Raw genomic sequence first — 227,874 nt, 5'->3', positions numbered from 1 at the left:
CATCTTTTCGACGAGATAACCGGCATTCGGTGGCATTGCCGCCGCTGCATTCGCAACCGCCTCACTATTCCTAAGGTTGAGCGCGACAGCCCCGGCTTCGGTCTTGTGGGCAACGCCGAGAGCCTTCAGCACGACGGGAAAACCAAGCCGCTCGGCCTGTTCGGCGGCTTCGCGGGGAGAAAAAGCCTGCAGCCCCCAGGGAACAGGGAGGCCGCAGGCAGCAAGCTCCGTCTTCGCATCAGCTTCCGTCAGCGTCTCGATCTCGCCGTCCATGCAAGGCACGTCGAGCAGCGGCAGAGGAGGCGGGAGATCCCAGGCCCGGCCGATGCCGGCTGCGACCTCCACCGCGATGATGGTTTCGTCGATGCCCGAGAAAGCAACTATGCCGTTGGCCATCAGCCGATCGGCGACCGGCTCCGGCATGTTTTCCGGAAGTGTCGCCAGAATCCCGGCCCGCGCACCGGTGGCAGAGGCCGCCGCCACCACCGCGTCTGCCGTAATCGACCATTCGGCCGCATCGCAGCGGTCTCCGCGCGGAAAGTCGAGGACGACGAGATTGAGGGCGTAGCCGCCTTCGAACATGGCGCTGAAGGCTTCGCTCTGGCGGGCGACATCGCCCCAGACGAAAGTGTGGTAATCGAGCGGATTGGAAAGCGTCACCATCTCGCCAAGCACCCGCCGCAGTCGCGGCAATTGCTGCGGCTGCAGGGCTGCGAATTCGACATTGCGGCCGACGGCGGCATCCGCCATCAGCGAAGCCTCGCCTCCGGAACAACTCATCGACGAGATCGAATGGCTTACGAGCGGGCCGGCGACATGCAGCAGCTTCAGGGTTTCCAGCAGCGCCGGCAGGCTCTGGACACGGCCGAGGCCGAGACGTGTGAGCACGGCATCCGCGACGGCATCGCTGCCGGCAAGCGAGGCAGTATGCGACACCGCCGCATGCCTTGCCTGCTCAGACTTGCCGACCTTCAGCACGACCACAGGTTTCCTCGACTTCCGGGCGATGGCGGCAAGCCGTTCGAGCGAAGCGAGATCGCCAAAGCCTTCAACGTGGAGGCCGACGGCCGTCACACGCGGATCCTCCATCAGCGCGCAGGCGATATCGGCGAGCGATGTCTGCGCCTGGTTGCCTGCCGTGACCATGTAGGCGATCGGCAGGCCGCGGGTCTGCATGGTCAGGTTGATGGCGATATTGGAGGACTGGGTGAGGATCGCGACACCCCGTTCGGTCCGCTGCATGCCGTGCTGGTCGGGCCATAACAGAGCGCCATCGAGGCCGTTGATCAGCCCGTAGCAGTTCGGCCCGAGGATCGGCATATCGCCGGCCGCTTCCACAAGCGCCTGCTGCAGCTCGGCGCCGTCGGCAAGTTCCGCCGTTGCCTCGCTGAAGCCCGATGCATAGCAGACCGTCCCGCCGGCGCCGGCGCGCGAAAGGCCGCGCACGATCTCGACGGTCAGCGTTCGGTTGACGCCGACGAAGGCGGCATCCGGTGCGGCGGGCAGATCCGAGAGAGAGCGATAGCAGGGCCGTCCGAGCACCTCGTCCAATTTGGGATGAACGGGCCATATCTCGCCGGCAAAGCCCATTCGATCGCACTGCTCGATTACCCTGCGCGCCTCGCGGCCGCCGAAGACGGCGATCGTTTGCGGTCTGAGCAGGCGGTCGAGCGGGCTAGATGTCATCGGCTCATGCTCCCAACGGCCGGAGCAGGTCGCGGCTGATGATATGCCGCTGAATTTCAGAGGTGCCGTCCCAGATGCGCTCGACGCGCGCATCGCGCCAGAAGCGGGCGAGCGGCAGATCGTCCATCAGGCCCATGCCGCCGTAGATCTGGATCGCCTCATCCGTCACGCGGGCCAGCATTTCGGAGGCATAGAGCTTGGCCGAGGCAATCTGCCGGTCGGCGGAAAGGCCGGCATCGAGCCGCCAGGCGGCTGCAAGCGTCAGCCACTCGGCCGCGTCGATCTCGGTGATCATATCGGCGAGCTTGAACGACACGCCCTGATTGGCGCCGATCGGCCTGCCGAACTGCTTGCGTTCGGCGGCATAGGGCAGGGCCATCTCGAAAACGCGCCGCGCCCGGCCGACACAGGTGGCGGCGACCGTCAGCCGCGTGCCGTAGAGCCACTGATTGGCGATATCGAAGCCGCGATGCACCTCGCCCAACACTTGGGCTTCGGGAAGCCGGCAATCGGTAAAGCTGAGGGTAGAGTTATGGTAGCCACGATGCGAAACGGAATCGTAGCCTTTCAGGATATCGAATCCAGGCGTGCCGCGATCGACGAGAAAGGCAGTGATCTTCTTCTTGATGCCCTTCGGCGTTTCCTCCTCGCCGGTGGCGGCAAAGACGATCACGAAATCGGCGACATCGGCATGCGAGATGAAGTGTTTCGTGCCGTTCAGGACGAAGTCGCCGCCGTCACGGCGGGCGGCGCATTTCATGCCGCGCATATCGGAGCCGGCATCCGGTTCGGTGATGGCAAGCGCGTCGATCTTGTCGCCGCGTACCGCCGGCAGCAAATAGCGCTCCCGCTGCTCGCCCTCGCAGGCCATCAGGATGCCGGAAGGCCGGCCGAAGAAAACCGTCAGCCCGAGCGAACCGCGCCCAAGCTCCCGTTCGACCAGCGTTAAAGTGACATGGTCGAGGCCGGCACCGCCGACCTCCTCGGGGAAATTGCAGGCATAGAAGCCGAGATCGATGCATTTGCGCTGGATCTCACGCCCGAGTTCCGGCGGGACGATGCCGCTGCGCTCGACCTCGTTCTCATGCGGATAGATCTCGGTTTCGACGAAGGCGCGAACCGTCTCGACGATCATTTCCTGTTCCTGGCTGAGACCGAAATCCATACCGTCCTCCTACCGCCTCTGGCCGACGTGACGGCCGGCGCCCTCGGGCAGCGCCAGTTCCGCATGGGACGCGGCAATCGCCTTCACCCTGTCGAGCACCCCGGCCGGCGCCGCCATCGCCTTGCCCGCCTTGCTGTCGACATGCAGCAGCATCTGCTCGGCGGTTGCGATGAGCTCGCCCGTCGCCGTGTCGCGCAATGTGTGGAAGACATGCAGCCGCTTCTCGTCGACATCAAGGATCTGGCAGGCCGAATGGATCGCTTGGCCGAGCTTCGCCTCGCCGAGATGGCGGATATGGCTTTCCACCGTGTAATAGCTGTGCCCCGCCTCGACATAGGCAAGGTCGACGCCGACAAGGCGCAGCAGCGCATCGGACGTATCGCCGAACACCTGCAGATAGCGGTGCTCGGTCATATGGCCGTTATAGTCGACCCAGGCCGGGCTCACCTTGGTTTCGACAAGCCGCAACGGCTTCGAAGGATCGGCCGGCATGGTCTCGCCTCCGCCTTGCGCCCAAAGCGATTGCTCGAAATCCTTCAGCAGCTTGCCGGCGCCCCAGCCCTTGCCACCGTCGCCGCCCTTCAGCGCCTGCAGGATGCCGACGAGATTTTCGTCGCGTATGCGCTCAAGCTGGCGGATCGAAAGGCCCGCCGCCTGTTCGTCGGATTGCCGGCCGATCTTTTCGATCAGCGCCTCGTCGAGATCGACGACATCGGTGAGCTTGGTCCATGGCCAGGCGAGGCAGGGACCGAACTGGGCAAGGAAATGGCGCATGCCGGCCTCGCCGCCGGCGATGCGGTAGGTCTGAAACAGGCCCATCTGCGCCCAGCGCAGGCCGAAGGAATAGCGGATGACGTCGTCGAGCGTCTCGACGGTGCAGATATCGTCGTGGATGAGCCAGAGCGCCTCGCGCCAGAGCGCTTCGAGCAGCCGGTCGCCGACGAAGGCCTCGATCTCCTTGGCAATATGGACGCCCTTCATGCCGATTGGCGGCAATCTTTCCATCGCCGCCCGGATGGTTGCCGCCGACGTTTTCTCGCCACCGACGATTTCGACGAGCGGCAGCAGATAGACGGGATTATAGGGATGGGCGACGAAGAGGCGTTCGGGATGCTTCATGTCGCGCTGCAGATCGGTCGGCAACAGGCCCGAGGTGGAGGAACCGATCAGCGCATCCAGCCGCGCAGCCGCATCGATCTCGGTCAGCACGCCACGCTTGAGCTCGAGCCTTTCCGGCACGCTTTCCTGGATCCAGTCGGCGTCAGTGACGGCTTCCACCAGCGTCTGGCAGAAACGGAGCCTGCCGCGCGGCGGCAGCGGCGCGCCGGTCAGCATGGCATAGGCTTTTTCGGCATTGGCGATCACCTCGCCGACGATGCGGCCTGCTTCCGGATGCGGGTCGAACACATCGACGTCGATGCCGGCCAGCAGGAAACGAGCGATCCATCCGCCGCCGATGACGCCGCCGCCGATACAGGCCGCCTTGCTGATCTTGGTCATGATATCCTCAGCGCTTCGTCAGCTTCAGCTTCTTGCGCACATCTTCCGGTCCGATGATCCGCGCCCCCATGCCTTCCACCACCTGCACCGCCTTTTCGACAAGCTGCGCATTGGTGGCGAGCTGGCCCTTGCCGACGAAGAGGTTGTCTTCCAAGCCGACGCGCACATTGCCGCCGGCGAGAACCGCCGCTGCCGGATAGGCCATGGCGTTGCGGCCGATCGAAAAGGCCGAGAAAGTCCAGCTCTGCGGCACGTTGTTGACCATCGCCATGAAGGTGTTGAGGTCGTCGGGCGCGCCCCATGGAATGCCCATGCAGAGCTGGATCAGCACCGGATCTTCGATCAGGCCTTCCTCGGCAAGCTGTTTGGCGAACCAGAGATGGCCGGTGTCGAAGGCTTCGATCTCCGGCCGCACGCCGAGATCCGTCATCTTCCTCGCCATGGCCCGCAGCATGGCCGGCGTGTTGGTCATGACATAGTCGCCGAGGTTGAAGTTCATCGTGCCGCAGTCGAGCGTGCAGATTTCGGGTAGGCATTCGGCGACATGGCTGACGCGTTCGCTGGCGCCCGCCATATCAGTGCCTTTTGGATTGAGGGGGAGGGGGCTTTCGACATCCCCGAAGATCAGGTCCCCGCCCATGCCGGCCGTGAGATTGAGGACGACGTCGATATCGGCCGAGCGGATGCGATCGGTGACCTCCCGGTAGAGCTCGTTGCGGCGGCTCGCGGCCCCCGTTTCCGGATCGCGAACATGGCAGTGAACAACGGCCGCCCCAGCCTTGGCGGCGTCGATCGCGGAATCCGCGATCTGCTTGGGAGTGATGGGAACATGGCTGGATTTGGAAACCGTATCGCCGGCGCCGGTGACGGCACAGGTGATGAAGACATCGCGGTTCATCGCTAGAGGCATGATTTTGTTCTCCCCGTCTTGTCGGGCATTACGCGACAGGTTGGCCCATGATGCTTTGCATGCTCGGAAGTTGCTGATACATTATCGGAACAATTGGGAGGCGACCTTGCTGCAGCGATCGACGGAACGGCTCGATATCGATCTTCTCGTCCTGCCGGAGACGAACCTGATCCTGATTGCGTCGGTCATCGAGCCGCTGCGTGGCGCCAACCGCATCGCCGGCAGCGAACTCTATCGCTGGCGGCTCTTGACGCCGGATGGAGCGCCGGTCCCGACCACCAGCCATATCGCCGTCCCGGCTGAGGGAAGTTTCCGGGCGACGACCGAGGAGACACCGCTGTTCGTGCTGGCCAGTTACAACTGGCGCCGCAGCGCCACGCCGGCGCTGAAGATGCAGCTCTCGCAGGCAGCCCGCTACCGCACCATCATTGCCGGCATTGAGTCCGGCACGTGGCTACTCGCCGAAGCAAGCCTGCTCGACGGACTGCCGGCGACCGTCCACTGGGAGGACTACGAGGATTTCGCCCTGGCCTATCCCGAGGTCAGGGCCGTCAAGGATCGTTTCGTCATCGACGGCAAGCGGCTGACGACATCAGGCTCGCTGCCGACCGTCGACCTGATGCTCGAGGTGATCCGACAGCGACAGGGTTATTCCCTGGCGCTCGAAGTCAGCCGGCTGTTCCGTTACGAGCAGCCTTCCTTCCACGCCGACGAAATGCTTTCCGCCGCGTCGGCAGGACTGCGCCTGCATGACCCCCGCGTGACGCAAGCGGTGCATTTGATGGAGGAGCATATCGAGCAGCCGCTGATTTTGGCGCGGCTCGCCCGCAGGGTGGGCATCAGCGCCCGGCATCTGCAGGACCTCTTCCAGCAGAGCATCGGCGCGCCGCCGCATGTGCATTATCTGGCGCTGCGGCTGAACACGGCGCGCCGCAAGGTGATCGAGACGACGGCCTCCTTTGCCGACATCGCGGCGGCGACAGGCTTCAATTCGGCCTCGGCCTTTGCGAGAAGCTACCGGGCGAGTTTTTCCGAAAGCCCGTCGGAGACGCGGCGCCGCTTGCACCGCCGCGTCATATCATCGGCACCGACATAGGCTGGAATGCGTCCCGCAGCATTTCGGCCAATTCCCGCACGGCCTCGCTGGAGCGGAAACTATTGCGGCGCAGTACGACCTTCGAGGAATCGACCGGCGGAAAACCGTCTTCGGCGGTCAGTTCGCGGCAGCCGGACGGAATGCTGCTGCGGGAAAGCGTCGTGACGGCAAGGCCGGCGGTCACGGCATTCTTCAGCCCCGAACCGGTATCGGCGATGAAAGCGATCCGGTAGCTGCGGCCGATCTGCTCCAGCGAGCGCAGCGCAAAGTCACGTGACCAGGTGGAATTGCGATAGGTCGCAACCGGCAAGGGATCGATGTCGTGCAGCCGATGCATCATCGACGTGACCCAGACGGTCGGATCGACGCAGAGAACCTCGCCCTTGTTCTGATCGCTCCAGTCGAAGACGACGGCGAGATCGAGTTCGTCCCGTTCCAGGGCGGCAAGGTTGCGGACCGTGTAATCGCAGGAGACGGTGACTTCGACTGCCGGATGGCGAACCGCGAAAGCCGCAAGCGCTGCCGGCAGCACCGTCTGGCTGTATTCCTCGGGGATTCCGATGCGCACCGGCCCGTCGAGCGGCTTGCTGCGGATCGTCGCGGCCGCCTCGTTCAGGAGATCGATGACCCTGCGGGCATAGGGCACGAGCTGGATGCCCTGGCGCGTCAGCAGCACGCCGCGGGCGCCGCGCTCAAAAAGGTTTTCGCCGATTGCCGCCTCGAGCCTCTTGATCTGCGTGCTGACCGCAGATTGCGTCCGCCCGATGCGCAGGGCGGCCGCCGAAAAGTTCGACGTCTCGGCCACAACAAGGAAGGTTCTGAGAAGGTCACTTTCGATCGGCTCTTGCATTGGCAGCCATAGATAAAATCGATGATAGCTATCACTACTATTCATTTGTCTAATGTCAATTCCTGGCGCAGAAATGGGCGGCGTTCGACTTCCTTCTTTGAGAATCTCTGCGTGACCATTGAAAATCCGGCTAGACACCTCGCAGGCAGCGAGCACGAGAAGGGTGTGCTTCTCATCGTTGCCGCGACACTTGCCTGGAGCGCGAGCGGCGTTTACTCGCGACTCCTCACCACCGACGTATGGACGGCGATCGCGTGGCGGTCGCTGTTCGGAGGCCTGTTCCTGCTGATCCCCTGCCTTTTCCTCGAAGGGGGCATCTCGCGGCGGCAATGGCGTTCCGTCTTCCATCCGTCCGGTCTTGCGATGATCGCATGCCAGACGTTCAGTCAGGGATGTTTCATCGGGGCGCTCTACATGACCACCGTCGCCAATGTGACGATGATCTATGCGACCACGCCCTTCATCGCGGCTCTGTTCGGCTGGCTCATCCTCAAGGAGAGGGTTGCCAGGCGGACGATGATTGCCGGCGCCGTGTCCCTCTTCGGCGTCGGCGTCATCGTCGCCTCGTCGATCGGCGGCGGCACCGGCTGGGGCGACCTCTTGGCGCTCGGCATGACCGCGTCCTTCGCGCTCGTTATCATCATTCCGCGCATCGATCCCAGCGTGCCGAGCCTGCCGCCGACCGTTGTCAGCGCCTTCCTGACCCTGGTCATCTTCGCGCCGTTCGGTTCAGTCGCCTCGCTCGACCTGCACAACTGGATCGTCCTTGCCGCCTTCGGCGCCACCAATTTCTCGCTGGCGCTGGTGCTCTTCCTCGCCGGGGCAAAGCGGATGCCGCCGGCGGAAGCCGCGCTGATCGGCACGATGGAAATCGTGCTGACGCCCTTCTGGGTCTGGCTGCTGTTTTCAGAACAGCCGCCCGTCGCCACCTATTTCGGCGGCGCGATCATCCTCGGCGCTGTGTTCTGGCATACCGCGGTCGACTTCAACCGAGGCCGGCGGTCTTACGACGGCTAATGCATGTCGCCCGGAAGTGTGCAGCGGTTCCGGGACAACGACTTGCATCAAAGACAAAGGGCTAAAGCGCGTCGCATGAATCAAATTTGATGCGACGCGCTTTAGGGCAATTCCAGCAAAGCGCGTAGCGGTTTTGCCGGGAAAAGCGCGAAGCCCATCCTCCGGTCCACCGGAACAACCGTTTTGCGCTGGTCCTGTTCGCGTTTGCCGAGGCGGGTGACCTGCCAACTGCCGTGGCAGGCCGCTTCGTCGCGGCGAATGCCAGCCTTACAGCGTCATGGCCTTTTAGCCAAAGAACGCACGAAGCTGAGCGAAAAACCCGTTTGGTCTGGGATCTGCGAGCCTTCGCACGCGGCGAGCGACTGCTGCCGCGCTGACGCTTTCACCAAAATGACAGAAGCAGACAAGCTCGTGCAACTGTTCGTCGCTGAGTTCGAAGAACCGTTTGGCTTCTCCATAGCTGTCATTCTCCATTCCGGCCGCCCGCAGAATGGGATCAGCGAACGCAACGGAGATCGGGGTGTCGTCACCCCGCAGGGCAAGCCGATCTGCGATCGGCTGATACTCTGTCTCGTGAAGCGTTTTCAAAAACGGTCTGGGGCTGCGGTCGAGACATTCGGCCCAGCGTTCAATGCGTTCGCGCCGCGTCAGTTCAAGGGGCTTTATGCTCGTGCTGATCTTCGCAACTGTTTTCAGCTGCTCCAGTGCATACTGTTCCATTCCGGCCTCCTATCTTCGGAAAAATAGACGGTCCGCTCCCAAAAACAGCGTGGCTCAGGACGCAGCCGATGTCCAATCACGATTGGAAACGGCATCTGCCGCTGGCCGAACAGATCTGATTACCGCAGGAGATGACGACTTTGCCGATTGTCGTCTTGAGGGGCACCCGTGTCGTTTTTTCGGGCTCTGTTTTTCGTCAGGCATGGTTTTCTTGTCACGTTCACGGCGCTGCCGCGCAAGCGAGCGACATGAAGTATGGCAGGCAGGCCGCCGGCACGCCGCCACGGTGGTAAAGGACTGAAATCCTCAGGAACGACCGGATAGTTATCCGGAAAGATATCCAGAAGGATCGAAAGGAGGTTCTGTAGCCCTAAATCAGCTCTTTTCGCAGCAGATCTACGGATTGCGGCGGGCGATGACGAGAGCAGCACGACAGGCCAGCCCTATCGTACTCACTCTCTCCTCGATCCAGTCTGTCCCCGCCTATCTGCGAAATTCGAACATCGCCCGATGCGGCGTGTGAATACCGGACTGCAGAGGAGGCAGGCCGGAGGAAAGCATTGCCATCGGCTGCATCGGCTGCAGATCGAGGCACTCAACAAATGGGAGGAATCCATGAGCAAGAATAGAGGCGTCGTCTATCTGAGGCCGGGCAAGGTCGAAGTTCGCGACATCGACGACCCGAAGCTGGAAGCGCCCGACGGCCGCCGCATCGAACACGGCGTCATTCTGAAAGTGATCTCGACCAACATCTGCGGCTCCGACCAGCACATGGTCCGCGGCCGCACGACGGCGATGCCGGGCCTGGTCCTCGGTCACGAAATTACCGGCGAGATCATCGAGAAAGGGATCGACGTCGAGATGCTCGACATCGGTGATATCGTCTCGGTACCGTTCAATGTCGCTTGCGGCCGTTGCCGCTGCTGCAAATCCCAGGACACCGGCGTCTGCCTGACCGTGAACCCGGCCCGCGCCGGTGGCGCTTACGGTTATGTCGACATGGGCGGCTGGATCGGCGGCCAGGCACGCTACGTCACGATCCCCTATGCCGATTTCAACTTGCTGAAAATCCCGGATCGCGACAAGGCAATGGCGAAGATCCGCGATCTCACCATGCTCTCCGATATTCTGCCGACCGGCTTTCATGGCGCAGTGCGCGCCGGCGTCGGCGTCGGCTCGACCGTCTACATCGCCGGCGCCGGCCCCGTCGGTCTTGCGGCTGCGGCTTCGGCTCGCATCCTCGGCGCCGCCGTCGTCATGATCGGTGATTTCAACAAGGACCGCCTGGCGCATGCGGCCAAGGTCGGTTTCGAACCGATCGACCTCTCCAAGAGCGATCGTCTCGGCGACATGATCGCTGAGGTCGTCGGCAGCAACGAGGTGGACAGCGCCATCGACGCGGTCGGCTTCGAGGCACGCGGCCATTCGGGCGGCGAACAGCCGGCGATCGTGCTCAACCAGATGATGGAGATCACCCGCGCCGCAGGCTCGATCGGCATTCCCGGCCTCTACGTCACCGAGGATCCCGGCGCCGTCGACAATGCCGCCAAACACGGGAATCTTTCGCTTCGCTTCGGCCTCGGCTGGGCCAAGGCGCAATCCTTCCACACCGGCCAGACGCCGGTGCTCAAATATAATCGCCAGCTCATGCAGGCGATCCTTCACGACCGCTTGCCGATCGCCGACATCGTCAACGCCAAGGTCATCCCGCTCGACGAAGCCGTCCAGGGATATGAGAGCTTCGACCACGGCGCGGCGACGAAATTTGTTCTCGACCCGCATGGAGAGGTCGCGAAAGCCGCCTGACGACAAAGCATCTCGCGCTAAAGTGCGCAGCCGCGCGCTTTAGCTCAAAATGGAGATGGCCGGCAGAACCGGCCATCTCGCTGCAGTCACACGAAAATTCTGTTGCCGGCTACTGGATGCTGAACGGGAAATACTTGGCATTGATCATGTCATAAGTCCCGTCTTCCTTGATCGTCTTCAACGCCTCGTTCAGGCGTGCAAGGCGCTCCTTGTCGTCCAGACGCACCGCAATCCCGGCACCTTCGCCAAAAAAAGTGACGTCGACCAGGTCCGGCCCCTTGAACGCGCAGCAGGTTCCCGCCTTCGTATTGGCGATCCAGTCGTAAATGGCGAGCTTATCCTCCAGGATAATGTCGACGCGCCCATCCGACAGGCCTTTGTACAATTCCGGCGACGACCGGAATACCGTCTTTTTCATGTCGGGATAGAAATGGTTGGCATAGGATTCCTGCGCCGTCGACGACGTCACTCCGAGTTTTTTGTCATTGAGGGCGGCGGGACTGACGTCAGTGATCGGCGAATCCTTCCGCGCGATGAACACTGACGGGCTGTTGTAGTATTTCTCGGTGAAAGCGACCTTCTGGCGCCGCTCCAGGCTCATCGACATCGATGAAATGATCGCGTCGTATTTTTCAGCAACGAGATCGGGGATCATGTCGTCCCACTTCTCGATGATGAATTGGCATTCGAACTTGCCGGTCTCGCAAAGGGCATTGGCGATATCGATGTCGAAACCCTGAAGTTTGTTATTCGCATCGAGATAGTTGAAGGGCGGAAACGCACCTTCGACGGCAACTCTCATCGGCATTCGCTCTTGTGCGGCCACCGGCAGCGGCGAGACCGCCGCCAAAGCGACACCCACCCCGCCCACCATCAGCACGCTGCGCAATAAAATCTGAATGGATATTCGCAACATCGCCGGAACCCCCTGGGCGTGATCGATCTCGTCCTATAGTGCGCCGCAGCCTTTAATTCTACGTGAACGCTTATTTGTTAGCGTTGACGAATGCGCCCGTATCGTGGTGTCCAGGGGTCCAGGCTTGCATATCGTTGTTCCATCCAGCTCCAATACGTTCCAGAAGTCCTGGATCGCCTCGGGAAGAATTCTCTTTCTGATCGCCATCAGCGGGCTCGGAGCGATTGGACTCGTCGTGCTATCGGCGCTCTGGGCCGGAGCCGAAAGCGACGCTGCGGCCCTTGATCGCCAGCGTCAGCTGGTGAATGCGCGTCTGCGCGAACAGGTCGATCAGGTCGCCCATGTCATCGGTCAGTTCGGCAACGGCTATCTCGCCCGCGTTTATCCCGCGTCCCGGTCGGCAGGTGTCTCCTCCAGCCTCGATACGGTTCTGACCGGTGCGGCCGGCAGCGCAATCAGCGAAACCGCAATGTCCGCCTTCGGATATGATCAGGCCTTTGTCGTCGACGAAAAGGCTCAGCTGAGCATGCTGACCGACGCCAAAACGGAAAAACGCTATCGCTGGATGAAGCCTCTGTTTTTGCCGCTCCTCAGGGATAGCCGTCTTACGGCGCGCCACAGTCCGACTTTCAGCGACCGAACGCCATCCTCGCTGGAAAGCCGTCGGGCGAGCGCGGTTCGCCCCAACCATGCGCTGGCCAATCTGATGCGGCTGGAAGGCCGGCCGACGATCGTCGGCATCGTCGCTATCAACGAAGCTCCCGATGGACAGCCGCAGCCGATGCGGCAATTCCTGATCGTCGTGCGGTTTCTCGATGGTGCGGCCCTCGACGAGTTGAGCCGGCAGCAGGGCCTCAACGGCGCGCGTTTTGCCCGCACGGCCGATGCCGACGAAAATGAGGTCGCGTTCCAAATCGACGCGACGGCAAATGGTGAACCGATCGGCTTCATCGTATGGCGACCCGATCTTCCAGGTTCACGGGTGATCGGCCGATTGATGCCGGCGCTTTCGATTGCCGCCCTGGTGATCGCCGTGCTGTTTTCGGTGCTGCTTGTGCGGCTGCGGAGCAGTCTCGGCGAATTGAAGAGAAGCGAGCTGCATGCAAGGCAGCTTGCCTTGCATGACGTGCTGACCGACCTTCCCAACCGCGCCCTGTTCGCCATGCGGTTCGAGGAGTGCCTGACCGATACGCGGCATTCGACCGAGCGCTCGGCCGTCGCACTTCTCGACCTCGACCGCTTCAAAGCGGTGAACGACACGTTCGGCCATGCCGCCGGTGATGAACTCATCAGGATGGCCGCCGAGCGGATCCGTTCCGTCCTTCGTCCTGATGATACGCTCGCCCGGCTCGGAGGCGACGAATTTGCCGTGCTTCTCCGGGACATCAAGGATGACGATCAAATCCTGCTGTCCATATGCGACGCGATCGTTGCCGAACTTGGCAGGCCCTTCCCGCTTCTGAGGGGCGAAGCGGTCGCCCGGGTCGGCGGCTCGATCGGCGTCACCATCGTGCCGGATGCCGGGCGAAATGCCGATGACGTCATGCGTTATGCCGACGTCGCACTTTACGAGGCAAAAATGGGCGGGAGAGGCCAGTGGCGCGTCTATTCCCCGTCCATGGACGGCGGCAGAAATGCGCGCGACATTCTCAAGAACGAATTGCGCGAAGTTCTGGCCAAAGGCACGGCCCCCTCCGCTGGCAATCCCCAACCCGGCCCGGGCGGCAGCAAGCCGGATTTCGGATCGCTCGAGGTCTATTACCAGACGGTGCATCGCGCCGAGGGCGGATATTCGGCTTCCGGCGCGGAGGCTCTCGTGCGCTGGCGTCACAGTCAGCGCGGACTGCTCACCCCTGCGAGCTTCATCCCCGCAGCCGAAGAGGGCGGCCTCATCGACGCCCTCGGTTTCTGGGTCTTGCGCGAAGCCTGCCGGGCCGCCTGCACATGGCCTGAAGACACCTTCGTGGCGGTCAACGTGTCGCCGGCCCAGCTGAGAAGACCACATTTCGCCGAGGAAGTCTTCGCCGTGCTTGAAGAGACCGGCCTGCCGCCATCCCGCCTCGAGCTCGAGCTCACCGAGTCCTCGCTCATCGAGGATAATTCGGATGTCTATACGGTACTGAAATCACTGCGCAGCCGGGGCATTCAGATTTCCCTCGATGATTTCGGGACCGGCTTCTCATGCCTCAGCCATCTGGTGCGTTTCGACATCGACCGCATCAAGATCGATCGTTCCTTCGTCTCGCAGCTCGGCGCAAAAGCCAACGGAGCGGCCATCATCGGCGCGATCGTCACCCTCAGCCGCAATCTCGGCATCTCGACGACGGCAGAAGGGGTTGAAACCGAATATCAACGCGACTTTCTGACCGCCCTCGGCTGCACCGATCTCCAAGGCTATTTCTTCTCCAAACCGGTTCCTCTCCGCGAACTCGTCGGCTTCGCCAAATCGGAGAGCGGCGGCGGATCACGGACGATCACTTCGGGAGCCATTGCCTAAAAGCGCGTCGCGAGCTTTCAGATTCGCTTCCTTAAATTTTGTTTTACGCAAAACCGCTGCCCGGTTTTGCGCGACATCCTTGAGAGTCTTTGATCTTCCATCAGTCGGGAACTTTCGTTGCGGGCAGCGGTTGAGGCCCGAAGATGAAGGGAGGATCTGATGGGCGGGATCGGCGAGTGGCGGCACCTTTGCGTCGACATGCAGCGCATGTTTGCCGAAGACACCCCATGGCACGTGCCCTGGATGGTTCGGATCTCTGCACAGATCGAGGAGCTTGCCGGCCGGCATCCGTCCCGGACGATTTTTACCCGCTTCGTCCCGCCTCAGCATCCGGATGCGATGCCGGGAAAATGGCGCGACTATTACCAGAAATGGTGGATGATGACGGGCGAGCACCTGCCGCCCGAGCTCGTCGATCTGCCGTCTACGCTGGCCTCGCTTGTTCCGCCGGCGCGATACTTCGACAAACGCACCTATTCGCCCTGGATCGACGGCCGCCTCCATGCGAATCTTCAGTCGGAGCGGGTCGATACCCTTGTGATCACCGGCGGGGAAACGGATGTCTGCGTGCTCGCCACGACGCTTGGCGCCATCGATCTTGCCTATCGCGTTATCGTGCTGAAGGACGCCGTCTGCAGCAGCGCCGACGACACTTATGACGCGTCGCTGGAACTGCTGCACGATCGATTTTCCGTCCAGCTGGAACTCATGGAGACGGAAGAGTTCTTGAGCGGCCTCGGCTGAGGAGGTTTCGAGCAGAGGTAAAGAGTAAAGCGCGTCGCATGAATCAAATTTGATGCGACGCGCTTTAGGTCAGCAGCAAGCCGGCAACGCCGGCGAGCGTTGCAATACCACTCACGACGCCCAGCCGAACCACATAGCCCAAGCTTCCCGCGATCCCCGCGAGAACGGTTTTCGCAAGAAGATTGGCGAAGGCGGCGACCGCGATCGCATGCGCGGCCGCATCCGCCGGCACATTTGACGACGGGAGCTTCGCAATCGACAGGGTTATCGCGTCAAGATCGCCCAGGTCCGTGATGAAGGCAACGGCGAGCAGCGACTGCGTTCCGAAGTATGCCAACGTCGCGCGCGTCACGATGGTCACGACGGCGAGCAGAAGAGCAAAGCGCAATACGACCATCACCTCCAACGGATTTTTCGGTGAAAAGTCGGGACCGTCGTCGGAGCGCGGCGAGAAGCCGGCGAGGCCGCCGCCGATGGCGAGCACCGCGGCAGCTGGTCCGAGGAATGCCGCAAGCTCCATCAGCACCGCTGGTGGTGCGATGACGCTGCAGATCAATAGCACCCGGCTCAAGGATACGGCCCCCGCCAGCATCGCTCCGGCCGAAAGCAGCGGCGAGAGCGCCGACATCTGCTTCGATTGACGCGCGAAGGAAAGCGTCAGGGCCGTCGAGGAGACGATACCGCCGCAGGCACCCGTCAGCAGCAGTCCGGCCCTGGCGTCGCTGAGCTTGATCATCACATAGCCCGCAAATGAAACCGCTGCCACGAATATGGTCAGCATCCACAGCTCGAAGGGATTGATCATCTGCCAGGGATCGACGGCCTCATTGGGAAGAATTGGAAGAATGACGACCGTCATCGTCAGCAAGATCAAGGCGGCTCTCAGCTCGAGCCAGGTCAGCTTCCGCAGAAATCCGTGCAGCGGCTCCCGCGCCGCCAAAAGTGCCGTCATGGCGACCGCACTCGCCGCGGTCGTCGTCATGTCCGCGACGACGGCGCCGAAGCCGAGCGCAAAAACCGTTATCGCGGCGATGGCGCCGGTCGCGCTGTAGTCCCGCTCGCGCAGGTGCCTGCACGCCGCTGAAGCCAAGGATCGTGATACAGAAAAATGCGAAGATGGCCGTCGGCAGGATCGGCCCCGTGAATGGGCTGCAGGAAACCGCAAAAGCCGCCGAGGAAGCTTGAGAGGCCATAGGTGCGGATACCGGCCACCCTCTTGCCCGGTGCGGCCTCGCGCCCGCGCCATCCGCGCTCGATACCGACGAGAATGCCGATCGCCAGCGCGAGGCTGAGACGTTGGAATGCATCGGCCATCATGATCGATGTCATCATGCGCGGATCCAGGTACCGCCAGTCGTCTGGCCTCTGAGGAGACTTCTATTCGATATGTCGTGACAACCGTCTATTTCAATCCATCTTCCTGGAACCCACCCACAGGCGGCCCTCTTCATTGTAGGGCGAAGATGAGATGGAGCGGTTGTTTCTAGCGGGTCTTCTGCGGATTTTGGCTACCGGTTCGAACCTCGGCTTCTGCCGCTTCCAGAGCGGCGCTGAACAGCTGGAGCGCGAACTCTTTTGCTGCCCTTTCGTCGTCTGCACAGAGCTTCAACGGCGCGCACTTCTCCTTCAAATTGCGAATGAGCTTTCGGCGAAGCCTGAAAAGCAGATGCGGATCCGTTTTTGCGAGAAGCTCCTGCAGGCAGGTGACGGCAACCACTTCGAACATCAAAAGCCTGCCTTCGACTTCGCCTTGCGAAGGAATGGGAAAACGCTCACCGCCCCGCTTTAAATCTCGCTCTGTCGAAAGCATCTAAGCCTCCAAACCGATGATAGGCCTCCGCTCGCTGAAATTCCATATCGCAAGTCCACGGCCACTCTTATGTGAAGAAGCAGCTTACAAGGTGTAAATCGGTCTCGCTTTGACGAAGGTCAAGCAAGGCCGGGCTGCATTGTCGAGACTGCGGAGACCATGGGCTATTTTACCGCTAGGCCCGCAGATCGACGAGACGCCAAAATTCAATCCCGCCGGAGCGTCTTGCCGGATTCCGCGTCAAACAGATGAAGCTTGCCCGGCCGAGCCGCTATCGTCACGACTTGCCCCGGCTCGAAATCGTGACGTTCGGACAGCACCGCGACAAGCTCGCCGGAGCCGTAGCGCAGAAACACCATCGTCTCGTGGCCGGTGGGTTCGGTGACGTTGACGGTCGTTTCCAGGCCGCCCGGGCTGAGGGACAGATGTTCGGGCCGCACGCCGAGAAGCACGGCCTGTCCATCGGACGCCTCCGGCGTGAAACCGAGCGCAATCTCGTCGCCGGTCTCGGTGACGAACACCGCACCATCGGCCTTGTAGCGGCCTTTCAGCAGATTCATCGACGGCGAGCCGATGAAGGTCGCCACGAACGTGTTGCGCGGACGATCGTAGAGTTCCAGGGGCGTTCCGGTCTGCTCGATCTTGCCGCCCTGCATGACCACGATCTTGTCGGCCATGGTCATCGCTTCGACCTGGTCGTGGGTGACATAGATCGTCGTGGTTTTCAGCCGTTGGTGGAGCTCCTTGATCTCCTTGCGCATCTGCACGCGCAGCTTGGCGTCGAGGTTCGACAGAGGCTCGTCGAACAGGAAGACCTGCGGCGACCTGACAATGGCGCGGCCCATCGCCACGCGTTGCCGCTGGCCGCCGGAAAGCTGGCGTGGATAGCGGTCAAGATAGGGCACGAGGTCGAGGGTTTCGGCCGCCGCCTGCAGCCGTTGTTTGATGACATCGGCCGGCTGCTTCTGCAGGCGTAGCGCAAAGACCATGTTTTCGGCAACGGTCTTGTGCGGATAGAGCGCGTAGCTCTGGAAGACCATCGCAATGTCGCGGTCCTTCGGCGGCAGATTGTTGACGACCTTTCCGCCGATCGAGATGGTGCCGCCGGTGATGCTTTCGAGGCCGGCGACCATGCGCAGCAAAGTCGACTTACCGCAGCCGGACGGGCCGACCAGCACCACGAACTCACCGTCGCGAATTTCGATATCGACGCCGTGCAGGATATTTAAGGCGCCGTAGGCCTTGCGCGCCTCCGAAATATTGACCTCAGCCATATGCCTCCCAATCGCTTTTCGGCCCACCCCAGGGGCAATCCCAAGGGATATGCGTCGCTTGACAATATCCACGGCATCGGGCTCGAGGCAACCGCGTCGCGCCGCGGCCCGAGAGACCGTGAGACCTCCTCCATGAAACGTTTCATTTCTTGTTGACTTTTGCCGCTTGCCGTCTAATGCTCGATGGCGAGACCGAGAGGAGCGGTTTCAAGCAAGAATTATGAAACGTTTCATTTTCTTGCTTACCAGATAGTTCTGCACGAGACCAGTCCAAAAATCGGACCGGAACCAGTTCGGAAAGACCGGCTGGCAGCAGCCTAACGAAGCGTGGAGGAGGAAGACATGAAAGTCGAAATATACGATGCACTGATGCGCCGTCAGGCAAGCCGCCGCGACGTTCTGCGCGGAACGGCGAGTGCAGCAGCACTGCTCGGCCTGTCCGGCGCGGTCGGCGGAATTCCCGGCATGGCGTTCGCTGCCGATGATCTGCGCGCCCAGATCCTGCAGATACCGGGGGTCGGCAAGGGCTCGCCAACGGATGCAGACTGGCAGAAGGTCGGCGAACTCTGCCTCGGCCCGACCAAGGCCAATGTCAAGCAGGGCGAATTCACAGGTGTCGAGCTGACCTTCATGGGGCTCAACAACCAGAATCTGCACAACTTCCTGTTCCGCGGCTTCCTGAAGCCGTGGGAAGCCTATACCGGCGCCAAGATCAACTGGATCGACCTTGCGCAAGCCGACTACAATGCCCGCCTTCAGCAGTCGATCGCGACCGGCACGGTTGATTTCGACATTCTGGAAATGGGCGCACCCTTCGAAGGCGACACAGCCGGACGCGGGCTTCTGGACGAGATGCCCGACTGGGCGGCAAAGCAGATCGAAGCCGACGACCTGGTGAGCTACCTGAAGCCCCCGGTCGGCACCTGGGACGGCAAGACCTATCGCGTGACGATCGACGGCGACTGCCACACCTTCGCCTACCGCAAGGATTACTTCGGCGAAGGCTCGATCAGCGGCATGGCCGAACCGCCGAAGACCTGGCAGGAGGTCAACGCAGCATCCAAGGCGCTGATCGGCAAAACCGATCCGCTGACCGGCCAGCCGGCCTACGGCTATCTCGATCCGCTCAAGGGCTGGGGTGGTTTCGGCTTCTATTTCATCGAGAACCGCGCGACCGCCTATGCCAAATATCCGGGCGACCCGGCCTGGCTGTTCGATCCTGACAACATGAAGCCGCTGGTCAATAATCCCGCATGGGTCCAGGCGATCCAGGACGTGCTGGATCTGATCGCGGCCAAGGCCTATCCGGCCGATCAGATCAATGCCGACCCCGGCACCACCGCCTTCTCGCAGTTCCTGGCCGGCACCGGCGCAATGCTGATGTGGTGGGGCGACGTCGGCTCCGGCGCGCGCACCTCGGACACTTCGGTCGTCGGCGATGTGGTCGGCTTCGGCATCAACCGCGGCTCCAACCGGGTCTACAACCGCAAGACCGGGCAATGGGAAGACAAGTATAACGAAGCGCCCAACATGGCCTATCTCGGCTGGGGCATCTACGTCACCAAGCGGGTCTCCAGCGACGAGAAGAAACGCAAGGCGGCCTGGTCCGCCGCCGCCCATCTCGGCGGCAAGGATCTGTCGCTGTGGACGTCGGCCTATCCGTCCGGCTTCCAGCCCTACCGTCAGTCGAACTTCAACTACGACGAATGGGAAAAGGCAGGTTACGACCGCGCCTATATCGAGGACTATCTGGGTTCGAATGCCGACAGCTACAACCATCCGAACGCCGCGATCGAACCGCGCATCCCCGGTATCTTCCAATATTACTCCGTCGCCGAGGACGAATTGGCGAAGGGATTTGCCGGACAGTACAAGTCGGCGCAGGAGACCGCCGATGCGATTGCGGCGGCCTGGGAAAAGATCACCGACCAGATCGGCCGCGACAGCCAGCTGAAACTCTATCGGGCGAGCCTCGGGCTCTAAGCCTCTGACCAAACGCGCCGGTGGATCGGAAGCGATTCCGCCGGCGCCTTTTCTATCCGGGCGAGGAATATCATGTCGACAGTCGAAGGCGACCTGCTGCACACGGTCGAAGCCGGCTCCATTTCCGCGAGCCGCCGTTTCTGGGGCCGCGCGGCTCTGTGGCTCAGCGCCGCATGGTTCATGGCGTCCTTTGTCTTGCAGGGGGTCCATGAACTGGGCTGGACCGAATGGGGTTTTGCGAACTGGCGGCCCGTCCTCTATGCTTATTTCCTCTGGGCCGCGGTTCTTTGCGTCACGCGCGTCGTCATTTACGGCGAGGCCGGCAAGAAGGCGCTCTTTGTTCTGCCGGCCGCGCTTTTCGTCGTGTCGATGGTGGTCTTCCCACTGCTCTTTGCGCTCTGGATCGGCTTTTCCGATTGGAACCTCGCCTCTTCTGCCGGGCGGCGCTTCAACGGGCTCGACAACGTGCGACGGATGATCGCCGACCCGTTCTATGCCAACGCCTTGCTCAACATGATCCTTTATTCCCTGGCGATCGTCGTGGAATATGCGATCGCATTCGGCCTGGCGCTGCTCCTCAACCAGGAAATCCTTGCCCGGAAATTCTGGCGGGTGACCTTCCTCGTCCCCTTGATGCTGTCGCCGGTCGCGGTGAGCTGGATGGTCGGCAAGTCGATGCTGGAGACCCGTTTCGGCCCGATCGCGCGCCTGGCCCGCTGGCTCGGCTGGGAAAACCCTTCCTTTTTCGGCGATCCGCTGACGGCGCGGCTTTCGATCATGATCATGGATGCCTGGACCTTCATTCCCTTCATGATGATCATGCTGCTTGCCGGATTGCAGGCCTTGTCCCGGGAGGTGCTGGAGGCGGCCGAAGTCGATGGCGCCACCCGCTGGCAGCGCTTCTGGCAGGTCATTTTCCCGCTGATGCTGCCGGTGTCGGTCACGGCGGTGATGATCCGCATTATCTTCAAGCTCAAGCTCGCCGACATCATCATTACCGTGACATCGGGAGGCCCGGGCGGCGCGACCGATTCCGTCACCAGTTTCATCTATCGCGAATACCGCGACCGTTCGAATGTCGGCTACGGGACGCTGCTCGCGCTCGTCTATCTGGTGATCATCGTCGTTGGGATGACGGGGTTGATGAAGATTTCCGACCGTATCGTGAAGCGGATGACAGGAAGGCTCTGATGGTTCGCATCGATTTCGAGAAATACGGGCGGGGCCAGCGCATTCGTTGGTGGGCCATGCGTTTTGCCGTCTACGGCCTGCTCGTCGTCTGGGCATGTGTCTGCATCTTCCCGCTGTTCTGGACGGTTTCGACCTCGTTCAAGACGGCGGCGGATGTCATGCGCGGCAATCTGATCCCCTGGTTCAATTTTACGCCCAGCTGGCTCGGCTGGCGCTCGCTCGGGCTCTCTCCCGATACCATCTCGCAGATATCGACGGTGCGGGACGAATTCATGCGCCGGCTCTGGAACAGCGTCATCATCTCGGTCACGGCATCCGCTCTTGCGGTCGTGCTCGGATCGCTGGCGGCCTACGGCCTCAGCCGCTTTTCCTACAAGTTCGGCCATATGCGCAATTCCGACATCTCCTTTTTCTTCCTGTCGCAGCTCATCATGCCGCCGGTCGTCCTCGCCCTGCCGTTCCTGGTTCTCTACAAGGAACTGGCGCTGCTCGACACTTATGCCGGCATGATCGCCGTTTATACGCTGATGGTCCTGCCGATCGTCGTCTGGATCATGCGCGACCAGTTCGCCACCATACCCGTAGAGCTCGAAGAGGCAGCCCTGGTCGATGGCCTGTCGGTCTGGGGCGCGTTTGCCCGCATCATCGTGCCGCTGGTTCTGCCGGGCATGGTGGCCGCCTTCCTGCTGGCGCTGATCCTGTGCTGGAACGAATATTTCTTCGCCGCGCTGCTGACCTCCACCAATACCAACACGCTGCCGGTGATGATTGCCAGCCAGACAGGCAGCCAGGGCATCAACTGGTGGTCGATGGCCGCCCTTTCCACCGCCGGAATCCTGCCGCTGGTCGTCGTCGGCGTCGTGCTGGAAAAGCATATCATCGCCGGGATGACCGCGGGCGCCGTAAAATAGCTGCGGGATGTTAGAAATGGCGAAGATGCCGACAGTCAAGGACGTTGCCGAACATGCGGGCGTATCCGTGGGCACCGTTTCGCGCGTGTTGTCGGGCGAAGCCGCGGTCAAGCCGGTGCTGCGCGAAAAGGTCAACAACGCCATTTCGGCGCTTGGCTACCGGCCGAACGTCACCGCAAGAGCCCTGCGCACCAGCAGAACCGACGTCATCGGCCTCGTCGTTCCCGACATCACCAATCCCTTTTTTGCGCAGCTTGCGGCAAGCATTGAGCGTGCGGCGCTCGAATGCGGGCACAGCCTGATGCTGGCAAGCTCGCATAACGACAGCGAGGCGGAGCAGAGCCACGTTTCGGCCTTTCTCGACCGGGCGGTGCGCGGCATCATCGTCGTGGCTTCGAGCGATGGGTCCGGCCTTGATCTGCCCGCTTCGGTCCCGGTCATATCGCTCGACCGGCGCTTCGGCACTTTTCCCCTCGTATCGACCAACCATGCGCAGGCGGCCACGCTGATTGCCGATCATCTCTATGGGTTGGGGCACCGGCGCATTGCCTATATTGCCGGCCCGACCGACACCGAAGCAGGGCGCATGCGCAAGGAGGCCTTCGTCAGCCGCATGGACGGATTCGCCAAGACCGGCGAAGCCGTTGACCTGGAAATCGCTTACGGCAGATTCGACTACGAGTCCGGCGAAAGAATTGCCCGTAACCTGCTTTCGCGCCCGGCGCAGGACCGGCCGACGGCGATCGCGGCCGCCAGCGACCAGCAGGCTATCGGCGCATTACGCGCGGCCCGCGACCTCAAGATCGACGTGCCGCGAAAATTATCCGTCACCGGTTTCGATGACATTTCGCTCGCCAATCTGGTGGTGCCGCGGCTGACGACCATACGCCAGCCGGCCGACATGCTGGCACGGCGCGCGGTCAGCCTTCTGCTGGCGGAGCCGCCGGGCACGGCAGACGAAACGGTCGACGGATCGCTGATCGTGCGCGGTTCCAGCGGCCCATGCCCGCAACCCAAGGCGGATATAACAGGACATACCAATTGAGGCACGGCCGGTGCTCCGGCGACGAGAAAAGGATGGAAGATCAATGCTCAAAGGAATTCGGGCCGAGCTCAACGGCGACATTCTGCAAGCACTTTGCAACATGGGACACGGCGACTATCTCGTCATCTCCGACATGAATTTTCCATCGGATTCGATAGCCCGCCAGACGCGTCTCGGTAAATTGCTGACCATGGAAAACATTCCCGCGCCGCAGGCAATCGACGCGGTCCTGTCGGTCTTGCCGCTGGACACCCCAATTCAGCCGTCGGTCGGCCGCATGGAAGTGATCGGCAATCCCGATGAAATTCCGCCGATTCAGCAGGAGGTCCAGGCGATTGTCGATCGCGCCGAGGGCAAGCCATCGCCGATGTATCCCGTCGAACGCATGGCCTTCTACGACATCGCCAAGCAGGCCTATTGCGTGATCGCAACGGGGGAACTGCGGTTCTATGGATGTTTCCTTCTGACCAAGGGCGTCATTCCGGCCGAGGAGGCGGTCCGATGAGCGAGAAAAGCAGGATCGTCATCCTAGGCATTTTTGCTGCCGACACTGCCTATAAGGCAAAGCGCCTGCCCCATATTGCCGAGACGCTGATGGGCTCCGGTTTCACGCTCGGGCCGGGAGGCAAGGGGTCCAATCAGGCAATTGCGGCGGCAAAGGCGGGCGGCAAGGTGACCTTCATCTCACGGGTCGGCAACGACCCGTTCGGCGCGATGGCGCTTTCAGCCTATGCGGAGGCGGGCGTCAAAGCCAATGTGATGAAGATGGACGGCGTTTCCAGCGGCGCCGCCTTCATCTTCGTCGACGAGGTGAGCGGCGACAATGCCATCATCGTCGCACCGGGCGCGGCGGGCCTCATCGGCATCGAGGATGTCGATGCGAACCGGGCGGAGATCGAAAGCGCCGCCATCTTCATGACCCAGCTCGAACAGCCGCTCGAGGCCGCCATGCATGGGTTGTCGATGGCCAAAAGGGCAGGGGCCACGACCATTTTTAACCCGGCGCCCGCCCACGCCATACCGGACAGTATCTATAGCCTGTGCGATTTCATTGTCCCCAACGAGGTCGAGGCAGCCGAATTGGTGGGACATGCAATCGAAACGGATGAGCAGGCGCGTGCGGCGGCCAGCACACTGCTGGATCGCGGAGCGAGAGCGGTGATCATCACGCTCGGCGCACGAGGCGCGCTGTACCACACCGCCGGGCAGAGCCAGCTTGTGTCTGCTTTTTCGGCGGGCAACGTCATTGACACGACAGGGGCCGGCGACGCTTTCCTCGGCGGCTTCGCCACGGCGATCTCTGAAGGACAAGCGCCGATCGAGGCCGTCCGTTTTGGCTGCGCGACCGCGGCAATCGCCGTGACCCGGCCAGGCACTGCCCCCGCCATGCCTTCGCGCGCCGAGATCGACACCTTGCTGCGCTCCTCATGATTAAGAGCGCGGGTCGGAGCCGGCGAGGATGATTTCACCATTCTAAATCGGCGCGGCAAGCTCACGGCCTCTGAGCGCCGGCCGTGGCGACATATACCGAATAAACCGACCGTGTCGCGGCGATGAACAGCCGGTTGCGTCTGGGGCCGCCGAAGGTGAGGTTCGCGACGGTCTGAGGCACGCGGATCTTGCCGATCAGCTTGCCGGTCGGCTCGAAGCAATGCACGCCATCACCCGCACTCGACCAGAGGTTCCCGTTCATGTCAGTGCGAATACCGTCAGGAATGCCATTATCGATCTGGCAGAAGACGCGGCCGTTGGTGAGCCCGCTGCCGTCGACGACGTCGAAGGCGCGGATGTGGCGCGGCAGGTTTTCGTCGTGGCTGGCCGCCGAGTCCGCAATGTAGAGGATCGTTTCGTCAGGCGAGAAGGCGAGGCCGTTCGGCTGGATGAAATCATTGACGACAGCCGTAAGCCCGCCGGTCGCCGGATCGAAGCGGTAGACGTTGCGGGTCGCCTGCTCCGGCTCGGCCTGGTAGCCCTCATAGTCGGACATGATGCCGTAGGTCGGATCGGTAAACCAGATCGTACCGTCCGACTTCACCACCACATCGTTCGGCGAATTGAGCCTGGCGCCCTCAAAACGGTCGGCAAGCACGGTGATCGAGCCGTCGATCTCGGTGCGCGTTACGCGGCGCCCGCCATGTTCGCAGGAGATCAACCGCCCCTGCCGGTCGCGCGTGTGGCCGTTGGTGAAGTTGGAGGGTTGCCGGTAGACGGAGACGCCGCCCTCGGGCGTCCACCGCAGCATGCGCTGGTTGGGAATGTCGCTCCACAGTAGCTGGTTGGCATCGTTGAACCAGACGGGACCCTCCGCCCAGCGGCAGCCAGAATAGAGTTCGTCGAGGCCGGCGCTCGTCACGATCATCTGCCGGAAGCGGGGGTCGTGAATTTCGTAAATGCTGGCCTCTGCCATGATGGTCTTTCCGTTTATCGCATGCCAGCCCGCCGGCCGCCGGCAAGCATGATGACGCTGATGATGATGAGGCCGGTCATGATGAGGCGGATGCCGGCGCCGAGCCCGTAGGTGTTGAGCATGGAAACAACAAGGAACATGAAGAGCGATGCGCCCCAGATGCCGGGTACGTTGGAATCGCCGCCGGCGACCGCCGTGCCGCCAATCACGACGACGGCGATCGAGGTCAGCAGATATTCCGAGCCCATGTTGAGCGCCGCGCCGCCGGAGAAGCAGGCAAGCAGATAACCCGCGACGGATGCGAGCACGGCACAGAAGAGGTATGTGACGAAGCGCGTGCCGTCGACTGGTATTCCGGCCATGCGGGCGGCCGGCATGCTCTGGCCGATCGCCGAGATCCAGCGACCATATATCGTCTTCTCGAGGAGGAACCAGGCGATCAGCGAGATGAAGAATGCGACGATCGCCACGTTCGGCACGCCAAGCGTGGTCGAGGTGGTGAATTCCGCGAGCATGCTTGGGGGCTTGATGCGCAAGCCGCGGTTCGTCCAGATCGCCGCGGATTGCACGATGAAGCTCACCGAAAGCGTGGCGATGATCGGCGGAATCCTGAGCGCCTTGATGAGCACATAATTGCCGATACCGACGGCAAGGCCGATGGCGATGGCAATCAGGAGCCCCGGCAGGACCATACCGTTTTCGACATTCATCAGTTTCAGCGCCACGGTACCGGCAAGCGTCATGGTGGCGGGAACCGAGAGATCGATGTTGCCGGGACCGAGCGTGATGACGAACATCTGGCCGATGCCGACGATGACCGAGAAGGCGGCGAAGGTGAGGGCGGCCTGCGATAGGCCGAGCGTGCTGGCGCCGAAGGTCACCATGATCGTCAGGAACCAGACGACGAAGGCGGCAAGCCACGACCAGATCCAGGGTCTGCCGATAAGATTGAGGCGAGACGTCATCAGCGTTTCTCCCGCTTCTCGAGGCGGTTCAGCATCAGGCGCAGCGCCAGCACGATGATCAGGATCGCGCCCTGAGCGCCGATCTGCCAGTCGGGCGAGATGCGCAGGAAGGACAGGAAAGAGCCGGCGAGCGTCAGTGTCAGCGCCCCGATGACGGCGCCGATCGGAGAGACGCGGCCGCCGATAAACTCGCCGCCGCCGAGGATGACGCCGGCGATCGACAGCAGCGTGTAGCGCAGCGCGATGTTGGCGTCGGCCGAGGTCGTGAGACCAACAAGGGCGATACCGGCAAGAACAGCGAAGGCACCGGCGAGCCCATAGGCTGCGGCGCGAGCCGCGACGATCGACCAACCGGCGCGCTCCACCGAACGCTGATTGCCGCCGATGCCGCGGATCAGCACGCCGAGTGAGGAGCGCATGACGAGAAGATGCGCGACGGCGGCAATGACGATGCTGGCGACGATCGCCATCGGCGCCAGCGGCGGCTTGACGGTCATGAGCCAGCGCACCCAGTCCGGCGCCTGCCCGCCCGGCGCCGGCAGCAGCAGCACGGCAAGGCCGCCCCAGACGAAGCTCATACCGAGGGTCACCACGATCGATGGCAGGTTGCGCAAATGGATCACTACGCCGAGCGCCGCATAGGCTGCGATCGCGCCGGCAAGGATCAGGATTCCGATAACGGGCGCATCGCGCAGAAAAGTGGCGCTGACGCAGGCGACGAAGCTGACGAAGGTGCCCATGGAGAGATCGAGATCGTTGACCGCCATGACGAGCATCTGGGCGATCGTCGCAAGCGCGATCGGCACGGCCAGGTTGAACAGCAGGTTGAGCCCGACATAGCTCATGGCGCGCGGCTGCAGCCAGAAGACGGAAGCGAGTAGCAGGGTCAGCGATAGGGCGGGGATGGCAAGACGCATCGCGTCCGCGGAGAATCGGAACGTCATGCGGCGACCCCCTCGAAGGAGGCGGCGATGATGTTCGTCTCGTTGACGGCATCGCCGGCCAGTTCGGCGGTGATGCGGCCCTCGCGGAAGACATAGACGCGGTCGCAGAGGCGGACTTCATCGGTCTCGGTCGAATACCAGATGAAGGTGCGCCCGCGCGATGCTTCCTCGCGGATGATAGCATAGACTTCCTGCTTGGTTCCGACGTCGACGCCGCGCATAGGATCGTCCATCAGAACGACGGGCGCGTGTGTCGCAAGCGCGCGCGCAAACAGCACCTTCTGCTGGTTGCCGCCGGAAAGCGACAGGATAGGGTTCGCCATATCGGGTGTGCGGATTTCGATCCGCCGCTTCCAGTCGGCGCCTTTCGTCTGTTCTTCGTCCGGGAGGATGACACCCCGTCGCGACAAATCGCGGAGCGAGGCAATCGAGAAATTGCGCAGGATGCTCCACAGTTCGAAGACGCCATTAAGGCGGCGGTCACCGGCAACGAAGGTGACGAGTGGATCGCGTTCGGGCAGCCAGTTGCCCGATTGGGCTGCATACTGCGCGAGCAGGAGTTCGGTCTGCCCGTGGCCGGCAAGGCCTGCCAGTCCGATGATTTCGCCCTTGCGGGCCATGAAAGGCCGGCCAGCCGTTTGATGCGACAGAACGAGGGCAGCGTCGGACTGCGCGCGTGCCGGGCGGACGCCGGTTTCTTCCTTTGCAACCGTTCCCATGGCCTTCACAAGTCCATGATGGTCAAATTCCTGCGCGGGACGTTCAGCAACAACGCGTCCATCCTTCATGACGATGATGCGGTCGGCAGTGTCGAGAATCTCGTGCAGGATATGCGAAATGAAGATGACGGAGCCGCCGGCCGCGACGAAGCGCCGGACATGGTCGCGCATCTGGCGGGCGAGGCTTGCGTCGAGCGACGAGGTCGGTTCGTCGAGGATCACCAGCCGCGGCGATATGCCGGCATCGGAAAAAGCCATTGCTATCTCGACCATCTGCCGTTCGGCGATCGAAAGATCCCCGACGGCACGGCCGCTATCGATGCCATGACCGGGAAAGACGGCATCGAGGCTTCTCTCGATGATTTTTGCGGCACGCCTGCGCCAGCCGAAGCCACCGAGATGGCGGTGCATGATACGCGTATTTTCTTCGATGGAGAGATTCGGGCAGAGGGACAGTTCCTGGAAGACGCAGCGCACGCCGCGGGCTCGCGCGGTGTTGATGCCATAGCGCTCCAGCCGCTCGCCATCACTCGCCACGCTTCCCTCATGCGGCGTCAGGCCGCCATTGATCACGCTGACGATCGTCGATTTTCCTGCGCCGTTGTGCCCGACCAGGCCGACGCATTCGCCCGGCATGACGCGGAGCGTGACGCCATCGAGCGCCCTGACGGCGCCGAAGCTCACCTTGGCGTCTTCGACGGCGATCATCGCCTTCAAAACGTCATCCATGCTAGCCCGCCAGACCTGATCGCAAGGAATGCCGCGCGGCCATTTGCGGCCGCGCGGCATTCGCCGGGAGATTACTTTGCCGACTCGATGACCTTGATCGCATCCGCCTGCGTGTACTCAACGTTGGCGACACCACCGGCCTGGGTATTGGCGAGGTTGGTTTCGAGATTGTCCTGGTCGATCCGCAGGAAGGGCACGACGAGGTCCTTCTTGACCTGCTTGCCGTCAAGGATCTGCTGGGCCACCCAGAAAGCAAGCGTCGAGACGCCGGGCGCGATCGAAACGGACATTGTCTCGTAGCCTTTGGCGTCCTTCTGCTCCTTCCACCACTTCAATTCATCTTCGCGGTTCCCCATGATGATGATCGGCATCTTCCGGTCGGTCGCGGCAATCGCCTGCGCAGCGCCATAGCCATCACCACCCTGCGTCACCACACCGACGATTTCGGGCAGGCTCGGCAGGATGCCTGCAACAGCCTTCTGCGCCACGTCCTGCGCCCAATCGCCATGCACGGAGCCGACAATCTTGAACTGCGGGAACTGCTTGACGCCCTCGTGGATGCCGGCCGAGATCTCGTCATCGACGAAGACGCCCGCAAGGCCGCGGATCTCGAGCAGATTGCCCCCTTGCGGGAGTTTCTTCGACAGGTATTCCACCTCGCTACGGCCCATTTCTTTGAAATTGACCGCGATGCGCCAGGCGCAGGGTTCGGTGACGATGCCATCGAAGGAAACGACGGTGATGCCGGCGTCGCAGGCTTCTTTGACCGCACCGTTCAGTGCCGTAGGCGAGGCGGCGTTCAGGACGATGGCATCATAGCCCTGCAGGATCATGTTCTGGATTTGCGCCGCCTGTTCCGTCGCCTGGTTTTCGGCGGTGGTGAAGGGATCGGCTGCGGCAACGACGCCTGATTTGACGGCTTCGCCCGTCACTTTGCTCCAGCTCGTCAGCATGGCCTGACGCCACGAGTTGCCGGCATAGTTGTTGGAAAGGGCGATCTTCTTGCCCGAAGTGTCGGCAAGGGCAGAAACGGGCATCGCGGCGCAAGCAATAGCGGCCGATGCCAGAAGCATCTTACGAATTGTCATGTCTTCCTCCCTCATGATCGCGCCGGTCGGCCGATCGCTTCACTCCGGTTGGACCCAAGGGTCCGAGTGAAAATTGTTCTTGCACTGAGCTTCCTCCTCTCAGTAAGGGCAGGATGCGGGAGATCGGCAGGCCTGTACAGGGGCAAGGCGGCAAGTCGTTTGCGGGTTTTGCGCAACAAGCTGCGGGTTTATGCAAGACGGCGGCGTTTCCGCGGCGCTTACTGGGAAAGGATCATGGCAGGTTGAGGAGCCTGTCGTGACGGGGAGGAACTGACAATGCTGCAACTTGCACCCGCAGCCCTGTTCGACCATTATCTCGGCATTTCCCGGCTGCTCGCCGGCCAGCTCGATTTCCGCTCGGCGATCCGCTCCGTGGCGGCCGAGGTCGCGCATATCATCCCGCACGACCATCTTGACGTCTGCGTGCTGCTAGAAGGCGGCAATTACCACACGGCCTATGAGACCGGGATCGAGACCGCCTGGGGCGAGATTGCCGGTGCGCCGGTGGTCAACAGTCCCATTCGCTCGCTGCTGTGGGGCGAGGTCGACTTTCTGCTTGCCGACGATGCCATGACGGACCCGCGCTTCCATTTCGAGGGCGCGTTCAAGCGGCCGATCGTCGAACAATCGCTGAGAAGCCGCCTCCATGTCCCGATGAAGGTGCAGGGCACGATCATTGCAGCGCTTTCCTGCTCGTCTCACAAAGCCGGTGCCTATACGATGGAGGATATCGAGCGCGCCCGCATTATCGCCGATCTGCTGACGCCCTATTTCTTCGCGCTGCAGGCGGCCGAGCAAGCGCAACGCTCGGCGATCGTGGAGGCGGAGGCCCGCGCCCGTGAGGAGGGCTTGCGGCAGGGCGCCCTGAAGCTGACCGAAGCACTGGAGCAGGAGCGTCAGCGGATCGGCATGGACCTTCACGACCAGACGCTTGCCGACCTGACGCGGCTTGCGCGCCGGATCGATCGGCTGTCCCGCAATGGCGAGGTCACGGCCGAGGCGCTGGAACCCGTTTCGCGATCCCTGCAGCATTGCATGCAGGATCTCCGGCAGATCATCGAGCAGGCAAAACCCTCCGTGCTGCAGCTCTTCGGCCTTGCCCAGGCAATCGAGCATCATCTCGACCGCTCGACGCGCGACGCCGGATCGACGATCGAATGGGGCCTGGTCGATGAAACGAACGGCGCGCTGGAGCAACTGGAACCGACCGTCAGCGTCGCCTTGTTCCGGATCGCCCAGGAGGCGATCAACAATGCCGTGCGCCATGCCGCGCCCCTGGCAATCAGGGTGCGGCTCGAGGCCGACAGGGAACAGCTGTCGATCGAAATTTCCGACGACGGAACCGGGCTCTCCAAGGTCCGGGGACGGATCGGCGGCGGCATCGACAACATGAAGACCCGCGCCCGGCTGATCTCAGCGCGCTTCACGACGGGACCCGGCCATAACAACCGCGGAACCGCGGTCCGCGTCGTGCTGCCGCTTGCGCCGAATGGGCTGGGGGACGAACCAAATTGAGGAGCGAGGCGAAATGAAGGTTCTGATCGTCGAGGACGACCCGTTGCACCGGTCCTATCTGCACGAGGCGGTCAATGCCGCCCTGCCGGAATGCGACACGGTCATCGAGGCGGAGAACGGAACCGCCGGCGAGAAGCTTGCTCGCGACCATAAGTCGGCGCACATCGTCATGGACCTGCAGATGGCGAATAGAAACGGCATAGAGGCGGCGCGTACGATCTGGAAGGAGCGGCCGGAGACACGCATCCTGTTCTGGTCGAATTATTCGGACGAGGCCTATGTGCGCGGCGTCTCGCGCATCGTGCCGGACGGCGCCGCCTATGGCTATGTGCTGAAATCAGCTTCAGACGAGCGGCTGAAGCTTGCCCTGCGTTCGATCTTCATCGAGAGCCAGTGCGTCATCGACCGCGAGGTGCGAGGCCTGCAGCAGAAGAGCCTCGGCCAGACGAACGGCTTCACCGATTCCGAATACGAGATCCTCGTCGATATCGCGCTCGGCCTGACCGACCGGGCGATCGCCAAACGCCGTGGCCTGTCGCTGCGCAGCGTGCAGAACCGCCTGCAGCAGCTCTATGACAAGCTCGACGTTTATCAGGCCGCCGGCGACGACCACGAAGACGGCCGCTTCAACCTGCGCGCCCGCGCCGTGACCGTCGCGTTGTTACGCAAGCTACTGAATTACAGCGCATTGGAACGGGCCGAGGCGGAGCTGCAGGAGTGGCTTGACGGAAAATAGCAGGGGCAGGCCAGATTCGGACGCCGCCCCTCAGCAACCTCAGCGGCCGTTTTCCTTTCGCCAGGCCTGGTATTTCTGCTGATGTTCTTCCTTGGTGCAGGGGTAGAGGCCGATGATCGTTTCCCCAGCCTTGACCTGCTCGAGGACGAAGTCCTCGTAGCTTTCCATATTCGTGCATTCATCCGCGAGTTCATCGGCCAGATGGGCCGGGATGACCATGACGCCGTCGCGGTCGCCGACCAGGACGTCACCGGGAAACACGGCGACATCGCCGCAGGAAATCGGCACATTGATATCGAGCGCCTCGTGCAAGGTGAGATTGGTCGGCGCCGACGGCTTGGCGTAATAGGCCGGCATGTCAAGCGCCCCGATTCCCTCGGCATCACGAAAACCGCCGTCGGAGACGACGCCCGCCGCGCCGCGGAGCGCCAGCCGGGTGATCAGGATGGAACCCGCCGTCGCAGCCCTTGCGTCCTTGCGCGCATCCATCACTAGCACCTGCCCTGGAGGGCATGTCTCCATCGCGACTCGCTGCGGGTGATTTGGGTTCTGAAAAACCGTGATCGGATTGCGGTCCTCGCGAGCGGGAATATAGCGCAGCGTGAATGCCTGTCCCACCATCACTTCCGCCTTAGGCGCCACCGGCACGACCCCCTGGATGAACTGGCTTCGAAGACCGCGTTTGAAGAGGGCGGTGGCGATCGATGCGGTGGAGATCTTCTTGAACTTCGCGCGGGTCGCCTCGCTCAGCACGTAATCGGTCATTCTCATACCTCCTCAATAAATATCCGGTTCGCCGGCGCTTTTGCCGAAACCCGTTTCAAGAAAATCGAAGTCACAGCCCTGGTCGGCCTGGGTGACATGGCGGGAGAACATCCAGCCGTAACCCCGCTGGAAATGCGGCTCCGGCGCCTTCCATGCATCTTGTCGCCGGACGAGTTCGGCCTCATCCACCAGCATGTCGAGCCGGCGGTTGGGCAGATCGAGGCGGACGATGTCGCCGGTCCTCAGCAATGCCAGCGGGCCGCCGATATAGCTCTCCGGAGATACATGCAGAATGCAGGCGCCGTAGGAGGTGCCGGACATGCGGGCGTCGGAAATGCGCAGCATGTCGCGATGACCTTGCTTGATCAAAGCCTTCGGGATCGGCAGCATGCCCCATTCCGGAAAGCCCGGACCACCGAGCGGCCCGGCATTGCGCAGCACGAGGACATGGTCAGGCATGACGTCGAGGTTTTCGTCATCGATCGCCTTCTTCATCTCGGGATAGCTGTCGAAGACCAGCGCCGGCCCCTGATGCACATGATATCTCGGATCGCAGGCCGCCGGCTTCATCACCGCCCCGTTAGGGCAGAGGTTGCCGCGCAGGACGGCGAGCGATCCCTCGTGATAGACAGGGTTCGAAAGCGGCCTAATGACATCGTCGTTATAGACTTCTGCGCCGATCAGGTTTTCGCCCATGGTCTTTCCGGTGACGGTCATGGCCGTCAGGTCCAGCCGGTCCTCGAGCTGTTTCATCAGCGCCCGCAGCCCGCCTGCATAGAAGAAATCCTCCATCAGATAGTCCTTTCCCGAGGGGCGGACATTGGCGATGAGCGGCGTCACCCGCCCCAGCAGGTCGAGATCGTCGAGCGTCAGGTTGATGCCGGCGCGCCGGGCCATCGCGATCAGATGGACGACGGCATTGGTGGAACAGCCGGTGGCCATGGCGACGATCGCGGCGTTGCGGCATGCCGCTTCCGTGACGATCCGCTCGGGCGTCAGATCCTCCCAGACCATCTCGACGGCGCGGCGGCCGCAGGCGGCCGACATCCGCTGGTGATTGGCATCGACGGCAGGAATGGACGAGGCGCCTGGCAGCGTCAGGCCCATCGCATCGGCAATCGCCGTCATGGTGCTGGCGGTGCCCATCGTCATGCATGTGCCGGCCGAGCGGGCGATGCCGGCTTGAACGCCGAGCCACTCGGCATCGGTGATGTTGCCGGCGCGGCGCTCGTCCCAATATTTCCAGGCATCCGAACCGGAGCCGAGGATTTTGCCGGCGTAATTGCCGCGCAGCATCGGCCCGGCCGGCAGGTAGATCATCGGCACGCCGGCCGACAGCGCCCCCATGACGAGGCCCGGCGTGGTCTTGTCGCAGCCGCCCATCAGCACGACGCCGTCGAGCGGGTGCGAACGGATCGTCTCCTCCGTCTCCATCGCCAGCATGTTGCGGTAGAGCATGGAGGTGGGCTTCGTGAAGCTTTCGTCGACCGATAGCGACGGCATTTCAACGGGGAAGCCGCCGGCCTGCGAGACGCCGCGCTTCACATCCTGCACACGCTCCTTGAAGTGGGAGTGACAGGTATTGAGCTCCGACCAGGTATTGAGGATGCCGATGATCGGCTTGTCGCGAAAATCCTCCTCGGCATAGCCGAGCTGCATCATGCGCGAGCGGTGGCCGAAGCTGCGCAGGTCATCCGGCGCGAACCATCGCGCGCTTCGCAGCGTATCCGGCGTTTTTCTGTGTGTCATGAGGATACCTTCTCGGGATGGGGAAAACCGTTTTCGCGGCTATTCCTTCATTCCCCATTTCTGGATGGTGTGGCGCTCGATCGTCTGGAAGACCAGGTTTTCGACGATCAGGCCGATGATGATCACGGTCAAGAGGCCGGCGAAGACTGCCGGAATATCGAGAAGGTTGCGGTTCTCGAAGATGAACCAGCCAAGGCCTCCCTGGCCCGAGGAGACGCCGAAGACGAGCTCGGCGGCAATCAGCGTGCGCCAAGCGAAGGCCCAGCCGATCTTCAGGCCGGTGAGGATGGAAGGGAAGGCGGCAGGCACGAGGATCCGCACCACATAGGAAATACCCGTCAGTCCATAGTTTGCACCGACCATGCGCAAGGTGCGCGAGACCCCGAGGAAACCGGAATGGGTATTCAGCGCCACCGCCCAGAGAACCGAGTGGACGAGCACGAAGACGAGACTGGAGGCGCCGAGGCCGAACCAGATCAGCGCCAGCGGCAGAAGCGATATCGCCGGCAGCGGATTGAACATCGCCGTCATCGTTTCGAGAAAATCGGTGCCGATGCGCGTGTTGATGGCGAGCACGGTCAGGAGTGCGGCGAGCACCGTGCCGAGCGCGTATCCGGTGAATAGGATCTGCAGCGTCGTCCAGATGCGGGCCGGCAGCGTGCCGTCGGCGAAACGGTCGATCAGCGTGATGATCGTGTCGCTGAGCGTCGGGAATAGAAGAGGATTGTCGAGATAGGAAGCGTAGAGCTGCCAGACGATCGCCAGGGTGACGATCAGCAATGTCTTGCGCAGTGCGCCGATGCCCCAGAGCGTTTCGAATGCACTGAGCCTCTGTTCGACCGGTTTGACGTTGTCGTAGGGCTTGGCGGCCTCGACATCGGGCGCAAGAATGATGTTTGCGGACAACATGGCTTTATTCCTTGTGGCCGGGTTCCGAGGAGAACAGCAGGTTATGGATGTCACGCTCGAGCGCTGCGGCGCTGCCGTCTTGGTGGCTGACCTTGTCGACATCCACCACCTCCGCCTTGACCCTGCCCGGATGCGGCGACAGGAGCAGGATCCGGTTCGAGATCTTGATCGCTTCGGCAATCGAATGGGTGACGAAGATGACGGTGAACTTGGTATCTTCCCAAAGCTGGAGCAGCTCGTCCTGCATCTGCCGGCGGGTGAGCGCGTCGAGCGCTGCGAAAGGCTCGTCCATCAGGAGAATATCCGGCTGCATCGCCATGCCGCGTGCGATGGCGACGCGCTGCTTCATGCCGCCGGACAGCGTGTGGGGATAGCTGTCGACGGCGCGGGTCAGCTTCACCTTGTCGATATATTCGCGCGCCAATGCTTCGGCTTCGCCCTTCGGCAGCTTGCGGGCGACCAGCAGCGGGAACATGACATTCCCGAGCACCGTTTTCCAGGGCATCAGCTGGTCGAACTCCTGGAAAACCATCATGCGGTCGGGGCCTGGACATTTCACCTGGCGCCCGTTGATATGGATGGAACCTACCGACGGCGTCATGTAGCCGCCGACGGCTTTCAGAAGCGTTGACTTGCCGCAGCCGGACGGTCCGAGCAGCACGAACCTGTCGGATTGGCTGACGGAAAAGCTGACGCCCTCGGTGGCGGTGACCAGCAGGTTGGGGGTCTTGTAGCGCAGCGTCACATTGTCGACCTTGAGGAGGGGCTCTCTCTCGGCCGCCGGTGCGGTCTCGTTGCCCGTGCGGGCAATGGCCTGAAGCATTGGAATTACTCCTTGAAGAGGGGGCGGCGGGTCTAAAGCGCCGCCGCCCTGGTGCCGTCAATTGCCGTTGAGATAGGCGGAGTCGGGCAGGTAATAGTCGGTCCAGGCCTTCGGCATGGTCTTGAGCGTACCGATCTTGTGCAGGTGCTCTGCAAATTTCATCGTGCCCTGCGGGTCGGTGCGCCATTCGTCCATGCCCGGCTCTTTCAGCATGGCGAGCAGATCATCGAGGCTGGTCTTGTCGCCCGACACCGTCTTGTAGGCTTCAAGGGCGGCCTTGGGATCCTTCTTGATGAAGGCGACTGCTTCCTCCGTCGCTTCGCGCAGCGCCTTGACGATCTTCGGGTTGGCGTCGGCGAATGTCGTGGTGGTGAAGAAGGTCGCTTGCGTCAGCGCACCGCCCAGGATCTCCTTGGAATCGGTCACCCTGTGCACGCCCTGCTGCTTCAGCTCGATATATTGGAAAGGCGGCGCTGCGAAATGGTTCTTCACCTCGTGGTTCGGGTTGGCGATTGCCGCAACCGCGTCCGGATGTCCGAGCTGAACGGTGTTGGAATCGAATGTCTTGACCTTGTCCTCACCGAACATCTTCGCCGCCGCCATCTGCAGCAGGATCGCCTGGGTCGACACACCGACCGTCGGCACGGCGATCTTGTCGGATGGCGTAATGTCCTTCAGCGACTTGATGCGCGGATCATTGCTGACCATGATCACCGGCTGCGCGGAGCTGGTGATGATCCCCTTCACCTTTCCCCTGGTGCGGTCCCAGAGCAGAAGCAGGTTGCCGGTGCCGGTATTGACGATGTCGACGTTGCCGGCAAGCAAGGCATCGGTCTGAGCGCCGCCGCCGCTGAAGGTCCGCCATTCGACAGTCACATCGGCCACGCCATCGGCAGCCGCGTGCTTTTCGATCAGTTTCTGCGTCTCCATCACATGGCTGGCGAGATAGAGGATGCCCGGCTGCCGGGTAATCGAAATAGCGGTCTTCTCCTGTGCCTGGCTCGCCGAGGCAAGGCCGAGCGTGACGGCCGCGGCCACAAGACAATGTTTTAGAATTTGCATCTGGTCCTCCCAAAGGATGCGGGCATCAGCCCCTCTGCCGCCTTTCCCGAGGCGGATTACGCCATTGAAGCACTAATGCATCAGTGCATCAACCCAAAAAATGTGGTTTAGTCGATTTGCACGACGCGAAAACAGGACAGGGACATGAGCGGAATGGTTCGGGAAAGCCAGTTGGATCGGTCACGACAGGTGGCGCTGCAGATCCACGAGATATTGCGAGCAAGGATACTGACGGTGGAGCTTGCGCCGGGGACGGTCCTGTCGCGCGCCTCGCTGCAGCTGGAATTCGGGGTGAGTCAGACGCCAGTGCGCGATGCCTTGATGCGGCTTCAGGAAGAAGGACTAGTCGAAGTCTATCCGCAATATGCGACGGTGGTCGCCAAGATTGACACCGACCATGCGCGGCAGGCGCAGTTTCTGCGACTATCGATCGAGCTTGAGGCGGTGCGGCGGCTGACCGAGGAGACGCCGGGCGAGACGGCGGCGGAGCTGCGCGAGATCCTGGCGCGGCAGAAGGCGGTCGGGTCCCCGGAGACCTATGACACCTTCGACGACATCGACCGCGATTTTCACCGGAAGCTCTACGAGAGAGCGGGCATATTGCAGCTTTGGGCCAATGTCAGGCGCCAAAGCGTGCATCTCGACCGGTTGCGGCGCCTCAACCTGCCGATGCCGGGCAAGATGCAGACGGTCCTTGCCGACCATGAAGCAATCGTCGACGCCATCGCGTCGGGCAAGCCTGAAGCAGCAACGGCCGCGCTCAGAAAACATCTGTCGGGCACGCTGTCGATCATCGATGTGATCCGAGCCCAGTATCCAAATTATATTCGCGGCTGAAGGTCGAGCGCGTCAGCTTGGCCATCGCAAGCTTTCGAGAGGAAATGCTCCCGCACCTATCCGAAACCTTATCATAACCAGCCGAAGACGGACCCGCCGGCATGAGGAACGAAGCCCGTCCTCCGGCACAGCGTCGCAGTGGAACCGTCGCGCTTCAATGACAAGCCGAACGGACTTTCCCACCAAGGGCAGGTCAGCCAAGCGTCGTTGATATCAACTGTGGATTCGCTCCGACCTTGTTCCCGGGCAAGGGCTTGCTCTACTCGCCGGCCGAACTGCGATCAACATTACCTCGTCATCAACGGCTGTATTGTCGACTACAAAGCCGCGAGGAACGAGCGTCGACGGTCGCAGCGAATAACCCATGGTGCTGATTCCTTATGTGAAACCAACATCAGCCAGCACTTGATTTCATCAAAAGTGAGTCAGAGCCAAATTTGCATGCCGAAACACACCAATGGGACCCGAGTGTCACTCGGCGGCAACCTTATTTGTCTGCCAGCGCTGACCTACATCAGGTCGCGCGCGATGCGCTTCTCTTCGAACATCTTCCTGAAAATTTCCGTCTCGCCTTCATAGGCAATGACCGAGGCGCTGATGATCCAGTCCTTTGCCGTACAGAATATGGATGACGTCGCGACCGTGCGGACGAACCAGCCAGAGCGCTGCATGTCACATGTCCATGTCGAGATGCCGGACATTGACATCGGGTCATCCCGCGCGATCGACCAGGTTTCCTCGCGAAGCTGTCGCGTCGACAGGCCAGTGCCAGGATGTTCGAAAAGGCCGGTATCCTCGTGGATTTCATAGCGGGTAAGGCCGGCCGACAGATCGCGCAAGACATGCCGCTTCGTCGAGCCCGGCACGTGTTCGATATATTTCGGCAGCGGATCGGGATCGTCAGGCTGTTTTACATCGATGAGCTCATGTGTCCCAAGCAAAGGCAGGCCAAGGCCGACGGAGGCGATGTCAATCGTCAGACCCGGATCTTCCGGCGGCGGCAGGACCATCGGCCAATAGGCCGTCGACAGCGACAAGCGGATGCGGTGCCCCTTGCGGAAGCGGTAGCCGCAGGCATCCAGGGTAAGGCTCGCAGTCGTGCGTTCACCCTTGCTCATCGGTGCGGGCGCTGCATTGCCGTTGCGATGAGCGAGATTGAGCACGCCAAAGGAGACGCGGGTCGCCGTGCCATCCGGATGGATGTCGACGAGCCTTGCGCATAGATTGGCGGTTTCGGCATCGCATCTGAGCGCCAGCGTCACGACCGGGCGGCCGAGATAATCATGATCTTCAGCCAGCAGCGCGGTCTGGAAGGTCAGCGAGCCGGCATCGTCGAGGCGCTGATCGATCGCCAGCTCCGCATCCGGCTTCAGCGTGAACCATTCGCCCGAGGCGGTGCCCGTGTCGAGCGGCGAGCGCAGGTAGACGGGGTGCTCCGGCGCATGCGGGATCGGCATGCCCTCCGTCAGCCTGCCGAATTGCTCGACATAGAAGCATTGCATCTTCGGCGGCGACCAGCTGTCCTTCGCCACCCAGAAACCCGGATCGCTGTCGCGGCGGAGAGCCGGGCGGATAGCATCGAGAATATAGGCGCGGGCCTGCGGCAGCCTGTCGATGCCATTGTCCTCGCCGCGCAGCCATTTGTTCCACCAGGCGATCGCTTCGGCAGGGAAATCCGCGCGCGGTTTCGGCCAGGCGAAGTGCGGATATTTGTGCACCCAGGGGCCGATCAGCGCTTTTGCCTTGTCGCCCAGGCCCTCGACCGCCATCAGCGGCGTATTGCGATAGCCGTCGGCCCAGCCGGCGATGACAAGCGTCGGGATCTCGACGCTGGAAAAATCCTCCGAGATCGAGCCGTGACGCCAGAAATCATCGCGCCGCTGATGGCTCAGCCACTCCTCCATGAGGAAGGGTTCGCCTGCCAGGCGCTCGATCCACATCTCCTTCCAGCGTTCGCCGACAAGGGCCGGATCGGGCGGGCGCGACTGGTAGCCGAGCATCGTCGCCGCCCATGAGAGCTGGGCGGAGAGATGGCACCCGTTCTTGTAATGGATGTCGTCATTATAGCGGTCGACGGTCGAGGCGATCGAGATGACGGCTTTGAGCGCCGGTGGGCGCAGGGCTGCGACCTGCAGGCTGTTGAAGCCGCCCCAGGAGATGCCCATCATGCCGACCGCGCCGTTCGACCACGGCTGCGCCGCGATCCAGGCGATCAGCTCGCAGGCATCGGCAAGCTCGCGTTCGGTATATTCGCCGTCGATGACGCCGTCGGATTCCCCCGATCCGCGGATATCGACTCGTACGCCGGCAATGCCGGCGCCGGCGAACACCGGATAGGTCGACTCGTCCCGGGGGCTAGTGCCGTCGCGTTTGCGGTAGGGCAGGAATTCGAAGACGGCTGGAACGGGGTCCTGCTCGGCGCCGTCGGGCATCCAGATGCGCGCCGCAAACCGCGTCCCGTCCTTCAGCGTGATCCATTCATTCTCGATGGTGGTGAAGCCGCGCTCAGCCATGATCATATATCGCGGAGTTAGGCATTAAACCATACGCGGCTGCCGATGTAGCCGTTCGACATATCGTTTCCAATGTCGTCGACATATCCCTTCAGCGTTTTCGAAGAAGCCATGATGTAGTCGTTGAAGACGGGCAGGATCAGACCACCATCGTCTCGCACCATCAGCGCCAATTGCCGATAAAGTACCCTTCGCTTGGTCTCATCAAGCTCGGACCTTGCCTGCAGCACCGCCTTGTCGAAGTCAGGGCGCTTGAAACGCGTGTCGTTCCATTCCGCGGTCGAAAGGTAGGAGGTGGAATAGCGCGAATCCTGTGTCGGGCGGCCGCCCCAGAAGGAGGCGCAGAAGGGCTGCTTGTTCCAGACGTTGGTCCAATAGCCGTCTTCCGGCTCGCGCTTGACGTCGATCGTGATGCCTGCCTTGCGCGCGCTTTGCTGGAATAGGATCGCCGCTTCCACGGCGCCTGGAAAAGCTGCATCGGAGGTGAGCAACTGAACCGGACGGTCGAGCCCCGATTTCTTGAAGTGGAAGGCGGCTTTGTCCGGATCATACGGCCGCTGCTCGATATCGGTCGGGGCAAGGGCGTAATTAGAATTGACTGGATAGTCGTTGCCGATCGTTCCGTAGCCGCCCAGCACCTTGTCCAGGATCGACTGGCGGTCGATGGCATATTTCAGCGCAAGTCGAAGGTCGTTGTTGTCGAAGGGTGTCGCGTCGCAATGCACCAGGAAGCAGTAAAAGCCCTTGCCGGCGTTCCGCACGATATCGACAGTCGGTGCCCGCTGCAGCATCGGGACGGTCTTCGGGTCGACATTGTTGACGAAATGGACCTGGCCGGAGGCGAGCGCCGCAATGCGAGCGGTGTTGTCGTTGATGACGAGGATTTCAACGCTGTCGACAAAGCCTCGGTCGGAGCGCCAATCCCCAGGGTTCTTCTCAAAGGAAGCACGAACGCCGGGTTCAAAGTTCTTTAGAATGTAAGGACCGGTGCCGATGGCGGCTGCAGGCTTGCCGACGCCACCCTTGGGTTGGATGATCAGATGATAGTCGGTGAGAAGGAGAGGCAGATCCGCATTGCCTTCCGAAAGCGTCAGGACAAGCTCGCCCGCCTTTTCTTCGATACCGGTGATCGAGGCCATCAGGCCGAGTGCACCGGACTGCGACTTCTTGTCCGCATGGCGCTTCAGTGTCGCGACGATGTCGGCGACGGTCATCTTGCTACCGTCGTGAAACTGCACGTCGTTCCTGATCTTGAAAGTCCAGACGGATGCGTCCGCGGATGGCGTCCAGGAAGTCGCCAGTGACGGCAGGGGCGCACCCGTCTTGGGGTCGGATTCGACCAGCGTATCGCCCCAAAGGCGGCCAATGACGAACAAGACAGAAGCGCTGTATGTGGCGGGGTCGAGCGCATCGCTGGTGGCGCCGCCCTTGAGGCCGAGTTTCAGATGACCACCGCGCTTCGCTTCCTGCGCGCGGGCATCGCGCGGCATCAGAAGACCGGAAGTGAGGGCCGGCAAAGCGCCCAGCGCGACCGCACCGCCGAGGAAGTTGCGGCGGTCGATTTTCAGCTGCAAAGAATGATCCTTTTGATGCGTCATGACAGTTCCCTCTTTTCAGTTTTGTAAGAAGGAACCTAGAGGTCGGGCAGGCTCACGCAATTTCGCGGCTTGACGCACTTTTAAGCGAGTTTACGCTAGCCGGTATCAAGACGGAGCTGCCGATGCCTCACCTGGCCGACAACCTCAAGGCTGCCTGTGCCACGCAGCGTTCTATTTCGCATCTGTGCCGTGCGATCGATATTAACCGGCAACAATTCAATCGATACATCAACGGCCAGACGAGACCCTCTGCTCATAATCTGGCGCGCATCGCCAAGTATTTCGATCTCGACGCAGCCGACTTTAGTCTCGCTCCCAGGCTCTTTCGCGAGCGGCTTCGCAAACCAACCCTAGGGCTTAATCAAAATTCCGAACTCTTAAAAGCGTTCCCCGGAGATCTGACCGCGCTCCGGCGCCATATCGGCTATTTCCAGACCTATCATCGCTCGCCGTCCTGGCCTGGAATGGTTGTCTGTTCGTGCAGCCGCCTTATGGAGCAGGGCGGGCTGGTGCATGTCAAATCAATGGAGCGTCTGCGGGACCCTGGAAACGGCATCCACCAGTTTTCGAAGTATGTGGGTTTGGCGGCGTTCTATCGAAACCGCATATTCATTACGGAGCGCGTCGTCGGCCCGAATTCCATGTTGTCACAAACGATCCTCCTGCCATTCGACGAGTACCAGCGTGTCTATTTGCGCGGAACGACAATGGGAATTTCGTGGCGAAGGGAAAACCTGCCCTATGCCTCACGGATGATCTGGCGACATGTCGGCGCCGAGCCGGACCTGCGTGAACTTCTCTTGCGATGTGGACCTCTGCCGCTATCGTCGCGCCACCTGCCGCCGACGGTGCGCTCATTCCTTGCGGATCCGTCTGCAGAAGTATATGCGGTGCCGGCAGAGTATTGAGGACCTGATTCCATGGTTATGCTGCCTCGGCATGGCGGAAGTGCCGATCCTACCATTAACCTGATCCCCGTGATGCTTTTCAATGCTACGCTACCTGCACCGCAAGTGCCACCTTCCGACATTATCGTCGATGGCAGAAATGATTTCTTCCCAATAGCCGTGATGAAGTTCGTGGCCACCGCCTTCTATCTTCAGCAAACTTGCATCCGTGACAGCGCGCGCGAGTGCCTCGCCGTGCGCCAGCGGGAAGAGCGGATCGGCTCTGCCATGAATGACGAGTAGAGGCACTTCCATCTCGTTCAGTCGGCCCTGCCAAGTCTCGCCGATTTCAAAGAGGATGCTGTGGTTGGTGGCGCTTAGATAGCCTCCGGACCGGTCGAAATCCCGTTCAAGGAAAGCTCGGGTTCGGGCTTCGTCGAATGGATGCGCCGTTCCCGCAGTCAAGCGCGCGTCGTCCACCAGGTAGGCCACCGCGTCTGCCCGATCCGCCCAGTTTGCCTCGACAGACATATGTTCCACCCCAGGCCTCGTCGCTGGACGGAAGGCCGGAGGTGTCCATCCCGAGTGGCGAGGTGCTTATCGCCGTCAGCGAAAGCACTCGTTCCGGATGCTTCAGCGCAGCGCCCTGACCGACCATGCCGCCAAGGGAAAAACCCACGACATGGGCGTTCAAGATCCCGTACCCATCGAGCACGCGGAACACGTCATCGACGGCGTCGTCGAAGGTGTAGCCCGGCTGACCGGGGGGATATTTCGTCGAAAGACCTGTGTCGCGCTGATCATAACGGATCACGAAAAGGCCCCGATCGGCGAGCCGCTGGCAGAATTCCTGCGGCCACCATAGCATTGAAGCCATGCCACCCATGATTAGGAGCAGCGGCGGCTGGGTTGGATTGCCGAAGCTCTGCGTTGTGAGTTCGACCCCGTCGGTGCGGATAGCAAGCTCGCTCATGCCAGGCCCTCGCGACGCAACGCTGTTTGTACCGCAGGCCTCTTTTCGATCCGGGCGAGGTAGTCGTCAAACGGCTCGGGGAGGGGGAAGCCGAGGTGAGTCGCCCCCCACGCCAATTGAAAGAGATAGGCATCCGCGACCGTAAAGGTTTCTCCGAAAAGGTAGCCGCGATCCAATCGGCCCGCGAGGAAGCTGAACCAATGCAACAGCTGCTGGCGCGTGGGCTCCCTGACGTTCTCCGGAAGCGCGAGATAGGTGGGGAACCGCTTGTGAATCTCGGTGGCGATAAAGCTCAGCATCTCGATCAGGCGGTAGCGGCCAAGATGGCCCTGCGGCGCAAGTTCGGCCGCGCGGTCGGCGATCCACGTCAGGATCGCGACATTTTCCGTCATCACTTCACCGTCGTCGAACATGAGAGCGGGAACATAGCCGGTGGGATTGATGTCCGGGTAGTGGCCCCCGCCTTCAACCCGTTTCGTCTCGAGATCGACCTTGACCAAGTCGAATTGAATTCCAGCCTCCAGCATCGCGATATGATCTGCCAAGCTGGCGAAGCCGGGTGCAGAGTAGAGTTTCATTCAACCAATCCTTCCTTCGTTTCATGGTCTTAGAAGACGTAGGCTGGGTTGGGCGGCTGCCCGGTCGCCTGTGGGTAGACGTCTTCTTCGTGTCCGCATACTGTGGCTAAGGTGGGGGGTGCCGCATCAGGCATATTGAGTAGGACCGGTGCGAAATGCGCGTCGAGGAGCAGATTAATCATCGGACGATTGAGCACATCTAATCTGGGAGCCCTGCATGATATCGGTGCCAGCCTGCCAACTAGCCGTCAGACCCCACACCCAGCTCCCAATTTGTGCGCGTTGGGACGGTTAAAACCTCAACTCGTTAATCTCGGAACTCCAGCTCTCGGAGCATTTTTTGTCGACTTTCCGCAAAAGGACGCGGTTCTCGGGCCGAATCGCAGAACTCAATTCGATGGATTCTGCTTTCCGAGACGTCTCGGGCGGTCGGCAGCATTGCATTCTTCTCGCGGCCGAAGCTGGTGGCGGAAAGAGCCGGTTGGTGGAAGAATTCACGAAGCGGCTCTCAGGCCGCGCATTGATCCTTAAGGGTGGGTGCTGAAGCTCGTGCTGGCGGCGTGGCCGGAGGTCGAAAATGCAAGGCAATTGATCGGAGCGGACCATTGTAAGGTTTTGGAACTCGCCGCTGACGCCGCTTGTTGGGCGGCGGAGGCGGAGCAGGGGCTCGCCTTTGTCGACCGCGCACTCGCTGAACTTGACGCGGACCGGGATGGTGAGCAGTTGGCCGCACTTCTCCTGCAGCGTGCGGTCATGCGTCAGCATTCGCTCGTCGCAGGCGAGATCGCAGATCTCGAGCGTGCGCTTGACAATGCAGCCGGCCCAACAAGGCTTCGTGCTGACGCATTGGGGCAGTTTTCCCGCGCATTGGTTTTGCGGGGGGAGTTCGATCGCGCCAAGCGATTGGGAGAGGAATTGAGGGATCTGGCAGAGAGGCTCGACGATGAGGAATACCGCATCGAAGGCATGATCATTGGGGCGATGCTGAACATGCCCCCGAACGCCTCCTATATCGATGCTCATCGGATCGTCGTAGGGCGAGCGGAGCAGGCGTCCACCGGCCGAGTCGAGGTTCTTGCAGGCGCAGCGCTGCTGCAGGCCTTACTCGACGCAGGAGAGTATAGTCAGATTATTGACATTGGACCGGCAATCTTTGCGCGGACGGTCGAGCTCGGGCAGGCAAGGTATATCGGAGCTCTGGTTGGCGCGCCCCTTTGCCGCGCCTATTTAGGCTTGGGCCGTGTCTCTGAGGCCACTGAAACATGCGAACGGATGGCGGCGTTGGATCCGCTGCCACTGGGACTTGTTCACGTCTTCGAATGCCAAGCTGAAATCGCCATCGTGTTAGGAGACGTGGACCGTATGGCGGCCGCGGTGAGTTCGCTGCGCGATCTTCCGCCCGGCCCCCAAGTTGCCAATCGAATGGCGGCCAATCTTCGTAGATATGAGATCGAAAGCCGAGCTCTCGCGGGCGATCGGGATGCGTCTGCAAGTTCAGCTAAATCCGCCCTAACGTTTCTAAAGGCCCAAGGAGGCGTGTCATGGCCGCTCATGGTCTCCGCCATGCGTGTTGCGGTCGATACGCGCGAAGGACGTTGTTCTCGAACTCGCAGAGCTCGCCGGCCGCGCTCCGCGACGCAACAAGGTGGAGGACGCCGAAAGTCTGGAAATCTCGGCTGAGATGTCACGCGCCACGGCCCCTGACATAAATATATGGGAGGCAGTTGCCCGAAGCTGGGCCGATCTGAACCAGCCTTTCCGGCAGGCATACGCCCTTATGCAGGCAGGTGCCGCCGCATTGAACGCCGCCAAGCGAGTTCATGCGGCACGCAGTTTCCGACAGGCATTTCGTCTTGCCCATTCGATTGGCGCGCACCTTTTGTCCGACCAGATTGAGGCCTTCGCTGCGAAGGCCCGGATTGATTTACGGGATGGGGAGGACGATTGTGTTGGAAAAGCGCCATTTGGCCTAACTGATCGGGAACTTGAGGTACTTCGGCTCATCGCGGACGGACAGAGCAACCGCGACATCGCCAGGAATTTGTTTATTTCCTCGAAAACGGCGAGCGTGCACGTCTCCAACATCTTAAGCAAACTATCGGTGCCGAGTCGCGGCGCCGCTGCCGCGATAGCGCACCGGCTGCGGATCGTTGAGCTGTCATAGCCGCCAAGTGATGACCAGCCGTCGCAGCTTTGCGCGCAACCGCCTTCCGCCTCGGAGTGACGCGGTGCCATAAAGCTTCGTCCGGGACATACGATTTCGATCGCTCCAAATCTCTCCAGGGTTCATCAGCAATGGTCAGCTCCGGTCTATCGAGTTCCATAACATGCATTACGCAAGATTCGCCTGTAGCCGCAAAGTTGAAGTGTCCTGTTTCTGCAAAGTAAGAACGTCACTCTCCCCGAGTCAGACCGGCGCCGGGAAACTGCCGATGGCACTGGACGGCCACGGCCGAAAAATGCCTCACTGTTTCCCCCATCGACAAGGGGCAAGCCTGTGTCGGCGGGCTGGCGGCTGAGGCTGTTCCGCCATTCGCCCATTTTGCGACCATCCCTTGTCTATATTTTTCGATGCGCTAATTTATGCAAGAATGAGTTGCATCCCTTTGTGCCGGCTCGACAGGGACGGATGGCTGCATAGCGATACCTTTCGGATGTCAACATGATCTGGAATCATCGCATTACGCGCATCGTTGTCGGCCTCCTGCTGCTGACACTCGTGGCTGTCGTCTCGTTGCCGACGATTACCGGTTTTACGAGCCTTGACGGCACGGTCAATGCACGGTTTGCTGTTGTTAATGCCCCGATCGACGGCACGATTGCAGAAGAACCCCTCAAGGTCGGAAGCCCGGTCAAAGCGGGACAATCGCTCGCAGAAATCAAAAATACGCGCGTCAATCGCGCAATCCTCGCGTCGCTCGAGGCAGATCGCAACACTGCACTCGACCGTGTCGCGGCACTGAAAAGGGAACGGGAGGAGCTCTCCGCGCTTCGCGAGGAATTGTCTGCCAGATTGGAGGTCTACAGGCAGACCACCATTGCCAATCTCGAACGCGAAGTCGAAATCCTCAGGAAAAAGGTCGAGGTGTCGCAAGCCCAGGATCTGGTCGCGCAGGTCGACCTGGACCGTCGGATGGCACTCAACTCAAAAGGCATTCTGACCCAGAAGCTGGTTGAGGCCGCGCGTGCCGCCGGCGCTGCGACCGGCGGCGAAGTCGAAATCAGCAATCTGACGGTCGATCAATTGGAACAAAGGCTCAATGCGGTCCGCCAGGGTATCTTTGTCTTCGGCGACGGACAGAATGACGTGCCTTATTCGCGGCAGCGTGAAGACGAGGTTGTCGTTCGCATCAACGACTTGAACTCACGCATAGCGGAAAATGAGACACGAGCCGGCGAAGTCCAAAAGCAGTTGGTCGAAGAGAGAAATCGCGTCGGCAGCCTTGAATCCGCAACCGCAATCGCGCCGTTCGACGGCGTTGTTTGGAGCAGGAGTATCGTCAACGGTTCCAACGTCGTGCTGAACAACGAGCTGATGCGTCTGCTCGACTGCCGGGAGCTGTTTGTGGATATCCTTGTTCCTGAAGTCAATTACGACGAGATCTATCCGGGACTTATCGCGCAGGTGCGCCTGTTTGGCCGCAGCGATATTTTCCAAGGTACGGTCGTCGCTGTCAGAGGCAGTTCGGCTTCGGTCGAGACCGATTCCTTTGCCGCCAGTTTGCCGCCGTCAACACAGCGCAATGCCCGCATTGGGGTTCGCCTCGATCCATCCTTCATGAACGACGATTTTGCGAACTTCTGCCAGGTGGGGCGCACGGTGCAGGTACGGTTTTCCAAGCGCGGCATCACCGTATCCAACTGGGTTAAAAGCCTGTGGTTCAGTATCTTGTAGCGCTGGTTCCGACCTTTCTCGTTTTGGCCTTCTTTTTCCTGGGCCCGTTCAATTGGTCGCGCAATCACACCTGGACACGGGCGGTGACCTGCGCGTTTGTCGCAGCATTCGCATTGCGATACATGTTCTGGCGCTTGACGGAGACAGTGCTTCCCTATCCCAGCGACGGTCCGAGCTTCTACTGGGTCTGGACCCTGTTCGTCGTCGAGGTTCTGGCCTGCTTCGAAGTCATCCTTTTTCTTGTATTGATGAGCCGCCATGTCGACCGGAGCACAGAAGCGGACAGGCTGGCTCGTGTTTTCTTCGCGCGCGACAAGCGTGAACTGCCAACTGTCGATGTTTTCATTCCCACCTATAACGAGCCGCTCGACGTGCTCGAGCGAACCATCATCGGCGCCCGCTCCCTGGATTATCCTGCCGACAAATTGAACGTGTATGTGCTTGACGACCAACGCCGCGACTGGCTGAAGGCCTATTGCGAAGAAAAGAACGTCATCCACGTCACGCGCGGCGACAACAGCCATGCCAAGGCAGGCAATATGAACAATGGGCTGAAGGTCAGCTCGGGCGAGTTCATTGCGATCTTCGACGCCGATTTTGTGCCCTATCGCCATTTCCTTCGCCGGACGCTGCCCTTCTTTAGCGATGACAGCATCGGCATCGTCCAGACGCCTCAACATTTCTTCAATGTCGATCCGGTACAATCAAACCTGGGCCTGGAGAATATCTGGCCGGACGAGCAGCGCCTGTTCTTCGACGAGATCGCGCCCAGCCGAGACGCCTGGGACGTCAGTTTCTGCTGCGGATCATGCTCGATTGCCCGCCGCGAGGCTGTCGATGCAATAGGCGGGTTTCCGACGGAGTCGATCACGGAAGACCTGCTGACAACGCTTTCGATGCTCAACAAAGGTTACAAGACGCGCTACCTGAACGAGCGGCTGTCGATGGGACTAGCAGCCGAAAACCTGACCGGTTATTTTGTACAGCGCGAACGGTGGTGTCAGGGGGGTATTCAAACCCTCTACCTGTATAATGGCCCGCTGCGCGGCCCGGGATTGACGCTCTTTCAACGGATCATGTTCCTGCCGGCATCATGGCTGGTGCAGTATCTGGTCCGCTTCACGATCTTGCTCGTCCCCATCGTCTATCTCTGGTTCGGCCTGCTCCCGCTCTATTTCACCGATATAGCCGATTATGTCTCGCATCAGGTGCCGCTGCTGGCGGCGTATTTTCTGCTCATGCTGTGGATCACGCCGACGCGCTATCTGCCAGTGGTTTCCAGCGCCGTCGGGACCTTCGCGACATTCCGCATGCTGCCGACCGTGGTCTCCAGCCTGGTGAGACCATTCGGCAAGCCGTTCAGGGTGACGCCAAAGGGCAGTGGCAACGAGGCGAACCAGTTCGACCGCTACAGCTTCGCATGGATCGCAAGCATAATGACGATCACCGTCTTTGGTCTGCTGCTCAACATCGTACCGGAAACGTCGCATGTACAAGGCCAGTTTTCGCCGGTCGCGGCCTGCTGGTCAGGGATCAATATCCTCGTCCTGCTCATCGCGTCGCTCATCTGCTTTGAGAAACCCCGGCGGCTGTTTCATGCGTTCAAGCTCGATGAACCTGCTGTCGTCGACGATGTACCCGGCCAAATCGTCAGTCTGGCACTGGACAAGGCGGTCGTTGCAGTCCCCACCATGGCCCGATTTCAATCCAAATCAGTGACGCTGAAATTCGCCGGCTTCGCCCCGATCAAGGCAGAGCTCCGACAGGTCACCCAACGACGAAGCAGCATCAGTCGCAGCGGCGACAAGCAAGCCTATTACCTGCACCTCTATTTCGAACTCAGCGGCTCTGCTCGCGACAGCATGATTGTAAAACTCTACACCGGTCGTTATTCGCGCGACATTCGCGACATCGACAAGGTTGCCGTCTCTATCAATCTGTTGTTGCGATCATTCGGGCGAACGCGCACGTTGTAGTGCGGCGCATGACATTTGTGGCGCTCTGGCCACGGTCCCACAAACGCTGGGAGCCGATCGTAAACTGGCCAATGGATCGAGATGACGGCGCGTTCAAGGTATGACGGGTCCGGGCTCAGGCTCGCCTCACTGCCTTTCGGCGCGGCGTCGTGGCAGATTCCAGTTTCAAATGCACTCCGCCCGCAACCTGACTGGCCGGTCCTGATCTGTGGCAAAAGAGCCAAAGACCTTTCGGCTGCTCATGCCCTTTCACAAATGCACCGAACCTTTATGCTATCGTCATGAGACAGATGAGAGACGCTGCGATGACACGACAGGGCGAATTGCGCGAAAGGATCACGATCCTCGGCGACGTCAATGCCGCGTCGTTCGTCCCCTGGATTCACCGTCATGCCGAAAAGCTCGGCCTTTCGCAGCATTTCTTTTACGCCGGCGCTGACCGCATCGAACTTGAGGTCGCAGGGCCTGTGGAGCTAATCGACATGCTGGAAATGGGATGCTCGCTCGGGCCGATCGATGTCTGGGTCGACGAGATTCAGCGCAGGATTGTAGACCCCCCCGACACACTTCAAATCCCGCCGCATAGCTCCATGCACTTTATTTAATCATTATTGCCAATGCGATTTTTTTATGCAAGCCTCTCTAGGAAACTGAGATTGCAACCTCGGCAGCAGTTTATAGCCAGCGGCGCTAATGCATTGGTAAAATTGAGGAAGTAAAGGTCATGCTATCTGATACGACCGGCACGTGGACACCGGTCGCCCTTTCTGCAGATCTGCCGCCGGCAACCGTCATACCGGCATGGACGCCGGCGGGACCAATCGCACTTTGGCGCGGTCAGTCCCGGCGCCTATCGGCATCGTCCGATCGCTGCCCGCATCGTGGAATGCGGTTGTCTCATGGCTTCGTACGAGGCGATGCTCTCTCGTGCATCTATCATGGCTGGAGCTATTCTCCGACGGGACGATGCATCCGTATCCCGGCTCATCCCGATCTTGTCCCGCCGGAAACGATCCGTGTGGCGGTTCAGCAGGTCGAAGAACAAGGCGGCATCATCTGGGTGGCGGTCGGAGAACCGGTTGTCGGGCCGCCACCCCTCGACCATCTCGTTCCACTCCGTTCGCTGACGCTGGATGCCGATATTGCCGCAATCGAAGAGGCGGCCGGCGGACAGGTTGGTGCGGACGGGCTAATCCGCATTGTCGATTATCCTTGGATCCTGCTGCTGCCTGCGGCGCAGACTGGCCGCACGCTCGTTCACGTCCTCGTCGAGCAGGGTCGCAATGTTGCGGATCGGCTCGTGGCGTCGCGCATCGCCGAGGCGGTTCGCCGCGGGGCGGAAAAAGGCCGGAAGGATGCCGCATGACAGGGGCAGGCGCGATGATCGATCAATGGTACCCGGTCGGCCTCTTCAGCCAGCTCACCAAGGCGGGAAGCAAAACCGCTTTGATGGGCGAGCCGATAGAGGTGACGCGCACGCCGGACGGCGCGGCGCGCGTTACAGCGAGCGATGGACGCGCCCTGCCCGTTCGCGTTCGCTACGGCCATGTCTGGTCCTCCCTCGGCAACCCCGCCAAGGAGCTGTTTGCCATTCCCGAGGCGGATCAGCCCGGCCGCCGCTTCGTCGATGTCGGCGTCGTGCGGGTACGCTGTTCTCCTCTGAGAGCGGTCGAGAACTTCCTCGACATCGCGCATTTTCCCTTCGTCCATACGGATATTCTCGGCGCCGAGCCGCACACCGAAGTCGAAAGTTACAAGGTCGAGATCCGCGAGGATGAAGTCTGGGCGACGCAGGTGAAATTCTACCAGCCGCAGGCCGCAAAATCGGCGACCGGCGGGATAACCACCGAATATATGTACCGCGTGCCGGCTCCGACCTGCTCGGTGCTCTACAAGACCTGCCCTCCCCGCCCGAAGGAATGGGATGTCATTACCCTGTTCGTCCAGCCGCTTGCGGAAGATATTTGCGACGTGTGGCCGTGGATGGCCCTCTTCGACGACGTCACGCCAATGACAGACCTCATCCATTTTCAGCAAATGATTTTCCTGCAGGATCGGTCGATCCTCGAAAACCAGATCCCGGCGCTTCTGCCGCTCGATCCCGGCATGGAAATTCCGACCCGGGCCGACATGACATCGATCGCTTACCGGCGCTGGCTAAAGCGCCATAACTATCTCTATGGCGCGCAGCTGGTCGCACAATGAAGCTCTACGACTACATCCTCTCGCCGAGTTGCTACAAGATCCGCCTGATGGCTGCGATCCTCGGCGTCAAGCTGGACATCCGGCCGGTCGACTTCCATCCCGGCGCCGAGCATCGCGGCCCTGAACTTCTGGCCCTCAATCCGGCAGGCTCCATCCCGATCCTTGAGGATGGCGACCTTGTCCTGACGGAATCTTCAGCCATCCTTGCTTATCTCGCCGCTTTGAGCGGGCCGGAATGGTTGGGTGCGAGCGCGCCGCAGGAGACGGCGCGCCTGCAGCAATGGCTTTCTTTTTCGCACCGGCTGACGGCCAATCTTGGCGGCGCACGGCTGCATCAGATGCTTCTGCGCCCCGGCAATATCGAGGCCCTACAGGCACAAGGGGTCGCTGCGCTGCGCGAGCTGGAGGCGGGCCTTTTCGAGCAGCGGCTGCGCGGCATGCGGTTCCTGGTATCGGACCGCGCGACCATCGCCGACATTGCCTGCTTCCCCTATGTGGCGCTGGCGCCTGATGGCGGCATATCGCTCGATCCCTATCCGAACATCCGGCTCTGGCTGCGGGCCATCCGCAGCCTTGAGGGTTTCATCGAAATGCCCGGCATCCACCGCCTGCACGAGTTGAAGCCCGATCCTCATCCGGCCGGTTTGGAGAAGTGAGATGGCCGGCTACCTCCTGAAAAACTGCGCAGCCATTATTGTCGACGAAGGCAATGGGCCAACCGTGCGCCGCAATGCGGATCTGCTGACCAATGGACCGGCAATCCAGGCGATCGGTGCGAACCTGCCGCAAGAGGCGGTGCCGGCCGATACGATCATCCAGGATGCATCCGGCTGGTTTGTCTATCCGGGCCTCGTCAACACCCATCACCACTTCTTTCAATGCTTCGTGCGTAACCGGGCCGATCTCGACTGGACGAAGCTCTCCGTCATCGAATGGCTCGACCGGATCTATCCGATCTTCTCGCGGCTGAACGAGGATTGCTTCTACCATTCCTCGGTCACGGCGATGGCCGAGATGATCAAGCATGGCTGCACCACGGCCTTCGACCATCAATATTGCTTCCCCCGGCACGCCGGAAAGCGCCTGATCGATCGCCAGTTTGAGGCGGCCGAACTTCTCGGCATGCGTTTCCACGCAGGACGCGGCGGCAACACGCTGCCGAAGTCCGAGGGCTCGACGATCCCGGACGCCATGCTGGAAACGACGGATGAATTCATCGCCGATTGCGCCCGGCTGATCGACAGCTATCACGATGCCGACGCCTTCAGCATGCGGCAGGTGGTCGTCGCCCCCTGCCAGCCGGTCAATTGCTATCGCGAGACCTTCGTCGAGTCGGTCGCGCTCGCCCGTGATCGCGGCGTCCAACTGCACACGCATGTCGGTGAAGGCGAAAGCCCCGTCATCGAGGCGCGGTACGGGATGCGTACGGTCGACTACTGCGCCGAAATCGGCTTTGCCGGCGCTGACACCTATTATGCTCACTGCTGGGAGCTGACACACGACGAATTGCGCAAGATGGCGGCAAGCGGCACGGGTGTCTCGCATTGCCCGGAGCCGGTTTATCTGGTCGGCGCCGAAGTGACGGACATTCCTGCGATGTCGAATTTCGGCCTGCGCATCGGGCTCGGTTGCGACGGTGCGGCTTCGAACGACAACTCCAACCTCATGCACTGCATCCACTCTGCCTATATGCTGCAATGCCTGACGGCATCGACGCGGGCCCATCCGGTTCCCGCGCCCTTGGATTTCCTGACCTATGCGACCGCGGGCGGCGCAAGTCTGCTAGGCCGCAGCGATATCGGCCGGCTTGCTCCCGGCATGGCCGCCGACCTCTTCGCGATCGATACGAGGCGGATGGATTATGTCGGAACTCGCCATGATCCGTTGAGCTTGATTGCCAAGGTCGGGATCGGCATGCCGACCGATCTGACCATGATCAACGGGCGCATCGTCTGGCAGGCCGGCGAATTTATCGGGCTCGATGAGGCCAAGCTTTTCGCCGCCGCGGAAGCGGCGCTCGAGACAGTGAAATTCTGAAAACCAAAAGGGGAACTGACATGTCCAACGATCTCACCCGCAGAACACTCATGAAGAGCGCGGCGGCTGCCGGTCTCGCGACGGCTTTTGCCGGCCGCTCCGTGGCCGCCGCAGACGAACCGCTCGGCATTGCCCTCGTCGTTCCCTCGCCTGTCGGCGACGTAGGCTGGGGCCATGCGCTTGCCGCCGGCATCGACCCGATCAAGGCCGCTTACGGCGACAAGGTGAAGGTCACGATCATCGAGAACATCGCCGAAGGCCCGGATGCCGACCGCATCATGAACAAGACGGTCGCCGACGGAAACCATTTTCTGATCGCCGGCTCCTTCGGGTATCAGAACGGCGCGCTGCAGATTGCCCGTCGTAATCCCAAGGTGACCGTCCTGCATGCTTCAGGCTTCCAGGTCGCGCCGAATTTCTCGCCCTTCGCCGCCAAATATTTCCAGGGAACTTATCTGCTCGGCATGGCGGCGGCGGCCGTTTCGAAGACCGGCAAGCTCGGCTCGGTTTCGGCCTTCGCCATTCCCGAGCTGATCACCTCCGTCAATGCCTTCACGCTCGGCGCACAGGCCGTCAAGCCGGATATCGAAGTGTCTGTCGTCTGGGTCAATTCCTGGTTCGATCCGGCCAAGGAGCAGGAAGCCGCCAAGGCGCTGATCTCGCAAGGCTGCGACGTGATCTTCTCGAATGCGCAGGATACGCCTTCGGTGATCTCGGCCTGCGAGGACGCCGGCATCTATGCCTTCAATCTCAATTCCTCGATGAAGAAATATGCCGAGAAGACCTATCTCGGCTGCGTTGCCACTGACTGGTCGCCGTTTTTCAAGGCGTCGGTCGATGCGCACCTCGCCGGCACCTTCAAGGGCGCCAATACCTTCCTCGGCGTTGCCGACAAGGTGGTCGAGGTCGTCGACTGGAACCCGGCGATTCCGGCTGATACGATGGCCAAGATCAAGGAGCTCGAGGCAAAGATCGCCGATGGCAGCTTCTCGCCATTCACCGGCCCGATTACCAAGGCTGACGGCAGTGAAGGCGTCGCTTCCGGTGCCACGCTGGCGGACGCTGAGATCGTCGCCATGAATTGGCACGTCAAGGGTGTGACGACGCCGTTGCCGAAGTAAGCCATGGTAAACCCGCTTCTGTCGCTGCGCGGCATTTCCAAGAGCTACGGTCAGGTCCATGCCAATCGGCAGATCGACCTCGACGTCGCGGCTGGCTCGATCCATGCCATCCTCGGAGAAAATGGGGCTGGCAAATCGACGCTGATGAAGCTGATCTATGGCGTCGAGCAGCCGGACAGCGGCACGGTCGCATGGAATGAACAGCCCCTCAGCCTTGCCTCTCCCGCAGAGGCAAGGCACGCCGGCATCGGCATGGTCTTCCAGCATTTCTCGCTGTTCGAGAGCCTGACGGTCGTCGAGAATATCCGCCTGATCGTGTCCGGCAAGAAGAGCGAGCTTGCCGAGCGGGTTCGTAAGCTCGGGCGTGAGTTCAGTCTCGAGGTCGATCCTTTCGCCCATGTGCATTCGCTTTCCGTCGGCGAAAGGCAGCGCGTGGAAATCATTCGCTGCCTGATGACCGATCCGAAACTGCTGATCCTCGACGAGCCGACGTCGGTGCTGCCGCCGCAGGCGGTGGAAAAACTCTTCGAAACATTGCGCCGGCTGCGCGACGGCGGCGTATCCATCCTTTTCATCTCCCACAAGCTCGAAGAGATCCAATCGCTCTGCGATCGCGCGACGATCCTGCGCGGCGGCCGTGTGACCGGTCATGTCGATCCGCGCCAGCATGACGCCCACGAGCTTGCGCGCATGATGATCGGCCGCGACATGCCCGAACCCATGCCTCCCCTGCCTTTGGCCGAGGGCGAAAAGCGCCTGGAGCTTATCGGCCTCGACTACCGGTCGGATCCTTTCGCCGTGCCGCTCTCCAACGTCAGCCTGACGGTGCGCGCCGGCGAGATCCTCGGCATTGCCGGGATTTCGGGAAATGGCCAAAGCGAGCTCGCAGCGCTGATTTCGGGCGAGACCGTCCTGCCGCGCGATCAGCGCGACCAGATCTTCATGATGGGCCGAGATGTCGGCACGCTCGACTCCGCCTCCCGCCGGCGGCTCGGCTTCGCCTTCGTCCCGGAGGACCGGCTCGGCCGCGGTGCGGTTCCCGAAATGTCGCTTGCCCTCAACAGCCTGCTGACCGCCCATCCGCTCGACCTTGTGAGGCATGGCCTGCTCGACAAAGTACGGGCGAAGAGCTTCACCAATGAATGCATCCGCGACTATGACGTGCGCACGCCCGGCCCCGATGCGGAGGCCGGGTCGCTTTCCGGCGGCAACCTGCAGAAATTCATCGTCGGACGAGAAATCATGCTGGCGCCGAAGCTTCTTTTCCTGGCCCAGCCGACCTGGGGCGTCGATATCGGTGCAGCCGCGGCAATCCGCAAGCGGCTCATCAGCCTTCGCAACGAAGGCGTGGCGATCCTCATCATTTCCGAGGAGCTCGAGGAATTGTTCGAACTCTGCGACTTCATCCAGGTCCTGCACCACGGCACACTGAGCCCGCCGCTGGTCACGCGCGACACCGAGCCCGAAGCGATCGGCCGTTATATGATCGGAGCCCAGCCGCATCGCGAGAAAGCCCCCGCATGAGCCGAACCTTCCTCTCCCTGCCCACGCTGGTCCGTCGGGAGCGGGCATCGCTGGTCGCCAACCTTCTCGCACCGCCCATAGCTCTCATCGTCACCGTCATTCTCAATCTCGGACTTTACGTCGTCATGGGCCGCGATCCGGCTGCGGTCGTCTATGCGATGCTGATCGAGCCCTTCTTCTCCTGGGCGTCGTTCTCCGAGGTGCTCCTGAAGACCGGGCCATTGCTCCTCATCGCGCAGGGGCTTGCGATCGGCTTTCGCGCCAAGGTGTTCAATATCGGGGCCGAAGGACAATTTGTGCTCGGTGCGATATTCGCCTCCGCCATTCCCATCTGGTGGCCTGACGCAACAGGACAATGGATCTGGCCGGCAATGCTGCTGCTCGGCACGATAGGCGGTGCATTCTGGGCGTCACTTACCGCCTTCTGGCGCGTCAGGCTCAATGCCAATGAGATCCTCGTTTCGCTGATGCTGAGCTTCGTTGCCGTGCAACTCCTCAATTATCTGCTGCTCGGCCCGTGGAAAGATCCGAACGGCTTCAATTTTCCGCAATCCGTCATGTTCCAGTATGATGCGATGGTGCCGATCCTGCTCGAGGGAACGCGCGTCAATGTCTCGCTCATTCTCGCCCTCCTCCTGTCGATTGCCGCCTGGGTCTTCATGCAGAAGAGCTTCATCGGCTACAAATTGCAGGTCGGCGGATTGGCGCCGCGGGCGGCGAGCTATGCCGGATTCAGGCAAAGCCAGGCAATCTGGCTTTCCCTGCTGATCGGCGGAGCGGCAGCCGGTCTTGCCGGTGCGGCCGAGGTCGCCGGCCCCCTCGGTCAATTGCAGCGCTCCATTTCCACCGGCTACGGCTATGCGGCAATCATCGTCGCCTATCTCGGCGGCCTTCATCCGATTGGCATCATCATCTCAGCCATTGTCATGGCGGCGCTCTACATCGGCGGCGACAACGCCATGGTCTCGGCCAATCTCCCGGTTGCCGCCGTCCGGGTTTTCCAGGGCAGCCTGCTTCTCGCCTATCTGGTCGCCATCGCCTTCACGCGCTACCGCCTTGCCTGGCGACCGGCGGCAACCAGGAGCGCCACATGAACGCCATCGAGTTCATCCTCGCCGGAATGCTGGCGGCTGCGACGCCCTTTCTCCTGGCAGCGCTCGGGGAACTGGTCGCCGAACGCGCCGGGGTTCTCAATCTTGGCGTCGAGGGGCTGATGGCATTCGGCGCCGTCATCGCCTTCATCATCGTCTACCACGGCGGCGGCCATTTTCTGGCTTTCCTCGCCGGCGGCCTCGGCGCCGCCCTCCTGTCGCTGATCTTTGCGGTCATCGTGCTCGGCTTCAACGCAAACCAGGTCGCGACAGGGCTTGCCATCGGGATTCTCGGGCAAGGCCTGTCGGCGCTGTTCGGCAAGACCTATGAGAGCCTGACTGTCAGGGCTCTGCCGAAGATCGCCATTCCCGGCCTTTCCGATCTTCCCGTCATCGGCGGCCTGTTTGTCCAGGATATCGTCGTCTGGCTTTCGCTGGCCGCAACCATCGCGATCTGGGCGATGTTTGCCTATAGCAAGGCCGGTCTGATCATCCGCGCCGTAGGCGAAAACCCGAAAGCGGCGCATGCCATCGGCTATCCGGTCATCGCCATCCGCTTCGCCGCGGTCGCATTCGGCGGCATGATGGCAGGCTTCGCGGGCGCCTATGCGGCGACGATCTACACGCCGCTCTGGGCAGATGGGATGATTGCCGGCCGCGGCTGGATTGCGATCGCGCTCGTCGTCTTCGGAACCTGGCTGACCGGCCGCATCTTTCTCGGGGCATGCCTGTTCGGAGCCGTATCGCTGATGGGGCTCGCCGCCCAGGCGACCGGGCTCGACGTCCCCTCGCAGTTGCTCGCATGCCTGCCCTATCTGGTGACGATCATCGTGCTCGGCATCATTTCGGCGGATCGCCGCCTGCTCAAGCTCAACGGCATCGCCTCGCTCGGCGAGCCGTTCGAGCGATAGCGATGATGCTGCGGCGCGCAATGTAATAACCGGGATTCGAATCTTCGTCCGCCATTACAATGGCGGTTCGGCTTTCGAGCATCCGGCGCATGGCTGACTCAGCTTGCGCCAGCTTTGGTTGCAGGCTGCTAGCGCCTCATTGACTGGTGCCCATGGCATCCAGGATCGTCCTGGCAATGTCGGCGAAGCCAAGTCCGGCAGGCCGGGCGGAGATCCATTTCGGCACATGCTGCAGATGCGGAAGAACAGGAACGATATTGCTGACGCCGAAAGAATTTGGAATGAACCCGAACATCGGCGCATCGTTTCGAGAATCGCCAACGAATGCGGTGGCGGAAGGCAATTCGGCAGGATCGACCCCGAACATGCCGGTCAGCAGGCGCTCGCTCATGGCGCGTTTGTCATAATCGCCGATCCAGCTGTTGATGTGGATCGAACTGATGGCGACGGTCCCGCCCATTGCCCTGATATCGCAGGCCAGCTCCTCGACAGCGCGCGCATCGTGCGCCTGAATGTCGATCGCCACGTCAGCCAGGCGGAACACCTGATCATGGGCAATCCTGAACGCGCCGCCTTTTTTCGAAATCAGATTTTCGATCGCCTGGAGATGCCGGCGTTGACGCTCGCCTTGCAACGCGCCGTCCTCCCAGTAATCGAAGACAACCTCGCCGCTGCGGCGCATAACGGCATAGGCACCGCTTTCGCCGATGACCGCGGCGACAGGCCAGGCACGGACGATGTGTTCGCACCACCCGGCTGAACCGCCCGTGACCGGAACGACGGCAATGCCGGCGCGGCTGAGGTCCCAAAGGGCATGATAGGTCTGCGGCAGAAGTTTCCCCTCGGTCGTCAGCGTATCATCGATATCGGTGAAGAGATAACGCACGTGCTGCAAGTCGGCCGCGGATGGCGCGAGATTTATGAACGTCATATCGTCTCCTCGCCGCAGGTCACCACCTCCATGCTGCTCTCGGCGAGCACGCCGGCGACGGACGCATCAGCCGGCAGCCGGTCGGTGTAAAAGCGGGTAATCTTGTTGAAGGGCGCAACGCGCACGCTCGCATGGCGCGTCCACTTGCTGACATCGGCCGCCAAAAGGCGCGTCTGCGCATTCTCCAGCAGTGCATTGGTGATCTGCGCTTCGGCATAGCTGAAGTCCATCAGGCCGGTCAGCGGGTTCAGTGCGCCGGCGCCGACAACCGCATAGGTCGCATAGAATTTCTCGATGAACTTGATCACATCCGTGCCCACGACGTCACGGTCGTCATGACGCAGCAGCCCGCCGGTGAGATGGACTTCGACACTGGGAGATTCGCAAAGCGTTAAGGCGACGTGGATATTGTTGGTGACGACCCTCAGCCCCTGATGGTCGCGCAAAGCCTCGGCAACGAACTGGACCGTGCTGCCGATCCCAAGAAACATCGTCGCATCCGGGCCGATATCAGCGGCGACCCGTCTGGCGATCTGTCGCTTGGCGCGCCGATTGAGCTGGGCGCGGGCGTTGAGCGAGATGTTGCTGCCCTCGACCGGCACATCGACGCCACCGTGAAAGCGGCGGGCATGACCGAGATCGCAAAGGGCATTGATATCCCGCCGGATCGTCTGGGTCGTCAGATCGTATCGACGGGCCAGCTCGTCGATATACTGGACGCCCTCGGTTTCGATCAGCGCCAGTATTTCGCGTTGTCGGCTCGATATGACCCGGCTCCCCATCGCTCTTCCTTACGAGAGATAAACACTCGGATCGTCTGTTATCACACCGGTCAAGCCGGCATGCCAAAAAGATGCGAGTTCCCTAGGATCGTTGGAGGTCCAGGCCCGAACCTTGATGCCGTGGCGTACCGCCTCTTCGAGGAACCCGATGCTGATGGATTTGTAACCAAGATGGACCGTCGTCGCCGGAATCGATTGGAGCAAATCTCTCCAGTCATCCGGCACTTTGCTCCACAGCATGGCGAGCTCGTAGCCTGGGTTGATTTCGTGCATACGCTTGAGTGCTGCCGCGTCGAAGCTCGAGATCATGATCTTGGTCTGCGGCGCGCGTGCCTGAAGATGCTCATCAACCGTTTTCACCAGCTGATCGAGCGATTTGTGATGCGGGTGCTGCTTGATCTCGACATTGGCATTGAGCCCCAGTTCTCCCAACGCGGATACGGCCGCGGCAAGGGTTGGCAGGGGTTCACCCTTGAAGCGGGGATCAAACCATGCACCCGCGTCGATCTTATCGAGATCGGCCGCGCTGAGGTCGCCGAGATTGCCCGTCGACGAAGAGCAACGATCGACCGAAACGTCGTGGATGACGACGGCCGTTCCGTCACCAAGAAGCGCGACATCCAGCTCGACCCATTCAGCCCCCTGCTCGGCCGCCGCCCGAAAAGCGGCGATCGTGTTTTCAGGCGCGATTGCCGATGCGCCTCGATGCGCCTGCACCTCGCTGGGGCCAGGCCCGGATCGCTGTTCTGATTTTGTCATTGTCTCGTCTCTTTCGTGACTTCTTGGGGCTCGGAGCAAGACGGAGGACGCCTGCGCGTCTCAATCCGTCCGCCTTCCCGTCCTGCTGTTGAAGGGGTGCATCTGATCGATGCGGGCAAAGACATCGATCTGCGCGGCCTCGGGAAAGTCCGGCCGGCCCTGAACGGTCAGGACGATCGTCTGCTGGCCCTCGCCCAATCTGACATGCAGGTGGCTTTCCCCGCCGATCGGCTCGAGCAATTCGACGATCGCACTGAGGCGGATGGAGGGCTCGGCGGGCTGTTCGACGAGCAGCGCATCCGGCCGAAGCCCGACTATATCGGTCCCTTCGGGCAATGTGAGGCTTCGCTCGGCCTCGACCGTCTTGAATACGTCGATCGGCACCAGGTTCATCGGCGGGGAGCCGATGAAGCCGGCAACGAACAAGCTCGCCGGGCGGTCGTAGACCTCCACCGGCGTTCCGACTTGTTCGACCAGCCCGCCATTCATGACGACGAGCCTGTCGGCAAGCGTCATGGCTTCGAGCTGGTCATGGGTGACGTAGATGCTGGTGGTCTTTAACCGGCGCTGCAGCCGGCGTATTTCGACACGCATCTGCACCCGCAGCTTGGCATCGAGATTGGACAGGGGCTCATCGAAAAGAAACGCAGCCGGTTCGCGGACGATGGCACGTCCCATCGCGACACGCTGGCGTTGCCCTCCCGACAATTCGCGTGGCTTGCGGTCGAGCAGCGGTCCGATTTCGAGAATGTCGGCCGCTTCCTTGACGCGGCGATCGATTTCCGCACGCGCCGTGCCACGGTTTTTCAAGCCGTATTCCAGGTTTCCGCGAACCGTCATGTGCGGATAAAGCGCATAGTTCTGGAAGACCATGGCGATGTCGCGCTCTGCCGGCTCTGCCTTGTTTACGTTGCGGCCGGCAATCTCGACTTGCCCGTCGCTGATCGATTCCAATCCGGCAATCATGCGAAGCAAGGTTGATTTGCCGCAGCCGGAAGGGCCGACGAGCACGATGAATTCGCCGTCTGCAACCGCCAGATTGATGCCGTTGACGGCGGGAACGGAACCATAGTTTTTCTTGACGTCGACAATATTGATCGTGGCCATTTCATTTCTCCGTTTCGACCAGGCCTTTGACGAAAAGGCGTTGCATGGCGACGATGACGAGGACGGGCGGCAAAGCGGCCAGGATGACCGCCGCCATGACGAGATTCCATCTCGGCTCGGCATCCGCGACTGCCGCCATCCGCTGGATGCCCATCACGACGGTGTAGAGGCTCTGGTCGGTGGTGACGATCAGCGGCCACAGATACTGGTTCCAGCCGAGCACGAACAGGATGATGAACAGCGCCGCGATATTGGTCACCGACAGCGGCAGCAGGATATCGCGGAAGAATTTCAGTGGTCCTGCGCCATCGACGCGAGCCGCCTCCATCAGTTCCTCGGGAACGGTGAGGAAAAACTGGCGGAACAGGAAGGTCGCCGTTGCCGATGCGATCAGCGGAATGATGAGCCCGCCATAATTGTTCAACATCCCCAGATCGGCGACGACCTTGTAGGTCGGCACGATACGCACCTCGACCGGCAACATCAGCGTGATGAAGATCATCCAGAAGGCGAGCGTGCGAAAGGGAAACCGGAAATAGACGATGGCGAAGGCGGAGAGAATGGAAATGGCAATCTTTCCGACCGCGACACCGACCGCCATGATCAACGAGTTGATCATCATCGGCCCGATCGGCGGCGCACCGGAACTTGTCATTCCTGACGACAGCATGGTCGAATAGTTCTCGATGAGGTGCGGTCCTGGCACCAGCGGTACGACGCCGGACAGGAAGTCGTTCGGACCGTGGCTCGATGCGATGAAGGCGATATAGACCGGGAAGACCACGATGGTGACGCCGAGGATCAGGACGATGTGCGCCAGGACATTCAGGAAGGGACGATTTTCAACCACCTTTGACGCTCCTCAATATTGCACGCGGCGTTCGACGAAGCGGAACTGGATCGCGGTCAGTGCAATCACGATCACCATCAGTATGACCGACTGCGCCGCCGAGGAGCCCAGGTTGAGACCGATGAAGCCGTCGAAATAGACCTTGTAGACCAGAATTTCCGTGGCGCGCGCCGGTCCGCCCTGCGTCGTCGCATGAACGATGCCGAAAGTATCGAACATCGCGTAAACGATGTTGATGACGACCAGATAGAAAGTGGTCGGCGAGATCAAAGGAAAGACGATCGTCCAGAAACGCTTTACCGGCCCGGCGCCGTCGATGGCGCCTGCTTCCTGAAGCGAGCGCGGCACAGATTGCAGCGCGGCCAGGAAGAACAGAAAGTTATAGGAAATCTGTTTCCAGGTGGCGGCGATGACGATCAGGATCATCGCATCGTTCGGGTTGATCAGATGGTTCCAGCTGACCCCCATGCTGCGCAGCATATAGGCGACGATGCCGATCGAGGGATTGAACATGAACCACCAGAGTATGCCCGCGATCGCGGGCGCGACGGCGTAAGGCCAGATCAGCAGGGTCGAATAAAGGCGGGACGTGCGCAGCACTCGCATGGCGGCGGCTGCCAGAATAAGGGCAATCGCCGTCGACAAGACCGTCACCAGAACGGCAAAGACCAGGGTGTGGCCGAAGGCGTCCATATAGAGCGGATCGGCAAAGAGCCGGCGATAATTTTGGAACCAGACGAAGCTCGTTTTGAAACCGAAGGCATCCTGGCGAAGGAACGACTGCCAGAAGGCGGTTGCGGCGGGCCACAGGAAGAAGACCACGGTTATCAGAATCTGGGGAGCAATAAGCAGATAAGGCAAGACCTTATTGGGAAAGACGGTCCGTTTGGTTTGCATGGGCCCTCACTGACTGACGGAGAGGCAGGGGGCCGGCTTAGCCGCCCCCCTGCCCGGAGCCCTTAGTTGGCGGATTGGAAATCGCGAAGCTGCTCGTTGCCGCGCGCGACAACGGAATCAAGCGCTTCCTTCGCGGTCTTCTTGCCGCCCATCAGTGCTGCGAATTCATCATCGATGATGCCGCGAACCTGGACGTAATTGCCGAAGCGGATACCCTTGGAATTTTCGGTCGGCGTGACCCGCGTCAACTGCTTGATGCCGACATCTGCGCCAGGATTCTTTTCATAAAATCCCTGCTCCTGGCTCAGCTTGTAGGCAGCCTCGGTGATCGGCAGATAGCCTGAGAACTGATGCCAGTCGGCCTGAACTTCCGGCTTCTGCAGATAGGTGTAGAACTTTGCCACACCCTTATATTCTTCCTCCGGACGACCCTTCAGCGTCCAAAGCGTGGCGCCGCCGATGATCGAATTGAGCGGCTGCGCGATGACGTCGTCATAATAGGGAAGCGGGGCGAAACCGACCTTGAAATTTTTGGCATTGTTGATGACGCCGGCACGGCCGGCCGACGAGTTCATATACATCGCGCATTCCTGCGAATAGAACATCGGAGGGGCATTATCGCCGCCCACAGGTCCGCCGAATTTGAAGAGGCCTTCATCCTGCCACTTCTTCAGGTTCCCCCAGTGGCGGATCGTCAGATCGTTGTTGAAGGTAAATTCCGCGTCCAGGCCGCCGAAGCCGTTTGCCTTGGTGGAGTAAGGCTTGTCGTGCAGGGCGTTGAGATTTTCGGTTTGCACCCACGAGATCCAGCCGCTTGTAAACCCGCATTTGGCAGCGCCCGACTTCATGATCGTGCGCGAGAAGGCTTCCACGTCAGCCCAGGTTTTCGGCGGCGTCTCCGGATCAAGCCCAGCTTTCTTGAACACATCCTTGTTGTAATACAGGATCGGCGTGGAGGAGTTGAAAGGCAGAGACAAAACATTGCCGCTGGTGTCCGAGTAGTAGCCCACAACAGGCGCAATGAACTTGTTTTGATCCCAAGGTTCGCCTTCATCCTTCATCAACTGGTACACGGGATAAATGGCGCCCTGGGCCGCCATCATGGTGCCGGTGCCGACTTCATACACCTGGACGATGGCGGGCTGCTGGTTGGCCCGGAAGGCAGCGATGGCGCCCGTCAGCGTCTCATCGTAATTGCCCTTGAAAACCGGAACGATTTCATAATCGGCCTGAGACGCGTTGAACCCCTTGGCGATTTGCTCCAGCTTCGCGCCGTTCTCGCCGCCCATTGCATGCCACCACTGGATCTTCGTGGCGGCCATTGCTGGCGCAGACAACGACAGGCTGGTCAGTCCTGCGGTCAGGAAAAAAGCGATCTTATTCATGGTCACTCCCACTTTCTCTCGGTCCGCAGCCTCCCGCTCCAGACGCGCGGCAATGGTAGCAGCGGAGTTTCACATTGCAATAACGGAATGTTCAAATGAACATATCGAGGTGCTCGCACAATGAGCGCGGAACGGCTTCTCAGAGTCATAGCTTGATCGACACGGCCAGCATTCGCCGCCAGCCGCTCGAATGCACAGATACAATGTTCAAATGAACGTCTTGTGTCAGTCGGCGCAAATATATCATTTCTGTCGGGGACGCAGAAATTTCCCGCAGCAACGAGCGCTGGCCCGCGTCAAGACAAGACGGACGATCAAATATACGAGTCAAATATGCGGCACGGCTCCCAAGCCTTCATCGCCGCATCCATGACCGCTTCGCGGCGGATCGGATGTGCGCGGCTGATGCCAACGACCTTTAGAAAACATAAGCCGCGCCTCAGACGGCTTGAACACGGGCCTTGCGCCACGCCTCGAACCGCTCGAGCGTTTCTTTGTTGGGCGGATAGACGCCGAGTGTTGGCTTGCCGGATTCGATCTCCAGCTTCAGAAACTCCTCCTGCTCCTCCATCGCGACGGCCTCATCGGCGATTTCACCTACATATTCCCGAGGAATGATGATGACGGCTTCGCTGTCTCCAAAAACGATGTCGTCCGGGTAGACCGCAACGCCGCCGCAGGCAATCGGCTGGTTCATATCCGATGCGTGATGGGCAACCAGATTGGCGGGCGCCGCAGGACCCAGGCAATAGGTGGGAAGCCCGAGCTGAGCGATATCGGCGGTGTCGCGAACGCCTCCGTCGAGCACGAGACCGGCGCAGCCGCGATAGACAAGGCGACGAGCCAGTACCGCGCCAATGCCTGCGATCTCGGCGATCGAGCGGCAGTCGAACACAAGGACGTGGCCCTCCGCTATCGTGTCGATCGCCTTGCGCTGCTGGTTGGACGGATCGGAACTATAGGTCGAACCGTCGATATCCTCGCGGGCCGGAATATAACGGACGGTGACGGCCGGACCGATCATCGGTTTTTCGGCGGCCGCGAGCGGCCGCACCCCGCGAACAGCGGTGTTCCTCAGCCCCCGCTTCAGCAGCAAACTGCTGAGGCTCGCCGAATTCGTCTGCAAAAGTTTGGCGTAAACCGATGGGTCCAAAGCGGTCATGAGATCCCTCCCCCTTGTTCGGTGAAAGATCTACCATATCAAAATATTTGTTCAATAGTGGATTTGTAGTTTCTTATTTGGACAATGGATGGAGCCCATTGATGGTTTTCGTCAGCGTAGCAGCCGCCTCCAGGACCTCGCGCCGGATCGACCGAGCCCGATCCGGTGTTGCCTCCCCAATGAAAGGCACGCTGACGGTGGCGATCAGACGGCCTTGATCATCGAATACCGGCGCGGCGAAGGCCCGCAAGCCGAGGTTGGATTCCTGATTGTCCTCAGCGTATCCGTTGCGGCGAATTTCCACGAGCGCCTCTTTCAGCGCCTCCGGATCAGTGATCGTGTAGGGCGTCTTGGCCTCCAGCCCGCTGGCGCAGTAGGCTTCGGCTTCACTATAGTCCGAATAGGCCAGAGCAAGCTTGCCCGCCGCTCCGACGTGCTTGCGCGAGCGCGCGCCGACCTTGATAAACAAAGCATAATCGCCGGGACTCGAAGCGGCAAATATCGTCATCATCTCATGCCCCTCGGGCACGGCCAGCTTGAAGGATTCCATTATCCGCTCCGCCGCCGCCGCAAGAATTGGCCTTGCCGCCTCGATGAGCGTCACCCGATCGGCGCCGGGCGATATCCGCCGGGCAAGCTCGACGAATTTCGGCCCCAGTTCGTAGGAGGCTCCGCCATTGACCCGCGCGACCAGGCCGTGCGCAGTGAGCGAATTCAGAATGCGATAGACCGTCGAGCGGGGCACATGCAGCTGATCGACCAGAGCCCCAAGGGAAATACCCGTTTTCGCATCGGCCACCGCCTCAAGCAGATGCGCCGTCTTTTCCACTACGGGAGAACCATGCTTCGGTTCATTCATGAAATTCCTATTCCATTAGAGAATTAATCTTCTTGACTTGCCCGACGTTGGCAACCATCTTGTCCATCGCAAGTGTCGTATTTGACACTACGCGCTTGCGGGAGGAAGTAAAGCCGATAGCGCGCCGAACAGGTCCTGCGCAGCCGGTACGGTTGCCGCGAACTGGATGCCGGCGCACGGCTGGGAACGGGAGGAGGCTTTCATGGCGATAAGGACTATCCACGCAATTTGCATCGGGCTGGCAATCTCCTTGGCGGCGAGCGTTGCAATGCCCGCCTACGCTGCCGAGGACAAGCTGACGGTTGTGGTGACGGACGAACCGAAGTCGCTGGATCCCTGCGACACCGACCTTTCGGGAAACTCCCGCATCCTGCACAACAATATCACTGAGGCGCTGGTCAACCTCAGCCCGCAGGACGGATCGGTCGTTCCAAGCCTGGCCACCGGCTGGCGACAGGTCGATGAGCTGACCTGGGAGTTCAAGCTGCGCGAGGGCGTGACGTTCCATGACGGCAAGCCGTTCGATTCCAACGCAGTCCTCGCCGCCGTCAAGCGGGCTCAAGACCCGGCACTGGCGTGCGAAGTCGGACTGGCCACCTTGAAGGGCGTCAAGCTCAACGCACAGGCTGCCGATCCGACGACCGTCCTCATCAAAACTGACGTCGTCGAACCAATCCTGCCGAACAAGATGTCTGCCGTCGACATTGGTTCACCGGCGACCCCGAACGACGGCAAGACGCGCAGCCCGGCCGGAACGGGGCCTTACAAGCTGGAAGCATGGACGCCAGGCCAGTCCGTCACGCTCACAGCCTATGACGGCTATTGGGGCGATAAGCCGGCGGTCAAAAACGCGACGATCATCTGGCGTGCCGAATCCGCCGTTCGTGCGGCAATGGTGGAGACCGGCGAAGCGCAGATCGCCTATGAAATCGCGCCGCAGGATGGCACGACCGAACAGGACCAGGCCTTTCCGAACGCTGAAACTTCGCTGTTGAGGATCGATGCCCAGATCCCACCACTGAACGACAAACGCGTGCGCGAAGCGCTCAATCTCGCCATCGACCGGGACGGCCTCGTCGGAACCATTTTCCATGGGGACGCCCAGAAGGCGATGCAGGTCGTTCCGCCTTCGGTGTTCGGCTTCAATCCCGACATTCCCGTCTGGACCTATGATCCGGAAAAGGCGAAGTCGCTGCTTGCTGCAGCCAAGGCCGATGGCGTGCCGGTCGATAAGGAGATCGTCATCTACGGTCGCATCGGCATCTATCCCAACTCCTCCGAAAGCCTGGAGGCCGTTCAGGCGATGCTGGCGGATGCCGGTTTCAATGCGCGGCTTGAAATGCTCGAGACCAGCCCGTGGCTGAAGCGGCTTCTGAAGCCGTGGGACAAGGATCGTCAGCCGTCCATCCTGCAGACGCAGATCGACAATGCCGAGGGAGACGCCGTGTTCACTCTGCCCAACCGCTTCACCACCGACGGCAATCAGGCGACAATCGCAGACCCCAAGCTCGACAAGCTGATCGCCGATGGTTCGAAGGCAACCGGCGACGAGCGCAAGAAGCTGTTCCAGGAAGCATTCCGATACATCGCCGTCGATGCGGTCAATATCGCGCCGCTCTTCCACATGGTCTCGATTGCCCGCGTCGCAAAGGACGTGAACTACACCCCCGATGTGCAGGCCGGCAACGAGATCAAGCTGAAGTCGATCAGCTATCGCTGATCGTAACCTCTGTTGCCTGAGGAGAGCGGATGTCCCTCACCTATTTCCTGAGACGCGCAGCATTCGCGGCGCTGGCGCTTGCGGCGCTGATGACGTCCGCTTTCTTCCTCGTGCGGCTGACGGGTGATCCCGTGAATCTCTATCTGCCTGTCGACGCCTCGGATGCGGCGCGCGAAGCCATGCGCGTCCGCCTTGGGCTCGATCGTTCGTTGCTCGCCCAGTTCTTCGATTGGGCCTGGGATATGCTCAGCCTCGATTTCGGGATGTCCCTCTGGCACCATCGCCCAGCCATGGAGGTCGTGCTGGAAGCGCTGCCGAATACGTTGGCGCTCGGCGCCATCGCCTTGGCGCTCGCCTTTGCCGCCGCGATCCTGGTCGGCTCGATTGCGGCGGTGAATGCCGGGGGCTGGGTCGACCGGGGCGTCAATCTCCTGTCGCAGGCTGCCGCCAGCGTACCCGATTTCTGGCTCGGCCTGATGGGCGTGCTTCTGTTTGCGGTCACCTTCCGAATTCTGCCGACGTCGGGTTTCGGCGGCCCCGTCTACTGGGTGTTGCCGGTCGCCTGCCTGTTTGCCCGACCTTTCGGAACGCTGGTGCAGATCATCCGCGGCTCGATGATCGAAGCGCTGAACGCAACATTCGTCCGAACGGCCCGCGCCAAGGGTGCCCGCGACGGACGCGTCACCTTCGTGCACGCGCTTCGCAACGCGCTCCTTCCGGCGGTCACGGTGACCGGCGATCTCGCCGCGCAGTTCGCCGGCGGCGGCGGTGTCGTCGAAGTGGTCTTCGGCTTTCCTGGCATCGGCAAACTTCTGATCGACGGCATCCTGAAACGCGATTTCGCGATCGTCCAGGCATCGATCTTTGCCGTCGCCGTCGTCATCTTCTTCATCAATATCCTGATCGACATGCTCTATGCCTCGATCGATCCGCGCGTGAGGGTCGAATGACCGACACATCCGCCGAGTTCCTCCCCGCCCGAGAGCGCCGCGGCCGGCGCATCCTGTGGCTCATGCGGGCGCTTTCGGGTGACCCGATGGCGGTGGCGGCAACCATCTGGCTGCTGATTGTCGTTCTTGCCATTGCCGCCGACAGCCTTTCGCTCCTCGGCGAGAACCGCATCTCGCTCAAGGCACGCAACCTGCCGCCGTTCGGCTTCGGGCAATCCTGGACCTTGTGGCTGGGCGCCGATGCGCTCGGACGCCCGCTCCTCGTCCGCCTCATCGAGGCGGCATCGACGACGATCGGGATCGCTCTCGTCACGGTATTGACGAGCCTCGCCGGCGGGACGCTGCTCGGCGTCGTCGCCGGCTATTTCGGCGGCTTCGTCGGCAGCCTCATCATGCGGATCTGCGATATTATCCTCGGCTTCCCGACGCTGCTGGTGGCCTTGTTCGGCCTCTATCTATTCGGCCCGAGCGTCAGCAACCTCGTGATCGTGCTCGCCGTGACCCGCATGCCGGCCTATATCCGCGTTGCAAGGGCCGAAACGCTGGAGGTCCGGGAGAGGCTTTTCGTCGATGCTGCGCGCGTCTTCGGCGGTGGACCAGCCTGGATTCTGCGCACGCACATTCTCCCGAGCGTCGCGCCGACAATGCTGACACTCGCCTCCGTCAATCTTGCCATGGTCATGCTGTTCGAATCCGGGCTCAGCTATCTCGGACTAGGCATCCAGCCGCCTTCGGTAAGCTGGGGGCTGATGGTCGCGCAAGGCCAGGGCTACCTGTCCTCCGCCTGGTGGCTCAGCTTCTTTCCCGGCCTCGCCGTCATGTTCACCACCATGTCCTTCAACCTTCTCGCCAACTGGTTCCGGATCGTCAATGATCCGTCGCAGCACTGGCGGCTCATGAGCCGGAGGCGCTGATGGCCCTTCTCGACGTCAAGGACCTTCAGGTCAGCTTCGACACCGCTGCCGGCCGCATCCTCGCCCTCAACGGCGTCTCCTTCTCGCTTGAGCGCGGTGAGGTTCTGGCGCTCCTGGGAGAAAGCGGCTCGGGAAAGTCGGTGACCGCCTCGGCCATTATGGACCTCATTCCCAATCCGCCTGGCGCGATCGAGCGCGGCTCCATCCGCTTCGAGGGCACCGAGTTGCTGCAACTTCCGCGGAACGCGCGGCGTGATCTCTGCGGCGACCGCATCGCGCTGATCTTTCAGGACGCGCTGGCGTCGCTCAATCCGGTCTATCCGGTCGGCTGGCAGATCGCCGAGATGTTCCGCATCCATGGGCGCAAGCCGGAAGACGGTGTGGAAAATGCAATGATCGACCTGCTGACGGCGATCGGCATTCCCGACCCCGAACGGCGCGCCAGGCAATATCCGCACGAGTTTTCGGGCGGCATGCGCCAGCGCATCATGATCGCCATGGCCGTGGCGCTCGAACCTGATATCATCATTGCCGACGAGCCGACGACGGCGCTCGACGTCACGATCCAGGCGCAGGTCGTCGAGCTGCTCCGCACGATCCGCGAACGCAGCAATGCTGGCATGATCTTCATCACCCATGATCTCGGCGTGGTGGCCGAGCTCGCAGACCGTGTCGCGGTCATGTATGCCGGCCGCATCGTCGAAACCGCAAATGTTTTCGAACTCTTCGAGGATGCCCGGCATCCTTACAGCGTCGGGCTGCTTGCCTCGCAGCCGCGTATCGACACCGACGAGGACGAACTGATCCCGATCCCCGGCTCGGCCCCCAATCCTGTCGCCCTGCCGTCCGGCTGTGCCTTCAGAACACGCTGTCCGCGCGCCGAGGGTGTTTGCGCCGAGCTGGCGCCTCGTCTTGAAACCGTGGGGCCAGGCCGCCAGGCCGCCTGCCACTTCCCGGTAGTGCCAGCATGACCGAGCCTCTTCTCAAAGTGCAAAATCTCTCCCGGCATTTCGGCAGTGGCGCAACGGCGGTACGCGCCGTCGATGACGTCAGCTTCGACATCGCCCATGGAGAAACGCTCGGCCTCGTTGGCGAAAGCGGATGCGGCAAGACCTCGCTGGTACGCACACTCCTGAAGCTCGGGCCGGCAACGAGCGGCAGCGTCCTGCTCGACGGCGTCGAGATCACTCAGGCGAGCGGCCGCCAGCTGCATGATCTGCGCCGAAAGATGCAGGTCGTCTTCCAGGACCCTTACCAGTCGCTCAATCCGCGCCTGCGGGTCGACCGATTGATCGCCGAACCGTGGGCGCTGCATCCCGGCGTCCTGCCGAAGTCCCGGTGGCGAGAGGCGACGGTCAGGCTGCTCGAATCCGTCGGATTGCGCGCCGAACATGCGGAACGCTATCCCTCCGAATTTTCCGGAGGCCAGCGTCAGCGGCTCGGCATTGCGCGCGCCCTGACCCTTGATCCGACGCTCCTCGTTTGCGACGAGCCGGTCTCGGCCCTCGACGTCTCGGTCCAGGCGCAGGTCGTCAATCTGCTTGCCAGGCTGAGGCGTGAGCGCAATCTGGCGATGCTGTTCGTCGCCCATGATCTTGCCGTCGTGCGGCATGTCTCGGACCGGGTGATGGTCATGTATCTCGGCAAAATCATTGAAACAGGACCGAAACACTCGATCTTCAGCGCGCCTGCCCATCCCTACACCCAGGCCCTGATGTCGGCGGTCCCCACACCCGATCCGCGGCTTCGCCGACAACGCAGCCGCATCGTTCTGAAAGGCGACCTGCCAAGCCCCGTCGATCCGCCGAGCGGATGCCGGTTTCGAACGCGCTGCTGGAAGGCGACTTCGATCTGCGCGGAACAGGAGCCGGCCTTGACGAACAGGACGGCAGCCCCCGGACTGCTGACCGCCTGCCATCACGCCGATCCGGTTTTTCCGCGAATGCCATCTGACCTCGCCGAAGCGGCTGGAACAGGATGATTTTGGCCCGGTCGGCCTAAAATCCTGTTCTCAATTAAGGAGTTAGAGCATGATGTTGCCCGAAAACCGCTCACACTTTTCGGCATCATGCTCCAGGCTTCTCTTGCGAGGAAGCTTGTCGCTGCCAGGTTACTGCTGCTGTCGGATAATCGGCAGAGCCAGGGTAAGGAGCACGGCGAAAACCATGATGACGCCGTAAGGTATCTTCCGGCTCGCCCGAATTTCCTCGATGCGCATGAAAAAGGCGAGATGAGCGACGCGCAGCGGCACCGGCAGCCGCAGGACCAGCAGCGTCACGATACCGAGGACGAGGAGCAAAAACGAAAACGGCAGCATTCCGTGCCATCCGACAAAAAGGCCGATCGGCAGGAAAAGCTTGGCGTCTCCTGCGCCAAACAGCCGGAACGCCCAGAGCACCACCCCAAGCATGAACATCAGCAGACCGGCCCCGACGTCGCCTCCAATTCCGCTCGAAGCAAACAGCGCAGCGCCGACATCCTCAGAGGCAAGCATCACGGCCACCGCGCGCAGTGCATAAAGTGTCACGAGCGCAAGCACGATCGTGTTGGGGATCTTCCAGGTACGGAAATCGGTCCAGGCGGCATAGAGAAAAAGTAATACTGATAGTGAGTTAATAAAAACGGCCATTTGCGACATAGGAATCAACCTTTTTGGGCTATGATTAGCTACCACGTAACTTCGGTTTTCACTCAACTTCGGCAAAATCAGCCGATTTTTACGTCCGATCATTGGGCTTTCGTCTTAACCATAAGTATAAATCTCAATTCGCGCGGGTATAAAACAATTGACTAAATTAGAATTAACAGACTATTAATATTCCCAGTCGAAGAGACGGTCTCAACGACAAGGCGGCCGGGGGGATTTACGGCGCACAACTTACCTGGGAGGTAATTCTCGATGAAAGCATTTGTAAACAGCGTACGCGCTTTCGCGCGGGAAGAAGATGGGGTCGCACTCACGGAATACCTCATTCTGCTTGCCTTGCTGGTTGGCGGCGTGATCACGGCGGTGACGTTGGCCGGCACCAATCTGGCTGCCGTTTGGACGGCATGGGCAGGATGGTTCACCGCCGAGCTGGCCGTCCCGGCCTGATATTTGGCGTTCGAAGAAGCGAGGGGTTTTTGTTAACCCCTCCCTTCTAAATTAGCATCAATGAATGGATGTATTCCGTTCAGTGTAGTGAGTAACCGTGATGCGTTCTTCAACGATTTTAAGCCTCGTCATTGCGTTTGTGCTCGCGGCAGCAGCAGTCTTCGGCATGCGCGAGTATCTGTCCGATCAGAAGGCCCGGCTGCTGGCGATGAACGGGATGAAGGCCGAGGAACGGACACTCGTCGTCGCCGCCAAGCCAATGCGCTTCGGCGACCGGATCCGATCCGAAAATCTCAGGGCCATTCCTTGGCCCTCCAATGAAACACCCGCAGGCTCCTTCGTCAGCATCGAGACGGTCGTCGGCAACGATGCCCAGCCGCGGTATGCCATGGCCGCGATCGACCCTGGCGAGCCGGTGCTGTCCTCGAAAATCACCGGTACGGGCGAACGCGCCACGCTGTCGGCGGCGCTCGACCAGGGCATGAAGGCGGTCTCCATCCGCGTCAACGATGTGCTCGGCGTGGCAGGCTTCGTCAGGCCCTCCGATCGCGTCGACGTGCTTCTGACGCGGGTCGTGCGCGGACCGGCAGGCAACGATCAGACCTTCGTCGATGTGCTTTTGCAAGGCGTCAAGGTGCTGGCGGTGGACCAGACGGCAGACGAGCGCAAGGACGAGCCATCCGTCGTCAAAACCGTGACCTTCGAGGTCACGACCGATGAGGCCCAGCGCCTCACCCTCGGCTCCAGCATCGGCACGCTCTCGCTGGCGCTTCGCAATATCGCCTCCTCCTCTGTCGAGCAAACCCGGCCGATCACCGTCGCCGACCTCGGTGGCGGGGCGATGGCGACGGAGCTTGGCAAGGATTTGGAAAAGATTAAGTTGCCAGAACCGGAAAAACAAGTGCAGATTGTGGAACAAAAGGTCGAGCCGGTGTTGCCGGTCGAGCCGAAGTGGGCGACAGTGGGCGTCTGGAACACGACGAAGCGCGAGGAGCACCGAGTCGGCCTGATCCAGTGAGATTTAGGCGGCGCAAGTGCGGTAGCCGAACGAGGGGGCTAAAGCAGGCATGGCGAACGGCAAGAGAAGAATCGCAAGGACGAAAAGCCTTGCGGCACTAGCGGCAGTGTTTTCGGCCTGTGTGTGTTTAGGGCCTGGATTTGCCGGCTCCGCCAGCGCACAGGAAAAGTCCGTCACGCTCGGCAAATCGGTCCAGCATGTGACATTGCCTCCGAACGAGACGTTGACACTCAATACCGGCCAGCCCTTCGGCGATCTCGTCATCGGCAGCGCTGATATGATCGACGTGGTGCCGCTTTCAGACCGGTCGCTGTTCATCCGCGGAAAGAAGACCGGCGCCACCAATATCTCGGTCTATGGCGACGACAAGTCGCTTCTCGGCGTCATCGACATCCGCGTCGCCAGCGATTTCAGTGAAGTCGCCTCCGCCATTCGCTCTGCCGCGCCTTCGGCCCGGGTCAGGGTGGCAAACTCCAACGATCGCATTCGCCTGGTAGGCGTGGTTCGGGACGGGATCGAATTGCAGCGGGTGCTGGAAATCGCCCAGTCCTATTCTGACCAGCCGGTGCTGAACCAATTGCGCGTCAGTGACAGCCAGCAGGTGATGCTGGAGGTTCGTATCATCGAAGCCTCGCGCCAGACGGGTCGTGACCTCGGGATCGGGTGGTCCGGGTACGGCAACAACAACCGCATCGGCAAGGCAACGACCAGCCAGGGTATCACCGTGAACGACAACGGTGGCCTATCCCGTACTCTTCTTGACCCCAAGGGTGCGGCAACAGGTATGCTGCCCTTCGGCCAGTTGATCGCCAAAGTGCTGGAAATCTCGGGCGGCCACATCGACGTGGTCATCAACGCGCTCGAGCAGAAGGGATTGGTGCGCCGCCTGGCTCAGCCGAACCTGATCGCCATGAGCGGCTCGACCGCTAGCTTCCATGCCGGTGGTGAAGTGCCGATCCTGAAGACGACGAATAACGGCTCGACGGTGGCCACCGAGACGGACTATCGCCCCTTCGGTGTGCGGCTGACTTTCAAGCCGGTCGTGCTCGACGACGGCGTCATCAATCTGGAGATCGAGCCTGAAGTCTCCGAGCTTGATCCGTCGATCAATGTCAACGGCAATCCGGGTTTCATTTCGCGCGCTGCCAGCACCACAGTCGCGCTTCGCGACGGCCAGAGCTTTGCCATGGCCGGTCTGCTGCAGTCGATCAATGCCAAGGACATCCAGCAAATGCCGGGCCTCGGGCAGATACCGGTCCTCGGCGCACTGTTCCGTTCGACGAGTTTCCAGAAGAGGGAATCCGACCTCGTTATCGTCGTCACCCCGCACATTGTGCGACCGGCCCGCCCAGGTGAGGATCTCTACAGTCCGCTCGATCAGACGCGTTCGTCCAACGACGTCGAGCTTTTCGCGCTCGGTGTCATGGAAGTCGATAAGGACATGCTCCGACGCTTTCGCAATGGCGTAGGTGTGACTGGGCCTTATGGTCATCGTCTCGACCTGAACCAGGGAGGCAAAGTCGTTGTTACAAAACGCTAAGCGGGTCCTTCTCGTCCTTGCAGCCGCCGGCCTCGCTTCCGGCTGCGCCGACTACATGAACAATCGCGACTCGATCACCTTCGGGGTCGGCAATGCCGTGGAAGCAAACAAGGCCATCCATATCGAGGACCCGTTCCCGCCGGAAGCCCAGCGAACCAGGATCGCAAGCGACGGCAAGCTGATCCGCAGGGTGGTCACTCAGTATCAGAACGGCGGGCTTGGAGTTGTTCAGCCGTCGCCGGCCACGGGGGCTAATGGGGCGTCCAACGGGGCGGCCGTCAGCCAGTAGCCGGCGAAAGGCGTGACCGGCGGCAGCGCGCCGAAGGGGAAAATGCACGAAACGGGGTCGTCACGGCAATAGCGCCGTGATGGGGGTGTGCCAATGCTGAGCAGGATTGTCAGACGGTTCTGGAACGATCATCGTGGCTATGTCATCGCCTTGACGCTCATCGCCATGCCAATGCTTCTCGGCTTTTCGCTGCTGATCATCGATGTCGGCCGCAGCAGCAACCTGCATACCGATCTTCAGAACGCCGTCGATGCGATGGCGCTGGCCGGAGCCCGTGAACTTGATGGGCGTGATGATGCCATTACCCGGGCGCAGACGGCGATCGAGAAAATCTCCAATAGCGCGGCTTTCTCCGCGGGCGGAACCGGTATGTCGCTTGGCTCGCATATATCAGTGACCTATGACGCCGGAAACGACGCCGGGAGCACGGTCACAGTGCTTTTTCTGAAGGACATCCCGGCCAACGACGACACGCCCATCCCGTCTTCGATGGAAACGACCGTGGCCAGCGAAGCTTCCTATGCCTGGGTCATCGCCAAGCCGCAGGCGATGCAGACGATCTTTCCGATCCCGGTTGGTTTCACCCGCAATACGATCAACGTCGCTGCCGACGCCGTGGCGGTCTACCATGCCAGCGCCTGCGACGTGACGCCGATCTTCATCTGCAATCCGTTCGAGCCGGTCGGGAACACGAGCGAAAGCGCCAGCGAAGATGCAGCGACGGCATTGCACACCAATTTTGCGGCCGGCAATCTCTACGGGCGACAGATCGAGCTCCACAGCACCGCGGCGTCCAATCCCGGTCCCGGCAATTTCGGGTTCCTGCGGACCCCCTTGGGCAATGGTGCATCCGTGCTGGCGGAGGCTCTTGCCACCGGCAATCCCGGTACCTGCTACACACAGGACAGCCTCGATACGGAGACCGGCGCAAAGGCGGGACCTGTCGAGGACGGCGTGAATACGCGCTTCGGCTTTTACTCCTCATCATTCAACAAGGCGAACGGCGATTATCGTTACCGGCCTGCCCAAAATGTGCGCTCCGCTCAGTCAATCGGCGGCAAGGGAAAGAAAGGTTGCGACACTTACGATCCAGTCAAGGTCGGAGATGTTGTCGGCGATGCGACCAAGGCTCTGCCGCTGGGGTACGGAGCGGGTATGACCTCGCTTGGCGGCGGCAAGATCAGCAGCGGCAACAATTGGCAATACAACACCTATTGGAATGTCGCGCAGGGAACGGCAGTGCCCTCGGTGAGCACGGTTCTCAGCAACTACTCCAGTTATCCCCCGCAGGCGACCGGAGCACCGAGCCAACCCTCCGCTTACGATGTTTATCGTTACGAGCTTGCAACCCCGTCTTTCATCAGCCATGCCTCGGCCAATGGTGAGACCGGAACACCGGCAACGGGCGGCCAGTGCTATAGCGGCCCGGATCTTTCGAACTATACGGCGGCCGAATTTGGCGATCGCCGCGAGATCTTCTCAGCCATTGTCAACTGCGGCTATGAAGCCTCGGTCGGCCATCTGAACGGTCACAAGGCCACGCGCGCCGTGGCCTTCGCGCGCATGTTCCTGACCAAGCCGGCGATAGGGGGTGCCGGCGAACGATACCTTTCCCTGGAAATGATCGACATCACCGGCAAGGGTGGTCGCGGTACGCTGGACGAATTCCTGCGGGAAGAAGCGGAGCTGGTCAGATGATGGCGCTCCGCAATTTTATCCGGCATCGACTTTGCCTCGGCTTCTGGCGGCGGGAGGAAGGCGCAGTGCTTGCCGAAGCGCTGCTCGCCATCCCCTTTGTGACGCTCTTTGCAGCGGGGATACTGGAGTTTGGCAGCATCTTCTGGCAGCGCATGCAGATCGACGCAGGCTTGCGCGATGCGGGGCGTTACCTTTCCCGATGCCGACCGGTGTCGGGAACCTATGTGCCGACATGTAATCAGGCGACGGCGAAGACGATCGCCTTTTACGGAACGCAAACACCCGCGGCAGACGCTAAACCCCGCGTCCCGGACTGGAAGGACGCTGCCGACATCACCATCACTGCACCGGATGCGGACGGCAACATCACCCTTTCGACTGCTCATCTCTACAAGAGCTCGCCGGTGTTCGGCTTTCTGGGAATCGATGCCATCACCATCAGTTCCTTCCATGAAGAGAGATACATCGGATGGTGATCTCTAGGGCAATCAAGTCATTCTGGCAGGATAGCAGTGGTGCCAGCCTCGTCGAAGCTCTGCTGACCTTTCCGATCGTCATGCTGGTATTTGCCGCCTTCATCGAGTTCGGCTATGCCATGTCGCAGTGGAACCAGACGGTCAAGGCACTGCAATATGGTGCCCGTTTGGCGGCGGTATCCGATCCGCTGACAACGAATTTCGATGCCGTTTTCCCGATCGAAGCTGCCGATCCACTCAACAACGGCAAAGCGGCGCCGAACGACGCAACAATATCCTCGACCTGCGGACCGGCCCTTGCGAACTGCACGGCGGCGTTGAACCGGATTGTTCGGGGAAGCGACGGCCTTTGCCAAGCGGGAACTGATCCGTACCCCGGCATTTGCGATCTCAACTGGCGCATCCAGCCGCAGAACCTGATGGTCACCTATCAGCGATCTGGGCTCGGCTATTGGGGACGGCCGGACGGGCCTGTGCTGACGATGCGGCTGGAGGTGCGCGACATCACCTTCGATCTGCCGATCCTCGGCGGGCTGTTGGGACTGAACGACATCACCATCCCGGCTCACCCGGTGACGATCACGACGGAAGACCTGAAGACCTGCTCAACCTGCTGACCCTTTGTTACGCGTAGGAAAGCGAAAATGACAGCTCACATGAACATTGCCGCATCCACCAAGATCCTGGTCCTCTCGGACGACGCGGCGGCAGCGAGCTTCATGCTCGATACGTTCGGATCGCTTTCGCGTTACGATGTCCGCCATCTGGCGCTGAAGGCGCTCGGAGAAAAGGGCAGGTTCGATCCGACGCAGTTCGACCTGATCGTTCTCGACCTCGACAAGGGCGAATTGCTGCACCATCCGGAGGTCTTCGCATTTCGCACCAGCTATCGGGACATCCCGCTCGTCGTCGTTTCCGAAAATCTGCCGGACGACATGCTGCGGCTGCTCTTCCGCCTGAACGGCAATGACTGGCTGAAGAAGCCGCTTGAGCGCCGCGCACTGATCGACATGATTTCCACCCATGCGCCAGGCACGGGGGCGAGCGACAGCCGGGTGCATGCCGTGGTCTCAGCCGTCGGTGGTGCCGGCGCCAGCATGATCGCCGCATCGCTCGCGCATGTGCTGGCCCAGCCGACCAAGAATTCCACGCCGCGGGTGGACCTGTTCGACGCGGATTTCTGCGCCGGGATGCTTGGCTACTACCTCAACCTTGTCAACGACTACGACTTAAAACCGGTCATCGCCAATCCTTCCCGGGTCGATCTGGAATTCATCGATCTGGTTAGAAAGCGTCATTCGGGAGGCTTTTCACTGCTGTCGTTCAAGCAGCCATCCGTCCTTCTGGCGCCGAAGGGCGGTGAACTCGTGCTGCGTATGCTCGACGTAGCCGCCTTCGAGAGCGACCACACGATCATCGACATTCCCTATTATGACACGCCGTGGAAATACGATGTGCTTACTTCGGTCAACAGCATCTGCATCGTCACCGAGATGACGGTTCCCGCGCTCTCTCAAGCCAAGGATTTGTTTGCCAATCTGGTACGGCTGCGAGGTAGTTCGGATCAGATATTCATCGTGATCAACAAATACCGCGCCAAGCTCTTCGGCCTCGGCGTGCGCCGACAACAAACGGAGAAGATTTTCAAGGATATCCCAACGCATGTCATTGGGGATGACTGGGACACCTTGAGCGAGGCGGCCAACCGCGGCGTGCTGCCCTTTCAAGTGAATTCCCGGGCGCGCTTCTGCGGCGCGGTCAGCAAACTCGGAGCCCTGGTGCGATGAAGGCGATCGACAGTGGGCGCATAAGGTCCCGCGCCGCCGATGTCGGCCTTATGGTTTTGGCAATTCTGGCCGCTGCCGGGGATGCCGCCGCAGGCGGGCTTGTGCCACGAAGCCTCGGGCCGACGACAAGCGCCGTGGTGACGATCGAAAGGAACTACGCGCCCGGGACAATCGTCATTGTCAGCGGCAACCGCACGCTGGATCTCGTCATCTCCCAAGGACGCGCGATCCGTTACAAAATCGGCGTCGGACGAGATGGATTTCGCTGGAGCGGTACCGTCAAGGTTGGACGCAAGGCTGAATGGCCTGACTGGCGCCCGCCTGCCGAGATGAAGGCGCGCTCAGCCGGACTTCCGGACCTGGTGCCTGCCGGGCCGCTTAATCCATTGGGCGCTCGCGGGATCTATCTCTACAAGGACAGGACCGACACGCTCTACCGCATTCATGGAACGAACGAGCAGTCGACGGTCGGCGGTTTCGCGTCATCGGGCTGTTTTCGCATGAGCAATGCCGACGTCATCGATCTCTACGAGAGGGTGAAAGTCGGTTCCACGGTCATAGTAAAATAGTTCAGGGTGAGAAGCATGGCGAACGGCATCATGGGGCGTTTCTACAAGCGGCAGGAGCCTGAAACCCGGGAACATCTGGAGGTGGCCGACCTGTCTTCAGTCGGCGCTGTTCAGACCATGGCGGCCCAACCGGCCCCTGGCAGCGCCACTGCGAGTGGCGAAGAGGCTTCGCTCGGGGCGGACATGGTTTCCGAGCGGGTCAATCTGCACCGCTACCTGCTCGATCGCATCAACCTCGGGATCCTCGACACGCTCGACAACGAGGAGATCGCCACCGAAATCCGGCCATTGGTCAAGGACTATATCCGGAGTAACAACTTTCCGCTGAATGCCAAGGAAATCAATGACCTGATCCGCGATATCACCGACGAGATGCTCGGGCTGGGACCGATCGAGCCGCTGCTGGCCGACGACACCATCGCAGATATTCTCATCAACGGCTACAACAGCGTCTATGTCGAGCGGGGCGGCAAGCTCGAGAGCACCGCCGTGCGCTTCAAAGACGAGGACCATCTGCTTCGGGTGATCAACAAGATCGTCTCGGCGGTTGGCCGCCGAGTCGACGAGTCAACGCCGATGGTTGACGCCCGCCTCAAGGATGGCTCACGTGTCAACGTCGCCATCAGGCCGATCTCGGTCGATGGACCGCTCGTTTCTATTCGCAAATTCACGCGCAAGCCGCTGACAATGGAGCGCCTCGTGCAATATGGCGCCATGGCCGACGCGATGCGCATCCTTCTCAGCGCCGCGGTCAAGGGCAAGGTGTCCATGGTGATTTCCGGCGGCACCGGTTCTGGCAAGACCACCTTGCTCAATGCTCTCTCGTCGCAGATTTCTCCAAAGGAGCGGCTGATCACCATCGAAGATGCGGCCGAACTTCAACTGCAGCAGCCACATGTCGGACGTTTGGAAACCCGACCGCCAACGCTCGACGGTCGCAACGAGATTCGGCAGCGCGAGCTTTTGAAAAACGCCCTTCGCATGCGGCCTGACCGCATCATCGTCGGCGAAGTCCGCGGCGACGAGGCGTTCGACATGCTGCAGGCGATGAACACCGGTCACGAGGGGTCGATGACGACGATTCACGCCAACACGCCCCGCGACGCTGTCGGTCGGCTTGAGCAAATGGTCGGCATGGCCGGGATGCCGATGTCGCAGTTGAGCATTCGCTCGCAGATCTCGTCCGCCATCACCGTCATCGTGCAGGTCCAGCGCCTGAGCGACGGCAGCCGCAAAGTTGTCTCGATTTCCGAGATCACCGGCATGGAGGGCGAAGTCGTGCAGATGCAGGAGATTATGAAATTCAAGAAAATCGGCACCGATGAAGGCGGGCGGATCCATGGAGAATTCCGCGCCACCGGCATCCGGCCGCGGTTTGTCGAGGAATTTGCCGAACTCGGGATCGAGATCCCGGTGGCGATTTTTGATCCCGGTAAACCGCTGCAAACGGGACCTGTTCAATGACGCTTACTCTGCTTTACGCTGCCGTTTTCACCGCTGCCCTTGTTGCTGTCGAAGCGATCATGCGCGGCTACTTCAAGACATCCGAACGCCACCGCGCTGTGAACCATCGGCTGAGCTTGCTCGAGGTCAGCGATGATCATCGCAAGACCTATAGCGATATGCTCAAGGAGCGCGGTGTCGCCGGCAGTTGGCGGCAAGTCGCCACGATGCAGCGGCTGCTGCAGTTCTACGCCCAGTCGGGAATCAAGTTCGATGCCAGGCGATTTGCTCTCTTCACAATCGCGGGCGCACTCTTGACCTGGCTGGTCGTTCAGTTTCTCGTGCCGAGCACTCTGTTTAGAGTACCCCTCTTTCTCCTCATCTGCCTCCTCATCCCCGCACTCGTCGTCTGGCGCGCCCGGGCGCGCCGCATGAAGAAATTCGAACTGAAGCTTCCTGAAGCGCTCGATGTCGCCAATCGCAGCTTGGCCGCCGGCCACCCGCTGCCGGCGGCGATTGCTTTGGTGGGACGCGAGATGCCTGATCCGATCGGCACCGAGTTCGGCCTCCTCTCGGATGAACTCACCTATGGCGTGACGCTGGATGATGCCCTTGTCAATTTGGCGGACCGGGTCGGCGTCGAGGATCTGAATCTGCTTGCTATATCGCTGAGCGTGCAGGCGGGGACCGGCGGCAATCTGGTGGAGATCTTGCAAAACCTTTCGAAGACGCTGCGAGACCGGACAATGCTCAGGGCAAAGGTCAGGGCAATTTCCTCGGAAGGACGCATCACGGCAATCTTCATGTCGGTCTATCCGTTTCTGCTCTACGCGATGATCAAGGCGTTGTCGCCGACCTACTTCGATCCCGTCTGGGACAGCGGCCACGGAGCCACCGTGGTGAGCGTTTTGCTGGTCGTCATGGCGATCGGGAACGTCATTCTCTACAAGATGGTCAACTTCGAGTACTGAGGCGGTCATGTCGAGTGAGTATGGAATCTACCTCATCGTCTTCTTTGCAGTGCTGATCTTTACGGCAGCAGCCTCGGAATTGTTTTTTCGACAGCGCGAGGTCTCGGTTCGGGTATCGAAGAGCTCGGCGGCGGCCGGCGAGGAATTCCACCTTGGCGATACGACGATTGCCGATCTCGGCGAGGCGGAGAACCGCCTGATCCGTCGCTATTTCGAGATTACGCGACGTGACACCAATGCGAACTCCACCCAGAACCGGCTGATTCGGGCGGGGTATTTCGCTGCCGGCGCCGTGACCGCCTTCCAGGTGATTAGGGCGGTGGTCTGTATCAGCGTGCTCGTCGCGGCGGTCTGGGCCCTAAACCGGGTCGCGCCGGATATGTCGCGGATGGCGACCCTGATCGTTGCCATGTTTGCTGCGGGCATGACCTTCATTCTGGTCAACATCTATATCGACCGGCGTGGCGCCGCCAAGGAGAGGGAATACCGCCGCCTATTTCCCGATTTCATGGATATGCTGATCGTATGCCTTGATGCGGGGATGAGCATCGAGGCGGCGGCGAACCGTGTTGCCCGGGAATTCGTCGACAAGAAGCAGGACTTCGGCCTGCATCTGTCGATCATGATGCTGGAAGTGCGGGGCGGCCGGCGATTGCGCGAGGCGCTCGCTAACCTTGCCACCCGCCTGAGGATTGACGAGGCTCGGGCCCTTTCCGTTCTGTTCCGCCAATCGGAAGAGCTCGGGACCAGCGTGACGCAGACGCTGCGGGTCTACAGCAAGGAAATGCGCGACCTGCGTATTGTTCGCGCGGAGGAAAAGGCGAACGCTCTGCCGGTCAAGATGCTGCTGCCGCTCGGCGCGTTCCTTTTTCCGGTAAGCCTCATCATCGTTCTCGTTCCCATTGTCATCCGTGTCGTCAGTCTTCTCATCGGCATGAAACCCGGCGGTTGAGCCAAGCGAGGTCGTATGCAGTATTCGCTCGAACAGAATCGTAACGATGCCATCATCTCCCTCGATCCGCGTATGCCGGTGGCACCGGCAAGCATCGAACAAGCGGGACTGGATCCGTCGTTCCTGCTTCGGCTGGCGTCAAAATGTGCAGCCGAGCAGGATACAACCACGGCATCTCATCTGGCCGACCGGATGAAATTGCCGAAAGTGATCGTCAATATCCTGATCAAGGAACTCGTGAAACTCGCATACCTCGAGGCTCGCGGCTTGGCCGGTGAGGATGTGAGATCCGATGTTCGATATGCGCTGTCGATGAAGGGGTTCGAATATGCCCACGCGGCGTCGCGTCAATGCCAGTATGTCGGACCGGCGCCGGTGTCGCTGGACGCCTTCTGCCGACAAATCGACTTGCAGTCCATCCATTCCGAGCGCGTGACTCCGGAGCGGCTGACCGAGAGTCTTGACGGGCTGGTGCTCTCAGACGCGCTTGTCGAAAAGCTCGGCCCGGCCCTGAACTCCGGGCGCTCGATCCTGCTTTACGGGCCACCCGGCAACGGAAAGACGAGCATCGCCGAGCGGACGTCGCACCTGTTTCGCCAAACCATCTGGGTGCCCTATGCCATCGAGGTCGGCGGCCATGTCATCAGTTTCTATGATGAGGCAGTGCATCACCCCGTATCGGAGGCTGGCACAGAATCCCGTCCGAAAGGCGATCAACGCTGGATCGAATGCCGCCGTCCGGTGATCAAGACCGGCGGGGAATTGACCCTCGATCAGCTCGATCTCACTTTCAATGCGGGACCAAATGTCTATGAAGCGCCCATACACTTGAAGGCGTCCGGCGGCGTTTTCATCATCGACGACTTCGGGCGCCAACAGGTGGCGCCGCAGGCGCTCATCAATCGCTGGATTGTGCCGCTCGAGCGCGGCTATGACTTCCTGACCCTGCACACCGGCAAGAAGTTCAAGGTTCCCTTTGACGAACTGGTCGTATTTTCGACGAATATCGCACCGAAGGACCTTTCCGACGAGGCCGGCTTGCGGCGCCTCAAGTACAAGATCTTTGTGAACACTCCGTCGCGCGACGAATATATCAGAATTTTCAAATCCTATGCGAGCGGCACCGGATTGGCTGTCTGTGATCCGGACCTGCACCTGTTCTACGATCGCAAGTACAAAGACGATGTGCTAGCGTCTTGCTATCATCCGAAATATCTTTTGGATTTCGTGGGTTCTTACTGCGAATTCAACGGCATAGCGAGAATCGCGTCGCTCGATATGCTCGAACGGGCCTGGGAAGGTGTATTCACATCGGAATGATTGCGGACTTGGCGCCGAACACGGCGCCTAAATCGATCCCATTAACGACTTACGGGGGAATAAACGAATGACCAGCATCCCGAGCATCGAAGGCGAAGCAGGCGACGCGAGACCAAGCAATACGCGAGCAATTGAGCCGAGAACCTCCAGAAACCCGCTGCTCGTCGGTCTGCTCCTCATGCTCTTGCCTGTGAATGCTGGCGTTCTCATCTATACGGCCAAAAACTCAGCGGATGTTCGCGAGAGCCGCGAGACCATCTCCGCCCTCAAAAGGTCCATTGATGGCCTGAGAGGACAAATGGAAAAACAGTCGGACAAGATCGCGAGCAACGCCAAGGCCGACGAACTCGCCGCTATCCGTCAGGAAATGGAAAGCCTGCAAAAGGCGATACTTTCGACGAATGAACGGATGCGCGACGACCTAAGCGGAACGCGCATAGGGTCAGCTTTGGTCTTGAGCGCACCCGGCAAGGAACCAGCACAATTTTTCGCACCCCGCGCCGTGCCAGCGGAGACTCAAAATCCAGACAGCACTCTTGCGTCCATCCGAGCCGAGGGCATTGCCGTCAATACCCTGCCGCGTTACGAACGCACACTCTCGCCGGAAGGACAGCTCATTCTTCGGAAGGCACGGTAGACACCGGCTTCAGCAAAATCTCCAAAGCAATCGGTGGTCGCCGCCGCGCCGATGCTCGCAATGCGGCAACGGCGCTCTTAAAGCTATTTGTTCTTATGCATGTCGTTGTCCCGGAACCGCTGCACACTTCCGGGCGACATGCATTGGCTTGATGCAGACTGCCAAATCCGCGAAGGGCTATCCCCGCTGAGGGTGATTCACGCTGTTCTTCATCAATTCGAGATTACGGGCAGTGACTTCGTTCCCGGGATCAAGCTCGTAGGCTTTCAGGAAATACCGTCTGGCATTGCGCAAATCCCCGCGTAATAGGTGAGAGTATCCGATATTGTTGTAGTAGACCGGGGTGTTGCCGATCATTCGCGAAAGCTGCTGGTAGGCGCGGTCGGACGTGTCGAAGCGGGCAACCATGTCGGCCGAGGCTGCCAAACCTAGCCAGGCGGCCGGATCCTCCGGAAAAACGTCAACCGCTCGCTTGTAAATGGCGTAGGATTTTCCGTAGTTCTTTTCCTGAAACTGCAGTTTCCCGTTGGTTATCAACTCGTCGTTCTTGTAGAAGGCGACGGCCGAGTCATCCTCAAGGGTCTTTGCACTATCGCCATAGGCAGCAAGACCATCAACGCCGGATGACTGGCAACCAGCCAAAATTGCTCCAGTCGCTATCAAAAACGCAATGCATTTAGTTCCAGCTCTGATCTGCAACATTCAACTTGATCCCCCATCAGACATTCTTTACCTGAGATTCGGATGCGCTCACCGAAAATCATCGTAAAAAAAAGCTAACAACTCCAGAATTTGAGCAAATAGTCGCAAAAAAACGACAGATGCGGTCTTCGCCGGCACGCGCAAAGGTGATACACGCCAACTATCCAAAGTTGGTATCATGTGCCCGGTGATTCTCAGAGTAGAAAATTAATCGACGTCGCCTACCCTTTTCGTCAGGTCAAAGGATGGTACGCCCTATGCGGATCGCTATTTTCACGATGATGCGACTTGGGCCATCCCTGGCTTACGCGACAGCATCGATCTTCGTTCTCAGCATGCTGCTCTTGGAAAGCTACCCCTCAAGCGCCTCCGCCTGGTGGCTGCATATGACAATTCTTCCTGTCATGCGCGAGCCGATCTATCTGCTTTTGGCGGTACCCGGCATTGGAATTTGGAGCGCCATGGCCCTGCTGACGCTTGCATCGATTTTCGGGATTCGAGTGGCCTTGCAGCCGCAGCGATACCACCGGTCAGGATTCATCCATGCTCATATCGCGTTGATCGCGACCGGTCTGACCATGGGGCGGGCAGCAGTTGCGCAAGCCGGCCTTTCGGATTTTACGCTGCCTCAATTTCAGCGGGGCGATTGGTCGTTCCTGCCGCTATCCTATTCAACCCTCGGGACTTTCCTTTTTATATCCGTGTTTTTGGCCTGCATCTGCTGCCATGTGAGAATCATCAAGCGCCCACTGTCCGCGTGATAGAAAAGGGTCGAACCGCCCTGCTCAAAAATAATCGGTAGAGTCACGGCGTTCTTCGCTTGTTCGTAAACATGAGACGCCTATTTCTTTTTCTTTGTAATTTCCGACATATATTAAATATCATGTACGTTCCGCAGATTGTCACGCGGGGATTAAGGTGTTGGCGATGGCAACCGCCAATCTTCACTTTGTTGTTTTTGCTGCTCTCAGCATGGGGCTTCGTCGCACCGTCGGCGTCTGACCGCGCGTCTGTCGTTCTCAAGTTGAACGGCGCCATTGGACCCGCGATAGCTGACTACGTAAAACGAGGCATTCAGCGTGCTGGCGAACGTGGAGCGGTCTTGATCATTCTGCAAATGGACACACCGGGTGGCCTTGACAGCTCCATGCGGGAAATCATTCGCGCGATCCTTGCCTCGCCGGTGCCCGTCGCGAGCTTCGTCGCGCCGAGCGGGGCACGGGCTGCCAGCGCCGGCACCTATATTCTCTACGCAAGCCACATTGCGGCAATGGCGCCCGGGACCAATTTGGGTGCGGCGACACCAATCGCGCTCGGCCTAAAGCCTTTCGGCGATACGGAACCCGAAAAGAAGCCGGGCGAGCCTGGCAAGCAGGCAGAAACTCCAGGCGATGCCCACGAAGCAAAAGCCGTTAACGACGCAGTCGCTTACATTCGCGGGCTAGCGGAATTGCGCAATCGCAACGCCGACTGGGCAGAGCGTGCTGTCCGTGAAGCTGCGAGCCTTTCAACCACTGCGGCAGTGCGCGAACATGCCATCGATTTCACGGCAGTCGATGTCACCGATCTCCTTGCAAAGGCACAAGGGCGCGTGGTGCGGGTCGGTCAAACGGAGGTCCGACTCGATACCGCCGGTTTGGCCGTGCAGGAATTCGAGCCTGACTGGCGCACGCGCCTGCTTTCCGTCATCACCGATCCGAACATCGCAATCATCCTGATGATGGTCGGCATCTATGGCCTGATCTTCGAATTTCTCGCACCTGGGACAATGCTTCCTGGCACGATCGGCGGCATCTGCCTTCTGCTTGGTCTCTATGCTCTGGCATTGCTGCCGGTGAGTTTTGCCGCCCTCGGGCTTATTTTCCTCGGCGTGGGATTGACTGTGGCTGAGGCGCATTCGCCAAGCTTCGGCGCTTTGGGCATTGGCGGCGGGGTAGCCGTGATCCTGGGAGCAACCATTTTGTTTGATCCCGACATACCCGGCCTGGAAGTGTCGCGCCCCCTACTGGGCGCAATTGCATTTGTGATTCTTGTCTTTAGCCTTGTCGTTGCTCGCCTGGCATTCACCTCGCGCTTGCGCCAGGTTGCCACCGGTGCAGAGGAGATGATCGGTATTTCCGGTAAAGTTGAGAGTTGGACGGGGCTCACGGGGTACGTCATTGCGCATGGCGAACGTTGGAAGGCGGTTTCCGCCGAACCCCTTGTTGCTGGTGACTTTGTCAGCGTGATCGGCCGCAATGGGCTGGCGCTCGAAGTCGCCAGCCGTCCAAAGGACACTTAACGGCGCTCAGGAAGCAGGAGGAGGAGTCATGGATATGTTTGCAGATCTTGCCTTCTATTTGGTGATCATTGTCATTTTGGTCGCCATCCTCGCATCCGCGGTTAAGATCCTGAGGGAATATGAACGCGGCGTCGTGTTCACACTTGGCCGCTTTACCGGAGTCAAGGGGCCTGGCCTGATTCTGCTCATCCCCTATGTCCAGCAGATGATCCGAGTCGACTTGCGCACGCGCGTACTCGACGTCCCCAGCCAGGACGTCATCTCACATGACAATGTCTCGGTTCGTGTCAGCGCGGTGATCTATTTCAGGGTTATCGACCCCGAGAAGTCGACAATACAGGTCGAGGATTTCATGATGGCAACAAGCCAGCTTGCCCAGACGACGTTGCGCTCCGTGCTCGGCAAGCACGACCTCGATGAAATGCTCGCAGAACGTGACAGGCTCAACTCGGATATTCAGGAAATCCTTGACACTCAGACGGATGCTTGGGGAATTAAAGTAGCCACTGTCGAGATCAAACATGTTGACATCAACGAGTCGATGATCCGCGCGATTGCTCGCCAAGCGGAAGCCGAACGCGAACGCCGCGCGAAGGTTATCAATGCCGAGGGCGAACAGCAAGCTGCAGCCAAGCTGCTGGAAGCGGCCGAAATTCTGGCCAAGCAGCCGGAGGCGATGCAGCTTCGTTACTTGAGCACGTTGAACGTCATCGCCGGCGAGAAGACTTCGACGATTTTATTTCCCTTCCCGATGGAGTTGGGCAATCTGATGGCCATTAAGCCGAAGTGATAATGCTGACACCGGGTGCAAGGGGCAATGGCGAGACTGCGCAGAAATGTCATGGATTAGCCCCTAAGGGAAGAAAATCTGACTGAGAATGAACAACGGACGACTCACCCAGCGACCTGAAGTCGGCGAAGTATTCACCCTCGCCGCTTGCATGAAAACGCCGCATGGCGGAACCCCGCATATGCTTGTGCCATTGCTGTTCGCTTGCCCATCTCTCGACGAAGATGCGAACGCGTCCATCATCGAGCGGCTGAGCTCGTAACGAAGACAGCCGTCCTCAACCAGAGTCGCTGCGACGAGCTTTTCCTGTGCAGCACCGAGGGCTGCCTCGTTACCGGGCTTTGCAGTGGCGATGGCGATGATGGTCAAAGGTACGTTCGACATGGAGAAACCCTCGCTCAGGCGATGGTATTGACGAGACCGCCTTCGGCGCGCAGAGCCGCACCGTTCGTGGCGGATGAACGGGGGCTGGCGAGATAGGCGACGAGATTTGCCACTTCTTCCGCTGCCACCATGCGCTGCAGGATAGAAGCCGAGCGAGCCGTGGCAAAGAATTCGGCCTCGATCTGCCTTATCGGTGCGGACGGGTCGCTTGCCTGACTGCGCAGGAAGGTCTCGATGCCTTCCGACCGGGTCGGACCCGGCAGCACGGAATTGACCGTGACATTCGTGCCGCGGGTTAGCTGGGCCAATCCACGCGAGATCGATAGCTGAGCTGTCTTGGTGGTCGCGTAGTGGATCATATCCTGGGGAATGGCGAGAGCCGATTCACTGGAAATGAAAATAATGCGGCCCCAGTTGGTTCCAGCATGCCTGGGAGATAGGTTCGTGACAGGCGCACGCCGCTCATGACATTGACGTCGAACAGGTGGCTCCAGTCGGCGTCCGATATTTCCCCGAAGGCCTTGCTCTCGTAGATGCCGAGATTATTGACGAGAATATCAACCGAAGGTTCGGCCTTGGCGATGATCGCGGCGCCCTCGGCGCTTGCAGCGTCTGCCAGAACTCCCGTGATGTCCGATCCGCCCGATGCTCCGACGGCAGCGATCGCGCTGTCGAGCTTCGCGCGGTCCCGTCCTGTGACGATGACGCGCGCCCCTTCCACCGCAAGCGTGCGGGCGATTTCGAGGCCGATGCCAGCGGTGGCGCCGGTAACAAGGGCGGTCTTGCCGGTGAGTTGCAGATCCATGTGGTGTCTCCAGATTGTTGCCGGAGGCAATTTATGATTTACGCGCACGAGGCACTATTGCCAACTGAAAACATGCACCTGTGAACGAGGATCATCAATGCCCCGTATTCTGATGGAGCGCTCGGGTGAGATGGAAGTGTTTGCACACGTTGTACAAGACGGTGGCTTCTCAGCCGCCGCCCGCAATCTCGACATCACCCCATCGGCGGTCAGCAAACTGATCGCACGCCTGGAAACGAGGCTTGGTACCCGCCTTCTGGTACGGACGACCCGCGCTCTGACACTAACGGAGGAGGGCGAGGCCTATTACCATTCGGCACTGAGGATTCTGCAGGAGTTGAATGACGCTGATCAGGAGGCGGCTGGAGGAGCGGTTCGTGGACGGCTGAGAATCAACACGACAATACCCTTCGGAACAATGTTCGTCGCACCGGCTATTCCAGATTTCATTGCGCGCAATCCCGATTTGATCGTCGATCTCAGCTTCACCGACGGCATTGTCGATCTGGTTGCGGAGAAGACCGACGTCGCCATCCGCATGGGCAACCTGCCGGACAGTGGTCTGATCGCCCGCAAGCTCGGGCAGAGCCGGCGCGTGGTCTGTGCGTCACCCGACTACCTGGCGCGCCGGGGTTCACCACAAGCACCTGCGGATCTCGAACAGCACGACTGCCTAACGTTCAATTTCCGGCGTGCAAGGCCGTCCTGGCCCTTTCGTGTCGGCGGCCAGGACGTCGCGCAACCTGTCAAGGGCAACATCGTCGTGAACAACGGCGAGACGATGAAACAGATGGCGCTGGCTGGTGCCGGAATTGCCAGGGTCGGTCTGTTTCATGTGGCCGATGAGATTGCGACGGGGCGGCTCGTTGCACTGCTCGAAGAGCATAATCCGGGGGATCTGGAACTGGTCCACGCCGTTTACGTCGGTGGCGGCCCCTTGCCACACCGTGTTCGAGCCTTCATTGAGTATATGGTCGTCACCTTGGATGAAGCACCCCTCTTGCGAGGGAATTCCTAGCCGGAGCAATGGAGAGAAAACGGTCACAAGTCTGCTTCGGAAAACAATTCGACGATCCAGTCGAGAAAGACGCGCACCCGCGGTGAAAGCTGGCGGTTCTGCGGGTAGAGCGCGGTAAGCGGCGTCGGCGGGGGAAGAAAGTCGCCAAGGACCTCGACCAGCGTCCCTTCGTCCAGATCCCGCTGCAGGCGGTAACGCGGTGCCTGAATGAGGCCGAAGCCGAGGCGGGCGAGATCGGTCATGGTGTCGGAGTTGTTGACCGTTAGCCGGCACGGCAAGGTTACGAAGCGGACCGTGCTGCCGACGGTGAACTCGAGCGGCATGATCTGCCCGGTGCGTGACGATATGAAACCAACGGCGCGATGCCCCTCCATCGCGTCTGGGGAGCGTGGCACTCCGTGCCTCGCTATATAAGCTGGGCTGGCACAAGTGATTTCAGCAATCATCCCGAGGCGACGCATGATCAGGCCGCTATCAGCAATCTCTCCGGCGCGGATGACGCAGTCGATACCCTCCCTGACCAGATCTACCAGCCGGTCGCCCTGCCCGATCTGCAGGTCGAGCAGAGGATAACGATCGAGGAATTCATTGAGTCGCGGCAACAGGAATGTGCGCGTCAGCAAGGGATGGGCGTCGACGCGCAGCAGGCCGCGCGGTTGCATGTCACGGAACACGTTTTCCGCCTCGTCCACCTCCGTGAGGATTGCGACACATCGCCTGTAGAAGGCCGCGCCGTCCAGTGTCGGCGCGACATGCCGGGTCGTTCGCTCGAGAAGGCGAACGCCGAGATCGTCCTCCAACCGCTTGATCGCCTCGGTAGCCGTGGAACGGGCAAGCCCAAGGTCGGACGCCGCCGCGGCGAAGCTACGCCGCTCGACGATCCGGATAAAGAGCTGCATGCGGTCAAGCCGATCCATGACGTTATTCACCACATCCGAATTCTGTTGTCAAAATGTGGGAGATTGTTCTTCTAAGGCATCGGCAATATCTCCAGTTCCGTCAAATAGGAGAAAGGTGCCATGACCATCAAAGGACAGCGCGTCGCTATCGTCACCGGCGCATCGAAAGGCATCGGCCGAGCCATTGCGCTTCGGCTGGCGAAAGACGGCATCGCCATCGTGGTGAATTACGCAAGCGGCCGTCAGGCGGCTGATGCGGTTGTCGCAGACATTGAACTGGGCGGCGGGAAGGCTCTCGCGGTGCAGGCTGACATAAGCGGTCCGGCCGCGGCTGCCGATCTGTTCACCGCGGCCGAAGAGCGCTTCGGCGGGGCCGACATCCTGGTCAACAATGCCGGCATCATAAAGCTGGCTCCGATTGCCGATATGGACGACGCGAGTTTCGAGCAGCAGATCGCCATCAACCTCACAGGGACATTCCGCGCCGTGCGCGAAGCAGCCCGTCGGCTCCGCGATGGTGGGCGCATCATCAATTTCTCTTCCAGCGTCGTCGGCGCATACGGGCCGACTTACGGTGTCTATGCCGCAAGCAAGGCGGCCGTCGAGGCGATCACGCACGTCGCCTCGAAGGAACTCGGCCCGCGCGGCATTACAGTCAATGCGGTGGCGCCCGGTCCCGTCGAGACGGAACTGTTCATGTCCGGCAAGCCCGACGAACTCGTGCAGAGAATCGTCGCTACCATTCCGCTGGGGCGCTTGGGCCAACCGGATGACATTGCCTCGGTCGTTTCCTTCCTCGCCGGCCCGGAAGGCGGCTGGGTGAACGGTCAGGTGCTACGCGCCAATGGCGGCATGATCTGAAGTAGAACCCCAAGAAAGGAGAGTCCTATGCCATTCGTTAACATAAAGACGCCGGAGGGCGCGCTCAGCCGCTCCCAGAAGGAAGAAATCGTGCACCGCGCCACCGACATGCTGGTGGAGTATTTCTCCGAGGCGGCACGGCCACACACAATGGTATTGATCGAGGAAGTGAAGGACGGCGGATACGGACGTGCGGACGAGATTTTCATCCTTCCACATGCCTATCGCGCGAAAGAAGACAGTTGATTCCGAGAGTGATCGGAACTGGTGCGGAGGTTCCGCACCAATTCGCCCAGCCAGGGCATACGGTGCCGGTGAGAATACGCGAGGAGCGTGACCTGCCTGCCGGACATGTTCCTGAGGGACCGGAACTTAAGACACCTCATCCAATCTCCAGCGAAGCAGATTCGCGGTGAGAGGCGCGTTTTGGGCAAGAGCGATCCAGCAATTGAGGACAAGACTAGGCAGCGTCCGGTCGATGAGCCGATGTCGGCGCGTCGAGGCATGCGGGATAGTAGCAATGACTCGCAAGATAGGCGGAGCGCGCCGTCGGGAGGAGAACGCGAGGACCGAGCTCAGCGAGCGCAGTCCTGGCTGGTGTACTACGGGCAAACCGAATTCAACCGGCATGCCGTCGGGAGCGCTCCCTGCCGCCTAGTTTGAACGGCTGGAACCATAGCGGCGTCTGGACTCGGTCAGATCCTGGCACCACCGGTCGCATCAATCATCTGGCCCGTGGTCCATCGCGCATCGTTCGATGCGAGGAAAGCGATGACGTCGGCGACGTCCTCCGCCCGGCCGACGCGGGAGAAGACCGAGAGTGCTTCGGCGCCAGCGCGCGCGTCCGGTGATGCCAGCCATTCGGCATTCATATCCGTCTCTGTCACACCCGGCATCACGGCATTGACCGTAATCCCGCGAGCTGCAAATTCAGGGGCCAGCGCCAGTGTCAACGTCTCCAGCGCTCCCTTGGAGGCCGCATAGGCGGGATGGGTCGGTGCCGCGATCCGGGTGAACCCGGTCGAGACATTGATGATGCGGCCGTTGTCGCGAATGTGGTCGGCCATTGCCTGGATGAGGAAGAACGGCGCCTTGTAGTTGATCGTCATCACCTCGTCGAACGCGGCCTCGCTTGTTTCTCTCAAGGGCAACGCCGGCGCGATGCCGGCGTTGTTCACCAAGATGTCCATAGCCGACGTGCCCCTCTCGACACGCGCAGCTTCGCTGAACTGCGCCCAGAGGCTGTCGGCCGCGTCCTTGCCGTCTCTAAGATCAGCCTTAACCGCGACGGCCTTGACGCCCAGCGCCTCGATATCGCGTACTGTGGCACTGGCCGCATCCGCATTGGCGGTGTAGTGCACGCCAATCAGCGCGGCACCCTCCTTCGCAAATGCAAGGGCGGCGGCCCGGCCGATCCCGCGCGAACTTCCGGTGATGAGTGCTATTTTGCCTGCGAGTTTTTGGGACATGGATCACTCCGTTGCTAAATTTATAGTGACCCCTATAATAAGACCCGACAGACGGCTGTCAATGATTTAATAGGGATCACTATTTTTATGGAGAAGCAAGTCCGCAAACGAGGCAGACCGCGCCTGCTCGATCGCGACGTCGGGCTTGACATCGCAGCGCGGCTGTTTTGGGAACGCGGCTACGAAGGAACCTCGACGGCCGACCTTACGAAGGCGATGGGTATCAATCCACCGACCCTCTATTCGATGTTCGGCTCAAAGGAAGACTTGTACCGTCAGGCACTCGATTTCAGCATTGCCCGTGAGAGCACGCGCCGGTCGCAGATCCTGCAATCGCATCTACCGGCTTACGATGCCCTACGCCTGTACCTCTACGATATCGCCGACGGCGACACCCAGCCGGACAAGCCGCGAGGCTGCATGGTCTCGACGGCCGTCCTCCAACATGCGGAAGAAAATGCGTCCGTCGCACGGATGACGGCGGCCTTGCGCGAAGCAGCAATACAGACCCTCAAAGCCCGCTTCGACCGTGCCGTCGAGGACGGTGAACTGCCGACGCAAACCGACACCGATACGCTCGCGCGGTTCTACGGTGCGATCATTCAAGGGATGTCCGCCCAAGCCTGCGATGGCGCCTGCAACACGCGGCTGAAGCGACTGATCGACATCGCACTCACGGCCTGGCCCGGGGAGCTTCGGACCTGACTGGGAGTTCGACCGAAGACACGTTGATCGCTGGTGTTGACTGCAAGGGAGAATTTTATCGGTGGTTCGTCCACGGGCGCCATGGAGAAGTTCGAACTTGCAACCCACGGATTCAAGAAGTCATTTTCGTACATTGAAGACGGACTTGATGACCGCCTTGACGCGGATCGAACCAACGCCCCTTGGTGCTTGAGAACAGCGGTCTGAATTTTCTTTGGGGAATCGGTGAGGGAACGGGAATTGCCCTTACGATCATCGCGGTGTTGTCGGTGCTATTTATCCTTTCGGCAGTTTCCGGAGTGGGCAAGGGCGTTCAGTTCCTGAGTAACATGAACATGGTGATCGCGGCCGTGCTGCTACTGTTCCTAGCCATCATCGGGCCGACCATCTTCATCCTCAATACCTTCACCGAAGCACTTGGGGACTATTTATCCGATCTCGTCACCATGTCGTTCCGCACCGCCGCCTTCAGCGACGGCAAGTGGTTGGGCAGCTGGACGATCTTCTACTGGGCTTGGTGGGTTTCCTGGGCGCCTTTCGTAGGGGTCTTCATTGCACGCATCTCCAAGGGGCGCACGATCCGTGAATTCATCATCGGCGTTCTGCTCATTCCGAGCGGCGTAACCTTCCTCTGGTTCACGATCATGGGTGGCACGGCGCTACATTCCGAACTGATGGGGGCCGGCGGCCTCGTCGAGGCTGTCAACACGAAGGGGGCCGCCATCTCGCTGTTTGCCCTGCTTGAACAATATCCCGCAACCGCGCTCACCTCATTCGTCGCGATCTTCCTTGTCGCCATCTTCTTTATCTCGGGCGCGGATGCCGCCTCGATAGTGATGGGCATGCTCTCGTCTCGCGGCACGCTTGAGCCCGCACGCGGCATCGTCGTGCTGTGGGGTGGCCTCGCCGGAGCGTCGGCCTGTGTGTTGCTGGTGATGGGAGGCTTGCAGGGCTTGCAGACCGCGTCGATTATCGCGGCAGCACCCTTCCTCGTCGTCATGGTCGGACTATGCGCCTCGCTATGGACGGCACTGTTGGACGACCTGGAAGACCGGCCTGAGCCACTCTCTCCCCTTTCAGAAGGTCCGCAATTGGCCACACCGGCTGTTGAATAGATCACGAGTCTCTCCATCCAGCGCCAATGAACCGCACCTGGAGGTGAATTTCAGGTGCGGCTTTGGCGTGGGAGTGTCCGGGCATAATCAAGTTTGAAGCAGAAACGCTCGAAGAGAGGGAAAGAAGATGACCGTCCCCGGATCTGGCCAACGGGCGCGGCGAATGTTCGAAACCCGATGTGCTGGGCAAGGCGATGGACGCTCGTCTGGGAAACGCTGCACCTTCGCGCGATTGCGGCAGCACTACCGAAAGCCTATCCGGATGCTCCGATATCAGCCTCGCGACCAGTTTGATGGCCTCTGGAATACGATCTTCCGCTTTAGAAAGCGTGCCATGCAGCCTCGCGCACCAAATTCTGCCATCGCCCTCCGCCGATGTTCAAGAAATAGGCAATTGCTGCACAGTGTACACAGTGTTAGTCCGACGAGAAATTGCAGCTAGCCAAATCAATGACTTATGACGTGGCACACCTCTTGCATGAAACTTCGCGAGTTGGTGGCTAGGGTTCCGGCGTTCCTCTTTGGGAGCGTGCTGGTCCGAGAGCCACCACCGGCTGGGGGAGAAATCCCACCGGATGCACGGCGGGACAAAAGCCCGGGAGATCTCGTAAGCCAAGGGATTGGCGGCGCGATGGTCTTTGCCGATCCCTTTTTGAAAAAGCAAAAGGGGAATTTCTATGCAGACTTTTTCGAAGATTCTTTCCGTAACGGCCCTTTCGGTATCGTTGGCTTTCGGGTTCGGCTCCCCCGCTGGCGCAGCACCGAAAGCCAGTTTCAAGGTTGCCTGGTCCATCTATGTCGGTTGGATGCCATGGGGCTATGCCGCCGATCACGGCATCGTCAAGAAATGGGCCGATAAATACGGCATCAATATCGAAGTCACCCAGTTCAACGATTACGTCGAGTCGATGAACCAGTACACGGCGGGCGCCTTTGATGCCGTGACGCTCACCAACATGGACGGCCTCTCGATCCCGGCGGCCGGCGGGGTCGACACGACGGCGGTCATCGTCGGCGACTTTTCGAACGGCAATGACGCCGTCATCCTGAAGGACAAGGCGAGCCTTAGCGACATCAAGGGCCAGAACGTCAATCTCGTCGAGTTTTCCGTCTCGCACTATCTACTCGCCCGTGCGCTTGAAAGCATCAAGCTGAGCGAGCGCGACGTGAAGGTGGTCAATACATCAGATGCCGACATGGTCGCCGCCTACAAGACGCCTGATGTCAGCGCCGTCGTCACCTGGAATCCACTCGTCTCCACCATTCTGGAGGATCCCAGCGCCAAAAAGGTTTTCGACAGCTCGCAGGTCCCGGGGGAGATCATAGACCTGATGGTCGCCAATACCGACGTGCTGAAGGACAATCCGAACTTCGGCAAGGCTCTTGCCGGCATCTGGTACGAGACGGCCGCACTGCTGCGCGCCGATACCGCCGAAGGCAAAGCCGCCCGCGAAGCCATGGGCTCTGCATCCGGCACCGACCGTGCCGGCTTCGAGGCGCAGCTCGCCGCGACCAAGCTCTTCGATAAGCCGGCCGACGCCGTTGCCTTCACCGCCTCGCCCAGCCTGCCGAAGACCATGGATCTCGTCCGCAGTTTCCTTTTCGAAAAGGGCCTGCTCGGCAATGGCGCGCCGTCCGCTGACGTTATCGGTATCGAAATGCCTGACGGCAAGGTGCTGGGCGATACCGGCAATGTGAAGCTTCGCTTCACCGAGACCTACATGAAGGCAGCGGCCGACGCCTCGCTCTGATCACAACAGGGGCGCGGTTCGGCCGCGCCTCCTCCCCTTTCCCAGCGGAGCATTTCCCATGCGTTGGATCAACACGAGGCCAAGCCGGGGCGCGCAGCTTGCCTTGACGCTGCTGCCCTTCGTGCTGGTCGCGCTTGCCTATGCCGCCGGCTCGGCTGCGCGATTGGCAGAAAACCCCTATGACAAGCTTCTACCAAGCCTCGCGGGCTTCGCCGATGCGATCAACCGCCTGGCTTTCATCGCCGACCAGCGCACGGGTGAATATCTGCTCTGGTCGGATACCGGAGCGAGCCTGATCCGGCTACTCTGCGGCCTCGGCATCTCGACGGCGATCGCGCTTCTCATCGGCATGCTGATCGGCATGCTGCCCTATCTCCGCGCGCTGCTCGCCCCTTTCATCGCCGTGATCTCCATGGTGCCGCCGCTCGCGCTTTTGCCGATCCTGTTCATTGTCATGGGGCTCGGCGAAACCTCGAAGATCACCCTCATCGTTATCGGCGTTGCACCGACGATGATCCGGGACCTGGCATTGAAGGCGCTGGAGCTGCCCCGCGAACAGATTGTCAAGGCCGAAACGCTTGGCGGCTCCTCCTGGCAGATTGGGCTGCGTATCGTGCTGCCGCAGATCCTGCCGCGGCTGATCACCTGCCTGAGATTGCAGCTTGGTCCTGCCTGGCTGTTCCTGATCGCGGCCGAAGCGATCTCGTCCGATTCCGGCCTCGGCTACCGTATCTTCCTCGTCCGCCGCTATCTCTCGATGGATATCATCTTTCCCTACGTCATCTGGATCACGCTGCTTGCCGTGGTCATGAACGCCCTGCTCGATCGCTTGCGTATCGCAGTCTTCCCGTGGTCGGAGCTGGAGAAGCAGGCATGAGCGAACTGAAGATCGAAAGGGTCTGGAAGGAATATGGCGATCAGATCGTACTGGAAGACGTCTCGCTCACCGTCGCTTCGCGCGCCTTCGTCGCCCTCGTCGGCCCCTCCGGCTGCGGCAAGACGACGTTTCTGCGCATGCTGCTCGGCCAGGAGCAGCCGACGAAGGGCAAGATTCTGCTCGACGGTGAGCCTCTGCCGTCGGAGCCGGGGCCGGATCGCGGTGTCGTCTTCCAGCGCTACTCCGTCTTCCCGCATCTGACCGTGCTCGGCAATGTCCTGCTCGGCAGGGAATTTTCCGCCGCGCGCTACAGGGCCAAGCTCTTCGGCGCGCCCCGCCGCAACGCGCTCGAGGAAGCGGGCCGGCTGATTGCCGAGGTGGGTCTTGCCGGTTCCGAAGGCAAATACCCGGCCCAGCTTTCGGGTGGCATGCAGCAGCGCCTTGCGCTGGCCCAGGCGCTAATCATGAAGCCGAAAGTGCTGCTGCTCGACGAACCCTTCGGCGCGCTCGATCCGGGCATCCGCGCCGAGATCCACACGCTGATGAAGCGGCTCTGGCACGAGACGCAGATGACCGTTGTCATGGTCACGCATGACATGCGCGAAGCCTTCACGCTTGCGAACCGTGTCGTGGCATTCGAGCGCCGCCGCAACCGGCCGGAGGAAAGGGAGCGCTACGGTGCCACCATCACCAAGGATATTTCCATCTGGCCGCCGCGCCTTGCCGGCCAGCCATCGATCTTCAGCCCCGATCGGGACGGCCCGGTCGCTTCCCTGGGGCACAGCCGGGACGACCTGGCACCGTCAGGAGAGATGCAATGATGCATGTGGGACGCTCACCCGAAGAAATCGCCGCCAACCGCGCGCGATATGAGGAGCATCAGAAGAAGGGGCTGGAATTCGCCCCCAAGGCGCTGCCCGGCCCCAGCCCCTTGCCGGCGCCGGCCATCGACGACGCCGCTATCATCCACCGGGAAACCGTCCCGGGCGGCTGGTACTGGTCGACGAAAGTTTCGCGCGGCGAGGCGATCCGCATCGAACAAGCGGAGGGCAATTCCACCGTGGCGCTCGTCGCCTGGAGCGCCGCCGATAGCAGCGAACGGATCAATCTCGTCGATACCGCCAAAGTCCAATGGACGACGGCGCTCGGCAAGGGGCGCGTGATCTTCTCGGACATGGGGCGCATCATGTTCTCGATGATCGAAGACAGTTCCGGCGCCCATGACTGCCTGATGGGCGGCTCGACGGCTGCCTCGAACGCAGCCAAATATCCCGGCGAAAAGACGCGCAACACCCGCGACAACCTGGTCCTCGTCGCCGGCAAGCTCGGCCTTACCCGTCGCGATATTCCCGGCATCCTCAATCTCTTCGCGCCCGTGCGCCTTGCCGAGGCCGGCGGCTTCGGCTGGCAGGGCAAGCGCTCCAACAGCGGCGATTATGTCGAACTCCGTGCCGAGATGGACATTCTGGTCGGCTTTTCCAATTGCCCGCATCCGCTCGATCCGGATCCAACCTACCAGCCGAAACCTGTTGTCATCACGCGCTACAAGGCGGAAGCCCCGGCTGCGGACGATCTTTGCCGCTCGGCAACTGCCGAAGCGGTGCGCGGTTTCGAAAACAACGCCTTGATGCAGGCCTGAGGAGAAGACGATGTCCGATTTCATCCAGACCTCTCCTGTCCGCACCATGGAAAATGCCGCGCAGGATCACTTCATTGCAGCCGAAGCGCCGTGGTCCGGGATCGTGCGCAAGGGCCAGATCATCCGTATCGAGGATAGCTACGGACAACAGGCGATCGACACGCTTTTCTACCGTGCCGATGATTTCTCGGAGCGTTATTCCAACCAGGACACGATGCGCATGCAGGGTGCCGCCTATGTCGGCATCGGCACGAAGATCATGTCGAGCGAAGGCAATGTCATGCTGACCATGACGGCCGACAGCTGCGGCCGCCACGACACCTCGGCCGGCGCCTGCTCCTGCGAGAGCAATACGGTGCGCTTCGGCCACGGCACGAAATACCTGCATGCCTGCCGCGACAACTTCCTGCTCGAAGTTTCGAAACACGGCATGAGCAAGCGCGATATCGTGCCCAACATCAATTTCTTCATGAACGTGCCGATCCAGCCGACCGGCGAGATGACGATCGTCGACGGTATTTCCGCACCCGGGGACTATGTCGAACTCGTCGCCGAGATGGATGTGCTCTGCGTCATCTCCAATTGCCCGCAGATCAACAACCCGTGCAACGGCTTCGATCCGACGCCGATCCGGGTGCTGATCTGGGATGGCGAGGCCTGATCATGTTCAAGAAAGTTCTGATCGCGAACCGCGGGGAAATTGCCGTGCGGGTGATCAAGACCCTGCAGCGCATGGGCATTGCCTCGGTCGCCGTCTATTCCGATGCCGACCGTTTCGCCAAAGCGGTGATGATGGCCGACGACGCCGTCCGGCTCGGTCCGCCGCCGGCCAGCGAAAGTTACCTGAATGTGGATGCCGTCATCGCCGCGTGCAGGGCGACGGGAGCGGAAGCCGTCCATCCCGGCTATGGCTTCCTCTCCGAAAATATCGGTTTTGCCGAGCGGCTGGCAGCCGAAGGCATCACCTTCATCGGTCCCCGGCCGGAACATCTATCGGCCTTCGGCTTGAAGCATACGGCCCGGGAACTCGCCAAGGCGAGCGGCGTACCGCTTCTGCCGGGTACGGGCCTGCTGTCGAGCGCCGAGGAAGCGCTTTCCGCAGCGGAAGCGATCGGCTACCCGGTGATGCTGAAAAGTACGGCCGGCGGCGGCGGCATCGGCATGCAGCTCTGCGCCGATCCGGAAAGCCTGAAGGCTTCGTTCGAGAGCGTGCAGCGTACGGCGCGCGCAAGCTTCGGCGACGCACGCGTCTACATAGAGCGCTTCGTGGCGGAGGCCCGGCATGTCGAGGTGCAGATCTTCGGTGACGGCACAGGCAACGTCATTGCGCTCGGCGAGCGGGACTGCTCGCTGCAGCGGCGAAACCAGAAAGTGGTCGAGGAGACCCCCGCCCCTGGTCTTTCAGCCGCAACCCGTGGCCGCCTGCACCAGGCAGCCGTCGATCTCGGCGCTTCGGTTTCCTATGAATCGGCAGGCACGGTCGAATTCATCTACGATCCGCTGCGCGAGGAGTTCTATTTCCTTGAGGTCAACACGCGTCTTCAGGTCGAGCATCCCGTCACGGAAGCCGTATTCGGCATCGACCTCGTCGAATGGATGATCCGCCAGGCCGCGGGTGAAGACGTGCTCTCCGGCGCAAAGGCCCTCGAGCCGAAAGGAGCAGCAATCGAAGTGCGCCTCTATGCCGAGATGCCGCATGCCGACTTCCGCCCAAGCGCCGGCCTGTTGACGGAGGTCGTCTTTCCCCAGGATGCACGCATCGACGGCTGGATCGAAACCGGCACCGAGGTGACGCCCTTCTACGATCCGATGCTCGCCAAGGTGATCGTCTCCGCCAAAGACCGGCCGACGGCGATTGAAAAGCTGAAGAAGGCACTTGCCGAAACATCGATATCCGGCATCGAGACCAATCTCGATTATCTCAGCGCCATTGCCGGCTCCGAACTCCTCGCCAGTGGCAAGGTGGCGACGACGGCGCTGCGTGATTTTTCCTTCGTGCCCGACGTTATCGAGGTGCTCGCGCCCGGCGCCCAATCAAGCATCCAGGAACTGCCTGGCCGGCTTGGCCTCTGGCATGTCGGGGTGCCGCCAAGCGGTCCGATGGATGAGCGCTCCTTCCGCCACGCCAACCGCCTTGTCGGCAACGGCGACACGGTCGCAGCACTGGAGCTGACAGTATCCGGCCCGGTGTTGAAGTTTTATACCGATACGGTGGCCGCGCTTGCCGGCGCGAGGATGGCGATGAGCGTCGATGGAAAGGCGCTGCCGCATGGCAAAGCCGTATCGATCAGGGCCGGTCAGATCCTATCAATCGGCAGCATCGATGGACCGGGGCAGCGCGCATACCTCGCCGTATCAGGCGGTTTCGCAGCGCCGCTCGTGCTTGGCTCGCGCGCCACCTTCGGCCTCGGCCAGTTCGGCGGCAACGCCACCGGCACGCTGAAGACCGGCCACGTTCTGCGTCTTGCCCGCAAGGCCGCGACCGAGCCGCCGACGCCGGCCGCGGAGCCTGCGGAACTGACGCGCGAATGGGATGTCGGCGTTGTCTATGGTCCGCATGGGGCACCCGACTTCTTTCAGGACAGCGATATGGAAACGCTGTTTTCGACGAGCTACGAGGTGCATTTCAACAGCGCCCGCACCGGGGTGCGTCTGATCGGCCCCGCGCCGAATTGGGCGCGCAGCGATGGCGGCGAGGCTGGCCTTCATCCCTCAAACCTGCATGATAACGCCTACGCAATCGGCGCGATCGACTTTACCGGCGACATGCCGATCATCCTTGGTCCCGACGGGCCGAGCCTTGGCGGCTTCGTCTGCCCGGCGGTGATTGCCCGTGACGAGCAATGGAAGATGGGGCAGTTCAAGCCTGGCGACCGTATCCGCTTTCATCCCGCCGTGCGGCCAGAAGATCCGATCGCCGGCCCAGTCGTGCATCGGGCAAAGGAGGAGGCGGGCTCGCCGATTATCGGCAAACGCGACGACGGCCCGGTCTCCGTCGTCTATCGCCGCCAGGGCGACGACAATCTGCTCGTCGAATATGGACCGATGACGCTCGACATCGCCCTGCGACTGAGGGTGCACCTGCTGATGCAAGCCGCAGCGCAGGCACATCTGCCCGGGATCATCGATCTCACGCCCGGCATCCGCTCGCTGCAGATCCACTATGACGGTACGGCACTCAACCGCAAGCGCCTGCTCGGTCTTCTGGCAGAGATCGAGGCGGGGCTGCCGGCGGCGCAGGACGTCAAGGTGCCGAGCCGTATCGTCCATCTGCCGCTTTCCTGGAATGATCCGGATGCCGAGCTCGCCATGCGCAAATACCAGGAACTCGTGCGGCCGAACGCGCCCTGGTGCCCTGATAACATCGAGTTCATCCGCCGCATCAACGGCCTGCCCGACGAACAGGCCGTGCGCGATATCGTTTTCGATGCCAGCTATCTCGTGCTCGGCCTCGGCGACGTCTATCTCGGCGCACCGGTCGCGACACCGGTCGATCCGCGTCATCGGTTGGTGACGACAAAATACAATCCGGCCCGCACCTGGACGCCGGAAAATGCCGTCGGCATCGGCGGGGCCTATATGTGCATCTACGGCATGGAGGGCCCGGGCGGTTACCAGCTTTTCGGCCGTACCATCCAGGTCTGGAACACATGGAGGCAGACGCCGGTGTTTGCCAAGGACAAGCCCTGGCTGCTCGACTTCTTCGATCAGATCCGCTTCTTCCCCGTCAGCCACGAAGAGCTGAGCGAAGCCCGCGCCGCCTTTCCGCACGGAGGATATCCGGTCAGGATAGAGGAAAGCGAGTTCTCCTATGCCGCTTATGAGACCGGGCTTGCCCGCGACGCAGCCGCCATCGGCGCCTTCAAATCGAAGCAGCAGGCCGCCTTCGAAACGGAGCGGCAACGCTGGAAGGAACTCGGCCTCGACAGCTTCACCGTCGATGAAAGCGCCGGCGGCAGCCTTGCCGGCGAGATACCGCAGGGTTGCTTCGGCGTCGAAAGCGCGGTGCCGGGCAACGTCTGGAAGATCCTCGTCGAAGAGGGGCAGCCGGTGGCAGCCGGCGACACACTGGCCATCATCGAATCCATGAAGATGGAAATCAACGTAACCGCACATGCCGGCGGCCGCGTCCGCGATCTGCGTGCCGGCCCTGGGCGCAATGTCAAAGCCGGCGATGTGCTGGTCATTCTGGAGGAAATCTGATGCTCCCCACCATTCTTGATCTTGCCTCGCTGCGGTCCGCCTATGCGACGGGCCTTTCCCCGCTCGATCTGGTGGAAGAGATCATCGCGAGATGCAGCGCGTCCGACGATCCAGCCATCTTCATCACGATGACGCCCGAGGAGGAATTGCGCGCCGCCGCCCGCGAGCTGGTCGCTCGTGCGCCGGAACCGAACAGCCTGCCGCTCTGGGGCATTCCCTTCGCCGTCAAGGACAATATCGATGTAGCCGGTCTGCCGACAACGGCCGCCTGCCCGGCTTTCGCCTATCAGCCGCAGGCGGATGCGACAACGGTCGCGCGCTTGCGGGCTGCCGGCGCCATCGTGATCGGCAAGACCAATCTCGACCAGTTCGCAACAGGGCTGAACGGCACGCGCTCGCCGCATGGCGCGCCGCGTTCGGTATTTGACCGCAACTATGTCTCCGGCGGCTCCAGCTCGGGTTCGGCCGTCGCCGTCGCAGCCGGTCTGGCAAGCTTTTCGCTCGGCACCGATACGGCCGGTTCGGGCCGAGTGCCGGCTGCTTTCAACAATCTCGTCGGCATCAAGCCGACACCGGGGCTAGTGCCCAATGTCGGCGTGGTGCCGGCCTGCCGGAGCGTCGACGTCGTCACCGTGTTCGCCGCGACGGTCGGCGACGGCATTGCCATCCGCCGGATCATGGAGGGCTACGACGCCCGCGATCCGTTTTCACGGCAAGCCACACCTGCAAGCCTGCCGTCGAGGCGCCCGCGCATCGGCGTTCTCGACGGCGCGGAACGCGAATTTTACGGCAACAGGGACGTGGAGGCGCTCTATGACGCGGCAATCGAAAGGGCGCGATCGCTGGGTGCAGTGATCGTGCCTTTCGACTACGCGCCATTCCGGCAGGCGGCCGAACTGCTCTACAACGGCCCCTGGGTCGCGGAGCGGCTGGCGGCGGTCAAGGAATTCCTGGCAACGAATGGCGGCGACTTCCACCCGACGGTGCGGGCCATCATCGAAGGGGCAAAGGCCTATGATGCCGTCGACGCCTTCGAGGGCCGCTACAAGCTGGAAGCATTGCGGCAGAAAACAAGGGCCGAATGGGCGAAGGTGGATTTCCTGATGCTGCCGACATCCCCCACGACCTATAGCGTCGACGAAATGCAGGCGGACCCGATCGCTAAGAACAGCCATTTCGGCCGCTATACCAATTTTGCCAATCTGCTCGATTGCGCGGCGATCGCCATTCCCGCCGGTTTTGACGCAGACGGTCACCTGCCCGCAGGCGTGATGCTGGTAGGACCCGCCTTCACCGACGACGCGCTGGCGCCCTTTGCCGACGCCCTGCATCGCGCCGCGGAGGCCGGAATGGGCAAGGACCGCAACATCGCGCTGCCGGAGGCAAGTCGCGTTTTACCCACCGCTGACGACTTCGTCCCCATCGTCGTCGTCGGTGCCCATCTGACGGATATGCCGCTGAACCACGAACTGACGCGGCCGGGCGGATACAGGCTGAGAACAGGACGAACGGATGGCAGCTACCGCCTCTTCGCCCTCAACGGCCCGATCCCGCCCAAGCCCGGGCTGGTACGCGATCCGGGCTTTGCCGGCGATGGCGTGGAGATCGAGGTCTGGGCGCTGCCACCGGCCGCATTCGCCCGTTTCGTCCAGAACATTCCGGCGCCGCTTGGCGTCGGCAAGATCACGCTCGACGACGCGAGTTGCATTACGGGATTCTTGTGCGAGGCTCATGCGGTCACGGGTGGCCGGGAGATCACCGAATTCGGCGGCTGGCGCAACTATGTTCGCTCAACCAGTCCGGTGGCATAAAGGAAGAGAGGATGCGAAGATTTCTGTCCAAGGCAGCGCAGCTCCTTCTAAGAGGTTTCATTGCCAGGACCTGCGCGATCTCAGCGGGTAAGTCTCAAAAAGGCATCGGTCCGGGCGCAAATTGATGCTTTTCGCGCGCAATAATTTTTCCTACTCACTGCTTGAAAGCAACGAGAGGGGCGGCGATGGCGATGCCATTCTACTGGAACGAACTCAATACCGACGATTTCGCCGGCCTTTCGCCCGACACGACCATTGCCATCCTTCCGATCGCCTCTACGGAACAGCACGGTCCGCACCTGCCGATCGCGACCGATGTTGCGATTGCCAACGGCATGCTGGCGGAGCTTCGAAAGCAGAAGCCTGCCGACCTCGATTTCCTTGTTCTGCCGACGCAGGAGATCGGCAAGGCGAATGAGCATGTCTATGGCCCGGGAACGCTGTCGCTCGGTGCGGAACTCTTAATTCCGGTCTGGACGGCGATCGGCGCCAAGGTGGCCGAAGCCGGCATCCGCAAGATGGTGATCGTCAATTCGCATGGCGGCAACGTCGACATCATGAGCATCGTCGCGCGCGAACTACGCGTGCGTCACCAGATGGCCGTCGTCTCCACGCAATGGGGCCGCTTTGGACACCCGGAGGGGATGATCAGCGAACACGAGCTGAAATTCGGCATCCACGGCGGCGACGTGGAAACTTCGCTCATGCTCCATTTTCGACCTGACCTGGTGCGAATGGACAAGGCAGAGAACTTCACCTCGAAGGCGGAGTGGATGCGCGCGCAATCAAAATATATTCAGCCGCTGCCGCCACATTCGCTCGCCTGGATCGCCCACGATCTCAATCCCAATGGCGTTGTCGGCGACGCGTCGCTCGGCACAGCCGAAAAGGGCGAAGCAATCTGCCGCCACCAGGTCCAAGGGTTCATCGAACTGCTCCATGACCTGAAGCGCTACCCGCTTTCCAATCTCTATTCGAGATAGGGTCTCTATCGTGCACGGCTCAGATTGCTGGAGGTTTTTCCGCCGCGATATGGCCTTTGGCCTGCAATTCCTCCACCAGGCCGGCCAGTTCGGCCAGGAGATATTCGACGAACAGGCTGGTCGCGGAATCGAGCGGCGCGCGGGCGCGGGCAAAAAGCTTCATCGGCTGGTGGCGGGCATGCGGCTCCGCGATCGGCCGGAAGACCAGCTCGCCCTGGCGGCATTCGGTGATGACGTCGAGCGGATTGAGAATCGTCAGCCCCGCCCCCGACTTGACCAGCTTCTTCAGCATCTCCGAGGCATTGGTTTCGAGCACCGGCTCGACATGCACGTCGAGGCGGGCGAGCGCCAGATTGATCACATCTCGCAGGCTGGTGCCTTGCTGCGCCAGCACCAGGCGCTCCTGGACGATATCCGCCAGGTTGATCGGACCTGACCCGATCAGATGATGGCCCGGCGGCAAAACCACGCCGATCGGGATGTCGAAATTGCCGAGCGTGCGGATGCCGGGCGTTGCCGGAATATTGAAGCCAAGGCCGATATCCACCTCGCCTGAGATCACCGGGTTGACCGTCATCGTTCCGGCGTCGTTGCGCAATTGCATGAAGACACGCGGGTGCTCGGACTGGAACCGGGCAATGATGTCAGGCAGCGGACCGGCAGCCAGGCCAACCGTGGTGACAATGCGGACCTTGCCGGCCTGCTGCATCTTCAGGCTACGGATGCGCCCCTCCAGCCGCTCGTAATTCTTCAGCACCTCGCGAATATGTTCGATGCAGAGTTCGCCGGCGGCCGTCAGCCGCAAACCGCGCGGCAAACGCTCGAAGAGCGGCGCGCCCATCTCCTCCTCCAGCGCAAGAATTTGCCGGTTGATCGCCGACGACGCCAGGTTCAGCCGCGCCGCCGCCTTGCGGATCGAGCCCGTGCGGGCGATCTCATTGATGTAGATGAGCTTTCTGGAATGTAGCATCCCAACCTCGTTGCGTAAAAATAAAGCAGACGCACAAATTAGGCACAGGCTTTCGCTGAGATGCCGAAAAGGCATCGTTGTGCACGAAATTTGATGCTTTTCAAAGAGCAACGCAACCGCTCCTATGAAGAAAATGGAACGTCGCGATGGGCGTTCCGCGCTCAGAAGGGGAACGCTGATCATGGCCGACACACTGAAGAATTGGGGCCTTTTTGCACTTGCCGGTCTTGGCGGCGCGCTTGCCGCCATGGCCTCCGCCCATGCGGCCGACAAGGTGAGTTACGGCACCAACTGGCTGGCCCAGGCCGAGCACGGAGGGTTTTACCAGGCGGTCGCCGATGGCACCTATGCGAAACACGGCCTCGACGTGACCATCGTGCAGGGTGGCCCGAATGCGGCAAACAGCGCGCTTTTGATCTCGGGCAAGATCGACTTCTACATGGGCGGCCCGCAGGGCGAGATTTCGGCCGTCGAACAGGGCATTCCGCTCGTCGACGTCGCGGCGATCTTCCAGAAGGATCCGCAGGTGCTGATCGCGCACCCGGACGCCGGCGTCGAGAAATTCGAGGACCTTGCCAAGCTGAAGACGCTGTTCCTCGGCAAGGACGGCTATCTCACCTATTTCGAATGGATGAAGGCGAATTTCAAAGGCTTCAAGGACGAGCAATACAAGCCTTACAATTTCAGCCCGGCTCCGTTCCTCGCGGACAAGGAGTCCGCGCAGCAAGGCTACCTCACCTCGGAGCCCTATGAGATTGAGAAGCAGGCCGGCTTCGAACCGAAGGTCTTCCTGCTCGCCGACAACGGCTACTCTCCCTATTCGACGATGATCACCACGACGCAAACGATGATCGACAGCAAGCCTGACGTGGTCCAGCGCTTCGTCGATGCCTCCATCGAAGGCTGGTACAACTATCTTTACGGCGACAACAGCAAGGCGAACGAGCTGATCAAGAAGGACAATCCTGAAATGACGGATGGCCAGATCGCCTATTCGATCGCCAAGATGAAGGAATACGGCATCATCGAGTCCGGCGACAGCCTGGACAAGGGCATCGGCTGCATCACCGATGCACATTACAAGGCGTTCTTCGACGAGATGGTGGCGATCAAGGTCTTCAAGCCGGAGACGGATTACACCAAGGCGTTCACGACGAAATTCGTCTGCAAGAGCACCGGCATGGCGATGAAGAAGTAAGCTGGCCGCAACCCCGATGATCCGCCGCGGCTGCGGCGGATTTTCATCTCCCCCGCATGAACGAGACAGGCAATGCCGCTAGCAGAAGCCCAGGCCGTATCCCCACAAGAGACGCGCAAGCGGGCATTGGTCGTCATGCGCTCGGTTTCGAAGGTCTTTTCCAGCGGAACCGTCGCACTTTCGGACATGTCGCTCACCGTCGAAAGCGGCGAATTCGTCAGCCTCCTCGGTCCGTCCGGCTGCGGCAAGTCGACGGCGCTGCGCATCATCGCAGGCCTTGGTGACGTGACATCGGGTGCGATCGACTGGCCGAGTTCGCGCATCAATTCGAAAGGCCTGCCGGAGGGCGATATCGGCTTCGTCTTCCAGGAGCCGACGCTGATGCCCTGGAAGAACGTATTCGACAACGTCCACCTGCCGCTGAGGCTGAGGGGTGTTTCGAAAGCCGCGGCCTCCGACCGGATCATGGATGTACTGACCACGGTCGGTCTGCAGGATTTCGCCAAGGCCTATCCGCGCGAACTTTCCGGCGGCATGAGGATGCGGGTCTCGATCGCCCGCGCGCTGGTGACGAAACCGAAGCTCCTACTGATGGACGAGCCCTTCGCCGCACTCGACGAAATCACCCGCCAGAAGCTCAACGACGACGTTCTGCGGCTCTGGAAGACGACCGGCATCACCGTCATCTTCGTCACCCATTCCGTCTTCGAGTCGGCCTATCTCTCGAACCGCATCGTGGTGATGAAGGCGAGGCCCGGCCGCGTCCACGCAGATGTCCCGCTAACGACCAGCCTGGAGCGCGACGCCTATTACCGCAGTTCCGAAGAATACAGGAAGGCCTGCGAGACGGTCTCCCATTCGCTCATCGGCGCAATCAATTCGGCGGGAGATCATTGATGAGTGACGAGACGGACGCATCGCCCCATCCGGATGCCGCCAGCGCCAGACGCCGCGATTTTGCGTTGCGCATCGCCGTTCCCATCCTCGTCATCGCCCTCCTGGTTCTGATCTGGTACGCCTATGTGAAGCTGTCAGGGGTACCGCCTTATATCCTGCCAGGCCCGGCTGCTGTGGCGAACGCCTTCGTGACCGACTGGGCCACGCTTGCGCCCGCCTTCTGGGTCACCACCAAGATCACGTTCCTGTCGCTGATGCTGGCACTTGTCGGCGGCGTCGGCTTTGCGATCTTCCTCGTGCAGTCGCGCTGGATCGAACTCGCCTTCTATCCGCTCGCCGTCATCCTGCAGGTGACGCCGATCGTCGCGATCTCGCCGCTGATCCTGATCTATGCGCCCTCGACGCAGGTGGCGCTGCTGATCTGCGCCTTCCTCGTCGCCTTCTTTCCGATCCTGTCGAACATGGTCCAGGGGCTGAAAAGCGTCGACCACAATCTCATCAACCTCTTCGAACTCTACGGCGCCTCCCGCTGGCAGACACTGCTCTATCTCAAGCTGCCCGCCGCCCAGCCCTATTTCATGACAGGCCTCCGGATCGGCGGCGGCCTTGCGCTGATTGCAGCCGTCGTCGCGGAATTTGCGGCGGGATCGGCGGGTGCGGGTTCCGGACTAGCCTTCCGGCTTCTCGAAGCCCAGTACCGGCTCAACATCCCTCGCCTCTTTGCCGCGCTGCTGATGCTTTCGCTTCTCGGCGTCGCAATCTTTGCCGTCACCTCGTTCATTTCCTGGCTTGCCCTGCATCGCTGGCACGAGAGCAGCCTGAAACGGGAAAACTGATGACCTATCCCTTCATCTCCCCGCCTAATGCCGGCCGCTTCGCACTGTGCAACGCGACGCTTCCTGCCGCCGCCACCGTAGGCTTTGACGCACCCGCCATCGAAGGTCTGCTCAAGGCCGATATCGTCATCACCAATGGCGTCATCTCCGCACTGCTGCCGGCGGGCGAAACGCCGGCCGAATTCGCGAGATCCGACCTGAAGGAGGGCATGGTCTGGCCGTGTTTTGCCGACATGCACACGCACCTCGACAAGGGGCATATCTGGCCGCGCAACGCCAATGCGGACGGCACTTTCATGGGCGCGCTGGAGGCCGTGCGCACTGACCGCGAAGCGAACTGGTCAGCGGCAGATGTCTGGAAACGCATGGAATTTTCGCTGCGCTCGGCCTATGCGCACGGCACCAGCCTGATCCGCACACATCTCGATTCGCTGGCGCCGCAGCACCGCATTTCCTTCGAGGTTTTTGCCGAGATGCGCGAGGCGTGGAAGGACCGGATCGCGCTGCAGGCGGTGGCGCTCTTCCCGATGGAAAATATGGCGGATGCGACCTTTTTCGCGGACCTGGTCGCTGTCGTGCGCGAAAAAGGCGGACTGATCGGCGGCGTCACCCGGATGACCGCCGATCTCGACAGCCAGCTCGACATGCTTTTCAGGGCTGCCACCGACAACGGCCTCGATGTCGATCTGCACGTCGACGAGACCGACGATCCCGCTGCCGAGACCTTGAAGGCGATTGCCGAGGCGGTGCTGCGCAACCGGTTCGAAGGCCAGGTAACGGCCGGCCATTGCTGCTCGCTCGCCCGCCAGGACGAGCAGGCCGCAAAGCGCACGGTCGAACTCGTTGCAAAGGCCGGCATTTCCATCGTCTCGCTGCCGATGTGCAACATGTATCTACAGGACCGCTACCCCGGCCGCACACCGCGCTGGCGCGGCATCACCCTTTTCAAGGAACTGGCCGCGGCCGGCGTGGCAACGGCGGTCGCCTCCGACAATACCCGTGACCCCTTCTACGCCTACGGCGACCTGGATCCGGTCGAGGTGTTCCGCGAGGCCGTGCGCATCCTCCATCTCGATCATCCATTGGATACGGCCGCGCGCATCGTCACCACTTCGCCCGCCGATATTCTCGGCCGGCCCGATACGGGCCGCATCGCCGTCGGAGCCCCGGCCGATCTCGTCCTCTTCAGCGCCCGGCGCTGGAGCGAATTTCTTTCCCGTCCGCAGTCAGACCGCGTCGTGCTTCGCCGCGGCAAGGTGATCGACCGCAGCCTGCCGGACTATCGTGAACTCGACAGCGTCGTTGGAGCCTGACATGACCGATTATCAGACGATCAAAAAGGAACTTGAAGGCATCGCCGTCGAAGACAATCCGGCGCTGGTGCGCCAGAAGAGCCGGGATTTCTACTGGTATTCGCCGATCCTGAAGGCGCAGCTCGACAATGTGACGGCCGATCTCGTGGTCACGCCGAAGAATGAGGAAGAGGTCATCCGCACGCTGAAGGTTGCTTTTGCTCATGGGGTGCCGGTCACGCCCCGCGGCGGCGGCACCGGCAATTACGGCCAGGCGATGCCGCTCTCCGGCGGCATCGTGCTGAACCTTGCGGCCATGAACAAGATCAAGGAAATCCATCCCGGCCGGGTGATCTGCGAGCCGGGCATCATCATCGCTCAGCTCGACAAGCAGACCAAGACCCATTCCGGCCAGGAACTGCGCTTCCACCCTTCGACCGCGCAGATGGCGACCGTCGGCGGCTTCATCGCCGGCGGCTCCGGCGGCGTCGGCTCGATCACCTGGGGCGGCCTGCGCGATCTCGGCAATATCCTGCGCCTGCGCGTCGTCACGATGGAAGCCGAACCGCGCGTGCTCGACCTCACCGGCTGGGACCTGCAGAAGGTCAGCCATGCCTATGGCACCAACGGCATCATCACCGAAATCGAAATGCCGCTGGCGCCCGCCTATGACTGGGTCGACGTGCTCGTCGGTTACGACGACTTCATGGCCGCCGTGCGCTTCTCGGATGCGCTCGCCAAATGCAACGGCATCCTCGTCAAGGAGATCGCGCCGATCGCCGCACCGATACCGCATGATTATTTCACGCGCCACAAACCCTATATCCGCAAGGGCCAGTCGGTCGTGGTGCTGATGATCGCGCCGCATTCAATGGATGCTTTCCTGGCCTTCGCCGCCGCGCATAAGGGCGAGGTCGTCTTCCGCTCCGACACGGTCGAAAGCATGAAGGGCATTCCGCATGCCTACGAGCTTGCCTGGAACCACACGACGCTGCGCGCCCTGAAGGTCGATCCCAACTTCACCTATCTGCAGGTTCAGTATCCGGGGCCGGATCACGTGGCCAAGGTCGCCAAGATGGTCGAGATCTTCGGGGACGAAGTGCCGGGCCATCTCGAATTCATCAGGTTCGACGGGCAGATCCAGTGCTCCGGCCTGCCGCTGGTGCGTTATACCTCGGAGGAACGCCTCGAGGAGATCATCAGGATCCACCAGGATCACGGCTGCCCGATCTTCAACCCGCACCGCTACACGCTCGAGGAAGGCGGCATGAAACGCACCGACAAGGTGCAGCTCGCCTTCAAGCACGAGACCGACCCGAGGGGGCTCCTCAATCCGGGCAAGATGATCGCCTGGGAGAACCCCGATTTCGATTTCGATGCCGGCAAGAACTATCTCTTCCCAGGACTTGCGAGCGTCATGGAGGCCTCATGAGAGTTCTCGTCCTTCACTCGCATCCGGTCGAGGAAAGCTACGGCACGGCGCTTTACAAACAGACGCTGGAAAGCCTTCGCAAAGCCGGTCACGAGGTGGATGGCTGCGATCTCTATGCCGAGAAATTCGATCCCGTGCTGTCACGCGACGACCGGCTCGCCTATCACGACTATCCCGGCAATACCGCACTGGTGAAGCCCTATGTCGATCGGCTGAAGCAGGCCGAAGGACTGGTCCTGGTGACGCCTGTCTGGAACTTCGGTTTCCCGGCAATCCTCAAAGGCTATTTCGATCGCGTCTGGCTTCCGGGCGTCTCTTTCGAACTTGTCGACGGCAAGGTGGAATCGCGGCTGCGCCATATCACCAAACTCGCCGCCGTGCTGACCTACGGAGCAACCCCATTCCGCGCCTTCGTGGCCGGCAACCCACCGAAGAGGATCGTCAAGCGCGTGCTGAGGGCGCAGATCAATCCGCTGCGGCCGGTTACCTTCCTTGCTCATTACGACATGAACAATTGCACGCCCGAAACGCGGGCGCGGTTTCTGCAAAAGGTGCATACGTCGATGGAACGTTTCTGAAACGGGGCGCCCCCAGTAGACATCACAATACTTTGGCGGCGGTGACCTCGACTTCGACGAGGAATTCCGGCCGGGTGAACCCGCCGACGATGATCAACGTAGAGACCGGCTTCGGATCGAGCGCGTAGCGATCGCGCACCGCCATATAGGCCGGAAAATCCTCGCGCTTCGTCACGAATGCCGAAATGCGGATGACATCCGCAAAACTCATCTCCGCATCGGCAAGAATGGCCTTGATCGCTTCGAAACAGAGCTCCGCCTGCTTGCCGATATCTTCCGGCACCTTCTCGTCGAGACCGATGCCGAGCTGGCCTGAAACCACGAGCAGCGAAGCGCCCGGCGGCACCAGCAGTCCGTGATTGTAATTTCCGAACGGACGGCGGACGGACGGCGGATTGAAAATCTTCTTCATCGGCATTTCCATAGCGCGATTTCCTTCAACTCCTCGGCCAAACCCTCTCCGACGTCAAGCGCCGCGCTCTTTCCGCTCGGCAGCGGCCGCAAAGACAGCGCTGGCGTCGCTGACGATTTCCACATGGGCATAGGCCGCGCGCGCGGCGGCCGCGCCGTCCGCCCGCATGATCGCCGTCACGATCACGTCATGCTCGTCATAGGATTTCGCCAGCCGGCCGGACAGCCGGAACTGCGCGCGGCGAAAAGGCGCAAGCCGGGCCCTGCTCTGCGTTACCAGCTCATAGATGTGCTCATTGTGCGCGCCGCGATAGAGCCGGCTATGAAATTCGGTATTATAGGCAGCATACTCTTCGTCGGCGCCCTGACGCACGAGCCGGGCGGAGGCGCGGTGCTCGATTTCCAACAGGCGCCGCTCCTCGATTGTCATCCGCTCGGCGGAAAGCCGCGCGCAAATGCCCTCGAGCTCCGCCATCGCCTCGAACATCGAATGCAGATAAGTTTCCGTCACATTGGTGATGACGGCGCTGCGGTTCGGTTCGCGCTCGACAAGCCCCATCGCTCCGAGTTCCCGGAGCGCCTCGCGCACCGGGGTGCGCGACACATCGAACCGGGCTGCCAGCGAAATTTCGTCGAGCTTGTCACCCGGCAGCATCTGCCCGGTCACGATCATGTCGGCGATTGCCCGCACCATCTGCTCGACGGTCGTTCCTGCCCGGATGATCTCCCGGCGCCGGATTTGCTTCGATGGGTCACTCTGGTCGTTGGTCATGCTGCATACACATGCATTGCCCACGACACAAAGTCAAATATGGAAACAATTCACTGTTTTTATTTGAAAAATGAAATTAAGCCGCAACCGGAAACAAGTTCACTTTCTATATAATGTGGAATTTTCGCCAATTTTGTAGGCTATGCATAAATTTTATACTGTGAGTCCATAAAATTGCATACACTTTCGACATCGGCCAAACAGTTTCGAGATTACCATCGTAAAATCAATTCCTTAATATCTGGCACGCCCATTGCATACACATTTCCCGTATCCAATGAACCGACAGAACCGCCATAAGGGAGCATTCCAATGACCAAACTCCTTTCCATGAACCGCCGCAATTTTCTTCAGACCTCTGCTGCCGCTGCCCTTGCCGGCGCCGCGCCCGGCCTGCTTTCCTCGCGCGCGCTTGCCCAGAGCGCCCTTACCGTCGGCTTCATCTATGTCGGTCCGAAGGACGACTATGGCTACAACCAGGCCCATGCCGAGGGTGCGGCCGCCGTCAAGGCGCTGCCTGGCGTCACCGTCGTCGAGGAAGAGAACGTGCCGGAAACGGTCGACGTCCAGAAGACGATGGAATCGATGATCAACCTCGATGGCGCAGCTCTGCTTTTCCCGACCTCCTTCGGTTACTTCGATCCGCATATGCTGGCGATGGCCGCCAAATATCCCGATACCCAGTTCCGCCATTGCGGCGGCCTCTGGCAGGAGGGCAAGCACCCGGCCAATACCGGCTCTTACTTCGGTTATATCTTTCAGGGCCAGTATCTGAACGGCATCGCGGCCGGCCATGCGACCAAAAGCAAGAAGATCGGCTTCGTCGCCGCCAAGCCGATTCCGCAGGTGCTCCAGAACATCAATGCCTTCCTGCTCGGCGCACGCACCGTCGATCCGACCATTGCCTGCCAGGTGATCTTCACCGGCGAATGGTCGCTCGCCGTCAAGGAAGCCGAAGCCACCAACGCGTTGGTCGACCAAGGCGCTGATGTCATCACCTGCCATGTCGACAGCCCGAAGGTCGTGGTTGAGACGGCGGCCGGCCGTGGCGCCTTCGTCTGCGGCTATCATGCCAACCAGAGCCCGCTCGCGCCCGAGAAGTACCTGACCGGCGCCGAATGGGCCTGGGGCAACGTCTACAGCGACTTCGTCAAAAAGGCGCAAGCCGGCGAAAAGCTCGGCAACTTCGTGCGCGGCGGCCTGAAGGACGGCTTCGTCAAGATGAGCGCACTCGGCCCCGGCGTCTCCGAAGCCGGGCGCAAAGCCTTCGAGGCTACCCATACCGAGATGATGAAAGGCGGCTTCTCGGTCTTCAAGGGACCGCTCAAGGACAACAAGGGCGGCACGGTCGTGACCGCCGACAAGAGCTACGCCGAAGACGCGATTGAGCTCGAAAGCATGAACTATCTGCTCGAGGGTGTGGTCGGATCCACGGCGTAAACAGCGAAGGGGGAAGCGCCATGACCGTCCAGGCCAATGATCCCGCAATATCCATCGCCGAAAACCCGGCTTCGCTGCGCCCCATCCTCGAATGGATCGCGCGAAAAGCCGAACCTCTTGTGATCGGCTTTGCCGCCATCCTGATCGGTCTTGCGCTCTTCTCCCTGTTTATCCTGGCGATCGGCAAATCGCCGGCAGTGCTTTTCCAGCTCATGTATACCGGCGGCTTCGGCAGCTGGTTTTCGGTGCAGAACAGCTTAAGCCGTGCCGCACCCCTTCTCCTGACGGCACTCTGCGTCGCCCTGCCCGCCCGCCTCGGCCTCGTCATCATCGGCGGGGAAGGAGCGGTCGTGCTGGGCGGCGTTGCCGCCGCGGCCATGGCCATGCCCCTCGCGGGTTCGGCGCCGGTCTTGCTGACGCTCGTTCTCATGGGAATTGCAGCCATGGTGGTCGGCGGCATCTGGATCGGCCTTGCCGGTTTCCTGCGCCATTACCGCGGCGTCAACGAGACCATCTCGTCGCTGCTGCTCTCCTATATCGCCATCGCCTTGATGAACCAGTTCGTCGAAGGGCCGCTGCGCGATCCTGCAAGCCTCAACAAGCCGTCGACCAAACCGCTGCCGGCTGAGTACATGCTCGGCAACATCCCCGGCATGGACGTGCATTGGGGCCTTGTCATCGGCATTGTCGCCTGCATTCTCTCCTGGATCCTGATCGAAGTGACGAGCTACGGCTTTGCCGCCCGTATTGCCGGCGGCAATGTGCGCGCAGCCCAGATTCAAGGCTTGCCCGTAGGCAGGCTGATTGCCGGCTTCACGGCGATCGCCGGCAGCTTCGCCGGGCTTGCCGGCATGATCGAGGTCGCCGCCGTCCAGGGCAGCGCCAATGCTTCGCTCGCCGCCGGCTACGGCTATACCGGCATCCTCGTCGCCTTCCTGGCCAGACACAATCCGCTGGCGATCGTCCCCGTCGCAATCTTGCTCGGCGGCATCGATGCCTCCGGTGGCCTGATCCAGCGCCGCATGGGGCTGCCTGATGCCACCGTGCTGGTGCTACAGGGCATGCTCTTCCTCGTCATCCTGTTCTGCGAGACCCTCTACGGCCGCTTCAAGATCTTCAATCCCGACCTCTGGAAAAGGAGCCCCTGATGGAGGACACAGGCATCGGCTTCTGGGGCGTGCCCCTCGCCATCCTCGCAGGCGCCATCCGGGTGTCCACCCCCTTCATTTTCGTCAGCCTGGGCGAGACGATCACCGAGCGCTCCGGCCGCATCAATCTCGGCCTCGAAGGCACGCTCGTCTTCGGCGCGATGACGGCCTATGCCGTCGCCGTCATGACCAACTCCCCCTGGCTCGGCGTGCTCGCGGCCATGGCGACAGGCGCGGTCTTCGGCCTCGTCCACGGCTGGATCTGCAAATGGCCGAAGGTCAACGACATCGCGATCGGCATCGCCATGATGCAGTTCGGCCTGGGGCTCGCCTTCTTCCTCGGCAAGCCCTTCATCCAGCCGGCAGCGCCGCACCTGCCGGCAATTCCGCTCGGCTTCTGGTCCAGTCTGCCGCAGATCCAGGCGGCGCTGAACATCAACGTGCTCTTCCTCCTCGGAGCCGCCCTCGCCTTCCTTCTCTGGTGGGCGTTCAAGAATACCCGCGTCGGCCTCGTCCTGCGCGTCGTCGGCGACAGTACGGATGCAGCACGGGCCATGGGCATCGATCCGGATCGCGTGCGACTGCTCGCCACCGCCGTCGGCGGCTCGCTGGCGGCGATCGGCGGCGCCTATCTCTCGCTCTATTATCCCGGCTCCTGGAACGAGGGCATTTCCTCCGGTCAGGGTCTGATGGCCGTGGCCCTCGTCATCTTCGCCCGATGGAATCCTATCGGCTGCTTCCTTGCCGCCCTGCTCTTCGGCGGCGCCGGCGCGCTCGGGCCGGCGCTGCAATCGGTTGGGGTGAGCGAGGGCTATTATCTCTTCTATGCCGCCCCTTACGTGCTGACGCTGGTCATCATGATCGCGACCTCTTCGCCGACACGTTCGCTCGCCGGTGCGCCCGGGGCGCTTTCCCTGACAAAGTAGCATGAAAGGAGCCAAGCCATGAACGGTCTCGGCGGATTGAACAAATCGGAACATGGCGTCGGCATCGGCCTCGTCCAATTGCAGCTTCCCGTTACCGTCACGAGAGAAGACCTCGCCCGCCAGACACAGGTGATCGTCGATCTCGTCGGTAAAGCGCGACGCAACCAGCCCGGCATGGATCTGGTTGTTTTCCCTGAATATGCTCTTCACGGCCTGTCGATGGATATCAATCCCGCGATCATGTGCACGCTCGACGGGCCGGAGGTCGCAGCCTTCAAGAAGGCTTGCAAGGGGAACGCGATATGGGGCTGCTTCTCGATCATGGAGCTGAACCCTGAGGGTATGCCCTACAATTCCGGCATTGTCATCGACGATAGGGGCGAACTGAAGCTTTATTATCGCAAAATGCACCCATGGGTGCCGGTCGAACCATGGGAGCCTGGCAATGCCGGTATCCCGGTCATCGACGGACCGAAGGGTGCAAAGCTCGCGCTCATCATCTGCCATGACGGTATGTTCCCGGAGATGGCACGCGAATGCGCCTACAAGGGTGCGGAAATCATGATCCGCACGGCCGGTTACACCGCGCCGATTCGTGAAAGCTGGAAATTCACCAATCAGTCGAATGCCTTCTGCAATCTCATGGTTACGGCGAGCGTCTGCATGTGCGGCTCGGACGGTACCTTCGATTCCATGGGCGAAGCCATGGTCTGCAATTTCGACGGCACGATCATCGCTCACGGCGCCTCTGGGCGCGTCAACGAGATCATCACTGCCGAAGTCCGTCCCGATCTGGTGCGCGAAGCACGCCTCGGCTGGGGCGTCGAAAACAATATCTACCAATTCGGCCATCGCGGCTATGTCGCTGTCTCCGGCGGCGCGGGTGACGCGCCCTATACCTACATGCACGACCTCGTCGCCGGCAAATACCACCTTCCCTGGGAGGATCGGGTGAAGGTCACGGACGGTACGTCTTGCGGCTTCGAGAAGCCGACGCGGCGCTACGGTGAAACATTCAAGCTCGCGGGCGAATAGGAGAAGAAGGCGATGGACGCCATGGTCGAACCCAAAGGACATTATATCGACGCCGACCCCTATGCCTGGCCCTATAATGGCGATCTGAGACCGGAGAACACGGCCCTCATCATCATCGACATGCAAACGGATTTCTGCGGCAAGGGCGGCTATGTCGATCACATGGGCTATGACCTGTCGCTCGTCCAGGCGCCGATCGAGCCGATCAAACGCGTGCTGGCCGCCATGCGCGCCAAGGGCTATCACATCATCCACACGCGCGAGGGCCATCGGCCCGACCTTGCCGACCTGCCGGCCAACAAACGATGGCGCTCGCAGCGGATCGGCGCAGGGATCGGCGATCCGGGTCCTTGCGGGCGTATCCTGACCCGCGGCGAACCCGGATGGGACATCATCCCCCAACTCTATCCGATCGAAGGCGAGACGATCATCGACAAGCCGGGCAAGGGCTCCTTCTGCGCCACCGACCTTGAACTGATCCTCAACCAGAAGCGCATCGCAAACATCATCCTGACCGGGATCACCACCGATGTCTGCGTCTCCACCACGATGCGCGAGGCCAATGACCGCGGTTTCGAATGCCTGCTGCTGGAAGATTGCTGCGGTGCGACCGACTACGGCAACCATCTCGCCGCCATCAAGATGGTGAAGATGCAGGGGGGCGTCTTCGGCTCGGTCTCCAATTCCCAGACGATTGTGAGCCAGCTGCCATGAGCACGGTCCGCGACACACCCCTCCCACAGGCGGGCCGAGCCGTCGGCATCGATACGCTCGACATGACGATGCGCTTCGGCAGCTTCACGGCGCTCGACCATGTCTCGATCAAGGTGCCCGCCGGCAGCTTCCATGCTTTGCTCGGCGAAAACGGCGCCGGCAAATCGACCCTCGTCAAATGCATCATGGGCTTCTACCACGCCACCGCGGGCGCGCTTTCGGTCGACGGCCGCGAAGTGGCCATCGCCTCGCCCAAGGACGCCGCCATCTATGGTCTCGGCATGGTCTATCAGCACTTCACGCTCGTCCCGTCGCTGACAGGCGCCGAAAACCTCGTCATCAGCCGCGCCGAAGTGCCCGCCATCATCAATTGGGCGAAGGAGCGGAAAGACCTTGCCGCCTTCATGGAGCGCATGCCGTTCAGGATCCCGCTCGACCGGCCTGTGAGCGAGCTCGCCGCCGGCGAGAAGCAGAAGCTGGAGATCGTCAAGCAGCTCTATCTCGGCCGCTCCTTTCTCGTTCTCGACGAACCGACCTCGGTTCTGACCCCTGCCGAAGCCGATGAGATGCTCGGACTCATCCGGGGAATGACCGAGCGCGGCGAACTGACCGTGCTGATGATTTCGCACAAGTTCCACGAGGTGACGAAGTTCGCCGATGCCGTCTCGGTCCTGCGACGCGGCAGGCTGGTCGGCACCGGCAAGGTCGGCGACCTCTCGACATCGGAGATGGCCGCCATGATGATCGGCGACGTGAAGCTTGCAGAGCTCGACAGCCGCGTTCCCGTCTCCGAAGTCGCCAGGCCCGTCCTTGCGGTGGAGCAGGTCAAGGCGCCGGACCGCTCTGGCCTCAAGACCATCGCGATCGACAATCTCATGGTCCGCTCCGGCGAGATCGTCGGGATTGCCGGCATTTCGGGCAACGGTCAGAAAGAGCTGACGGAAATCCTCGCCGGCCAGCGGCCGGCCGACAGCGGCCGCGTGAGCGTCAATGGCAAGACTTATGGCGCGACGCGCCCCGAAACCCGCAGAAACAATGTCCGCTTCATCCCCGAGGAGCCGCTGCAGAACGCCTGCGCCCCGCGCATGACGGTCAGCGAAAACCTCGCCTTCCGGACCTTCGACCTGAAGGCGGACGGCAAGGATGCGATCTGGCTGAACAAGGGCAAGATGAAAAAGCGGGCGGCGGCGCTGATTTCGGACTTCAAGGTGAAGACCGCCTCCTCATCCTCGCCGATCGCGGCACTTTCAGGCGGCAACGTGCAGCGCGCCGTGCTCGCCCGCGAACTGACCGGCAAGGTCGACCTGCTGATCGTCTCGAATCCCTGTTTCGGCCTCGACTTCTCGGCTGTCGCCGAAATTCGGGCCCGCATCATGAAGGCCCGCAATTCCGGCACGGCCGTCCTGCTGCTGTCCGAAGATCTCGACGAGCTGCTCGAGATGTCCGATCGCATCATGGTCATTTCCGAAGGCCGGCTGGTTTACGAGACACCGGCGCGCGCGGCCGATATCGCCGTGATCGGCGCCCACATGGCGGGGCATCATTGATGGCCGAGATCAAGGCAGAACCTTTCGCTTTCCCGGTAAAGCACGGTCAGCTCGCCCTTATCGTCATCGATATGCAGCGCGATTTCGCCGAGCCCGGCGGCTTCGGCGCAAGCCTCGGCAACGACGTCAGCCGCATCGGCAGGATCGTACCGGATGTCAAACGCCTCATCCAGGGCTTCCGCCGTGCCGGGCTGCCGGTCATCCATACGATGGAATGCCACCGTCCCGATCTTTCGGATCTGCCGCCGGCAAAACGCGACCGCGGCAATCCCATCCTCAAGATCGGCGACGAAGGCCCCATGGGCCGTATCCTCATCGCGGGCGAGCCGGGAACGGCGATCCTGCCGGAGCTTGCTCCGATCGACGGCGAAGTGGTCATCGAAAAGCCCGGCAAGGGCGCCTTCTATGCAACCGTACTTGAAGAGGTGCTGCAGCGAAACGGCATCAGGCAGCTGGTCTTTGCCGGCGTGACCACCGAGGTCTGCGTACAGACGACCATGCGCGAGGCGAACGACCGCGGTTACGAATGTCTGCTCGCCGAGGAGGCGACGGAAAGCTATTTTCCCGAGTTCAAGGCCGCCGCCATCGCCATGATCCGCGCCCAAGGCGCGATCGTCGGCTGGACCGCCCATGTCGACGATATCCTGGAGAGCATCGCCCATGCCTGAAACGACCCGCGAACTTCTGACGTCAGGCGGCTGGAATGAACTGGAATTCGGCCCCTTCCGCGATCAGGTGACCATCCACTGGATCCGTCCCTTCGAGGATGACCAGCCGGGCGTGGCGCTCCTGAAATACGAGGCCGGCGCCAGCGTTCCTCGCCACAGGCATGAAGGACTGGAAACCATTCTCGTTCTCGATGGCGTACAATCCGACGAGGCGGGCGATTACATCAGCGGCAGCTATATCGTCAACGCGCCCGGCACCGAACATTCGGTCTGGAGCGATACCGGCTGTGTCGTGCTCATCCAATGGGATCGGCCAGTGAAAATACTGGAAGAAGAAGTAGCGTAAGATCGGCGATTCCCTCGACATCGCCTCGCTGCGCCACTCTATCGCGATGGCGGCAGCACCCGGCGATTATTGGCATGGCCCTGGCCGCGAGACCGATCCCAGCACGAGGCGTACGATCAAAGGTTTCACGCAGGTTTTCAATTCGATCGCCTTGAGCAGGTTCGAACCGGAGACCCGATCATTCACCTGAAATCCCGCGACTTCACCCTGATCTCGTCGAGATGAAAGATTAACGCTCCGCTGCGCGCCTCCATCGTCGTCTTGGCCAGATCGGCTTAGATATGTAATGCGCCTCCCAAAGCTTTCAGCGCTGCCTCCATCACCGCTTCACTGCGGGTCGGATGGGCGTGGATGGTCCCGGCGATGTCTTCCAGGCGCGCGCCCATCTCGATCGCAAGGGCAAACGCGGCCGACAGTTCGGAAACGCCTGCCCCCACCGCCTGCAAGCCGAGAAGGAGGTTGGTGTCGGCACGAGCCACCACCCGCACGAAACCGTCCTCCGAGACCATCGTCATTGCCCGCCCATTGGCGCTGAACGGAAACTGCCCGGTGCGGATTTCATAACCTTGCGCCTGCGCTTCCGCCGGCGAGAGGCCGGCGCTGACGATCTCCGGATCGGTGAAGCAGATGGCGGGAATGCAGCGCTTGTCCCAGGCGCGCTTCTTGCCGGCGATGATCTCCGCTACCATCTCCCCTTGCGCCATGGCCCGGTGGGCCAGCATCGGTTCGCCGGTCACGTCGCCGATCGCATAGATGCCGCGCATCGAGGTGCGGCAGCGATCATCGATCCTGAGATAGGGACCGGCGCGATCGAGATCGAGTTCCTCGAGACCGGAACCCGCCGTTCGCGGACGGCGGCCGACGGTTACGAGGATGCGGTCGGCCGGCAGGCTTTCTCGCCGGCCATCGGCGGTTTCGACAAGCAGCGCCTCACCATTGTCGGCAAGGCCCGTCGCCTTCGCACCCGTCAGCACCCGGATGCCGCTTTCGGTAAGCTTGCGCATGACGGGCCGCACGAGTTCGGTATCATAGAGCGGCAGCACCTGCTGCGTCGCCTCGACCACCGTCACATCAGATCCCATCTTGGCGAATGCCATTCCGAGTTCCAGGCCGATGTAACCGCCGCCGACCACGACCAGCTTCTTCGGCAGCTCCGTCAGTGACAGCACCTCCGTCGAGGAAATGACGCGGCCGCCGAATGGCAGGTTGGAAAGCTCCACCGGGTCGGAGCCGGTTGCGATCACCACGGTCTCGGCGCGGATGATCTGCTGGCCGGTTTCGGTCTCCACCTCCACCGTCTTGCCGTCGCGAAAGTGAGCGCGGCCATGGACGATCTTGACCCGCGCCTTCTGCAACAGCCCCGAGACGCCGCCTGTCAGCCGACCGACGATGCCGTCCTTCCAGGCGATCGTCCTTGCGAGATCGATCGAGGCGCCTTCGACACGGATGCCCATCGGGTTTTTGCCGACGAGCATCTTTTGCGTGGCGTCGAACTCCTCGGCCGCATGGATCAAAGCCTTGGAGGGAATGCAGCCGACCGTCAGGCAGGTGCCGCCCGGCTTGCCGGCCTCGACGACGACGGTATCAATGCCGAGCTGCCCGGCGCGGATGGCGCAGACATAACCGCCCGGGCCGGCGCCGATGACGAGGAGCTTGCAGACAATCTCTTTCATGGATCAGCCTTCGATGAAAATGAGCGCCGGCGTTTCGAGGAGCGTACGGATGCGCTGCACGAAGGTCGCCGCATCCCAGCCGTCAATGATGCGATGATCGAAGCTGGAGGAGAGGTTCATCATCTTTCGGGGCACGAATTGCGTCCCGTCCCAGACCGGCCGCGTGGCGATCTTGTTGACGCCGATGATCGCCACCTCGGGATGATTAATAACAGGCGTCGAGACGATGCCGCCGAGCGCGCCGAGTGAACTGATGGTGATGGTCGAGCCTGAAAGCTCATCACGCGTCGCAGTCCCCGAACGCGCCGCTTCCGCCAGCCGGACCATCTCGGCGGCGCAATCCCAAATGCCGCGCGCTTCCGCATGCCGCACCACCGGCACCGTCAGACCGGCGGGCGTCTGCGTGGCGATGCCGATATGCACGGCGCTGTGGCGTGTGATGATGCCGGCATCGTCGTCGAAGGTGGCGTTTACCTCGGGCTGCTCGGAAATCGCCTTGACCAGCGCCCGCATCAGGAAGGGCAGAACCGTCAGCTTCGGATGATCCGGCCTGCGGTCGCCATTCATGGTGGCGCGCAACTCCTCGAGTGCGGTCATGTCCACTTCCTCCACATAGGTGATGTGGGGAATGCGCGAGGTGGACAGCACCATCTTCTCGGCAATGCGGCGGCGCAGGCCGGTCAGCTTGATCTCCTCGGTCGCCGTCTTCCTTGCAAATCCGTTCCTCGTCGCTGCAGGAGCTGTTCCCTGCGACAGGAACTGTTCGACATCTTCGCGCAGGATGCGACCGGCGGGGCCCGTGCCCTGCACCTGTCTGAGATCGACACCGCTCTCTCTGGCGAACAGCCGCACGGAAGGCGCGGCAAGCGGCTTTTCGACCGGCGCGGGAGCAGGTGCAGGTGCAGGTGCAGAAGCCGGCGCTGTCGGCGCGGGCTTGGTAATCTCGGCCTTGGGTGTTTCGGCGACCGGCGCTGGCGAGATCCGTATGGGCTGAGCCTCGTCGGTTTCCCCTGCCGTTTCGATCCGCACCAGCGGCGCCTTGACCGCGATACGGTCACCGATCTCGCCGGCGAGCCAGATGACGGTGCCATTGACGGGTGACGGAATTTCCACCGTCGCCTTGTCGGTCATGACGGCGGCGATCACCATGTCCTCGCGAACCGGATCGCCTGCCTTCACGTGCCATTCGACAAGCTCGGCCTCAGCGACCCCCTCCCCGACATCGGGCATCTTGATGATGAATTCGCCCACGGCTCAGGCCTCCATGACTTCGGCAAGCGCCCGCCCGACACGGCCGGGACCGGGGAAATAGTCCCACTCCTGCGCATGCGGATAGGGCGTATCCCAACCGGCGACGCGCACAACCGGCGCTTCGAGATGATAAAAGCAATGTTCCTGCACCAGCGACACGACCTCGGCGCCGAAGCCCGACGTCAGGGTCGCCTCATGGACGACAACACAACGCCCGGTTTTGGTGACCGATTTGACGATCGTATCGAGATCAAGTGGCAGCAGGCTTCTCAGATCGATCACCTCGGCATCGATGCCGGCATCCTCGGCCGCGGCAAGCGCCACATGCACCATCGTGCCATAGGCAACCACCGTCACCGCAGACCCGGCGCGCCGGACCTCGGCCTTGCCGATCGGGATGGTGTAATGGCCCTCGGGCACCTCGCCGAGGTCGTGTTTCGACCAGGGTGTGACCGGCCGCTCGTGATGACCGTCGAAGGGGCCGTTATAAAGCCGCTTCGGCTCCAGGTACATAACCGGATCAGGGTCCTCGATCGCCGCGATCAGCAGGCCCTTGGCGTCGTACGGATTGGAGGGAACGATCACCTTCAGACCACAGACATGGGTGAACAGCGCTTCCGGGCTCTGGCTGTGCGTCTGGCCGCCGAAAATGCCGCCGCCTGTCGGCATACGCACGACGATCGGGCAGGTAAAATCGCCATTGGAGCGGTAGCGGATCCGCGCCGCCTCCTGCGTGAGCTGATCATAGGCGGGATACATATAGTCGGCGAACTGGATCTCGACGCAGGGCTTCAGCCCGTAGGCGGCCATGCCGATCGCCGTGCCGACGATGCCGGATTCGCTGATCGGGGTATCGAAGCAGCGTGTCCTGCCGTATTTTGCCTGCAGGCCCTGCGTGCAGCGGAAGACGCCGCCGAAATAGCCGACATCCTCGCCGAAGACCACGACATTGTCGTCCTTCGCCATCGACACGTCCATGGCGCTGCGCACGGCCTCGATCATCGTCATCCTGGCCATGTCAGTACCCCGCCTTCTGCCGCTGGCGGCGGATATGCGCCGGCATCTCGGCATAGACGCCCTCGAAAATATCGCGCACCGAGGGCCTGCCGCCGGCATGCAGCGTGCCGTGCGCTTCCGCCTGGCGCTGCGCTTCGATCACTTCGTCCATGATTTCGGCTTCCGCCTGCACGTGCCGCTCCTCCGACCAGGCGCCCTTGACGATCAGATGTTTCTTCAGCCGCAGCACGGGATCGCCGAGCGGCCAAGCCTCCGATTCCGTCTTCGGTCGATAGGCGCTCGGATCGTCGGAGGTCGAATGCGCGCCGACGCGATAGGTCACATGTTCGATCAGCGTCGGGCCGAGATTGCGCCTGGCCCGCTCGGCCGCCCATCGGGAGACGGCATGGACGGCGAGATAATCGTTTCCGTCGACCCTCAGCGCCGGAATGCCGAAGCCGAGGCCGCGAGCGGCAAAGGTGCCGGAGCCGCCGCGGGCAATGCCTTGGAAGGTCGAAATCGCCCACTGATTGTTGACGATGTTGAGGATCACGGGCGCCTTGTAGGTCGAGGCAAAGACGAGCGCCGAATGGAAATCCGATTCCGCCGTCGATCCATCGCCAATCCAGGCAGCGGCAATCCGGCTGTCATTCTTAATCGCCGAGGCCATCGCCCAGCCGACGGCCTGGACATATTGGGTGGCGAGATTGCCGGAAATGGTGAAGAAGCCGTGTTCCTTGGAGGAATACATGATCGGCAGCTGCCGGCCGTGCAGCGGATCGCTCTCGTTCGAATAGATCTGGTTCATCATCTCGACCATCGGATAGTCGTCGGCAATCAAGAGGCCGGCCTGGCGATAGGTCGGGAAATTCATGTCTCCCTTGTTGAGCGCCTTGCGGAAGGCGCAGCTGACGGCCTCTTCGCCGAGATGCTGCATGTAAAAGGAGGTCTTACCCTGGCGCTGCGCCATCAGCATGCGGGCGTCGAAAGCGCGCAGCTTCATCATGTTGCGCAGCCCGGTCAGCAGCTCCTCATCGGAAAGCGATCCCGCCCAGGGACCGACCGCCTCGCCATCGCGGTTCAGCACGCGGATGATCGAATAGGCAAGCTCCCGGATTTCCTCCGAGGCGACATCGACCTCCGGCCGCGGCACCGCACCGGCCTTGGCGATCTTGACGTTGGAAAAGTCGGGCTGGCCGCCGGGGCGGACGGCAGGTTCGGGGACGTGCAGGCTCAAACGAGCGGAATCCACCATGTTTCTTCTTTCCTCCCTTTGCCGGCCATGCGTCCCTCCCCGGAAACAGGTCCGGTATGGTTCTATAGATTGCGTGCGATCACCATGCGCTGCACGTCGCTCGTTCCCTCGTAGATCTGGCAGATGCGCACATCGCGGTAGATGCGCTCGACCGGATAATCGGCCATGTAGCCATAACCGCCATGGATCTGGATGGCGTCGGAGCAGACGCGTTCGGCCATCTCCGAGGCAAAGAGCTTCGCCATCGAGGCCTCCGACAGGCAGGGCAGCTCCGCCTCTCTCAAGGCGGCGGCATGGAAGACGAGCTGGCGCGCCGCCTCGATCCGCACCGCCATATCGGCCAGGCGGAAGGCAACGGCTTGGTGCTCGAAAATCGGCTTGCCGAAGGCCGTTCGCTCCTTGGCGTAATCGCGCGCCGCCTCGAAAGCTGCCCGCGCCATGCCGACCGCCTGCGCGGCAATACCGATCCGCCCGCCCTCGAGATTGGCAAGCGCGATGCGATAGCCTTCGCCTTCCGCACCGAGCCTCAAATCGACGGGAATGCGCATGGCGTTGAAGGCGATCTGACACGTATCGGTGGAATGCAGCCCGAGCTTTTCCTCGACGCGGATCACCTCATAGCCCGGCGTTTCAGTCGGCACGATGAAGGCGGTGATGCCCTTCTTGCCGGCATCCGGATCGGTGACCGCAAAGACGATGATGACATTGCCGTTCTTTCCCGAGGTGATGAACTGCTTGGCGCCGTCAATGACGTAGTGGTCGCCATCACGCCGCGCCCGGGTCTTCAGGTTGGAGGCGTCAGACCCCGCCTGCGGCTCGGTCAGTGCGAAACCGCCGATCCATTCGCCGCTTGCCAGTTTCGGCAGGAAGCGCTGGCGCTGCTCCTCGGTGCCGAATTTCAGGATGGGCACGCAGCCGACGGAGGAGTGCACACTCATGATCGTCGAACAGGGTCCGTCGCCGGCGGCGATCTCCTCGAGTGCCGCGGCATAGGCGACCACACCGGTATCCGAACCGCCATAGGCCTCCGGCACCAGCATGCCGAGCAGTCCGAGTTCGCCCATCTCCTTCAATTCGTCGCGCGGGAAAAGATGCTCCCGGTCACGCTTGGCCGCTCCCGGCGCCAGCCGGTCGCGGGCAAAGTCGCGGGCGAGATCTGATATCTGCTGCTGAAGGTCGGAAAGGATCATGTGGCTGCCCTCCCCGCTAGTGCCGCTCGATGGCGACGGCCGTCGCCTCGCCGCCGCCGATGCAGAGCGCCGCCATGCCACGCTTGAGATCGTAGCGCTCCAGCGCCGAAAGCAGAGTCACCAGAATCCGGGCACCCGACGCGCCGATCGGATGGCCGAGCGCACAGGCGCCGCCATGCACGTTCACCTTCTCATGCGGCAGATCGAGATCGCGCATCGCCGCCATCGCGACGACGGCGAAAGCCTCGTTGATCTCGAAGAGGTCGACGTCGGAAAGCGCCAGGCCGGTGCGGTCGGAAAGTTTCTGCAGGGCGCCGATCGGGGCTGTGGCGAAAAGATTGGGCGCCTGTGAATGCGTGGCGTGGCCGATGATTGTGGCGAGCGGCGTCAGGCCGCGACGCTCGGCCTCGGAGCGGCGCATCAGCACCAGGGCTGCCGCGCCGTCGGAGATCGAGCTGGAATTGGCGGCGGTCACCGTGCCGCCCTCGCGGAAGGCGGGTTTCAGCGTCGGGATCTTGTCGAGCTTGGCCTTGCCCGGCTGTTCGTCGCGGCTCGCCACCTGCTCGGCTTTGCCCGATTTCACCGTGACCGGCACGATCTCGCTTTCGAAACTGCCCTCCGCGATCGCCTTCTGCGCCCGCGTCAGGGAGGCGATGGCGTAGTTGTCCTGCGCCTCGCGCGTGAACTGATAGGCCTCGGCGCAATCCTCCGCGAAGCTGCCCATCAAGCGCCCCTTGTCATAAGCATCCTCCAGCCCGTCGAGGAACATGTGATCCACGACACGCCCATGGCCGAGCCTGTAGCCGCCGCGGGCCCTGTCAAGGAGATAGGGCGCGTTGGTCATGCTTTCCATGCCGCCGGCGACGGCCACCGAGGCGCTGCCGGCGGCGATCAGGTCATGGGCCATCATCACCGCCTTCATGCCGGAGCCGCACATCTTGTTGACGGTGCTGGCGCCGGTCGAATACGGCAGACCGGCATGGATGGCCGCCTGACGCGCCGGCGCCTGCCCCTGCCCCGCCGGCAGCACGCAGCCGAAGACGACCTCCTCGATCGCCTCGGCCACGCCGCTGCGCTCAAGTGCCGCGCGGATCGCCGTTGCGCCAAGCTCGGGCGCTGCCGCCTCCTTCAACTCTCCCTGAAAGCTGCCGATCGGGGTGCGTGCCGCACCAACGATGACGATAGGGTCCTGCAATGTCATCTTTCCTCCTCGGGCGACGCTTAACGCGCGCCCATCCGCAATGCGCCGTCGAGGCGGATGACCTCGCCGTTCAGCATGCTGTTTTCAAAGATATGGCGCACCAGCCCGGCAAATTCCGCCGGCCGGCCGAGCCGCGGCGGAAAGGGCACGCTCTTGCCGAGCGCTTCCTGCACCTCCGCCGGCATATCAGCCATCATCGGCGTCTCGAAAATGCCGGGCGCAATCGACACGACGCGGATGCCGTGCCGGGCCAGTTCGCGGGCGATCGGCAAGGTCATCGCCGCCACCCCGCCCTTGGAGGCGGCATAGGCTGCCTGGCCGATCTGCCCGTCGAAGGCTGCGACCGAGGCCGTGTTGACGATGACGCCGCGTTCGCCTTCCGCATCCGGCTCCATGTCCCGGATTGCGGCTGCCGCAAGCCGGATCATATTGAACGTGCCGACGAGATTAATGCCGAGCGTGCGCGCAAAACTCTCCAGCCGGTGCGGCCCGTCGCGGCCGATCACCTTTTCGGCTGGCGCAACGCCGGCGCAATTCACCAATCCGCGCAAGCCCCCGAAGGCTTCCACTGCAGCGGCAACCAGCGCCGCTCCTTCCTCGCCATCGCTGACATCGGCCTTGACGAAGCGAACCTCGCTGCCGAATTCTCGGGCAATCGCTTCGCCCGCTCCCGCATTGAGATCAGCGATCGTCACGCGCCCGCCGGCTTCGACGAGCATGCGCGCTGTTGCGGCGCCGAGACCCGAGCCGCCGCCGGTGACGATGAAACTTGCTCCTGGGATCAGCATCAATCCTGTCCTCCCTGCCGGCACGCGCCCTCCTCCAGGCGCAACCGGCAGCAGCGATTCTATTCGCTCCACCTATTGCAAGCGATGACAGAACTGCTCCATAATTTCGGACAGTTTTGCCATAGTGAGGATTGGCATGGCCGAGATCGAGCGACGCATGATCGCGCCGGGTTTCGTCGAGGAGGCGCTCGACAGCCTGCGGCGGCTCGGCAAGCCGACCGCACCTATCCTCGCCCGCGTCGGGCTGCCTGCTATCATCGACCAGCCGGTTTCGGCGGAGACCTATGGCGCGCTGTGGCTGGCAATCGCTGCCGAACTCGACGACGAATTCTTCGGCATGGGCGCCCGCCCGATGCGCAGCGGCAGCTTCACTTTGCTTTGCCATTGCGTGCTGCACGCGCCGACGCTCGGTCACGCGCTGCGCCGGGCGCTGCGCTTCCTCGATGTCGTGCTCGACGATCCCCGAGGGCGGCTCGCCATCCGCGACGGCCTTGCCGAGATCGAGCTCAGGGATGCGGGCGGCCCGCGTTCGGCCTTCGCCTATCGAACCTACTGGATCATCCTGCACGGCATCATCTGCTGGCTGGTCGGCCGGCGCATTCCGATCCGCCTCGTCGATTTCCGCTGCGCCGAACCAAAGCAGGGGGCCGACTACCGGCTCTTCTTCGGCGCGCCAGTGCGCTTCTCCCAACCAATCAGCCGCCTCGGCTTCGACAGCGCCATGCTCGACCTGCCGATCTCCCGCAGCGAGCAGGCGCTGAAACAGTTCCTGCGCGGCGCACCCGCCAATATTCTGGTGCGCTACCGTTACGACGCCGGCATCGCAACTGCCGTCCGCCGGCGCTTGAACCAGGCCACGCCCAATGCCTGGACGAGTTTTGCAGCACTTGCCGCCGACATGCGCATGCCGCCCTCGACGCTCCGCCACCGCCTGCACGACGAAGGGCAAAGCTACGCCGCCATCAAGGACGATATCCGCCGTGACCTTGCCGTCGAACTGCTGCTGAACACCTCCAAGACCATCGGCGAGATCGCTGTACAACTCGGCTATTCCGAACCCAGCGCCTTCTTCCGCGCCTTCCGGAAATGGATGGGCAAGAGTCCAGAGGCTTTCCGGCGAGAGGAGTCGGGGGAACAAGGCCCCGGGCAGTAAGGCGAGATTCGCAGTTGGAATTCACGCTGCTATTTAGCGTTGGCCCTCCAACACACTGCTCAATGCCTGTGCTCAGGCGCAGCAAATGCCGGCTGAATGAGGTACCCGCTGTGGTGTGTCTCCTCGCTGGCGGCGAGTTGACAAGAACGCAACCACACTCTCCGTCATCCCAGGCCTTGAGCCTGGGATCCATGCGACTTCTGCTGATCGATGCGGCGTGGATGCTAGGCTCAAGGCCGAGTATGACGGAGGGTGGGGTGGGCAGGAGACACCATTCACAGCGCAGACGCGCGTTTCAGTGACATAGCTTCGAAAGCGAAGGCTTCGCCCGCACCAAAATCATGAGCACTTTGAACCTTTCGCAACCCGCGCTACATATTTTAGCGGGAGGAGTGCCATGTTTGATTTTTCGCTTGGCGAAACCGCGGATGCGATCCGCGACACGACGGCGCGGTTTGCCGCCGATCATATTGCTCCGCTGGCAGCGGAAATCGACGAAAGCAACACGTTTCCACGCCAGCTCTGGCCTCGGATGGGCGCGCTCGGCCTGCATGGGATCACCGTCGAGGAGGAATTCGGCGGCGCCGGTCTCGGTTATCTCGAGCATGTCGTCGCGATGGAGGAGGTGTCGCGCGCCTCGGCCTCCGTCGGCCTGAGCTATGGCGCCCATTCCAATCTTTGCGTCAACCAGATCCGCCGCTGGGCCTCGCCGGAACAGAAGCGCCGCCATCTGCCGAAGCTGATCTCCGGCGAGCATGTCGGCTCACTTGCCATGTCGGAGGCCGGCGCCGGCTCCGATGTCGTCTCGATGCGGTTGCGGGCCGAGCGCAAGGGCGACCGCTACATCCTGAACGGCACCAAATTCTGGATCACCAATGCGCCGCATGCCGAGGTGCTGGTCGTCTATGCCAAAACCGATCCCGCCGCCGGGCCGAAAGGCATTTCCGCCCTCATCATCGAGAAGGGCATGCCCGGCTTCAGCGTCTCCAAGAAGCTCTCCAAGCTTGGCATGCGCGGCAGCGATACGGCCGAGCTGGTCTTTGAGGATTGCGAGGTACCGGCCGAGGCGCTGATGGGCCGGGAAGGCGATGGCGTGAAGATCCTGATGTCCGGCCTCGACTATGAGCGCGCCGTGCTTGCCGGCGGCCCGCTCGGCATCATGCAGGCCTGCCTTGATGTCGTGCTGCCCTATGTGCGCGAACGCAAGCAGTTCGGCAAACCGATCGGCGATTTCCAGCTGATGCAGGCCAAGATTGCCGACATGTATGTCGCGCTGAATTCAGCGCGCGCCTATGTCTATTCCGTCGCCCGCGCCTGCGACGTCGGCCGCACGACCCGCACCGACGCGGCCGCCGCGATCCTTTTTGCCAGCGAGAACGCCGTGAAGGTGTCGCTGGAGGCCATCCAGGCTCTCGGCGGCGCCGGCTATACCAAGGAATGGCCGGTCGGGCGCTTTTTGCGCGACGCCAAGCTCTACGATATCGGCGCCGGCACCAACGAGATCCGCCGCTACCTGATCGGCCGGGAGCTCATTGCGTCATGACGGTGATATCGACCGCGATCGATCGGGACAGCGAGAACTTCAAAGCCAATGCCATCAAGAACAAGGCGCTGATCGACGAACTCAGCGAGCGTTCGGCGAAGGTGCGCGAGGGCGGGTCGCAATCGGCCCGTGAACGTCACACGAGCAAGGGCAAGCTCCTGCCCCGCGACCGCATCCAGCTGCTCATCGATGCCGGCAGTCCCTTTATGGAGATCGGCACGCTGGCGGCCAACGGCATGCATGGCGGCGAGGCGCCGGGCGCCGGCATCATATCCGGCATCGGCCGCGTCTGCGGCCGCGAGGTGATGATCGTCGCCAATGACGCGACGGTAAAGGGCGGCGCCTATTTCCCGATAACCGTGAAGAAACATCTGCGGGCGCAGGAAATTGCCATGCAGAACCGGCTGCCCTGCCTTTATCTGGTCGACAGCGGCGGCGCCAATCTGCCACATCAGGCCGAGGTCTTTCCCGACCGCGATCATTTCGGCGCAATCTTCTACAATCAGGCCCAGATGTCGGCCGAAGGCATTCCCCAGATCGCCTGCGTCATGGGAAGCTGCACCGCGGGCGGCGCCTATGTTCCCGCCATGTCCGACGAAACGGTGATCGTGCGCAATCAGGGCACGATCTTCCTCGCCGGCCCGCCGCTGGTCAAAGCCGCCACCGGCGAAATCATTTCGGCCGAAGAACTCGGCGGCGCCGAGACCCATGGCCGCCGATCGGGAGTCGTAGACCATGTCGCCGAAAACGACGAACATGCGCTGCTTCTGGTGCGCGATATCGTCGCCAGCCTCAACAGCGTGAAGTCGGTCGATATAGATATTCAGCCTCCGCGCCCGCCGAAACTCGATCCCGAAGATCTCTGCGGCCTCATTCCGGATGACGTGCGCTCGCCCTATGACGTGCGCGAGGTGATCGGCCGGATCGTCGACGGCTCGGAACTGCATGAGTTCAAGCCGCTCTACGGCACCACGCTCATCTGCGGCTTCGCCCGCATCTGGGGCATGCCCGTCGCCGTCATCGCCAATAACGGCGTGCTCTTTTCCGAAAGCGCGTTGAAGGGCGCGCATTTCATCGAGCTCGCCTGCCAGCGGCGCGTGCCGTTGCTTTTCCTGCAGAACATTTCCGGCTTCATGGTCGGCGGCCGGTACGAGGCCGGCGGCATCGCCAAGGATGGGGCGAAGCTGGTGACGGCGGTGGCAACCGCGACCGTGCCGAAAGTCACCGTCATCATCGGCGGCAGCTTCGGGGCCGGCAATTACGGCATGTGCGGCCGCGCCTACCGCCCGCGTTTCCTCTTCACCTGGCCGAACAGCCGCATCAGCGTCATGGGCGGCGAACAGGCGGCCTCGGTGCTCGCCACCATCCGCCGCGACGCGATGGAGGCGCGCGGAGAGGCGTGGCCGGCCAATGAGGAGGAGGCCTTCAAGGCGCCGATCCGCGCCGGCTATGAGGCGGAGGGCAATCCCTACTTTGCCACGGCCCGCCTCTGGGATGATGGCATCATCGACCCGCGCCAGACGCGCGATGTGCTGGGTCTTGCCTTTTCGGCCTGCCTGAATGCGCCGATTCCGAAAGGGCCGCGCTTCGGCCTGTTCAGGATGTGAGGCGCGGCATGATGGAAAGTCTTCTGATAGCCAACAGGGGCGAAATCGCCCGCCGCATCATCCGCACGGCGAAGATACTCGGCATCCGCACCATTGCCGTCTATTCGGAGGCCGATGCCGGCCTGCCCTTCGTCAGGGAAGCCGACGAGGCGATTGCCATCGGCCCGCCGCCGGCCCGCGAAAGCTATCTCTCCGAGGCACGCATCCTGGAGGCCGCCCGAAAGTCAAGCGCTGCCGCCATCCATCCCGGTTACGGGTTCCTGTCGGAAAATGCCGATTTTGCCGAAGCGGTTGAAAAGGCCGGCATGATGTGGGTCGGCGCGCCATCGGCCGCCATCCGCGCCATGGGGCTGAAGGACGCCGCCAAGCAATTGATGCAGGCGGCAGGCGTCCCGGTGACTCCGGGTTATCTCGGCCCGGACCAGAGCGAAAAGCGGCTGGCGGCCGAGGCCGATATCGTCGGCTACCCCGTGCTGATCAAGGCCGTCGCCGGCGGCGGCGGAAAGGGCATGCGCCGCATCGACCGGCCTGAGGATTTTGCCGAAGGTCTCGCCTCCTGCCGGCGCGAAGCGGCTGCCGCCTTCGGCGACGACCGCGTTCTGATCGAGCGCTATATCGCCAATCCGCGCCATATCGAAGTTCAGGTCTTCGCCGATAAGCTCGGAAATTGCGTTCATCTCTTCGAACGCGATTGCTCGTTGCAGCGCCGGCACCAGAAGGTCATCGAAGAGGCCCCCGCCCCCGGCCTTGATGCCGCCACCCGCGCGGCGATCTGCGAGGCGGCGGTCAAGGCCGCAAGAGCGGTAAACTATGTCGGCGCCGGCACCATCGAATTCATCGCCGACGCCTCCTCGGGCCTCAATCCCGACCGCATCTGGTTCATGGAGATGAACACGCGCCTGCAGGTGGAGCATCCCGTCACCGAGGCCATATCAGGCGAGGATCTGGTCCTCTGGCAGCTGAAGGTCGCAAGTGGCGAGCCGCTGCCGAAAAGCCAGGACGAGATCACCATGAACGGCTGGGCCTTCGAAGCCCGGCTCTACGCCGAAAATCCCGCCGCCGGCTACCTGCCCTCGACCGGCCGTCTCGACCATCTCAAACTGCCGCAGGCGGTTCGTGTCGACAGCGGGGTCGAACAGGGTGACGAGATCACCGCCTTCTACGATCCGATGATCGCCAAGATCATCGCGCATGGGCCGAATCGTGACGCGGCGCTTTCGAAGCTCGCCGCCGCCTGTGCCGGCATCGAGGTCTGGCCGGTCAAATCCAATGCCGGTCTTCTCGCCCGGATCGCCAATGATGCGGATTTTCGCGCCGCAAAGATCGATACCGGCTTTCTCGACCGCCACGGGCAAAGCCTCGTGGCCAGCGAGCCTGATGAAACCGTCGTTGACAGGGCGGCCACGGCACTTTCGAAGGACATGGATAGCGATCCCTGGTCTGCGCTGACCGGCTTCCGCATCGCCGGGCCAAGCGATAGCCGCGTGCGGGTGCGCATCGACGGTCATCTCCATTGGGGACGCGCACGCACCGACCTCGAAGCAAATGCCGTCGAGATGGACGAGACGACGGTGCTTTTCGATGCGGGCAATGCCTGGTCGATCGGCCTGCCTCACGCAGGCGAGGTCGAGGCGAATCACGGTGTGGCCGATGGCGCCATCCTGTCGCCCATGCCGGGCCTCGTCATTTCGGTAGAGGTCACGGAGGGCGATCGTGTCGCCAAGGGAGACCGCCTGCTGACGGTCGAAGCCATGAAGATGGAACATTCGCTGCGGGCGCCCTTCGACGGCATCGTCGGCAAATTGCAGGTTTCCCCCGGCGTCCGTGTTTCGGAAAACCAGCTGGTCGTCACTGTCATGAAGGGAGAGGAGTGATGGCCGGCCGCTATTTCGACGAATGGGCGGTCGGCGACCGCATCGCCCATGACATCCGCCGCACGGTCACCGAGACCGACAACCTGCTCTTTACGACGCTCTCCCACAATCCGCAGCCGCTGCATCTCGATGCCGAATATGCGGCCGGCACCGAGTTTGGCCGGATCGTCGTCAACGGCACCTTCACCTTTGCGCTGACAGTCGGCCTTTCGGTCGGCGACACCACGCTCGGCACGCTTGTCGCCAATCTCGGTTATGACAAGGTGACGATGCCGAAACCGGTCTTCATCGGCGATACGCTTCGGGTGGAAACGGAGGTGACGGAGCTGCGCCGCTCGAACTCCCGCCCCGATGCCGGCATCGTCATTTTCCGTCATGTAACGCTGAACCAGCGTGACGAGATCGTCTGCCAGTGCCTGCGTACCGCCATGCTGAAGGGGAAACCGTCATGAAGCTGCGCTCGCTGCTTTTCGTGCCCGGCGACCGGCCGGAACGTTTCGAAAAAGCGCTCACATGGGGCGCCGATGCCGTCATTCTCGATCTGGAAGATTCCGTCGCGCCTGCCAACAAGCCAAAGGCCCGCGACAGCGTCCACGAATTCGTGCAGCGCCATGCCGGCGAGACCAAGCTCCTCATCCGCATCAATCCCCTCGCCTCGCCGGAATGCGAGGACGACGTCGCCGCCCTGAGCGGTCTTCAGCCTTTCGCGCTGATGCTGCCGAAGGCCGAGGGCGCCGCTTCGGTGCGCAAGCTTGCAAGCTCGCTCGCGGCGGCTCTTCCCATCTTGCCGATCGCGACCGAAACGCCGGCGGCGATCTTCGAGATCGGCAGTTATCGCGATGTCTCGGACAAGCTCTGCGGCCTGACCTGGGGCGCCGAGGATCTGCCGGCTGCAATCGGGGCCGCGACCGCGCGCAGGACGGATGGCCGCTACACGCCGCCCTACGAGCTTGCCCGCTCGCTCACGCTCTTTGCAGCCCATGCCGCAGCCATTCCGGCAATCGATACCGTCTATCCCGATTTTCGCGATCTCAACGGTCTGCGAGCCTATGTCGGCCGCGCCCGGCGCGACGGTTTCTCCGGCATGATGGCCATCCATCCGAGCCAGGTGGAAACGATCAACCACGCCTTCACGCCGGATGCCTCCGAGATCGCCTGGGCGGATAAGGTCACCGCCGCCTTTGCCGCCCAGCCCGATGCGGGTGTCATCCAGGTGGACGGGCGCATGCTCGATTTGCCGCATCTGAAGCTCGCGACCCGCATTCTGGAGCGCGCCGGACGAGTAACATAAACATTTGAAAGCTGTTCTGACCTCATGATATCGAACGAAACCGCTCGCGCTTTTTCGTCATCATGACAATGGCTTCATCGATCCAAAATCGGGTAAAGCACCGCTCGCGTAGCCGACGGCCCCGAGCGAAGCGATGGCGATCCGGCCGTCGCGGATCGACAGGAGCGGTCCTCCATTATCCCGTTCGTAGAGATCGGGGTGGGCAGCGGCAAAACGCACCTTCTCCGCCTGCGGCGCGCCCCGCAGGCCGGCCACATAATGATGGCCATTGCGCTCGACATGGGAGAGGCCGAGCAGCGAAACCAGCGCCAGATCCTGTTGCACGGCAAGCCCGGCCTGGCAGGTCAGATCCTCGCCGGAGAGAAACAACCCCGGCACACCTGCCGTTTTGATACGGATCGCTTTCAGCAGCGAGCGGTAAATGCCCTTGCAGGTCTTCGAGGAGACGCCGGTATAACCAAGTGTCCGGGCAAGCGCGAAAGCGCCGTCACCATCGTCGCTCTCGTCGATCAGGAAGGGCAGATCCGCGGCCAGATTCCCGAGCGGTGTTTGCATGGTAATCGCGCGCGAGAACGGCTGTTCGACAAAGGCAATGGCCGCACGCAGCCGCGCCAGCCGCGGCATAGCCGCGATCCGCACCAGCAAGGCAGCAAGCTCGTCGACTGCCGTGAACTGTTCGTTGCCATCGATCGTCACCCGATAATCGGGCAAGCGGTCCAACACGGCGGCGATGCGCGCCAGCCGGTCGATATCGGCATCGACCGCTGCCGAAAGCTTGATCTTGAACCAGCGGTTGCCATAACGGGCCATCACTGCCTGGAGACTTTCCGGCAGACCATCGCCGACAGGATCGACGATCTCGTCCTCGGTAATGGGGTCGAGCAGTCCGATCGTATGCCGGGCCGAGATCGAGCTGGCAGGGCGAAGGCCGGCGAGCATCGTCGAGGCGGCATCCGCGTCGATATCGCCGGGCAGCATCGGGCCGCCGATGCCGACGAGATTGCGACGCACTGCATCGAAGAAGGAAATGCCGGCGAGGCGGCAATAGGCGTCGAGCGCCGCGCGGGCGATCAGCGAAGGACCGAAACCGGCGGCCAGCGGATTTCCAGGCAGGCGGCGGGCGGTCTCCATCTCGTTCAGGCGGGCAGCGGCGAACAATGTCGCCGGTGTGGACGCTTCGAGCGATGCGGTAGCAGCGGTACGGATAGAGCCGCGCAACTGATCGACATTCTGCGCCGGCGTCAGCGCCGGGTTTTTGTCGAACCATTTCGGCACCATCATTTCGGCGGCGGCGCCGATGGCGGTTTTCCCTTCCTCATCCTCGACGCGCACCCTGAGAAAGGCCTGCGGCGCCTTTTCCAGGGTTGCCGCGCCGAAGCGGAACGGCAGGCGCAGCCTGATATCGCGCTCGAAGGCGTCGATCTCGAGGATTCTGACACGCGGCGCCGTCACGGAACCTCCGATGCTTCTGTCCATGCTCACGCCATCCGCTCAAGCATGGCGCGCGATACTTCGTGCTGAAGCGGTTCACGGCGCAGCAGCCGGCCGATCTCGTCGACCATGGCCTGCCCTTGGGCGAAATGTGCCTCTTCGGTGTGGCCGGCGGCATGCGGCGAAATGGTGACATTGGCGAGCGCAGGGTCGCGGAACGGACTGTCCTGAGGCAGGGGCTCTTGATCGAAGACATCGAGAGCCGCCTCGATGCGGCCGGACCTGATCTCCGCAAGCAATGCCGCCTCGTCGACCAGCTCGGCCCGCGCCGTGTTGATGAACAGCGCGCCGGGGCGCAGCAGCGCCAGCTCGCGGGCGCCGATCATCCCACGCGTTTCGGGCAGGACTGGCGCATGCAGGGAAATTACATCGCTCTCGGCAAGCGCCTCGTCGAGCCCGGCTCTGACGACGCCGAGCGCTGCGGCCTCGCCGTCGTCGAGATAGGGATCGACGACCAGCACGCGGCAGCCGAATGGAACGAGCAGACGCATGACTGCCCGCCCGACATATCCGGCCCCGACGATGCCGACTGTTCTGGCGCCGAGCAATCTTTGCGGCACGGCGGCGCGGACGTCGAGCCATTCGCCCCCGTTACGCAATTCCTGATGCAGCCGATGAATGCCGCGCATGGTAAGCAGCGCTTCGGCGACGACGAACTCGGCAACCGAGGCGGCAATCTTCGAAGCGGCATGGCTGACGCGAAGGCCATCATTAAAAAGTCGGGTGGGTACGAAAGTGCGGATGCTGCCTGCGGAATGAGCCACGAGGACAAGTTGCGGATGGCGCTGGCGCAGGGCGGGATCGAAGGGCGGCGTACCCCATCCGGTGAGGCAAGCCGTGGCGTCCTGCAGCAGCCGGTCGACATCGGCAGCGTCGATCGTGGCGCCGGCCGGCCAGCGCACCTCGCCGAGGCCGTTCAACCGGGCGGTCGCCGCATCGTCCAGCATCATACGGCGGGTCTTTTCGGTCAACAGGACGGCGATGATGGGAGCCTGTTTGCTCATGGTTCTACTCTTTCGCTGCGGCGACGAGGCGCCTGAGATGGGCAAGATCGGCGCGGGCCTTGGCGAGCGCCTGGTCGCGGGGGAGCTGGTATTGCGAATGCATCGAGAGCACGCCGGCAAATCCGGTGGCGATGAGATGCGGGACGATGTCGTTCCAGGGCACCATGCCTTCGTCGAGCCCATACCAGTCCGAATGCCATCTACGCTGGCCATCGGCGCCGTAGGCGCCGGGAAACCAGCCGCAATTCTTGACGCCCATGCAGCAGAACCAGGGTTCGAGAAGGTCGAGGGTCAGACGCCAGTCCTCGCTGCCCTCACGAATGAGCTGGTTGGCCGGATCGGGATAAGCGCCGAACCTGACCGGATCGCGCCCGGCCAGCAGTTGCGCCGCCAGCGCGCCCGAGGCGTGCAGGGTCCCGCCGTGAAGCTGGACGGCGAGCCTGATGGCGAATTTTTCGGCCAGGCGTTCGAAGCCATCGAGGTCGCGCCGCGCTTCGTCGAGCTGCACCTGCCAACGCCGCAACGGATCATACCGCCAGAAGCCGAGCCGAACCTGCCCGATGCCGGCCTCGCCGCAATGATGGAGCAGCCGGGACGCGGCATCGTCCGGCTGCGTGGCGTCGATGGTCGCCATCGGGATGCGCAGGCCGGCCGCAGCAAAAAGCTTGACCGCCTTGACGATTTCCTCCGGCCGGTCGGGCGAGACGGCGTGGCCCTCGCGAATAAGAAGATCGGCGCAATCAAAGCCCAGCCCCGCCGTGATCTCCGCCGCCTTCTCCAGCGGCAGGCCTTCCAGGGTCTTGGTGAAATAGGCGATATGCATCGTTTCATTGCTCATCGACGAAAAACACAAAGCTCGCTGTGGCGGCCGAATGCATCGCGGGCGCGCACCGCGTATTGCGCACCCGCTGGCGGCGACATGTGCAGGAATGCCGTCGAGATCAGCGGCGCAGGGCTGACCTTTTCAAAGGTCTCGCCATCCCTGCTGGTGAGGACATCGTAGAAGATGGCGGGGCTGCTATCGCCGGCTGCCCAGAACAGCATGCGCTCCTCCCGGCCGCCGAGACCACGGTAGCGTTCGACGGTAAGGCCGGTGGGTGCGGCCGGCCGCGCGCCGGTGTCGGGAACGACGAGCACCTGCGTCAGCGACGGCAAAAGTACATCGAGATCGACGCTGATCCGCCCCTCGTCGCATTCGACGACGCTGATCGGGTGTAGCAAGGCAGGCTCCTGGGCGCGGCGCAGTTCGGCAAACTGCGCTTCGTCAGGTTCGGGCGGCGCGCCGACCGGCTCGAAGGGTCCGCGCGGATTGCTTTCGTCGCGCTGGGCCTCCCAGACTTCCATCGGATTGGTGAATTCCTCGTCGATGCGCAGCAGGCACAGCGCGTGGCGGCCGAGAGCAAGCCCGCCGACCTCCAGGCGCACGGCGGTCCGGCCCGAACGGTTGATGGCATCGACGCTGTGGATGAGGCTGATCGAAACACCGCCCCCCGTCAGCCGCGTCGGCAGGATCGCCAATCCATCCTGGTCGGGGGTCAGCGGCGGCTCGGCCGTTACCTTGCAGACGGTGTCGCCGAGCGTCGCCAACAGTTCCATCGACGTGAGACCGGGCTTCTTGATGATGTCGAATGGTGGCGCCGTGTCGATGTCGGTCACCAGCCGATCCAGATCGGTCTTGTGCTCCCACTGCGCCCTGGTGAAATTGCGCGAACCGAAATAGGCAAAGATCGTGCGCTGGCTCCAGCCGCCGATAAAGGCGTGGTCATTGCTGAGGAAGGTGAAATTCGCCGCTTTCGGGGCGATGATGCGCCGGTCGTGCTGTTCGATGATGCGGGCAATGATGCCGGCATAATAGGCCTTGCCGTGCCAGCTGTGATGATCGCTCCAGCCGAGCTGCGGGTCGCATTCGTCATTGATGATCGGCAGGCCGGCAAGGCGCGGATGGTGCTCCTTGAGATAGTCGACGACGAGCAGCGTGCGGTCGACGATGGCATGGGTTTTCGGGGTCAGGTCGTCCTTGCTGCCATTGACGCCCTTCTCGTGGATCGAGATGTAGTCGAGGCGCGGCGGGCCGCCGCCGGTCAGGCAGCTGGCGCCGCTGTCGCAATGGGCCATCAGGGCGCGAAAGATCGGCGATAGCGTGCGGGCGGTACCTGGGCCACCCATCGGCAGGCTGGGATCGACCGCATCGAGCCCCGCGACGCAGGCATCGTAATAGTTGGTGTAGCCCTTGATCCCATAGGTCCACCAGCCGGAATCGGCCTCGTTCGTCGTTTCGAAGTACCAGGTGCGCAATTCGTCCATGCCGTAGCGCGCGCCGTAGCGATTCGCCGTCGCCGTCACCAGATCCCGCCAGCGCCTGACCTGATCCATGTCCTCATAGTCGGTGAAGAGGTCCGAGGGATTGCCCATCAGCTCGAAGAACGGCTTCAGGCGGTGTTCGATCATCACGTCGAGCGCACGGTCGAGCAGGGACCAGTCATAACCCGCGCCGCCGGTCGAGCGCAGCAGATTGTAGAGATAATGGACGCGCAGATAGCGGATGCCCTCATTCGGCAGGCCGCCGATATAGGCGAGCATCTGGCGCATCTCGGGTTCGAGCAGCAGCTCGGCCGGCGAAAAACCGGTGCCGCGCCAGAACCGGTTGAACGGGCGCACGGCCTGGCTGGCATCAACGTTTATTCGCGTACGTTCACGCATGGATCGTCTCTCCTAGGACGGAAATCTGGCGGTGACGGCTGCCGACACAGGCGGCCAATGGCCTGACTATTTGAACTTGTCGCGCATCGCATCGATGCCGGGGATGGTTTTGGTCAGATGCTGATGGGCGGGATCGAAGCGCTGGATCAGCCCGCGGCGATGTTTGCCGACGAGGATGGTGAAGATGTAGCCCCGATGGCCGGGCGAGGTGACGGTCGGGTGGTAACCGCGATCGACCAGGACGGTATCGCCATCGCGGGTCATCAGGATCTTGACCGGACCGTCGTCGTCATAGGTGATCTGGCTGCCGAAGCCGGTCTCCGGCAGGAACCGGTAGTGATAAAGTTCCTCGTGCAAGGTCTCGGCGTCGCCATCTTCGGTGTCGTGCTTATGCGGAGGATAGCCCGACCAGCAGCCCTCGCCGGCATAGAGCTCGCTCACCAGCAGATTGCCGCAGCGCCCGTTCTGGCGCTGGCCGAGCAGGTGGACGATCCGCCGCTGGCTGTGCGTATCGGGCGAGCCGACATTGACGGCGTCGACCTCCTCAGGCGTGACGCGGAACGGGGCGTAGTGCGTCTCGCAGATGCCGCCGGCAATCGCGACTTCGGCCGGGCCGCCACGAGCCGATACCCGGACGTTGGCGTTGACGGGCGCGTAAACCGAGTCCGCATCGCCTTCCCAGATATCGGCTCGCCGGCCCACCGCCCCGAAACTGACGTCATCCACCTCGATATCCACCTGCCCCGACAGCACGACGTAGAGGCTTTCGTGCAAGGGCAGCTGCCGCGTCTCCCGGCCATCCAACGGAAGCGCGAGGAGATCGAAGTAGATGAGATCGAGCGTCCTGGAGGAGGTATCCACAATGGGACGCTGCTCGCAGCGTGGAATGAATTCGGGCATCAATTGAACTCCGGAACGATACGGTCGGCAAAGGGATTGAGCGACAGGGATTCGGCGTAGTGACAGGCGGCCGCGTGCCCGTCGGCCGTCACGGCGCGCAGGGCCGGCACCTCCTGCCTGCAAAGCTCGGTGGCGTAACGGCAGCGCGGATGAAATGCGCAGCCGGGAGGCGGATGCGCGGGGTCGGCGACCTCGCCCGCCAGCCGGATGCGCTTGCCGTGGCGGCGCAGTCTAGGGTCGGCGATCGGCACGGCCGAAAGCAGCGCTTCGGTATAGGGATGGCGCGGGCGAGAAAAGATCTGCTCCGTCGGCGCCTTTTCGACGACGCGGCCGACATACATGACGGCAATATTGTCCGAGATGTGCCGAACGACCGAAAGGTCGTGGGCGACGAAAAGATAGGTCAGGCCGAACTGCTCCTGCAGATCCTGCAGGAGATTGATGGTCTGAGCCTGCACGCTGACATCGAGCGCCGAGACCGCCTCATCGGCGATGACAAGGCGCGGGTTGGACGCCAGCGCCCGGGCAATCCCGATGCGCTGCCGTTCGCCGCCCGAAAAGGCATGCGGGTAGCGGCGCATATATTCGGGCCGCAGGCCCACACTCTGCATCAGCTCGGCGACCCGGTGCTCGAGTTCCCGGCCCTTGGCGATGCCGTTGACGCTCAATACCTCGCCGATAATGTCGATAACGGGAAGACGCGGATTGAGCGAGGATTGCGGATCCTGGAACACGATGCGCAGGTCACGGTGGACTTCATCGAGAGCGGGACCGGAGAGGGCCGCGAGGTCCACCGTGCCGCCGCTGCGATCGCGATAGCGGATCTCGCCGCTGGTCGGCTGGTAGATGCGCAGCACGGTGCGGGCGAGCGTCGACTTGCCGCAGCCGGATTCACCGACAATGCCAAGCGTCTCGCCGTCATCGACGCGAAGCGAGACGCCATCAACCGCCTTGACATGGCCGACGACCCGTCGGAACGCGCCCTTGCGGATGGGGAAATGCATCCTGAGATCGTTCAGTTCGAGCAGCGGGCTTGGCTGCGTCATGGGATCGGCCATCATTGTCTTCCCTCGTAAAGCAGGCAGCTGGCGACGTGCCCGTCACCGATGACGACGGACTCGGGGTCTTTCTGATCGCACAGCCCCGCCCTCGCCTGCCTGCATCGGGGATGAAAGCTGCAGCCTTCGGGCCGGTCGAAACGCGAGGGCACCATGCCCTCGATGGTCGCGAGCCGTTCGGTCGGCTGCCCGTGCATGCGCGGCACCGATTGCAGCAGGGCCTTGGTGTAGGGATGAACGGGCGCATGGAAGATCGTGTCGACGTCACCCGCTTCCACCACCCGGCCGACATACATGACGACAACCTGGTCGGCGATTTCGGCCACCACACCGAGATCATGGGTGACGAACAATACCGAGAGCCCGAATTCGGCCTGCAGCGAGGCGAGCAGATCGAGGATATTGGCCTGGGTGGTCACATCGAGCGCCGTGGTCGGCTCGTCGGCGATCAAGAGTTTCGGGCGACAGGCGAGAGCCAGCGCGATGCAGACGCGCTGGCGCATGCCGCCGGAAAACTGGAACGCATAGCTTTCCATCCGTTCGGCCGGCCGGGGAATGCCGACCAGAGCCAGCGTCTCGATTGCATGCTCGCGCGCTTCCTTCTTTCCCATTTTCAGATGCAGGCGGATCACCTCCATCATCTGGTTGCCGATCGTATGGACGGGTGAAAGAGCGGCCATCGGCTCCTGGCTGATTAGGCCGATCTGGGCGCCGCGGATCGCCCGCATATCGCGGCCGCGCGGATCGAGCGCCGCGAGATCGATCGCGGGGGCTGCCGGATCGGGCCGGTAGCGGATCGCGCCCGAGACGATCCGCCCGCCGCGCGGGACCTGGTTGAGGATCGAGCGGCCGGTGATGCTCTTGCCCGAGCCGGATTCGCCGACGACGCAGACCGTCCTGCCGCGCGGGATGGAAAAGGAAACGCCATCGACCGCCCGCACTGTGCCCGCGCCGCCGAAGAAATGAGTCCTGAGGTCGTCGACCTCGATCAGCGGGGCGCGATCCCCCTGCCGGCCGCCGGCCGCGGCGAAATTGGCGTCAGTATTCATAGGGATCTGCAGCATCGCGTAATCCATCACCAAGGAAATTGAGGGCAAGCACCGTGACGATCACCGCCAGGCCCGGAAGAAACAGCCAGGGTGCGCTCGTGACCGCGAGAATGTTCTGCGCCTCTTGCAGCAGCACACCCCAGCTGACGACCGGCGGGCGCAGTCCGATGCCGAGGAAGGAGAGAGCGGTTTCGGCAAGAATCATCGTCGGGATGGCGAGCGTGACCGAGGCGATGATGTGGCTCATGAAGGACGGGACCATGTGCCGCCAGATGATGCGCAGCCTGGAGCAGCCATCCAGATGGGCGGCAATGACGAAGTCTTCGGTCTTCAGCGACAGGAAACGGCCGCGCACCACACGTGCCAGGTCGGTCCAGCCGATCAGCGACAGGATGATCGTGATCCAGAGATAGACCAGGATCGGATCGGCGCTGATCGGCACGGCAGCCGCAAGGCCCATCCACAGCGGGATGGTCGGGATCGAGTTAATGAGTTCGATCGAACGCTGGATGACATCGTCCACCCAGCCGCCATTAAGACCGGAGATGCCCCCCAGGATGATGCCGAGGACGAGGCTGATCGCCACGCCGATCAGCCCAACGGACATGGAAACGCGCGTGCCGTGCACCGTTCGGCTGAAGACGTCGCGCCCCAGCCGGTCGGCGCCGAACAGGTAGAAAGGTTTGCCCGCCTCTATCGGGCCGATCAGGTGACGGTCGAAATCGAACAGTCCCCAAAACCGATAGGGCTCGCCTTTGACGAAGAAGCCGACGGGAATGACGACGGCCGGATCAGCGACGTAATTGCGGCTGAGCGCAATCGGATCGACCTTCATCGAATAGCCGTTGACATAAAGTGGATGAAACTGGCCCGCCGCGTCGTAGCCGGCGACTTTGAGCCGCTGAGGCGGCGCATGAGTGTAGCGGGAATCGTAGGTCTGCGATGAAACCGGAGCGATAACCTCGGCGAAGAGGGCGACCAGGTAAATCAGCAGGATGACGACGCCGGCCCCAAGCGCCAGCCGGTGGCGGCGGAAGCGGCGCCAGATGAGTTTCCACTGGCCGGCGACCGCATCGGAATTGCGAACACATTCAGGTATTAGTGCGATGGCTTGATCGGTCATTGGTATCGCTCCTCAGCCATTGCGAATGCGTGGATCGAGCCAGGCGAGCAGCAGGTCTGAGATCAGCGTACCGATCAGCGTCAGCATGCTCATCAGCAGGATGAAGGTGCCGGCGAGATACATGTCCTGGGCAAACAGGGCGTTCAGAAGTAGCGGTCCGGTGATCGGCAGGCTAAGGACGATGGAGACCACCACCGAACCCGAGACGAGGTGCGGCAGCACCCAGCCGACTGTGGAGACGAAGGGGTTGAGCGCCACACGCACCGGATATTTCAGCAGCAGCCGGATTTCGCTCAGGCCCCGGGCGCGCGCCATGTCGACATAGGGCTTGTTGAGCTCGTCGAGCAGGTTGGCGCGCATGATGCGGATCAGCGCCGCCGTGGCACCGGTGCCAAGCACGACGACCGGGATCCACATATGCGAGATGAGATCGCCGAGCTTGGCCCAGCTCCAGGCAGCGTTGATATAGAGGGGCGAAAACAGCCCGCCAACGCTTTGGCCGAAATACTGCGCCGAGACGAACATCAGCACCAGCGCCAGCAGGAAGTTCGGAATAGCGAGGCCGAGAAAGCCGAAGAAGGTGGCGAAGTAATCGCCGATCGAATATTGCCGCACGGCCGAATAGATGCCGATCGGAAAGGCCACCGCCCAGACGAAGAGCAGCGTGGTGACCGAGACCACCATGGTCAGGCCCATGCGTGCCCAGATCAATTCGCTGACCGGCTTGTTCCAATCGAGGGACTGGCCGAAATCGCCATGCAGCAGGATGCCGCTGATCCATTTCCAATATTGCACCGTCCAGGGCTGATCGAGGCCATAGCGCTCGCGCAGGCCGGCGATGACGCCGGGATCGATGGTCTCGTTCTGCGAGGCAAGACGCGCGGTCATCGCGGTCAGGAAATCGCCCGGCGGCAGCTGGATGATGATGAAGGTCACGACCGAGATCGCGAACATCATCGGGATCATGTAAAGTAGACGTCTGATGATGAAGCCGGCCATATTCAAGCTCCTTCAACCGGCGATCGCCGCGCGGTCTGGGTGTTGGGGCGGGGCTGCTGCCGGAATGGCGCCACGGACGCCATTCCGCCGATCGGATGTCTTTTTTATTGCTGGTAGTAGAAGGTCTCAGGCTTTGCCGGTCCCGGCGTCATGTAGAAGGACGTGCTGGGAATGACCTTCGGAACGTTATGCATATTGGTCTTGACGATACCGACGCGATCCGGCTCGAGATTGGTGCCGATGACGTAGAACTCGTCCCGGGTGATCGCCAGCAGCTCTTTCATCGCTTCAAGCTGCTTTTCGAGCGTCGGCGCTTCCTGCACCTGCCGGTAGAGATCCATCTGTTTCTTGGCGGCCGGGCTCGGTTCCTCAGCGTTCGGATCCTTGGGGTTCTGGTAATAAAGGCCCCAAGCGGTCGCGAAGCTCGATTCATATTCGTGCGGGAAATACCATTTGGGATCGAGCAGGCCGAGGAAGTCATAGCCCCCGCCGCCGACCCATCCGAGGCCATCATTGTCGTTGTTCTGCAGCCGGGAGAAAATCAGCGAGCGTTCGGCCGGGCGCGGCTGCATGTCGATGCCGACGGCCCGCCAATAGCGCTGGATCAGTTCGAGGGCGTCGACCTGGATCGGGCTTCCGGTCAGCGCATCGATCGCGAAGGTGATGCGCTTTCCATCCTGGCCGAGGCGATAGCCTTCGCCGTCTTTCTTGGTCAGGCCGGCCTTGTCGAGATACTGATTGGCGAGGTCGACGTTATATTCCAGGTATTGCGTCGCCATCTTCTCGTCGTAGAGCGCCGTGCCTTCGCGGGGCGCTGCCTGATAGGGCTTGGCCTGCCCGGCATAGATCAGCTGATTGAGCTCCTCGCGATTGATGGCGTAGCTGAGGCCGATGCGGAAATCCTTATTGGAGAAGACGGCGCGCAAGGCCGGGTTCTTGTGGGTCTGATTGAGCGTGATCAGCAGGGCGTTCGACCAGGCCGGCCGGGCGATGAACAGGCCGTAGCCGGCCTTTTGCTGGTTCTGCACAATCACCGTGCGGGCGTCCGTCGTCTCGATGAAGCGGTTCTGCATATCGATTTCGCCGCTGATCGCCTTCAGGATGATTGCCTGCGTATCCTGCATCACGTCGATGGTGATGCGGTCGAAGTAGGGCAGCTGGTTTCCTGATGTATCCACCTTGGCATAATAGGGGTTGCGCTCGGCGACGACCTGGGTCGTGCCATTATAGGGCGCAGTCAGCACCCAGGCATCGAGGGTCGGACGGCCGAGATCGCGCCAGCGGCCGGGGAATCCGATTTTGTTGTTGAAGAGCTGGACCCAGTCGGTCGCACCGGCAGCCTTCACCAGGGCGTCGATGCCATCGGGATTGAAATCCTTGTGGAACTGTTTGAGGTAATGCCCGGGTGCCGCCGCCAGGATATCGGAGCCGCGCACGGTCGCCATGTTCATCAGGAACAGTCCGTTCGGTGCGGCAAACTTGAAGACGACCTTGTCGTCGGCGAGCTTTTCGACCTTGACCGGCTCTCCGCCGGCCGTCAGCCAGTCCGGTGCTGCCGGCGTGATCTTCGTGTTGCGCAGCACGTTCTCGTTCCACCAGACCAGGTCGTCGGCCGTGAAGGGCTCGCCATCCGACCAGCGCGTGCCTTCGCGCAGAGTGAAGGTATATTCGGTGGCGTTCGCATTGACCTCGACGCTCTTGGCGATATCGGGGATCACCTCGGTCCATTCCGGATTCCAGCGGACCAGCCTGGTATAGCCGATCGAACGCTCGATCTCGCTGTCACCGCCGCCGAAGGTCGCCGTGCGCCAGGTGCCGCCATAGGTACCGACCGATTCAAGCGGCGTCAGCACCAGCGGCTCCTTCGGCAGCCGTTTTTCCACCGGCGGCAGCTTGCCGGCATCGACGAGCGCCTTGAGTTCCGGCGCCTCCTGAAAGCCGAAAGCGGCGCCGGCCCATCCGGCACCGATGAGGATGGCCGCGGCAACGGTCGAAACGACCTGCCGTCGTAGTATTCTGGCGTGCTGCATTCTCTCCTCCCGATGATGTCGTTCTAGGTTATCGTTAACGTATTCTCCTCTTTTCCTAACGTTATCGTTACCGTAATTCTTTGTCAAAGAGATTCTCTGTGTCACGTGATACGCCGAGACAGCCTTGGCTTTTCAGGAAATTATGTTAGTTATCGTTATCGTAAATTTCCTGCCCCTTTCAGAGACGCCCCATTGAGCCGCCCCAAAGACGCAGAATCCAAGATAACCATCGCCGATGTCGCTCGCGCCGCCGGCGTGTCGCCGATGACGGTGTCGCGCGTGCTGAACGACCAGGGCGGAGCGAGTGCCGAGACCACGCAGCGCATTCTTTCGGCCGCGAACGAACTCAATTACCGCCCCAATCCTTTTGCGCGCGGATTGCGGTCCGACCGGTCGAAGACCATCGGCCTTCTCGTTCCCGACATCACCAATCCGTTTTTTCCCGAGGTCATCCGGGGCGCCGAGGATGCGGCGAGTGCGGCCGGCTACAATCTGCTTTTGTCCAATGTCGTCGAAAACAGCAAGCGCGAGGAAGAACTCATCGAGGCGCTGCTCAGGCACCGCGTCGACGGGATCATCGTCTGCAGCGCGCGACTGCCCGACGCCGCGCTTCACAAGGCGCTCGCGCCCCACCGCGCCGTTGTGCTCATCAATCGCGAGGCGCCGCCCGAGATTGCGGGAACCATCGTGACGGATTACGAGACCGGGGCGTCGCGCGCCATCGACCATCTGGTTGAGCGCGGGCGCCGCAAAATCGCGATCATCGCCGGGCCGCGAAGTTCCTTCGGCGGCAAGAGCCGTCTCGTCGGCTTCCGCAAGACCCTGGCGGCCCACGGGCTCAAGGTCCAGGGCATCATCTATTGCGATCCGACGGCATCGGGCGGCCAGACGGCGGCTGCGCAATTGCTGGCGGAAACCCCCGGCATCGATGCCCTCATCTGCTACAACGACCTCAATGCGATCGGCGCCATGAAGGCCTGCCGGGCGGCCGGTATTTCGATCCCCGAGCAGATCGCCCTGATCGGTTTCGACGACATTCCGGCTGCCGAACTTCTGTCTCCGGCGCTGACGACGCTGCGCGTGCAGAAGCGGGAAATGGGCGAGGAAGCCGTGCGCCTGCTGCTCAGCCGCATCGCCACCAAAAATCGTCAGCACGGCATCGTCATCGTGCCCGAACTCATCGTCCGCGAAACGACATGATCCGACGATCAACAGGAGGGATATCCCATGGATGCCGGCAATCTGCAGTCATTGGCGTTGCCCGAGGAAAAGAAAGCCTGGTTCGTTCACGACCGGTTCGGCATGTTCGTGCATTGGGGTCTCTATGCCCTGCCGGCCCGCCATGAATGGGTCAAAAGCCGCGAAGAGCTGAACGACGCCGATTATCAGAAATATTTCGATCATTTCGATCCCGATCTCTACGACCCCCGCGAATGGGCGAGACGCGCCAAGGCCGCGGGCATGAAATATGTGGTGCTGACGACCAAGCACCATGAAGGTTTCTGCCTCTGGGATACCAAGGCGACCGACTTCAAGGTGACCAACACGCCTTATGGCAAGGATCTGTTGCGCCCCTTCGTCGACGCCTTCCGCGCCGAGGGCCTGAGGATAGGCTTCTACTATTCTCTGATCGACTGGCACCATCCCGATTTCACCGTCGATCCGCGCCACCCCCAGCGCAACCATCCCGATGCGCTTGAGATCAACGAAGGCCGGAACATGCAGCGTTATGCCGCCTTCATGCGCGAGCAGGTACGCGAGTTGCTGACCGAGTTCGGCCGGATCGACATCCTGTGGTTCGACTTCAGCTACCCGCAGTGGAAGCTCGGAGACTTAGTCGGCAAGGGTCATCGGGATTGGGAAAGCGAGAAACTGGTGCGCCTGGTGCGGGAGCTTGCCCCCGACATCATCATCAACAACCGGCTCGATCTCGCCGGCCTGCAGCCCGATATCGTCACGCCGGAACAATATATGCCGCGTGCCTGGCCGAAACGCGACGGCAGGCCCGTCGTTTGGGAAGCCTGCCAGACGCTCAGCGGCTCCTGGGGCTATCACCGCGACGAGGACACCTGGAAAAGCACGGAGCAGCTGGTGCAGATGCTGGTCGGCACTGTTGCGATCGGCGGCAATCTGCTGATGAATGTCGGCCCGACGGCGCGCGGCACACTCGATCACCGCGCACTATCAGCCCTTGGCGCCTATGAGGAGTGGATGACGCTGCACGAGCGCAGCATTGTCGGCTGCACCCAGTCCGACTTCACCGCTCCGCCCGATTGCCGCCTCACCCAGAATGGCGACCGCCTCTACATCCACCTCTTCAACTGGCCCTATAAGCATCTGCATTTCGATGCGCTGGCGGGCAAGATCGAATATGCGCAATTCCTGCATGACGCCAGCGAGGTCACCTGGCTGCGCCCATCAAGCAATACGCTATGGGCGAACACCCAGTTCCCCGTCGCCGAGAACGAACTGACATTCGTCCTGCCGGTGCGCCGCCCCAAGGTCGTGGTCCCGGTCATCGAGGTCAAGCTCAAGGCAGGGAGCGACCCTGGCGTTCAGGATTGAGGCATTCGTTGTGCCCTGATCCGGTGCTTCAGGACAAGCTGATCGCCATCGGCCGGTCGAGGTTGCGGGCGAGATAATCCTGGATCTGGCGGACGATCTGGCCGGCGTGGGCGATGGCCAGCTGGTCGGCCCGCTCGGCATCGCCAGCCTCGATCGCGGCGATGATTTCCTCGTGTTCGTCGACATATTGGCGCGGCAGGCGGTCGTCGAAGGTCGAGTAATAGAGGCGAAGGATGCGCCGGCCTTCGTCGAGCAGCTTGGCGAAGAAGGTCGTGTAATAGGAATTGCCGGCAAGCTCGGCGATCGCCACGTGAAATTCGCGGTTCGCCTCGATCATCGCATAGGCGTCGCGCGCGGCGACGGCACCGGCAAAATGCTTTTGGTGCAGCCGAATGCTCTTCATGATCTCGCCGTTCCGCCTCTCGGCCGCCCCGCGCGTCGTGACCCGGTACATCAACGTCAGCGCTTCGAAATAGGTGGGCAGGCTGGCAAAATCGATCGGCGCGACGATCGTGTTCCGGTTCGGCAGGGTCGTGACGAGGCCATCGGCGGCAAGCCGCAGCAGCGCTTCGCGGATGGGCGTCCTCGACATGCCGAAACGCTCCGACAGCCGGACCTCATCGAGCGGGCTGCCGGGTTCCAATGCCATCGACAGGATTTCGCGGCGCAGCGTCACATAGACGCTCTGCGTGCCGGAGCCGCGCACCCGCACATTTTCCGTGTCATTCTGCATATGTCCTGCCTCTGTCCTCAAGCCTTGTAGTGCGTTTCGGCCGGTTTCTGCAACGGTCCTGATAAAGCAGGTTGAGTCTTGTCGACAGTTTGTATATAAAGGTCCTGACTTCAACGGGGTTCAAGCGATGACGACAGGATGGAAGGGCGTATTTCCCGCCGTAACGACACAGTTCAACGAAGATCTTTCCGTGGATCTGCCTGCGACCCAGCGCGTCCAGGACGCACTCGTCAATGACGGCGTCAACGGGCTGATCGTCATGGGCACATGCGGCGAGAACAATTCGCTCGATCCCGATGAGAAGCGCACGATCCTCAAAGCGGCCGTCGAGGTCGTCAATGGTCGTGTTCCCGTCGTGACAGGCGTCTCCGAATTCGACACGCGCCGCGCCGTCGCCTATGCCCGCGACGCCGAAAAGCTCGGCGCCGATGGGCTGATGCTGCTGCCGGCCATGGTCTATGTGCCGAAGCCGGAGGAACTGATCGCTCATTTCCGCACCGTCGCCGAAGCCACCTCGCTGCCGATCATGCTCTACAACAACCCGCCAGCCTATCGCGTCAATATCGGCGTCGATGTGCTGCAGGTGCTGGCCGGCGTGCCGAATATCAAGGCCGTCAAGGAAAGCGCGCCGGATCCGCGCCGCTTCACCGACCTCATCAATGCCTTCGGCGATCGTTTCGATATCTTCGCCGGCCTCGACGACGTCGCCCTCGAGGGTCTGATGCTCGGCGCCAAGGGCTGGGTCTCGGGCCTGACCAGCGCCTTCCCGGAGGAATCCGTGCAGCTCGTTGCCGCCGCCGAACGCGGCGACTGGGAAAAGGCCCGCGAGATATACCGCTGGTTCATGCCGCTTCTGCATCTCGATGCCGAGCACGACCTCGTGCAGTCGATCAAGCTTGCCGAGCAGATCATGGGCCGCGGCTCCGAACGCGTCCGGATGCCGCGCCTGCCGCTGTCGGGTGCGCGGCGGGCCGAGGTCACCGCCATGGTCGAGAAGGCCGCGGCCACACGTCCCTCGAGGATTTCTCAGGCTGCCTGAACCGATGGGCCGGCAAGCTCGACAGCTGCTGCCGGCCTCTTCATCCGTCGTGCTTCGTACCCTTGGACCGGGTCAGACTGTTGCGGTTGACCAGCGACGGTACCTGGAGAATATGCTCTGAAGCGGTGCGGCCCTCGATCCGGGAGATGAGAGCCCGGGTTGCGATCTGGCCGAGTTCCCTGCCCGACTGGTCGATGCTAGCAAGATTGACGAGGCCGAGTGCTGCGGTCGAGGAGTTGTCATATCCGATGACGGCGAGGTCCTCGGGCACGCGCACGCCCATCTCCATCGCCAGACTCAGAAGCGTGATCGCATCGAGATCGCTCCAGCAAAACACGGCGCGCGGCCTGTCCTTCCTCGCCAGGAATTTTCGCATCGTGTCTTCCCGCCTCGGTGAAGCGATAGGAATCTTTCCGATCGGCGCCGCGCCGAGCCCACTCCGCTGCATCGCCCGGCGAAAGCCGATCTCCCGCTGGCGGACGACGGAAACCGCGTGCCCTTCACGCTCGCCGAGGCTGAGCATTTCGATGTCGCGATAACCGCAGGCCAGCAGCGCCTCCACCGCAATCTCGGCGCCGCGCTGATCGTCGGCATTGACGGTGTCGAAGGCCGTGGCGCCGGCATCGTGATAACCCACAGTGACGATCGGGATCTGGACGGCGAATTTTGCAATGATCTCGGAGGGCAAGCGCGGTGCAACGAGGACGAGGCCGTCCATCTTGTAGTCGATCATCGACTCGATCAATGACGTCTCCAGCTGCACGCGCGCATCGCTGACGCCGATCATCGCCTGATAATGCGAAGGCGCCAGCACCCCGTTAACGCCGGCAATCACTTCCGGCAGAAAGGGATTGCGGATGTCAATCAGAAGCACGCCGATGGTGAAGCTGCGCCCGCGCAATCCGCGCGCCGCCCGCGAGGGACGATATCCGAGCGCCTCGATCGCGTCGGTTACCTTGGCCCGCAATGCTTCGCTGACGCCATAAGCGTTGCGCATCACTTTGGACACTGCTGCGACCGATACGCCGGCATGGGTGGCCACTGTGCGGATCGTCACGCGCTCGTTTCGTTGCAGCTTTTGTTTGTCTTCGACTGGCATGAAATCTCTGCGCTCGCGGCTGCGGACCGACAATATTCGCCCGCAGAATCACCATGGCAGACTGGCGATGAAATTTCTATTGCGCTCCCGAAGGAAATGTAGAACGTTATATGGAGAACGTTCTACACTTCATCGGGAGGACTTGATGAACTTTCAGCCGGCAGCCATCAGCGGCAATCCCAGTTCGCGCACATGGTCCGGGGAGATGATCGCGCCGCTGTCGGATGGCGGCCAGGGAACGGCCGCAAGCTTTGTCTCCAAGACCTTCGATCACGATGGTGCCGCCGGCCTTCCGATCGAACTCTTCATCTCGGCGCTCGGGCTTTATCGCTGCTTCATCAATGGTGAACGCGTCGGCAACGACCTGCTGACGCCCGGCTGGACGAATTACGACGACCGCATTGCCTATCAGCGATACGACATCTCGAAATTGCTGAAACCCGGCCCCAACCGCATCGAAATCTGGCTCGCCGACGGATGGTACCGCTCGCCCATCATGTGGGGCGCCAAGGCTATTCCCAACTGCTGGGGCGACAGGATCGGCGCCATCGCCGACCTGGTCGGACCGAGCGGCGTCGTTCTTTCCACCGACACCACATGGCGCAGCGGCGCGTTGCCGATTCTGAAGTCGGGGATCTATTTCGGCGAGATTTACGACGCACGACTGGAAAAAGCCGTGGAAACGCACGCTACAGAGCGATTGCCGTTCGACAAAGGACTGCTTGTCGCCCATGAAACGGCAGCGGTTCGGGAATTACGGCCGCTCGCCCCGGTGGAAAGCTGGATCGATGATCATGGCAGGGCCGTCTATGATTTCGGCCAGAATGCCGGCGGCTATATCAAATATACCGTCCGCGGCGCTGCCGGCGCCACTGTACGGGTGGAGCATTCGGAAGTCCTCGGCCCCGATCGCCATTTCGACAATCGCAATTATCGCACGGCCGCGGCGCACACGCTCTACACGCTGCGCGGAGACGGCGACGAGACCTACGCACCGCATTTCACCTTCCATGGCTTTCGCTACGCCCGGGTGACGATCACTGGAAACGCCGAGATTGTCTCGATCGCCTCCATCCCGATTTCCTCAGTGCCCGAGCCGGCCGGCGGCTTCACCTCCGGCAACCCTCTCGTCAATCGACTCGTCCAGAATACCATCTGGTCGCAGCGGGCCAATTTCATCGAAGTGCCCACGGATTGCCCGCAGCGCGACGAACGTCTGGGCTGGACGGGCGACGCCCAGGTGTTTGCCGCAACGGCATGTTGGCTGAGCGACAGCCAGTCCTTTCTGAGGAAGTATCTGCGCGATGTGATGGCCGACCAGCGCGAGGACGGCGCCATCTCGCATTTCTCGCCGGACCCGACGCGTCTGCATCCCGCCGACTTTCCGGGTTATGCCGGCTCGACCGGCTGGGGCGACGCAATCGTCGTCATTCCCTGGGTCCTCTACACCCATTACGGCGACCGAGCGGTTCTTTCGGAGTGCCTGGATTCGATGGTGCGCTGGGTCGATTTCGTCTGGTCGATCTCGAACGGTCCGATCGTGCGCCCGCCGTCGCACTGGGGGGCGCGCGGCTTCACCTTCGGCGATTGGCTGCAGCCGGTCGGCGACAACAGGAAGCCGCGCCCGACGATTGCCGACGATTGCGCCGCCACCCTCTACCACTTCATCTCGACAGATCTTCTGTCAAGGATCGCCGCCGTTCTCGGCGAAGACGCGATTGAAGAGCAGATGAAGCGGCGCGCCGAAGAAATCAGACAGGCTTTCGCCAGCGAGTTCATCACCCCGGCGGGGCGGCTCGCCCATAACGACCAGACATCCTATGCTCTCGCCTTCCTTTACGACCTGATACCGGCGGAGCATCACCAGGCGGCCCGGCAGCATTTCCGGCAGGTGATCATCGATGCCGACTACAAGATCGGCACCGGCTTCATCGGCACGCCTGCCCTTTTGCCGGCCCTGACGAAGCTCGGCATGGACGATCTCGCCGAAAAGGTCTTCCTGCAGGAGGACGTGCCGGGCTGGCTCTACCAAGTGTCCAAGGGAGCGACGACGATCTGGGAGCGCTGGGATTCCATTGCGCCCGACGGCACCATCTACGAACCCGATATGAACAGCTACAATCATTACGCCTATGGCGCCGTCTGCCAGTGGCTGTTCGAATGCGTCGCCGGCATTTCGCCGAAGCCGGACTCGCCGGGGTTTGCCGAGGTCATCGTCGATCCCGCGCCGATCCCCTCGCTTTCCCCCGTTTCAGCCTATCACGATATCTGCCAGGGGCGCATAGAGGCCGGCTGGCACTGCACCGGCAACGAGGTCACCTATGTGCTGACGCTGCCGGAGGGTTGCGTCGGCCGCTTCCGGCCCGGACGGCGGCACCAGAACCCGTCGCTCAATGGGGAGCCTGTCATCGAGGAGGCTGGTCTTCCCCCGGGCACGCACCGGCTGGTCTTTTCCCTACCCGATTCCTGAGGAGCATACAGGTCACACCGTTCAGAGGAGGAACGTCATGACACATCGGATAAGGCTCATTCTCGCGGGCGCATCCACGCTTCTGGCGCTGGCAACGGCCAGCCCGTCGCATGCGGATGTCACCCTGTCATTCCTGATCGACAACAGTCCCGATACGGTCGCGGCCGCCGAAGCACTGGTTGCCGCCTATCAGGCCAAGGCGCCTGATGTAACGATCGAAATCGAACAGCGGCCGGGTGGCGGTGAAGGGGACAACATCGTCAAGACGCGTCTGGCGACCGGCGAGATGCCAGACGTGTTCCTCTATAATTCCGGCTCGCTTCTCCAGGCGCTGAAGCCTGCTCAGACGCTTGTTGACCTCAGCGGCCTTCCCTCGCAGGCAAAGGTGGATGACGGTTTCAAATCCGTCGTCCGCGCCGGCGACAAGCTTTACGGCGTTCCCTTCGGCACAGCCATGGCGGGCGGGATTCTCTATAACAGAAAGATCTATCAGGACCTCGGCCTCGCCGTTCCAAAAACATGGGCGGACTTCATGGCGAACAACGAAAAGGTCAAGGCTGCGGGCAAGGTCGCCGTCGCGCAGACTTATCGCGACACCTGGACCTCGCAGCTCTTCGTTCTGGCCGATTATTACAATCTGCATGCCGCCGTGCCGCATTTCGCCGCCGACTATACCGCCAACAAGGCGAAATATGCCGAGACGCCGGCGGCCATGAAAGGCTTCGAGCGATTGAAGGATGTTCACGACGCCGGCCTGATGAACGAGGACTTCGGCGCGGCAAGCTATGACGACGGCCTGAGAATGGTCGCGACCGGCGAGGCGGCGCATTACCCGATGCTGAGCTTCGCAGTCGGCGTGCTCAAGCAGAACTATCCGGAAAACCTCGGCGATGTCGGTTTCTTTGCGCAGCCGAGCGACGACGCCGCTGTGAATGGCCTGACGGTGTGGATGCCGCCTGCCCTCTATATTCCCGCCGCCAGCCAGCATATCGAAGAAGCGAAGAATTTCGTTGATTTCGCCGGGGGCATCGAGGGCTGCAAGATCATGGTCGAGACCAACACGGTTCAGGGTCCTTCGCTGGTCGATGGCTGCGGTCTGCCTGCCGATGTGCCCCCTGTCGTCAAGGACATGCTCCCCTACTTCGAGACCGAGGGCAAAACGACGCCGGCGCTGGAATTCGTTTCGCCGGTCAAAGGGCCGTCACTCGAGCAGATCACCGTCGAAGTCGGCTCCGGCATCCGCCAGCCCGCCGACGCGGCGAAACTCTATGACGACGATGTGCGCAAACAGGCCAAGCAGCTCGGTCTGCCCAACTGGTAGCGGTCTTTCGGGCCATTTAACCTCGCGCCTGATGGGGCGAGGTTCCACCCGATCGAAGAGGTAGTCATGACCGAGACACGCTCCCGCTCGCGCAAGTCGCCCTACCCGCTGTGGTTTTTCATTCCGGCTGCCATCATATACGGCGTGCTGTTTCTGGTTCCCACGGTCTCGTCTCTCTGGTTCAGCCTGACGCGCTGGGATCTTTCGACGGCAGAATTCATCGGGCTCGAAAATTTTGAGCAGTTCTTCTCCGAGCCGTTCCTGATCAAGGGACTGATCAACACGTTGATCTATGCCGTGACGACATCCGGGCTGAAGACGGTCTGCGGGCTGCTGCTGGCCGTGCTGCTGACCGGCAATATCTTCGCCCGCGGCTTCCTAAGAACCCTGGTCTTCTTCCCTGTCCTGGTGTCGACGATCGGCATCGGCATTACCTTCGCGGTGATGATGCATCCAACGAAGGGCATCATCAACGTCACGCTCGAGACGCTCGGCATTCCTGGACCGGGATGGCTGACCAATCCGGCGCTCGCCCTGTTTTCGGTAGCCCTGGTCGACCTATGGAAGGGTGTCGGCCTTGCTACCCTGATCTTCATCGCCGGTCTGGCCGCAATCAGCCCCGATTACTACGAGGCGGCAAGAATCGACGGAGCGACGCGCCTGCAGCAATTTTTCCGGGTCACCCTGCCGCTTGTGCGCCCAGCCACCATTACGGTGGTGACATTGTCGCTGATCGGCGGCCTTCGCTCGTTCGACCTGATTTGGGCGATGACCCGCGGCGGACCTGGTTTCTCCTCCGACGTGATCGCCTCGGTCATTTACAAGCAATATCAGGCAGGCTTCTACGGTCTGTCGACCGCCGGCAACGTCATACTGTTCGCGCTGATTGCCGCAATCATCCTGCCGCTCACTTTATGGTTCAACCGGCGCGGGGTCGAAGAATGAGAAGCATCCGTCCCTATATGACCGGCGCGATATCGCTTGCCGTTGCCGCGGTCATCTTCGTCATGCCTTTCGTTTTCGTCGCTCTGCAGGCGGTGAAATCGAAATCCGAAGCGTCCCGTCTCGATTTCGAGTTGCCGGAGCGATGGTTGCTCTGGGACAATCTCGTGGCCGTCTTCAAGGCGCGCGATTATCAGCTTGTGCTCGCCTATTTCAATTCGACGCTCATCACCGTCGCTTCCGTCACGATCCTCATCCTGCTGTCGGCGATGGTAGGCTATGTGATGCAGCGCCGCAGGACCGCCTGGAACAAGGTCGCATCCGTTGCCCTCTTCATGGGCCTGATGATGCCGCCGGCCGTGGTTCCGACGATCGGCCTGCTGCAGGAGATCGGCCTCTTCAAGACCATGACAGGGATGATCCTGATCCAGGTCGCCTATAACCTCTCCTTTTCGGTATTGCTCTACCGCTCGTTCATCTCGACCATCCCGCGCGATCTCGATGAGGCGGCGCTGATCGACGGCGCCAAACCCCGGCAGATCTTCTTCCGGGTGGTCTTGCCGCTTCTGAAGCCGGTGACCGTGACCAATATCGTCGTGCAATCGATCGCGATCTTCAATGATTTCACCAACCCGCTCTACTACTTGCCGGGCAAGGAGAACGTGACGGTGCAGCTGACGCTCTATAATTTCCAGAGCATGTATTCGAGCCAGTACAATCTCCTCTTCATGAACATCCTCCTCGTGACGATCCCGCCGCTGATCGTCTTCATCTTCTTCAACCGGCAGATCGTCGCGGGCATGACATCAGGCGCAGTCAAAGGGTAGCAGAATGGCTGAACTCACACTCAAACAGGTTCGCAAGAGCTTCGGCGCCCTTGAAGTCATCAAAGGTATCGATCTGGAGGTGGCCTCCGGCGAATTCGTCGTATTCGTCGGCCCGTCGGGATGCGGAAAATCGACGCTGCTGCGCATCATCGCCGGCCTGGAGGAGACGACATCAGGCATGCTGACCATCGGCGGCAAGGACGTGACCTATGCCGAACCCTCCGAGCGAGGCATCGCCATGGTGTTCCAGAGCTATGCGCTCTACCCGCATATGACAGTTGCCGAGAATATCGGCTTCGGCCTTTCACTCGCCCGCCGTCCAAAGGCGGAAATTGCCGCCAAAGTCGCGGCGACTGCGGAAACGCTGCAGCTCACCCCGTTGCTGGAGAGAAAGCCGAAAGCGCTCTCCGGCGGCCAGAGGCAGCGCGTTGCGATCGGCCGGGCGATCATCCGCGATCCCAGGGTCTTCCTGTTCGACGAGCCGCTTTCCAATCTGGACGCGTCGCTCAGAGCCCAGATGCGCCTGGAGATCGCCGACCTCCACGCCCGGCTGAAATCGACAATGATCTATGTCACCCACGACCAGGTCGAAGCCATGACGATGGCTGACAAGATCGTCGTGCTGAACGGCGGTTCGGTCGAGCAGGTCGGCAGTCCGATGGAGCTCTATCGCAATCCGGCGACCCCCTTCGTCGCCGGCTTCATCGGCAGCCCGAAGATGAACCTCTATGGCGGCGAGACGGCGCGGCGACTGAATTGCACGACCTACGGCATAAGGCCGGAACATATCCGGCTTTCGGAAAATGCCGGGCAATGGCAGGGCAGTGTCCGCCACATCGAAAGGCTCGGCGCCGATGCAATCCTCTACCTCGACGTTCCCGACCTCGGTGAGATGGTCGTGCGCGCCGAAGGCGAGACGCCGTTTGCGCCTGGTATGATGGTCTGGGCAAATCCGGTCGAGGGAGCGGAGCATCGGTTTTGAAGGTTGACGAAGATAGTCCGCGTCACGGCTGCTTGCGTGAGAGAGCCGCCAAGTCCTCTTTGAGCCGGACAGGCAGATTCATCCGTTCGTGAAGAATGCTCATGACACCGAGTTCACCATTCTCGAGCTCGCGAAAGAACACATAGTGATGCTCGTAGCGACCGAAATAGGCCGGGATGCATCGCCCAATGGCGGCGCCGGATCGATGATCGTGACCCGATGCCCCATTCTCTGTAGCCAGAGGGCCGAGCAGAGGCCGACCAGTCCCGGGCCGACAACCGCCACATGCCGACGCTCGGCGTCGGGCAAAGGTTGAAGCGCGGGGAGCGGCCTATTCATGCTAGACTAGGCCGGCGAGAGCGCGGGGGCGATCGTTCAGCGTGGCGGCAATGATGCGCAGCGCCGTTGCAAGTTCGTCCCGCGACGATGCGCAGCCGACATTGACGCGAACGGCATGCTCGACCGGCTGGCGGTCACAGGCAAAGGCGGTGGCGGCCATGACGGCAACGCCATGGGCGCGCAGATTGGCGGCAAAATCCTCGCACCGCCATGGCGCCGGCAGCCTCAGCCATAAAAACATGCAGCGCGGATCGGCGGAGAAGGAATGGCCGGCAAGGATTGTCGTGACGATCGCATGGCGCGCGCGCAGCTCCGTAAGCTGGGCCTTCAGGATCGCTTCGGCCGTGCCGTCCTCCAGCCAGCGGGTCGCTAGCAGCAGCGGCAGTGGAGAGGGCATCCAGGCGGTCGTGCGAACCGCCTCGGCGGATAGCAGCGCACGGCCGGGCGGGCAGGAGAGATAGCCGACGCGCAGACCCGGCGCCAGCGCCTTGGAGAGCGCCGATATATGGTAGGTTCTGGTCGGCGCAAGCGTGATCAGGGCGCTTGCCCGGGTCCCGAGCATCGGTCCATAGACATCGTCCTCGATGATGACGAGATCGTGCTTTTCCGCGACGTCGACCAGTTCGCGCCGGCGAGTCTCGCTCATGGTGACGACGGTCGGATTGTGCATCGAAGGAACCGTGAAGACGGCGCGCACGCTTTCCCGGCCGCAGATATCGTCCAGCTCCACCGCCGACATGCCCTGATCGTCACTTCCGATGCCGATGATGCGGAAGCGGAACATCTGGGCAAGGGCGATCAGGCCATAATAGGTCAGCCGATCGCAGACGATGGTGTCGCCGGGCTCTATCAGGCTGCTGATCACCGCCAGCAAAGCATGCTGGGCGCCGCTGGTGACGACGATATCGTCTTCGGACGGATCGAAGCCGTTCAGCGATATCCATTTTCTCGCAGCATGGCGCGCCCAGGCCGGGCCTTCCGGCGGCTGGTATTCCTGCATCTGGCGAAAGCGCCGGTCGGATGACAGGTCAGGCAAAGACTCCGCCAAGCGCTGCTGGAAGTCATCGACGGCCGGCCGGTTGACCGTCAGGTCTATGATACCGGCCGGGCTCGCTGCCCGGTCAACCCGTGGCATGACGCCGTCGCCCATGACGATCGTGCCGCGCCGGGTGCTGCCCATCACAAGGTTGAGGTTCTGCAATTCGCGGTAGGCGCGCGTGACTGTGGAGACGTTGAGCGACCGCTCCCGCGCGAGGTCGCGCTGCGGAGGGAGCTGGCTGCCGGGGGGCAAGGCGCCCGAGCGGATCCTCGCCTCAAGCTCACTTGCGAGCTCCAGATAGGCCGGTATCCGCGTTTTCCGCTCCTGATTTGTCCGGTTCACTTCCGTTCTTTCAGACATACAATTCCTGTAACAGCGGTATGAATTCCATAAGCCGGACGCGCGCCCAATCCCCGCGGCGCCACGATTCAGCTTGCTTTCCTGCGACATAGCACGCTTTTCCAGTGTTTTCGAGACCTTGCCGCTGCCGCCACACAAAATTATTTGTGTGGCTTGACAAGCCGAAGTAGACCGGGACAATATAGCCCAGCATCGAGACAAAGAGGTAGGGACCCGCCGATGCAAACAGGAGGTATTCATGAGCGAGCGCTTCATTGCTTTCGAAGGCGTGCGTAAATCCTACGACGGCGTCAGCTATGTCGTGCGCGGCCTGGACCTCGACGTCGCCAAAGGGGAATTTCTGACCCTTCTCGGTCCGTCCGGATCCGGCAAGACCACGACGCTGATGATGCTGGCCGGCTTCGAGGCGCCGACCGACGGGACGATCACCCTTGCCGACAACAGGATCGACAGCGTTCCGCCGCATCGCCGCAATATCGGTGTGGTCTTCCAGAATTACGCGCTCTTCCCGCATATGACCGTCGGCGAGAACGTCGCCTTCCCGTTGAAAATGCGCCGGCTCGGCAAGGCGGAGATCACCGAGCGGGTGCGCCGCGCGCTCGACATGGTGCGCATGGCGAGCTTCGAAACGCGGCGACCCAACCAGCTTTCCGGCGGACAGCAGCAGCGCATCGCGCTCGCCCGGGCTCTGGTCTTCGAGCCGCAGCTCGTGCTGATGGACGAGCCGCTCGGTGCGCTCGACAAGCAGCTTCGCGAACATATGCAGCTCGAGATCAAGCACCTGCATGCCCGCCTCGGCGTCAACGTCGTCTACGTCACCCACGACCAGAGCGAGGCTCTGACCATGTCGGATCGGGTCGGCGTGTTCAATGACGGCATCCTGCAGCAGATCGCACCGCCGCATGCGCTCTACGAGACGCCGGCAAACCCCTTCGTCGCAACCTTCATCGGCGAAAACAATGCGATATCGGGCGAAGTCGTCGCGATCGAAAATGCGGTCTGCCGAATTCGCGCCCCCGATGGTTCGATCATCACCGGCCATGCCGGAGAGGGATTGAAGGAAGGCGCGCGGGCAACGCTGGTCTTGCGGCCCGAGCGGATTCAGCTGGCGCCCGCAACCGAGATTCCCAATCGGTTCACCGCGACGCTCAAGGAAATCATCTATCACGGCGACCATGTCAGGTTGCGCGTCTCGGCCTGCGGCTGTGATGACATCTTCATCAAAGTCGCCGCGGCTCAGGACATTCCGGTTCAATCGCTAGGCTCCACTGCCGTCATCGGCTGGGCGTCGGAGGATTGCCGGGCGCTCGCACTCTCCTGACCTCATTCTTTCGTAAACGCAGCAAAAAAGGGGAACCACCATGATGCGTTTAAACTGCATGCTTCTCAGTTCCATCATCGCTCTTGCGACCGCCGGAGCCGCATTTGCCGAGGAAACGCTGACCGTCACATCCTGGGGCGGCGCCTATACGAAGAGCCAGGAGGAGGCCTTTTTCAAACCCTTCGCCAAGGAGACCGGCACCAAGATCCTCCAGGATGAATGGGACGGCTCGACCGCCAAGCTGAAGGGCATGGTCGAAACCGGCCAGGTGACCTGGGATGTCGTCGATGTCGAACCCAGCCATGCGCTGCAGGGCTGCGACGAAGGCTGGCTGGAAACGATCGACTATTCGAAGCTCGGCGGCAAGGACGCCTTCATCGACGGTGCGGCGATGGATTGCGCGGTCGCGACGATCGTCTTCGGCACCGTCTATGCCTATGATGCCGCCAAATTCCCGAATGGCGGGCCGACGACGATGGCCGATCTGTTCGATACGACCAAGTTCCCCGGGCCGCGCGCCTTGCGCAAGTCGCCGAAGACTACCTTGGAATTCGCCCTGATTGCCGACGGCGTCAAACCCGCCGAGGTCTATAACGTGCTCGGGACGCCGGAGGGCGTCGACCGCGCCTTCAAGAAGCTCGACACGATCAAGAAGGATGTGAAGGTATGGTGGACGGCAGGCGCGCAGCCGCCGCAGCTTCTCGCCGACGGCGAAGTCGTGATGACCACCGCATGGAACGGCCGCATCTACGATGCCGTCAAGAACAGCGGCAAGAACTTCAAGATCGTCTGGGACGGCCAGGGAATGGACTTCAATCTCTGGGCCGAGCCGAAAGGTTTGAAGAACAAGGAACTGGCGGACAAATTCGTCGCCTTCACCGTCAATCCCGACGTGATGGCGCAGCAGTCCAAATATATCTCCTATGGCCCGACCCTGAAAGCGGCCATCGCGAAGGTGCCGGCGGATATTCTCGTCGATCTGCCGACCGCGCCGGACAATACGAAGAACGCATTTGTCGTCTCCTCCGAGTTCTGGGCCGATCATGATGAGGAGTTGACCGAACGCTTCAACAAGTGGCTCGCACAGTAACCTCCTCGGGCGGACGGGTGTCCCCCGGCTTCGTCCGCCCCTTTCTCTACCGCAGGAAGGCATGAGCGATGGTGATCGCGACAATGAATGAAGGCGATGGCTCTGTGATTGCCGCCCGCACGCGGGTGAATAGCCTCGGCAATGCGAAAAGCAAGGCGCAGCTGAGAGCCCTGCTGCTGATCGCACCTCTGCTGGTCTTCCTGCTGCTCGTCTTCGTCCTCCCAATCGCCCTGTTGTTGACGCGCGCCGTCGACAACAGGGCGGCTTCCGCCGCCCTGCCCTATACGATGTCGGCGCTTTCCACCTGGGATGGAGGGTCCGCGCCGGACGAAGCACTATTTGCCGCCTTCGCCGCCGATCTGAAACAATCGCCCCGCGATCAGATCGCCGAGGTGGCCAAACGTCTCAATTATTACGAGACGGGCATGCGCTCGATGCTCTTGAAAACCGCGCGTACCATCCGCAACGCCGAGCCGCCCTACAAGGCCGCCTTCATCGCCATCGATCCCAAGTGGGAGGGCCCGCATTACTGGACGATCATCAAGAATGCCTCACCGCCCTTCACCGACTACTACCTGCTCGCCTCGCTTGATCTCGAGCACGATGCCTCGGGCGCGATCGGCAGGGTCTCGGCCGAGAATGCCGTGCATGTCGATGTGCTGATCCGCACCTTCGTCGCCAGCGCGTCGGTGACCGTGATCTGCCTGTTCCTCGGCTATCCCCTCGCCGCCCTGATCGCCCGCTCGAAAGGCGCCGTTGCCAATACGCTGCTGATCCTGGTGCTGCTGCCGTTCTGGACCTCGGTTCTGGTGCGCACCAGCGCCTGGGTCGTGCTGCTGCAGGGGCGTGGCGTGATCAATTCGGCGCTCATCTGGCTGGGCCTGATCGACCCCGCGCATCCCCTCGACCTGATCTACAATCGCATCGGCGTCCTGATCGCCATGACCCATATTCTGCTGCCCTTCATGGTGCTGCCGATCTACAGCGTCATGAAGAGCATACCGCCGGTCTACGTGAGGGCCGCCTCGTCGCTCGGCGCGCCGCCCATGTCGGCCTTCTTTCGCATCTACCTGCCGATGAGTATGCCGGGTGTGAGTGCCGGCGGCCTGCTCGTCTTCATCCTGGCGCTCGGCTACTACATCACGCCGGCGCTGGTCGGCGGGCCGGGGGACCAGATGGTGAGCTATTTCATCGCATATTATTCCAATCAGGTCACCAATTGGGGCATGGCGGCGGCTTTGAGCACGATCCTGCTGGTGGCGGTGCTGATCCTTTATGCCGTCTACAATCGCATTGTCGGTATCGACAGGCTGAGGATAGGCTGATGACAAATTTCCTTTCTTTCCCGCGGCTGTTTTCGATCCTGTTGTGGCTGGCTGGCGGCCTCGTGATCCTGTTCCTGATCGCACCGATCGTGGCGATCGTGCCGCTCTCCTTCAATGGCGAGCCGTTCTTCACCTATCCGATGCCCGGCCTGTCGCTCCGCTGGTATCGCGAATTCTTCGATTCCAACGTCTGGCAGCTGGCGCTGAAAAACAGCATCATTGTCGCCGTCTGCGCCACTGTCCTGTCGACCTTTCTCGGCACGCTTGCCGCGATCGGCCTCAGCCGGCCCTCCTGCCCGGCGCGGGCAACGCTGACCGCCATTCTGATTTCGCCGATGATCGTGCCGGTCATCGTTTCGGCGGTCGGCATCTATTATGCCTTCGCGGCCGTCGGGCTGCTCAACAGCCTGACCGGGCTGGTGCTGGCGCATACGGCAATCGGCGCCCCCTTCGTAGTGATCACCGTGACCGCCACGCTCGCAAGCTTCGATCACAATCTGATGCGGGCGGCATCCAGTCTTGGCGCAGCTCCGGTCGAAGCGACGTTGCGCATCATGCTGCCGGTCATCGCGCCGGGAGTGGCGTCCGGCGCGCTCTTCGCCTTCGTGACGTCGTTCGACGAAGTGGTGATCGCACTCTTCATCGCCGGTTCCGAAGAACGCACGCTGCCGCGCCAGATGTGGAGCGGCGTGCGTGAAACGCTGAGCCCGACGATCGCCGCTGTCGCCACGCTCCTCATCTTGTTTTCGACGCTGTTCCTCGCCACGATCCAATGGCTGCAGCGACGTGCGGAACGCCAAAAGATTGCGCACGGGGATTGATGAAGGAGGCGAACATGCAGATCGAACGTTACGAGACCGGAAAACGGATGAGCCAGGCCGTGACCTATGGCGGCTTCGTCTTCCTCGCAGGCCAGGTCGCAGTCGACGCGCCCGGCGCGTCCATCCGAGAGCAGACGACCGATATCCTGACACGGATCACTCGACTCCTGGACGGCGTGGGCAGCAATCCGACACGAATCCTCGGCGCGACGATCTGGCTTGCGGACATGTCGACATTCGAAGACATGAATGCCGTCTGGGACGACTGGGTGCCATCCGGCCATGCGCCGGCGCGCGCCACCGTCGAGGCAAGACTTGCCGCGCCCCAATATTCCGTGGAAATCGGCATTATCGCAGCAGTCGGCAATTGAACGCGGGGCCTTGCCGGAAGCGCCTGCCACGCAGTTCATATCGAATGCCCCAAAGGGACGAGCGCGAAAGGCAAGCCACGATGGCCAACCGTCTTCGGATAATTTGGTCCGCATGCTCGACGAAGACCATGAGTTGCAAAGCCGTGACACTCGCTAACAACCCTCGAAAGGGGCCGCCAGCAACTTGCCTTTGTATCATTTAGTCTTTAAGGACGCCCCAATTTCCAAGGCGTAGGGACTGTACCGGCATGTCGCATCACCAGAGCAAAACATCCGAGCTTGGCGTCACGGCCGGCGATCTCGATCGCTATTTCACATTTCTCCGCCACGTTCTCGTCAATGCCGCCGCCTCGCGACCGGCTGACGAAAGCCTGGATTATGCAACTGCGGTGAGCGAGGCCATGCAACTCGCCCGTGCCACCCATGACGCCGGCCGGAAGATCATCTTCATCGGCAACGGCGGCAGTGCCGCCATTGCCAGCCATATGGCGACCGACTACTCCAAAAATGGCGGACTTCGCGCCATGGCGATGAACGACGGCGCAACGCTGACCTGCCTCTCGAACGACCTCGGCTATGAGAACGTCTTCGCAAAGCAGATTGAAATGCATGCGAATGAAGGAGATCTGCTGATCGCGATTAGCAGTTCAGGCCGATCGGAAAGCATTACCAAGGCCGTCCGCACCGCCCGCGAAAAAGGTGGCGCCGTCATCACGTTGAGCGGCTTCGCGCCGGGCAACCCATTGCGCGCGCTCGGTGATCTGAATTTCTACGTTGCTTCCGATCAATATGGCTACGTGGAGATTGCCCATCTCGCGATCTGCCACGCCATATTGGATTTTTCCTGCGGCCTCGTCCCGCCCAGCCTTTCCTAAGAGCCGTATCACGCGCATGAATTTCTCCCACACCCACGATCCGGAATTGACGCTTCTGACGCCAGACGACGACGTCGCCGACCCGGAAGTAACCATCCTCGTTCCCTCGCTCAACGAGGAATTGACGATCGGAACCTTCGTCGATTGGTGCCGTCAGGGCATTGCGGCAAGCGGTGCGGCGGTGGAAATCCTCATCGTCGACAGTTCGACCGATCGCACGCCGGAAATCGCGCGTGAGAGGGGTGCGCGCGTGTTGCGGACGCCGAAGCGCGGCCTGGGCCGGGCCTACATCGATGCCATTCCCTTCGTCCGCGGCAAGTTCATCATCATGGGCGATGCGGACTGCACCTATGATTTTCGTCAGATCGCGCCGTTTATCGAAGCCTTCCGGAAAGGCTATGACTTCGTGATGGGCTCGCGGTTCAAGGGCTCGATCGAAGCCAATGCAATGCCGCCGCTGCATCGCTATTTCGGAACGCCACTGACGACGTGGATTCTCAATCGGATGTTCGCCAGCCGTTTTTCCGACATCCACTGCGGCATGCGGGGCATCAGCGTCGATGCCCTGCTTCGCATGGACCTTCGTTCGCAAGGGTGGGAATACGCCTCGGAAATGGTGCTGAAGTCCGTGCATATGGAGCTTCCCACCACCGAGGTGCCGATCCACTTCCTCAAGGATCCGGAAGGACGCCTCAGCCACATGAAGCGGCGCGGCTGGATGGAACCGTGGCGCGCCGGCTGGCGCAATCTGCAGGCCATGTTCGTCTATGGGTTCGATTTCTTTCTCATCTGGCCGGGTCTCCTGCTTCTCGCCCTCGGCCTGATCATGATGCTGCCGTTGCTTGCCGGCCCCATGTCCATCGGCGGTGTGCGGTTCTCGTCCAACGCCATGCTGTTTGCCATGGCTATGGCCGTCCTTGGTCAATCAATGCTGGTTTCGGCGGCGATCGGTCGAGTGATTTTCGACTATTCGGGACATGTGCAGCCCCGTTTCGAGCGGCTCCTGCCTTACAATGCAACGATCTGGGGATCGGTTATCGCCGTTCTGGCAGGCGCATTGTTGGCGGTTCCGCTGTTCGATTCCTATGTCGGCAACGGATACGTGCTGCCTGAGATCGGCATCGAAACAAACTGGGCCGTCTTCGGGCTTTGGCTTATCATCACGGCGTTCCAGATCTTTATATCAGGCCTCATGGTACGAGCTCTCGGCGTTATGTTGCCGGTCAAGAAAGCTGCGCCGCCTCTCGCGGGATAAGAGCCATGAAAGGGCGATCATGATCCTAGGCTGGTGCACGGTTCTTTCCATAGTCTTATGGGGCCTCGTGATCGACCGAGGCATCGTTACCCGGCTCAACCGACATTGCGATCAACCCTTTCGAGATGGCGCCGATTTCCTATTCAGCGGTATTCTGCCGGCTCTGGCGATATCAGGCGGCGCGGCTACCGTCCTTGGCGCATTTCATGGGCTGCGATGGGAAATCGTTCTTCCTGTCGTCGTGATCTCGATGATCTGGCGGCGGCGCGATCTCGTCGCCGTTCTCCGCGACCTGGGTTCGCTGCTTCGTAAAATTGCCGCTCAAACGAAAAGCGGAAATCCGTTGCCGGCGCTTGCGGCCTTCACATGCATCATACTCTGCTATGTCTCGAGCGTTCTGGCCCTATTTCCGTCCGGTATCGCCGACGTGTGGGTTTTCCACATTCCGCTAGCGACCAGTATCATCGAGCACGCCGGTTTTGTGTCGCCGCAGATCGACCATCCCTTCTACGGCAATATTCCGCTCTTCTTCAATTTGCTGTTTGCGCTCGTCATGATGGTCAGCGGTCACTGGACCGGCGCCTCCGTCATGAATATCGCGATTTTCTTCGCATTTCTGTTTCTGCTTTCAAGTTGCGCCAGCCGTTGGCGGGCATGCGGTTTTTTCCTGGTGGCCGCTCTGATCCTCAGCATCCCCTTCTTCAGAGGGAGCGTCGGCGAACCGATGACGGATCTGGCCCGGTCGTGTTTCTCGGTCGCAGCCGTGCTTTTCCTGTGGCGTTATCTGGAAACTCGGCGCCCGGCGGAGCTTTTCCATTGTGCGCTCGTGTTGGGGGGAGCGGTCGGCGGAAAATATACCGAACTGCAAATGGTTGGCCTCATAGGGCTGGCATTGCTGCCGATGCTCCTCAAGGGACGGGTATCGCTGCCGCTCTTTCTGTCATGCCTCTGGGCATTCCTCGCAGTCGCGGGCTACTGGTATGCGAGAAACCTGATCGTCCTCGGCAATCCGATCTATCCCTTTATGTTCGGTCATCCGGGCCTCACCGACGCTTGGATGGCGGATTACATGCTCGAATTGGGCCGGGCTTTCGATCCCGCCAACCGGCATTTCGTGACGAACCTCGCAACGCTGCAAGGCTGGCGCGATTTCCTCCATATTCTTTACCAGTGGTTTCTCGATAGTAAGCCGAATGCTTTCGTCGCTCTCGCTTTGATACTGGCCGGCCTGGCAGTGGCTTTCCGGCGCATCGCATTCCTCGCAGCGATCACCGTTGCCATGTTTGTGATATGGTACACCGTTATGTTCAATCACATCAGGTGGGCGACGCCAGCCTATCTGCTCTTCTTTTCGACCGGGTTTATCGGCGCCTCGTTGGTTCGCGAACGGCTGGATCAATGGCTCGACCGACGGGTACTGCCGCAGGTCGCCCCCCTTGCGAAAATTGCCTCTTCGCCGGCATCTATGGTCGCCAGCCCGGTGGCCATCGGCTTGCTGGCCGGGGGACTCTGGGTTTCCCACTGGCACCGGATGGGCGGCACCGACATCGATCCCGTCAAGGCGAAAGAGCTCGACGTCGTGCTGGGGATGATCAGCGTCGACGCCTACATGGAGAGCCATCGCGAAGCCTATTTTATGTACCGCTATATCGCAGATCACGATCTGCGAACCGTTTTTCAACCCTTCGATACGGCCAATACATTATTGTCGACGGCTTATAACGACGGCCGCGATGGCGGCTGGCAGTTGCCGCGCTACGTGCTGCCCGCACCGGGTTCGGATATCGATGCTTTCATCAGGGACAATCATATAGGCTACTTCATCGTTCCGCCCGATGCCGGCAGCGCCTTCCTCGCCGAACGCATCGGAGAAGACAAAATAGCGGTGGCCAACAGCGTCATAGCCCGCATGATGCCCCGTGCCTCGCTGATATTGACGGATCGGTTCGGCTGGAAGCTCTACCGTTTCGACGCGGATCGGGCATCGTGACCACTCCGTCCTCCCGCGCATTGCTTCGCATCGGCATCCCGGTTCTGAAAGTGGCCGTCGCGCTTGGTCTCGTCCTGTGGATCGCGCTTAAGGTCGATTTCACGGAAGGCTGGGCGGCGGTCCGGACCCTGTCGGCGACGACCATCTGCGTCAGCGTCTTCCTTCTACTTTTGCAGGCCCTGCTTTCGGCGTGGCGGTGGTGCCTTCTATCGGAGATGATCGGGCAGAGGCTGAAAATATCAGGCGCCATGAAACTTTTCATGCAAAGCCTCTTTTACAATCAGGCTCTTCCAAGTCCCATTCCAGGCGATGCCGCGCGCATATTCGGCGCCCTCAGATACGGCTTGACGATCAAGGAAGCCACGCTTGGCGTCGTCATGGACCGTATCCTCACGCTCTTCGGGCTGGCGGTCGTTGCGCTGATCGGACTGATCATCATGCGGGCCTTTTACGGGCACGACTTCCCAATCCCCTATCTCACCGAACTGACGGCCCTCGGCGTCGCGGGAACCATCGCATCGGCTCTGGTGTTCAGCTGGCGTCGCCATCTCTTCGTTCGGCTTCTTCCGGAAAAGCTGCACGCGCTGAGCGAGGCGCTGGGGGCTTTTCTCGCCCACCGCAGAATGCTCGGAATATTTCTATTGACCCTCGTCATCCACGGCTTGGGTGTCGTCTCGCTTGAGATCCTCGTTTTCGGTCTTGGTCTCCCGCTCGATTGGGGTCAGGCTGCAGCCGCTTTCCCGCCAGTGCTGTTGATCGCCATGGTTCCCATTTCCGTTGGCGGATGGGGCCTGCGCGAAGGCGGCATGATCATGTCGCTTGCCGTGTTCGGCATCGGCACGACGGACGCCGCGACGCTATCGGTGGTTTTCGGCCTGTTGCAGCTTGTGGTCGGCTTGGCCGGTGGTGTATTCGTCCTTTCGCGTCCTCATTCGGGAAAGATCAAAGCGCTCTGACGAGCCTTAACAGATCATATATGGAGCTGCCGACATGCATGCCTTGGTAACAGGAGGGGCCGGATTTATCGGCAGCCATCTCTGCGATCGTCTCTTGGACTCGGGTTATCGGGTAACGGCAATCGACAATCTTCATCTTGGCCGGATGCGCAATATAGATCATCTCCAGGGCCGGGCGGATTTTCGCTTCCAGAAGCTGGATATGCTCGATCGGGAGGGCATGGATCAACTCTTTGCGGGGGATCGTCCTGATGCCGTTTTTCATCTCGCCGCCAATTCCGATATTGCCGCGGGCAATACCAATACGGAACTGGACCTCCAGCTGAACCAGCTGACGACGACGACGCTGCTTGCCATCATGCGCAAGCATGGTGTCGGCAGGCTTTTCTTTGCCAGCACTTCTGCGGTATTCGGCGAAGCCGAAGGCAATATTCACGAGAACCACGGCCCCCTGCAGCCGATCTCGTTCTATGGCGCCAGCAAGCTTGCTGCGGAGGCCTATCTGTCCGTCTATGCTCTGTCATTCGGCATCAAGACGCTCGTGCTGCGCTTTCCCAATGTCGTTGGGGAGCGCTCCACGCACGGGGCAATCTACGACTTCATCAATAGATTGAAGGCTGATCCAACGAGACTTCAGGTGCTCGGCAACGGAAGGCAGACGAAGCCCTATCTCTATGTCGGCGATCTGGTGAATGCGATTCTCCTGGCCTGGGACAAGGCACCCGGCGCCTATGAGGTATTTCATGCCAGCGGCATCGGCGAAACATCGGTGCGGGATATCGCCGAGATCGTGGTCTCGAAGGTCGCGGTCGGAGCCGCTATCGAATATGGAAGCGAGGATCGCGGCTGGCTGGGCGACGTTCCGCGCTTCAGCTACGACATCAGCAAACTTATAGCGCTGGGCTGGTCGCCGAAGCGAAAGTCGACGGAAGCGGTTGAACTCGCCGTGGAGCGGATTCTGGCGAATGGGTTCTGACACCGCTATCCGCGAGGCAATCATTATTGCCGGAGGCCTTGGAACGCGCGCGCGCAGCATGACGGGCGATGCCATTCCGAAAGCCCTCCTGCCTATTGACGGCGTGCCGATCATTCTGAGGCAGATCCGCGTTCTCGCCCGCGAAGGCGTTCGGCATGTGCGCGTGCTCGGCGGCCACCTCGGCAGCCAGCTCGAGCCTGCTCTCGGCCCGGAAGCGGAAAAGCTCGGCATTACGATCGAGGTCTTCGTGGAGACGTCGCCGCTCGGCACGGCCGGCTGCCTGACGACTTTGGACCCGATCGCCGACGATGTCCTGATCGTCTATGGCGACATGCTTTTCGATCTCGATCTGTCGGCGCTGGCGCGGCATCGTCAGCAATTTCCCGCCGCCTTGACGATCATCGCCCATCCCAACGATCACCCGCGCACATCCGACATCGTCGTTCAGAAGAACGGCTATCTCACGCGCCTCTTGGGTCGCAAGGCGCCACGCGATGCGGATTGGCGCAATCTCGTGCCGGCCGGCTTGTACGTGGCTTCCGGTCAGTTCTTCGAGACGCTCCTGCCGGGCCAGCAGGCCGACATGATCCATGATGTCATTCCCGATCTTCTCAAGCGTTCCATTCCGGTCGCGATCTACGACACGCCCGAATATATGAAGGATACCGGATCTCCGAGCCGGCATGCCGCCGCGGCCGAGGATCTTCGCCGGGACCGTGTCCACGCAATCCACTTGTCGGTCCGAAGACCCGCGGTGTTCTTCGATTGCGATGGCGTACTCAACGAAGACGTCGGCGGTCATGGCGTCATTCATCCCGACCAGGTGACGTTGGTCGGCCGCGCCGGCCAAGCGGTACGGCTCGCCCGCGAGGCAGGTTTCCTCGCGGTCGCCGTAACGAACAGGCCGCAGGTTGCCAAAGGCCTGCTTGACGAGGCCGGCCTGGATCATGTTCTCGGTCGTCTGGAGGCCGAGCTGGCCGAAGACGGCGGCGTGCTGGATCGCATCTACTTTTGTCCGCATCATCCGGACAAAGGGTTCCCCAACGAGGTGCCCGAACTCAAGATCGACTGCGCTTGCCGCAAGCCCGGAGATCTGATGATCCGTCAAGCCATGGCGGAACTGCCGATCGAAAAAACGAGATCCGCCATCATTGGGGATAGCCTGCGCGATATCGGTGCGGGCCGCAAAGCCGGAATCTGGGCCTATGGCGTCCGGACCGGTTACGGCCTGCGAGACGATAGGAGCTATCCTGCCGCAGAAACAGGCATCCCCCGCGCCGACCTGGTCTTCGACACGGTCTATGATGCTGTTCGCTTTCAATGCAGCTACCACGACATTGGGCAAGCTCTCTTCAAAGCGATTGATGAGCGTCTCTCCAATGCGGCAGGCCCGCTGCTCGTAGGCATATGCGGTCGTTCACGCTCGGGCAAAAGCACGTCCGCGCATGCCGCACAACGGCTTCTCTCGGAAGCCGGGCGCAGCGTGCTGCGGCTGGAGCTCGACCGCTGGATACTGCCGCTCGAGCATCGCCGACCCGATATGGATGCGGAAGAACGCAACAGGGTGGAGCATTATCCCGAGATCGTCAGAATGCTGCGTCAATCCGGACGGTTCGAGGCACCGGGTTACGACGCGGCAAGCCGTGGCCAGCATGCGTCTCCGACCATCTACGATGCGCGTGATGCCAACGTGATCCTTCTGGACGGCATCTTTGCCGGACATGCGTCGATCCGCGAGGACGTCGATATGACTGTCTTCGTCGAAGCCTCACAGCAGGCGCTGCTGGAGCGCTTTCACAAGTTTTACGCCTGGAAGGGCCTAACGCCAGCGGCGGCCGAAGAGCTCTGGCAGTCGCGAATTCAGGAAGAGTGGCCGAGGATCGATCTGCAGCGCACATCGGCCGATATCATCATCAATCTCGAGGAGGCACTCCTTTGATCGTTTCATCCGCACCTTTTCGGGTCAGTTTTGCCGGCGGCGGCTCGGATATAGCGTCCTATTACCGTCGTCAGGCGGGCGCGGTCTTGTCCTGCGCGATCGCCAAGTACAGCTTCGTGATCGTGCACAACTATTTCAACGAAAACAAATATCACCTCAAATACACCCGCACCGAACTGGCCGACACGCTTGAGGATATTGCCCATCCGCTGCTGCGCGAGGCCTTGCGCATGCATCGGGTCGAGCCCGGCATCGAAGTAGCCTCCGTCGCCGACATTCCCTCCGGCACCGGCCTCGGCTCCTCCAGCTCCTTTTCGGTGGCGCTGATCAACGCGCTTTATGCCCACCGGTCGCGCTTCGCCTCCAAGGATCACTTGGCGGAAGAAGCCTGCAAACTCGAAATCGACATCCTGAAGGAGCCGATCGGCAAACAGGACCAGTACGCAGCGGCGTATGGCGGCCTAAACTTCATCGAATTCAATTCCAATGGCGGCGTGAACGTTCAGCCCGTTGTCCTCAGCTCCGAGAAGATGGCTGAGCTCGAGAGCAATATCCTGCTGTTTTTTACCGGAAGCCAGCGCGATACGCGCTCCGTGCTGTCCACGCAGGTGCAAGCGATGGAAACGGACGAGGACAAGTTCCGGACCGTCGAGCGCATGGTGCAACTGGCCTACGAAATGCGCGACATCCTGATGAGCGGCGATCTCGGCGCCTTCGGCGAAGCGCTTCACCGTGGATGGATGATGAAGCGATCGCTGACATCGCAGATCACCAACAGCACGATCGACGAGTTTTACGATGCCGCGCGTGCTGCCGGCGCCGTCGGCGGCAAGCTGGCGGGTGCTGGCGGAGGAGGCTTCCTCGTCCTCTACTGCCCGAAAGACCGCCAGCCAAAAGTCCGGCAAGCGCTGTCGCAGCTCAAGGAAATCGAGTTTCGTTTCGACTGGAGCGGCGCGCGTATCGCCTTTGCACAATAGAGGGTGTTGATGGCATCGCGTCTCATCATCACCGGGTCGACCGGCTACATCGGCGCAAGACTCGCCGCGACAGCGCGTGAGCGCGGTTTTGACGTGGTTGAGTTCGGCCGGCGATCCGGAGCGAAATGGCGCATCGGGGATGAGCCCGTCGCATCGGATCTGGAGGGGGCGGCCGCAGTCATCCATCTCGCGCACTCCTGGGTGACCGAGCCGGAGGCAGCTGAAGAAAACAACATCAATATATCGGGAACCGTTAAACTGGCCGAAGCGGCAAGAGCGGCCGGCGTGCCGCACTTCGTCTTTTCCTCCTCCACCTCGTCCCGGCAGGAAGCGCTCAACGTTTACGGACGCACCAAGTTCAGGGTCGAACAGCACCTTGCTGCCAGCTCTGCAGCACCCATCGTGCGCATCGCGCGGATCGGGCTTGTCTACGGCGGCCCACGGGTTGCGATGTACGGCCTGATGGCGAGGTTGGCAGGCTTGAGTCCGCTGCTGCCGATGATAGGGCTCAGCCGAAAGGTCCAGCCCATTCATCTCGATGAGGTTGCTGCAGGCCTTTTGGCGCTGGCGACCCGGGAAGACCTGCAGCCGCAAACATTCGTGCTCGCGCAGGAAAAACCGATCAGCTTCGCCGCCTGGCTCGGACTTCTTCGCCGCAGCCAGGGCAAGGGCAAGCTTCATTTCATACCGATCCCCCTGGGCTTCGCTCTTTTTGCCTGCCGGATGACCAAGCATGTGCCGTTGATCCCGACCGTCGATCCGGAGCGCGTCCTGGGACTCGCGGGCGCAGCACCTATGGAGAGCGCGGAAAGCCTCAGGCTGCTGAGCTTGAACCCGGCCGATCCGATGACGGTGTTGACGCGGGAGTTTGCCGAAACAGACCAGGAAGAATTGCACGGTGAGGCGAAGGCGCTGCTGCAATATCTCGGCATCAGGCCGACGGAGCTGCAACTGCAGCGGCTCGGCGAAGGGCTTCAGCGCGAAGGGCTGTCGCCGCTCGGCCTCTCCCCAATGCTGATCCGGCATCCGTTCCTGCTCGCCCTCTTCGAGCCGCCGGCCAATCGCACGCAGCATCGCCTGGCGCAGGCCCTCTATCTCGCAGATCTCGCGAGCGAGCCGGAAAGATATTCGGTCAAAAAGACCAGTCTTTTCGGCGCTGTGCTGGCCATCGCCGGCGATGTCCTGCTGTTCCCGCTCCGCGCGCTTTTGGCGGGACGATACCGATGAAGACGCCCGATGCCGACTTCATCATCGTCGGCAGCGGCCCGGCAGGCGTCTCCGCTGCGTTTCCACTGATAGCGGCCGGGCGCCGCGTGGTGATGCTGGATGCTGGCAATGATGCCGGATCGGAGGATGAGAGCCGCAGCGCCCGGGTCTTGGGACGCAATCTGGAATCGCTGCGCGCCGACGATGGCAGTTCACCGAAACTGCAGACCCCGGTGGCTCGCGGAATTCTTGAACGGTTCCGGCGCGAGTCAGGAATCACAGGCGAAGGATTCATGCCGGTCGCCAGCCTCGCCCGCGGCGGTCTTTCCAATATATGGGGAGCGCAAATCAGCTACCTCGATGCCGAGGACATCGCAGCTTGGCCCATAGATATCGAGCTGCTGCAGAGATCCTACGAACGTATATCGCGACGCGTCGGGCTCAGCACGAACACCGATTTGACCGCAGGCGCCAACAGCGGACCCCTCCTGCCGCTTGGCGCCACAGCCGCCCATGTCCTTCGTCGGCACGAGATCGCAATGCCGGCGGATGGGTCGTTTCGGCTTTTTCCCGCCGTCAACGCCATCCTTTCGGAGCCGAGGCCCGGGCGGGCGGCGTGCGACCTGCGCGGCGACTGTCTCTATGGCTGCCCGAGCGGCGCGATCTATAACAGCCGGCAGGATCTGCTTTCGTTGCAAAAGTCGCCGCATTTTCGGTTGCTCGACAACATGCGGGCCATGTCTCTGACGTCCAACTCGGGCTGGACGGTCGGAACGGCCGACGGATCATCATTCTCTGCCCCGAGGATCATTCTCGCCGCCGGCGTGCTTGGAACCGCCGCCCTGCTGGCGGACCTCCTGCCGATCGGCGGTGAAGGACTGCGCCTTTTGAACAGTCCGACACTCGCCATTCCTCTGCTCTCTCCGGCAAGATTGCTGCGCTCGGCCACGGCGACCCACAGCCTGGCGCAACTTGGATTGTCGCTGCGTTACGGCGAGCGCGCATCCGATTATGTGACGGGAGCGGTCTATGAAGTCGGCTCGCTGCCGGCGCAGAGCTTCGTCAACAGGATGCCGCTCGGCAGAAAGGCCGGGCGCGCTGCGTTCGAAACGATCGCCGGCAGCCTGCTGGTTGCGACGATCTATTATCCCGGCGACCAAAGCCGGAGCTACATCCATCGCGATCCAGCGGCAGGAAAAGGCATGACCGTCCGGGGCGGTTTTGCAGACGGTTTCGATATCCGTGTCAAGGATCTAAAAAGAAGGCTTCGCCGCGAGTGGCAACGGTTGGGGCTCATTCCGCTTCCGGGCGCATCGCTGGCGGAACCGGGGGTCGATGCGCATTTTGCCGGCACCCTGCCTATGGGCGCAACGGGGCCGTTCGGTACCTCGGTGGACGGTGAATTGAACCTCCATCCGGGTCTTCACGTTGTCGACGGCTCGATTCTTCCCGAACTCTCCTCGAAATACATCACAATGACAATTATGGCGAATGCCGATCGCATTGCCCACCGCCTCGCCGACATGGAAGCAAACCCGGCGCTCTGACGCCCACCTGCCTCTTTCAGGTTCCGCAATTGCGGCAAGGCATCGCCGGCCAATGATAGCAGCAGTTCGGCGAAGCACAGTCGCCGATCGAAATCAGGCAATGCCGCCCAGGCATACATATTTGAGCTCGGTATATTCGTCCAATCCGTGCCTGGAGCCTTCGCGGCCGAGACCCGACATCTTGACGCCGCCGAACGGCGCCTCGGCGGTGGATACGAGACCGGTATTGACCCCGACCATTCCATATTCGAGCGCTTCGGCCACGCGGAAGACCCGCGACAGATCGCGCGCATAAAAATAGGAGGCAAGTCCGAACTCGGTGTCATTTGCCTGCGCGATGACGTCCTGCTCGTCGCGGAACCGGAAAAGTGGCGCAAGCGGCCCAAAGGTTTCCTCACGCGCCACCTGCATGCCGGCAGCAACATCACGCAGAATGGTCGGCTCGAAGAAATGGCCGCCAAGCGCGTGCCGCTTGCCTCCCGTTACGATCCCGGCGCCCTTTGCCACGGCGTCCTGAATATGGCTTTCGACCTTGGCAACGGCATTGTCGTCAATGAGCGGGCCAAGCATGACGTCACGCTCCAGACCGTTGCCGACCTTCAACTTCGAAACGGCCTCGGCGAGCTTGGCTGCAAATGCCTCGTAGACGCCGTCCTGGACATAAAGCCGGTTGGCGCAGACGCAGGTCTGGCCGTTGTTGCGGAATTTGGCGATGATGGCGCCTTCGACCGCCGCGTCGAGATCGGCGTCGTCGAATACGATGAAGGGTGCATTGCCGCCGAGCTCGAGACCGAGCTTCTTGATCGTCGGCGCACATTGCCGGTAAAGCAGCTCGCCCGTCCGCGTGGAGCCGGTGAAGGTCAGGACCCGGACGTCGCGGCTGGCAGTCAGCGCTCCGCCGATTGCGGCTGCGTCACCTGTGACAATGTTGAGAAGCCCCGCCGGCAGGCCGGCGCGCTCTGCGAGGACGGCGATCGCGATCGCGGAGAACGGCGTCTGCAGCGCCGGCTTGAGAACGACGGCGCAGCCGGCCGCAAGCGCCGGGCCGATCTTGCGCGTGATCATCGCGTTCGGAAAGTTCCAGGGCGTGATCGCAGCCACGACGCCGGCCGGCTGGCGCAGCACAAGGATGCGCTTGTCCGGCTGATGCCCCGGTACGATCTCGCCGTTGATGCGTCGTGCCTCTTCGGCAAACCATTCGATGAAGCTCGCACCATAGGTGATCTCCCCCTTGGCTTCAGCCAAGGGCTTTCCCTGTTCCAGCGTCAGGATCATCGCCAGATCGTCACGGTTTTCGATCATCAGGCGATGCCAAGCCTTGAGAACGGCGGCGCGCTCCCCGGCGGTCTTCTTCGCCCAAAGCTTCTGGGCGACGACGGCGGCCCGGATGGCATCTTCGGTTTCCGTCGCACCGAAATCAGGGACCGCGCCCAGCACCTCACCTGTCGCCGGATTGCGGACCATGGCCGACGCGCGACCTTCCGCTTCGATCCAGCGATCGGCGATGGGGCATGCCTGGCGGAACAGCGAGGGATCATTGAGTTTCATGGGACAACTTTCAACAGAATACGTGAGCGGCGCCGGGATCGAAATCGAGATGAACTATATCTCCACGATTAAGCCCGGCAATAGCCTCATGACCGAACGGCAAGCGAACCGACAGCGCCTCGCCTGTCGACGTCTCCGTGGAGACGTGGATGTTGTTGCCGAGAAAGGTAATGTCGCTGACCGTCGCGGCAAGACCTGCGCCGTCGGCTCTCGCGCGCGACAGCCGGATGCGCTCCGGTCTCAGCATCAGCGCCGCCCTTGCGCCGGAGGTCCCCTTTCCATGCACCGGAATCTGGTTGAAGATGGTTCCGCCTCCGAGCGCTATGGTGGCTTGTCCGTCGGAGGACGATACCAGGTCGCATGAAATGAAGTCACTGTCGCCGATGAATTCGGCAACGAAGCGCGTCTTGGGATTGGCGTAGAGCTCTGGGCCCGTACCGATCTGGTCGATGACGCCCTTGGAAAAGACGGCAATGCGGTCGGAGAGCCGCAGGGCCTCTTCCTGGTCGTGCGTGACGTAAAGGATCGTCACTTCCGTCTGCTGGTGGATGCGGCGGATCTCATGCTGGATTTCCTCGCGCAGCTTCTTGTCGAGCGCCGACAGCGGCTCGTCCATCAGCAGCACCGGCGGATCATAGGCAAGAGCCCTGGCAAGGGCGACACGCTGCTGCTGACCGCCGGACATCTGCGCCGGCTTGCGATCCTCGAAGCCTTCGAGCCGGACAAGGCGCAGCATCTCCTTCACCTTGCTGTCGATCTCGGCCTTCGACTTCCGCCGGACCTTCAGCGGAAAGGCGATGTTTTCACCGACCGTCAGATGCGGAAACAGGGTGTAGCGTTGAAACACCATGCCGATATTGCGCTTGTGCGACGGCGTGGCGAGCAGCGTCTTGCCCTCCAGCGTAATGTCGCCTTTGGTCGGGTTTTCAAAGCCGGCCAGGATGTAGAGCGTCGTGCTCTTGCCGGATCCGGACGGACCGAGGAAAGTCAGGAATTCACCACGCCGGACATCGAGATTGACGTCGTGCACGGCGACGACGGGGCCGTATTCCTTGCGTATTCCGCGGATCTGAAGGAATGGTTCGTTCATTGTTTCAGTACCTTACGCACGACGGCAACCAGCGCCATCAAGATGATTGTCAAAAGGATGAGAAGGGTCGATGCGGCAGCGACAACGGGCGTCAGGTCCTGCCGCAGCGTCGCCCATACCTTCACCGGCAGCGTCTGCAGGGTCGGGCTAGACATGAAGATCGCCACCACCACCTCATCCCAGGATGTCAGGAACGAAAAGACGGCGGCCGAAAACAGCCCATGGCTGATCGCAGGAAGAGTGACCCTGATCTTCGCTTCCAAAGGCGAGGCGCCGCAGAGCACGGCCGCGTCCTCGATCGACTTGTCGAAACCTTCCAGCGCGCTTGATATGGATAGGATCGAGAACGGGAGCGCCAGCACGAGGTGCGAAATGACGAAGCCCGTCAGGGTGCCGCCAAGGCCGATCCTGAGAAAGAAGGCGTAGAGGGCAACGGCGAGAACCACGACCGGCAGGATCATCGGCGTCAGAAACAGCGCCTTCAGCGCATCGCGGAACATGAACGAACCGCGCACCAGGCCAAAAGATGTGACGAGCCCGAGCAGCACCGACAGAACCGTGACGATAACGGCGATCTTGAAGCTCGTCAGAGCCGATTCCAGCCAGCGCGGATCAGCGAAGAGTTCATTGTACCACTGGAAGGTCCAGCCCGGCGGCGGAAAGATCAGCCATTGCGAGGAGCCGAAGGACAGAGCCGCGATGAAGACGATCGGCAGCAGCAGGAAGGCTGCGGTCAGAAGTGTTATGCTGAGAAGAATGTATTTCCACCAGCCGAGACGGTCGAAATTGAGCAGCATATCAACGTCCTCCCGGGTTCTGACTGCCGAAGAAACGCAGCTGCACGGCATAAAGCGACAGGGTCACTACCAGGAGCACCAGCGCCGCCGCGCCGCCCATTCCCCAGTTGACCAGCGACTGCACGAACTGCGCGATCAGTTCTGCCAGCATCATGTTGGCGGTGCCGCCGAGAAGCGAGGGCGTAACGAAGTAACCGAGCGACATCACGAAGACCATCAGGGCGCCGGCCGCCATGCCGGGCATCGCCAGCGGCAGCAGAACACGCGTCAGGCACTGCCAGCGGTTGGCGCCGCAAAGGGCTGCCGCCTGCAGCGTCGACGGGTCAATCTTCTTGATCACGCCGTAGAGCGGCAGGATGATGAAAGGCAGCATGATATAGGTCATGCCGATCGTAACACCGGTCAGATTGTTGACGAGCGCCAGCGGCTGGTCGATCAGGCCCATTCCCATCAGCGTCTTGTTAATGAGCCCGGTGCGTTGCAGAAGCACCATCCAGGCATAGGTGCGGGCCAGCAGGTTGGTCCACATCGAGAGCAGCAGGATCGCAAAGATCACCGAAGTCAGCCGACCGGGCATGATCGCCAGCGCCCAGGCGACGGGAAAACCGATCACGAGCGAAATCACCGTGACGAGACCCGAGACGATGAAGGTGTTCGCGAAAATCTTGAGATAGGTCGATGACCCGATCAGCTGCGCATAGTTTCCCAGGCCCGGCACGGGTTCCAGCACGCTTCGCAACAGCAGTATCGCCACCGGCACGACGAAAAAGATACCCACGAAGGCGAAGGCCGGAACGACCCCGCTGAAACCTGTTGGCCTGCGTATCTTCGGCAAGGGCGCAATTACGCCGGAGGCATCGCTAAACGTCGACATGACCGTCCTTCCCACCCGTCAATTTCCGCGGGCGTATGGGTGCAAACCGATTTCGCACTGGCGCTGCGGGGGCACGGCGACCTTCGCCGTGCCCATTGATCTCAAGCCTCAGCCTATTTTGCCTGCCAGGCGTACCACTTCTCGCCGATGGCATCGCGATTATCAGCCCAGTAGTTCATGTCGGCATTGACCTGGCTTGCGGTCTGCTGGTCCGGCAGCGCCTTGGCCGTTTCGGGATCCATCAGCTTGGCGGAGTCGAGGTTGATCGGCGCATATCCCGTAGCCTTTGCAAGGGCAGCCTGCGGTTCGGCCGAGGTCGCCAATGCAATGAACTTCATCGCCGCCTCGGCATTCGGCGCGCCCTTCGGCACGACGAGCGCATCGGCAGCGGTGATGTTCTGCTCCCAGGAGGTTTCAACCTTGATGCCGGTCGCCGCAAGCGCCGTCATACGCCCATTCCAGACGCTGCCGAAGGGCGCCTCGGCGGAGGCCAGCAGCTGCTGCGACTGGGCGCCGCCCGACCACCAGATGATATCCGACTTGATCGTATCGAGCTTCTTGAAGGCGCGGTCGAGATCGAGCGGATAAAGCTTGTCGGCCGGCACGCCGTCGGCAAGCAGCGCCGCTTCGATCACGCCGGGAGCCGACCACTTGTAGAAGGCGCGCTTGCCGGGAAATTTCGTCGTGTCGAACAGGTCGGCCCATGTCTTCGGGCAGGCTTTGACGGCATCGGCATTGCAGCCGATGACGAAGGAATAATAGAAGCTGCCGACCGAATAGTCAGTGACGAAGCGCGGATCGAGCTTCGATTTATCGATGACGGAAAAATCGAGCTTCTCGAGCTGGCCGTTCTTGCCGGCCTGGGCGGCATAGTCGCCTTCGACGTCGACGACATCCCAGTTGACTTCGCCGGCCTCGACCATGGCCTTGAGCTTGCCGTAGTCGGTCGGGCCGTCCTGCACGACGGTGATGCCGGTCTTCTCCGTGAACGGGCTTGCCCATGCCGCCTTCTGTGCATCCTGGGTCGTTCCGCCCCAGCTCGAGAAGACCATGCTGTCGGCGTGCGCCGGCGCGGAGACCGCCACGAATGCGGCAACCGCCGCGAAAGCAAATGTCGTTTTCATGTTCCCTTATCCCTGTTGTGGTTTGTCCTACGGGTATGCCTTATGCCGTCAGCGCGCCTCGCTCCGGGGAGAGAAGCTTGCCGGCTTCATAATCTTGTTTTCCGCCACCTCGATCAGGTCGCGGATCTTGGGCAGGAAGGCCTGCCACCGGGGATCGGCCAGAAGCCGCTGGCGTCTCGCCTCCCGGTCGTCCAGGCTCGTAAAGGCCCAGATGTGGACGATCTCGTTGATCGTGCCGATCTCCGAAAAGAAGTAGCCGACCAGCGCGCCGAGATGGCTCTTCTGGATCTCGATGCCCTCTTCCTCGACGACTTTGAGATATTGCGGGATCGTTCCGTTCTTCAGCCGATAGGTGCGGACCTCGTAAAGCATCGGCACTACCTCATCACGAAAGGATCGGGGATCGGATCGTCCGAGGTCCGGAGCCAGATCGTCTTGGTGCGGGTATAATCGAGCGCCGCGGCCATGCCGCCTTCCCTGCCGTGGCCCGACAGGCCGAAGCCGCCGAAGGGCGCGATCGGCGAGACGGCGCGGTAGGTGTTGACCCAGACGATGCCGGCGCGGATGCCCTTCATCAGCCGATGCGCCCGGGTGAGGTTCTGGGTGAAGATGCCGGAGGCCAGGCCGTAGCGGGTGTCGTTGGCAAGCCGCAGCGCCTCGGCTTCGGTCTCGAAGGACACGACGGAGAGGACCGGCCCGAAGAACTCCTCGATCAGCGACGGCGAAGCGACATCGTCGCAATCGAGGATCGTCGGCGGGAAATAATAGCCTTCGCCATCGATCTTGCGGCCGCCCGTGACCAGCCGGGCGCCGCTTGCGATCGATCTCTCGACGAGGGCGCCGATATTGTCCTGCTGGCGCTTGGTGGCAAGCGGCCCGACTTCAGTCGCCATGTCGAGCGGCGCGCCGATCCGGATCGCTTCCGCCTTCTCGCGCAGCAGCGCGACGAACCTGTCCTTGACGCTGCGCTCGACGATCAGGCGCGAGCCGGCAACGCAGCTCTGCCCCGTCGCCGCGAAAATGCCCGCGACCTGGGCGTTGGCGGCACTTTCGAGGTCGGCATCGGCAAAGACGATGAAGGGCGATTTGCCGCCGAGTTCGAGCGAGGTGGAAGCGAGGTTTTCGGCCGAGTTGCGCACAACGTGCCGGGCGGTTTCGGGCCCGCCGGTAAAGGCGACATGCGCGACCTTCGGGTGGCGGCCGAGGGCCGCGCCGCAGGAGGCGCCAAAACCGGTGATGACGTTGACGACGCCGGCGGGAAAGCCTGCCTCATGCACCAGGCGGGCGAATTCGAGCAGCGGCGCCGGGCCGTCTTCCGAGGCCTTGACCACCATCGTGCAGCCGGCCGCGAGCGCCGGGCCGATCTTGACCGCCGACAGGAAGAGCTGGCTGTTCCAGGGCACGACCATGGCGACGACGCCGATCGGCTCGCGGCGAAGCCAGACGTCCATATCGGGCTTGTCGATCGGCAGGTAAGATCCCTCGATCTTGTCTGATATGCCGGCATAATAACGATAATATTCGGCGACATAGGCGATCTGCGCGGATGTCTCGCGGATGATCTTGCCGGTGTCGCGCGTCTCCAATTCAGCGAGGACCTGCGCATTGGCGGCAACCAGATCGGCGAGCTTGTAAAGCAGCCTGCCGCGTTGGGTGGCCGTCATCTTCGCCCAGGGGCCTTCGTAGAGCGCCCTGTCGGCAGCGTTCACGGCTCGATCGACATCATTCTCGCGCGCCTCGGGCATTTCCGCCCAGACTGTGCCGGAAGCCGGATCGATGCTCGGATAGGAAGCTTCGCCATCCGAGAACTCGCCGTCGATATAATGCTGGAAAAGCCGCATGGTCCTACTCCTGAAATGCCGGCATGACCTCGGCGATGAAGCGCTCGAGCGACGCCTTCTTGCGCTCGAAACTCATGCCGGTGTCGATCCAGAAGGAATATTCGTCGTAGCCGAGGGCCTCATAGGCCTTGAGCCGGTCGATGACGGTCTGCACGTTACCAACGACGTTGTTGGTGCGCATGACCTCGTCCGACAGCATCGCGTTTGCGTGGATCTGCTCGTCCGGGATCCGCTCGATCAGGCCTTGCCTGATCGGCTTCTCATTCTTGAACCAAGCGAAGAAGTAGTTGTAGTAGACGCTGAGTTCATGGGCGGCCTGGGCGACGTCTTCTTCCGACGAGCCGACATAGGTGTGGCGCAGCAGCATGATCTTCGGCCGCTCGACATCGGGATTCTTGGCGCAGGCATCGTTGAAGCGGTCCATCAGCGACTGGACTTCGTCATCGCCCTGCCACAGCGGCGTCACCTGAACGTTGCAGCCGTTGGCGACGGCAAATTCGTGCGAGTTCGGGTCGCGCGCCGCAACCCAGATCGGCGGGTTCGGCTGCTGCAGCGGCTTCGGCGCCGAGGTGGTCGTGGGGAATTTGAAGAACTCCCCATCATGGGCGTAGTCGCCCTTCCATATGCCCTTGACCGCCGGAATGAGCTCACGCATGCGCTGGCCGGCGCCCCAGGCATCGAGACCCGGCAGAAGGCGCTCATATTCGAAGGAATAGGCGCCGCGGGCAATGCCGATATCGAGCCTGCCGTCGCAGATGATGTCGGTCATCGCCGCTTCGCCGGCAAGCTTGATCGGATGCCAGAAGGGAGCGATCACCGTTCCCGTCCCCAGCCTTGCCCGCGACGTGCGGCGGGCGAGATCGGCAATGGTCACGAACGGATTGGGGGCAATGGTGAAATCCATGCCATGATGCTCGCCCGTCCAGATTGCATGCATGCCGCCCTTGTCGGCGATCTCGCAGAGCGCGACGAATTCCTCGTAGAGGCTCTTGTGGCTCTGGCTGGCGTCGAGCCGCTCCATATGGACGAAGAGGGAGAACTTCATGCTTTTAGGCCCTTGGCTGGAATGGGATGAATTTTGCCGCCGGTCTCGTCGCCGAAATAGACGCCGAAGTTGCCGATCGAGCTTTCCATCGCGAAGCGATTGACGATGTCGGCGGTCGAGCTGGTCTTGAATTTTGCCGCAGCCAGCGCGTCAGGTTTTACGAACCTGCCGCCGGCGGGCTCGCCGTCTCCGGCAACGGCGTGATAGACGATGTGCTGCTTGCCGTCGCTCTTGCCCTCATAGACCGAATAGAGAAAGCCGATGCTGACCTTCAGCCCGGTGAGCGTTTCCAGATATTCTTGCAAAGCATCGGTCGGGTTGCCGTCATGGGCGTCGACGCTTGGCAGGGAGAGTACATCGTCGCCCAGCAGCAGAACTTCTCCGCGGCGCTCGACGACGGCTGCCAGTTCGATATTGCCCTCGCTTGCCGCAGACACCGCCTTGCTTGCGAGCGTCGGCGTGAAATAACCGCCGCGGGCATAGCCGAGACCATTGCGGCCGCTATTGTCGAAAGCTTCGATGCGGCCCATCAGGATGACGTGGTCGCCGGCCTCGATGACCTCTTCCATCGCACATTCGAACCAGGCCGCGACGTTCGAGAAGATCGGGCAGCCGGCCGATCCCTTGGCCCATTCGACCGCCGCGAACCTGTCTTCGACGGGCCGCGCAAAGGTGTTCGACACGTCCTTCTGCGTTTCCGAGAGCACGTTGATGGCAAAATGCGGCGCTCCGGTCATGATGGCGAAATTGCGCGAGGTCTTGGCAAGGCAGACAAGCAGCAACGGCGGATTGAGCGAGACCGAGGTGAAGGAGTTCGCGGTGAAACCGATCGGATTCCCCTCCCCGTCGCAGGCGGTGACGACGGTCACGCCGGTCGGAAAAGCTCCGAACGCATCGCGCAATGCTCTTGGGTCGACAGTCTGGATTGTCATCGTTCATCCTCCCCGAACGACAGCCACTCGGCGAGCAGCGAATTGACGATATCAGGCGCGGTCAGGTTCACCATGTGGCGATGGCCTTCGACGATGCGGACCCAGCCTTTGGGCGCAAGCGCCGCCATCTGCTCTGCCATCAGAGGCGTCGAGTTTGGATCGTCGGAGCCTGTCAGGAACAAGGCCGGACCAGCCACGTCTTTCCAGCGATCGGCATAGGTCTCGTCTCCGCCAGCGAAGGCGGCGTAAGCGACCGCGTAGCCTTCCGGATCGACGAGGTTGAGCCATTTCCGCGTCAGTTCCCGCGCAACCACGCTGTCCGGATCATCGCCGAACCAGCGAGCCAGCGGGCCTTCCTTGTCGACACCCGTCACCGGGATGGCCGCGGCCCGTGCGAGCACGGCAGCCTTTGCTTGCCGGTCGCGCCTGTAGACGCCGTTGAGGTAAGCAACACGGCTGATCCGTCTGTCGAACGTCGCCGCCGCCCCTCCCGATACCAGCGCCCCCATCGAGTGGCCGGCAACATTCACCCTGTCGATCGCCATCTCGTCGAGAAAGCGCCCGAACCAGGCGACAAACTCCTCAAGACGGCTGCCGGCCGGCAGCTTTGCGCTCTCACCATGTCCCGGCATGTCGACGGCGATGACGCGATGGCCGGTCGACAAAAAGGCGATCTGCGGCGCCCAGGCCTCAAGCCGCATGCCGACACCATGAATGAGAACCAGCGGCTCACCGCTGCCGGCCTCGTGATAGGCCGTTCCGCCTGCCGTCTTCTTTCGCGGCAAGTCACCGGCCGCGCTCGTTGCTGCAGCGGCGCCCGAGATCGATCCGGCTGTCAGCATCTCAGCGCCCACCCTTTCAAACGCCCGCAGGATTGGCGACGTCCTGCCCGAGATCCTTCAGATCCTGATAGCGGTCGCCGATGCGGTGATGAGGGCGCCCGCCCACCGATGCACCAAGCGCCACGACGATCTCATCGGCGGCAGGCGCGTCGGGGATCGAGGTCTGGATGGTCAGATAGTGCGAACGGCGGCCTTCGTCGTTCTTGTCCATGAGCGGGATCATGATCGGCGCATTGGCGGGGCCGCGGGTGTTGCAGAAGGCGAGATAGGACTTGGCGCCGACAGCCTGGCGATAAAAATTGCCGAAGCGCAGCGTGTGGATGAGCGCGGAGGCATGTTCGATCTCACCGTCCAGGCCGACGACGGCGGCCTTGCCATAGCCTTCAACAGCCTCACCGGAACCGACGGCATCGATGATCACCTTGGTCAGCAACTCACCGAGAACCGGAGCGCCCGCATGGATTTCGGGCTTGAGATCTTCGACAAAGCCGCGGCCCGCCCAAGGGTTCTTCACCACCGCGAAGGCGGTAAACAGCTTCAGCGGCACCGCCGCGGCCTTGCCGCCCTCGATCAGCGTCGTTTCGATCTGCAGTCCCGTCTTGCGAATTTGAATGGCCATCGAACACCTCATTTCTCAATTTCATATTATGGTATACCATAATATACGAGTGTCAAGTTCGTTCCCTGCGAAGCCGCAGATTCCCCAAAAATATTTATTCAAAACAAAGGCTTGTCAGTTGACCGCGGTCACCGCGGATCCGCCGCGTCAAAGTTGGTCGAATCCGAGATTTCCCCGGCAGGGCACAGGTTCCCGACGACAGAGACACCATAGCCATCCCAGTTCATATGATACCGCCTCATATATTATTTATTATGGCATACCATCGCCTTGAGAAAAGTTGGGTGTCAAGCAGGGAGTTTGGATTCTCGCGGATCATGATCGCGAATGCCGTCTGCCATTCGGCCGGTATGTTGCGGGACAACGGAAAAGCCCGTCGCGAAGCAGACTTGCGAATCGCATAAGTCCATGCTTATGTGTCTGCATGATCGAGAATGACATTTTCCGAGCCTTGGCCGACCCGACCCGCCGCACGATCTTCGAGAAGCTGGCGGCGGGCGGCATGAACGCCAGCGCCTTGCGCGCGGGCATGGAGATCAGTCAGCCGGCAATGTCGCAACACCTCTCGGTTTTGCGGAGCGCAAAGCTCGTGAGGGAAGAACGGCGGGGGCGTTTCGTGAATTACGAAGTCGATCCGGAAGGACTGGCTCTCATCGCACAATGGTTGGCGAAATATCGTGCCTACTGGCCTGCCCGCATCGAAGCTCTCAAGGTCTTGCTGAAGGATATGGACCAATGAACGACGGAAAGGCCACCGAGCAGAAAGACGGCATCGAACTGGAATTCGATCTGGATGAACCGCCGCAAAAGGTCTGGCGTGCAATCAGCATCCCCGAATTTCGGGAAAACTGGTTGCCAAAAGGCGCTTTAGCCGATCCCGAACCGGCCACCATCACACCTGGCAAGGAAGTCCGTTATAGCCTGCGCGACGACACTCCGCCTTTTCTTGAAAGCACGGTGACGTTCACGATCGTCCCGAACGCGTCCGGCGGCACCCGCCTGCGCATTATCCACGAACTGACCGACGCGAGGCTTGAACGGACCGCGAAAGCGGCCGCAAACAGCAACAGTCCGCCCCTCATGCTCGCCGCCTGACGCGGCAAGCTCCCTTAAATTCTGGAAGATTGGAGTTCGCCGATGCGCGAAGCGATGCAACTCGTCCCTATGGTCATAGAACAATCCAGCAGAGGGGAGAGGTCTTTTGACATTTACTCCCGTCTTCTGCGTGAACGCATCATTTTCCTCAACGGCGAGGTTAACGATACCGTTTCCGCTCTGGTCTGCGCGCAATTGCTGTTTCTTGAGGCCGAGAATCCAAAGAAGCCGATCAATCTTTACATCAATTCGCCGGGCGGTGTCGTGACCAGCGGCCTCGCCATGTATGACACCATGCGCTTTATCCGCGCGCCGGTTCATACGCTTTGCATGGGGACAGCCCGGTCAATGGGATCGTTCCTGCTGATGGCAGGCGAAGCCGGCGAAAGAGCTGCATTGCCCAACGCCAGTATCCTCATTCACCAGCCCTCCGGTGGCTTCCAAGGGCAGGCTTCGGACATGCTGATTCACGCCGAAGAAATCCTCAAGACCAAGCAGCGCATGACGCGGCTCTACGCGGAGCATTGCGGACGCTCCTATGAAGACTTTGAGCGCGCAATGGATCGCGACCATTTCATGACGGCGGAACAAGCACTGGAATGGGGTCTTATCGACCGTATTCTAAAGGTTCGGGAAGACACGGACAGCCTATAACCTGTCGCGGAAATCCCAGCGCCTCGCTACCGTCTCCTGCGAAGACCGCAGCAGCGCCCTGACCTATTCGGCGGGCTTCTGGGCGGACAGCACCGCCTCGGCAATGGCACTCGCCGCCGCGACATGATCCATCGCCGCCCGCTGGGCCCCCTCGCCGTCGCCGCGGCGAATGGCGTCGACGATCTTCGACATCTGTGCCGGCCCCTCGATGTCACGCCGTTCCGTCTTGATCGTCATTGAGCGCAGATGGTTGATGCGTACGGTGAGCAGATTGACGACGCCCCAGGCGACATGCCTGTCGACCATAGTGAACAGTGTTTGATAGAAGGAAGAGGTATTGGCCAGCACACCCGCCATATCCTGGTCGCGATAGCTGCTGCGGATTGCGCTCAGGGATTCCTCGAGCGCGGCGACGATCTCGGGGCTGCCGCGTTCAGCACAGAGCCGCGCCGCCATGCCTTCGAGCGCACCGCGGATTTCATAGATCTGTTTGGCTTCCTCGATATCCAGCTGGGCGACGATCGGTCCCTTGTTCGGCAGATTGGCGACCAGCCCTTCCGATTCCAGATGCCTCAGAACCTCACGCACAACCGTCCGGCTGACGCCGAGCTGGGCGCAGAGGTCGCGCTCGACAAGCCGGTCTCCCGGACGGAAGTATCCGTTGACGATGGCCTCGCGGACCTTGTCGAGCGCCAGTTCCCGCAAGGTCTTCGCAGGACGCTCGACCCTTATTGCTGCGTCCTTCAGAGCGCCGCTCATGCTGTACCTCAGTGTTGGATTGACTTCGCAGGCTCAAGCTTTGCTGCGCCAGCCGAATTCAGGAATCGTATTATGGCCTACCAAATACTGTAGCTGTCGGCGGCCGGCAATTCAACAGCGCCGTACCGATCCGGAGATCGTCGAGTCATGCGTTGGACTTCAGCCTCGCCCTGACGATCTCTTCGGCCACCGCCTTCGCCTGCACCCGGATATCGGGGACGGCGGTGATCTCCCAGAATTGTCCCGCCGTCAAGGCGCCGACGGCAAACAGCCGCGCGGGCGAGATCCGGGACGTGCCCGTCACTTCGGAAGCCGCATCCACCTGGATGCCGAGCCCGAGAGGATCGGGGACGATCAGGTGAAACCGGTTCATTTCCTTCAGAAGCGGCGAATGGCTGATCCCGGCGCGCTCCATACCCGTGCAGTTGACCAGCCAGTCCGCCTTGATCTCGGCGATCTCACGCTTGGCCCTGATCCTGTAGTCGGCAACGAGCCTGCCTTCCCTGGCCTCGAGCGATCTCAGGAAGCCCGCGTGGAAGCGAACGGTTCCGTCCGAGACCAATTTCTCGAACCCGGCGAACACCTCGGGCGCGACCCGGTGCCGGTGGATATTCCACCAGGGAAGCGCATGCCGCAGGAATCGTGCCCGCTCCTCGTTCGTAAGCCGCTGCCAGAGAGCCTGCGTCACCGGCCTCAGGCCGTCCATCACGCTCCGCCAGTCGGCGACCTCCCTGCTCTTTTCCCGCAAGATCTTCAACAGGCCGCTGATCGTGGCGGGAAGCGCGTGAACGTCGATCGGCAGAGGCGCCGGCGGCGTCCTTGCATGTCCGAGCGGCGCCAAGCCGCGCCGCGAAAGCACGTCGATCCTGCCTCTGTGGCCATGGGCGCGAAGCGCGAGAACCTGATCGATCATCGTCAGGCCGGAGCCGAGGATGCAGACGGCATCGGACGGTGCGACGCGCCTCAGCCAGGAGAGCCGCCACGGGTTCTCGACGATCCGCGATCGCAGAAATGGCGGGGCGCCGGCCGGATCGACCGGAAGGTTCGCGTTTCCGACGCCAAGACAGAGCACCACATTCCTCCCGGCAATCTCGTCGCCATTGCCGAGGTGGAAGGCGAGCGTGCTCGTGTAACGCTCCACGCATCCCGCCGCCTTGGCCTTGATGAAATCGACCCGGCAGCGACCCTCCCGCTTGCGCAGCAGCCGCGCAAGCGTATTCCTGACATAAAGCCCGTAATCGCCGCGCGAGGCGAAATCGCCGGCCTGCAGCTGGCCTCCATGGCTTTTCAGCCAGTCGACGAAGTCGTCGGGATGATGCGGCAGCAGGCTCATGCGGCCGGCGGGAACGTTGAGCCGATGGAGATAGAGCTCCGTCCTATATGCCGTCCCGCGCCCGAAACCGGGATCGTCGCCGACGACGGCAACCTTCGCCGAAGCGGGAAGCTGCTCGATGAGATTGCAGGTCACAGCGATCGCTGAAAATCCGGAACCGACGACGATCACATCATATATCAACGCATTCTCCCCGAAGCTCCGTAACGCAGGCTCTTGTCGCCCCCGACCGGGGGATCACTCAAGCGGCAGAATCACGAAAACAATTATCTCTATAGTCTATAAATATAGTTTGTTATTTCTCCCGCCAGCCCCTTCTCGACGATTACCCTTTTGCAGGTGAGATCAAGGGGCCGAGCGGCCCGCAAACAAAGGGGCTCAGGATGAATTTCAAAAATTTGCTTGCCGCAATCGCTGTCGTCGGCACTCTCGTAACGGCGATCGCCGCTGAGGCGGCGGACAAGAAGGTCGTCGTCGGCTATCAAACCGATGCCTTGCCGTCATCGGTGGCGATCGCCAACGGCGAATTCGCCAGGGATACCGGATACGACATCGATTTCCGCAGGTTCAATTCAGGCGCCGAAATCTTTGCCGCCATCGCCTCCGGCGACGTCCAGGTCGGCTATGTCGGCTCCAGCCCGTTTGCGGCTGCGGTCTCGCGCGGGCTCGAGGTCAAGGCCTTCTACCTCGCCTCCATCTCAGGCATCGACGAGGCTCTCGTCGTCCGCAACGGCTCGGGCATCGAAAGCCTGAACGATCTGAAGGGCAAGAAACTTGCCGCCGCGCCCGTCTCGACGGACCACTATCAGCTTCTGGCGCTGATCAAATCGCTCGGCCTGACCGAGAAGGACGTCCAGGTCTTTGCAATCCCGCAGCCTGAGATCGTCGCGAGCTATAATCGCGGTGATATCGATGGCGGCTTCGTCTGGGATCCGGCGCTGACCGAACTCAAGAAGAACGGAAAGGTTCTGGTGACCTCCAAGGACGTCGCGGACAAGGGTGCGCCGACATTCTCGGCCTGGGTGGCAACCTCGAAATTTGCCGCCGACAACCCGGAATTCCTCAAGGGCTTCGCCTCGGTCATCAACAAATACTACGCTTCCTTCGCATCGGACAAAGCCGCCTGGGGTTCCGACAGCGATAACGCCAAGTCGCTCGCCAAGCTTCTCGGCGGAACGCCGGAGCAGCAGGCCTCGGCGCTCAAGAACCTGACGCTGCTGACGCCCGGGGTCCAGGCGTCGGACGCCTGGCTCGGCGGCGGCGAAAAGGCGGGCGCCGGCAAGATCCTCAAGGACACGGCATTGTTCCTGAAGGAACAGGGCAAGGTCTCCGGCGTGCTGGAAAATTACGGCGCCTTCGTCACCGCAGACGCGCTTACCGCCGTCAGCAACTGATCCTCCCCGACACCGGCGCGCTGTCGCGCCGGCATCGAACCTGCGAGCGGCACCATGCTTAAAGTCGATCACGCCAGCGTTTTCTTCGCAGCCCGCGACGGGCGAACCGTCCATGCGCTCGATCGCGTTTCCTTCGATATCCCCGAACGGGGGTTCGTGGTCGCGCTCGGCGCCTCGGGATGCGGCAAATCAACTCTTCTCAACGCGATTGCCGGTTTCCTCCCGCTGTCGGATGGCCGGATCACGCTCGATGGCCGCGCGGTCGAACGGCCGGGCGCCGATCGCGGCGTCGTCTTTCAGAAAGATGCGCTGCTGCCCTGGAAATCGGTGGTCGACAATGTCGCGCTCGGCCTGAAATTTGCCGGCGTCAATCGCAAGGAGCAGCAAGCGCGCGCGCTCGAACTGCTCCGGCTCGTCGGTCTCGACGAATTCGCCAATGCCTTTCCCTACGAGCTGTCGGGCGGCATGCGCCAACGGGTCGGTATCGCCCGGGCTCTTGCGACCAATCCGGATATTCTGCTCATGGACGAGCCGTTCGGCGCGCTCGACAGCTTGACCCGCGAGCAGATGCAGGAACTGCTGGTTTCCGTCTGGAACAAGACGGCGAAGAAGGTTTTCTTCATCACCCATTCGATCGAAGAGGCGCTGTTTCTCGGCACGCAGGTCCTGGTCATGTCGCCGCGGCCGGGGCGCGTCGTCGCCCGCTTCGATCTCGATTTCATCCGTCGCTTCGCCGAGACCGGCGACGCCCGATCGATCAAGGCGTCGCCGCAATTTGCCGAGCTGCGCGAGGAGATCCGCGCCATTCTCCACAGCAGCGAAGATTTGAGGAGCGCCGCATGAGCGATATAACGCAGACATCGCCGGTTGCGGCGCAGAGAGAGAACCGCCAAGTCAAGCTGGTTAAGATGGCAAGCTTCGGCGCCGGCGAGAAATCGACGGTGGTGATCAGCATTGCCACCGCCTTGGCGATATTGCTGCTGTGGTGGCTCGTCTCCGCGCTCGGTGTCGTGCCGCACCTGTTCCTGCCGCGTCCGGACGAGGTTTTGACGCAGATCGGCCTCGTCTATCGCGACGGTTATGCCGGCGCATCGCTGTCCGAACACATCCTTGCGAGCCTGTTCCGCGTCGTCGTCGCAGCCCTCATCGCCATCTCCGCCGGCATTCCGCTCGGACTGCTGATGGGTCTGAACCGTGGGGCGAAAGGCGTGCTCGATGCGCCGATCGAGTTCTACTGGCCGCTTCCGCCCCTCTCCTACCTGCCGCTGATGATCATCTGGCTCGGCATCGGCGAGATGTCGAAGATCACGCTGCTGGTGCTGGCGATGTTCGCGCCGATCTGCCTCTCGGCGCAAGCGGGCGTCCGTTCGCTGCCGATCGAGCGCGTCAACGCCGCCCGTTCGCTGGGCGCGAGCCGGCTGCAGCTGTTCATCGATATCGTCCTGCCCTCCGCCCTGCCCGAAATCCTCACCGGCATCCGCATTGCCCTCGGCGTCGGCTGGGGCACGCTGGTCGCCGCCGAATTGATCGCCTCGACGCGCGGGATCGGTTTCATGATCATGTCGGCATCGCAGTTCCTGGCAACCGACGTCGTCTTCGTCGGCATCGGCATCATCGCGATCTGCGCCTTCACCTTCTCGGCCGCCATTCGTTTCCTGGAGGCCTTCCTCGTGCCCTGGAAAGGCAAGCTCTGACGGGGGTCAATGCGCCGTAAAACTGGCAGCATCTGCCCGGCGCCGCTGCAGGCTGCGGATCAGCATCGCGGCCTCCCTGACGATCGCCGCAAATGTCGGGTCGTCGGCCTCGGCGATCCTGCCCGTCATGTCGCGGATGATCGTCGTCAGATGGATGATCGACTGGCGATGTCGCGCCTCTTCCAGCCCGATTTCGGCATCGACCATGGTGAGCAGCGTCTGTACCAACCGCTACATGATTTGCCGGCGCCGGCTTCTCGGATCGGCATCCGGATCTTCGCTGAGGCGCAGGAGATCGTCGACAATGTCGGACATTCCGCTTCCGTTCACATCGCAAAAGCCGGCCGCGTGGAAACGTTGCGCCTTCGATCGCCGGCGCGCGTCTTCAAGGTATCCAGCAGCCGGTAGCCGGTTCGCCAGCGGCCAAAACCGCTGGCGATATTGATGTGGCCGGCAAGGCCGATATTCCTGGTCTCGGCCTTCCACAGGCGGCCGAACAGAGCCAGCCGATCGACCGTCATGTAAACGTCGTTCATGCTGCCGACGACGATGCTCGGAAATGGTAGAGGCGCCGTCGGCATGCCGCCGAACGAGATATGCCCGGGATGCAGAATTTCCGTCGCCGGGAGATCGCAGGGAGCAACGAGCAGTGCCCCTTTCACGCGCCGGGCAGCGCTTCGACCGGCCAGCCGGGCGGCGAGCAGGCATCCGAGACTATGGGCGACCAAGTAGGCCTCACGGGCCTCTTCAAGCGCGCCTTCCAATCGCGGCAGCCAGCTGTCGAGGTCCGGATGATCCCAGTCGTCCTGGGCGACGCGACGGCTACCCGGCTGATCCTGCAGCCAGTGCTCTTGCCAATGCCCCTCTCCAGAGCCGAATAATCCGGGGAGAATGAGGACTTCGCTCATCGGATCAGCCCGATCACCAGCGCGAACAGGAAGGTGAAGGAACTAACGACCGTGCAGATCCCAGCGGCATGCCTGAATTGCGACATAACGCTTCCCGTTGCTCTTCTCGTAGCCTGCCGACGGAGGCCGGTCTCAACGACGATCGCCATCCCGCCACCCCTCTCAATACCAAAGTCCGGGCATTGCACCCCAATAATGGAGCTCGTATTCGCGCGCCGACAGGTCCTCTTCGACGCTGTTGACCAGTGCGTTTGCAGGCTTCCGCGCGTTTCGCCGGAAGCGGGCGATCGCAAACGTCAGCCAGAAATGGAAATCAAACTTCATGCGAACCTCCTGTCAGGAATCGGCAGACTGGGGAATGAACGAATGACGTTGCGCATTGGCAAGAAGATCGCGCAGCGATGCAGTCGGCCCGTAGAGCATCAGCAGGCGGTTCTCCTCGCGCTTGGCCAACCGATATCGGCGAGCGAATTCAAAGACGCTCCAGATTTGCTCGCTTGATCCCTGCGGGCCTGCATCATCCATCGCTGCCTCCTGAGAACGAAGTTCGTGGCGCGCCTTATTCGGCTGCGGCTACCGCCGGTCTTGCCTCTGGAAAGAAGGCCGACAATTCACCGACCACTTCACCGATGCGGTTCGAAAGCGCATCGGATGAGACCGCGTAATCCGCAAAATCACGATCGGACGCATAGACGGCCGTCGGGAGCGTATGGGCCATGAAGAAACCGAACAGCGGCCGAAGCTGATGCTCGACCATCAAGGCGTGCCGGTCACCGCCGCCGGTCGCCGTAATGATGATCGGCTTCGCGCGAAGCTCCTGAGGATCAATCAGATCGATGAGGTGCTTGAAAAGGCCGGGATAGGAGCCCTTGTAAGTCGGCGAACCGATAATCAGCACATCGGCCCTTACGATCTCGTCGACGACACGCCTGGCCTGCTCGTCGAGGTCCTTGCGCCACAAGGCGCGCCCCAGCGACGGACCGAGATCGTGCAGATCATAGGTTTTGCTCGAAAAGCCGTATCTGATGCTGGCGCGTTCGGCGACATGCCGGACAAGAGCCAGTGTCTTCGATGGGCGGTTGAAGCTGCCGGCAATGCCGACGAGTTTGAAACCTGACATGGTTTTTCCTCTCTGTGGTTGCTTCAAATATTGTCTATAAAATTACTGGATAAAAGGAATGTGCGTCTCTCCTTCGCCGTTCGATTGAAAAAACATTCGTCTTGACGTTTACGGTCTGTCACCGCGGAGATGGCGTTCGAGGAAGGGCAGATTATCCTGTCCCCAGTAGAGCTCGCCGTCATAGACATAGCTGGGAAAACCGAAGACGCCGCTGTCGCGCGCATGCACGCGGTCTGCCGACCATTTGTTCTGGACGTCGTCATCGGCTTGGCGCCGGAGAAGCGCTGCGCCATCGAAACCTGCTGCTGTCACGATCGCCTCGCGAACATCAGCCTTGCCGATATCCCTCGCCTCGCTCCAGAAAGCATGCTGCAGGGCCCTGCTAACGCCAATCCAATCCTGCCCGTCGAGATAGGCAGCGATCACAAAGAGAGATGCCGGCGTCGGATCGCTGAGCTCCGGGCGATGTTCGAGCCGCAAGTCCTTGCCGCGCACGCGCGCCCAGCGTTTGAGGTCGCGCGTCCAATAAGCGCGGCGGATCTCCGGGCGGTTGCGCGAGAAGATGCCGCCATTCTCCTCCACCACGGTCGTCAGATAGGGCGTGACGACGACGCCGTTCTTCGCCGCCAGTTCGGTAAAGGCGTCGAAGCCGATGTGGGACCAGGGCGAGCCGATCGAAAAGAAATATTCCACCGATTTGGTCACTGACGAATGTTCCTCCTGAGATGGTTGTTTGATGGCGAATAGGTGCCGTCGTCTGCCGACGGTCCTTCAGGAAGCGGCCCGAATTTCCAGCTGCGCTTTCCATCCGAGCTCCGGGGCGATTCCGCCAAGGGATCATCATCGGAATAGTCGCCGGGGTGAGGAAGCCGATATGGCTGATGGGTATGACTTGCCTTCCGACGATCAATATTTCGGCAGACCGGGCGGATTGGTTTCGGATGCCGGCAGAGCTTCCTCGGAAAGGTGCCAGTGAGCGAGAATCCTGGCATAGGTACCGTCCTTGATCAGACCATTGGTGGCGGTGGTCAGCGCATCGGCGAGCCCGCTTCCCTTGCGGGTGGTGATGGCGACGTCCGATCGATCCGGCCAGCCGGCGCTCAGCGTGCCCACCCGCTTGATGTTCTTGTCGCGCGCCGCGATGAAGACGAGCTGCGCGTGCGGCTGAACGATGACATCGGCCCGCCCGGAACGCATCGCGAGAAGGCTCGCCGCCTCGTCGTCGTAATATTGCAGCTCGATCGGCTTCAGGCCTGCGGCAATATCTTCGTCGCTCCACTTGACCAGGATACGCTCCTGGTTGGTGCCGGCACCGACGATGATTCTCAGGCCTGCCGCGTCCTTCGGCTCCCTGATCGAGGTGATGGGACTATCGGCTTTCACGAAGAAACCGTGCAGACCCCGGCGATAGGTGGAGAAATCGAACTTCTCCTTGCGCTGCTCGGTCACGCCGACATTGGAGATGACGGCATCATATTTGCCCGATGTGAGGCCGAGCGGCCAGTCGATCCAGGCGACCGGCACGATCTCCAGCCTCAGGCCGAGGCTGTCAGCGATGGCATAGGCGTAATCGGGATCGGCGCCGACCACGGTTTTGGCGTCGGTGGCATAGGTCGCAAGCGGCGGGCCGCCGGGGCTGACGGCGATGGTGAATTTACCCGGCGTGACGAACTTGAAATCCTTGGGGATCGCGGCGATCGCCGCATCGTTCCTGGCGGTATGAAGCCTGCCCGACTGCTGCGGGCTCAGGTCAAAATCGTCGGCCGCATGGGCGGCACTGAGGCTCGTCAAGGCTGCCGTCAGCGCCGCGAAGAAAAAGCTGCGGATATCAAGAAAATTCGCCACGTTCGATATGTCTCCGTTTGCAGTGAAAGGCAGGGACGGACCAGCTCGAACGGCCGTCCGCCCCGTAAACATTACGAACCGCTCTTCGGCAGGCCGGGCGGGTTGGTCTGCGCCTTGTCGATCGCCTCGGGACCGAGATTCCAGGTGTCGAGGATCTTCTTATAGGCGCCGCTGGCGATCAGGTCGTTGACGACATCGGTCAAGGGAGCCGCCAGACCGCTGCCCTTGCGTGTGGTGACGGCGATCTCGGCGGTGATCGGCCAGCCGCCGCTGACGGTGCCGACAAGTTTGGTCTTGCCGTTGATTCCCGCAGCATAGGCTTGGGTGGCGTTGACGCTGAAGACGGCGTCGGCCCTGCCGGACTGGACGGCGAGGTCCTTCACCGCATCATCGTCATAATACTGCACCTCGATCGGCTTGAGGCCGGCCGCGACATTCCGCCGGTCCCATTCCAGGAGGATCTTTTCCTGGTTGGTGCCGGCATCGGTGATGACCTTCAGGCCGGCAATATCCTTCGGCTCCTTGATCGATGTGATCGGGTTGTTGGCCCTGACGTAGAAACCGAGCTCATCCTTGCGGTAGGTCGAGAAATCGAACTTTTGCTTGCGCTCTTCCGTCACCGTGACGTTCGAGATCACCGCATCGAACTTGCCGGAGGTGAGCCCCAGCGGCCAATCGGCCCATGCGACGGAAACGAGGTTGAGCTTCAGGCCCAGGCTGTCGGCAATGGCCTGGGCGAGATCGACGTCATAACCGATGACCGTCTTGGAATCGGAGGCATAGTCGTGCAGCGGCAGATTGCCGCTCGAGCTGATGCCGACGGTGAAGACACCGTTCTCGACAAACTTGAAGTCCTTGATTTCAGCGATGCGCTTCTCGCTCTTTTCCACCCGCAGCCGGTTCGGCTGTTCGGGGCTGAGATCGAACTTCTGCTGCGCCTCAGCGGAACCGAAACCGATCGCGCCAATGGTGACGGCTCCCGCTATCAGAAGCCTTGCTCTATCGGTAAATGTCATGCCCTTCTCCACTTCGTCCTTTGGTTGTGATTGTTGTCATTCGACTGGAGCAGCCCGTCGCGGCCCGGCATTTCACCAGCGCTGTTCGGCGCTAGAGAACCTTGGCAAGGAATTCGCGCGTTCGAGGATGCTCCGCTTGCGTGAAGATCCGGGCCGGCGGACCGGCCTCCAGAATGCGGCCACTTTCCATGAAGATGGCGGTATCGGCGACTTCGCGGGCAAAACCGATTTCATGGGTGACGATGACGAGCGTCGTGCCGGTGCGGGCGAGCTCCTTGATGACGTCGAGCACCTCGCCGACGAGTTCCGGATCGAGTGCGGATGTCGGCTCGTCGAAGAGCAGAACCTTGGGACGGAGCGCCAGCGCCCGGGCGATCGCGACGCGCTGCTGCTGGCCGCCGGAGAGCTGACGCGGATAGGCATTGATCTTGTCGCTGAGACCGACACGCGCCAGCAGTTCCTGCGCCAGCTGCACGGCGTCCTCGCGGCCGGCGCCACGGACCTCGATCGGCGCCTCGATGAGGTTTTCGAGCACGGTCAGATGCGGGAAGAGATTGAAGCTCTGGAAGACCATGCCGATATCGGCGCGGCGTTTGAGGATCTCTTTTTCCTTGAGCTCGTAGAGCGTATCGCCCTTCCTGCTGTAGCCGACGAAATCGCCGTCGATGGAGATGAAGCCGTCGTCGACACGCTCCAGGTGATTGATTGACCGCAGCAGCGTCGACTTACCCGAACCGGAGGGGCCGAGAATGGCGGTCACACTGCCGGCCGGCAGGTTGAGCTCGACATCGTCAAGTACCTTCAGCGAGCCGAAGCTTTTCGAGATGCCGTGGATGCGCACCGCACCGCCTGCCCGCAGAGCCGTCGCATCATGGAAACCAAGATTGCGCGCTTTGTCGGTCGCGCTATCGAGAGCCGGCAGCGGGCGGCGGAAGCGCTCCAGAAATGACTGGAAGGGCAGCGGTGTCGGATTGCGCACGGCGCCCTTGGAGAAATAGCGCTCGATATAGTGCTGGGCGACCGACAGCACGGTCATGATGATCAGATACCAGACCGTTGCGACCATCAGCAGCGGAATGACTTCGAGATTGCGGCGGTAGATCACCTGGACGGTGTAGAACAGCTCCGGCAGCGCCAGCACATAGACGACGGACGTGTTCTTCGCCAATCCGATGAGCTCGTTGAAACCGGTCGGCAGGATCGAGCGCATCGCCTGCGGCAGCACGATGCGGAAGGCCTGGCGGCGGCGTGGCAGGCCTAGTGCGGCTGCGGCCTCCAGCTGCCCATGATCCACCGACAGAATGCCGCCGCGGACGATTTCGGCGAAGAAGGCCGACTGGTTGAGTGTGAGGCCGAGGTAGGCAGCGGCAAAGGGCGTCAGCAGCTGTACGGTCGGATAGTCGAACAACACCGTGTCGGTGAATGGGATGCCGATCCTGATCGTTTCATAGAGATAGCCGAGATTGTTCAATATCAGCAGCAGCACGATCATCGGGATCGAGCGCAGCAGCCAGATATAGCCCCAGGAAAGGCCCGATAGCAGCGGCGACCTGGAGACACGGGCAAGCGCCAAGGCTGTTCCGAGGATGGAGCCCGATATGGCGGCAAGCGCGGTCAGGAGCAATGTCCTGCCGAGGCCGACGAGCACCGGCTCGGCGAAGAACCATTCGGCAAAGACGCCCCAACCCCAGCGCGGATTGGTGAAGGTGGAATAGAGCACGGCGACGATGACGACGGCAGCGAATATCGTGCCCGCCAGCCGCTCGGGATGGCGCGCCGGCACGATGCGGTAACGGGAATGATCCTGCCTGAGTTCTGCCGTTCTGCCGCCGGGCTCAATGCCGGCGAAATCCGTCGTCAGTGCCATTCTTGCTTCCCTTTTATGATTGTCGGTCTTTGCCGTTTTCAGAGATTTGCGCCGGCCACATGCAGGCGCGGTTCGGCCGGCTCGGTTGCGAAGATCGGCGGAACGAGATGGGTGATGTCCTTCTCGAAGGGCAGGCTCTTGTAGATCTCGGGGTCGGCTGCCGTGTCGAAGAGAGCGGTGTAACCGTGGTTCAGATAGAGACCGACGGCCTCGGGCTGGCGGAAACCGGTCGTCAGATAGATGCGGGTATAGCCCTGGCGGGCCGCCTGAGCTTCCAGCTCCACCAGTACGCTGCGGGCAAGGCCCTGGCGGCGCAGGTCCGAGCGTGTCCAGATGCGTTTGAACTCGGCCGTGCGATCGTCGTAATGCTTGAAGGCGCCGCCGCCGATGGTTTCGCCATTGCGGATCAGCAGCAGAAAATTGCCGTGAGGCGGCGCGAAAGCTTCGGGGGGATAGCGGTTCAATTCGGCAGCGGCGCCTTCCGCATTGAAATAGGTGCCGTAGCGGCTGTCATATTCGTGGATCAATTCATCGATCAGCGGCTTGGCGCGGGGATCGAGGGGGCTCGTATAGAGAAACGTATCGCTCATATCGTTCGTCACCCGTTGTCATCAGTGAGGAAGGTTTCGGCGAGCCGCACCCAGTAGCGGGCGGCCGGCGCGATGATCGCGTCGTTGAAATCGTAATGGGCGCTGTGGAGAGGCGCGCTGTCGCCATTGCCGACGAAGAGGTAGCTGCCGGGATTGGCTTGCAGCATGAAGGCGAAATCTTCGCTCGCGGTCCGCGGCCGGAAATCCTTCTCGATCGCCGCGAGACCGAGCGCGTCATAGGCGACATCCCGGGCAAACGCGGTTTCCTTGGGATGATTGACCAGCGCCGGAAAACCGAGCCGGTAGTTCACATCCGCCGCCGCGCCGAAGCTCTCGGCCTGGGCGCGGGCAAGGGCTGGAATGCGCTCCTGCAGCAGCCGGCGAACCTCCTCGCTGAAGGCCCGCATGGTGAGCTTCATCTCCACGCTCTCGGGGATGACGTTCGAGGCGGAGCCGGCATGGATCGAGCCGACGGTGGCGACCGCCATGTCCTGCGGATCGACATTGCGCGAGACGACGCTTTGCAGCGCGGTGATGAAGGAGGCGGAAGCCAGTACCGGATCGACGGCGCGGTGCGGCTCGGCGCCGTGGCCGCCCTTGCCGACGATTTTGATCACCGCCTGATCGACCGAGGCCATGGCCGGGCCGGTGACGAAACCGAACTGGCCCGCCGGCACACCCGGCCAGTTGTGCAAACCGAAGACCGCATCGACGGGAAACCGTTCGAACAGGCCTTCGGCGATCATCTTGCGGGCGCCGGCGCCGATTTCCTCGGCGGGCTGGAAGATCAGGCTCAACGTGCCGCTGAAATTGCCGCATTCTGCGAGATAGCGGGCGGCCGCAAGCAGGATCGACGTATGACCGTCATGGCCGCAGGCATGCATGACGCCGGGATTGCTGCTGGCATAGGCAAGTCCGGTCGCCTCCTCGACCGGCAGCGCGTCCATGTCGGCGCGAATGCCGATCCGCTTCTTGCCGTCCCCGCGCCTGAGGGTGGCGACGATGCCGGTGCCGGCAATGCCCGTCGCCACCTCGTAGCCCCAGGAGGAGAGGCGGGATGCCACGAGCTTGCTGGTCCTGAGCTCCTGGAAGGCAAGCTCGGGATATTGGTGCAGATCGTGGCGAAGCGCAATGATCTCGTCGAGATAGGCGGCGATGCCCATTTCGACCGGATCGTTGCTGCGCGGATTCTGAGCGATGACGTCCATGACACTACCGTCAGCACCTCAGGCGCCGACAGCCTTTCCGGGCTCGAGCTGATCGGCACTGGCCGCATACCGGCTTTCCCGGAAGGGCAGCCCCAGATGATCCCGCAGCGTCTCGCCCTTCAGGACCGGATCGAAATAGCCGCGCTCGGTCAGGATCGGCAGAACGTGCTCAGCGAAATCGTCGAAGCCTTCGGCGATGACGGGGAAGCCGAGAATGAAGCCGTCGGCGGCGCCATGATCCACCCAGCGGATGATCTCATCGGCAATATGCTCCGCAGTGCCGATGAAAGCCGTGCGCGGCGTCGCGGAATCGAGCGCGACCTGGCGGAGCGTCAGCCCCTTCTCGCGCGCCGTCCTCTTGATGCGGTCGGTGGTGGCGCGGAAATTGTTCCTGCCGATATCGCCGATGTCAGGGAAAGCCTCATCGAGCGGGTAGGCGCTGAAATCATGATGATCGAAGAAGCGGCCGAGATAGAGGAGCGCCTCCTCGATCGTGACGAGATTGCGGATCGCCTGGTGCTTGACTTCCGCTTCCTCGGACGTCTTGCCGACGATCGGGCCGATGCCGGGATAGATGCCGACTTCCGCCGCGGGGCGTCCCTGAGCAATGACACTGTCCTTGAGCTGCCGATAGAAGCCTCGAGCCTCTTCGAACGGTCCGCCATTCGTGAAGACAGCATCGGCATGTTTGCCGGCGAGCCTGATGCCGGAATCCGAAGCGCCCGCCTGGAAGACGACGGGCTGGCCCTGCTTCGAGCGGCCGATATTGAGCGGCCCTTCGATACGGAAGAAGCGGCCCTTGTGGTTGAGGCGATGCATCTTCGCCTTGTCGACAAAGACGCCGGTCTTGCGATTGCGCACGAAAGCATCGTCGTCCCAGGAATCCCAGAGACCCTTGATCGCGTCGATATAGTCCTCAGCGATCTCGTAGCGCAGCTCGTGCTCGGGATGTTCACGGCTGTAATTTCTGCCAGAACCCTCGAGCGGCGAGGTCACCGCATTCCACCCTGCCCTGCCGCCGCTGATGAGATCAATCGAGGCGAACTGGCGGGCGATGGTGAAGGGGTCGCTGTAGGAAGTCGAGACCGTGCCGACGAGGCCGATCTTCGAAGTGGAGGCTGCCAGCGCCGAGAGAATGGCGATCGGTTCGAACCGGTTGAGGAAATGCGGGATCGACTGCTCGTTGATATAAAGCCCGTCGGCGACGAAGGCGAAAGCGATGCCGGCCGCCTCCGCCTTGCGCGCCGTCGTCACGAAGAACTCGAAATTGACGCTGGCATCGGCCGGTCCGCTTGGATGCTTCCAGGCATTCATGTGACCGCCGGGACCCTGCAGCATGATGCCGAACGTGACGTGTTTCTGAGCCATGGGATCGATCCTCCTTGGAAAGGTCAGGCGACGAGGGAAAGCCGCTCGGCGGCGAGCAGCTCGATGGAGGCCAGGCGTTCAGCGGTTGAAAGCGCCGGCGTGTCGAGCACGAATTCCTTGACGCCGTAGCGGCGATGGAGCTCGTCCAATTCCTTGCGGATCTGCTGCGCCGTGCCGTGCAGCACGCTCGGCACCTTCTCCTCGATGCGGTAATCGGTGACGCCGGCCTGGCGGGCAAACTCGGCCGCCTGCTCCGCGCTGCCGACATTGACGGTCTGGCCGTCCGGTAGGAACAGCTTGACGATGCGCAGCTTGCCGATGCGCTCGCGGGCATAATCCTCGCTTTCGGCCGCAAAGGCTGCGAGCGCCAGGATGGGACGCTTGCCGCCGGATGCCCGCTCATAGGCCTCGAAGGTTCTGCGCAGATTGTCAGGATCGCCATTCAGGTGACCGGCAAAGACCAGTTCCCAGCCCTTCTCGGCCGCCAGTTCGGCGCTTTCGACGCTGGCGCCGAGCAGGAAACGATCGGCCGCCGTCGGCGGGAAAGGGGTCGCCTGCGCACCGTCGTAATTCGGATCAGCGGCGAGATAGGTATTGAGATCGGAAAGCTGGCTTGCAAAATCCGGCTTTCTCGCCGGATCGACGGCAAGCTGCAGGGCGCGCGTTGCGAGCGGAAAACCGCCCGGTGCCTTGCCGACACCGAGATCGACGCGGCCCGGCGCAAGCGATGCCAGAAGATTGAAGGTCTCGGCAACCTTATAAGCGCTGTAATGCTGCAGCATGACGCCGCCGGAGCCGATACGGATCCTCGAGGTCCTGGCGAGGAGGTAGGCGATCAGCGCCTCCGGCGCCGAGCTCGCCAGATTGGGCATATTGTGATGCTCGGCGACCCAGAAACGATGATATCCGAGTTCCTCGGCTCTGGCGGCAATCTTGACCGTCGCCCGCAACGCGTCCGCGGCGGTCAAACCTTGTTCGATCGGGCTTTTATCGAGAAGACTGAGAAGATAGGTCATGGCATCATGATCCGATCGCCGGTTGCAAATCTTAATCTATAAAATCAGTAGACAAACTTCATTATAAGAAATGACTTTCTCTTTCTGCGAGGGACCGTGAAAAAAAGCGGCCGCGCCTGAAATGAAAATCCGAGGTTCGGGCCGGACCGCCGTCCCTTCAAAAGGCTTCTTTCAATCGACCATTTAATGATCTATATTCTGGTCAAAAGGGAGCACCCGCATGAAGTTGTCAGAACAGGTCAAGCCGATCAGCTACCTCAAGGCGCATGCGCCCGAGATTATCCGGACACTGAAGGACAATCCGCAGCCAGTCGTGATTACCCTTCACGGCGAGGCGAAGGCTATTCTGCAGGACGTCGGCCAATACGAAGAAACGCAAGAGACTCTGGCGCTCCTGAAGGTGCTGGCGCTCACCAACCGGCAAGTCGAGGAAGGTAAGCTGCGACCTGCTGCCGACACCTTCGCGCGCATCCGCAAGCGTCTGTCAGACGAACAGTCCTGATGCCCTATCGTGTTCTTTTCGCCGAGGAAGCCGAACGCGACATCGAGGATCTCTATCGTTTCATCGCCGGCCGCGACGGCACCGCGACGGCTGAGCGTGTCCTGACCGAAATCGAGAGTGCCTGCGCCGATCTATTTCCTGTGCGAGGAAATATTCCGAAAGAGCTCACCGCTATCGGCCTCACCGAATATCGGGAACAGCACCATAAGCCCTGGCGCATGATCTATCGAATCATCGACACCGATGTCGTCGTCTACTGTGTCGTAGACGGGCGCCGCGACATGCAGGCTTTCCTGGAGCGAAGGCTGATCCGCTGACACTCGGCAAATCGAGCTGCAGCGGTCTTCCACCCTCGCACCTTATCCAGTTTTTCGGCCGGCCGGCGCATTTGCCCGCAGGAGCGCCATCAGCATCGGGCCGATCGCGAACTCGCCCTTTTCGCTTCGCCGCGTCAGGTCGCGGAGGTAACCACCGGCCGAATTGATATGGCCGCCGCGCTCCAGGATGCATGCCATCACCGTCGCGGCATTTTCCGGTCCCATTGCGTTTGCGGCCTCCTCGTAGGCCGACGGACTGACGCCGAGCATCGATCGAACGGTCACGGCCGCGGCCATCAGATCGCGCCAGCTGCGGATTTCGCCATTCGCCCCGTAGGCAAGGATTTCCGGGCAGGCCTGCAGAACCAGGCCGAGCGGGAAGGATTTCAGCCCGCCGGCATCATCGCGCGCCCCCGGTCGTCGATCTTGCTTCTCCTCCTGCCTGCCCGGATGGGCGATCTCACCCCTCCCCTCTTCCAGCGTCACGGCCCCTCGCCCATTATCTTGCGCCGGCATCGCGCCCTGCTTCGTCTCGAAGCTTGGTTCAAGTTCAGAAATGGATTCGGGGTTTGAATTCTGTATGTGACGCTCGATATAATCGGCATTGCCGCGCTCATTTGTCGATTTAACTCGAATTTCCAGCCGGTTAAGGATATCCGCCCTGAGCGCCGTCAATGCGTCCAGCAATTGTTCGAGCTGTGCCGTCGTCGGCGACCGGGGCAGCCCCTCGACCAGATCCCGAAACTCCTGGTACAGGCCCTGCCAATCCCCCTGAACGTCTTCTTCGACCGCCGCTTCGATCAGCTTGGCGATATCGCGGCGGCAAAGCGTGATGCGTTCGCGCAGACGCTGAACATGCAGCCGCTCGGCCATCACCTCGGCGGCCAGCTGTTCGATCTCCTCGGCGCGGGCAAGCAGCGGCGCCAGCGAGAAGCCGAAAGCGTCGTTGACCTCCCCTGCCCTGTCCCTGCGAACATAACGCTTGCCGTTAGGGCTGTCCTTGCGCAGCAGAAGCCCCGCCTCGACGAGTGCTGCAAGATGCCGCCGGACGGTCTGTTCGGCCATGCCATGCGTTCTGAGCGAAAGCTGGATATTGGACGGGAATACGATCAAGCCGTTTTCCTGAGCCAGCTCGTTCTTCGGATAAAAGCTCAAGAGCGCATTGAGCACGGCAAGCGCGCGATCGCTGATGCCGAGCAGCGGCTTTGCTTCGCACAGCGTACGAAACAGCTTCCATTTGTCGACCGACTGATCAGGCTTGATCTCACCTGCCATCACCTGGCTTGCGAGCATGCCAAGCGTCATCGGCCGCCGCCCGAAGGGCGTCGTTATACTTCCGGTTTCCATCTCTTCCACCTCGACGGGGCAAAAGAAATCCGCTCGCCAAAACGGCGCCAAAAACTCTTGACAGCGATTCTCGGAAGTGCGATTCTCGGAGGTGTTCAAGACTACGAGGAAAGCTTCCGTGACGGTGACGTTCGGGGGCTTTTTTCTTTTGCGGGTTATCTCCTATCCGAATTGTCAGCTGACAATCGGTCTAACTGCCTCATTTTCCCTCATTTTCCTCTTCAAACTCGGCGGCGAGGCCAACCAACCGCTGAGCCAGGAATTCTGAAAACGCCGCCGATTTGACGGTGATGCGAAAGGTTTTCCCGGACTGGATCACCGAAGCAAGTTGCCTGCCGCCTTGGGTGCGAAGCGTCTGCTCGGCCCGCTGCGGTGCGCTCTTTTCCTCGAGCGCCTTCCAGATTGCGTCGAAGCGGCTATTGCTCTCCAGCGTTTGGAAGACTGCCCCACCAATTGCGGCCCGCGCCTTCTTCTGCCCGCCGGCCTCCCTGAATTTCTCGGCAAAGGCCAACCAGCGCGGCCGTCCGACCTTGGGCGCCGGTCCGATGGCAAGAATGATCTCGGGATCGATCGTCTGCGCCACCTGCAGCAACCTTGACGTTTCCGGCTTGTCCGTCGCCAGCGCCTGGGCAATCATGTCGCGGCTGAAGCCGTGTTCATCCATGCGCCGCGCAAACAGCGCCCGTTCGATGAAGCTCAGGTCGACGCGCGGGCCGTTTTCCTGTCCCTGTGCGAGGATCAGTTCTTCGTCCGTCAGCTTGCGCACCACAGCCTTGATGGGAACCCCGATCTCGGCAGCCGCACGCAGACGTCTGTGACCGTAGGCGGCCTGGTAATGCCCGGCCTTTACCGGATCCGGCCGCACCAGGATCGGAACCTGCTGCCCGCTTTCCTGGATCGACTGCTTCAACCGCTCGAATTCGGGGTCCTTGTCGACCGGGATGCGGTCGCGGATAAAGGACATCTCGACGGCAGCCGGATCGATCTCCAGCACCCTGTCGCCTGAGGCAAGCGATTCGCGCAGCGCCTTGGCGGCTGCCGCTTCCTCACCCAATCGTCCGAGCGACAGGTTCATTGCCTTGACCGCGCCCGAGGGCCGATGCGGCGGCGGGGCGCCCGGCGCGTCCGGACGTGCCGGCTCCACGGCGCCGACCATGCTCTTCAGGATATCGCGACCTTTTGGGCTCATGTCCTGCTCCATGCACTGCGAATGAGTTGCTCGACCTCGGCATTGACATTGTCGACGGATTCGACGCCGCGGTCGTAGGTCTGCCGATGCATCGTTTCGCGTCCCGCCTCGTAGATCGTCTGCTTGGACAGGCCCGCATCCGAAACCGCCGTCGATTTGACCATCATCGAGGTCAGCACGCGCTCGCCGAACAGGCTGCGCAGGAAGGCGACGATCTGGGCCTGCGGACCGTCATTGGCCTCATAGCGGGTGACCAGATAGCGCATCCAGTCATAATCGAGGTTGCCGCCTGCCTGCTTGACCACGGCCAGAAGGTCGGAGGTCATCGTCAGGAACTGGTTCATCGAGGCTACGTCGAGCATCTGCGGATGAACGGTAATCAGCACGGCGGTGGCGGCGCACAGAGCCGACAGCGTCAGGAAGCCGAGGGTAGGGGGGCAATCGATGATGACGACGTCATAGCTCTGCTCCAGCGAATGCAGCGCATTGCCGACCCGCATGAAGAACATGTCCTTGTCGTCACGGTTGGTATCGGCCAGCGCCTTTGGAGTGTCGTGTTCGAACTCGTGCAGTTCGAGATTGCCGGGGATGAGATCGAGACCGGGGAAATAGGTCTGGCGGACAATGTCGGCGACGTCGCGGCGCGTCTCGTCATATTTGATAGCGCCGTAAAGGGTCTCGTTTTCGCCGACGTCGAATTCCGGCTGATAGCCGAGCATCGCCGACATCGATGCCTGCGGATCGAGGTCGACGGCAAGGACGCGGTAGCCGCGAAGCGCCAGGAACTGCGCCAGATGGATGGATGTCGTCGTCTTGCCGGAGCCACCCTTGAAATTGGTGACGGCGATCACCTGGAGATGGTCGCCCGGCCGGCGCATCGGCAGATAGGACGGCTTGGTGCGTCCGAGATGCTGGCGCATCGCATGAATTTCTTCGAGCGAGAACACCCGGCGGCCGGCGGCCGTCTTTTCGGGATTGATGCTTTCCACCTGCGCGGCGAGGTGGCGAACATAGCTGTCGGTGACGCCAAGCAGCTTGGCCGTCTCGGTGCTGCTGAACCGCCGCAGCGATTTACGGGCATCGGGCGAAAACAACCGCTCGAACAGCACCTGCAACTGGCTGCTGAGCATCGTCGAGTCCTGCGCGATCGTCTCGTCGATCGAGACCTGACTCGCTCTCTTGGCTTTCTCAACAATCGCGGCCTTGGTCGGCATTCACGCAAATCCTGATAAATCGGTTAATTTTGCGCAAATGATCGTGAGTCTGGTGATTCCGTCAAGCGATTTCTTGGTTAGCCAATCAATAACAAACCGGATTCGACGAAAAAATCACGTGGAATTCCGGAATCTTAGCGAAGTTGTCAGCTGACAATGACGCCGGGACCGCATCCGCCGAAGCCGCCGAACCGCGCAACGTCATTGCCGGCTCATCGCGGACTGCTTCGTCGCTCGGCACGGCCCGGCTGAGGATGCCGTTTCTCACTTATAGGCAGACGAACGGTACAGGCTTTCGGCCTCCAGCCCGCGGACGGGTTCATTGCCGGAGGACTTGTCATTTGCGTCTTGGGCTTCGGAATCGCGGCGTGACGGGGCAAGGCCGAGCATTTGTTCGAGACGACCGGCATTGAGCGGAGCGCTTATTCCCTTGAAGTTCATCTTCCATCTTTCGTCTGCGTATGGGCTTGCGAGGAGCCACAGAGATAAGCGCAATTTGAACCTGCGGAGAACTGCCCGCCGGCGTTATCACCATCTTTTCGATTCAAAGTCGGAAGGGGGAGGGAGGGAGCGCGCCTGCAATACGTGGGCAGGATTGTCCCGGACAAAGATGACAAAAGCTCCTGCTAGGCGAATCAGGTGCCGATGGATATGCTCGGCGGGCAATAGACCGGCTGAATGCCATTCTTCCAGCCCAACCGATCCGCACTCCGCTACGAACGAACCGTCTCTAGCGGAACTTATGGACGGCTTCACTTCCGTCTGCCAAATTCCTCGTTATTTACCGACTATTTACCATAAACCTTTGCTGCCACGTGTGCGCCAGCCATGAAGCGCGGACAGATGGTCAGCCGCTATCGCGCCTTCATCCCCTCGCGATTGGTAAAATGCGCATTGCCCAGGCCCGTGCCGATGGTCAGCACCGCCCATCTCGACACGTCTTGCATGAAGGCGATCTGCGACAATCCCTGCACGACGGCGTCGTTGTGCATCATCACGAATGTGCTGTGGTCACCGATCTCGGGAATGGCCTTTATCAGCGCGGCGGGGAGATTGAAGCTGTCGCTTTCCCAATTCCCGCCCGGCAGGTTTTGCCCACCGCGTTCGATCGAGCCGTCGGCCTTGATGATGCCGGGACAGCCGATCCCGATAATTGGCGCCGGTTTTAGATTGGCTTTTTCGGCCTTGTCGATCAGCCCCTGCAACATCGCCGCCAGCTTCTCTATCGTCGCACTGCGGCTCGGCTCGTCGTTGGCATGGCGCCAGATGACCGATTCCCAGACGCGCGCATCGGCAAAATGCGGCGCTTTTTCCTTTCCGAATTCGACGACGCCGGCGCGGACGTTGGTGCCGCCGATATCGACAGCCAGCATCGCCTCGTAGCCTTTGAACATCCAGGGTGGCATGAGATGCACGGAGCCGATCAGTCCCGCCTCGTCCGGATGGTGGACGATCGGCACGACCTCGATATTAATGCCCGCCGCCTTGAGAAGAACCATGGTCCTGGCGATCGTCAGCTCCCCGAAGCGGCTTTGCCTGAAGCCGCCGCCGACGACGATGCGCTCGGTCTTGCCCCAACGCTTGTCCTTCAGAAATTTTCCGATCACCTCGGCAAAGGCCTGCGCGAAATCCTCCACCGCACCCATGACAAGTGCGGCGGCCTCCATATCGTCTCCCTTCAGCAGAGCCTCGATCTTTTTCTTGGAGAGCTTTGCTGTTGCAACCTTGCCGATCGGATCGTCTCCGAACTTGCGGACATGTTTTCTCCAATCGTCGAGCTTCTGCTGAAAGGTTTCCTTGTTGGCGTTGTCGCCGACGAAACCGTTCTTGTCGCGCAGTTCGTTGTTGTAGTCGTCGATGGTCACCAGCGGCAGAACAGTCGCACCATGCGCCAATGGCGCATTGACCTCCTCGCTATGCTTGGAACTGTTTTTGGCCATCAATGTACCTTTTACGGCGGGAGTGCTTGTACGGGCGGCCAGATAGAACGCCGACTTGCCTCTGGATGTTCCCGACTGCCGAGTCATCTTGTCGTTGCCGGCCGGCGACCTAGCTTCAATGATTGCAGAGTTTGGAGAAGACCGTGCAGGACGACACCGCGACACAGGAAATGCTTTCATTGGTTTTGGACGAGCCGGAGCGCTGGGCAATGTTTCTCGATATCGACGGAACGCTGCTCAATCTCGCGCCCACGCCGGATGCGATCGAAGTCCCGGAGGCTCTTCCCGGACAGCTTCACCGCCTGTCGAACAAGCTCGGCGGCGCCCTGGCGCTGGTGACCGGACGATCGCTTGCCTATGCGGACGCACTGTTCAAACCCTTTGCATTTCCGACAGCGGGCCTGCATGGCGCCGAGATCAGAAGTGCCGCCGGAATGCATACGCTTGAGGCGACACCCGAGTTTCAGGCTCTGAAACATGCCCTGACCGCCGAAGCCGAGCACTATCCAGGCGTGCTGATCGAAGACAAGGGTCCCGCCGTTGCCGCCCATTACCGGCTCGCGCCCGAATATGAAAAGGTGCTCGAAGAGCGCATGCACCACTATGCCAAGGTCGCCGGGCCGAACTGGGCGCTGCAGCTTGGCAAGATGGTCTTCGAGCTGCGGCCGGCACGCTCAAGCAAGGGTGATGCGCTGGAGCGGTTTTTTCAGTCCGACCCGTTCAAGGACCGCTGCCCGATCACCATCGGCGATGATCTGACCGACGAGTCGATGTTTGCGATCGCCAATGCGCGCGGCGGCGTTTCCGTACGCGTCGGGGCGATCGGCGCTCCGAGCTGCGCCACGAGCCGGCTGTCTTCGGCTGCGCTGGTCAGGAACGTCATCGCCGCCCTGGCCGCCTAACATAGGTCCTTGGGCGATCTCCGCTGCGGATTGTCGTCGTCTTTGCACCGCCTGTGCGGCGTCAACCATCAAAAAAGTATCGGTTTTGCCCGTGATTCGTGGTGGCAGGCGCGAAACGAGATCACTACACTCCGCTCAACAATAAAGCCAAAAAGGGAATTTGGCGGGTGGGCTTGGAACCCGACCTCGGAGGAGGAAACGATGGAACCTGACTTGGAAGTCGTTCAGATCCGGCCGGGCGAATCTTTCGCAACCAAGGCGCACGGTTATCCCTATCATACGGTTCGCTGGCATTTTCATCCGGAATACGAGCTGCATCTCGTCGTGGCGACAACCGGTCGATATTTCGTCGGCGATTTCATCGGGGAGTTCGAACCGGGCAATCTCGTGCTCGCCGGCCCCAATCTTCCCCATAACTGGATCAGCGACGTCCCCAAGGGATCGAGCATTCCGCTTCGATGCCAGCTCATTCAGTTCAGCGAAAATTTCATCAGCGACACGATGAAGGTGATGGCCGAACTCGGCCCCTTCGAGCCGGTCCTCGAAGCGTCCCGCCGCGGCGTGCTCTTCGGCGCCGAGACCAGCCGGCAGGTCGCGCCACTGATGAACGAGGTGCAGCAGGCGCAGGGCGTGCGTCGCATCGAGCTCTTCATGATGATCGTCGGCCTGCTCAGCCGGGCGCAGGATGCCCAGCTTCTCGCCAGCCCAAGCTATCTGCCCGATCCATCCGGCTACATGTCGGCCGGCATCAACAAAGCACTCGCCTATATCAGGGAGAACCTGACCAAATCCTTCGACGAAGCCGATCTTGCCGCGATTGCCGGACAGTCCACCGGCGCCTTTTCGCGCGCCTTTCGCCGCCACACCGGCATGTCGCTCGTGCAATATGTGAAACGCCTGCGCATCAACCTCGCCTGTCAGATCCTGATGAGCGACGATCACGCATCGATCACAGATATCTGCTTCGAGGTCGGTTTCAACAATCTATCCAATTTCAACCGCCAGTTCCTCGCAGAAAAGGGCATGACGCCCTCCCGCTTTCGACGATTGCTGGGCGACAATATCAACGTGGTCAAGGCGGCGTAAGGGCGCCGGACGAGCATCGGTTCCGGGTAATAGGAAGCAACCATCCGCCGAAGAAGGCGATAGGGAGGACGGGAGGAGGGACAAAACTGACACTGGTTTGAGCGCGAACACGCAATGAGCGGTTCGCGAAAGCAGACGCTTGTCCTTAGAAAACTGTAAACCGCCGGGACAGGCGAGGCGGCTCGTTCAGAGAACACCGCAACGACGAAACTACACAAGTTTTCCAATGGGAGGAGATGGAAATGATGAAATTCTCGACAAAAGCGGCAGGCGCGGCAACACTTGTCCTGTCATTGCTCGGCAGTGCTTCCGCCTTCGCGCAAAGCGCCGTTGCGGGTGCGACGGTCGCATTCCTCATGCCCGACCAGGGCTCGACCCGTTACGAAGAGCATGACCATCCGGGCTTCGTCGCGGAGATGAAAAAGCTCTGCGCCTCATGCAAGGTCATCTATCAAAATGCCGATGCCGATATCGCCAAACAACAGCAGCAATTCAATTCGGCCATCACCCAGGGCGCCAAGGTCATCGTGCTCGATCCGGTGGATTCGGCAGCCGCCGCATCTCTGGTCCAGCTCGCCCAGAGCCAGGGCGTCAAGGTCATCGCCTATGACCGTCCGATCCCGAAGGGCAAGGCCGATTTCTACGTCTCCTTCGACAACAAGGCGATCGGCAAGGCAATCGCGGAATCGCTGGTCCAGCATCTGAAGGCGAAGAATGTACCGACCGAGGGCGGCGGCATCCTGCAGATCAACGGTTCGCCGACCGATGCGGCCGCCGGGCTGATCAAGGACGGCATTCACGAGGGTCTCGCCAGCGGCGGCTACAAGACGCTTGCCGAATTCGACACGCCGAACTGGCAGCCGGCGAATGCGCAGCAATGGGCGGCCGGCCAGATCACCCGCTTCGGCAAACAGATCGTCGGCGTCGTCGCCGCCAATGACGGTACCGGCGGCGGCGCCATCGCCGCCTTCAAGGCCGCCGGTGTCGATCCCGTGCCGCCGGTGACCGGCAATGACGCGACGATCGCCGCGCTGCAGCTGATCATATCGGGGGATCAGTACAACACGATCTCCAAGCCGAGCGAAATCGTCGCCGCGGCCGCGGCCAACGTCGCCGTCAAGCTCCTGGCAGGAGAGACGATCAAGGCGGAGATGACGCTTTACGACACGCCGGCACAGCTCTTCGTGCCAGCTGTCGTAACCGCCGAAAACCTCAAGGCCGAGATCATCGACAAGAAGATCAACACCGCCGAGGAGCTGTGCACCGGCCGTTATGCCGACGGCTGCAAGAAGCTCGGCATTACCAAGTAATCAAGTCAAGGCAAGCGCGGCCGGTTCGCCGGCCGCGCTTGCCTTATTTCGCTTCGGAAAGGCCAGGCGATGTCCGACACCTCTCATATACTCGACGGCGCCCGCCAGCCCGTTCTCAGCTTGCGCGGAATATCGAAAAACTTCGGCGCGGTCTCAGCGCTCACCGATATCGAACTCGACGTGCATGCCGGCGAAGTCGTGGCGCTGGTGGGCGATAATGGCGCCGGCAAATCGACGCTGGTCAAGATATTGGCGGGCGTGCACCAGCCCAGTTCCGGTACCATCCTATTCGAGGGAAAACAGGTCGATCTGTCGAGCCCGAGTGCTGCCCTTGATCTCGGCATTGCAACCGTTTTCCAGGACTTGGCCCTTTGCGAAAACCTCGACGTCGTCGCCAATATTTTTCTCGGCAAGGAGCTCAATCCCTTCCAACTCGATGAGGTCGCCATGGAAATCCGCGCCTGGAAGCTGTTGAACGAGCTTTCGGCCCGAATCCCAAGTGTGCGCGAGCCGGTGGCGTCGCTTTCCGGCGGGCAGCGCCAGACCGTAGCGATCGCCCGGTCGCTGCTGCTCGAACCGAAACTGATCATGCTCGATGAGCCTACCGCGGCACTTGGCGTCGCCCAGACGGCCGAAGTGCTCGATCTGATCGAACGCGTGCGCGAGCGCGGCCTTGGCGTCATCATGATCAGCCATAACATGGAGGATGTGCGTGCCGTCGCCGACCGCATCGTCGTCCTTCGGCTCGGGCGCAACAACGGCACCTTCATGCCTGATGCCTCCAACGAAGCGCTGGTCAGCGCGATCACCGGCGCGTCCAACAATTCCGTCTCCCGCCGCGCCATGCGCCGCAAGGCGCAAGGCCACGAGAACGAGGAGGGCAGGCCATGATGAAGACCATTCAGAACGAACCGGCAGCACCTCCGCTTCTCGACCGGCGCGATGAACGAGTACGCCATGACGATAGCCTCACTGGATGGATCCGCGGCTTTATCGACCGCATCCGCTCCGGCGACCTCGGCTCGCTGCCCGTCATCGTCGGCCTGGCGATCATCTGGACGGTATTCCAGGCGCTCAATCCCGTGTTTCTCTCTAGCGCCAACCTCGTCAACATGCTCTTCGACTGCTCGACGGTCGGCGTCATCTCGCTCGGCATCGTCTGCATTCTGATGGTTGGAGAAATCGATCTGTCCGTCGGCTCCGTCAGCGGCTTTGCCTCGGCGCTGGTCGGTGTCTTCTGGATTAACCAGGGCTGGCCGGTCGTGCTGGCCATCCTCGCCGCCATGGCTGTCGGCGCCTTGATCGGCTCGCTCTACGCCTTCCTCTTCAACCGCTTCGGCATGCCGAGTTTCGTCTCCACCCTGTCTGGACTGCTCGCCGTTCTCGGGCTGCAGCTCTACATTCTCGGATCGACCGGCTCGATTAATCTGACCTATGGCTCGTGGCTCGTGAATTTCGGGCAGATCATGGTCATGCCGGATCCAGTCGCCTATGCGCTCGTAGCCTTTGCCGGCATTGCATTCTTTTTCTCCAGCTACCGCACCGCGGCGCGGCGGCGGGCGGCCGGCCTTTCGTCGAAATCGGTCGGCGGACTTGTTCTGCGCGCTGTCATCATCACCGTTGCTCTGGAGGCGGTGGCCTTCTATCTCAACCAGTCGCGTGGTGTCCCCTGGATGTTCGGCCTCTTCGTCGGCCTCGTCATCGCGATGAATTATGCGCTGACGCGCACGAAATGGGGGCGCTCCATGCAAGCCGTCGGCGGCAACAGGGAGGCTGCCCGCCGCTCGGGCATCAATGTGTCGCGTATCTATGCGAGCGCCTTCGTCGCCTGTGCCCTGCTTGCGGCAACCGGCGGCGTGCTCTCGGCGGCACGGCTCGCAACCGCAAGCCAGCAGGCCGGCACCGGCGACGTCAATCTCAACGCCATCGCTGCGGCGGTGATCGGCGGCACCAGCCTGTTCGGCGGGCGCGGCAGCGCCTATTCGGCCCTTCTCGGCATCATCGTCATTCAGTCGATCGCCAGCGGGCTGACGCTTCTCGATCTGTCGTCGTCGCTTCGGTACATGATCACCGGCGCCGTCCTTGCCCTCGCCGTCATCGTCGACTCGCTGGCACGCCGATCCCGCATCTCGCACGGCCGGGCCTAAAACACTCAAGAAGCAGAGGAAGCAAATGGGACAGGATCTGTCTGGAAAGGTAGCGGCCGTCACCGGAGCCGCATCGGGTATCGGCCTGGAATGCGCCAAGGCCATGCTTGCCGCCGGCGCCCGAGTGGTGCTGGTCGACCGGAACGAAGAAGCATTGAAGGAAATCTGCTCGGCGCTCGGTGCCGATGCCATTCCCCTGATCATCGATCTCACGGATCCGAAAAGCGTGGCGCGGATGATGCCCGAGATCCTGGCAAAGGCAGGCCAGCTGGATATTTTCCACGCCAATGCCGGCTCCTATATCGGCGGCGAGGTGCTGACCGGCGACCCCGACGCCTGGGACCGCATGCTCAATCTGAACGTCAATGCTGCCTTCCGCTCGGTGCACGCCGTGCTACCGCACATGGTCGAGCGAAAGACCGGAGACATCATTCTGACGAGTTCCGTTGCCGGCATGGTCCCGGTCGTCTGGGAGCCGATCTATACGGCCTCGAAACATGCGGTCCAGGCCTTCGTCCATACGCTGAGGCGGCAGGTGGCCAAACACGGCCTGCGCGTCGGTGCCATCGCCCCGGGCCCCGTCGTCACCGCGCTTCTCAGCGACTGGCCGCAGGAGAAGCTCGATGAGGCGCTCGCCGCGGGCGGCCTGATGGAGCCGAAAGAAGTGGCCGAAGCAGTGCTTTTCATGCTGACGCGGCCACGCAACATCACGATCCGCGATCTCGTCATTCTGCCGCAAAGCACGGATATCTGACGAGGGTGTGCCGGCCTCTCGCAGTCATAGAAGGAAACGGACATGATCTTCGATAGGTTTCGCCTGGATGGACAGGTGGCGCTCGTGACCGGTGGCACGCGCGGCATCGGGCTTGCAATCGCCGAAGCGCTCGGCGAGGCGGGCGCCAAGGTCCTCATTGCGGGAAGGAGCCGCAATGCGGCGGCGGAAGACCGGCTCGCCAAGGCCGGCGTCGATTGCGATTTCATCGCCGCCGAGCTGACGAAAGACGATGCCGCCGACGCGCTGGTCACCGAGACGCTCTCACGGACAGGCCGGCTCGACATCCTCGTCAACAATGCCGGCATTGCCATTCATGGCGACAGCGGCGAATTCTCCGATGCCATCTGGCGCGAGATCATGACCGTCAACGTCGACGCCGTCTTCCGCGCCTGCCGCGCCGCACTCGCTCCTATGCGGCGCCAGGGCGGCGGCGCCATCCTCAATATCGGCTCGATCTCGGGCATCGTTTCCAACATTCCGCAGAACCAGGCCGCCTACAACACCTCGAAGGCGGCGGTCCATATGATGACGAAGAGCCTGGCGAGCGAAGTCGCCGCCGAGAACATCCGCGTCAACGCCATCGCCCCCGGCTACATCGAGACCGACCTGTCACGCGGCGGCATCGACAATCCCGACTGGTTCCCGACCTGGCGCAGCATGACCCCGATGGGACGCGTCGGACAGCCGGAAGAGGTGGCCGGCGCCGCCCTGTTTCTCTGCTCGGCGGCGGCAAGCTATGTCACCGGCGAAGTCCTTGTGATCGATGGCGGTTATACCACGCGATAAACGTCGACGGTGGTCTCGGGGAGGGGCCTCTCTGCGTCGATGCTGAGTCGCCTTGCCCTGCCAGTCTTTCCGGCGGCGCGCTTATGCTGAGAACCTCGGCCTGATAGGCGTCTCAGGTGCGGGGCAGGCCTGCCGGTCGCAGATGCTTCCTCAGCGCGGCGATCCTGAAGATGGCATTGGCGGCCCCATAACCGCGATAACCGCGCCGCTCGACGATCTCGAAGAACAATCCTTCGCCATAGGTGGGGCTGTAGAGCTGGAAATACTCACCTGAGTCATCGCGATCATAGAGGATGTTGTTGGCCTTGAGCCGATCGGCGAATTCGGCATCGAGGCCGAAGCGGGCTTCGAGGTCGTCATAATAGTTCGGCGAGATCGAAAGCGGCACGAAGCCGTTGGCGGCAAGGGCGCTGGCGGTCGCAAAGATGTCGTCGGTCCGGAAGGCGAGATGCTGGATGCCGGAGCCGAAGGTCTCGGCGATGAAACGGCCGGCGAGCGTGTTGCGGTTTTCCGCCCCGTTCATGGTGATGCGCAGCGAGCCTTCATTGTTCTCGACCACCTGGCTGCGGACGATGCCGGAGGGATCGACAATATCGACCATCGGCGTCTTCTCGACCTCGACGAGCGAGGTGTAGAACAGCAGCCAGGTCAAAAGCTCCTCATATTTCATCGTCTGCGCCATATGGTCGATCGACTGCAGCCCGGCCGGCTGCAGCGGCGTGTCGTCCTCGATCGCATCGAATTCGATCTCCCAGATGCGGCCGAGCTCGCTCTTGCGGTCGAGGAAATAGAGAATGCCGCCGCCGACGCCGCGCACGGCTGGCATTTCGATCTCGCCGGCATCGAGCGATTGCGCGAAGCGTTCGGCGCCGAGCGCGACGGCGCGCTGCAACGCCGCTTGCGCATCGTCGACCAGCAGACCGGCGGCATAGGCCGAGGTGCCGTGCA

General features: G+C 61.5%; 206 protein-coding genes, 10 pseudogenes and 1 riboswitch (1 of these 217 only partly in view). Of the genes and pseudogenes, 120 read left to right on the top strand and 96 right to left on the bottom strand.

Features of this window, described 5'->3' with window-relative positions; genetic code table 11:
- The 4 genes in view from K6M89_RS19330 to bcoG are tightly spaced (at most 9 nt apart) and all read right to left on the bottom strand, a layout consistent with a single transcriptional unit that may run on beyond the window.
- A protein-coding gene (locus K6M89_RS19330; protein ID WP_222140570.1) for an acetate--CoA ligase family protein crosses the window boundary here: on the bottom strand, window positions 1-1,686 show its 5' portion. Its footprint begins 369 nt before the window's first position; 1,686 of the gene's 2,055 nt are visible here — the first part of the coding sequence; the start codon lies at window positions 1,684-1,686; the stop codon falls past the left edge of the window.
- Window positions 1,687-1,690: 4 nt separating this feature from the next.
- Complete coding sequence (locus K6M89_RS19325; protein WP_222140569.1) at window positions 1,691-2,851, bottom strand: acyl-CoA dehydrogenase family protein; 1,161 nt, start codon at window positions 2,849-2,851, stop codon at window positions 1,691-1,693.
- Window positions 2,852-2,860: 9 nt separating this feature from the next.
- Window positions 2,861-4,351 carry a carnitine 3-dehydrogenase gene (locus K6M89_RS19320; protein WP_222140568.1) on the bottom strand — a complete coding sequence of 497 codons (1,491 nt, stop codon included), beginning with the start codon at window positions 4,349-4,351 and terminating at the stop codon, window positions 2,861-2,863.
- A 7-nt stretch (window positions 4,352-4,358) separates the two neighbouring features.
- Window positions 4,359-5,261, bottom strand: a complete 903-nt coding sequence (gene bcoG, locus K6M89_RS19315) for a 3-dehydrocarnitine:acetyl-CoA trimethylamine transferase BcoG (protein WP_222140567.1) — start codon at window positions 5,259-5,261, stop codon at window positions 4,359-4,361.
- Between the two features lie 106 nt (window positions 5,262-5,367).
- On the opposite strand from bcoG, the gene K6M89_RS19310 reads away from it, so the two are divergent.
- Window positions 5,368-6,357 (top strand): GlxA family transcriptional regulator, encoded by a 990-nt coding sequence (locus tag K6M89_RS19310; RefSeq protein WP_097584574.1) that lies wholly within the window; start codon window positions 5,368-5,370, stop codon window positions 6,355-6,357.
- Here K6M89_RS19310 and K6M89_RS19305 read toward each other — a convergent pair.
- A complete protein-coding gene (locus tag K6M89_RS19305; RefSeq protein ID WP_222140566.1) occupies window positions 6,335-7,207 on the bottom strand; it encodes a LysR substrate-binding domain-containing protein in 873 nt (290 codons plus the stop codon). The genes K6M89_RS19310 and K6M89_RS19305 overlap by 23 nt on opposite strands.
- A 111-nt stretch (window positions 7,208-7,318) precedes the next feature.
- On the opposite strand from K6M89_RS19305, the gene K6M89_RS19300 reads away from it, so the two are divergent.
- Complete coding sequence (locus tag K6M89_RS19300; RefSeq protein ID WP_222140565.1) at window positions 7,319-8,224, top strand: DMT family transporter; 906 nt, start codon at window positions 7,319-7,321, stop codon at window positions 8,222-8,224.
- A 285-nt stretch (window positions 8,225-8,509) separates the two neighbouring features.
- Here the strand turns inward: K6M89_RS19300 and K6M89_RS19295 are convergent, their stop codons facing one another.
- Window positions 8,510-8,944: a hypothetical protein gene (locus K6M89_RS19295; RefSeq protein ID WP_097584571.1), complete on the bottom strand. Its 435-nt coding sequence runs from the start codon at window positions 8,942-8,944 to the stop codon at window positions 8,510-8,512.
- Between the two features lie 615 nt (window positions 8,945-9,559).
- On the opposite strand from K6M89_RS19295, the gene fdhA reads away from it, so the two are divergent.
- The gene (fdhA, locus tag K6M89_RS19290; protein ID WP_004674667.1) at window positions 9,560-10,750 is read left to right on the top strand and encodes a formaldehyde dehydrogenase, glutathione-independent; all 1,191 of its coding nucleotides are present in this window, start codon (window positions 9,560-9,562) and stop codon (window positions 10,748-10,750) included.
- 109 nt (window positions 10,751-10,859) lie between these two features.
- On the opposite strand, the gene K6M89_RS19285 is transcribed toward fdhA, so the two are convergent.
- Window positions 10,860-11,666 (bottom strand): ABC transporter substrate-binding protein, encoded by an 807-nt coding sequence (locus tag K6M89_RS19285; RefSeq protein WP_097584570.1) that lies wholly within the window; start codon window positions 11,664-11,666, stop codon window positions 10,860-10,862.
- 124 nt (window positions 11,667-11,790) lie between these two features.
- Here K6M89_RS19285 and K6M89_RS19280 point away from each other — a divergent pair, with 124 nt between their 5' ends.
- Together K6M89_RS19280 and K6M89_RS19275 are read left to right on the top strand one after the other, a co-directional pair.
- Window positions 11,791-14,163 carry a putative bifunctional diguanylate cyclase/phosphodiesterase gene (locus K6M89_RS19280; protein ID WP_222140564.1) on the top strand — a complete coding sequence of 791 codons (2,373 nt, stop codon included), beginning with the start codon at window positions 11,791-11,793 and terminating at the stop codon, window positions 14,161-14,163.
- Between the two features lie 159 nt (window positions 14,164-14,322).
- On the top strand, window positions 14,323-14,907 hold the full coding sequence (locus K6M89_RS19275) for a cysteine hydrolase family protein (RefSeq protein WP_097584567.1): 585 nt from the start codon (window positions 14,323-14,325) through the stop codon (window positions 14,905-14,907).
- 64 nt (window positions 14,908-14,971) lie between these two features.
- Here the strand turns inward: K6M89_RS19275 and K6M89_RS19270 are convergent.
- From K6M89_RS19270 to K6M89_RS19260, 3 genes and pseudogenes are all read right to left on the bottom strand, one after another.
- Window positions 14,972-16,239: pseudogene (locus K6M89_RS19270) on the bottom strand (MgtC/SapB family protein).
- A gap of 151 nt (window positions 16,240-16,390) precedes the next feature.
- Window positions 16,391-16,717 (bottom strand): hypothetical protein, encoded by a 327-nt coding sequence (locus tag K6M89_RS19265; protein WP_097584565.1) that lies wholly within the window; start codon window positions 16,715-16,717, stop codon window positions 16,391-16,393.
- Window positions 16,718-16,923: 206 nt separating this feature from the next.
- On the bottom strand, window positions 16,924-17,991 hold the full coding sequence (locus tag K6M89_RS19260; protein ID WP_222140563.1) for an ABC transporter ATP-binding protein: 1,068 nt from the start codon (window positions 17,989-17,991) through the stop codon (window positions 16,924-16,926).
- 342 nt (window positions 17,992-18,333) lie between these two features.
- Here K6M89_RS19260 and K6M89_RS19255 point away from each other — a divergent pair, with 342 nt between their 5' ends.
- From K6M89_RS19255 to rbsK, 6 genes are all read left to right on the top strand, one after another.
- Window positions 18,334-19,974 (top strand): extracellular solute-binding protein, encoded by a 1,641-nt coding sequence (locus K6M89_RS19255; protein ID WP_222140562.1) that lies wholly within the window; start codon window positions 18,334-18,336, stop codon window positions 19,972-19,974.
- A gap of 72 nt (window positions 19,975-20,046) precedes the next feature.
- Complete coding sequence (locus K6M89_RS19250) at window positions 20,047-21,165, top strand: carbohydrate ABC transporter permease (RefSeq protein ID WP_222140561.1); 1,119 nt, start codon at window positions 20,047-20,049, stop codon at window positions 21,163-21,165.
- A complete protein-coding gene (locus K6M89_RS19245) occupies window positions 21,165-22,076 on the top strand; it encodes a carbohydrate ABC transporter permease (protein WP_064686393.1) in 912 nt (303 codons plus the stop codon). The genes K6M89_RS19250 and K6M89_RS19245 overlap by 1 nt, the downstream gene beginning before the upstream one ends.
- A gap of 16 nt (window positions 22,077-22,092) precedes the next feature.
- Window positions 22,093-23,121 carry a LacI family DNA-binding transcriptional regulator gene (locus K6M89_RS19240; protein WP_097584557.1) on the top strand — a complete coding sequence of 343 codons (1,029 nt, stop codon included), beginning with the start codon at window positions 22,093-22,095 and terminating at the stop codon, window positions 23,119-23,121.
- 43 nt (window positions 23,122-23,164) lie between these two features.
- A complete protein-coding gene (locus tag K6M89_RS19235; protein WP_097584555.1) occupies window positions 23,165-23,626 on the top strand; it encodes an RbsD/FucU family protein in 462 nt (153 codons plus the stop codon).
- Window positions 23,623-24,552 (top strand): ribokinase, encoded by a 930-nt coding sequence (gene rbsK, locus K6M89_RS19230; RefSeq protein WP_222140560.1) that lies wholly within the window; start codon window positions 23,623-23,625, stop codon window positions 24,550-24,552. Before K6M89_RS19235 ends, rbsK begins: the two co-directional genes overlap by 4 nt.
- A gap of 61 nt (window positions 24,553-24,613) precedes the next feature.
- Here the strand turns inward: rbsK and K6M89_RS19225 are convergent, their stop codons facing one another.
- From K6M89_RS19225 to K6M89_RS19205, 5 genes are all read right to left on the bottom strand, one after another.
- Window positions 24,614-25,528 (bottom strand): SMP-30/gluconolactonase/LRE family protein, encoded by a 915-nt coding sequence (locus K6M89_RS19225; RefSeq protein ID WP_222140559.1) that lies wholly within the window; start codon window positions 25,526-25,528, stop codon window positions 24,614-24,616.
- A 14-nt stretch (window positions 25,529-25,542) separates the two neighbouring features.
- A complete protein-coding gene (locus tag K6M89_RS19220; RefSeq protein ID WP_222140558.1) occupies window positions 25,543-26,493 on the bottom strand; it encodes an ABC transporter permease in 951 nt (316 codons plus the stop codon).
- Entirely contained in the window at window positions 26,493-27,437 is a 945-nt protein-coding gene (locus tag K6M89_RS19215) for an ABC transporter permease (protein ID WP_222140557.1), read from the bottom strand. The genes K6M89_RS19220 and K6M89_RS19215 overlap by 1 nt, the downstream gene beginning before the upstream one ends.
- Window positions 27,434-28,885 carry a sugar ABC transporter ATP-binding protein gene (locus tag K6M89_RS19210; protein WP_222140556.1) on the bottom strand — a complete coding sequence of 484 codons (1,452 nt, stop codon included), beginning with the start codon at window positions 28,883-28,885 and terminating at the stop codon, window positions 27,434-27,436. The genes K6M89_RS19215 and K6M89_RS19210 overlap by 4 nt, the downstream gene beginning before the upstream one ends.
- 71 nt (window positions 28,886-28,956) lie before the next feature.
- Window positions 28,957-29,973, bottom strand: coding sequence for an ABC transporter substrate-binding protein (locus K6M89_RS19205; protein ID WP_222140555.1), 1,017 nt, complete (start codon window positions 29,971-29,973; stop codon window positions 28,957-28,959).
- A gap of 276 nt (window positions 29,974-30,249) precedes the next feature.
- On the opposite strand from K6M89_RS19205, the gene K6M89_RS19200 reads away from it, so the two are divergent.
- Entirely contained in the window at window positions 30,250-31,488 is a 1,239-nt protein-coding gene (locus tag K6M89_RS19200; RefSeq protein ID WP_222140554.1) for a GAF domain-containing sensor histidine kinase, read from the top strand.
- Between the two features lie 13 nt (window positions 31,489-31,501).
- Window positions 31,502-32,224, top strand: a complete 723-nt coding sequence (locus tag K6M89_RS19195; protein WP_064686541.1) for a response regulator transcription factor — start codon at window positions 31,502-31,504, stop codon at window positions 32,222-32,224.
- Between the two features lie 39 nt (window positions 32,225-32,263).
- Here the strand turns inward: K6M89_RS19195 and K6M89_RS19190 are convergent, their stop codons facing one another.
- From K6M89_RS19190 to K6M89_RS19170, 5 genes are read right to left on the bottom strand one after another with little or no spacing between them, the layout of a single operon-like run.
- Window positions 32,264-32,989, bottom strand: coding sequence for a ribonuclease activity regulator RraA (locus tag K6M89_RS19190; protein ID WP_097584541.1), 726 nt, complete (start codon window positions 32,987-32,989; stop codon window positions 32,264-32,266).
- A gap of 12 nt (window positions 32,990-33,001) precedes the next feature.
- Entirely contained in the window at window positions 33,002-34,738 is a 1,737-nt protein-coding gene (araD, locus tag K6M89_RS19185; protein ID WP_222140553.1) for an L-arabinonate dehydratase, read from the bottom strand.
- Between the two features lie 39 nt (window positions 34,739-34,777).
- Entirely contained in the window at window positions 34,778-35,647 is an 870-nt protein-coding gene (locus tag K6M89_RS19180; protein WP_222140552.1) for an ABC transporter permease, read from the bottom strand.
- Window positions 35,648-35,651: 4 nt separating this feature from the next.
- Window positions 35,652-36,470, bottom strand: a complete 819-nt coding sequence (locus K6M89_RS19175) for an ABC transporter ATP-binding protein (protein ID WP_222140551.1) — start codon at window positions 36,468-36,470, stop codon at window positions 35,652-35,654.
- Window positions 36,471-36,527: 57 nt separating this feature from the next.
- Window positions 36,528-37,532 carry an ABC transporter substrate-binding protein gene (locus K6M89_RS19170; RefSeq protein WP_222140550.1) on the bottom strand — a complete coding sequence of 335 codons (1,005 nt, stop codon included), beginning with the start codon at window positions 37,530-37,532 and terminating at the stop codon, window positions 36,528-36,530.
- A 144-nt stretch (window positions 37,533-37,676) separates the two neighbouring features.
- On the opposite strand from K6M89_RS19170, the gene K6M89_RS19165 reads away from it, so the two are divergent.
- Window positions 37,677-38,369, top strand: a complete 693-nt coding sequence (locus tag K6M89_RS19165; RefSeq protein ID WP_222140549.1) for a GntR family transcriptional regulator — start codon at window positions 37,677-37,679, stop codon at window positions 38,367-38,369.
- A 509-nt stretch (window positions 38,370-38,878) separates the two neighbouring features.
- Here K6M89_RS19165 and K6M89_RS19160 read toward each other — a convergent pair.
- Window positions 38,879-40,882, bottom strand: a complete 2,004-nt coding sequence (locus K6M89_RS19160; protein WP_222140548.1) for a CocE/NonD family hydrolase — start codon at window positions 40,880-40,882, stop codon at window positions 38,879-38,881.
- 17 nt (window positions 40,883-40,899) lie between these two features.
- Window positions 40,900-42,480 carry an ABC transporter substrate-binding protein gene (locus K6M89_RS19155; RefSeq protein WP_222140547.1) on the bottom strand — a complete coding sequence of 527 codons (1,581 nt, stop codon included), beginning with the start codon at window positions 42,478-42,480 and terminating at the stop codon, window positions 40,900-40,902.
- A gap of 122 nt (window positions 42,481-42,602) precedes the next feature.
- On the opposite strand from K6M89_RS19155, the gene K6M89_RS19150 reads away from it, so the two are divergent.
- Entirely contained in the window at window positions 42,603-43,388 is a 786-nt protein-coding gene (locus tag K6M89_RS19150) for a helix-turn-helix domain-containing protein (protein ID WP_222140546.1), read from the top strand.
- Between the two features lie 90 nt (window positions 43,389-43,478).
- Here K6M89_RS19150 and K6M89_RS19145 read toward each other — a convergent pair.
- Window positions 43,479-44,340 (bottom strand): annotated as a pseudogene (locus tag K6M89_RS19145) (alpha/beta fold hydrolase).
- Complete coding sequence (locus tag K6M89_RS19140) at window positions 44,337-44,918, bottom strand: glutathione S-transferase N-terminal domain-containing protein (protein ID WP_222140545.1); 582 nt, start codon at window positions 44,916-44,918, stop codon at window positions 44,337-44,339. The pseudogene K6M89_RS19145 and the gene K6M89_RS19140 overlap by 4 nt, the downstream one beginning before the upstream one ends.
- 397 nt (window positions 44,919-45,315) lie before the next feature.
- Here K6M89_RS19140 and K6M89_RS31775 point away from each other — a divergent pair, with 397 nt between their 5' ends.
- The 13 genes and pseudogenes from K6M89_RS31775 to K6M89_RS19070 all read left to right on the top strand — a co-directional run bounded on the left by K6M89_RS31775 (window position 45,316) and on the right by K6M89_RS19070 (window position 59,678).
- Window positions 45,316-45,462, top strand: coding sequence for a hypothetical protein (locus tag K6M89_RS31775; RefSeq protein ID WP_369010567.1), 147 nt, complete (start codon window positions 45,316-45,318; stop codon window positions 45,460-45,462).
- Window positions 45,456-47,082, top strand: a pseudogene (locus tag K6M89_RS19130) (helix-turn-helix transcriptional regulator); the annotation flags it as partial. The gene K6M89_RS31775 and the pseudogene K6M89_RS19130, both read left to right, overlap by 7 nt.
- Before the next feature lie 498 nt (window positions 47,083-47,580).
- Window positions 47,581-48,813, top strand: coding sequence for an HlyD family secretion protein (locus tag K6M89_RS19120; protein WP_222140541.1), 1,233 nt, complete (start codon window positions 47,581-47,583; stop codon window positions 48,811-48,813).
- Window positions 48,795-50,789: a glycosyltransferase gene (locus K6M89_RS19115; RefSeq protein WP_222140540.1), complete on the top strand. Its 1,995-nt coding sequence runs from the start codon at window positions 48,795-48,797 to the stop codon at window positions 50,787-50,789. Before K6M89_RS19120 ends, K6M89_RS19115 begins: the two co-directional genes overlap by 19 nt.
- 305 nt (window positions 50,790-51,094) lie before the next feature.
- Entirely contained in the window at window positions 51,095-51,394 is a 300-nt protein-coding gene (locus tag K6M89_RS19110; RefSeq protein ID WP_222140539.1) for an acylphosphatase, read from the top strand.
- Window positions 51,395-51,513: 119 nt separating this feature from the next.
- Window positions 51,514-52,155, top strand: coding sequence for a Rieske 2Fe-2S domain-containing protein (locus K6M89_RS19105; protein ID WP_222140538.1), 642 nt, complete (start codon window positions 51,514-51,516; stop codon window positions 52,153-52,155).
- Window positions 52,152-52,994 carry an aromatic ring-hydroxylating oxygenase subunit alpha gene (locus K6M89_RS19100; protein WP_222140537.1) on the top strand — a complete coding sequence of 281 codons (843 nt, stop codon included), beginning with the start codon at window positions 52,152-52,154 and terminating at the stop codon, window positions 52,992-52,994. The genes K6M89_RS19105 and K6M89_RS19100 overlap by 4 nt, the downstream gene beginning before the upstream one ends.
- Complete coding sequence (locus K6M89_RS19095; RefSeq protein ID WP_097584138.1) at window positions 52,991-53,650, top strand: glutathione S-transferase family protein; 660 nt, start codon at window positions 52,991-52,993, stop codon at window positions 53,648-53,650. Before K6M89_RS19100 ends, K6M89_RS19095 begins: the two co-directional genes overlap by 4 nt.
- Before the next feature lies 1 nt (window position 53,651).
- The gene (locus K6M89_RS19090) at window positions 53,652-55,031 is read left to right on the top strand and encodes an amidohydrolase (protein WP_222140536.1); all 1,380 of its coding nucleotides are present in this window, start codon (window positions 53,652-53,654) and stop codon (window positions 55,029-55,031) included.
- Between the two features lie 20 nt (window positions 55,032-55,051).
- Window positions 55,052-56,152: a BMP family ABC transporter substrate-binding protein gene (locus K6M89_RS19085; RefSeq protein WP_222140535.1), complete on the top strand. Its 1,101-nt coding sequence runs from the start codon at window positions 55,052-55,054 to the stop codon at window positions 56,150-56,152.
- 3 nt (window positions 56,153-56,155) lie between these two features.
- Entirely contained in the window at window positions 56,156-57,676 is a 1,521-nt protein-coding gene (locus K6M89_RS19080) for an ABC transporter ATP-binding protein (protein WP_222140534.1), read from the top strand.
- Window positions 57,673-58,770 carry an ABC transporter permease gene (locus K6M89_RS19075; protein ID WP_222140533.1) on the top strand — a complete coding sequence of 366 codons (1,098 nt, stop codon included), beginning with the start codon at window positions 57,673-57,675 and terminating at the stop codon, window positions 58,768-58,770. Before K6M89_RS19080 ends, K6M89_RS19075 begins: the two co-directional genes overlap by 4 nt.
- Window positions 58,767-59,678, top strand: coding sequence for an ABC transporter permease (locus tag K6M89_RS19070; protein ID WP_222140532.1), 912 nt, complete (start codon window positions 58,767-58,769; stop codon window positions 59,676-59,678). Before K6M89_RS19075 ends, K6M89_RS19070 begins: the two co-directional genes overlap by 4 nt.
- 136 nt (window positions 59,679-59,814) lie before the next feature.
- Here K6M89_RS19070 and K6M89_RS19065 read toward each other — a convergent pair whose 3' ends face one another.
- The 9 genes from K6M89_RS19065 to K6M89_RS19025 all read right to left on the bottom strand — a co-directional run bounded on the left by K6M89_RS19065 (window position 59,815) and on the right by K6M89_RS19025 (window position 68,410).
- Window positions 59,815-60,609, bottom strand: coding sequence for an HAD-IIB family hydrolase (locus tag K6M89_RS19065; protein ID WP_222140531.1), 795 nt, complete (start codon window positions 60,607-60,609; stop codon window positions 59,815-59,817).
- A complete protein-coding gene (locus K6M89_RS19060; RefSeq protein WP_222140530.1) occupies window positions 60,606-61,391 on the bottom strand; it encodes a DeoR/GlpR family DNA-binding transcription regulator in 786 nt (261 codons plus the stop codon). Before K6M89_RS19060 ends, K6M89_RS19065 begins: the two co-directional genes overlap by 4 nt.
- Before the next feature lie 9 nt (window positions 61,392-61,400).
- Window positions 61,401-62,150 carry a glycerophosphoryl diester phosphodiesterase gene (locus K6M89_RS19055; protein ID WP_222140578.1) on the bottom strand — a complete coding sequence of 250 codons (750 nt, stop codon included), beginning with the start codon at window positions 62,148-62,150 and terminating at the stop codon, window positions 61,401-61,403.
- Between the two features lie 60 nt (window positions 62,151-62,210).
- Window positions 62,211-63,257, bottom strand: coding sequence for a sn-glycerol-3-phosphate import ATP-binding protein UgpC (locus tag K6M89_RS19050; RefSeq protein ID WP_222140529.1), 1,047 nt, complete (start codon window positions 63,255-63,257; stop codon window positions 62,211-62,213).
- 1 nt (window position 63,258) lies between these two features.
- The gene (gene ugpE, locus K6M89_RS19045; protein WP_097584158.1) at window positions 63,259-64,107 is read right to left on the bottom strand and encodes a sn-glycerol-3-phosphate ABC transporter permease UgpE; all 849 of its coding nucleotides are present in this window, start codon (window positions 64,105-64,107) and stop codon (window positions 63,259-63,261) included.
- A 12-nt stretch (window positions 64,108-64,119) separates the two neighbouring features.
- Window positions 64,120-65,004 carry a sn-glycerol-3-phosphate ABC transporter permease UgpA gene (gene ugpA / locus K6M89_RS19040; protein WP_222140528.1) on the bottom strand — a complete coding sequence of 295 codons (885 nt, stop codon included), beginning with the start codon at window positions 65,002-65,004 and terminating at the stop codon, window positions 64,120-64,122.
- A gap of 62 nt (window positions 65,005-65,066) precedes the next feature.
- The gene (gene ugpB, locus K6M89_RS19035) at window positions 65,067-66,389 is read right to left on the bottom strand and encodes a sn-glycerol-3-phosphate ABC transporter substrate-binding protein UgpB (protein WP_222140527.1); all 1,323 of its coding nucleotides are present in this window, start codon (window positions 66,387-66,389) and stop codon (window positions 65,067-65,069) included.
- A 439-nt stretch (window positions 66,390-66,828) separates the two neighbouring features.
- Window positions 66,829-67,551 carry an RraA family protein gene (locus K6M89_RS19030; RefSeq protein WP_097584164.1) on the bottom strand — a complete coding sequence of 241 codons (723 nt, stop codon included), beginning with the start codon at window positions 67,549-67,551 and terminating at the stop codon, window positions 66,829-66,831.
- A gap of 73 nt (window positions 67,552-67,624) precedes the next feature.
- Window positions 67,625-68,410 (bottom strand): IclR family transcriptional regulator, encoded by a 786-nt coding sequence (locus tag K6M89_RS19025; protein ID WP_096764764.1) that lies wholly within the window; start codon window positions 68,408-68,410, stop codon window positions 67,625-67,627.
- A 202-nt stretch (window positions 68,411-68,612) separates the two neighbouring features.
- Between K6M89_RS19025 and K6M89_RS19020 the strand changes: the two genes are divergently transcribed.
- Genes K6M89_RS19020 through K6M89_RS19000 form a run of 5 tightly spaced genes read left to right on the top strand, consistent with a single transcriptional unit; the run spans window position 68,613 to window position 73,975 of the window.
- Window positions 68,613-70,130, top strand: coding sequence for an ABC transporter substrate-binding protein (locus K6M89_RS19020; protein ID WP_222140526.1), 1,518 nt, complete (start codon window positions 68,613-68,615; stop codon window positions 70,128-70,130).
- Between the two features lie 29 nt (window positions 70,131-70,159).
- A complete protein-coding gene (locus K6M89_RS19015) occupies window positions 70,160-71,080 on the top strand; it encodes an ABC transporter permease (RefSeq protein WP_097584166.1) in 921 nt (306 codons plus the stop codon).
- The gene (locus K6M89_RS19010; RefSeq protein WP_097584168.1) at window positions 71,077-71,994 is read left to right on the top strand and encodes an ABC transporter permease; all 918 of its coding nucleotides are present in this window, start codon (window positions 71,077-71,079) and stop codon (window positions 71,992-71,994) included. The genes K6M89_RS19015 and K6M89_RS19010 overlap by 4 nt, the downstream gene beginning before the upstream one ends.
- Window positions 71,994-72,965 (top strand): ABC transporter ATP-binding protein, encoded by a 972-nt coding sequence (locus K6M89_RS19005; RefSeq protein WP_222140525.1) that lies wholly within the window; start codon window positions 71,994-71,996, stop codon window positions 72,963-72,965. The genes K6M89_RS19010 and K6M89_RS19005 overlap by 1 nt, the downstream gene beginning before the upstream one ends.
- Window positions 72,962-73,975, top strand: a complete 1,014-nt coding sequence (locus K6M89_RS19000; RefSeq protein ID WP_222140524.1) for an ABC transporter ATP-binding protein — start codon at window positions 72,962-72,964, stop codon at window positions 73,973-73,975. The genes K6M89_RS19005 and K6M89_RS19000 overlap by 4 nt, the downstream gene beginning before the upstream one ends.
- A gap of 129 nt (window positions 73,976-74,104) precedes the next feature.
- Here K6M89_RS19000 and K6M89_RS18995 read toward each other — a convergent pair whose 3' ends face one another.
- Window positions 74,105-74,632, bottom strand: a complete 528-nt coding sequence (locus K6M89_RS18995; protein ID WP_222140577.1) for an A24 family peptidase — start codon at window positions 74,630-74,632, stop codon at window positions 74,105-74,107.
- A 261-nt stretch (window positions 74,633-74,893) separates the two neighbouring features.
- On the opposite strand from K6M89_RS18995, the gene K6M89_RS18990 reads away from it, so the two are divergent.
- The 14 genes from K6M89_RS18990 to K6M89_RS18925 all read left to right on the top strand — a co-directional run bounded on the left by K6M89_RS18990 (window position 74,894) and on the right by K6M89_RS18925 (window position 87,788).
- Window positions 74,894-75,088: a Flp family type IVb pilin gene (locus tag K6M89_RS18990; RefSeq protein ID WP_113543776.1), complete on the top strand. Its 195-nt coding sequence runs from the start codon at window positions 74,894-74,896 to the stop codon at window positions 75,086-75,088.
- Between the two features lie 100 nt (window positions 75,089-75,188).
- Window positions 75,189-76,106, top strand: a complete 918-nt coding sequence (gene cpaB / locus K6M89_RS18985; RefSeq protein ID WP_222140523.1) for a Flp pilus assembly protein CpaB — start codon at window positions 75,189-75,191, stop codon at window positions 76,104-76,106.
- Between the two features lie 49 nt (window positions 76,107-76,155).
- The gene (locus K6M89_RS18980; protein ID WP_097584177.1) at window positions 76,156-77,646 is read left to right on the top strand and encodes a type II and III secretion system protein family protein; all 1,491 of its coding nucleotides are present in this window, start codon (window positions 76,156-76,158) and stop codon (window positions 77,644-77,646) included.
- Window positions 77,630-77,935: a hypothetical protein gene (locus tag K6M89_RS18975; protein ID WP_097584178.1), complete on the top strand. Its 306-nt coding sequence runs from the start codon at window positions 77,630-77,632 to the stop codon at window positions 77,933-77,935. The genes K6M89_RS18980 and K6M89_RS18975 overlap by 17 nt, the downstream gene beginning before the upstream one ends.
- A gap of 93 nt (window positions 77,936-78,028) precedes the next feature.
- Window positions 78,029-79,633 carry a TadE/TadG family type IV pilus assembly protein gene (locus tag K6M89_RS18970; RefSeq protein WP_222140522.1) on the top strand — a complete coding sequence of 535 codons (1,605 nt, stop codon included), beginning with the start codon at window positions 78,029-78,031 and terminating at the stop codon, window positions 79,631-79,633.
- A complete protein-coding gene (locus K6M89_RS18965) occupies window positions 79,630-80,109 on the top strand; it encodes a TadE/TadG family type IV pilus assembly protein (protein ID WP_097584182.1) in 480 nt (159 codons plus the stop codon). The genes K6M89_RS18970 and K6M89_RS18965 overlap by 4 nt, the downstream gene beginning before the upstream one ends.
- The gene (locus K6M89_RS18960) at window positions 80,103-80,726 is read left to right on the top strand and encodes a TadE/TadG family type IV pilus assembly protein (RefSeq protein ID WP_009993425.1); all 624 of its coding nucleotides are present in this window, start codon (window positions 80,103-80,105) and stop codon (window positions 80,724-80,726) included. Before K6M89_RS18965 ends, K6M89_RS18960 begins: the two co-directional genes overlap by 7 nt.
- A 27-nt stretch (window positions 80,727-80,753) precedes the next feature.
- A complete protein-coding gene (locus tag K6M89_RS18955; protein WP_222140521.1) occupies window positions 80,754-81,896 on the top strand; it encodes a pilus assembly protein in 1,143 nt (380 codons plus the stop codon).
- Window positions 81,893-82,465, top strand: coding sequence for a L,D-transpeptidase (locus tag K6M89_RS18950; protein ID WP_097584188.1), 573 nt, complete (start codon window positions 81,893-81,895; stop codon window positions 82,463-82,465). The genes K6M89_RS18955 and K6M89_RS18950 overlap by 4 nt, the downstream gene beginning before the upstream one ends.
- 15 nt (window positions 82,466-82,480) lie before the next feature.
- A complete protein-coding gene (locus tag K6M89_RS18945) occupies window positions 82,481-83,929 on the top strand; it encodes a TadA family conjugal transfer-associated ATPase (RefSeq protein WP_222140520.1) in 1,449 nt (482 codons plus the stop codon).
- Window positions 83,926-84,879 carry a type II secretion system F family protein gene (locus K6M89_RS18940; protein WP_097584192.1) on the top strand — a complete coding sequence of 318 codons (954 nt, stop codon included), beginning with the start codon at window positions 83,926-83,928 and terminating at the stop codon, window positions 84,877-84,879. The genes K6M89_RS18945 and K6M89_RS18940 overlap by 4 nt, the downstream gene beginning before the upstream one ends.
- Before the next feature lie 7 nt (window positions 84,880-84,886).
- Window positions 84,887-85,831 carry a type II secretion system F family protein gene (locus K6M89_RS18935; protein ID WP_222140519.1) on the top strand — a complete coding sequence of 315 codons (945 nt, stop codon included), beginning with the start codon at window positions 84,887-84,889 and terminating at the stop codon, window positions 85,829-85,831.
- 15 nt (window positions 85,832-85,846) lie between these two features.
- Window positions 85,847-87,151, top strand: coding sequence for a DUF8689 domain-containing protein (locus K6M89_RS18930; RefSeq protein ID WP_097584195.1), 1,305 nt, complete (start codon window positions 85,847-85,849; stop codon window positions 87,149-87,151).
- 67 nt (window positions 87,152-87,218) lie between these two features.
- On the top strand, window positions 87,219-87,788 hold the full coding sequence (locus K6M89_RS18925) for a hypothetical protein (RefSeq protein ID WP_222140518.1): 570 nt from the start codon (window positions 87,219-87,221) through the stop codon (window positions 87,786-87,788).
- 177 nt (window positions 87,789-87,965) lie between these two features.
- Here K6M89_RS18925 and K6M89_RS18920 read toward each other — a convergent pair whose 3' ends face one another.
- Complete coding sequence (locus K6M89_RS18920) at window positions 87,966-88,490, bottom strand: tetratricopeptide repeat protein (RefSeq protein WP_097584199.1); 525 nt, start codon at window positions 88,488-88,490, stop codon at window positions 87,966-87,968.
- 257 nt (window positions 88,491-88,747) lie between these two features.
- Here K6M89_RS18920 and K6M89_RS18915 point away from each other — a divergent pair, with 257 nt between their 5' ends.
- The 3 genes from K6M89_RS18915 (at window position 88,748) to K6M89_RS18905 (ending at window position 91,561) form a co-directional block, all read left to right on the top strand.
- A complete protein-coding gene (locus K6M89_RS18915) occupies window positions 88,748-89,251 on the top strand; it encodes a hypothetical protein (protein ID WP_222140517.1) in 504 nt (167 codons plus the stop codon).
- A 122-nt stretch (window positions 89,252-89,373) separates the two neighbouring features.
- Window positions 89,374-90,771 (top strand): NfeD family protein, encoded by a 1,398-nt coding sequence (locus K6M89_RS18910; protein WP_222140576.1) that lies wholly within the window; start codon window positions 89,374-89,376, stop codon window positions 90,769-90,771.
- Between the two features lie 28 nt (window positions 90,772-90,799).
- Window positions 90,800-91,561 carry a slipin family protein gene (locus K6M89_RS18905; RefSeq protein ID WP_222140516.1) on the top strand — a complete coding sequence of 254 codons (762 nt, stop codon included), beginning with the start codon at window positions 90,800-90,802 and terminating at the stop codon, window positions 91,559-91,561.
- A 49-nt stretch (window positions 91,562-91,610) separates the two neighbouring features.
- Here the strand turns inward: K6M89_RS18905 and K6M89_RS18900 are convergent.
- Both K6M89_RS18900 and K6M89_RS18895 read right to left on the bottom strand, forming a co-directional pair.
- A pseudogene (locus tag K6M89_RS18900) lies at window positions 91,611-91,945 on the bottom strand (putative quinol monooxygenase).
- A gap of 14 nt (window positions 91,946-91,959) precedes the next feature.
- Window positions 91,960-92,750: pseudogene (locus tag K6M89_RS18895) on the bottom strand (SDR family NAD(P)-dependent oxidoreductase).
- Window positions 92,751-92,847: 97 nt separating this feature from the next.
- Between K6M89_RS18895 and K6M89_RS18890 the strand changes: the two are divergent.
- Window positions 92,848-93,768, top strand: coding sequence for a LysR family transcriptional regulator (locus K6M89_RS18890; RefSeq protein WP_222140515.1), 921 nt, complete (start codon window positions 92,848-92,850; stop codon window positions 93,766-93,768).
- A 23-nt stretch (window positions 93,769-93,791) separates the two neighbouring features.
- Here the strand turns inward: K6M89_RS18890 and K6M89_RS18885 are convergent, their stop codons facing one another.
- On the bottom strand, window positions 93,792-94,685 hold the full coding sequence (locus K6M89_RS18885) for a LysR family transcriptional regulator (protein ID WP_222140514.1): 894 nt from the start codon (window positions 94,683-94,685) through the stop codon (window positions 93,792-93,794).
- 102 nt (window positions 94,686-94,787) lie between these two features.
- Here K6M89_RS18885 and K6M89_RS18880 point away from each other — a divergent pair, with 102 nt between their 5' ends.
- Window positions 94,788-95,528 carry an SDR family oxidoreductase gene (locus K6M89_RS18880; protein ID WP_222140513.1) on the top strand — a complete coding sequence of 247 codons (741 nt, stop codon included), beginning with the start codon at window positions 94,788-94,790 and terminating at the stop codon, window positions 95,526-95,528.
- Between the two features lie 27 nt (window positions 95,529-95,555).
- Window positions 95,556-95,774: a tautomerase family protein gene (locus K6M89_RS18875; protein WP_222140512.1), complete on the top strand. Its 219-nt coding sequence runs from the start codon at window positions 95,556-95,558 to the stop codon at window positions 95,772-95,774.
- A 449-nt stretch (window positions 95,775-96,223) separates the two neighbouring features.
- Here the strand turns inward: K6M89_RS18875 and K6M89_RS18870 are convergent, their stop codons facing one another.
- On the bottom strand, window positions 96,224-96,997 hold the full coding sequence (locus K6M89_RS18870) for an SDR family oxidoreductase (protein ID WP_222140511.1): 774 nt from the start codon (window positions 96,995-96,997) through the stop codon (window positions 96,224-96,226).
- Window positions 96,998-97,084: 87 nt separating this feature from the next.
- Here K6M89_RS18870 and K6M89_RS18865 point away from each other — a divergent pair, with 87 nt between their 5' ends.
- Together K6M89_RS18865 and K6M89_RS18860 are read left to right on the top strand one after the other, a co-directional pair.
- The gene (locus K6M89_RS18865; RefSeq protein WP_222140510.1) at window positions 97,085-97,702 is read left to right on the top strand and encodes a TetR/AcrR family transcriptional regulator; all 618 of its coding nucleotides are present in this window, start codon (window positions 97,085-97,087) and stop codon (window positions 97,700-97,702) included.
- 194 nt (window positions 97,703-97,896) lie between these two features.
- Window positions 97,897-98,817: pseudogene (locus tag K6M89_RS18860) on the top strand (BCCT family transporter); the annotation flags it as partial.
- A 50-nt stretch (window positions 98,818-98,867) separates the two neighbouring features.
- Here the strand turns inward: K6M89_RS18860 and K6M89_RS31120 are convergent.
- Window positions 98,868-99,106, bottom strand: a pseudogene (locus K6M89_RS31120) (hypothetical protein); the annotation flags it as partial.
- Window positions 99,107-99,306: 200 nt separating this feature from the next.
- Window positions 99,307-99,421, top strand: a riboswitch (guanidine-I (ykkC/yxkD leader).
- A gap of 73 nt (window positions 99,422-99,494) precedes the next feature.
- On the opposite strand from K6M89_RS31120, the gene K6M89_RS18855 reads away from it, so the two are divergent.
- From K6M89_RS18855 to K6M89_RS18820, 8 genes are all read left to right on the top strand, one after another.
- Window positions 99,495-100,568, top strand: coding sequence for a putative urea ABC transporter substrate-binding protein (locus K6M89_RS18855; RefSeq protein WP_222140509.1), 1,074 nt, complete (start codon window positions 99,495-99,497; stop codon window positions 100,566-100,568).
- Window positions 100,569-100,626: 58 nt separating this feature from the next.
- Complete coding sequence (locus K6M89_RS18850) at window positions 100,627-101,445, top strand: ABC transporter permease (RefSeq protein ID WP_222140508.1); 819 nt, start codon at window positions 100,627-100,629, stop codon at window positions 101,443-101,445.
- The gene (locus K6M89_RS18845; RefSeq protein WP_222140507.1) at window positions 101,442-102,266 is read left to right on the top strand and encodes an ABC transporter ATP-binding protein; all 825 of its coding nucleotides are present in this window, start codon (window positions 101,442-101,444) and stop codon (window positions 102,264-102,266) included. The genes K6M89_RS18850 and K6M89_RS18845 overlap by 4 nt, the downstream gene beginning before the upstream one ends.
- On the top strand, window positions 102,263-103,084 hold the full coding sequence (locus tag K6M89_RS18840; protein WP_222140506.1) for an urea amidolyase associated protein UAAP1: 822 nt from the start codon (window positions 102,263-102,265) through the stop codon (window positions 103,082-103,084). The genes K6M89_RS18845 and K6M89_RS18840 overlap by 4 nt, the downstream gene beginning before the upstream one ends.
- Before the next feature lie 10 nt (window positions 103,085-103,094).
- Window positions 103,095-103,745, top strand: a complete 651-nt coding sequence (locus tag K6M89_RS18835) for an urea amidolyase associated protein UAAP2 (protein ID WP_222140505.1) — start codon at window positions 103,095-103,097, stop codon at window positions 103,743-103,745.
- Between the two features lie 2 nt (window positions 103,746-103,747).
- Window positions 103,748-107,287 (top strand): urea carboxylase, encoded by a 3,540-nt coding sequence (gene uca, locus K6M89_RS18830; protein ID WP_222140504.1) that lies wholly within the window; start codon window positions 103,748-103,750, stop codon window positions 107,285-107,287.
- Complete coding sequence (atzF, locus tag K6M89_RS18825) at window positions 107,287-109,098, top strand: allophanate hydrolase (protein ID WP_222140503.1); 1,812 nt, start codon at window positions 107,287-107,289, stop codon at window positions 109,096-109,098. Before uca ends, atzF begins: the two co-directional genes overlap by 1 nt.
- Before the next feature lie 185 nt (window positions 109,099-109,283).
- The gene (locus K6M89_RS18820) at window positions 109,284-110,081 is read left to right on the top strand and encodes a creatininase family protein (protein ID WP_097582993.1); all 798 of its coding nucleotides are present in this window, start codon (window positions 109,284-109,286) and stop codon (window positions 110,079-110,081) included.
- Window positions 110,082-110,100: 19 nt separating this feature from the next.
- Here K6M89_RS18820 and K6M89_RS18815 read toward each other — a convergent pair whose 3' ends face one another.
- Window positions 110,101-111,051 (bottom strand): LysR family transcriptional regulator, encoded by a 951-nt coding sequence (locus K6M89_RS18815; protein ID WP_222140502.1) that lies wholly within the window; start codon window positions 111,049-111,051, stop codon window positions 110,101-110,103.
- Between the two features lie 181 nt (window positions 111,052-111,232).
- Here K6M89_RS18815 and K6M89_RS18810 point away from each other — a divergent pair, with 181 nt between their 5' ends.
- The 6 genes from K6M89_RS18810 (at window position 111,233) to K6M89_RS18785 (ending at window position 117,284) form a co-directional block, all read left to right on the top strand.
- Complete coding sequence (locus tag K6M89_RS18810; RefSeq protein WP_097583058.1) at window positions 111,233-112,249, top strand: ABC transporter substrate-binding protein; 1,017 nt, start codon at window positions 111,233-111,235, stop codon at window positions 112,247-112,249.
- A gap of 72 nt (window positions 112,250-112,321) precedes the next feature.
- Window positions 112,322-113,146, top strand: a complete 825-nt coding sequence (locus K6M89_RS18805) for an ABC transporter ATP-binding protein (protein ID WP_222140501.1) — start codon at window positions 112,322-112,324, stop codon at window positions 113,144-113,146.
- The gene (locus K6M89_RS18800; protein ID WP_222140500.1) at window positions 113,146-113,982 is read left to right on the top strand and encodes an ABC transporter permease; all 837 of its coding nucleotides are present in this window, start codon (window positions 113,146-113,148) and stop codon (window positions 113,980-113,982) included. Before K6M89_RS18805 ends, K6M89_RS18800 begins: the two co-directional genes overlap by 1 nt.
- Window positions 113,982-115,295, top strand: a complete 1,314-nt coding sequence (locus K6M89_RS18795; protein WP_222140499.1) for a cytosine deaminase — start codon at window positions 113,982-113,984, stop codon at window positions 115,293-115,295. Before K6M89_RS18800 ends, K6M89_RS18795 begins: the two co-directional genes overlap by 1 nt.
- A 1-nt stretch (window position 115,296) precedes the next feature.
- Window positions 115,297-116,706 (top strand): FAD-binding oxidoreductase, encoded by a 1,410-nt coding sequence (locus tag K6M89_RS18790; protein ID WP_097582984.1) that lies wholly within the window; start codon window positions 115,297-115,299, stop codon window positions 116,704-116,706.
- Window positions 116,703-117,284: an NAD(P)H-dependent oxidoreductase gene (locus tag K6M89_RS18785; RefSeq protein WP_222140498.1), complete on the top strand. Its 582-nt coding sequence runs from the start codon at window positions 116,703-116,705 to the stop codon at window positions 117,282-117,284. The genes K6M89_RS18790 and K6M89_RS18785 overlap by 4 nt, the downstream gene beginning before the upstream one ends.
- Window positions 117,285-117,306: 22 nt before the next feature.
- On the opposite strand, the gene K6M89_RS18780 is transcribed toward K6M89_RS18785, so the two are convergent.
- Window positions 117,307-117,696, bottom strand: a complete 390-nt coding sequence (locus K6M89_RS18780) for a RidA family protein (RefSeq protein WP_222140497.1) — start codon at window positions 117,694-117,696, stop codon at window positions 117,307-117,309.
- A gap of 54 nt (window positions 117,697-117,750) precedes the next feature.
- Entirely contained in the window at window positions 117,751-118,467 is a 717-nt protein-coding gene (locus K6M89_RS18775) for a GntR family transcriptional regulator (protein WP_097582980.1), read from the bottom strand.
- A gap of 312 nt (window positions 118,468-118,779) precedes the next feature.
- Between K6M89_RS18775 and K6M89_RS18770 the strand changes: the two genes are divergently transcribed.
- From K6M89_RS18770 to K6M89_RS18735, 8 genes are read left to right on the top strand one after another with little or no spacing between them, the layout of a single operon-like run.
- Entirely contained in the window at window positions 118,780-119,907 is a 1,128-nt protein-coding gene (locus tag K6M89_RS18770; RefSeq protein WP_222140496.1) for a BMP family ABC transporter substrate-binding protein, read from the top strand.
- 20 nt (window positions 119,908-119,927) lie between these two features.
- Window positions 119,928-121,055: an ABC transporter permease gene (locus K6M89_RS18765; RefSeq protein WP_222140495.1), complete on the top strand. Its 1,128-nt coding sequence runs from the start codon at window positions 119,928-119,930 to the stop codon at window positions 121,053-121,055.
- A complete protein-coding gene (locus K6M89_RS18760) occupies window positions 121,055-121,981 on the top strand; it encodes an ABC transporter permease (RefSeq protein ID WP_222140494.1) in 927 nt (308 codons plus the stop codon). Before K6M89_RS18765 ends, K6M89_RS18760 begins: the two co-directional genes overlap by 1 nt.
- 18 nt (window positions 121,982-121,999) lie before the next feature.
- Complete coding sequence (locus tag K6M89_RS18755) at window positions 122,000-123,016, top strand: formamidase (RefSeq protein WP_222140493.1); 1,017 nt, start codon at window positions 122,000-122,002, stop codon at window positions 123,014-123,016.
- Between the two features lie 12 nt (window positions 123,017-123,028).
- Window positions 123,029-123,730 (top strand): biuret amidohydrolase, encoded by a 702-nt coding sequence (gene biuH / locus K6M89_RS18750; RefSeq protein ID WP_222140492.1) that lies wholly within the window; start codon window positions 123,029-123,031, stop codon window positions 123,728-123,730.
- Window positions 123,727-125,277 (top strand): ABC transporter ATP-binding protein, encoded by a 1,551-nt coding sequence (locus K6M89_RS18745; RefSeq protein WP_222140491.1) that lies wholly within the window; start codon window positions 123,727-123,729, stop codon window positions 125,275-125,277. Before biuH ends, K6M89_RS18745 begins: the two co-directional genes overlap by 4 nt.
- Window positions 125,277-125,945 (top strand): cysteine hydrolase family protein, encoded by a 669-nt coding sequence (locus K6M89_RS18740; protein WP_222140490.1) that lies wholly within the window; start codon window positions 125,277-125,279, stop codon window positions 125,943-125,945. Before K6M89_RS18745 ends, K6M89_RS18740 begins: the two co-directional genes overlap by 1 nt.
- Window positions 125,938-126,291, top strand: a complete 354-nt coding sequence (locus tag K6M89_RS18735; RefSeq protein ID WP_222140489.1) for a cupin domain-containing protein — start codon at window positions 125,938-125,940, stop codon at window positions 126,289-126,291. Before K6M89_RS18740 ends, K6M89_RS18735 begins: the two co-directional genes overlap by 8 nt.
- A gap of 275 nt (window positions 126,292-126,566) precedes the next feature.
- Here K6M89_RS18735 and lpdA read toward each other — a convergent pair whose 3' ends face one another.
- From lpdA to K6M89_RS18700, 7 genes are all read right to left on the bottom strand, one after another.
- Complete coding sequence (lpdA, locus tag K6M89_RS18730) at window positions 126,567-127,964, bottom strand: dihydrolipoyl dehydrogenase (protein ID WP_222140488.1); 1,398 nt, start codon at window positions 127,962-127,964, stop codon at window positions 126,567-126,569.
- A gap of 3 nt (window positions 127,965-127,967) precedes the next feature.
- On the bottom strand, window positions 127,968-129,215 hold the full coding sequence (locus tag K6M89_RS18725) for a dihydrolipoamide acetyltransferase family protein (RefSeq protein WP_222140487.1): 1,248 nt from the start codon (window positions 129,213-129,215) through the stop codon (window positions 127,968-127,970).
- 3 nt (window positions 129,216-129,218) lie between these two features.
- On the bottom strand, window positions 129,219-130,232 hold the full coding sequence (locus K6M89_RS18720) for an alpha-ketoacid dehydrogenase subunit beta (RefSeq protein ID WP_222140486.1): 1,014 nt from the start codon (window positions 130,230-130,232) through the stop codon (window positions 129,219-129,221).
- A gap of 1 nt (window position 130,233) precedes the next feature.
- A complete protein-coding gene (locus K6M89_RS18715; RefSeq protein ID WP_222140485.1) occupies window positions 130,234-131,466 on the bottom strand; it encodes a 3-methyl-2-oxobutanoate dehydrogenase (2-methylpropanoyl-transferring) subunit alpha in 1,233 nt (410 codons plus the stop codon).
- 62 nt (window positions 131,467-131,528) lie between these two features.
- Window positions 131,529-132,656, bottom strand: a complete 1,128-nt coding sequence (locus tag K6M89_RS18710; protein ID WP_222140484.1) for an acyl-CoA dehydrogenase family protein — start codon at window positions 132,654-132,656, stop codon at window positions 131,529-131,531.
- 16 nt (window positions 132,657-132,672) lie between these two features.
- Window positions 132,673-133,857: an acetyl-CoA C-acyltransferase gene (locus K6M89_RS18705; protein ID WP_222140483.1), complete on the bottom strand. Its 1,185-nt coding sequence runs from the start codon at window positions 133,855-133,857 to the stop codon at window positions 132,673-132,675.
- A gap of 20 nt (window positions 133,858-133,877) precedes the next feature.
- Entirely contained in the window at window positions 133,878-134,645 is a 768-nt protein-coding gene (locus tag K6M89_RS18700; RefSeq protein ID WP_222140482.1) for a 3-hydroxyacyl-CoA dehydrogenase, read from the bottom strand.
- Window positions 134,646-134,781: 136 nt separating this feature from the next.
- Between K6M89_RS18700 and K6M89_RS18695 the strand changes: the two genes are divergently transcribed.
- The 6 genes from K6M89_RS18695 to K6M89_RS18670 all read left to right on the top strand — a co-directional run bounded on the left by K6M89_RS18695 (window position 134,782) and on the right by K6M89_RS18670 (window position 142,113).
- Window positions 134,782-135,798 (top strand): AraC family transcriptional regulator, encoded by a 1,017-nt coding sequence (locus K6M89_RS18695; RefSeq protein ID WP_222140481.1) that lies wholly within the window; start codon window positions 134,782-134,784, stop codon window positions 135,796-135,798.
- A gap of 397 nt (window positions 135,799-136,195) precedes the next feature.
- The gene (locus K6M89_RS18690) at window positions 136,196-137,341 is read left to right on the top strand and encodes an isovaleryl-CoA dehydrogenase (RefSeq protein ID WP_222140480.1); all 1,146 of its coding nucleotides are present in this window, start codon (window positions 136,196-136,198) and stop codon (window positions 137,339-137,341) included.
- Window positions 137,338-138,948: a carboxyl transferase domain-containing protein gene (locus tag K6M89_RS18685; RefSeq protein WP_222140479.1), complete on the top strand. Its 1,611-nt coding sequence runs from the start codon at window positions 137,338-137,340 to the stop codon at window positions 138,946-138,948. The genes K6M89_RS18690 and K6M89_RS18685 overlap by 4 nt, the downstream gene beginning before the upstream one ends.
- Before the next feature lie 8 nt (window positions 138,949-138,956).
- The gene (locus K6M89_RS18680) at window positions 138,957-140,822 is read left to right on the top strand and encodes an acetyl/propionyl/methylcrotonyl-CoA carboxylase subunit alpha (RefSeq protein WP_222140478.1); all 1,866 of its coding nucleotides are present in this window, start codon (window positions 138,957-138,959) and stop codon (window positions 140,820-140,822) included.
- On the top strand, window positions 140,822-141,274 hold the full coding sequence (locus K6M89_RS18675) for a MaoC family dehydratase (protein WP_222140477.1): 453 nt from the start codon (window positions 140,822-140,824) through the stop codon (window positions 141,272-141,274). Before K6M89_RS18680 ends, K6M89_RS18675 begins: the two co-directional genes overlap by 1 nt.
- Window positions 141,271-142,113: an HpcH/HpaI aldolase/citrate lyase family protein gene (locus K6M89_RS18670; RefSeq protein ID WP_222140476.1), complete on the top strand. Its 843-nt coding sequence runs from the start codon at window positions 141,271-141,273 to the stop codon at window positions 142,111-142,113. The genes K6M89_RS18675 and K6M89_RS18670 overlap by 4 nt, the downstream gene beginning before the upstream one ends.
- Window positions 142,114-142,173: 60 nt before the next feature.
- Here K6M89_RS18670 and K6M89_RS18665 read toward each other — a convergent pair whose 3' ends face one another.
- From K6M89_RS18665 to K6M89_RS18620, 10 genes are all read right to left on the bottom strand, one after another.
- Window positions 142,174-143,595, bottom strand: coding sequence for an enolase-like domain-containing protein (locus tag K6M89_RS18665; protein ID WP_222140475.1), 1,422 nt, complete (start codon window positions 143,593-143,595; stop codon window positions 142,174-142,176).
- Window positions 143,592-144,608 (bottom strand): hydroxyacid dehydrogenase, encoded by a 1,017-nt coding sequence (locus K6M89_RS18660; RefSeq protein WP_222140474.1) that lies wholly within the window; start codon window positions 144,606-144,608, stop codon window positions 143,592-143,594. The genes K6M89_RS18665 and K6M89_RS18660 overlap by 4 nt, the downstream gene beginning before the upstream one ends.
- A gap of 4 nt (window positions 144,609-144,612) precedes the next feature.
- Entirely contained in the window at window positions 144,613-145,431 is an 819-nt protein-coding gene (locus K6M89_RS18655; RefSeq protein WP_222140575.1) for a sugar phosphate isomerase/epimerase family protein, read from the bottom strand.
- 11 nt (window positions 145,432-145,442) lie between these two features.
- Window positions 145,443-147,308 (bottom strand): GH39 family glycosyl hydrolase, encoded by a 1,866-nt coding sequence (locus K6M89_RS18650; RefSeq protein WP_222140473.1) that lies wholly within the window; start codon window positions 147,306-147,308, stop codon window positions 145,443-145,445.
- 66 nt (window positions 147,309-147,374) lie between these two features.
- Window positions 147,375-148,208 (bottom strand): 5-deoxy-glucuronate isomerase, encoded by an 834-nt coding sequence (locus K6M89_RS18645; protein ID WP_222140472.1) that lies wholly within the window; start codon window positions 148,206-148,208, stop codon window positions 147,375-147,377.
- On the bottom strand, window positions 148,208-149,266 hold the full coding sequence (locus K6M89_RS18640; protein ID WP_186007978.1) for an ABC transporter ATP-binding protein: 1,059 nt from the start codon (window positions 149,264-149,266) through the stop codon (window positions 148,208-148,210). Before K6M89_RS18640 ends, K6M89_RS18645 begins: the two co-directional genes overlap by 1 nt.
- The gene (locus tag K6M89_RS18635; protein ID WP_222140471.1) at window positions 149,266-150,330 is read right to left on the bottom strand and encodes an ABC transporter ATP-binding protein; all 1,065 of its coding nucleotides are present in this window, start codon (window positions 150,328-150,330) and stop codon (window positions 149,266-149,268) included. The genes K6M89_RS18640 and K6M89_RS18635 overlap by 1 nt, the downstream gene beginning before the upstream one ends.
- Complete coding sequence (locus K6M89_RS18630) at window positions 150,305-151,438, bottom strand: ABC transporter permease (protein ID WP_222140470.1); 1,134 nt, start codon at window positions 151,436-151,438, stop codon at window positions 150,305-150,307. Before K6M89_RS18630 ends, K6M89_RS18635 begins: the two co-directional genes overlap by 26 nt.
- A gap of 12 nt (window positions 151,439-151,450) precedes the next feature.
- Window positions 151,451-152,437, bottom strand: coding sequence for an ABC transporter permease (locus K6M89_RS18625; RefSeq protein ID WP_097580753.1), 987 nt, complete (start codon window positions 152,435-152,437; stop codon window positions 151,451-151,453).
- A gap of 104 nt (window positions 152,438-152,541) precedes the next feature.
- Window positions 152,542-154,467 (bottom strand): ABC transporter substrate-binding protein, encoded by a 1,926-nt coding sequence (locus tag K6M89_RS18620; protein ID WP_222140469.1) that lies wholly within the window; start codon window positions 154,465-154,467, stop codon window positions 152,542-152,544.
- A gap of 192 nt (window positions 154,468-154,659) precedes the next feature.
- On the opposite strand from K6M89_RS18620, the gene K6M89_RS18615 reads away from it, so the two are divergent.
- Together K6M89_RS18615 and K6M89_RS18610 are read left to right on the top strand one after the other, a co-directional pair.
- Window positions 154,660-155,667, top strand: a complete 1,008-nt coding sequence (locus K6M89_RS18615; protein WP_222140468.1) for a LacI family DNA-binding transcriptional regulator — start codon at window positions 154,660-154,662, stop codon at window positions 155,665-155,667.
- A 27-nt stretch (window positions 155,668-155,694) separates the two neighbouring features.
- Entirely contained in the window at window positions 155,695-157,032 is a 1,338-nt protein-coding gene (locus K6M89_RS18610) for an alpha-L-fucosidase (RefSeq protein WP_222140467.1), read from the top strand.
- 28 nt (window positions 157,033-157,060) lie between these two features.
- On the opposite strand, the gene K6M89_RS18605 is transcribed toward K6M89_RS18610, so the two are convergent.
- On the bottom strand, window positions 157,061-157,765 hold the full coding sequence (locus K6M89_RS18605) for a GntR family transcriptional regulator (protein ID WP_222140466.1): 705 nt from the start codon (window positions 157,763-157,765) through the stop codon (window positions 157,061-157,063).
- 127 nt (window positions 157,766-157,892) lie between these two features.
- Between K6M89_RS18605 and K6M89_RS18600 the strand changes: the two genes are divergently transcribed.
- Window positions 157,893-158,804, top strand: a complete 912-nt coding sequence (locus K6M89_RS18600) for a dihydrodipicolinate synthase family protein (RefSeq protein ID WP_222140465.1) — start codon at window positions 157,893-157,895, stop codon at window positions 158,802-158,804.
- Window positions 158,805-158,844: 40 nt separating this feature from the next.
- Here the strand turns inward: K6M89_RS18600 and K6M89_RS18595 are convergent, their stop codons facing one another.
- On the bottom strand, window positions 158,845-159,903 hold the full coding sequence (locus K6M89_RS18595; RefSeq protein ID WP_222140464.1) for a LacI family DNA-binding transcriptional regulator: 1,059 nt from the start codon (window positions 159,901-159,903) through the stop codon (window positions 158,845-158,847).
- 145 nt (window positions 159,904-160,048) lie between these two features.
- Between K6M89_RS18595 and K6M89_RS18590 the strand changes: the two genes are divergently transcribed.
- The 5 genes from K6M89_RS18590 to K6M89_RS18570 all read left to right on the top strand — a co-directional run bounded on the left by K6M89_RS18590 (window position 160,049) and on the right by K6M89_RS18570 (window position 166,445).
- Window positions 160,049-162,373, top strand: a complete 2,325-nt coding sequence (locus K6M89_RS18590) for a family 78 glycoside hydrolase catalytic domain (RefSeq protein ID WP_222140463.1) — start codon at window positions 160,049-160,051, stop codon at window positions 162,371-162,373.
- A gap of 37 nt (window positions 162,374-162,410) precedes the next feature.
- Window positions 162,411-163,694, top strand: coding sequence for an ABC transporter substrate-binding protein (locus tag K6M89_RS18585; protein WP_222140462.1), 1,284 nt, complete (start codon window positions 162,411-162,413; stop codon window positions 163,692-163,694).
- A 66-nt stretch (window positions 163,695-163,760) separates the two neighbouring features.
- Window positions 163,761-164,639, top strand: a complete 879-nt coding sequence (locus tag K6M89_RS18580; RefSeq protein WP_222140461.1) for a carbohydrate ABC transporter permease — start codon at window positions 163,761-163,763, stop codon at window positions 164,637-164,639.
- A complete protein-coding gene (locus K6M89_RS18575) occupies window positions 164,636-165,463 on the top strand; it encodes a carbohydrate ABC transporter permease (protein WP_222140460.1) in 828 nt (275 codons plus the stop codon). Before K6M89_RS18580 ends, K6M89_RS18575 begins: the two co-directional genes overlap by 4 nt.
- A gap of 4 nt (window positions 165,464-165,467) precedes the next feature.
- Entirely contained in the window at window positions 165,468-166,445 is a 978-nt protein-coding gene (locus tag K6M89_RS18570; protein ID WP_222140459.1) for an ABC transporter ATP-binding protein, read from the top strand.
- Window positions 166,446-166,467: 22 nt separating this feature from the next.
- On the opposite strand, the pseudogene K6M89_RS31635 reads toward K6M89_RS18570, so the two are convergent.
- From K6M89_RS31635 to K6M89_RS18560, 3 genes and pseudogenes are all read right to left on the bottom strand, one after another.
- Window positions 166,468-166,617: pseudogene (locus K6M89_RS31635) on the bottom strand (type II toxin-antitoxin system RelE/ParE family toxin); the annotation flags it as partial.
- 2 nt (window positions 166,618-166,619) lie between these two features.
- Window positions 166,620-166,784 (bottom strand): annotated as a pseudogene (locus tag K6M89_RS18565) (FAD-dependent oxidoreductase); the annotation flags it as partial.
- A gap of 1 nt (window position 166,785) precedes the next feature.
- Window positions 166,786-168,183, bottom strand: coding sequence for an aminotransferase-like domain-containing protein (locus K6M89_RS18560; protein WP_222140458.1), 1,398 nt, complete (start codon window positions 168,181-168,183; stop codon window positions 166,786-166,788).
- Window positions 168,184-168,421: 238 nt separating this feature from the next.
- Here K6M89_RS18560 and K6M89_RS18555 point away from each other — a divergent pair, with 238 nt between their 5' ends.
- The 14 genes from K6M89_RS18555 to K6M89_RS18490 all read left to right on the top strand — a co-directional run bounded on the left by K6M89_RS18555 (window position 168,422) and on the right by K6M89_RS18490 (window position 184,832).
- Complete coding sequence (locus K6M89_RS18555) at window positions 168,422-169,504, top strand: ABC transporter ATP-binding protein (protein WP_222140457.1); 1,083 nt, start codon at window positions 168,422-168,424, stop codon at window positions 169,502-169,504.
- Between the two features lie 40 nt (window positions 169,505-169,544).
- Window positions 169,545-170,594, top strand: coding sequence for an ABC transporter substrate-binding protein (locus K6M89_RS18550; RefSeq protein WP_222140456.1), 1,050 nt, complete (start codon window positions 169,545-169,547; stop codon window positions 170,592-170,594).
- Between the two features lie 68 nt (window positions 170,595-170,662).
- Window positions 170,663-171,919 (top strand): ABC transporter permease, encoded by a 1,257-nt coding sequence (locus K6M89_RS18545; protein ID WP_222140455.1) that lies wholly within the window; start codon window positions 170,663-170,665, stop codon window positions 171,917-171,919.
- The gene (locus K6M89_RS18540) at window positions 171,919-172,740 is read left to right on the top strand and encodes an ABC transporter permease (protein WP_222140454.1); all 822 of its coding nucleotides are present in this window, start codon (window positions 171,919-171,921) and stop codon (window positions 172,738-172,740) included. The genes K6M89_RS18545 and K6M89_RS18540 overlap by 1 nt, the downstream gene beginning before the upstream one ends.
- 14 nt (window positions 172,741-172,754) lie before the next feature.
- Window positions 172,755-173,111 carry a RidA family protein gene (locus K6M89_RS18535; protein ID WP_222140453.1) on the top strand — a complete coding sequence of 119 codons (357 nt, stop codon included), beginning with the start codon at window positions 172,755-172,757 and terminating at the stop codon, window positions 173,109-173,111.
- A gap of 248 nt (window positions 173,112-173,359) precedes the next feature.
- Window positions 173,360-173,986, top strand: a complete 627-nt coding sequence (locus K6M89_RS18530; RefSeq protein ID WP_010034483.1) for an SIS domain-containing protein — start codon at window positions 173,360-173,362, stop codon at window positions 173,984-173,986.
- A 16-nt stretch (window positions 173,987-174,002) separates the two neighbouring features.
- The gene (locus tag K6M89_RS18525; protein WP_222140452.1) at window positions 174,003-175,241 is read left to right on the top strand and encodes a glycosyltransferase family 2 protein; all 1,239 of its coding nucleotides are present in this window, start codon (window positions 174,003-174,005) and stop codon (window positions 175,239-175,241) included.
- A 19-nt stretch (window positions 175,242-175,260) separates the two neighbouring features.
- Entirely contained in the window at window positions 175,261-177,231 is a 1,971-nt protein-coding gene (locus K6M89_RS18520; protein WP_222140574.1) for a glycosyltransferase family protein, read from the top strand.
- A complete protein-coding gene (locus K6M89_RS18515) occupies window positions 177,228-178,187 on the top strand; it encodes a lysylphosphatidylglycerol synthase transmembrane domain-containing protein (protein ID WP_222140451.1) in 960 nt (319 codons plus the stop codon). The genes K6M89_RS18520 and K6M89_RS18515 overlap by 4 nt, the downstream gene beginning before the upstream one ends.
- Before the next feature lie 34 nt (window positions 178,188-178,221).
- On the top strand, window positions 178,222-179,163 hold the full coding sequence (locus K6M89_RS18510) for an NAD-dependent epimerase/dehydratase family protein (RefSeq protein WP_222140450.1): 942 nt from the start codon (window positions 178,222-178,224) through the stop codon (window positions 179,161-179,163).
- Window positions 179,153-181,102, top strand: coding sequence for an HAD-IIIA family hydrolase (locus tag K6M89_RS18505; RefSeq protein ID WP_222140449.1), 1,950 nt, complete (start codon window positions 179,153-179,155; stop codon window positions 181,100-181,102). Before K6M89_RS18510 ends, K6M89_RS18505 begins: the two co-directional genes overlap by 11 nt.
- Window positions 181,099-182,079 (top strand): GHMP family kinase ATP-binding protein, encoded by a 981-nt coding sequence (locus K6M89_RS18500; RefSeq protein ID WP_222140448.1) that lies wholly within the window; start codon window positions 181,099-181,101, stop codon window positions 182,077-182,079. Before K6M89_RS18505 ends, K6M89_RS18500 begins: the two co-directional genes overlap by 4 nt.
- A gap of 9 nt (window positions 182,080-182,088) precedes the next feature.
- Window positions 182,089-183,306: an NAD-dependent epimerase/dehydratase family protein gene (locus K6M89_RS18495; RefSeq protein WP_222140447.1), complete on the top strand. Its 1,218-nt coding sequence runs from the start codon at window positions 182,089-182,091 to the stop codon at window positions 183,304-183,306.
- Window positions 183,303-184,832, top strand: a complete 1,530-nt coding sequence (locus tag K6M89_RS18490) for an FAD-dependent oxidoreductase (protein ID WP_222140446.1) — start codon at window positions 183,303-183,305, stop codon at window positions 184,830-184,832. The genes K6M89_RS18495 and K6M89_RS18490 overlap by 4 nt, the downstream gene beginning before the upstream one ends.
- A gap of 93 nt (window positions 184,833-184,925) precedes the next feature.
- Here K6M89_RS18490 and K6M89_RS18485 read toward each other — a convergent pair whose 3' ends face one another.
- The 11 genes from K6M89_RS18485 to K6M89_RS18435 form a co-directional block, all read right to left on the bottom strand.
- A complete protein-coding gene (locus K6M89_RS18485; RefSeq protein WP_222140445.1) occupies window positions 184,926-186,380 on the bottom strand; it encodes an NAD-dependent succinate-semialdehyde dehydrogenase in 1,455 nt (484 codons plus the stop codon).
- Window positions 186,381-186,390: 10 nt separating this feature from the next.
- The gene (locus K6M89_RS18480; RefSeq protein ID WP_222140444.1) at window positions 186,391-187,470 is read right to left on the bottom strand and encodes an ABC transporter ATP-binding protein; all 1,080 of its coding nucleotides are present in this window, start codon (window positions 187,468-187,470) and stop codon (window positions 186,391-186,393) included.
- Window positions 187,467-188,267: an ABC transporter permease gene (locus K6M89_RS18475; protein ID WP_222140443.1), complete on the bottom strand. Its 801-nt coding sequence runs from the start codon at window positions 188,265-188,267 to the stop codon at window positions 187,467-187,469. Before K6M89_RS18475 ends, K6M89_RS18480 begins: the two co-directional genes overlap by 4 nt.
- 1 nt (window position 188,268) lies before the next feature.
- Window positions 188,269-189,141: an ABC transporter permease gene (locus K6M89_RS18470; protein WP_222140442.1), complete on the bottom strand. Its 873-nt coding sequence runs from the start codon at window positions 189,139-189,141 to the stop codon at window positions 188,269-188,271.
- Window positions 189,142-189,254: 113 nt separating this feature from the next.
- Complete coding sequence (locus tag K6M89_RS18465) at window positions 189,255-190,265, bottom strand: polyamine ABC transporter substrate-binding protein (RefSeq protein ID WP_097580770.1); 1,011 nt, start codon at window positions 190,263-190,265, stop codon at window positions 189,255-189,257.
- A 48-nt stretch (window positions 190,266-190,313) separates the two neighbouring features.
- Window positions 190,314-190,637: an NIPSNAP family protein gene (locus tag K6M89_RS18460; protein WP_222140441.1), complete on the bottom strand. Its 324-nt coding sequence runs from the start codon at window positions 190,635-190,637 to the stop codon at window positions 190,314-190,316.
- A 5-nt stretch (window positions 190,638-190,642) separates the two neighbouring features.
- Window positions 190,643-192,106, bottom strand: coding sequence for an aldehyde dehydrogenase (locus tag K6M89_RS18455; protein WP_097580772.1), 1,464 nt, complete (start codon window positions 192,104-192,106; stop codon window positions 190,643-190,645).
- Between the two features lie 4 nt (window positions 192,107-192,110).
- Window positions 192,111-193,151: an LLM class flavin-dependent oxidoreductase gene (locus K6M89_RS18450; RefSeq protein ID WP_097580773.1), complete on the bottom strand. Its 1,041-nt coding sequence runs from the start codon at window positions 193,149-193,151 to the stop codon at window positions 192,111-192,113.
- Window positions 193,148-194,083 (bottom strand): flavin reductase family protein, encoded by a 936-nt coding sequence (locus K6M89_RS18445; protein WP_222140440.1) that lies wholly within the window; start codon window positions 194,081-194,083, stop codon window positions 193,148-193,150. Before K6M89_RS18445 ends, K6M89_RS18450 begins: the two co-directional genes overlap by 4 nt.
- Complete coding sequence (locus K6M89_RS18440) at window positions 194,080-194,925, bottom strand: alpha/beta fold hydrolase (RefSeq protein ID WP_222140439.1); 846 nt, start codon at window positions 194,923-194,925, stop codon at window positions 194,080-194,082. Before K6M89_RS18440 ends, K6M89_RS18445 begins: the two co-directional genes overlap by 4 nt.
- A gap of 16 nt (window positions 194,926-194,941) precedes the next feature.
- On the bottom strand, window positions 194,942-195,544 hold the full coding sequence (locus K6M89_RS18435; RefSeq protein WP_222140438.1) for an amino acid synthesis family protein: 603 nt from the start codon (window positions 195,542-195,544) through the stop codon (window positions 194,942-194,944).
- Between the two features lie 424 nt (window positions 195,545-195,968).
- Here K6M89_RS18435 and K6M89_RS18430 point away from each other — a divergent pair, with 424 nt between their 5' ends.
- From K6M89_RS18430 to K6M89_RS18420, 3 genes are read left to right on the top strand one after another with little or no spacing between them, the layout of a single operon-like run.
- On the top strand, window positions 195,969-196,283 hold the full coding sequence (locus K6M89_RS18430; protein WP_097580777.1) for an ArsR/SmtB family transcription factor: 315 nt from the start codon (window positions 195,969-195,971) through the stop codon (window positions 196,281-196,283).
- Window positions 196,280-196,639, top strand: coding sequence for an SRPBCC family protein (locus tag K6M89_RS18425; protein ID WP_222140437.1), 360 nt, complete (start codon window positions 196,280-196,282; stop codon window positions 196,637-196,639). Before K6M89_RS18430 ends, K6M89_RS18425 begins: the two co-directional genes overlap by 4 nt.
- A gap of 42 nt (window positions 196,640-196,681) precedes the next feature.
- On the top strand, window positions 196,682-197,293 hold the full coding sequence (locus K6M89_RS18420; RefSeq protein WP_222140436.1) for an ATP-dependent Clp protease proteolytic subunit: 612 nt from the start codon (window positions 196,682-196,684) through the stop codon (window positions 197,291-197,293).
- Between the two features lie 63 nt (window positions 197,294-197,356).
- Here the strand turns inward: K6M89_RS18420 and K6M89_RS18415 are convergent, their stop codons facing one another.
- Both K6M89_RS18415 and K6M89_RS18410 read right to left on the bottom strand, forming a co-directional pair.
- Window positions 197,357-198,052, bottom strand: coding sequence for a GntR family transcriptional regulator (locus tag K6M89_RS18415; protein WP_222140435.1), 696 nt, complete (start codon window positions 198,050-198,052; stop codon window positions 197,357-197,359).
- Between the two features lie 145 nt (window positions 198,053-198,197).
- The gene (locus K6M89_RS18410) at window positions 198,198-199,568 is read right to left on the bottom strand and encodes an FAD/NAD(P)-binding protein (protein WP_222140434.1); all 1,371 of its coding nucleotides are present in this window, start codon (window positions 199,566-199,568) and stop codon (window positions 198,198-198,200) included.
- Window positions 199,569-199,768: 200 nt separating this feature from the next.
- Between K6M89_RS18410 and tauA the strand changes: the two genes are divergently transcribed.
- From tauA to K6M89_RS18395, 3 genes are read left to right on the top strand one after another with little or no spacing between them, the layout of a single operon-like run.
- Entirely contained in the window at window positions 199,769-200,779 is a 1,011-nt protein-coding gene (gene tauA / locus K6M89_RS18405) for a taurine ABC transporter substrate-binding protein (RefSeq protein WP_222140433.1), read from the top strand.
- A gap of 54 nt (window positions 200,780-200,833) precedes the next feature.
- Window positions 200,834-201,622, top strand: coding sequence for a taurine ABC transporter ATP-binding protein (locus tag K6M89_RS18400; protein ID WP_222140432.1), 789 nt, complete (start codon window positions 200,834-200,836; stop codon window positions 201,620-201,622).
- Window positions 201,619-202,473 (top strand): ABC transporter permease subunit, encoded by an 855-nt coding sequence (locus tag K6M89_RS18395; RefSeq protein ID WP_222140431.1) that lies wholly within the window; start codon window positions 201,619-201,621, stop codon window positions 202,471-202,473. Before K6M89_RS18400 ends, K6M89_RS18395 begins: the two co-directional genes overlap by 4 nt.
- Window positions 202,474-202,479: 6 nt before the next feature.
- On the opposite strand, the pseudogene K6M89_RS18390 reads toward K6M89_RS18395, so the two are convergent.
- The 13 genes and pseudogenes from K6M89_RS18390 to K6M89_RS18330 form a co-directional block, all read right to left on the bottom strand.
- A pseudogene (locus K6M89_RS18390) lies at window positions 202,480-202,788 on the bottom strand (hypothetical protein).
- Window positions 202,789-202,799: 11 nt separating this feature from the next.
- Window positions 202,800-203,381, bottom strand: a complete 582-nt coding sequence (locus K6M89_RS18385) for an RBBP9/YdeN family alpha/beta hydrolase (RefSeq protein WP_222140430.1) — start codon at window positions 203,379-203,381, stop codon at window positions 202,800-202,802.
- Between the two features lie 162 nt (window positions 203,382-203,543).
- Window positions 203,544-203,705: a hypothetical protein gene (locus tag K6M89_RS18380; protein WP_222140429.1), complete on the bottom strand. Its 162-nt coding sequence runs from the start codon at window positions 203,703-203,705 to the stop codon at window positions 203,544-203,546.
- A 12-nt stretch (window positions 203,706-203,717) separates the two neighbouring features.
- The gene (locus K6M89_RS18375; protein WP_222140428.1) at window positions 203,718-203,906 is read right to left on the bottom strand and encodes a hypothetical protein; all 189 of its coding nucleotides are present in this window, start codon (window positions 203,904-203,906) and stop codon (window positions 203,718-203,720) included.
- 34 nt (window positions 203,907-203,940) lie between these two features.
- Window positions 203,941-204,501, bottom strand: coding sequence for an FMN reductase (gene msuE / locus K6M89_RS18370; RefSeq protein ID WP_064831891.1), 561 nt, complete (start codon window positions 204,499-204,501; stop codon window positions 203,941-203,943).
- Between the two features lie 108 nt (window positions 204,502-204,609).
- Window positions 204,610-205,206 (bottom strand): 2-hydroxychromene-2-carboxylate isomerase, encoded by a 597-nt coding sequence (locus K6M89_RS18365; protein WP_097580788.1) that lies wholly within the window; start codon window positions 205,204-205,206, stop codon window positions 204,610-204,612.
- 201 nt (window positions 205,207-205,407) lie between these two features.
- A complete protein-coding gene (locus K6M89_RS18360) occupies window positions 205,408-206,346 on the bottom strand; it encodes an ABC transporter substrate-binding protein (protein ID WP_222140427.1) in 939 nt (312 codons plus the stop codon).
- Window positions 206,347-206,417: 71 nt separating this feature from the next.
- Window positions 206,418-207,362 carry an ABC transporter substrate-binding protein gene (locus tag K6M89_RS18355; protein ID WP_222140426.1) on the bottom strand — a complete coding sequence of 315 codons (945 nt, stop codon included), beginning with the start codon at window positions 207,360-207,362 and terminating at the stop codon, window positions 206,418-206,420.
- Between the two features lie 91 nt (window positions 207,363-207,453).
- Window positions 207,454-209,229 (bottom strand): amino acid ABC transporter permease/ATP-binding protein, encoded by a 1,776-nt coding sequence (locus K6M89_RS31500; protein WP_222140425.1) that lies wholly within the window; start codon window positions 209,227-209,229, stop codon window positions 207,454-207,456.
- A 38-nt stretch (window positions 209,230-209,267) separates the two neighbouring features.
- The gene (locus tag K6M89_RS18345; protein ID WP_222140424.1) at window positions 209,268-209,831 is read right to left on the bottom strand and encodes a GNAT family N-acetyltransferase; all 564 of its coding nucleotides are present in this window, start codon (window positions 209,829-209,831) and stop codon (window positions 209,268-209,270) included.
- A complete protein-coding gene (locus K6M89_RS18340; RefSeq protein WP_222140423.1) occupies window positions 209,828-211,027 on the bottom strand; it encodes a M20 aminoacylase family protein in 1,200 nt (399 codons plus the stop codon). Before K6M89_RS18340 ends, K6M89_RS18345 begins: the two co-directional genes overlap by 4 nt.
- Before the next feature lie 18 nt (window positions 211,028-211,045).
- On the bottom strand, window positions 211,046-212,395 hold the full coding sequence (locus K6M89_RS18335) for an LLM class flavin-dependent oxidoreductase (protein ID WP_222140422.1): 1,350 nt from the start codon (window positions 212,393-212,395) through the stop codon (window positions 211,046-211,048).
- A 23-nt stretch (window positions 212,396-212,418) separates the two neighbouring features.
- Window positions 212,419-213,411: an LLM class flavin-dependent oxidoreductase gene (locus K6M89_RS18330; RefSeq protein ID WP_222140421.1), complete on the bottom strand. Its 993-nt coding sequence runs from the start codon at window positions 213,409-213,411 to the stop codon at window positions 212,419-212,421.
- Window positions 213,412-213,631: 220 nt separating this feature from the next.
- Here K6M89_RS18330 and K6M89_RS18325 point away from each other — a divergent pair, with 220 nt between their 5' ends.
- Both K6M89_RS18325 and K6M89_RS18320 read left to right on the top strand, forming a co-directional pair.
- Entirely contained in the window at window positions 213,632-213,913 is a 282-nt protein-coding gene (locus K6M89_RS18325; protein WP_222140420.1) for a type II toxin-antitoxin system Phd/YefM family antitoxin, read from the top strand.
- Entirely contained in the window at window positions 213,913-214,230 is a 318-nt protein-coding gene (locus K6M89_RS18320; RefSeq protein ID WP_222140419.1) for a type II toxin-antitoxin system RelE/ParE family toxin, read from the top strand. The genes K6M89_RS18325 and K6M89_RS18320 overlap by 1 nt, the downstream gene beginning before the upstream one ends.
- 42 nt (window positions 214,231-214,272) lie before the next feature.
- On the opposite strand, the gene repC is transcribed toward K6M89_RS18320, so the two are convergent.
- From repC to K6M89_RS18300, 4 genes are all read right to left on the bottom strand, one after another.
- Window positions 214,273-215,577 (bottom strand): plasmid replication protein RepC, encoded by a 1,305-nt coding sequence (repC, locus tag K6M89_RS18315; protein ID WP_222140418.1) that lies wholly within the window; start codon window positions 215,575-215,577, stop codon window positions 214,273-214,275.
- Window positions 215,578-215,776: 199 nt separating this feature from the next.
- Complete coding sequence (gene repB, locus K6M89_RS18310; RefSeq protein WP_222140417.1) at window positions 215,777-216,766, bottom strand: plasmid partitioning protein RepB; 990 nt, start codon at window positions 216,764-216,766, stop codon at window positions 215,777-215,779.
- A complete protein-coding gene (gene repA / locus K6M89_RS18305; protein ID WP_097580800.1) occupies window positions 216,763-217,980 on the bottom strand; it encodes a plasmid partitioning protein RepA in 1,218 nt (405 codons plus the stop codon). The genes repB and repA overlap by 4 nt, the downstream gene beginning before the upstream one ends.
- Before the next feature lie 854 nt (window positions 217,981-218,834).
- On the bottom strand, window positions 218,835-219,920 hold the full coding sequence (locus tag K6M89_RS18300; protein ID WP_222140416.1) for an ROK family protein: 1,086 nt from the start codon (window positions 219,918-219,920) through the stop codon (window positions 218,835-218,837).
- Between the two features lie 122 nt (window positions 219,921-220,042).
- On the opposite strand from K6M89_RS18300, the gene otsB reads away from it, so the two are divergent.
- The 7 genes from otsB (at window position 220,043) to K6M89_RS18265 (ending at window position 226,926) form a co-directional block, all read left to right on the top strand.
- Window positions 220,043-220,822, top strand: coding sequence for a trehalose-phosphatase (otsB, locus tag K6M89_RS18295; protein WP_222140415.1), 780 nt, complete (start codon window positions 220,043-220,045; stop codon window positions 220,820-220,822).
- A gap of 201 nt (window positions 220,823-221,023) precedes the next feature.
- On the top strand, window positions 221,024-221,908 hold the full coding sequence (locus tag K6M89_RS18290; protein WP_097580803.1) for a helix-turn-helix domain-containing protein: 885 nt from the start codon (window positions 221,024-221,026) through the stop codon (window positions 221,906-221,908).
- A gap of 236 nt (window positions 221,909-222,144) precedes the next feature.
- Window positions 222,145-223,218, top strand: a complete 1,074-nt coding sequence (locus tag K6M89_RS18285; RefSeq protein WP_222140414.1) for an ABC transporter substrate-binding protein — start codon at window positions 222,145-222,147, stop codon at window positions 223,216-223,218.
- Window positions 223,219-223,287: 69 nt separating this feature from the next.
- Entirely contained in the window at window positions 223,288-224,109 is an 822-nt protein-coding gene (locus K6M89_RS18280) for an ATP-binding cassette domain-containing protein (protein WP_222140413.1), read from the top strand.
- Window positions 224,106-225,365: a sugar ABC transporter permease gene (locus K6M89_RS18275; protein WP_222140412.1), complete on the top strand. Its 1,260-nt coding sequence runs from the start codon at window positions 224,106-224,108 to the stop codon at window positions 225,363-225,365. The genes K6M89_RS18280 and K6M89_RS18275 overlap by 4 nt, the downstream gene beginning before the upstream one ends.
- A gap of 25 nt (window positions 225,366-225,390) precedes the next feature.
- A complete protein-coding gene (locus K6M89_RS18270; protein WP_222140411.1) occupies window positions 225,391-226,119 on the top strand; it encodes an SDR family oxidoreductase in 729 nt (242 codons plus the stop codon).
- A 42-nt stretch (window positions 226,120-226,161) separates the two neighbouring features.
- Window positions 226,162-226,926: an SDR family NAD(P)-dependent oxidoreductase gene (locus tag K6M89_RS18265; protein WP_222140410.1), complete on the top strand. Its 765-nt coding sequence runs from the start codon at window positions 226,162-226,164 to the stop codon at window positions 226,924-226,926.
- Between the two features lie 112 nt (window positions 226,927-227,038).
- Here the strand turns inward: K6M89_RS18265 and K6M89_RS18260 are convergent.
- The coding region (locus K6M89_RS18260) for a 4-hydroxyphenylpyruvate dioxygenase family protein (RefSeq protein WP_222140409.1) at window positions 227,039-227,874 on the bottom strand (836 nt) is incomplete at its 5' end.

This window comes from Rhizobium croatiense (genome assembly GCF_019793465.1).
Taxonomy (GTDB): domain Bacteria; phylum Pseudomonadota; class Alphaproteobacteria; order Rhizobiales; family Rhizobiaceae; genus Rhizobium; species Rhizobium croatiense.
Note: the sequence above shows the minus strand (reverse complement) of the source record. Positions and strands in the feature narration are given on the sequence as shown.

What these genes read in the sequence shown, in the direction of transcription:
- K6M89_RS18270 (WP_222140411.1), top strand. Translation starts at nt 225,391, where the DNA reads ATGGGACAGGATCTGTCTGGAAAGGTAGCGGCCGTCACCGGAGCCGCA.
- K6M89_RS18865 (WP_222140510.1), top strand. Translation starts at nt 97,085, where the DNA reads ATGGAGAAGCAAGTCCGCAAACGAGGCAGACCGCGCCTGCTCGATCGC.
- K6M89_RS19150 (WP_222140546.1), top strand. Translation starts at nt 42,603, where the DNA reads ATGCCTCACCTGGCCGACAACCTCAAGGCTGCCTGTGCCACGCAGCGT.
- K6M89_RS18695 (WP_222140481.1), top strand. Translation starts at nt 134,782, where the DNA reads ATGGCCGAGATCGAGCGACGCATGATCGCGCCGGGTTTCGTCGAGGAG.
- K6M89_RS18715 (WP_222140485.1), bottom strand. Translation starts at nt 131,466, where the DNA reads ATGGTGGATTCCGCTCGTTTGAGCCTGCACGTCCCCGAACCTGCCGTC.
- K6M89_RS18995 (WP_222140577.1), bottom strand. Translation starts at nt 74,632, where the DNA reads ATGTCGCAAATGGCCGTTTTTATTAACTCACTATCAGTATTACTTTTT.
- K6M89_RS18655 (WP_222140575.1), bottom strand. Translation starts at nt 145,431, where the DNA reads ATGCATATCGCCTATTTCACCAAGACCCTGGAAGGCCTGCCGCTGGAG.
- K6M89_RS18755 (WP_222140493.1), top strand. Translation starts at nt 122,000, where the DNA reads ATGAACGGTCTCGGCGGATTGAACAAATCGGAACATGGCGTCGGCATC.
- K6M89_RS19015 (WP_097584166.1), top strand. Translation starts at nt 70,160, where the DNA reads ATGTCCCTCACCTATTTCCTGAGACGCGCAGCATTCGCGGCGCTGGCG.
- K6M89_RS18680 (WP_222140478.1), top strand. Translation starts at nt 138,957, where the DNA reads ATGATGGAAAGTCTTCTGATAGCCAACAGGGGCGAAATCGCCCGCCGC.
- K6M89_RS18400 (WP_222140432.1), top strand. Translation starts at nt 200,834, where the DNA reads ATGCTTAAAGTCGATCACGCCAGCGTTTTCTTCGCAGCCCGCGACGGG.
- K6M89_RS19005 (WP_222140525.1), top strand. Translation starts at nt 71,994, where the DNA reads ATGGCCCTTCTCGACGTCAAGGACCTTCAGGTCAGCTTCGACACCGCT.
- K6M89_RS18380 (WP_222140429.1), bottom strand. Translation starts at nt 203,705, where the DNA reads ATGAAGTTTGATTTCCATTTCTGGCTGACGTTTGCGATCGCCCGCTTC.
- K6M89_RS19110 (WP_222140539.1), top strand. Translation starts at nt 51,095, where the DNA reads ATGACACGACAGGGCGAATTGCGCGAAAGGATCACGATCCTCGGCGAC.
- ugpA (WP_222140528.1), bottom strand. Translation starts at nt 65,004, where the DNA reads ATGCAAACCAAACGGACCGTCTTTCCCAATAAGGTCTTGCCTTATCTG.
- K6M89_RS19075 (WP_222140533.1), top strand. Translation starts at nt 57,673, where the DNA reads ATGAGCCGAACCTTCCTCTCCCTGCCCACGCTGGTCCGTCGGGAGCGG.
- K6M89_RS18745 (WP_222140491.1), top strand. Translation starts at nt 123,727, where the DNA reads ATGAGCACGGTCCGCGACACACCCCTCCCACAGGCGGGCCGAGCCGTC.
- K6M89_RS18560 (WP_222140458.1), bottom strand. Translation starts at nt 168,183, where the DNA reads ATGTCTGAAAGAACGGAAGTGAACCGGACAAATCAGGAGCGGAAAACG.
- K6M89_RS19085 (WP_222140535.1), top strand. Translation starts at nt 55,052, where the DNA reads ATGTCCAACGATCTCACCCGCAGAACACTCATGAAGAGCGCGGCGGCT.
- K6M89_RS18300 (WP_222140416.1), bottom strand. Translation starts at nt 219,920, where the DNA reads ATGGCCAAAAACAGTTCCAAGCATAGCGAGGAGGTCAATGCGCCATTG.
- K6M89_RS18670 (WP_222140476.1), top strand. Translation starts at nt 141,271, where the DNA reads ATGAAGCTGCGCTCGCTGCTTTTCGTGCCCGGCGACCGGCCGGAACGT.
- K6M89_RS18550 (WP_222140456.1), top strand. Translation starts at nt 169,545, where the DNA reads ATGATGCGTTTAAACTGCATGCTTCTCAGTTCCATCATCGCTCTTGCG.
- K6M89_RS18460 (WP_222140441.1), bottom strand. Translation starts at nt 190,637, where the DNA reads ATGCTTTACGAGGTCCGCACCTATCGGCTGAAGAACGGAACGATCCCG.
- K6M89_RS18960 (WP_009993425.1), top strand. Translation starts at nt 80,103, where the DNA reads ATGGTGATCTCTAGGGCAATCAAGTCATTCTGGCAGGATAGCAGTGGT.
- atzF (WP_222140503.1), top strand. Translation starts at nt 107,287, where the DNA reads ATGCTCCCCACCATTCTTGATCTTGCCTCGCTGCGGTCCGCCTATGCG.
- K6M89_RS18980 (WP_097584177.1), top strand. Translation starts at nt 76,156, where the DNA reads ATGGCGAACGGCAAGAGAAGAATCGCAAGGACGAAAAGCCTTGCGGCA.
- K6M89_RS18630 (WP_222140470.1), bottom strand. Translation starts at nt 151,438, where the DNA reads ATGACCGATCAAGCCATCGCACTAATACCTGAATGTGTTCGCAATTCC.
- K6M89_RS19210 (WP_222140556.1), bottom strand. Translation starts at nt 28,885, where the DNA reads ATGGATGACGTTTTGAAGGCGATGATCGCCGTCGAAGACGCCAAGGTG.
- K6M89_RS18645 (WP_222140472.1), bottom strand. Translation starts at nt 148,208, where the DNA reads ATGCCCGAATTCATTCCACGCTGCGAGCAGCGTCCCATTGTGGATACC.
- K6M89_RS19080 (WP_222140534.1), top strand. Translation starts at nt 56,156, where the DNA reads ATGGTAAACCCGCTTCTGTCGCTGCGCGGCATTTCCAAGAGCTACGGT.
- K6M89_RS18790 (WP_097582984.1), top strand. Translation starts at nt 115,297, where the DNA reads ATGACCGATTATCAGACGATCAAAAAGGAACTTGAAGGCATCGCCGTC.
- K6M89_RS18585 (WP_222140462.1), top strand. Translation starts at nt 162,411, where the DNA reads ATGACACATCGGATAAGGCTCATTCTCGCGGGCGCATCCACGCTTCTG.
- K6M89_RS18530 (WP_010034483.1), top strand. Translation starts at nt 173,360, where the DNA reads ATGTCGCATCACCAGAGCAAAACATCCGAGCTTGGCGTCACGGCCGGC.
- K6M89_RS18935 (WP_222140519.1), top strand. Translation starts at nt 84,887, where the DNA reads ATGTCGAGTGAGTATGGAATCTACCTCATCGTCTTCTTTGCAGTGCTG.
- K6M89_RS18290 (WP_097580803.1), top strand. Translation starts at nt 221,024, where the DNA reads ATGGAACCTGACTTGGAAGTCGTTCAGATCCGGCCGGGCGAATCTTTC.
- K6M89_RS18820 (WP_097582993.1), top strand. Translation starts at nt 109,284, where the DNA reads ATGGCGATGCCATTCTACTGGAACGAACTCAATACCGACGATTTCGCC.
- K6M89_RS18610 (WP_222140467.1), top strand. Translation starts at nt 155,695, where the DNA reads ATGGATGCCGGCAATCTGCAGTCATTGGCGTTGCCCGAGGAAAAGAAA.
- K6M89_RS18600 (WP_222140465.1), top strand. Translation starts at nt 157,893, where the DNA reads ATGACGACAGGATGGAAGGGCGTATTTCCCGCCGTAACGACACAGTTC.
- K6M89_RS19260 (WP_222140563.1), bottom strand. Translation starts at nt 17,991, where the DNA reads ATGGCTGAGGTCAATATTTCGGAGGCGCGCAAGGCCTACGGCGCCTTA.
- K6M89_RS19305 (WP_222140566.1), bottom strand. Translation starts at nt 7,207, where the DNA reads ATGCAAGAGCCGATCGAAAGTGACCTTCTCAGAACCTTCCTTGTTGTG.
- K6M89_RS19180 (WP_222140552.1), bottom strand. Translation starts at nt 35,647, where the DNA reads ATGTTGTCCGCAAACATCATTCTTGCGCCCGATGTCGAGGCCGCCAAG.
- K6M89_RS19205 (WP_222140555.1), bottom strand. Translation starts at nt 29,973, where the DNA reads ATGACAATTCGTAAGATGCTTCTGGCATCGGCCGCTATTGCTTGCGCC.
- K6M89_RS18520 (WP_222140574.1), top strand. Translation starts at nt 175,261, where the DNA reads ATGATCCTAGGCTGGTGCACGGTTCTTTCCATAGTCTTATGGGGCCTC.
- K6M89_RS18605 (WP_222140466.1), bottom strand. Translation starts at nt 157,765, where the DNA reads ATGCAGAATGACACGGAAAATGTGCGGGTGCGCGGCTCCGGCACGCAG.
- K6M89_RS18780 (WP_222140497.1), bottom strand. Translation starts at nt 117,696, where the DNA reads ATGAAGAAGATTTTCAATCCGCCGTCCGTCCGCCGTCCGTTCGGAAAT.
- K6M89_RS18475 (WP_222140443.1), bottom strand. Translation starts at nt 188,267, where the DNA reads ATGCTGCTCAATTTCGACCGTCTCGGCTGGTGGAAATACATTCTTCTC.
- cpaB (WP_222140523.1), top strand. Translation starts at nt 75,189, where the DNA reads ATGCGTTCTTCAACGATTTTAAGCCTCGTCATTGCGTTTGTGCTCGCG.
- K6M89_RS18785 (WP_222140498.1), top strand. Translation starts at nt 116,703, where the DNA reads ATGAGAGTTCTCGTCCTTCACTCGCATCCGGTCGAGGAAAGCTACGGC.
- K6M89_RS19155 (WP_222140547.1), bottom strand. Translation starts at nt 42,480, where the DNA reads ATGACGCATCAAAAGGATCATTCTTTGCAGCTGAAAATCGACCGCCGC.
- araD (WP_222140553.1), bottom strand. Translation starts at nt 34,738, where the DNA reads ATGACACACAGAAAAACGCCGGATACGCTGCGAAGCGCGCGATGGTTC.
- K6M89_RS18775 (WP_097582980.1), bottom strand. Translation starts at nt 118,467, where the DNA reads ATGACCAACGACCAGAGTGACCCATCGAAGCAAATCCGGCGCCGGGAG.
- K6M89_RS18915 (WP_222140517.1), top strand. Translation starts at nt 88,748, where the DNA reads ATGCGGATCGCTATTTTCACGATGATGCGACTTGGGCCATCCCTGGCT.
- K6M89_RS18395 (WP_222140431.1), top strand. Translation starts at nt 201,619, where the DNA reads ATGAGCGATATAACGCAGACATCGCCGGTTGCGGCGCAGAGAGAGAAC.
- K6M89_RS18595 (WP_222140464.1), bottom strand. Translation starts at nt 159,903, where the DNA reads ATGCCAGTCGAAGACAAACAAAAGCTGCAACGAAACGAGCGCGTGACG.
- K6M89_RS18805 (WP_222140501.1), top strand. Translation starts at nt 112,322, where the DNA reads ATGCCGCTAGCAGAAGCCCAGGCCGTATCCCCACAAGAGACGCGCAAG.
- repB (WP_222140417.1), bottom strand. Translation starts at nt 216,766, where the DNA reads ATGAGCCCAAAAGGTCGCGATATCCTGAAGAGCATGGTCGGCGCCGTG.
- K6M89_RS19170 (WP_222140550.1), bottom strand. Translation starts at nt 37,532, where the DNA reads ATGCAAATTCTAAAACATTGTCTTGTGGCCGCGGCCGTCACGCTCGGC.
- lpdA (WP_222140488.1), bottom strand. Translation starts at nt 127,964, where the DNA reads ATGAAAGAGATTGTCTGCAAGCTCCTCGTCATCGGCGCCGGCCCGGGC.
- K6M89_RS18850 (WP_222140508.1), top strand. Translation starts at nt 100,627, where the DNA reads ATGCGTTGGATCAACACGAGGCCAAGCCGGGGCGCGCAGCTTGCCTTG.
- K6M89_RS19010 (WP_097584168.1), top strand. Translation starts at nt 71,077, where the DNA reads ATGACCGACACATCCGCCGAGTTCCTCCCCGCCCGAGAGCGCCGCGGC.
- K6M89_RS18855 (WP_222140509.1), top strand. Translation starts at nt 99,495, where the DNA reads ATGCAGACTTTTTCGAAGATTCTTTCCGTAACGGCCCTTTCGGTATCG.
- K6M89_RS18760 (WP_222140494.1), top strand. Translation starts at nt 121,055, where the DNA reads ATGGAGGACACAGGCATCGGCTTCTGGGGCGTGCCCCTCGCCATCCTC.
- K6M89_RS18450 (WP_097580773.1), bottom strand. Translation starts at nt 193,151, where the DNA reads ATGAAGTTCTCCCTCTTCGTCCATATGGAGCGGCTCGACGCCAGCCAG.
- K6M89_RS18625 (WP_097580753.1), bottom strand. Translation starts at nt 152,437, where the DNA reads ATGGCCGGCTTCATCATCAGACGTCTACTTTACATGATCCCGATGATG.
- K6M89_RS19165 (WP_222140549.1), top strand. Translation starts at nt 37,677, where the DNA reads ATGAGCGGAATGGTTCGGGAAAGCCAGTTGGATCGGTCACGACAGGTG.
- K6M89_RS19285 (WP_097584570.1), bottom strand. Translation starts at nt 11,666, where the DNA reads ATGTTGCGAATATCCATTCAGATTTTATTGCGCAGCGTGCTGATGGTG.
- K6M89_RS18635 (WP_222140471.1), bottom strand. Translation starts at nt 150,330, where the DNA reads ATGCTGCAGATCCCTATGAATACTGACGCCAATTTCGCCGCGGCCGGC.
- K6M89_RS19000 (WP_222140524.1), top strand. Translation starts at nt 72,962, where the DNA reads ATGACCGAGCCTCTTCTCAAAGTGCAAAATCTCTCCCGGCATTTCGGC.
- K6M89_RS18795 (WP_222140499.1), top strand. Translation starts at nt 113,982, where the DNA reads ATGACCTATCCCTTCATCTCCCCGCCTAATGCCGGCCGCTTCGCACTG.
- K6M89_RS18570 (WP_222140459.1), top strand. Translation starts at nt 165,468, where the DNA reads ATGGCTGAACTCACACTCAAACAGGTTCGCAAGAGCTTCGGCGCCCTT.
- repC (WP_222140418.1), bottom strand. Translation starts at nt 215,577, where the DNA reads ATGGAAACCGGAAGTATAACGACGCCCTTCGGGCGGCGGCCGATGACG.
- K6M89_RS18885 (WP_222140514.1), bottom strand. Translation starts at nt 94,685, where the DNA reads ATGGATCGGCTTGACCGCATGCAGCTCTTTATCCGGATCGTCGAGCGG.
- K6M89_RS19160 (WP_222140548.1), bottom strand. Translation starts at nt 40,882, where the DNA reads ATGGCTGAGCGCGGCTTCACCACCATCGAGAATGAATGGATCACGCTG.
- K6M89_RS18890 (WP_222140515.1), top strand. Translation starts at nt 92,848, where the DNA reads ATGCCCCGTATTCTGATGGAGCGCTCGGGTGAGATGGAAGTGTTTGCA.
- K6M89_RS19225 (WP_222140559.1), bottom strand. Translation starts at nt 25,528, where the DNA reads ATGGCAGAGGCCAGCATTTACGAAATTCACGACCCCCGCTTCCGGCAG.
- K6M89_RS18445 (WP_222140440.1), bottom strand. Translation starts at nt 194,083, where the DNA reads ATGACAATCCAGACTGTCGACCCAAGAGCATTGCGCGATGCGTTCGGA.
- K6M89_RS18385 (WP_222140430.1), bottom strand. Translation starts at nt 203,381, where the DNA reads ATGAGCGAAGTCCTCATTCTCCCCGGATTATTCGGCTCTGGAGAGGGG.
- K6M89_RS19050 (WP_222140529.1), bottom strand. Translation starts at nt 63,257, where the DNA reads ATGGCCACGATCAATATTGTCGACGTCAAGAAAAACTATGGTTCCGTT.
- K6M89_RS18470 (WP_222140442.1), bottom strand. Translation starts at nt 189,141, where the DNA reads ATGTCGACGTTTAGCGATGCCTCCGGCGTAATTGCGCCCTTGCCGAAG.
- K6M89_RS18280 (WP_222140413.1), top strand. Translation starts at nt 223,288, where the DNA reads ATGTCCGACACCTCTCATATACTCGACGGCGCCCGCCAGCCCGTTCTC.
- K6M89_RS18465 (WP_097580770.1), bottom strand. Translation starts at nt 190,265, where the DNA reads ATGAAAACGACATTTGCTTTCGCGGCGGTTGCCGCATTCGTGGCGGTC.
- K6M89_RS19030 (WP_097584164.1), bottom strand. Translation starts at nt 67,551, where the DNA reads ATGACCGCTTTGGACCCATCGGTTTACGCCAAACTTTTGCAGACGAAT.
- biuH (WP_222140492.1), top strand. Translation starts at nt 123,029, where the DNA reads ATGGACGCCATGGTCGAACCCAAAGGACATTATATCGACGCCGACCCC.
- K6M89_RS18945 (WP_222140520.1), top strand. Translation starts at nt 82,481, where the DNA reads ATGGCGAACGGCATCATGGGGCGTTTCTACAAGCGGCAGGAGCCTGAA.
- K6M89_RS18835 (WP_222140505.1), top strand. Translation starts at nt 103,095, where the DNA reads ATGTCCGATTTCATCCAGACCTCTCCTGTCCGCACCATGGAAAATGCC.
- K6M89_RS18810 (WP_097583058.1), top strand. Translation starts at nt 111,233, where the DNA reads ATGGCCGACACACTGAAGAATTGGGGCCTTTTTGCACTTGCCGGTCTT.
- K6M89_RS18485 (WP_222140445.1), bottom strand. Translation starts at nt 186,380, where the DNA reads ATGAAACTCAATGATCCCTCGCTGTTCCGCCAGGCATGCCCCATCGCC.
- K6M89_RS19255 (WP_222140562.1), top strand. Translation starts at nt 18,334, where the DNA reads ATGAAAGTCGAAATATACGATGCACTGATGCGCCGTCAGGCAAGCCGC.
- K6M89_RS19200 (WP_222140554.1), top strand. Translation starts at nt 30,250, where the DNA reads ATGCTGCAACTTGCACCCGCAGCCCTGTTCGACCATTATCTCGGCATT.
- K6M89_RS19265 (WP_097584565.1), bottom strand. Translation starts at nt 16,717, where the DNA reads ATGCTTTCGACAGAGCGAGATTTAAAGCGGGGCGGTGAGCGTTTTCCC.
- K6M89_RS18505 (WP_222140449.1), top strand. Translation starts at nt 179,153, where the DNA reads ATGGGTTCTGACACCGCTATCCGCGAGGCAATCATTATTGCCGGAGGC.
- K6M89_RS18685 (WP_222140479.1), top strand. Translation starts at nt 137,338, where the DNA reads ATGACGGTGATATCGACCGCGATCGATCGGGACAGCGAGAACTTCAAA.
- K6M89_RS18705 (WP_222140483.1), bottom strand. Translation starts at nt 133,857, where the DNA reads ATGACATTGCAGGACCCTATCGTCATCGTTGGTGCGGCACGCACCCCG.
- K6M89_RS19090 (WP_222140536.1), top strand. Translation starts at nt 53,652, where the DNA reads ATGGCCGGCTACCTCCTGAAAAACTGCGCAGCCATTATTGTCGACGAA.
- K6M89_RS18325 (WP_222140420.1), top strand. Translation starts at nt 213,632, where the DNA reads ATGAAGTTGTCAGAACAGGTCAAGCCGATCAGCTACCTCAAGGCGCAT.
- K6M89_RS18765 (WP_222140495.1), top strand. Translation starts at nt 119,928, where the DNA reads ATGACCGTCCAGGCCAATGATCCCGCAATATCCATCGCCGAAAACCCG.
- K6M89_RS19295 (WP_097584571.1), bottom strand. Translation starts at nt 8,944, where the DNA reads ATGGAACAGTATGCACTGGAGCAGCTGAAAACAGTTGCGAAGATCAGC.
- K6M89_RS18720 (WP_222140486.1), bottom strand. Translation starts at nt 130,232, where the DNA reads ATGGCCAGGATGACGATGATCGAGGCCGTGCGCAGCGCCATGGACGTG.
- K6M89_RS18950 (WP_097584188.1), top strand. Translation starts at nt 81,893, where the DNA reads ATGAAGGCGATCGACAGTGGGCGCATAAGGTCCCGCGCCGCCGATGTC.
- K6M89_RS19020 (WP_222140526.1), top strand. Translation starts at nt 68,613, where the DNA reads ATGGCGATAAGGACTATCCACGCAATTTGCATCGGGCTGGCAATCTCC.
- K6M89_RS19320 (WP_222140568.1), bottom strand. Translation starts at nt 4,351, where the DNA reads ATGACCAAGATCAGCAAGGCGGCCTGTATCGGCGGCGGCGTCATCGGC.
- K6M89_RS19175 (WP_222140551.1), bottom strand. Translation starts at nt 36,470, where the DNA reads ATGCTTCAGGCCATTGCCCGCACGGGCAACGAGACCGCACCGGCGGCC.
- tauA (WP_222140433.1), top strand. Translation starts at nt 199,769, where the DNA reads ATGAATTTCAAAAATTTGCTTGCCGCAATCGCTGTCGTCGGCACTCTC.
- K6M89_RS18440 (WP_222140439.1), bottom strand. Translation starts at nt 194,925, where the DNA reads ATGCTGACAGCCGGATCGATCTCGGGCGCCGCTGCAGCAACGAGCGCG.
- K6M89_RS18870 (WP_222140511.1), bottom strand. Translation starts at nt 96,997, where the DNA reads ATGTCCCAAAAACTCGCAGGCAAAATAGCACTCATCACCGGAAGTTCG.
- msuE (WP_064831891.1), bottom strand. Translation starts at nt 204,501, where the DNA reads ATGTCAGGTTTCAAACTCGTCGGCATTGCCGGCAGCTTCAACCGCCCA.
- ugpB (WP_222140527.1), bottom strand. Translation starts at nt 66,389, where the DNA reads ATGAATAAGATCGCTTTTTTCCTGACCGCAGGACTGACCAGCCTGTCG.
- K6M89_RS18495 (WP_222140447.1), top strand. Translation starts at nt 182,089, where the DNA reads ATGGCATCGCGTCTCATCATCACCGGGTCGACCGGCTACATCGGCGCA.
- K6M89_RS18710 (WP_222140484.1), bottom strand. Translation starts at nt 132,656, where the DNA reads ATGATCCTTTCCGACCTTCAGCAGCAGATATCAGATCTCGCCCGCGAC.
- K6M89_RS19105 (WP_222140538.1), top strand. Translation starts at nt 51,514, where the DNA reads ATGCTATCTGATACGACCGGCACGTGGACACCGGTCGCCCTTTCTGCA.
- K6M89_RS18905 (WP_222140516.1), top strand. Translation starts at nt 90,800, where the DNA reads ATGGATATGTTTGCAGATCTTGCCTTCTATTTGGTGATCATTGTCATT.
- K6M89_RS19025 (WP_096764764.1), bottom strand. Translation starts at nt 68,410, where the DNA reads ATGAATGAACCGAAGCATGGTTCTCCCGTAGTGGAAAAGACGGCGCAT.
- bcoG (WP_222140567.1), bottom strand. Translation starts at nt 5,261, where the DNA reads ATGCCTCTAGCGATGAACCGCGATGTCTTCATCACCTGTGCCGTCACC.
- K6M89_RS19100 (WP_222140537.1), top strand. Translation starts at nt 52,152, where the DNA reads ATGACAGGGGCAGGCGCGATGATCGATCAATGGTACCCGGTCGGCCTC.
- K6M89_RS18735 (WP_222140489.1), top strand. Translation starts at nt 125,938, where the DNA reads ATGCCTGAAACGACCCGCGAACTTCTGACGTCAGGCGGCTGGAATGAA.
- K6M89_RS31775 (WP_369010567.1), top strand. Translation starts at nt 45,316, where the DNA reads ATGGATTCTGCTTTCCGAGACGTCTCGGGCGGTCGGCAGCATTGCATT.
- K6M89_RS19245 (WP_064686393.1), top strand. Translation starts at nt 21,165, where the DNA reads ATGGTTCGCATCGATTTCGAGAAATACGGGCGGGGCCAGCGCATTCGT.
- K6M89_RS18540 (WP_222140454.1), top strand. Translation starts at nt 171,919, where the DNA reads ATGACAAATTTCCTTTCTTTCCCGCGGCTGTTTTCGATCCTGTTGTGG.
- fdhA (WP_004674667.1), top strand. Translation starts at nt 9,560, where the DNA reads ATGAGCAAGAATAGAGGCGTCGTCTATCTGAGGCCGGGCAAGGTCGAA.
- K6M89_RS18510 (WP_222140450.1), top strand. Translation starts at nt 178,222, where the DNA reads ATGCATGCCTTGGTAACAGGAGGGGCCGGATTTATCGGCAGCCATCTC.
- K6M89_RS18535 (WP_222140453.1), top strand. Translation starts at nt 172,755, where the DNA reads ATGCAGATCGAACGTTACGAGACCGGAAAACGGATGAGCCAGGCCGTG.
- K6M89_RS18840 (WP_222140506.1), top strand. Translation starts at nt 102,263, where the DNA reads ATGATGCATGTGGGACGCTCACCCGAAGAAATCGCCGCCAACCGCGCG.
- K6M89_RS18455 (WP_097580772.1), bottom strand. Translation starts at nt 192,106, where the DNA reads ATGCGGCTTTTCCAGCATTATATCGACGGCGAGTTCTCGGATGGCGAA.
- K6M89_RS18650 (WP_222140473.1), bottom strand. Translation starts at nt 147,308, where the DNA reads ATGCGTGAACGTACGCGAATAAACGTTGATGCCAGCCAGGCCGTGCGC.
- K6M89_RS18320 (WP_222140419.1), top strand. Translation starts at nt 213,913, where the DNA reads ATGCCCTATCGTGTTCTTTTCGCCGAGGAAGCCGAACGCGACATCGAG.
- K6M89_RS18435 (WP_222140438.1), bottom strand. Translation starts at nt 195,544, where the DNA reads ATGGCCATTCAAATTCGCAAGACGGGACTGCAGATCGAAACGACGCTG.
- K6M89_RS19235 (WP_097584555.1), top strand. Translation starts at nt 23,165, where the DNA reads ATGCTCAAAGGAATTCGGGCCGAGCTCAACGGCGACATTCTGCAAGCA.
- K6M89_RS19325 (WP_222140569.1), bottom strand. Translation starts at nt 2,851, where the DNA reads ATGGATTTCGGTCTCAGCCAGGAACAGGAAATGATCGTCGAGACGGTT.
- K6M89_RS18490 (WP_222140446.1), top strand. Translation starts at nt 183,303, where the DNA reads ATGAAGACGCCCGATGCCGACTTCATCATCGTCGGCAGCGGCCCGGCA.
- repA (WP_097580800.1), bottom strand. Translation starts at nt 217,980, where the DNA reads ATGCCGACCAAGGCCGCGATTGTTGAGAAAGCCAAGAGAGCGAGTCAG.
- K6M89_RS18925 (WP_222140518.1), top strand. Translation starts at nt 87,219, where the DNA reads ATGACCAGCATCCCGAGCATCGAAGGCGAAGCAGGCGACGCGAGACCA.
- K6M89_RS18770 (WP_222140496.1), top strand. Translation starts at nt 118,780, where the DNA reads ATGACCAAACTCCTTTCCATGAACCGCCGCAATTTTCTTCAGACCTCT.
- K6M89_RS18415 (WP_222140435.1), bottom strand. Translation starts at nt 198,052, where the DNA reads ATGAGCGGCGCTCTGAAGGACGCAGCAATAAGGGTCGAGCGTCCTGCG.
- K6M89_RS19120 (WP_222140541.1), top strand. Translation starts at nt 47,581, where the DNA reads ATGATCTGGAATCATCGCATTACGCGCATCGTTGTCGGCCTCCTGCTG.
- K6M89_RS18675 (WP_222140477.1), top strand. Translation starts at nt 140,822, where the DNA reads ATGGCCGGCCGCTATTTCGACGAATGGGCGGTCGGCGACCGCATCGCC.
- K6M89_RS18545 (WP_222140455.1), top strand. Translation starts at nt 170,663, where the DNA reads ATGGTGATCGCGACAATGAATGAAGGCGATGGCTCTGTGATTGCCGCC.
- K6M89_RS18430 (WP_097580777.1), top strand. Translation starts at nt 195,969, where the DNA reads ATGATCGAGAATGACATTTTCCGAGCCTTGGCCGACCCGACCCGCCGC.
- K6M89_RS18875 (WP_222140512.1), top strand. Translation starts at nt 95,556, where the DNA reads ATGCCATTCGTTAACATAAAGACGCCGGAGGGCGCGCTCAGCCGCTCC.
- K6M89_RS18330 (WP_222140421.1), bottom strand. Translation starts at nt 213,411, where the DNA reads ATGACCTATCTTCTCAGTCTTCTCGATAAAAGCCCGATCGAACAAGGT.
- K6M89_RS19095 (WP_097584138.1), top strand. Translation starts at nt 52,991, where the DNA reads ATGAAGCTCTACGACTACATCCTCTCGCCGAGTTGCTACAAGATCCGC.
- K6M89_RS18940 (WP_097584192.1), top strand. Translation starts at nt 83,926, where the DNA reads ATGACGCTTACTCTGCTTTACGCTGCCGTTTTCACCGCTGCCCTTGTT.
- K6M89_RS18965 (WP_097584182.1), top strand. Translation starts at nt 79,630, where the DNA reads ATGATGGCGCTCCGCAATTTTATCCGGCATCGACTTTGCCTCGGCTTC.
- K6M89_RS18910 (WP_222140576.1), top strand. Translation starts at nt 89,374, where the DNA reads ATGTACGTTCCGCAGATTGTCACGCGGGGATTAAGGTGTTGGCGATGG.
- K6M89_RS18955 (WP_222140521.1), top strand. Translation starts at nt 80,754, where the DNA reads ATGACAGCTCACATGAACATTGCCGCATCCACCAAGATCCTGGTCCTC.
- rbsK (WP_222140560.1), top strand. Translation starts at nt 23,623, where the DNA reads ATGAGCGAGAAAAGCAGGATCGTCATCCTAGGCATTTTTGCTGCCGAC.
- K6M89_RS19190 (WP_097584541.1), bottom strand. Translation starts at nt 32,989, where the DNA reads ATGACCGATTACGTGCTGAGCGAGGCGACCCGCGCGAAGTTCAAGAAG.
- K6M89_RS18640 (WP_186007978.1), bottom strand. Translation starts at nt 149,266, where the DNA reads ATGGCCGATCCCATGACGCAGCCAAGCCCGCTGCTCGAACTGAACGAT.
- K6M89_RS18355 (WP_222140426.1), bottom strand. Translation starts at nt 207,362, where the DNA reads ATGACATTTACCGATAGAGCAAGGCTTCTGATAGCGGGAGCCGTCACC.
- K6M89_RS19215 (WP_222140557.1), bottom strand. Translation starts at nt 27,437, where the DNA reads ATGACGTTCCGATTCTCCGCGGACGCGATGCGTCTTGCCATCCCCGCC.
- K6M89_RS19070 (WP_222140532.1), top strand. Translation starts at nt 58,767, where the DNA reads ATGAACGCCATCGAGTTCATCCTCGCCGGAATGCTGGCGGCTGCGACG.
- K6M89_RS18275 (WP_222140412.1), top strand. Translation starts at nt 224,106, where the DNA reads ATGATGAAGACCATTCAGAACGAACCGGCAGCACCTCCGCTTCTCGAC.
- K6M89_RS18420 (WP_222140436.1), top strand. Translation starts at nt 196,682, where the DNA reads ATGCGCGAAGCGATGCAACTCGTCCCTATGGTCATAGAACAATCCAGC.
- K6M89_RS18480 (WP_222140444.1), bottom strand. Translation starts at nt 187,470, where the DNA reads ATGAACGAACCATTCCTTCAGATCCGCGGAATACGCAAGGAATACGGC.
- K6M89_RS18265 (WP_222140410.1), top strand. Translation starts at nt 226,162, where the DNA reads ATGATCTTCGATAGGTTTCGCCTGGATGGACAGGTGGCGCTCGTGACC.
- K6M89_RS31500 (WP_222140425.1), bottom strand. Translation starts at nt 209,229, where the DNA reads ATGGCACTGACGACGGATTTCGCCGGCATTGAGCCCGGCGGCAGAACG.
- K6M89_RS18590 (WP_222140463.1), top strand. Translation starts at nt 160,049, where the DNA reads ATGAACTTTCAGCCGGCAGCCATCAGCGGCAATCCCAGTTCGCGCACA.
- K6M89_RS19275 (WP_097584567.1), top strand. Translation starts at nt 14,323, where the DNA reads ATGGGCGGGATCGGCGAGTGGCGGCACCTTTGCGTCGACATGCAGCGC.
- K6M89_RS18525 (WP_222140452.1), top strand. Translation starts at nt 174,003, where the DNA reads ATGAATTTCTCCCACACCCACGATCCGGAATTGACGCTTCTGACGCCA.
- K6M89_RS18580 (WP_222140461.1), top strand. Translation starts at nt 163,761, where the DNA reads ATGACCGAGACACGCTCCCGCTCGCGCAAGTCGCCCTACCCGCTGTGG.
- K6M89_RS19060 (WP_222140530.1), bottom strand. Translation starts at nt 61,391, where the DNA reads ATGGGGAGCCGGGTCATATCGAGCCGACAACGCGAAATACTGGCGCTG.
- K6M89_RS18740 (WP_222140490.1), top strand. Translation starts at nt 125,277, where the DNA reads ATGGCCGAGATCAAGGCAGAACCTTTCGCTTTCCCGGTAAAGCACGGT.
- K6M89_RS18340 (WP_222140423.1), bottom strand. Translation starts at nt 211,027, where the DNA reads ATGGACGTCATCGCTCAGAATCCGCGCAGCAACGATCCGGTCGAAATG.
- K6M89_RS18555 (WP_222140457.1), top strand. Translation starts at nt 168,422, where the DNA reads ATGAGCGAGCGCTTCATTGCTTTCGAAGGCGTGCGTAAATCCTACGAC.
- K6M89_RS18285 (WP_222140414.1), top strand. Translation starts at nt 222,145, where the DNA reads ATGGAAATGATGAAATTCTCGACAAAAGCGGCAGGCGCGGCAACACTT.
- K6M89_RS18620 (WP_222140469.1), bottom strand. Translation starts at nt 154,467, where the DNA reads ATGCAGCACGCCAGAATACTACGACGGCAGGTCGTTTCGACCGTTGCC.
- K6M89_RS18425 (WP_222140437.1), top strand. Translation starts at nt 196,280, where the DNA reads ATGAACGACGGAAAGGCCACCGAGCAGAAAGACGGCATCGAACTGGAA.
- K6M89_RS18845 (WP_222140507.1), top strand. Translation starts at nt 101,442, where the DNA reads ATGAGCGAACTGAAGATCGAAAGGGTCTGGAAGGAATATGGCGATCAG.
- K6M89_RS18990 (WP_113543776.1), top strand. Translation starts at nt 74,894, where the DNA reads ATGAAAGCATTTGTAAACAGCGTACGCGCTTTCGCGCGGGAAGAAGAT.
- K6M89_RS19065 (WP_222140531.1), bottom strand. Translation starts at nt 60,609, where the DNA reads ATGACGTTCATAAATCTCGCGCCATCCGCGGCCGACTTGCAGCACGTG.
- K6M89_RS18660 (WP_222140474.1), bottom strand. Translation starts at nt 144,608, where the DNA reads ATGAGCAAACAGGCTCCCATCATCGCCGTCCTGTTGACCGAAAAGACC.
- K6M89_RS18815 (WP_222140502.1), bottom strand. Translation starts at nt 111,051, where the DNA reads ATGCTACATTCCAGAAAGCTCATCTACATCAATGAGATCGCCCGCACG.
- uca (WP_222140504.1), top strand. Translation starts at nt 103,748, where the DNA reads ATGTTCAAGAAAGTTCTGATCGCGAACCGCGGGGAAATTGCCGTGCGG.
- K6M89_RS19240 (WP_097584557.1), top strand. Translation starts at nt 22,093, where the DNA reads ATGGCGAAGATGCCGACAGTCAAGGACGTTGCCGAACATGCGGGCGTA.
- K6M89_RS19140 (WP_222140545.1), bottom strand. Translation starts at nt 44,918, where the DNA reads ATGAAACTCTACTCTGCACCCGGCTTCGCCAGCTTGGCAGATCATATC.
- K6M89_RS18800 (WP_222140500.1), top strand. Translation starts at nt 113,146, where the DNA reads ATGAGTGACGAGACGGACGCATCGCCCCATCCGGATGCCGCCAGCGCC.
- K6M89_RS19055 (WP_222140578.1), bottom strand. Translation starts at nt 62,150, where the DNA reads ATGACAAAATCAGAACAGCGATCCGGGCCTGGCCCCAGCGAGGTGCAG.
- K6M89_RS19250 (WP_222140561.1), top strand. Translation starts at nt 20,047, where the DNA reads ATGTCGACAGTCGAAGGCGACCTGCTGCACACGGTCGAAGCCGGCTCC.
- K6M89_RS18930 (WP_097584195.1), top strand. Translation starts at nt 85,847, where the DNA reads ATGCAGTATTCGCTCGAACAGAATCGTAACGATGCCATCATCTCCCTC.
- K6M89_RS18920 (WP_097584199.1), bottom strand. Translation starts at nt 88,490, where the DNA reads ATGTTGCAGATCAGAGCTGGAACTAAATGCATTGCGTTTTTGATAGCG.
- K6M89_RS19220 (WP_222140558.1), bottom strand. Translation starts at nt 26,493, where the DNA reads ATGACGTCTCGCCTCAATCTTATCGGCAGACCCTGGATCTGGTCGTGG.
- K6M89_RS18575 (WP_222140460.1), top strand. Translation starts at nt 164,636, where the DNA reads ATGAGAAGCATCCGTCCCTATATGACCGGCGCGATATCGCTTGCCGTT.
- K6M89_RS18880 (WP_222140513.1), top strand. Translation starts at nt 94,788, where the DNA reads ATGACCATCAAAGGACAGCGCGTCGCTATCGTCACCGGCGCATCGAAA.
- K6M89_RS18690 (WP_222140480.1), top strand. Translation starts at nt 136,196, where the DNA reads ATGTTTGATTTTTCGCTTGGCGAAACCGCGGATGCGATCCGCGACACG.
- K6M89_RS18700 (WP_222140482.1), bottom strand. Translation starts at nt 134,645, where the DNA reads ATGCTGATCCCAGGAGCAAGTTTCATCGTCACCGGCGGCGGCTCGGGT.
- K6M89_RS19195 (WP_064686541.1), top strand. Translation starts at nt 31,502, where the DNA reads ATGAAGGTTCTGATCGTCGAGGACGACCCGTTGCACCGGTCCTATCTG.
- K6M89_RS18970 (WP_222140522.1), top strand. Translation starts at nt 78,029, where the DNA reads ATGCTGAGCAGGATTGTCAGACGGTTCTGGAACGATCATCGTGGCTAT.
- K6M89_RS18375 (WP_222140428.1), bottom strand. Translation starts at nt 203,906, where the DNA reads ATGGATGATGCAGGCCCGCAGGGATCAAGCGAGCAAATCTGGAGCGTC.
- K6M89_RS18335 (WP_222140422.1), bottom strand. Translation starts at nt 212,395, where the DNA reads ATGGCTCAGAAACACGTCACGTTCGGCATCATGCTGCAGGGTCCCGGC.